The sequence below is a fragment of the Chitinophaga oryziterrae genome, assembly GCF_009758125.1.
Lineage (GTDB): Bacteria > Bacteroidota > Bacteroidia > Chitinophagales > Chitinophagaceae > Chitinophaga > Chitinophaga oryziterrae.
The window spans coordinates 633,831-864,516 of sequence record NZ_WRXO01000002.1; the positions used below are offsets into that span (position 1 = coordinate 633,831).

Sequence of the window (230,686 nt, forward strand, 5' to 3'; positions counted from 1 at the left end):
CAACCTGCGCTGAAAGCAACCAAAGGAACCCTATTTAAGTACGCAAAACTTGTAAAAAATGCAACAGAAGGATGTGTTACCGATGAAGACTAAGCCAACTGAAAAGTTCGAGCTGACTGCGGACACACTGAATATCTCAGGCTCCGAAGCCGTGATCCGCTCGCTGATTGCAGAAGGTGTCGAAACTATTTTCGGCTATCCCGGAGGCGCAATTATGCCTATTTACGATGCCCTGTACGATTTCCAGGACAAAGTACATCATATATTGGTCCGCCATGAACAGGGTGCTACACATGCTGCCCAGGGATATGCGCGTACTTCCGGTAAGGTAGGGGTGGTGTTCGCTACTTCCGGCCCCGGTGCTACCAACCTGGTAACAGGTCTGGCAGATGCTTATATGGATTCAACCCCAATGGTATGTATCACCGGTCAGGTAGCTGCTGCCCTGTTGGGTACAGATGCTTTCCAGGAAACGGATGTCATAGGTATCACCATGCCTATCACAAAATGGAACATACAGGTAACACGTCCGGAAGATATTCCGGGTGCTATCGCCAAAGCATTCTACATAGCTGCCAGCGGCCGTCCGGGCCCTGTGCTGGTAGATATCACCAAGAATGCGCAGGCTGCCAAATTTGACTACGAATACAGCAAATGTGATTATATCCGCAGTTACCGCCCGGTTCCCGTACTGGACCCTGCTGCGATAGACGCTGCGGCCGCACTTATCAACAGTGCAAAGAAACCGTATATCCTTTGTGGTCATGGAGTACTGATCTCCGGCGCTGAAAAGGAACTGATTGCTTTTGCTGAAAAAGCACAGATACCTATCGCTTCTACTTTATTAGGACTGTCCGCTGTTCCGGTAGATCATCCTTTATATGTAGGTTACCTGGGTATGCATGGTAACTATGCGCCTAACATCATGACAAATGAATGTGATGTGGTCATTGCTGTAGGGATGCGTTTTGACGATCGTATCACCGGTGATGTATCACATTATATCAAACAGGCGAAAGTGATCCACATTGAAATAGATGCTGCGGAGATCCATAAGATCATCAAAGCAGACGTTCCTGTACATGCAGATGCTAAAACAGCATTGAAAGCATTAACAGCGAAAGTAAATGTGGCAAAACACGACGAGTGGTTGCAGGAGTTTAAAGAAGCAGATAAGAAGGAACAGGAGAAGGTTATTCAGCCTGAATTATATCCTACAGGTGATCAGTTGAAGATGGCGGAAGTTATCCGCAGGATCTCTGAAAAAACAGGTGGCCATGCAGTACTGGTAACAGATGTGGGTCAGCACCAGATGATAGCTTCCCGTTACTATCGCTTTAAAGATCCGAACACCAATATCACTTCAGGTGGTATGGGTACAATGGGTTTTGCTTTACCGGCAGCGATGGGAGCCAAGGTAGGTGTACCTGAAAAAGAAGTGGTAGCGATCATCGGAGATGGTTGTTTCCAGATGACTTTACAGGAGCTGGGTACTATTTATCAATCTGAAATAGGTGTGAAAATAGTGATCCTCAACAACAACTTCCTGGGTATGGTGCGTCAGTGGCAACAGTTGTTCCATGATAAGCGTTATTCATCTACAGAGATGATCAATCCTGATTTTGTGCAGATAGCCAAAGGATTTTATATCCCTGGTAAGAAGGTCAGCACCCGTGGAGAAATTGATGCTGCTATTGACGAAATGCTGGCGCACAAAGGTGCGTACCTGCTGGAAGTAGTAGTAGAACAGGAAGGTAATGTATTCCCAATGGTCCCTGCGGGCGCCCCGATAGCTAATATCAGGCTCGATTAAACAAGAACACTATGGAAAAAGAATATACAGTAACGGTATATACGGAAGACAGGATCGGTATCACAAACCGTATCACCGTTATCTTTACACGCCGCCGTATCAACATCACCAGCCTTACTACGGCTGAAACTGAGATACCCGGAGTATACAAATTCATCATCACAGTATTATCCGAAAGGTCTAAGCTGGAAAAGATCGTTGGTCAGATTGAAAGACTGATCGAAATACACCGTGCTTTTGTACATGATGAAGATGAAGTAGTATACCAGGAACTGGCCCTCTATAAGATCTCTACAAAATCATTACAGAACGGGAATATCGAAAAGCTGATTCGTGAGAACCAGGCGAGGATCCTCACTATTACGGACGACTATTTTGTGATCGAAAAAACCGGTCATCAGCACGAACTGATTGCATTGCAGGAAAAGCTGGCGCCATATGGTTTAATAGAATATTCAAAGAGCGGCAGGGTGGCCATTGTGAAATGGAGCCGTCGTTTCCACGATCATCTGAAAGAGCTGGCCGGACTGCATACTGATAATCTGCCACCGGCCGATTACAGCAGCACTTCCACAGTAACAGCTGAACAAGAAAGTATCTGATCAAAAATAATTTAATAACAAAAGCCCGCGGCTAAAGGCTTGCGGCACAAAACAACAAAAACACTATCAAAACATGGCAACCATCAATTTTGGCGGGGTACTGGAAGACGTAGTAACCAGAGAAGAATTCCCCATGGAAAAGGCTAGAGAAGTGCTGAAGAATGAAGTGATAGCAGTAATTGGTTACGGCGTACAAGGCCCGGGCCAGGCATTGAACCTGAAAGACAATGGCTTTAACGTGATCGTAGGACAGCGTAAAGGATCTAAAACCTGGGATAAAGCCGTTGCTGATGGCTGGGTTCCTGGTCAGACACTATTCGAGATCGAAGAAGCTGCTAAGAAAGGTACTATCGTTCAGTTCCTGTTGAGCGACGCCGGCCAGATAGCTTTGTGGCCTACTTTAAAGCCACACCTGACTGCAGGTAAAGCCCTGTATTTCTCCCATGGTTTTGGTATTACTTATAAAGAACAAACTGGTATTATACCTCCTGCTGATGTGGACGTGATCCTGGTAGCTCCTAAAGGCTCCGGTACTTCCCTGCGCAGACTGTTCCTGGCTGGTCAGGGTCTGAACTCCAGCTTTGCTATCTTCCAGGATGCAACCGGCCGTGCCCGCGAACGTGCTATTGCTTTAGGCATTGGCGTTGGTTCCGGTTACCTGTTCGAAACAGACTTCCTGAAAGAAGTTACTTCCGACCTTACCGGCGAACGTGGTACCCTGATGGGTGCTATCCAGGGTATCTTCGCTGCTCAGTACGAAGTACTGCGCAAGAATGGTCACTCTCCTTCAGAAGCATTCAACGAAACGGTTGAAGAACTGACACAGTCCCTGATGCCACTGGTAGCAGAAAACGGTATGGACTGGATGTATGCTAACTGTTCCACTACTGCACAGCGCGGAGCGCTGGACTGGTGGAAGAAATTCAAAGCAGCCAGCCAACCGGTATTTGAAGAATTATACGCAAGCGTAAAGGCTGGTAAAGAAGCTGCCCGCTCTATCGCTTCAAACAGTACCCCTGACTATCGTGCTAAACTGGACGAAGAACTGAAGGAACTGCGCGAAAGCGAAATGTGGCAGGCAGGTGCGGCTGTAAGAAAGCTGCGTCCAAACGCATAATAAAATCATAACGATAATGATCAATTGCGGATGGAATCATTCTCCATCCGTAATTGATCATTTTTAATTTAACTATATGTCCCAGGTAATTACAAGTGTAAATCCTCTCAATATCCTCGATGCAGCGGTGAAGTTAAAGCCGGTGGTTAATCGTACCCCACTTTCCTATAGTGCTACCTTATCCCGCCGGTATAATGCAGATATTTATCTGAAAAGAGAAGATATGCAGATTGTACGCTCGTATAAATTGCGCGGGGCTTATAACATGATCAGCAGTCTGGATAAAGAAATACTGGCTAAAGGTGTTACCTGCGCCAGCGCCGGTAACCATGCACAGGGCTTTGCCTACGCATGCCGTCAGATGGATATACAGGGAGTGGTGTTTATGCCTATCGTTACTCCAAGGCAGAAAGTGACCCAGGTGACCATGTTCGGTGGTGATAATATTCAGATCAAACTGGTAGGAGATACTTTTGATGACTGCTCTGCAGAAGCCCAGGCGTTTACCAAATTGCATGGCATGACTTTCATCCCTCCTTTTGATGATGCAAAAATCATTGAAGGACAGGGTACCGTGGCTGTAGAAATACTGGAAGATCAGGCACAGATAGATTATTTATTTGTTCCCGTAGGTGGTGGTGGCCTTGCCGCCGGCGTAGGCACTTACTTTAAAACGTACAGTCCCAGGACAAAAATTATTGGTGTAGAGCCGGAAGGTGCGCCTTCCATGCTGAGGGCACTTGAGAATGGCGGACCAGTTACCCTCACCGAAATAGAAAGGTTTGTGGATGGTGCCGCTGTTAAAAGAGTAGGTAACCTTACCTACGAAATTTGCAAAGATGTACTGAGTAAGATGCACCTGGTACCGGAAGGAAGAGTGTGTTCCACTATATTAAGACTCTACAACGAAGATGCGATCGTAGTAGAGCCTGCCGGCGCTTTGTCTATGGCTGCGCTGGAAGATTTCGCAAAAGAAATTGAAGGCAAGACCGTTGTATGTGTGCTAAGCGGCAGCAACAATGATATCGATCGCATGCAGGAAATCAAAGAACGGTCATTGCTGTACGAAGGATTAAAACATTACTTTATTATCCGTTTCATACAACGCCCCGGTGCATTGAAAGAGTTTGTGAATGATGTATTAGGGCCTACGGATGACATTACACGATTTGAATTTATACAGAAACATAATAAGGAAATGGGGCCTGCGCTGATAGGCGTGGAGCTGAAGAACAGAGAGGATTATGATATCCTGATCGCCAACTTTAATAAATACAATATCCACTATACAGAACTCAATAAAGATGATGATCTGTTCGGATATCTTGTATAACGTCTTTAAACCGGCTTCTGAAAAGAGCCGGTTTTTTTTTGGTAGTGCCTGTGTTTGATTACGTGAATATCAGGTGAAGTTAAATTGAAAAACAACTCCTGAACCCATATTCCAAAGCTACATCAGAGAACTAAACAGTCAGATCCAGTATATTTATGAGCAACAACATCTGGCAATCTATATTGTCATAACATTCAAACTAAGTCACTACCTTTTTTATATCTCATCGTGTTATAAAAAAGTAAATACTTTAACTTCATTACAGCATATTACAATAAACCGTTACATTGAATAAAATATTGGATATGAGTAATTTTATGGAGGCAGCTGTGCTACCGGCTTTTGGGGCGGCAACAGTCTTCAGGATTGAAAAAGTGCCTGTGCCTTTACCGGCAGCAGGGCAGGTACTGGTGAAAGTAAGAGCCGCAGGATTAAACCCGGTGGATTATAAAACCCGCATGGGAAAAGGTGTTGCCGCAGCAAATATCACTTTGCCAGCCATACTGGGCTGGGATATTGCAGGAGAAGTAGTGAGCCTGGGCGATGGTGTAAGTAAATTCGAACGGGGCGACCGTATCTTCGGCCTCAGTAACTTTCCGCAACCGGGCAATGCCTATGCACAATATACCGTAGTAGACGAAAATGAGTTTGCCATCATTCCTAAAAATATCACGAATATAGAAGCAGGTGCTACACCACTGGCAGCATTAACTGCCTGGGAAGCCTTGTTTGATCAGGCTGGAATTGTAGCCGGACAAAGAGTATTGGTGCATGCCGCTTCCGGTGGAGTAGGTCATTTTGCCGTGCAACTGGCTAAATGTAAAGGTTGTTTTGTAGCGGGTACTGCTTCTGCCAGGAACCAGGAGTTTTTGCGATCGCTGGGCGTGGACGTGGCTATTGACTATCATACACAGGCTTTTGAAAGCACCATTGAACCGGTGGATGTAGTGATAGATGGAATAGGGGGAGAGACGGCCTTACGTTCTCTGGATATATTGAAACCGGGAGGGATACTGGTATCCTTGCCCAGCATGTACAAAGATGATCCCGCTGTTATTGCCAAAGCCCGTGAAAAGGACGTAAAGGTAAAATGGATGTCTGTAAGACCAGATGGAGATCGTATGGAAAAGATTGCCACCTTATTGTCTGCAGGACAGATCAAAGTAAAAATAGACAGCACCTTTCCTTTAAAAGAGGTTACTAAAGCCCATCAACTGCTGGAGTCTAATCACGTCACCGGAAAAGTAGTGTTAACCGTATAACTATGCTCAGTTTCTGGGAAAAACAAAGTCTTTTACAATATGATTATATCGTTGCCGGCAGCGGCATAGTAGGATTATCTGCGGCTATCAGTCTGAAAGAACAGACGCCTCATGCCCGGGTCCTTGTATTGGAGAAAGAGATCTTACCTACAGGAGCCAGCACTAAAAATGCAGGCTTTGCCTGTATTGGCAGCCTCACCGAATTACTGGCCGATTTAAAAACCATGCCGGCAGCAGAAGTAGTAGGCCTGTTACAAATGCGCCGCCGCGGGCTGAAATTATTAAGGCAACGTATAGGAGATGCCAATATGGACTACCGGGAACAGGGTAGTTATGAATTGATCAGCGCTGCTGAAGAACCGGCCCTGCAACAGTTGCAGCGGATGAATAACCTGCTGTTGCCGGTATTGGAAGGCGATGCCTTTACGATCGTGGAGAACAATTTTGGCTTTAATACCGGATTTGTAAAGGCACTGGTACAGAACAATTATGAAGGAGAGCTGCATACCGGCAAAATGATGCGTTGCCTGATCGATATTGCCATCAGTAAAGGTGTGGAGATTAAAACCGGCTGTGCCATCACGCATATGGAAGATACAGGAACAGGAGTGGATGTAACGGTGAAGGATATTACTTTTACCTGCAAAGGCCTGGCCATCTGTACCAATGCGTTTACCCGGCAACTGCTGCCGGAGCTGGACCTGCAACCCGGCAGGGGACAGGTACTGATCACCGGTGTGATCCCTGATCTGCCTTTCCGCGGGGTATTCCATATGGAAGAAGGTTATTATTATTTCCGCGAGCTGGAGGGCAGGGTATTATTCGGAGGAGGACGTAACCTCGATTTTGCCGGAGAAACCACTACTTCATTCGATCTTAACCAGGAAATACAGCAGCAATTGGAATACCGGCTGCGTGATATCATCTTACCTGGTCATTCTTTTACGATTGCAGACCGCTGGACCGGAATTATGGCTTTTGGGGCGAACAGAAAACCCCTGGTCCGGAAATATTCTGCTAATATTGCACTCGGCGTGCGTATGGGCGGTATGGGCGTGGCTATCGGTTCCACGGTAGGAGAACAACTGGCTAATTTACTACTACAATAAGGCCAAAAGTAATTAGCTATTCCACGGACTATATTATAATTTTAAATGTAAATTTTACGTTTATAAAAAATGTTACTATATTGATTGCTTATTAATTCCTTTTTACCACGTTGATTTTATGCAAAAGAGCTTACAATTCCTCGATTATGTTGTTTTTTTGGTGTATTTCGTGATTGTTGCCGGTTACGGTTTCTATATCTACCAGAAAAAAAAACGGAGCACAACTGATTCAAAAGACTTTTTCTTAGCGGAAGGTTCCCTTACCTGGTGGGCTATCGGAGCTTCATTGATTGCCTCTAATATTTCTGCGGAGCAATTCATTGGTATGTCTGGTTCCGGTTTCGCCATCGGTTTGGCTATTTCTACCTACGAATGGATGGCAGCGGCTACTTTGATAGTGGTGGCGGTGTTTTTTCTTCCCATCTATCTCAAGAACAAGATTTATACTATGCCGCAGTTCCTGCTGACGCGGTATAATAAAACGGTAAGTACGATCATGGCGGTGTTCTGGCTGTTATTGTATGTAATAGTGAACCTGACCTCTATCCTTTATCTTGGAGCACTGGCTATCAACACTATTTCCGGCATTAATTTCTATCTCTGTATGAGTTTACTGGCCATATTTGCCGTATTCATTACACTGGGAGGGATGAAAGTGATTGGTTATACAGATGTAATCCAGGTGTTCTTCCTGATCCTGGGTGGTTTGGCAACTACTTACCTGGCGCTGACTTTGGTTTCCGAACATTTTGGTGAAACCGGAGTTATTAAAGGGTTCCACCTGTTAACACAGCACGCCAATGATCATTTCCATATGATCTTAAAAAAGGATGACCCACATTATCTGGATTTGCCGGGGTTAACGATCCTGGTAGGTGGTATGTGGATTGTGAACCTGAACTATTGGGGGTGTAACCAGTATATCACACAACGCGCACTGGGAGCGGATCTTAAAACTGCACGCAGTGGTTTGCTGTTTGCCGGTTTCCTCAAACTCCTCATGCCTGTGATTGTAGTATTACCTGGTATTGCAGCTTATGTACTGCATCAACAGGGAATGTTCCAGACCGAAATGCTCAAAGAAGGAGTAGTGAACCAGGATAATGCTTATCCGGTGTTAATGAACCTGTTGCCAATAGGTATGAAGGGGCTGGCCTTTGCTGCATTAACTGCTGCGATCGTGGCTTCTCTGGCTGGTAAGGCAAACAGTATCTCTACAATCTTCTCTCTGGATATCTATAAGGAGATCTTCAACAGAAAAGCCAATGAAAAGGAAATTGTAAACGTAGGCCGCTGGGTGGTTGTTATCGCTATGATACTGGCCATCGTGATCTCTCCTTTCCTCGGTATAGAAAAAGGTGGATTCAAGTTTATTCAGGAATATACTGGTTTCGTTTCTCCGGGCATATTTGCCATGTTTGTACTGGGCTTCTTCTGGAAACGGGCTACACCATCTGCCGCATTATTTGCGATGATCGGCGGGGTAATTCTTTCTTTCGTGCTGAAGTTCCTGCCAGATGCGGTAGATCTTTCTGGCCTGAGCGGTATTGGATTTGCAGCACCTAATGCTGCAGGGGTATTTGAAATACCATTCCTCGACCGTATGGGTATTGTATTTGTCTTCTGTGTGATTGGTATGATATTGATTTCACTGATCTCCCCTAAACGTGTTGTTGCCGCAGGTGGACCTAAAGGACTGGAAGTGGACGCTTCCATGTTCAGAACATCCACTGCTTTTACGGTAATCGCTATTCTTATCTGCGGTATCCTGATCGCATTGTATGCAGCATACTGGTAGAATATAAATGGATTAATATATTGGTTATAAACAGGAAACTTCGTAAGGAGTTTCCTGTTTATAGATTTAACTAACCATGTGAGGCTTTGTAATATGAAATATACGATTGGTTATGATATAGGCTCTTCTTCAGTGAAGGCCGCTTTAATGGACATTGAAACAGGCAAATGCCTGGCAACAGCGGTGAGCCCGGCCCAGGAAATGCCCATGCAGGCGCCGAAAGCCGGATGGGCAGAACAGGACCCTGAACTGTGGTGGAAAGAAGTACAGAACGCTACGCACATGCTAAAGCAGCAACATGCTTTTGATGCAACGCTGGTGGCGGGTATAGGCATTGCCTACCAGATGCACGGACTGGTTTGTGTGGATAAAGACCAGCAGGTGCTGCGCCCTTCTATCATCTGGTGTGATAGTCGTGCAGTGGAAATAGGCAACGAAGCATTCGATAGCCTGGGTCATAACTGGAGCCTGCAGTATTTACTGAACTCTCCCGGTAACTTTACCGCATCAAAGCTGCGCTGGGTACAGCAGTACGAACCACAGACGTATGCCCGTATTCATAAGGTAATGCTGCCTGGCGATTTTATTGCGATGCGGCTGACTGGTGATGCGGCAACGACCATCTCCGGTTTATCGGAAGGTATTTTCTGGGATTTCACCAGCAGAGAACCGTCACAGGTATTACTCAAACATTATAATATCAATCAGAGCCTGTTGTCTGATATTGTTCCCACTTTTGGTTTGCAGGGAAAAGTGACGGCAGCGGCGGCGTCTTTATTAGGACTGGCAGCTGGTACACCGGTTACTTACCGTGCAGGCGATCAGCCAAACAATGCGTTTTCTCTGAACGTACTGAAACCCGGAGAAGCAGCTACTACTGCCGGTACGTCCGGTGTGGTGTATGCTGTGCATGACAGGATCGCTTTCGATAATGAAAGCAGGGTAAACACTTTTGTACACGTGAATGATACAGAGAAAGCGCCACGTAATGGTGTGCTGATGTGTCTGAACGGTACTGGCATTCTCAATAGCTGGTTGCGGCAGATGACCGGCAATATGAGTTATGATGAGATGAACGTATTAGCCGGGAAAGCACCTGCGGGTTCCCGTGGATTACAGATTTATCCTTTCGGAAATGGTGCAGAGCGCATCCTTGCCAACAAGGATACCGGTGCTGTTTTCAATAAACTGAACTTTAATATCCACAGTCGTGAGCACCTCCTGCGTGCTGGCCAGGAAGGCATTGTATTCGCCCTTAAATACGGGATGGATATCATGACAGACATGGGATTACAGATTCACCGCGTAAGGGCAGGGAAAACAAATATGTTCCTGAGCCCACTTTTCCGTGAGGTGTTTGCCAATACAGCGGACGTGGTAATCGAATTATATAATACAGACGGCGCTCAGGGAGCTGCCCGTGCTGCCGGTATAGGAGCCGGATGTTATAAAGAAGAAGATGCGTTCAAAGGCATGGAATGCCTCGCTACTGTAGAACCGGATGCCAAACTGCAAAAAGAATATGCAGAGATATACCAGCAATGGCTGGAAGGACTGACACACATTATACAATAGCTGACACACAGCTACACATACACATACACGTTGGAATCAAAAAACGAATTACAATGAGCATTACTTTAGGCAATCAGGAGTACTTCAAAGGCATTGGTAAGATCGCTTATGAAGGACCTCAGTCAGACAATCCATTTGCATACAAATGGTATGATGAGAACAGAAAAATCGGTGGTAAAACGATGAAGGAATTATTCCGTTTTGCGGTGTCTTACTGGCACACGTTCTGCGGGACCGGCGGAGATCCTTTTGGTCCGGGTACCAAGTCTTTCCCCTGGCTGGTAGCTCCCGATGCAGTTCAAAGTGCCAAGGACAAAATGGACGCTGCTTTTGAGTTTATCACTAAACTGGGCGTACCGTATTACTGTTTTCATGATATAGACCTTGTAGATGAAGGCGCTACTATCAAAGAATATGAAAGCCGTATGCAGCAGATCGTTGATTACGCAAAAGAAAAACAGAAAGCCAGTGGTGTAAAACTGCTGTGGGGAACTGCGAATGTATTCAGCAATCCGCGTTACATGAACGGAGCTTCTACCAATCCTGATTTTTCCGTATTGGCTTATGCCGGTACTCAGGTGAAAAATTCACTGGATGCAACTATCGCTTTAGGTGGTGAGAACTACGTATTCTGGGGCGGTCGTGAAGGGTATATGACACTGCTGAACACTAACATGAAACGTGAACAGGAACACCTGGCACGCTTCCTGACAGTGGCGCGTGATTACGCCCGCAAACAGGGCTTTAAAGGCACGTTCTTCATTGAGCCTAAGCCTTGCGAGCCTACCAAACACCAGTATGATTATGACAGCGCTACCGTAATTGGTTTCCTGCGTCATTTCGGTCTGGATAAAGATTTTAAACTGAACATCGAAGTGAACCACGCAACATTGGCCGGTCATACTTTCCAGCACGAGCTGCAGGTGGCTGCCGACAATGGTTTCCTGGGTAGTATTGATGCGAACCGTGGTGACCAGCAGAATGGCTGGGATACCGATCAGTTCCCGATGAACCTGAACGATATGGTAGAAGCAATGCTGGTAATCCTGGAAGCAGGTGGATTCAGCGGCGGTGGTGTAAACTTTGATGCAAAGACACGCCGTAATTCTACTGACCTGGAAGATATCTTCTACGCACATATCGGTGGTATTGATTCCTTCGCGCGTTCAGCGATCATCGCTGAGAAAATGCTGAATGAATCTCCTTACAAAAAATTCCGCACAGAACGTTACGCTTCATTCGACAGCGGTAAGGGTAAGGAATTTGAAGAAGGGAAACTGACACTGGAAGACCTGCGTAATTTTGCCATTGCTAATGGTGAGCCTAAGCAGATCAGCGGTAAGCAGGAGTGGTTGGAGAATATGATCAATCAGTACATTTAGCATTTGTTGAATTGAAAATAAAAGAAGGCTGCCCCAGGGCAGCCTTCTTTTATTTTAAGCCGTAGTAACGGACCGTTTCAGAAGATGATCTGGTTTGCAGATCAGCAATACTGGAATAAACAGCATTCCGGCCATTGGTAATATTCTGTAGTGTAATAAAACTTCGTAGGCATATCCTGAAATAACATCTCTTCCGATGATAGGCGTGAAACTTACTACTGCTATCCCCAGCAATATCCACAGGAAGATATTCATCCTTTCTTTAACAACAGTCCAGTTGACTATAAAATAGTAACTCAGGTAGATGAATACAGGGGCTGTATACAAAAATGCATATTGTTGCTGATGCGGATAGAGTAATGGGATCACTAAAAAGAGGTAGCACATTTCCCAGTACTGGCGTATACCGGTTTCTATTTTTCTAAATGGCAGTGTTCTTAAGAATGCAAAGAAAAGTAGTACTACTGCCAACCGGACGATATTCAATATCATCATTACCTGCTCAAACGGAAGATTGACAAAGTTCCTTTTAAAAGGCATAGTACCCTGTGTCTCCATCAGGTAAACGGGTATCAGGGCTACGAGGCTGCTTGGGCCGTCTTCCACTTCTGCCGTCCATTCTTTGTTTAACGGATTTATGATAGCAAACCATTGATGTACCAGGTCCAGGTTCCCCTGCCATCCAAGGTAGAATGCAGGGAGGAAAAGATAGACCAGGTAAAATACACCTATAAAGAGTACGGCTTTGAATTCCTTACGGTAAATGAGATACGCTACAAATGGCAGCGGCAGCAGTTTGATATTTATAACAAAGGCAAGCAATGCTGCCCCGAGGATATAGTGATGACGTCTGATAAGTCTTATGCTCTCCAATGTAGCCCAGAGCATCAGTGTGGTCATCTGCACATATCCGATATCAATTAATATGAAACGGAGGGCAAAGAATGCGGACAATATCAGCCACAACCGCATTTGCTTCGGACTAAGTACAGATACATCAAAATATTCCTTTGACAGGTTCCAGATCCTGTATAAAAGAAAATAGGATAAGGTGATCCATAATAATTGCGGAACAATTGTAAGAAAATAGGAAAAGGGAGACAATAGCAATGCAAACAGCGGACTATAGTAGTATTGCAGATTCTGTACAAATGGAGGGGTGTAAATATTCTGTCCCTTCAGGATCTTACCACCGGCATATACAAACACTTCAAAGTCGTGACCCTCAGATGCAGAACGGATGGCATAGAATACAGCAATAATCAGTAAGGCAAAATTCAAATACTTATTGTATTTCATAGCAATATAATAGGCGGGTAAATATACTTTAAAAGTCATTATTGTCGGGTGAAAAATATATTAATCTTTACCAGATAAGGATTACACCTGATTTTTTGTGTTGTATCCTGCTATATCCTGCACCCTCCGTTTTTTTTGTATTTTACATACATGTTTTCCATTCATACTTTTAATCAGGCGGGCTTTGAGATCATTGCTCTTACCGACGAAAAGACCGGTACACAGGTAGAGATCATTCCTGCTCACGGGGCGTTACTGCATGCTTTCAAAATCCCGCACAATTCGGGGTTACTGAATATTATTGACAGCTACAGCAGTTTGCAGGACTATCGGACCAATCAGCCTGAATATTTCAAAAGTGCGAAACTGAGTCCGTTTGCCTGCAGGATCCCTATAGGTAAATACTCCTGGAAAGAACAGGAATACACGATCTCAAAAACAGTGTCTCCGGGCAGTGCTATTCATGGATTACTGTATGATGCAGCTTTTACCGTAACCGGGCAGCATGCAGATAAGAATGGGGCCGTGTTAACGTTGTCTTATGAGTATAAGGGGCAGGATGCGGGTTATCCTTTTCCATACAATTGCGAGGTGCAATACAGTCTTCAACCCGGTTCACAGTTAAGTATCAATACGATCATCAGTAATTTATCAGGTAAAGAGATTCCGTTGATGGATGGCTGGCATCCGTATTTCTCCACCGGCACCCCGGTAGATGAACTGGAATTGCAGTTTGCATCAACCCAGATAGTGGAATTTAATGCGCAACTGGTACCTACAGGTAAAGTGTTGCCATTCAATAAGTTTGCGTCACTGACCAGCTTGTCTGACCAGTTCCTGGATAACTCATTTATGCTGGATTTTACGCAACACGCACCCCTGTGCCTGCTTCGCGACCCACATAAGCAGGTGGATATTACCTTTTACCCGGGTACCTGTTATCCCATTTTACAGATATATATCCCACCCCTCCGCAACAGTATTGCAATAGAGAACCTTACAGGAGCGCCCAATGCATTTAACAATGGAATGGGACTGATAACCTTGCCGGCAGGGGAAAGCAGGGAGTTCAGCACAGCTATTATAGCTACTGCGTGGTAAATACAGGTGGCCGTTGGCACAGTCTTTGGAACTTTAAGGGTATACTATTAGTTCACCCAAAAAAGTTATTTTATGGATACCTTACAAATCAAAGGAACCTGGAACGAGTTAAAAGGAAAGATCAAGCAACAATATGCAGATCTTACTGATGATGATCTGTTATATGAAGAAGGTCAGGAAGATCGTCTTATTGGTAAGATCCAGCAGAAATTGGGTAAGTCCAGAGACGAAGTGATTAAATTAATTAAATCTGCATAAAATGGGAAATCTTCTCTATCTCATTGCAGTAATACTTATCATTGGATGGCTATTGGGTGTATTTGTGTACTCGGCCGGCAGTTTAATACATGTGCTGCTGGTAATAGCGATCATAGCTATTATTTTACAGATTATCAGATCGTCCAGATAAGTAACAAATGAGATAAATTATGGTAATAATTTGCGAATCCTTCCGGTACCCGGGAGGATTTTTTTGTAAACCGACGGGCATTTTCTACCTTAACCCAATATTGAACAATGTGAGGAAGGCGGTGTTGAACAATCACAAGAATCAAGGACCAAATTATGAATACAAAAGGGATCGTGACATTTCTCCTCGTTAGCTGTTGCAGCATGCTTATGCTGGCAGTACGGGTACAGGCACAGGTTACTGTAACAGGTAGTATCGTTGATAAAGACAACAGACTGGTACTGCCTTATGCAAGCATTTTCAACAAAAGCACTGGTAAAAGGACCTATTCTGATAAAGGGGGCTTTTATAAGATTGCTGCCAATGCACGGGATATCATTGTATTCTCTTTTATAGGGTATAAGTCTGATAGTATTACTGTTTCCCAGGTAACAGGTACGGAAACCCGGGAGATCGCCCTGGTAATAGAGGCGAAGCAGCTGCATGGTGTGGAGGTGAATTCGCGGTATACGCCTTATCAGGCGGATTCCCTGGAGAGGAGAGAGAAGTTCGGGTATATCCTGGATTTGCCTAACCATAAGCTGGCAGGGGATAATACACCACAGGGAGCGGGCATTGTATTCAGTCCGTTTACCCGTTATTCCCGCAAGGAAAAGCAGAAAAGGGAGTTTAAGAAGATTTATGCCAAAGCAGAGATGCAGAAATACATTGATTCCCGGTTCACACCATTATTCGTGAGTCGTGTAACGAGTCTGAAAGGGGATTCACTGACGCATTTTATGCAGGATAACTATCCGGATTATAATATGTTACGTGAGTTGAACCAGGAAGATTTTATTTACTGGATTACGGATAAATACAAGGCGTGGGCGAAGAAGAAATAAGTTATATACCCATATATAAACAACGGCCACCCTGTTTCCAGCGTGGCCGTTAGCATGCAGAGGCCAATAGAAAAAAATATATTAGTTATATACCTTCACCAGGTATACGAAATCTTCCATTTTCCTGATCTGTTCCGCACGGGTTAAACCTTCCATGCGGCTCTTGTGATTCCATTCCTTTTTAGGCAGTTTATCTTTCATTTCTTCCAGCAAACGTTTCAGGTTAGCTGTTTTTACTGCGAAAGCAATACCGTCTGAGGTAGTTTGTTTGCCGGTAACGATACCTACAACATCCCCTTTATTATCCATCAAAGGAGCGCCGCTGTTACCCGGGTTTACAGGAATAGATACCTGGTAAGCGGTGGTGTCACCGTTAAAACCGGTTTGTGCGCTGATATAACCTTCTCCGTACACTACTTCATCGCGTGGGAAACCTAAGGTGTATACGTATTCACCGCGGGGAACGCCCTGTGGCTTTAATGTATAAGGTACGGGTTGTCCGCGGAAAGAGCTGTCGGTGATCTTCAGGATAGCGAGATCGCTGGAGATATCTTCAAATACACTGGTAGCTTTATATACTTCACCTTTGGTACTCTGGATGTAAATGGAGTCTGCGCCGGCCACTACATGGTAGTTGGTAACGAGATAACCATTATTGGAGATGGCGAAGCCGGTCCCGCCGTAAGTACCAGGATTGGCAGGCGCTTTCTTTTTGCTGTTGAAGTCATTGATCAGCGCATTCTGAGAGCGCTGTATATTATTAAGTACGCGACGTACGTCTTCGTATTGAGCGGTCGTTTTCTGCCTGGTAGCTTTCTGCATCAGGGCGATGGTAGACAGGGACGTGATGAGTGCGATACAGGCAGCAGCAGCCAGGTTGGTCAGCATTCTTCTGCTGATGGATATTACCTTCGGAGAGGCCTTCATGGTGTCCATATCAAGGGAAGCATGAATATGGTTCAGTTTCTCTTTCAGTGCTACACGGCGGCCATAACCTTCCAGCTGTTGGATCAACTGCTGGTGGGCAAGTACCTGCTCGTTTATTAACGGATTAGACTGGCGTAACGCATCGAATGCAGCTTTTTCCTGCATACTCATATCGCCTTCCAGGTAGCGCTCTATATCACGTATTAATGTCATGTCATTCATCGCCTGTAACCTACTTTTAAAGAACTGATTGCTCAGGTCTTAAGATTTATATTGATCAAAAAATAGTTTCTTTAAACGCATGAGGCACTTGTACTTCTGATTCTTGGCGTTTTCTGCATTGGTATACCCGAATTTTTCAGAGATGTCTTGCATGGACATTTTCCTGATGTAATAATCCTCGAGTATCGTCTTGCAGGGTTCTCCCATACCAGACATGGCCTGTTCCATGATCCTGAACTGTTCGTCCTTTTTCACGTGCTCGTCGATAGTATCTTCAACGGGCAGCACTTCTTCCAGTTCATCCGGTAAAGCAAGCGACATATTACCTGTCTGCAGCTTTTTAAGCCACAGGTGCCGGCAGATGGAGTACAGAAAGGTTTTCAACTTACTGTAGAGATCAAACTCTCCCTGTTGCACTTTCTCAAACAATATGATCATTGCTTCCTGGAAAAGATCTTTCGCATCATCTTCACTACCTCTGTACTGCAAAACCATTCTTAATACGGAGGGAAAGTTCTCCTTATAAATGGTAGACAGTGCTTTATCATCATTACGGGCTAATCCCAGCAATAACTCCCTATCCCTTTCTATATTCGGATTGTGCTTCACTTATTAATACTATTATTTGGCTTTGGTAACCCAAAGTAGCAGAAAATAATTCCAAATCCCAAATCAATATCCCTGAAATCATCTATATGATTACGGCGGCCTCAGTCATTTTATCGCAATAAGGGGTGGAGCTGACTAAAAACGTAATGAAAACCCTGTGATTAAGATCAGCATCCTATATCCTTTCATCATGGAAAGCCCATTCCTTCGGCATTCTTTCATCATTCCTATATCGTTTGGATATAGGAATGCCAGTGGAATGATATAGGAGTGATGAAGGAATGAGCCTTCAGCAGGACTTTTCAATGGTGTTTTGTTGCTGATATAAGTTTATTAAGGGAGTGGTTGTAAAGAGAATGCCTTAAAAATGAAGGGTTTAAAAATTTTTTTTAAAATCTTGGGTTACCTTTTCCAAAACAGGGTATAAAGAATAAACATTATTTCAAAACCTAAAAAAATAATTAAAATGAAGAATTTCCTGAAAATTGGTTTCTTAGCTCTGGCTCTGGGTGTATTTGTAGCTTCTTGCGGTGGTAATGGTTCTAGCGAAGGTACTGATTCAACTGCAAATGCTGCAACTGAAGCAATCGATTCATCTAAAGCAGTTGCTGATTCTACAGTTAGTGCTGTAGTTGATTCTGCTAAAGCAACCGTTGATAGCGTTGCTAAAGCTGCTGCTGACACTACCAAGAAGAAATAATTTTACTGGTAAGCAAATTAACGGCTTTTATATACCGTCCCGGACTTGGTCTTGGGACGGTTTTTTTTGTTTAAGCTAGTTTGGACGAGTGTTTTTGAATAAATGATCGAATTTAAGGTGATTTATTAGATAGAATATAATTTTTTACATAGGTGCTTGGACAATTCAAATCCCGGCGTATTTTTGTCGGGCAATTAAGCTAACATGATACAGCAAACGACCTTTGGTTACTTTTATGGTTTCTACTTTTTCTGGTACCAGAAATAGGAGGTCGTTTTGTAAGTACTTAACAATATAAAGAAACTAGCAAAAGGCCTCCTGAATAAGGAGGTCTTTTTTGTTTATACATTATTCGAAGCATATGTTACACCGTTTCAGCCTTTCTTACTTTTATTTTTTCTTTTACTTCTTTTACGTCGTAAAGGCCGGGACTCTTTTGTAATAACTGCAGAAATGAAATAGTTGCAAATTAAAAGGGTCCCGGCTCCACCGGGGCCCTTTTTCAATTTAATTAGTAGTTGCTGTAGCAACTAACAAATTCAAAATCAAACAAATTAAAAATGCGCGTCGCGATCCAGGGTTTTGAGGGATGTTTTCATCAGATAGCTGCTCAGGGGTACTTTGGCAAGAACATAGAAATTGAATGCTGTGCTTCTTTTCCAGAACTGGTGAAAAAAACGAAACAACAGCAGGTTGCTGATGCAGGTGTAATGGCGATAGAAAACTCCATCGCAGGAAGTATTCTTCCGAATTACAGTCTGCTGAAGAACTCCGGCCTTAACGTAATTGGTGAAGTATATCTTCAGATCAAACAACACCTGATGGTATTGCCTGGTCAGAAACTGGAAGATATCCGGGAAGTACACTCACATTACATGGCATTGCTGCAATGCTCCGATTTCCTGGAGAAGTACCCGAACATGAAATTGGTGGAAACAGAAGATACTGCCCTCAGCGCGAAACATGTACAGCAGAAAAAGCTGAAGAGTACCGCCGCTATCGCTGGTAAACTGGCCGCAGAGATCTACGGATTAGAGATCATTGCTCCCAACATTCACACCATCAAAAATAATTATACCCGCTTCCTGGTGATCACCCCTAACAAGGTAGAACTAGAGGAAGATGCCAATAAAGCGTCCGTTTATTTTCAGACAACGCACGAAAGAGGTAGCCTGGCCAAAGTATTGACACAGGTGGCTGCAGCAGGTATCAACCTGAGCAAACTGCAATCATTCCCAATGCCTACAAAGGAATGGAACTACTACTTCCACGCAGATTTTGAATTTGACGACCTGCAACATTTTCAAAGTGCAGTGAATAAAATTGAATCACTGACAGAACATTTGAAAGTACTGGGTATTTATAAGAAAGGTAACACACACTAATATGAACTTACAGGTAGCAAAACGGTTGCAGCAAACGGAAGAATATTACTTCTCCAAAAAACTCAGGGAGATAGATGAGATGAACAAGGCAGGTGCTAAGGTGATTAACCTCGGTATAGGCAGCCCTGATCTTCCTCCTCATCCCTCTGTGATAGCAGCATTAAATGAGCAGGCACAGAAACCGGATACCCACGCCTACCAGGGCTATAAAGGAATTCCGGCACTTCGTCAGGCAATTGCATCGTTCTACAAACGCTACTATCGTGTTGAACTGGACCCTGAAAAGGAAGTACTGCCGCTGATCGGTTCCAAAGAAGGGATCATGCATATCTGCATGACCTACCTGCAGGAAGGAGATGAGGCGCTGGTGCCTAATCCGGGATATCCTACCTACCGTTCTGCCGTAAACCTGAGTGGTGCTACCGTTGTGGATTACGATCTGGAAGAAAAGAATGGCTGGCTGCCCGACCTGGACGCACTGGCTAAAAAAGACCTGAGCAAGGTAAAACTGATGTGGGTAAACTATCCGCATATGCCTACCGGCGCCCGCTTCAATGCTGCATTTGCAGAAAAACTGGTACAGTTTGCCCAGCAGCATAATATCTTAATTTGCCACGATAATCCTTATAGCTTTATCCTGAACAAACAGCCACAAAGCCTGCTGGAAACACCTGGTGCTAAAGAAGTGGTACTGGAACTGAACTCGCTCAGTAAATCTTCCAACATGGCCGGATGGCGCGTAGGTATGTTGGTGGGTAAGCAGGAATGGATCAGCGAAGTACTGCGTTTCAAAAGCAATATGGACTCCGGTATGTTCCAGCCATTACAGATGGCTGCAGTAAAAGCAATGGAACTAGGCCCTGAATGGTATGCCGACCTGAATAAAATATATGAAGGCCGCCGTAATAAAGTATTTCAGTTATTAGAATTGCTGAACTGCACTTTTGATAAGGACCAGGTAGGATTATTCGTATGGGCAAAGATCCCTGCTACCGCAAAAGATGGTTTTTCCCTTACAGATGAGATCCTGCAGAAAACACAGGTGTTCATCACGCCGGGCGGTATCTTCGGCAGTAACGGTAACGGTTATATAAGAGTAAGCCTCTGTAAGGATGAAAAGGTGTTTGATGAAGTGCTGGAGAGGATTCAATCAAAATTTAAGTCATGATTGCAACGATAGTAGGAACAGGTTTAATAGGAGGCTCTCTGGCTATCAGCCTGAAAGAAAAGGGCATAGCTAACTGGATCATCGGCGTGGATCAGAATGAAAGCAATCTGCAGAAGGCAAAAGAATTGCAGATCATTGATGAAGGCGCTTCTCTGGAAGATGCGATGCAACGTTCCGAACTGATCATCCTGGCGATACCGGTAGATGCATTGCTGAAAGTAATGCCCTCCATACTGGATAGTGCGGCGTCTAACCATGTAATCATGGATGTAGGCTCCACAAAAGAAAAAATATTGCAACTCGTTGCCGGTCATCCAAAGAGAGGGCGCTTTGTGGCGGCCCATCCCATGGCCGGCACGGAGTATTCCGGTCCGGAAGCAGCTATACGGAATCTCTTCGCGCAGAAAACAATGGTGCTGTGTGATGTAAAGAACAGTGACGAAGATGCGCTGGAAGTGATAGAAAATATGGTAGACAAATTACAGATGCGTCTCGTATATATGAATGCAGTGGAGCATGATCTGCACACGGCCTATGTATCACACATCTCCCATATTACTTCTTTTGCACTGGCGCTGACGGTACTGGAAAAGGAGAAGGAGCAGGGACGCATCTTTGAACTGGCAAGTGGTGGTTTTGAATCTACGGTGCGTCTGGCAAAGAGCTCTCCTGATATGTGGGTGCCTATCTTCAAGCATAACCGTAACAATGTGCTGGACGTGCTGGAAGAACATATTCACCAGTTGCAGCAAATGAAACAGCTGCTGGAAGATGAAGATTACGATACTTTTTATAAGCTCATTCAGAAATCAAATAAGATAAAAAAAATCCTGAAATAAGTTCATATGGAACAGATACTTGCAAAAACAAAATTCTCCGATCCGACTTCAGATAAGAAGCCGTTGATCATTTCCGGTCCATGCAGCGCAGAAACCGAAGAACAGGTACTTGAAACAGCACAGCGCCTGGCTAAAACCGGTAAAGTGGACATCCTCCGCGCCGGCATCTGGAAACCCCGTACCCGCCCCGGTTCTTTCGAAGGTATCGGTGTGAAAGGTTTACCCTGGTTACAGAAAGCAAAAGCCCTGACAGGTTTACCCCTGGCGGTGGAAGTAGCGACTGCCAAACAGGTGGAAGAAGCACTGGAACATGGTGTTGATATCCTCTGGATTGGCGCCCGTACTACTGTAAATCCTTTCTCTGTACAGGAAGTGGCTGATGCACTGAAAGGTGTGGATACGACTGTATTGATCAAGAACCCGATCAACCCTGATCTGGAACTGTGGATCGGCGCTGTGGAACGTGTACGTAACTCCGGTATCACCAAAATAGGATTGATCCACCGTGGTTTCTCCAGCTATGGTAATACTGAATACCGTAATGCTCCAATGTGGCACCTGCCTATCGAAATGAAACGCCGTATGCCTGAGTTGCCTATGATCTGTGATCCTAGTCATATCAGCGGTCGTCGTGACATTCTGCAGGAAGTTTCCCAGGAAGCTATTGACCTGGATTACGATGGTCTGATGATAGAATCTCATATCGATCCGGATAACGCATGGAGCGATGCAAAACAACAGATCACACCGGAAAGACTGGCAGAATTGCTGGATGGTCTTGTATGGCGTCATGAACGCACAGACAAGAAAGAATTCAACTCTGCGCTGGACAAACTCCGTGGTCAGATCAACCAGATAGATGATGAGATCCTGCTGTTACTCGGTAACCGTATGAAGATTGCTGAAAAGATCGGTATATACAAGAAGGAGAACAATGTTACCATCTTACAGACCAATCGCTGGAACGAGATCCTGGAACGTGGTATTGCCAAAGGTGAGAAACTGGGCCTGACAAAAGATTTCATCCTGAAATACTTCGATGCGGTTCACCTGGAATCTATCAACAGACAGAATAGAGTGATGAACGAAGACAAATAGACCTAACAAAATATGAGAACGTTATCTTACCAGTTCCAGCATAGTAATACGAAATATTATCTGGGAGAAAGCCTGCTACAGCTGGGCAATTATGCAGATCCTGCCAGGTCGGTCCTGGTACTGGATGAGAATGTGGACAAACACCATGGGCATAAATTGTCGGGATGGAAAAAGCTGGTGATCCCGGATGGGGAAGAAAATAAAAGCGAAGATGTGCTGGAGCAGATCATCAACGGGTTGATAGAACTGGAAGCAGACCGCAAAACAATGCTCATTGGCATTGGTGGCGGTATGACCACAGATCTCACCGGTTATGCATCCAGTATTTATATGCGCGGTATGCCTGTAGGATTTGTACCTACAACTTTGCTGGCACAGGTAGATGCGTCCATAGGAGGAAAGAACGGTATCAACCATGGTAAACATAAGAACCTGCTGGGTACCATCCGTCAACCGGAGTTCATTCTTTTTGATTATTCCTTACCGTTAACAATGCCTGATGATGAATGGCATAACGGCTTTGCGGAGATCATCAAGTATGCCTGTATCATGGATGCCACACTGTTCACCTACCTGGAAGAAAACCGGGAGAAAGCGATGCAACGCGATGTGGCCATACTGGAATACCTGGTAGAACGTTCTGTGGAACTGAAGACCAAAGTAGTACTGGAAGATGAGTTTGAGAACGGCTCCCGCCGCTGGCTCAACTTCGGTCACACGCTGGGGCATGCTGTAGAGAAACTGGAAAATATTGCACATGGTAAAGCCGTGGCTATTGGTATGGTGGCAGCAGCCAAAATATCAGAGAAGCTGAAAGGCTTACCGGTAGAGCAAACCAACCGGCTGATCCGCCTCATTAATGACTACCAGTTGCCCGTAACGCTTACATCCAATAAAGAAGAAGTGTATAACATCTTCAGAATGGATAAGAAGAGGGAAGGAGATGCTATTCATTTTGTATTGCTGGAAGAAATAGGAAAAGCATTAACACAGGCTGTACCTATTTCAGAATTAAAGCAACTGCTGGACGAACTATAAAAAAGAAAAAATGCAAGTAACAATATTACCCGGCACTATAAACGGCACTGTTACCGCCAACCCATCCAAAAGCGCTATGCAGCGTGCGGTGGCAGCTGCGTTGCTGAGCAATGGCAAAAGTATTATCCGTAATCCCGGCCTTAGCGATGACTGCCTGGCAGCATTGGATGTAGCAGAGAAACTGGGCGCTGTAGTGATAAGAACAGAAGAGCATATTGAAATAACAGGCAGTGGTGTTCATCCGCGTTCCAATGAAATCAATTGCGGAGAATCAGGACTGGGCATTCGTATGTTCACCCCGATCGCTTCACTGTCTGCACAGGCGATAACGATTAATGGTCATGGTAGTTTAACTACCCGTCCTATGAATTTCTTTGAAGAAGTATTACCTCAGCTGGATGTAAAATGCAGCACTTTTGAAGGTAAGCTGCCGTTGAAGATACAGGGACCATTGAAAGCAAAAAATATTACGATAGATGGTTCTCTCAGTTCACAGTTCCTTACCGGTCTGCTGATGGCCTATGGTGCTGTGGCAGAAGAGGTGACTATCACTGTAAAAGACCTGAAAAGCAAACCATACATTGCATTAACACTGCAACTGATGGAGCAGTTCGGTGTGAAAGTAACAGAAGAGAGATTTGAGAAATTCCATTTTGGTAAAAAGCAGGCGTATAAAGCAGGCGAGTATACCGTGGAAGGTGACTGGAGCGGTGCTGCTTTCCTGTTGGTAGCTGCGGCTGTAGCTGGTAAAGCGGAAGTACATCATCTGAATACACATTCTGCACAATCGGATAAAGCGATCCTGGAAGCATTGGAGAAAGCAGGTGCAGGCCTGTTACCTGGTATGTTTACAATGATCGTGGAGAAACATCAATTGAATGCATTTGATTTTGATGCCACTGACTGTCCTGATTTATTCCCTCCTTTAGTAGCACTGGCAGCTAATTGTCATGGTACTTCCAAGATCTTAGGTGTAAGCAGACTGGCGCATAAAGAGAGTGACCGTGGTAAAACACTGCAGGAAGAATTTGGTAAACTGGGTATCACGATAGACCTTCATGGAGATGAAATGCTGGTACATGGTGGTACAGGGATCAAAGGCGGACTGGTACATTCACATGCAGATCATCGCATTGCCATGGCTTGTGCAGTAGCAGCATTAACGGCAGACGGTCCTGTGATCATAGAAAAAGCAGAAGCCATCAACAAGTCTTATCCAGAGTTTTATGATCATCTGCAGAAGATAGGTGGTGTGGTGAAAGCAGGAGAACCGCAGGGTATATAATATTTAACAAAAAGTAATATTCCGCATGAACAGTTTTGGTAGATTATTCCGGGTGAATGTTTTTGGTGAATCTCATGGTGAAAGTGTGGGCGTTAATATAGACGGCATTCCTGCCGGTATCCCGCTTACACAGGAAGACTTTCTGCCCGATCTCAGCCGTCGTAAGGCTGGTGCAAAAGGTACTACTCCCCGCAAGGAAGATGATCTGCCGCATATAAAATCCGGTGTGTTTAATGATCATACCACCGGTGCACCCATCACGATATTATTCGAGAACAATAATACCCGCAGTACGGATTATGAAAAGCTGCGTGAATTTCCCCGCCCTGGTCATGCCGACTTTGTAGCTACCGCTAAATACGGCGGCTTTGAGGATTACCGCGGCGGCGGACATTTCAGCGGAAGGCTTACCCTTAACCTGGTGGCTGCCGGTGTGATCGCTAAAAAGATCCTGGGAGAAAATATTACTGTCCGCGCTAGGCTGACAGAAGTAGCCGGATTACCGGATGCGGAAAAAGGACTGGAAGCTGCGATTGCAGCCAAAGATTCTGTGGGCGGGATTGTAGAATGTGTGGTAGAAGGATTGCCTGTTGGATTAGGAGAACCTTTCTTCGACTCTGTAGAGTCTACCATTGCACATGCCGTATTTGCGATCCCTGCTATCAAAGGGATAGAGTTTGGCTCCGGCTTTGCCGCTGCCCGTATGAAAGGGGTGGAACATAATGATGCTATTCTTGATGCTACCGGCAAAACTGCCACCAATCATGCAGGTGGAGTAGTAGGTGGTATTACCAATGGAAATCCGCTGGTATTCCGTGTAGCGGTGAAACCTACATCCAGCACGCCTAAAGAACAGCATACTTTAAATGTAAAGAGCGGTGAAGTGGAGGCTTTTAGTGTGAAAGGGCGTCATGACTTATGTATTGCGCTGAGGGTACCTGTTGTATTGGAAGCTGTTGCCGCGATGGCATTGGCGGATTTTATGCTTATAGAGCAGAGAAGTGGAAGAATCTGGAAATGAATAATTTCGGGGTCTGGGGCCAAGCCCCGGAAAAGATCCTAACAAAAAAAGGATGACCGCAGGTCATCCTTTTTTTGTTCAATATCCCCGAGGGGGATAAAACTATTTCTCAATAGCCAGTAATTCAACTTCAAACACCAGCGCACTACCAGGACCAATCTTCGGACCTGCCTGACGATCGCCATAAGCTAATTCAGAAGGAATGAATAATTTCCATTTAGAACCAACCGGCATTAACTGTAAAGCCTCTGTCCAGCCTTTGATCACACCACTCACAGGGAAGGAGATCGGTTCACCTCTTTCTACAGAGCTATCAAACACGGTACCGTCGATTAACGTACCATGATAATGTGTTTTTACTTTGTCGTTGATGGTTGGTTTAGGACCGTCTCCCGCTTTCAGGATCACGTATTGTAAACCGCTGGGTAGGGTAACTACACCAGGTTTTGTTTTATTCTCAGCGAGGAACTGCTCACCTACAACCTTATTCTTTGACATCTTTTCTGCTTTTAATTTTTGTAGATAATCACTTATGCTCATATTGCATTGATCTTTAGTTAATAATGGGGTTGTGCCTTTTGCAGCATCCTTTATAGCTTTAATCAGCAAATCATAATTCAGGCTGTCCATTCCCTGTGCTTTCAGCGTACTGCCGATATCCTGGCCGATGCCATAACTCACAGTGTCTATTTTTGTTTTGATCAGGGGATTCACCTTTACAGTGCTTCCTTTGGCTTTAACAGCGGTTTTTTTCTGTGCAAACCCGGGAAGGGATAAGAGGCTTAATGCTCCCAGTAACAGGGCGTTTTTATTCATAAAACAGTTCATTATCAGTTGTAATGGTATAATTTGACAGGTTGCAAGTTAGTAACTATTTAATTACCGGCAATTCAATTAGGGATGGATGCTGCGCATCATGATAAATATGGACCGTCGCTTTCCGGAAATCCTTATCATCACAATGGTAGATATCCGTGAATACCTGTGGGTTCCGGTCAACCAATGGGAACCAGCTGCTCTGCACCTGTATCATCACTTTATGCCCTTTTTTGAAGGTATGCGCAATGTCAGGGATGCTGAAAGATACATCTGTTGGCTGATCGGGTACGAAGGCAACAGGCTTTTCGAAGCTGTTGCGGTACTTCCCACGCATGATCTCGCCACGTACCAGCATCTGGTAACCTCCCATCGGATAAGTAGCAGAAGGCATCCTGCGGTGTTCGCTGGCATCATCTGCGCCATATTTGAAATCATCCGGGAATACGTCTACGAGTTTCACGATGAAGTCGGCATCAGTCCCGCTGGTGCTTACTATCAGTTTTGCCAGCAGGGGACCTGCCAGGGTAAGATCTTCCTTCAGTACGGCGGTTTCAAATACAGCCACATCCGGGCGGCGTGAAGCAAAACGCTGGTCGTCAGTCATATAGCTGATGGTGCGGGTAAAATGTACATCTTCTGTATAAGGAACCGGTTTGGCAGGATCGCTCACATATTCGCTGAAGCTGTTGGCCGCAATAGGTTTCGTGAAATCCAGTTTGCCGTCGGGCTGCAGGTAGACAGGCGTAGGCTGCATACCGGCAGGAGGCCATTGAGGCAGTTGTTTCCATTGATTTTCCCCGGTAAAGAAAACGGTGGCTTCTGCGATATCCGGCGCAGGACCTTTACCATTCAGGTAATATTCAAAGAAGGGAATTTCTACGTGTTGCTCGTACCATTCAGCCGTGTTGCTGTCGAAATGAACGTTGCCGAGATGGGTGCCGTCTTTAGACGCCCATTGCCCATGGTACCAGGGGCCCATTACCAGGCGGTTATTAGCCTGCGGACTTTGTTTCTCTATCGATTTATACACATTCCAGGCGCCGAAGCAGTCTTCCGCATCGAAGAGTCCGCCCACTTCCAGCATAGCTGGCTGTACATTCTTTAAGAAAGGACGTACGTTGCGGGCTTTCCACCAGTTGTCCAGGTCGGGATGATTGCAGAGGTCTTTCCAGAAAGCGATACTATCTCCCATTAATTTAGAGAAGTTCCTGATAGCGCCTGTTTTCAGGTACCAGGCGTAGCTGTCTTTAGAATCGAACTCGAAGTCTTTAGGCCCTACGGTAGTAGGCTGGGGGCGGGGTTGTCCGAAGCTGGTATAAAAAGAGAAAGCATCATCAATAAAAAATGCCCCGTTGTGGTGAAAATCATCACCCATAAACCAGTCTGTAACCGGCGCCTGCGGGCTTACGGCCTTTAATGCAGGATGACCGCTCAGTGCCGCCATGGTAGAGTAAAAGCCGGGGTATGAGATACCGAATACACCTATGTTGCCGTTATTGTTAGCCAGGTTTTTCACAAGCCAGTCTATGGTATCATAGGTATCACTGGCTTCATCGATATCCTGTTTGGTTTTTTTATTGGGATTAAAGGGGCGTACATCTACAAAAGTTCCTTCACTCATCCATCTTCCTCTTACATCCTGTAGTATCATGATATAACCTTTTTGAAGGTAGTTATTCAGATAGGTATTGTAGTAAGGGCGGAATGCATTATCACCATATGGCGCACAGGAATAAGGAGTGCGGGTCATCAGCATGGGATGTTTTTCAGCGTTGTCTTTTGGAAGATAGATGGAGGTGAAGAGTTTAACACCGTCCCGCATAGGTATGTACACTTCTTTTTTGGTGTAGTGTTCATACATCCATAGTGAATCTTTGTTCACTGCCCTGGAGCATGCCGTATGCATAAACATACCCACTATGAGCAGGCATAGCAATTTTCTCATAAGCTTTTACTGAGTTTGATGGTTATTATGATAGCAGGCTTTCCCTGTCTTTCTTTGGCAATGATTTTACAACAAGGTCATATGAATCCCTGATCCATTGAAGCAGGAGTTTGTTGGGTATGTTGGAATGTACATCTACTGTATTCCAGTGTTTTTTATTCATGTGATATCCGGGAGTAACGCCATCATAACGTTCGCGTAATTCAACCGCGTTTTCGGGATCGCACTTCAGGTTAACCGATTGAAAGTTGTCAATGTTGGTGAGTACGAAGATCTTTCCTTTTACTTTATATACAAGAATTTCTTCCCCGAATGGGAACTCTTCTGTTACACCTGGCAGTGAAATGCAATATTCCTGGAGTTGTTCAATATTCATAGCCCTTCAAAGTTAAGGATCATTTGCTAAAAAAGAGCCGGGGCCAGCCTCAGCAAACAGCTGAAGGAATAGCCCCGGTCAAATATTGAAAGTTGTTTACTTTGCTACGATGCAGATGATATGGTTGGTTTTTTCTGAATCTTATACTTTACTGATGGAAAGGATCACACGTGAATGACGGCCGTAAACAATCTCTACTTCCTGCCCTGCCCGGAAATCGTTCAGGCGTCCGCGCATCCAGTAGAAGAGCCGTTGTTTCTTTTTCAGTCCTTCCTTTTTTACGATAAAGCTGGTTTGCATATCGTTGTTACCCTGGTACACTGTTTCAAGTGGCACCTGTATCTGTCCTTTCTGTAAAGTAGTAAGGTCTTTTTTGATAGTGTAGTAGCGAACATCTGTTACTTTGATGAGTGCGAATATCAGCACTAAAACGAAAGTCAGCAGCCATGTCCAGAACCAGGCATTCTTGTAAGAGAATAATGACTGATCTACTTCTTCCTGAGTAAGACGGCTTTTTAGAAATAGTTGTGGCACAAAGGCTGCAATCAGCACTAGTGTCAGGCCGATCAACATAAATTTGGTGATCTGCCTTTTGTTCTTTTTCAACGCATCCTGTAGGAGAAAGATTTCCTCAGTGGTCATAAAAGAGTAATCCTGCATAGTTATAATGGTTTTTCTGAATACCAATATATATAATTTAGTGTTAAATCGTTTTATTTATAATATGTTTTTGGAAATAATTTTGTATATGCGGGGTAATAGATTGATAGTCATACTATCTTTTTTTAAATAAAAAACCCCGGACAGACTGTCCGGGGTGTAAAATATCAGGAAATTCCTTTTTTAAGCTTCCGCTTCCGCATAAGCACTCACTGGTTCGCAGGTGCAGATCAGGTTACGGTCACCATAAGTGTTATTCACACGGCTGATAGATGGCCAGAATTTATTCAGTTTAACGTAATCCAGCGGATAAGCAGCTATCTGACGGCTGTAAGGGCGTGTCCATTCATCAGCCGTAATTACAAACTGTGTATGGGGCGCGTGTTTCAGCACGTTCTGTGCTTTATCTGCTCTTCCTTCTTCAATAGCGCTGATCTCTTCACGGATAGACAGTAACGCATCGCAGAAGCGGTCCAGTTCTCCCAGGTCCTCACTTTCTGTAGGCTCGATCATCACAGTACCTGGTACCGGGAAGCTGAGGGTAGGAGCGTGGAAGCCGTAATCCATTAAACGTTTTGCAACGTCTTCCGCTTCAACACCTGCTGTATTTTTAAACGGACGGAGGTCTACGATGAACTCGTGTGCGCAGGTACCGTTAACACCGTTGTAAAGGATATCATATGCTTTTTCCAGTCTTGCCTTCATGTAGTTGGCATTCAGGATAGCGAATTCAGAAGCGTTTTTAAGCCCTTCTGCTCCCAGTAAACGGATATAAGCATAAGAGATGAGCAGGATACTGGCAGAACCGTACGGTGCGGCTGAAACTGCCTTCGTCTGTGCTTTGTGTTCCAGGTTAACGTGCCCCGGAAGGAAAGGAGCGAGGTGTTTCGCTACACAGATAGGGCCCATACCGGGACCACCACCACCGTGAGGGATAGCGAATGTTTTGTGCAGGTTGAGGTGACATACGTCAGCGCCGATCAGGCCGGGAGCGGTTAAGCCCACCTGCGCATTCATGTTGGCGCCATCCATGTATACCTGTCCGCCATACTGGTGTACGGTGTTGCAGATATCTTTCACGCTCTCTTCGTATACACCATAGGTAGAAGGATAGGTGATCATGATACCGGCCAGGTCAGCCGCGTGGGCTGCCGCTTTGGCTTTCAGATCTTCCACATCGATATACCCGTTTTCCAGTGCTTTTACTACCACTACCTTAAAGCCGGCCATTACTGCAGAAGCAGGGTTGGTACCGTGCGCTGAGATAGGGATCAGCATTACATTACGTTTGCCTTCTCCTCTGCTTTCGTGGAAAGCGCGGATGACCAGCAAGCCGGTATATTCGCCCTGGGCGCCACTATTAGGTTGCAGGCTACATGCATCAAAGGCAGTGATCTGGCAGAGATAGTCACTCAGTTCGTCTACTATCTGCTGATAACCGCCTGTCTGCGTTTTGGGTGCAAACGGGTGCATCTTGCTCCAGTGGCTCCAGCTCAAAGGAATCATTTCTGTTGCAGCGTTCAGCTTCATGGTACAGCTACCGAGAGATATCATGGAAGTATTCAGCGACAGATCTTTATTTTCCAGCATCTTCATGTAACGCATCATCTTCGACTCACTGTGATAGCTGTTGAACACGGGGTGCAACAGGTAAGGAGAAGTACGTTCCAGGGCAGACGGAATGCTGGTAGCTTTGATGTTTTTAGAGATAGCATCTGCGTCAAAAACTGCCAGTACATCATTCACATCCTGGATGGTAGCCGTTTCATCAAGAGAGATGACTACCAGTCCTTCTGAAGGATAGAAGAAGTTGATTCCTTTAGCTTCTGCTTTTGTTCTGATGGCAGCCGTATCTTTTACAGATACGGTCACTGTATCGAAGAAGTTATTTGCTTTCAGCGCAAATCCTTTAGCACTCAGTTTTTCAGCAAGGGCGCTGGCAAGGATAGCTACGCGGGTAGCGATATTTTTCAGTCCTTCCGGTCCGTGGTACACAGCATACATTGCAGCCATATTAGCCAGTAATGCCTGTGCCGTACAGATGTTGGAAGTAGCTTTTTCGCGTTTGATATGTTGTTCGCGGGTTTGCAGGGCCATACGTAAAGCACGTTTGCCTTCAGCATCGATACTTACACCGATGATACGACCCGGAATAGAACGTTTGAAGTCGTCTTTTACTGCAAAGAAAGCAGCGTGCGGACCACCAAAACCTAATGGAACACCGAAGCGCTGTGCGGAACCTAAAGCTGCGTCAGCACCCAGCTCGCCGGGAGAAGTGAGCAGTGTTAATGCCAGCAGGTCTGTTGCCATCGCTACGTAAGCACCGGCCGCATGGACCTTATCGATGAAGCTGCGGTAATCTTCCACAGCACCCTGTGCATTTGGATATTGCACCAGTGCACCAAACCAGGAAGCATCAGGGGTAGCAGCAGCGAAATCGCCAACTACTACATTAATGTTCAGTGGTGTAGCGCGGGTATATATTACGTCTCTTGTTTGCGGGAATACATTGCTGTCTACAAAGAATGTAGGACGGCTCAGATGATCGTGATCTTTATTGAGAGCGCTGAAGAACATGGCCATGGCTTCTGCCGCAGCGGTTGCTTCATCTAACAGGGAAGCGTTTGCAATAGGCAGGCCTGTCAGGTCGCTTACCATTGTCTGGAAGTTAAGCAGGCTTTCCAGGCGACCCTGGGAAATCTCTGCCTGATAAGGAGTGTACTGCGTATACCATCCCGGATTCTCAAACACATTACGCAGGATTACACTCGGCGTGATAGTATCATAATACCCCTGCCCGATGTAATTGCGGAATACGTCATTTTTCAATGATATTTCTTTGAGCATACGCAGATAATCACTTTCACTGATCGCCGCAGGCACTGCCAGTGGCTTTTGCATACGAATAGCACCAGGAACGGTCTTATTTACAAGCTCTTCGAGTGAGGATACCCCAATGGTACCCAGCATGTGGTTGGTTTCAGTTTCGGTAGGCCCTATATGACGACCCACGAACTCATTTTGTTGTATATCAAAAAGATTCATGATGTGAAGAACTATGATGAAATGAATGCGCAAAGCTATAATGTTTTTCAGCAATGGCCAAAAACGGGCGGTCGTTGTGGAAAGTGTGGTGATAAACCCGGATAATAAAATCAGGTTATTGTCATAATACTGTCTATGTACTATTACCTATCTTTGTATCCTGATGGATGACATACTTACAAACTGGAAAGAAAAGGCTATTGAGCAGCAGAAAGCGAACAAACAGTTTTTGCAGAAGCTGCAGACAAAAAAAGGCAGAGGTGTGGAAAAGAAACTGCCGGATCTCCATGATGAGGCATTCAGTCATATCGACTGCCTGCAGTGTGCGGGTTGCTGCAAAACGATCAGTCCCCGGTTCAAAGCGCCGGATATCAAACGTGCGGCTAAGTATGTGGGTATGAAGGAAACGGCTTTTATTGATACCTATCTGAGGATGGACGAAGATGGCGATTATGTGGTAACAACGGCTCCCTGCCCGTTTCTGGATGCAGAGAATTATTGCAGTATTTACGATGCGCGTCCGGGGGATTGTCAGAATTACCCTTACACGGATAGTTATGATTTTGTGAAGCGGCCGAATATTACTTTTTTGAATAGTACGATTTGTCCGGCCGTATTTTATGTGCTGGAAAAACTGAAAGATATTGTAAAGTAAAAAGGCTCCGTAAGGAGCCTTTTTTATGCTTTTAAATCCAGCTTTCGCATAGCCGGAGAAATGATATAAGTTGTAATTACGACGCCCAGTGTCACACATCCGCCAAAGACTACAGAGGGGACCAGTCCCATCAGGCGTGCGGCAGATCCGCTTTCAAACGCTCCCAGTTCATTCGACGATCCTATAAACATGGAACTCACCGCAGATACACGCCCCCGCATATCATCCGGTGTTTTCAGTTGCAGGATGGTCTGACGGATAATCACGCTGATACCGTCCAGCATCCCGCTGACCAGTAATGCGAGTAAGGACAGGTAGAAGTTTGTAGACAGGCCAAAGACAATGATACACAAGCCGAAGCCAAACACTGCAAACAACAGTTTGATACCGGGTCTGTAGACCAGCGGCTTGTATGCCAGGATGAACATTGTGATGATAGAGCCTACGGCTACCGCCGCACGTAAAAAGCCAAATTCCAGCGAGCCTACATGAAGTATATCCGTTGCAAATGCTGGCAGTAGTGCAACTGCGCCTCCAAACAATACGGCAAACATGTCCAATGCCATCGCGTTCAATACCACCTTGGTATTCCACACGAATTTCATCCCTTTGGTAAGGCCTTCAAAAAAACTTTCTCCCTGTGATTTATACAGTATAGGCTTGGGTTTGATCATGATCATACTGTACAGCGGAGCAAAGAAAATACATACAACCAGCAGCATAGCCCAATGCACGCCTAATAAGTGTATTAACAGGCCTCCCAGTGCAGGACCAGCCATAGCGCCTATCTGCCAGGAACTGCTGCTCCAGGTAGAGGCGTTGGCGTATAAAGGTCTTGGTACGATCAGCGCCATCAGCGAGAAGTTGGACGGGCTTACAAAAGCCCTCACGATACCTCCGCAAAACACCAGTATGTAAATGCAATTCAGTACCCGGTTAGTGGAAATGCCTGCCACCGCCTTGTCCCAGGTGAGCAGGAACAGTCCCAGCCCGAGGATGATATAAGCCACCATGCATAACAGCATGATTTTCCGCTTCTCCAGCTTATCTACCAGGTGTCCGGCAAACGGTGCCAGCAACACGGCAGGGATCACCTCTGCCAGTCCTATGAGCCCCAGTGAAAAGGGATCATGTGCCAGCTGGTATACTTTCCATTCAATAATGGTAAACTGCATGGTGAGCGCGAAAACAATGGCGAAGCGGATGACGAGGTAGTAGTTAAACTCTGGTAAACGTAACGAAGCGTAAGGATCATTCTTTGAAGCGACAGGATTATCCACGGATCAGGTTTTTTAATACTCAGGCAAAAGTAAAACATTTGAGGCACTATATCTGATGAACGGTATCGTTATATACCATAAGATCCGTATTTTTATAGGTAATAAGGGACCATAATAAGTTGGTCTGGTTTTAGCAGCAAATCTATGTGAATGTAGCAACCCTTAATCTGCTGCCTTTATGAGTACTATGCTAAATTACCCTGGTTCTAATCTTTTGTTAAAGAAAGCTGCCCTTTAAGTACAATGGGGGTTTTTGTGCTATATTTGATGATGTTCAATTTTGGATTTCTATGAGAAGAATGAAAGTGATTATACCGGTATTGCTGATAACCATTTCGATGGGGGGATTAGCCTTCAGCAAACTACACAAAGAAGACCCTCCTGGCAGGCATGAGATAATCATGGGACTGGTTGGGCAAATTCTGAAAGAGGGGCACTATCAGCCAAAGAATATTGATGATGCTTTTTCCAAAGAAGTGTTTACGAAATTTCTGAAAACGCTGGACAGCGAGAAGAAGTTTTTCCTGAAAAGTGATATTGATAAACTCAAGCCTTTATCTACACATGTAGATGATGAAATGCAGGGCGCTCCCCTGGATTGTTTTGATACTGTAAATGTATTGATCAAACAGCGTGTTGCAGAAGCCGCTGCTATCTACCCCGAAATACTGGCACATCCTTTCGACTTTACCAAAGAAGAAAAGGTAGTCCTTGATCCTGATAAGATCGACTATCCTGAGGATGCCGCTGCCCGTGTGGAAGCATGGCGCAAGGTGCTGAAATACCGTACACTGGAAAAACTGGTGGAACTACAGGAGGCACGCGATAAGTCAAAGACCGAAAAGCCTAAGACGGACGCGGAACTCGAAGCAGAGGCACGCGCTAAAGTGAAAGTAGTATACGACCGTTATTTCGACCGTCTTAAAAACAAGCAGGACGATAACGAACGTTTCAGCTTATACGTGAATGCGATCACCTCTACGATGGACCCGCACACCGACTTCTTCCCGCCTGATGAAAAGAGGGCTTTCGAAGAGCAGATGGCTGGTAAGTTTTATGGTATTGGCGCACAACTCCGCGAAGAAGATGGTAAGATCAGGATCGTTAGCATCGTTACCGGAAGCCCCAGCTGGAAAGAAGGTAACCTGAAAGCAAACGACGTGATCCAGAAAGTAGCACAGGGGGATAAAGAACCCGTAGACATCACCGGTTATGCGGTGGAAGATGCAGTGAAACTGATCCGGGGCAGCAAAGGCTCTATTGTGAAACTGACAGTGAAAAGTGCAAACGGTACTATCAAAGTAATCTCTATCACCCGCGATGAGGTAATACTGGATGATACTTTTGCAAAATCAGCGATCATTAATGGTCAGCATAAATTAGGGTACATCTATCTTCCTGAATTCTATGCAGACTTCCAGGACCGTAACGGTGCCCGTTGCTCTGAAGATGTGGCTAAGGAAATCACCAAGCTGAAAGCGGAAAACGTTGAAGGTATCATACTGGACCTCCGCTTTAACGGTGGTGGTTCTTTACAGGACGTGGTACAGATGGCCGGTCTGTTTATACCGGAAGGTCCTGTTGTACAGGTAAAATCACGTACCGGCGATCCAATGGTATTGCGCGACCGTGACAAGAATGTACAGTACGACGGCCCGCTGGCTATCATGGTAAATGAATACAGCGCTTCCGCTTCTGAAATCATGGCAGCAGCGATGCAGGATTATAAACGTGCCGTGATCATCGGTAGTTCTTCTACTTATGGTAAGGGGACCGTTCAGCGGATGTTTAACCTGGATGAATTCTACTCTACCAAAGATACCGGTCCGTTAGGCGCTATTAAACTCACCCAGCAGAAGTTCTACCGTGCAAATGGGGGTTCTACACAGCTGAAAGGTGTATCATCTGATATCGTGTTGCCTGATCCTTATTATGAGGTAGCAGAGCGCAAAGATAAAGATGCACTGGCCTGGGATGAAATTCCGAAAGCGACCTACAATACATGGGTAGACCCTGTTCCTGTAGAAGCATTGAAAAAGAACAGCGACAAACGTATGGCAAGCAGTGAAGCGTTTAAGATGGTGAATGATAATATCAGCACGATCAAGAACATGGAGAAGCAGGAGACTTACTCTCTGAACATCCAGGCTTACAAATCAGAGCAGAAAACTAATACTGCTGCGCTGAAACGTTTTGATGCCGCAAATGATAAAGTAAAAGAACTGAATATAGAAAGTCTGAGAGTAGACCTTGACAAAATTGGTAAGGACACTTCCAAACTGGCCCGTAACAAAGACTGGCTGAAATTCAGACAAAAAGATATTTACCTGGATGAAGCAGTGAACGTGATGAATGATCTGATCGTACTGTCTTATCCTAAGATGCAGGGAAAAACTGCAAAGAAGTAATAACTTACTACAAATAGAAAAGCCGCGAATTTAATTCGCGGCTTTTTTTATTTGGCTCCTGCGGAGCTTTATTCGTTTAATAACTTAATCAGGTCTCTCAGTTCTTCCTGTTTATAAGCTTCCTTATCATCCTGAAAGCATTTCAGCAATTCTCCCAGCAGGAATTGGATCACCTTTTTATTGGACTGAGGGTTGAAGTAAGAAGGGACCGGCTGAATAGACATCCTCTTTAAATACCCTTCCACATCCTGATGTGTGTATATCTGTCCCTGTATAGGATCTATAAAGAACAGGATACGTACATCATCCGGCCTTGGTGGCTCGGTAAAGTCATAAAAGCTATCAAAATAGGCCAGTATGAACTGACGGGGGATATTCACTGCATACACAGGAAGGTCCAGCATCGCACAAAGGCTCTGATAAACAATACCATTTGTAAGAGGGTTCCCTTTCTTGGATTCTATTACCTGGTTGATAAAGAACTGGTTCTTACGAACGTAAGCCACTTCTTCCCCCTTTAACCCGAAGTAATTGTAGATCATGCTGTTTAAGACATTGATCTGTTCCAGCGGGGTAAGGTAGTTATTCAGTTCCAGCCATATATTACGTTTGATCCGCTCTATTTCTGTCAATACACTGTTCGGCTGCATGTCCGGGTACTGGTAGCGGGCCACCAGTATAGCGCCCTGCAGCAGGTCCGGGGCCTCTGCGCTGCTCCATTGCAGGAGTGCTGTTTGCAAATCCTTGTAATGCACGCGGTGGATCACCTGTTCGATTCTTTCCTGTATGGACTCATCTATCGTGTTCTCCCATAAATGCTCGAGGTTAGGTATGATCTCCTTGCCAAACAATAATATCTTGCTGGCAACGGTATCATACACCTCCTGGTCCGGATCATCCAGCAGGTGAAACAGGGCATTTATTTCTTTGGTTTCGTGCATAGTTTATTCCATTATTCCGCTTTCTTTTTCCTCGGGGGTGCTTTTTTCTTAGGAGGATTAGCCTTTACATCTTCTATAATAGCCTTCGCCTCTTCCACTGTAAGATCCGCAGCGGTATCAATCTTTTCCTTGGGAATTTTGAAGTTCCTCAGTCCCTGCTTTATATACGGACCATAAGGGCCTTTCAGTATCTGGATCTTCTCTTTTTCAAAGATTTTTATCGTCCTTTCATCTTTGGCTGTACGTTTTTCCGCAATTAACGGAGCCACTTCGTCCAGTTCGATGGTATAAGGGTCCATTTCTTTTTTAAGAGAGTAGAACTTCTTATCATGTGCAGCATAAGGACCAAAACGACCGATGTTCACCGTAACATCCTCATTTTCAAATTTACCCAGGTTACGGGGCAGTTTGAACAACTCCATTGCTTCGTCCAGGGTGATGGTTTCAATACTCTGAGTAGCCTTCAGTTTCGCAAAACGTGGCTTCTCTTCATCTTCCACTTTACCTATCTGGATCATCGGGCCATAACGTCCCATACGTGCCACGATAGGTTTACCGGTTGCTTCATCTGTACCCAGCGGACGTTCGCCTTTTACACGTTCAGCATTTTCCAGGGTGTTCTCCACATCTTTATGGAAAGGGGTATAGAACTCATTTAACATGTTGTTCCATATCTTCTTGCCATGTGCGATCTCATCAAACTCCCCTTCAATCCTGGCGGTGAAACCGTAGTCCATTACTGAGTTAAAGTACTGGTTCAGGAAGTCGGTTACGATCATACCAAGGTCTGTCGGGAACAGTTTGTTCTTTTCAGCGCCGGTATTTTCGGTATCGGTTACTTTCTCGATCTTATCGTCTTTCAGGGTAAGAATACGGAAATCCCTTTTAATACCTTCTTTCTCACGCTTTTCAACATAACCACGTTTTTGTACGGTGGTAATGGTAGGAGCGTAGGTAGACGGGCGTCCTATGCCCAGCTCTTCCAGTTTCTTTACCAGACTTGCTTCCGTATAACGCGGAGCAGGGCGGCTGAAACGTTCTGTAGCTTTCATTTCTTTGAGGGGCAGGGCCTGTTTCACCTGTAATGGTGGCAATGAGCCATCATCTGCATCTTCCTCATCACTTACATCCTCATCATCCTTTCCTTCCATGTATACTTTCAGGAAACCGTCGAATTTCAGTACTTCCCCGCTGGCTGTCAGTTCCTCTTTATTGGTAGAGATATCAATTTTAGCCGTGGTCTTTTCCAGTTCAGCATCACTCATCTGGCTGGCGATGGTACGTTTCCAGATCAGTTCATACAGTTTCTTGGTATCGCTGTCATCTACAGTGGAGTTCTCCATGTAAGACGGGCGGATGGCCTCATGCGCTTCCTGGGCAGACTCGTTCTTGTTTTTGAACTTGCGGTGCTGGTGGTACCTTTCTCCGTAGTTGGTGGTGATCGCCTTCTGGATCTCGCCCAGGGCAGTATCAGACAGGTTTACGGAGTCCGTACGCATGTAGGTGATGTTACCACTTTCATACAGTTTCTGCGCCAGCAGCATCGTTTTAGATACGCTGTAGCCCAGCTTGCGGCTGGCTTCCTGTTGTAAGGTGGAAGTGGTAAAAGGTGCGGCGGGCGACTTCTTGCCCGGTTTTACCTGAATATCTTTAACGCTGTAGGCGGCCCCTACACACTGCTGCAAGAACTTTTCAGCATCCTCAGCGGTCTTGAAACGGGTAGGCCCTTCAGCTTTAAATGTAATGTTCTTGCCTGCAATGTCTTTAGCTGTAAAAAATGCTTCTACCTTAAAGGTGCTTACAGAGTTGAAGGTATTGATCTCTCTTTCCCTTTCCACTATCAGCCTTACCGCTACAGATTGTACGCGGCCGGCAGATAATGAGTTCCGCATACTCATCTTCCTCCATAATACGGGGGAGAGTTCGAAACCTACTATCCTGTCCAGTATACGCCTTGCCTGCTGGGCGTGTACCAGGTCCATGTTCAGTAAACGGGGATTTAAGACGGCTTTTTCGATGGCTGGCTTTGTAATTTCATGGAAAACAATGCGTTTGGTCACGTCAGGATCAAGGCCGAGTACTTCGCAAAGGTGCCATGATATGGCTTCCCCTTCACGGTCCTCATCCGTTGCTAACCAAACCTCATCGGTTTCCTTCGCCAGCTTCTTCAATTCCTTTACTATCTTTTCCTTATCTTCTGGGATTTTGTACTTAGGTTTAAAGTTATTGGGGATATCGATACCCATATCATCCTTCTCGAGATCACGTATGTGCCCAAAGCAGGATTTTACCTCGAAGTCTTTGCCAAGTATCTTTTCTATCGTCTTCGCTTTCGCCGGAGACTCAACTATTACTAGATTTTTTGCCATGAATGCCTTCTTTATATGCTACTAGATACGTAAAATTCCGTATAAAATTGCAAATCCGATTTTTGCAAGTGTACAAAAGTAGGCTGAGAATAAAAAATAAGCCTCTTTCGATGTATTGAATGTAAATGTAATATTTTTGATAAAATCATTTAAAATGAATGATTAAGAGTTTAATGGTTAAATTGCTGGGTAACAACGTTTTTAATAGGAAGGGTAGCTTTACCATATAAGTATATGATGCAAATTTCCTGATTTTTTACCTTTTACTGGTACATACACCATAATATATATGTAACCTTTACTTAGAATGGATATAGTTATTATTGGCGCGGGTAATGTTGCGCATTGTTTCGGTCAACTGCTTAAAATTAACGGACACCAGATCTCACAAGTGATTAGTCGTACGAAAGAGCATGCTGATGAATTAAAGGAAGTTATACATGCTGGGGCAGCTACGGACGACCTGAGGGATATCAATATGGAGGCAGATGTGTACCTGATCGCGGTAAGCGATGGGGCTATTCCGCTGTTAAATGACCAGCTGAGACTGGGCAAACGTATTGTGGCCCATACGGCAGGTGCCGTACCACTGGACGCAATCAGTAAAATTTCTTCGAATACCGGGGTATTATACCCCTTACAATCTCTCCGCAAGGGCGTGAAGAGTTTCCCGCCTATCCCATTATTGCTGGAAGCAGCCAATGATGAGACGATGCGCAGGCTGCAACCTATTGCACAAAGCGTTTCTTCCAGGGTGGAAGTGATGAACTCTGAACAGCGGCTGCAACTGAACCTGGCAGCAGTATTGTGTAATAACTTTACTAACCACCTGATTACCAGGGCTAAAAACTATTGTGAGAAAGACGGGCTGGATTTCTCCCTGCTGGAGCCTATCATCAAAGAAACCTTTGAGCGACTGGATAAATTCCCTCCGGAATCAGTACAGACTGGCCCTGCCTTGCGCAATGACCAGGCTACCATGGCCAAACATCTGGGACTGCTGCAGGACCAAAAGTACCTTCAACTGATCTACAGAGTAATGTCTGACAGTATTAACGATTTTCACAAATGAACATTTTAGCGCTTTTTAAGCCCGTTACTACCTTCGTATTTGATGTAGATGGTGTGCTGACAGACGGGACCGTACAATTGCTACCTAACGGGGAACAGTCCCGTAAAATGAGCATCAGAGATGGTTATGCCCTTCAGCTGGCCATTAAAAAGGGATATAGGATCGTCATTATTTCCGGCGGAAAGTCTGAAAGTGTAGTGAGCCGCCTGCAAGGTTTGGGAATTAAGGATATCTATACCGGGATCACTGATAAACAGGAAAAACTACAGGATTATGTATTTGAACATGATCTTCGCTGGGATGAGGTGATTTTTATGGGGGATGATATTCCGGATTACCGGGCCATGCAACTGGTAGGGTTGCCTGTTTGTCCGGCAGATGCCGCTCCGGAAATAAAAAGTATCTGCCGCTATATTTCTCCCATCAACGGTGGTATGGGATGTGTAAGGGAAATTATAGAAAAGGTATTAAAGCTGAATGATCACTGGACGATAGACGAAGAAATTGCCAGTCGCTAGTCATTTCTTATTTTTACCGCAATTATAATATTATGAAATTGCTGACTGCATTTTTCAAGTTGATACGTTATCCGAACCTTATCTATATTGGGTTAACACAATTTTTACTGCAATACTGCGTGGTAGCGCCATTACTGCAGTATAACGGGGAATCGCCATCGCTTTCCCCGTTATCCTTTTTCTTACTTTCCTTATCTACAGTACTTATCGCAGCAGCTGGTTATATCATCAATGATTATTTTGATATCAATATTGATATCATCAACAAGCCGGATAAAATGGTGCTCGACAAGATCATCAACCGTCGCTGGGCAATGGCCTGGCACACCATATTTAATATGGCGGGAGTATCTATCGGTTTTATCGTAGCCTGGCGCATAGGGCAAATCTATCTCGGGTTTACCCAGGTATTCTGCTCCTTACTGCTCTGGTTTTATTCTACTTCTTTTAAGAGACAGGTACTGATCGGAAATGTAATGATCTCTTTCTTAACAGCGCTTGCCGTTGTGGTGGTAGGGTTCTACGAGAAGAAGATCTATGAAAGTTTTGAAGCGATTATGTCTCCCGTAGGGCGCAGACTCATTCAGATCATTGGAGTATACGCTTTGTTTGCTTTCATGATTTCCCTGGTAAGGGAGATTGTAAAAGATCTGGAAGATATGATAGGTGACAGTAAGGATGGCTGCCGCACTATTCCCATTGTATGGGGAGTAACGCCCGCCAAACGCCTGTGTTACGGATTGCTGGCAGGTTTACAGGTACTGATCCTGCTTGTTGAAATAAGGATTGCTTTTTTAGGATGGTATATAGCTATCATTTACCTGGTACTGTTTGTACAGGCGCCATGTGTATATATTTATCTGCAACTGAAAAAAGCGCATCTGCCGGAACATTACCATAAAGTAAGTTCTATGGTGAAGCTGATCATGCTCACCGGTATCTTATCTATGATCTTCTTTAAAATAATGCTTTGATGTATACCGGTAAACGTGTAATACTGGCATCGCAGTCTCCCCGGCGTAAACAATTGCTGGAACAGGCAGGGATCCCTTTTGAAGTGAAAGTTGTGGATACGGCAGAGACCTTTCCCGCAGATATGCATATTCCGGATATTCCTGTACACATTGCGCGTCAGAAGTCTGCCGCAGTGGCTGCATTATGCACTAATGAAGATATCATCATCACCGCAGATACAGTAGTGGTGCTGGATGATAAGATCATTGGCAAACCTAAAGACAGGGAAGATGCTATTAAAATTCTTTCTGCATTAAGTGGCCGTACGCATCGTGTAATCACAGGCGTAGTAATTACATATAATGGAGGAGAACAGTCTTTCTCAAAAGAAACAGAAGTACATTTCAAACCACTTACCTACGCACAGATCACTTATTATATAGATGAGTACAAACCTTATGATAAGGCCGGTGCTTATGCTATACAGGAATGGATCGGTGCAGTGGGAATAGAAAGTATTAACGGATGTTTTTATAATGTAATGGGACTTCCTATCAGTAATGTGGTGGAAGCCTTACAGAAAATATAACGGCGCAAAAAATTGCGCCGTTTTTACTTTTAAATGGTTGGTTACGCTTCTTAGCGTAATAAGCTACTCCTCCAGTACCAGCAGGTTCACATTTTTATTCTTCAGCCACTGTGCTTCTTTCAGTTTTTCTAAGTTGATGGTACCTACTATATAGCGGTAGGTAACAGACTCATATTTCTCTGAAATATTGAAGAAGTCTGCCAGATGTACCTGATCCGGTGCGCTGTAGCGCAGATATACTTTCAGTTGTACATCATTACTGAATGCAGGCTGGTTGGATTGTTTAATCTTTTTATACTCGTAACGGTAATTGTATAACAGGGCAGAGATATCTGATAATACGGCACTACCTGTGGCAGTACCACCGGCTCCTTTGCCCACAAAGAATTGTTTGTCTGTAAATGCACTCTCTAACAGGATACCGTTGTATTCATTGTATACATCGTACAGCAGGTTATGTTCTTTTACCAGGTGAGGTAATACGTATGCATTCACGCTACCGTTCTTCCTGCGGCAGGTACCTATCAGTTTAATGGTACAATTGCGTTGTTTGGCAAACTGTATATCAAAATCATTCAGATGATGAATACCGAAGTTGAATACTTCTTCCGGTTTTACAAATGTTCCGAAAGCGTGTAACAGCAGTATAACTATTTTGAATTTAGGATCATACCCTTCTATATCGAGGGTAGGATCGGTTTCCGCAAAACCAAGTTCCTGCGCTTTTTGGAGTGCTGTTTCAAAGCTCTGGTTCTCTTCGAATATTTTTGTGAGGATATAGTTCGTAGAACCGTTACAGATACCTTCCACAGCATTCAGTAAGTCGTTGTCATAGTATTCTTCCAGGTTGCGGATAATGGGAATACTTGCACAACTGGATGCCTCATAGAGGAAAGGTACTTTGTTCTCTATCTGCAACTGGTATAATGCAGGCAGGTTTTCTGCGATCATTCTTTTGCTTGCACTCACTACTGCTTTACCATTGCGCAAGGCAGTGCTTACGATGTGGAAGGCGGCATCTGTTTCGTTGATCAGCTCTACTACCACATCGATGGTGGGATCGTTCAGGATCTCGTTAGGATCTGTAGTAAAGTAACTGGCATCTATAGGGCGTTGTTTGTTGGGGTCTTTAATACATATTTTTTTAATGCGGGCATTAATACCTTTCGTTCTGTTCAGAACTTCGTATAACCCTTGTCCCACGCAACCAAATCCGAAAATTCCTAAATTGATGATCTTTTTTTCCATTTTCTTTTTTGTGCTTAATGAGTAACGTATTGCTACGTTCCGCTTTATTGTAAAACTGTTATTTGTTTGCCTGCAGGCAGGTTGAGCTTGTCCAGCGCCTGCTTCAGGTCATTGATAAGGTCTTCTGCATCTTCGATACCTACAGAGAGGCGGATGCAGGAATCTTGTAGTCCCGTTTTTTTACGAAAATCTTCAGGTATAAGGCGATGTGTCATGGTTGCCGGATGATCGAGCATGCTTTTTACGCCGCCAAAACTTTCCGCCAGCTTAAACAGCTTGGTCGCATTTACTACACGTATGGCGCTTTTAATGTTGTCTGTTTTTAAAGAAAAACTGACAAGGCCTCCGTATTGTTTCTGTTGTTTTCGTGCAATATGGTGGTTCTTATGTGTAGCTAATCCAGGATAATATACTTTGTCAACAGCCGGATGAGAGGTAAGCCAGGTGGCTATTGCCATGGCATTGCTGCATTGTTTTTCCAGGCGCAGGCAAAGGGTTTCAATGCCGCGTATGGTCAGCCATGCTTCAAACGGACTGAGTATACTTCCTGAAATATTCTGATTGAAACGTATCTGGTCTGCCAGTATTTTGTTGTTCACGACTACCAGTCCGGCTATAACATCTGTATGCCCTGCCAGGTATTTGGTAGCGCTGTGGATCACGATATCGGCGCCCAGCGGAATAGGTTGTTGCAGCAGTGGGGTACAGAGTGTATTGTCTACTACCAGCAGAACGTTATGCTGCTTCGCTATTTTGCTGATGGATTTGATATCGGATACGCGTAATGTAGGATTGGTAGGCGATTCCAGCCAGATCATTTTTGTCTGCGGAGTCATAGCTGCCAGCACTTTATCAATGCTGCTGGTATCTACAAAGTTTGCTTTAATACCAAAGCGTTCAAACATATGCTGGAACATCTGGAAAATACCGCCATAAGTATCTTCCACTGCCATGATCTCATCACCTGTTTTTAATAGCTTCATCACCGCATCTATCGCTGCCATGCCGCTGGCAAAACCGAAGCCGGCGTGACCTTCTTCCAGGCTGCAGATAATATTTTCCAGCACCTTTCGTGTAGGATTGTTGGCACGGGAGAATTCAAATCCCTTATTGATACCGGGCGATTCCTGCACAAAAGTGGAGGTTTGATAAATTGGAACAGAAATGGCGCCTGTCAATTCATCAACCGGTATGCTATGAAGTAATTGTGTTGCTATTTTCATTTTACGCTTAAAGCTTGCCGCTTAAGCAGAAAAGGGGAGTGCAGGGCATAAAAAAAGCCCCTCCGTGGTTGGAAGAGGCATCTCAGTATTTTATTACATTGAATATCTATCTCTGCCAACTTATCTTCCCTCGATTATAATTATAACCGGGGCCGGAATTAGCACCTTTATCCTGTCGTTAAACATGATTGGTTGCTAAGGCATCGCAGGGCCAAGTCCCTCCGCCTTTCTGGATAAGTGATTTTTAAAGAACTGGGTGCAAAGGTAATGTTACTTGTTCCAATTTTCCAAAAATTTGGAAGATTGGAATAAATTGCTAACTTTATTAGCATAATTTCCCTCAGATGAATACTGTTGTTAATGTTAGCCCGCTCCTTACAGAGGAGCTATTCCAGCATATATGGCAACTTCGTTTATTTACGCAATCGGGGTTGACCACACTGGATGGGGAGCCTTTGCAGATTTTATATCCGGGCATGTATAACAGTCACGCAGGTCCGGACTTTACTGCTGCACGTATCCGTATAGGACAAACACTATGGGCGGGTAATGTGGAGCTGCATCTCAGAGCGTCCGACTGGTACCGGCACGGTCATCAGCAGAATCCTGAATACGAAAAGGCGATTCTGCATGTAGTGTTCGAAAATGATGTGGAAGAACTGACTACCAGCGGCATTCCCTGTATAGAATTACAGCAGTACATTCCCAAGATGTTAATTGACCGCTTTGCAAGGTTACGGGAGTCCGCAGCTTTTGTGCCTTGCGGAAAGAATGCCGGTAAGGTGCCTTACCTTATCTGGGAGAACTGGAAAGAACGGTTGTTGATAGAAAGGCTGGAACGGAAGGCAGACCGTTTGCAAAGCTGGTTGTTGTGCAACCACTACAACTGGGAAGAGGTTTGTTACTGGGCTATTGCCGAAAGCGCGGGTCTGCCTGCGAACAGGGAAGCATTCCTGCAACTGGTGCAGTCGTTACCTTTTCAGGTGTTCCTGAAACATCAGCATAGTCTTTTCCACCTGGAAGCATTGCTGTTTGGTCAGGCTGGTATGCTGGACGCAGATTTTAAAGATGAATATCCTTTGCGCCTGCAACAGGAGTATAATTTTATGAAGCACAAGTACCGGCTGCAGCCTTTACCGGGGCATCTCTTTAAGTGGTTACGTATGCGGCCATCCTCTTTTCCTACCATACGGATTGCCTGCCTGGCGGCATTGTTACAGAAGGGTAGCCATCTGTTTTCACGGATACTGGAAACGGATACGCTGGCGGGGTTTGAAGAACTGGTTACGACCAGGCCATCTGTTTACTGGCTGCAGCATTACCGTTTTGATATCCCTGTTGAGAAAGCACAGCTGCCGGGGCAAACGGCTATCCATAACATTCTCATCAATACCGTATTCCCATTGTTGTACCTGTATGGCCGCGAGAAGCTGAAATACTGTTTCCAGGCGAAGGCAGTGGACATGATGAATAAATTACCTGCGGAAGAGAATAATGTAACGAACGGATGGAAAGACCTGGGAATTAAGGCCGGAACGGCACATGATTCGCAGGCGTTATTACAGTTAAAGCATTATTACTGTGATGAGAAGCGGTGCCTGCAATGTGCAATAGGAGTGAAGCTGCTGAAGGAAGAGATAGAAGATGGTATTAACTGGCCCCGGGCGGAGGCCAGTTAATAAAATATTTACCAGTTAAATGTAACGCTCTGTAATAGATCAGGATGTACACTCTTTGCTACCGGGCAGGTAAGTGCCGCACGTTCCAGGATCGTCTTTTCTTTTTCTCCCAGTCCGCTATCCCCTGGAAAATCAAATACCACCTTTACCTCTACGATACGGCGTGGGTCAGTACCCATGATTTTCTCTATGCTAACCTTGGTGCCTTCTATATTCCAGCCGTTTTTCGCCGCATTGATCCCCATAATGGTAAGCATACACGATCCCAGGGCAGTTGCTACCAGATCGGTAGGTGAAAAGCTTTCCCCTTTACCATTATTATCTACAGGAGCATCGGTCTGTATTACAGTACCGCTTTGCAGGTGAGTGGCAGTAGTTCTCAGCTGGCCATTATATAAAATTGAAGACGTGAGCATATTGTCAGTTATTTCCTGTAAAAATAGGAAGAAGAAAGAAAAGGAAAAATTCTATGAGATAAAGACGTGTAACCATTTTACACATAATACGTTATACCTGTTATACACGCCGCTATGCGGGGGAAAACAAATTTACGCATGAAAGAAAAAACGTGTAGGTTTGTAATGATTAGCATACCAATATAACAAGCCAGACGTTTATAATAAACAAAACAAATCTATACAGGTGAAAAAACTACACTTATTCGTGCTCTTACTACTGGTAGTGGGCGGCTTGCAGGCTCAGGACAACAGCTCAACAGAGAAGTCCGCGAAAGAAGAGCGGGAGCAGAAAAAGTTGAAACGTATTTCATTATTTAAGCAGCTGGAAGAAGGGGAGAACTTATACCAGAGAGAATTCTCCGGAGGTGCCCGTATCAATACGGATGGCTGGAGCGGTTTCCTTGAAATGGGCCGTCGCAAATCCAGGGAAAAAGTAACCTACTATCAGTTTGAGTTTGCAGAGAAGAAAAATCCTAAAGAAGATAAAAAGCCAGGTTCCATAAAAGATATTGACCAGTATGGTTTTGTGTATTCTGAAAAACCGTACATCTACGGAAAGAAGAATAACTTTTACCAGGCAAAACTGGGTATCGGGCAGCAACGCCTGATCGGGGGAAAAGGCAATAAGAACGGGGTGCTGGTAAATGCTATCTTTTATGGCGGTTTGTCCGTTGGCCTCTTAAAACCTTATTACCTGAATATAGTAGATCCTAACACCGGTAATGCAGTACAGGCTAAATACGGCGAAAATGCCGCATATGACCAGGCATTTACGGACAGGTCTGCTATTATCGGTGGTGCCGGCTTCGGTAAAGGCTGGGGGGAACTGACCATCGTACCTGGTGCACATGCTAAAACAGGGTTACGGTTCGACTGGGCCCGGTTCAATGAAGTAGTCAGCGCCCTGGAAGTAGGGGTAAATGCAGAATATTATACCAAAGACATTCCATTGATGGTATTTCAGCCTGATAAGAAGTTCTTTTTTAATGCATATTTGGCCTTACAGTTCGGAAAGCGCTGGGACAAGAAGAAATAACCAGATAAGTAGTAAATTTGTAGCCTAAAGAAAGGATCAGAGATGGAAGAAACACTCATAACTACTTCAACACCATGCAGTACGGTAGCTGCGACAACGGATGTTCCAAGGGTTAAAAAACCGGACTGGCTTCGTGTTAAGCTGCCAATAGGAGAAAGCTATAAACAGGTTCGTAACCTGGTTGATACACATAAATTACACACCATTTGCGAAAGCGGTAACTGTCCTAATATGGGAGAGTGCTGGGGAGCCGGTACTGCTACCTTCATGATATTAGGTAATATCTGCACACGTAGCTGCGGTTTTTGCGCTGTTGCTACCGGCAGACCAGAGGCTGTTGATTATGACGAACCTCAGCGTGTAGCCGAAGCTATTTACCTGATGAAGGTAAAACATGCGGTGATCACTTCTGTAGACAGGGACGAACTGAAAGATGGCGGTTCCATTATATGGGCCAATACTATCAAGGCTATCCGGGCATTAAACGCGGATACCACCCTGGAAACCCTCATCCCGGACTTCCGCGGACAATGGGAAAACCTTCAACGCATCATCGATGTGGCCCCTGAAGTGGTGTCTCATAACCTTGAAACAGTAGAAAGACTTACCAAACAGGTACGTATCCAGGCCAAATACCACCGTAGCCTGGAAGTGATCCGCCGGCTGAAAGATGGTGGTATGCGCACCAAAAGCGGTATCATGCTGGGATTAGGCGAAAACAAAGAAGAAGTAGTTCAGGCCATGCAGGACCTTTACGACAACGGTTGTGACGTAATAACCCTGGGACAATACCTGCAACCCACCCCCAAACATTTACCGGTAGTACGTTTTGTACACCCTGATGAATTCGCGGAATTGCGTGAAATAGGCTATAACATGGGCCTCGATTATGTTGAATCGGGACCACTGGTAAGGTCTTCCTATCATGCAGAGAAGCATATTCATAGTGGACGTACACTTAATAAATAATAAACTGATTAAAAAAATCCATCAACGGTGATGGATTTTTTTATTTGTGGTATATCTTCGCATCTCAGTTACCTGCAGATTAACCAGGTAAAACCCTGTTAAAACAGATCATTAAGCTAAACCTACCTGATTGCCTTTTTAGTGCAAAAATTTGTATATATCAAATATTTAAGAACAATCATGTTTTTATTATTGTTCTTACGATTGGTCTAAAGAAGAATCTGATTGTCAAAACCTTTTATGAAAAGAGTATTTTACCTGACCGCTGTCTTGGGAGTGTGGCTGTGCAATGCTAACGCATTCGCACAACAGGTCCCCGATTCACTATTGTCTCAAGCAACCCTGCAGAACTGTATTCAGTATGCATTGTCTCATCAGCCTGTTGTGAAACAGTCCAGAATTGATGAAGAAATCACGGAATATAGTATTAAAAGTAAGCTGGCAGACTGGTATCCCCAGATTGGGCTCGACTTTAATCTGCAGCATTACCTGAAATTGCCAACCAGTTATTTTAATGGTAGTGCAATCACTACCGGAGTGGCAAACTCCTCCGCAGCAGCCTTCTCGCTGAACCAGAACATCTTTACCCGCGATCTCCTGCTGGCAGGAAGAACGGCCAAAGATGTACGTACACAAGCGAAACAGAACACGCAGAGCAACCAGATTGATGTAGTAAGCAATGTAAGCAAAGCATATTATGATATGCTGCTCACACAGAAACAAGTGGAAGTACTGAATGAAGATATCGTTCGCCTGGAACGCAGCCTGAAAGATGCTTATAATCAATATCAGGGCGGTGTTGTAGATAAGACAGACTATAAGCGGGCTACCATTTCACTCAATAATACCAAAGCACAGAAGAAAACCGGGGAAGAAACCCTGGTGGCCAAATATGCTTACCTGAAGCAGTTAATGGGATATCCTGTTAACGGACAACTGAACCTGGTATACGATACCATGAAGATGACCCAGGAAGTACAACTGGATACAAACGTAAGTGTAGCCTACGAAACAAGGATAGAATACCAGTTGCTGCAAACACAACGTAGCCTGCTGGCAGCAGAACTGAAATATAATAAGTGGAGTTTCTTACCAACTGTATCGGCCTTCGCTAATTATAACTTCGCGTACCTGCATCCGGAGTTCTCAAAGCTGTACAGTCATGATTATCCCAACTCACTGGTGGGCCTTCAGTTATCACTGCCCATCTTCCAGGGATCTAAAAGACTGCATAACATCAAACAGGCGGAACTACAGTTAAAACGTAGCGACTGGGATGTGGAAGCATTAAAGAACCAGATCAATACAGAATATACACAGGCCATGTCTGCCTACAAAAGTAACTTAAACGAGTACCTCGTATTAAAGGAGAACATGGATCTGGCAAAGGAAGTATATGATCTGATAGAATTGCAGTACAGGGAAGGTATCAAAGCTTACCTGGAAGTGATCACCGCCCAGACGGATCTCCGTGCCGCACAACTGAACTATTATAATGCCATGTACACTGTACTGTCGAGCAAAATAGATCTGGAACGTGCATTAGGTACAATAACAACTAACTAATTAAAGGTAACTGGCCGTAAGGTCATTGAAAGGACAAATATATAGAGATGAAAACAAAGCAACACATTCTCCTCATTGGCGCTACAGGTGTATTTTTCCTGGCTTCATGCAAAGGCCCGGGCCAGAAAGCAGCCATGGTAATGCCTCCAACACCGGTAAATGTTGCAACTGCAACACAGGGTTCTGCTATTTATTACGATAAATACCCTGCTACAGTGGTATCACTGAGCCAGGTAGAACTGCGTGCCCAGGTGGCTGGTTATATTACCGGTATCTTCTTCAAAGAAGGAGAAGTAGTGCAGAAGGGTAAACCCCTCTATGAAATAGACCGTCGTAAATATGAAGCTGCTTACGCACAGGCAGAAGCAAACATCGCCAGTGCCAAAGCAAACTTCAACAAAGCACAGAAAGATGCGGACCGTTATCACCGTCTGGCAGAACAGGATGCAATTGCCCGCCAGACTTTAGATAACGCTGACGCTGCGCTGGAAACGAACCGCAGCCAGGTAGCTGCTGCCAATGCACAGTTGCTGGCCGCTAAAACAGACTTAGACTACTCCTATATAAGAGCGCCTTTCACAGGTCGTATAGGTATCTCCCAGGTGAAACTGGGAGCCCAGGTTAGTCCGGGTACTACACTGCTGAATACCATGTCCAGCGAGAATCCGATTGCTGTTGACTTCGTGGTGAGTGAAACGGATATTCACCGTTTTGCATCCCTGCAAGGTAAAACGATCAACCCGGCAGAAGATTCCACTTTCCGTCTGCAGTTACCTGATGGTACTGCTTACGCAGAACGTGGTAAGATCATTGTGATAGACCGTGGTGTAGATAATCAAACTGCTACTATCAAAGTACGTATTGAGTTCAACAATCCTAAAGACGAACTGAAAGATGGTATGAGCTGCGTATTACGCGTACTGAACGATCAGTCAGGAGAACATGTGATCATCCCTTACAAAGCCGTAGTGGAACAAATGGGTGAATACTTTGTGTTTATCTCAAAAGATACTACAGCAGAACAGCGTAAGATCCACCTGGGGCCACGTCTGAGAGATCAGATCGTAGTACTGGACGGAGTGAATGCAGGAGAAAAGGTGATCACAGAGGGCTTCCAGCGTTTACGTGATGGTGGTAAAATAGATACAGCGGCAAAACAACAACCGCCGGCTGCTAAGAAATAGTTTTTAGAATCAATAGAAGAAGATCATGATTGCAAATACTTTTATACGCAGACCCGTAACAGCGATAGTGATATCTCTCGTGCTGGTGCTGGTAGGGCTGCTGGCCATGATGAATCTGCCCATTGGGCAGTATCCTGAGATCTCTCCGCCAACGGTGCAGGTAACAGGTACGTATACCGGTGCGGATGCCCAGACTGTAGAGCAAACCGTAGCTACACCCGTAGAAGTACAGGTGAATGGTACGCCCGGTATGACTTACATGTCCAGTAACAGTACCAACAGTGGAGCCATGACGCTCACGGTTAACTTTGAAGTAGGTACGGACATTAACATTGCTGCTCTGGACGTTCAGAACCGTGTGGGTATCGCACAGCCTACGCTTCCGCAGGAAGTACAGCGTTTGGGCCTTACCGTAAGAAAGCGTAATCCCAGTATCCTGTTACTGGTGGCGCTGTTCTCACCTAAAGGATCACACGACATTACATTTCTCGATAACTACACGAACGTATTTATAAAGGATGCGTTACTGCGTGCAAAAGGGGTGGGTGATATCTTCACCCGTGCGGACGACTTCAGTATGCGTCTGTGGCTGAAACCTGATAAGCTGGCCCAGATGGGTGTAACAGCTGATGAGGTGAAGGCGGCTATCACTGAACAGAATGCGCAGATCGCAGCAGGTTCCGTAGGTGCGCCTCCACAAAAGACCGGGCAAACATACGAATACACCATCTTTGTGAAAGGCCGTTTAACCACAGCCGAAGAATTTGGTAACATCATTATCAAATCCCGTCCTTCCGATGGATCACTGGTATACCTGAAAGATGTAGCCCGCGTGGAACTGGGTAAATTCAACTACAGCGGTAACTCTTTCGTAGATGGTAAAAGAGCTTCTTACCTGCTGGTTTACCAGGCGCCGGGTAGTAACGCTATTGAAACAGCAGATGCCGTATACGCTACAATGGCAGAACTGAAAAAGTCTTTCCCCGCCGACGTGGATTATGTAGTTCCTTTCGAGTCCGTATCCGTGGTACAGGTGTCTATCCATGAAGTGGTAGAAACACTGCTGGAAGCACTCGGTCTGGTGGTACTGGTGGTATTCCTCTTCCTGCAAAGCTGGAGAGCGACTATCATCCCTGTATTAGCTATTCCGGTATCCATTATCGCTACTTTCATCTTCTTCATACCTCTGGGCTTTACCATCAACACATTGACCCTGTTCGGTTTCGTACTGGCCATCGGTATAGTGGTGGATGATGCCATCGTGGTGGTGGAGGCGGTCCAGCATAATATGGACCACGAGAAGATGTCGCCAAAAGATGCTACCTACCAGGCCATGAAAGATATCTCCGGACCCGTAATCGCCATTGCCCTGATCCTGGCAGCGGTGTTTATCCCGGTAGGGTTCATTCCTGGTATCGTAGGACGTTTGTATCAGCAGTTTGCGATCACTATCGCCATCTCTGTACTGATCTCTGCGTTCATCGCGCTTTCCTTAACACCGGCATTATGTACGCTGATCTTAAGGCCAAGTAACTTAGGTGCGCATTCCAAAGGACTGAACAAATTCTTCTATAAGTTCAACATATGGTTCTCTCACGTTACCAGCCGTTATTCACTGGGTGTGAAAAAGAGTATCCGTCTGGGCCGTTATGTAGCAATCATTTTGTTATGTATCATGGTAGGTACACTGTTACTGTTCAGAAATAAACCAACAGGATTTATTCCTATAGAAGATGATGGCCGCTTGTACATCACCTTCGATCTTCCGGAATCATCTTCTACAGAACGTACCGTAACGGTGTTACGCGAAATGATGCATAAGCTGGATAGTGTAAAAGGTATTGCGCACTACGCTGCATTAGGAGGTTTGAACGTTGTGAGTTTTGCTACAAAATCCAACAGTGCTACTATTTTCTGTCAGCTGAAACCATGGGATAAGAGAAAATCCAAAGCGTTACAGATTGGCGCTATTGCAGCAGAAATACAGGGTAAACTGGCACACTGGAAAGAAGCCAGTTCTGTAGTGATCCAGCCACCGGCTATTCCTGGTTTGGGTAGTACAGCGGGATTCTCTTTTATCCTGGAACAGAAAAGCGGTAACTCCGATATCAAAGCTTTCGAAGCAGTACTGCAGAAGTTCGTAGGCGCTGTCAATCAACGTCCTGAAATAGGACGTGCCTTCTCTTTCTTTACGGCCCGTACACCCGGTTATCAACTGGAAATAGACCGTGAAAAAGCCAAGAAGATGGGGGTACAGATTTCCTCTATTGCTACTGCATTACAGACTTACCTGGGTAGCTCTTATGTGAATGACTTCACCATCTACGGGCGTAACTTCCGCGTGTTAACACAGGCAGATTCTACTTACCGTGGTGATATCAAAGACCTGGGACAATACTTCGTACGTAATACTAACGGAGATATGGTGCCGCTGAACGTCCTTACCTCTTATAAGGTGATAGAAAGTGCGCCGGTAGTATCGCATTATAACCTGTTCCGTTCTGCGGAAATAAATGGTAGTCCTGCTCCTGGTTACAGTAGTGGTGACGCTATCAACGCCCTGAAGGAAGTCGCCGCAGAAGTATTACCGGAAGGATATGGATATGAGTTCTCCGGGTTAAGCCGTGAGGAGTTATTATCCGGTTCCAAAACGATTTACATCTTCGCCTTATCCATCATCTTCGTGTTCCTGTTCCTGGCCGCATTGTACGAGAGCTGGTCTGTGCCATTCTCTGTATTGCTGGCAGTACCATTGGGCGCATTTGGTGCGATAGTAACACTTACCTTCCTGCCTAATCTGAATAATAACGTATACGCACAGATTGGTTTGATTACGCTGATAGGATTGTCGGCAAAGAATGCGATCCTGATCGTGGAGTATGCGAAGGAACGTGTAGACAGGGGAATGGAACTGGTAACAGCCACCGTGGAAGCAGCCAAGCTGCGTTTACGTCCTATCATCATGACTTCCCTCGCCTTCCTGCTCGGTATCTTACCGCTGGTACTGGCAACAGGTGCAGGTGCTGAATCCCGTAAAACAATGGGCTGGACAGTATTAGGTGGTATGTTTACTGCTACCTTCCTGGCTATCTTCGTTGTACCGGTATTGTATGTACTGGTTACCCGCCTGGCTTACGGTAAAGATAAACTGAAAGCTATGCAGGAGAATTACAAAGTAATGCAGCATACAGACGTGTAAAAATATATAACCAACAAAAAAGGCCTCATAACACACGTTATGAGGCCTTTTTTAATACTTATTTTTCATTCTATTTTTGCATGGCTGCCAGGTAGAAAACAATAGCTGCCAACACAGAGAGGGCAATCATGGATAACAATGCGATTAAGACTATTTTCCAGCCAATATGTACAGACATATTGTAATTACTGGAAGGGGCTGTAACGGTATTGTATTTTATGTTATAAGAGTAAGTTTGTTCATCCACACTTTCCGCTGCAATCTGCTGCATCAGTGCCGATTTAATATGCGCTGGTGGTAACGCTGCATCTTTAAACGCAGCTCTTTCTATGCGCCGCTCTACCGCATCCATTTCTGTTTGCAGCTCAGGGAAAATACTCAGGTGTATTTCCAACTCCCTTTTCTCTTCGGGAGTCGCAAATCCTAAGAAGTACTTTTCGAGGATTCCATCTGATATATAACGCTCGTATTCCATATATTCCTATAAGGCAATTTCTCAAGTTAACACACCCATTACACCGGGTGGAGAATAAGCAGAGTTGTAAAGTTGCTGAAAAACTTAGACAATTAATTATCCAAAGTAGTTTTATTGAAGCTTATTAACAAAAAAAATACGGATTATAAATATATGTTTAAACATCATATTCATAATCCGTATTCTTCTTATAATGAAGGCTTAGTGCCTGGTTGTATCAGTAGTGTTCTTTTTCTTAAAGAGATTACCTAATGTACTTTTTACTGCCTGTCCGGCTTGTTTTCCTGCATCCTGCAATGGTTGGGATTTGGTAGTATTGCTATCTTTTTTGCCAGTCAGTTGTTTGGTCAGTTCATCCTTAACAGATGCAATGGCCTGATTCTTTACATGTTGTATCGTATCTTTTAATGCGGCTTTTACAGTATCTACTTTATTCTTTACAAGCGTGGCTGCCTGGTCTTTCAGATTGTTCATTGCTGCGCCGGCCGTTTCCTGTAAATCTGTTTTATAAGTGGGTTTAGTGATATTGCCACCTAATAATACATTCAGGTGAACACTATCACTCACATTTACAGGGATGCCTTTATTGGTAGCTGCTGTAGCCAGGCTGTTTACCAGCGCATCTCCCTGTTTGCCGATAATGCTGCGGGGCAGTGTCATCTGCATTACATAATCCAGCGACTGATCAAACCCATGAGAACCACCTACCAGCATATTGATACCTCCCGCTTTCAGATTGAATGGTTTTACTTTTACACGACCATCTTCAAAAGAGAAATAGGTTTTGATATCTTTTAAGGAGATATTCTTTAACTGGTTTACATTCAGTGTGCTGGCCAGTTGCTCTACCGGTGCGAATTTCTGCAATACACCTTCTATCAGCAACAGGTTACCATCACCGGTAAGACTGCTCATTACCGGCATCATATCCTTACCCAGTTTGCCTTTCAGACTTAACTGCGAAGTGATCTTGCCAGAGAGGAACTGTCCAACCGGCATTAATTTCTGTACAGTATTAAAGGCATTGAATGTTTCTTTTACGTCTACATTCTGCACATTATAAGCCATCGTGATATCAGGAGTAAGCGGCGTGTTTTTAGTACTGTAGCTACCGTTTACTTCCATGTTGCCCTGCAATGCATTGGCTTTGATCTGCTGCATGGTTACCGTCTGATCTTTCAGCAATAATGAACCGGAAACATTATTCATATCCAGTTTGTCGTAATGCACTTTATCTACCTGTGCCTGTACGGTGAAATCCAGGTTGGCAGGAACTACAAATGGCGCACTGGTATCCGGTGCAGCAGTAGTAGTGGTTGTGGTAGTACCCATCCATTTATCCAGGTTCACCTGATCTGCTTTTACTGCCAGTTTACCATCCAGCGGAGCGTTCTTGAATACATATGCCAGCATATTATTCACTTCCCCGTTTGCCTGGAAGTTAGTGCCCATATACTGACCGTCAAATTTCTGTACGGTTACATTCTTAGGGTTGAATACCATAGAAAGGTTGTTCACCTTGACGCCATCGGGATAGTCTTTGCTGCGGTATAACAGATTGCTTACGATCAGTGTTCCTGCTGCATAGAAACGGTCGTATTCCTGTTTCTCTATAGCGCTCATATTACCTTTGGCGTTCACGTCAGCATCCAGTATACCACTTAATGCAGTACCTTCTTCCAGCTTCACGAACTGCGTTACTTTGGAGAGGTCCAGTTTACCTTTCACAGCACCATCCACATACATATCGGATATAGGTGTTTTCACCAGTAAACGCATATCGATAGGGGTGTTATCCATTTCCAGGTGAGCGGAAGGCATATCCACAATCGTATGATCAGGCACACCGTCCGCATTCTTTATATTCAGGGCGATCTGTATATTCTTTACAGGCTTAGGCAGATCAGGATACTGGAAGAACCCGTTCTTTACATCCAGGTGTAAACCAAAGGCCGGCATCTGGGTAGCGCTGTAGGTTCCTTTCACAAAGCCATCGAAGGCAGTGGTACCATCTGTTTTTATCTTATCAAAATCCTTCATGAAAATGGCGGGTACCAGGGACAGGATATCCTTGAATTTTGTAGAAGGAGCTTTCATGGTAAGGTCCATGCCGTAAGTGCTGTCATTCACCATCTTAAAGAAACCCTGTACAGCCAGTTGCAGATTGTTAAGGGTAACATCGCCTTTCTGCAGGGTGTAGGTGCTTGTTTTGTTATCTACCTGTACATCTGCTTCCATTTTGGTATGGGTACGCAGGAGATAGGGGATAAGGCCGTAATGGAAGGTAACGGCAGCGGCTTCGGTGCTGGTTTGTAAAGTGAACAGGTCTTGTGTGAAATCACCTTTACCCTGGTGGTCCAGGTCTTCTATCAGTAATCCCATACCACCCTGTTCATCTTCATAACTGATCATCGCATCTTCGATCTTATACTGTTGCAGGCTGAGTGCAAAAGAGGCTGTATCGGTTGTTGCGGTGGTCGTTACGGTATCCGGCTTGGTAATGTTCCAGTTAGCCTCTCCGTTCTTATGAACGATAGCATGGATACGTGGAGCCGTTACTGATACGTTATAAATATCCATTTTACCGCCTTTGATCACACTCATGAGATTCAGGGCCAGATCGATCTTTTTTACAGAGATAAGGGTATCACCTTCAAAAGGTGCCCTGTTGATAACCTGTAAGTCTTCAATAGCTACAGCAAGCCTGGGGAAATGCCGGATAAGACTGATATCTACATCCTTAAAATCCACATTGGCATTCAGTTGTTTGTTCAGCTCTGTTTTTGCAATGGACATGATTTTTCCCTTGAAAAAATAAGGGATGGCTATTGCAGCTGCTATGAGTACTACGAAAATGATCCCTACTACTTTGAGGATTTTCTTGAACATATGTTGAATAAAGGTTTTTTGTTATGTATGAAGGTAATAAGGAAAAGCGGTATTTTAAGTTATTTTTGCCCCTGTAAATTTATATATTATTGATTATGACACCGGAACGTAGAGAAAGGTTGCTATCCGTATTAAACAAACGACAATCCGGACTGACAGTGGTCCTGGAAAACGTACAGGACCCACATAACATTTCTGCTGTGATGCGTACCTGCGATGCTGTAGGTATCCAGGAAATCTATGTGCTGAACAACAAGATCCCCAAACATAAGAAATGGGGGGCTAAAAGTTCCAGCAGTGCGGCCAGATGGCTTACTATCCATCAGTTTTCCGATGTGGATGAATGTGTGGCCGCTTTAAGACAAAAATATGAGAAGATTTATACGACCCATTTGTCATCAGATGCGGTAGGATTATATGAGATAGATTTCACAGGTTCTGTAGCCCTGGTATTTGGTAATGAACATGGTGGGGTTAGTGATGAAATAAGGGCATTGGCAGATGGGAATTTTATCATCCCGCAGGTAGGCATTATCCAGTCTTTAAACATCTCTGTGGCCTGTGCAGTGAGTATTTATGAGGCATTAAGACAACGGACCCTGGCAGGGCTTTATAATCAGAAAAACCTGCCACCCGAGCAATATGATAGTTTACTGGAACAATGGGGATTTTTTGGAGAAGATTTACCATAAAAAAAGCCGGTTCGATGTTTCGGACCGGCTTTTTTTATAAGAATAATATTCATCATGCACTGCAGGTTACACAACCTTCTTCCATGGTACAAACTGCACCTTCAATAAATTCAACTTCATCCAGGGATGGGTCAACTTTCTTTGCGGTAGCTGTAGCAACGGTAGCTGCTGTTGCAGTAGCAGTAGCTGATTCTGCGGCAGCTGCTGTTTTAGCGACCATAGGCTCCATATTCTGTCCACCTTGTTTTTCAACAGTGAACTGTACGGCCTGTGTAGCAGCCTGTGTACGCAGATAGTACATACCGGTTTTCAAACCTTTCTTCCAGCCATAGAAGTGCATAGAAGTTAATTTGGAGGCAGACGGTGTGTCTACGAACAGGTTCAGTGATTGCGACTGGCATACATAAGCGCCACGATCAGCAGCCATGTCTATGATGGTACGTTGTTTGATTTCCCAAACAGTTTTGTACAGTTCTTTTATCGGAGCAGGTATTTCTGCGATGTTCTGGATAGATCCGTTTGCAGCAATGATCCTGTTCTTCATATCTCCGTCCCACAGTCCCAGTTCTACCAGGTCTTTCAGCAGGTGTTTGTTCACGATCACAAACTCACCACTTAATACACGGCGTGTATAAATGTTGGAAGTGTATGGTTCAAAACACTCGTTGTTACCGAGGATCTGTGAAGTGGATGCGGTAGGCATCGGAGCTACCAGCAGTGAGTTGCGGATACCATGTTCTATGATCTCGGCTTTCAGTGCTTTCCAGTCCCAGCGTGTGGAAGGTGTAACACCCCACATATCAAACTGCAGGATACCTTTTGATGCAGGTGAACCAGGGAAGGTTTCATAAGCACCGTCTTTCTTAGCCAGATCTCTTGATGCTGATAATGCAGCATAATAGATGGTTTCGAAGATATCTTTATTCAGTTGTTTTGCTTCTTCGCTTTCGAACGGATAACGCATCAGGATGAACGCATCTGCCAGACCCTGCACACCTAATCCGATAGGACGGTGACGCATGTTGCTGTTACGCGCTTCCTCAACAGGATAAAAGTTATTATCGATGATGCGGTTCAGGTTCAGCGTAGCCTGATAAGTTACTTCATATAATTTATCATGATTGAATTTACCGTTAGTGATATAACTAGGCAGCGCAAGGGAAGCCAGGTTACATACAGCTATTTCGTTAGCGTCTGTATATTCAATGATCTCGGTACACAGGTTGGAACTCTTGATGGTACCCAGGTTCTGCTGATTTGATTTGCGGTTGGCAGCATCTTTATACAGCAGGTAAGGGTTACCTGTTTCAATCTGCGCATCCAGGATAGCAAACCAGAGGTCCTGTGCTTTTACCACTTTACGGGCGCGGTTTTCTGATTCGTACTGTGCATACAGTGCTTCGAACTTCTCGCCCCAGCACTCATGTAATCCTGGTGCTTCGTGAGGACAGAACAAACTCCAGTCACCATTTTCCTCAACACGTTTCATAAACAGATCGGGCATCCACAATGCGTAGAAAAGATCTCTCGCACGCATTTCTTCTTTACCATGGTTCTTACGCAGGTCTAAGAATTCAAAGATATCTGCATGCCATGGTTCCAGGTAAATAGCAAAAGCACCTTTACGTTTTCCTCCGCCCTGGTCCACATAACGTGCAGTGTCGTTAAACACACGCAGCATTGGGATGATACCGTTGGAAGTACCGTTAGTGCCGCTGATATAAGAGCCCGTAGCGCGGATATTATGGATGCTGAGACCAATACCACCGGCACTCTGGGATATCTTAGCCGTTTGTTTCAGTGTATCGTAGATACCTTCGATGCTATCGTCCTGCATAGTTAACAGGAAGCAGCTGGACATCTGTGGTTTAGGCGTACCTGCATTGAACAGGGTAGGCGTACCATGTGTGAACCAGCGCTCACTCATCAGGTTGTACGTTTTCAGTACAGAGTCGATATCTTCCTTGTGGATACCAACAGACACGCGCATAAACATATGCTGCGGACGTTCAGCCACTTTACCATCCAGTTTCAGCAGGTAAGAACGTTCCAGTGTTTTAAAACCGAAATAGTCAAATGAGAAATCGCGGTCGTATATAATATTGGAGTCCAGGATATCCGCATTCTTCTTAATGATCTCCCACACATCATCTGCCAGTAATGGGGCAGGCTTTCCTACTTTCGGATCAACATATTCGAACAGTTTCTTCATCGTTTTGGAAAACGACTTCACTGTGTTTTTATGTAAATTACTTACTGCTATGCGTGATGCAAGCAATGCGTAATCAGGATGTTTAGTAGTAAGCGACGCTGCTGTTTCAGCAGCGAGGTTATCCAGTTCAGTAGTAGTAACGCCATCATATAATCCGAGGATTACTTTCTTGGCCACATCAACAGCATCTACGTATTCTGCATTCAACCCATAACACAGCTTCTCTACGCGGGCAGTGATCTTGTCAAACTTTACCGCTTCTTTGCGGCCGTCGCGTTTTATTACAAACATGGTTAAATGAATTTAAAGAGGTTAGTGTTTAAAAAAGTTGGCATAATCTCGCAGTTCTATGCAATTATTATGCCTTAGATATATATCGGTTAAAAATCTTCATCAAGACTGAAAGCCTGATTATCTTTTCCTGAAGACATGACGCCTGACTTCTGATAATCACCTACACGTTTCTCGAAGAAATTGGTTTTACCCTGCAGAGAAATCATCTCCATGAAATCAAAAGGATTCGCTGTATTGTATACTTTGGAATATCCCAGTTCTGATAACCAACGGTCTGCTACAAACTCAATATACTCAGACATCAGTGTACTGTTCATTCCGATCAGTCCTACAGGCAGGGCTTCTGTGATAAATTCCTTTTCAATTTTTACAGCGTCCAGGATAATGTTCTGTACTGCTTCCTCAGATAATCTGTTTTCCAGCATCTTATACAGCAGACAGGCAAATTCACAATGCAATCCTTCATCGCGGCTGATCAGTTCATTGGAGAAAGTAAGACCCGGCATCAGACCTCTTTTCTTTAACCAGAAGATCGAACAAAAACTACCACTGAAGAAAATTCCTTCTACGGCAGCAAATGCTACCAGACGTTCTGCAAAGTTTCCGTTATCAATCCAGCGCAATGCCCATTCTGCTTTTTTCTTAACAGCAGGAACAGTTTCGATGGCATGAAATAAACGATCTTTTTCAGAAGGGTCCTTTACGTAGGTATCTATTAATAAGGCGTAAGTTTCAGAATGAATGTTTTCCATCATGATCTGGAAACCGTAAAAACAACGGGCTTCCGGAATCTGCACCTCGCTCATGAAATTCACGGCAAGATTCTCATTCACAATACCATCACTGGCAGCAAAAAAAGCAAGTACATGTGTAATGAAATGACGCTCTCCGTCATTCAGGTTTCCCCAGTCCTTAAGGTCCGAACTCAGGTCAATTTCTTCAGCCGTCCAGAAACTGGCTTCATGCTGCTTATATTTTTCCCACACTTTTGGATAGTTGATTGGGAGAAGTACAAATCGATCTTTATTTTCTCTTAATAGCAACTCATTCTCATGATTCATCACTCAATATGTTTTTATATGGTTAACGGTTATAGATAGAATGGACGTAACGAAAGAAATTAAATTCCTGCGTTGATTGCCTGGACCCCTTACGTTATTACCCTTTTTTTAAAATATTCCCTAAAGATGACTTTTGGCTGGTCTTGGGATCGGGATTTTTGTCATCCCCCGATAAATCACACAACCGTGTCAGGAACTGTACAAATGTACACACGAATGTGCCTGCAAGATTTTTAAGTTTTTAACAGAATGTGGAAAAAGAAGAATGGGATTTAGAAGATATAGCATGGCGGCTCTTTCATGGGAGAGAGGGGTATGAATAAAACTTTAAACGCACACAAAACGCACATAACAGCTTAAAATTTATTTAAATATTTCCAATGATTTTCGTACATAAATTACCCCTTTCGTAGTAAGACAAATTTTTGTTAAAACCCCTGCTGAGAGCTGAATAACAATTATTTATTGCACATATTTACAAATAAATACATCCGTTTATGCAATCTGCTGTACTCACCTTAAAAGATATTACCAAGGCTTATCACGATACGGTCATTCTGGACATTCCGGAATTGCAGTTACAGCATAATATTTACTGGCTGCTGGGTGGCAACGGCGCAGGTAAAACTACCAGTATGAAGGTGATGGCGGGATTGATACCTTTTAAGGGAGATATACAACTGGAGAATAATATTAGTTGCCGAAAGCAACCAGTTCAGTACCGCCGGTTTGTGAATTATGCAGAGGCTGAACCGGTATACCCCGGCTTCCTCACTGGTAATGACTTAGTTAGCCTTTATTTAAAAACAAAAGGAAACGGATACCAGGATATTAAGGAACTGATTGAACTTTTAAGTATCCACACATTTATCCACAGACCTGTTAGTACCTATTCCAGCGGCATGCTTAAAAAGTTATCCCTGCTGCTGGCTTTTACCGGTACTCCCAAAGTGATCTTATTGGATGAACCATTAATAACACTTGATAAACAGACTGTTCCATTACTGTACGACATGGTAGAATCTTTTTACACAAAACATGGGGTTACTTTCTGCATTACCTCTCACCAGCCTGTCAGCGCGGTGTCTATTCAATTACAGGTACAGGAAAGAAACATTGTAAAAATTTAACTACCATGGCGTTATCAAAAGTATTCACCGCCAGGTATTACTCCCGTAATACCGGCTTCTTTTTACTGGTATTCTATTTCTTCTTCGGCATAGTACCTGGTAATCAGCTCTTATCCTATCATTATGCCCTGATAATGGGTTTTCTAACCAGCACAGGTATGTTGCTGATAACATTACTCATCTGGTTATTATACAACCTGAAATGCATGGCCTATGTGCAAAAGACATTGTCTGCCAGAGAAAACACTTTTTTATACGCTACCCTCGGCATCCTGGAAGGACCCCGTAAATGGCGTACGCTTTACTGGCTCCATTTTACTCTCTATGCTCCTGTCCTGGTATACAGTATTGCCGCCATCCTGATAGCGGTTAAAATACATGCGTACCTGCCGGCAATCATCATTTTAGTTTTTAACATCATCATGACTATCATGCCTATGCGCAGTTATGACCATAAAATAAAACATCCGGGTACTACACCCTTCTTTTCCGATTGGGTGCAATGGCTGAACCGCCGTTTCCGCAAACCTCTCTGGATGTTCTATATATATGAACTGCTCAATGGTAATGTAAAAGCATTGGCGCTTACAAAGTTCGCCGGTGCATTGGTCCTGTTAATGGCCTGCTCTTTCATTGGGGACCAGCCAGATAAACGTGTTGTATTGGTAGGACTCCTGCTCAATCTGCTGGCACATGGCGTATTAATATTCAATCACCGCCGCTTCGACGATCTTTATCTGTCCATGCTTCCCCAGTTACCTGTTCCTTTGTGGAAAAGATATATGCAGACAGGTACTACCTACCTGTTAATAATGCTACCGGAATTTATCCTGCTGCTCTTTAAAACAGGCCCTGCCGATTTACTGTTGTATATTACTTTTGGTCTCAGCATATTAATGCTGTTGCGCAGCCTGTTATATTTCCCGCAACTGGATCAGGATAAATATTTCCGCTGGGTATTCCTTGTTATAGTAGCCGGACTGTTCCTCTCTCTGGCATATTACTACTGGTATGCGGTAGTATTGTTCCAACTCACGGCGTTCGTTATATTTTATTTCAGATACTATCGTTACGAAGCTCCTTTACAGGAGGTGCAATAATCCCGGTAAAAGTTTACTTTTATGCATTCACCAATCTACCCTCTTAAAAAACAATGGGACTATTATCTCGATTATTTGGCAGGAGCAAAAAAACGGCTAAAGAAGATGAGCAGCTGGCCGTTGTCAATGTTGCCAATGACGATATACGCATGAACTGGGCTATTGAAAAAGCAAGGGCGACCCTGCATTATTTTCAGAACAGCCTGATTGCACCTGAGCCTGATCAGCAATATTTTTCTGTGAAAGTATTGATAGAAGATGGCACCAATAATGAACACCTGTGGTTAACAACACCCAGCTTCGATGAGGAAGGCAACCTGTTTGGTGTAGTAGGTAATAAACCAGTATATATTACTTCCGTTCATGAAGATCAGCGTATAGGAATTGATTCGCAGTTTATTTCTGACTGGATGATCATTGAAGACGGAAGATTGATAGGAGGGTACACTATCCGCGCTATCAGGGATCAATTGCCGGAGGCGGAAAGATTTGATTTTGATAGAATGACAGGCCTTTATATTGATGATGGCGTTGATTATTTCATACATGATTTCTCAACACCGGAAGGAGCTATTCTTTGCCTGGAAGATGCATATGATGAACAGGATATTGAAAAAGCAATTGCCTGTAAAAACTTCCTGGAAGAAGCCCGTTTATTATTGCATAATATGAATAATAGTACAGGTAATGAGGATATACTGGGATCAACTGCAGATGTATTGAGATTATCATTTATTAAAAACCTTATGCAGGAAGGTTTTCCGGTATTTAAAGATCTCAGCCGTGCATATCCGCAAAGAGAAAAGATTACAGATAACCTGTACCTCATCACAGAAATCTGCACATTCCCTGATGGAGGAAGAAGCACTCAGAAGATTTATACTTTTAAGGAAGATGATGAATGGAAAGTATTAAATATTCAATGATAAATATCCATAGATGAAAAAGTTATTATGTTACGGTCTCTTATTACTATCTGCTCTTACAGCAGCGGCACAACAGCCATTAAAAGTGGGTGTGGCAGGATTGAGCCATGATCATGTTCACCTGCTGATGCACCAGTACAAAAAAGGACAGGTAGTCATCACTGGTATTGCAGAAGCAGATGCTCAACTGATAGCCCGTTATAAAAAGAGCTACCAGCTGCCGGATTCTTTGTTTTATCCTACATTGGCGGCTATGCTGGCAAAAACACATCCGGACGCTGTGCTGGGATATAATCCTGTTGCAGAACATATTGATGTGGTAGAAGCCTGCGCCCCCAAAGGCATCCCTGTAATGGTGGAGAAACCACTGGCTACTACTGTGGCACAGGCAGAACGCATGGCTGCGCTGGCAAACAAATATCATATCCAGTTACTCACCAATTACGAAACTACCTGGTATGATAGTAACCAGCAGTTGTATACATTGGTGAAATCGCAGAATGCCGTTGGTCCTGTTCGTAAAATGGTAGTGCATGACGGGCATGAAGGCCCTAAAGAAATAGGTTGCAGTAAAGACTTCCTCAATTGGTTAACAGACCCTGTAAAAAACGGAGGAGGTGCGATTGTAGACTTTGGATGTTATGGCGCTAACCTGATGACCTGGATGATGGATGGTAAAGCTCCGATAGCTGTTACCGCTGTCACCCGTCATATCAAACCGGATGTATATCCTAAGGTAGATGATGATGCTACCATTCTTTTGGAATACCCCGAAGCAACCGGTATCATTGAAGCTTCCTGGAACTGGCCTTTCAGTATTAAAGACTGGGAAGTGTTTGGTAAATCAGGTTATTTGCATGCACTGAACAGTAATACATTACAGCAAAGACAGAAAGATACATATCAGCCATTGACTGTACCCGCAGCTGTTTACCAGGATAATATCACTTATCTCACAGCGGTATTGAACGGTACTATTCATCCGGTAAATGATCTTTCCTCTCTTAGTAATAACCTGATCGTAGTGAAGATTTTAGAGGCTGCAAGAAAATCTGCAAAGGAAGGGAAACGTATTGTGCTATAAAGATAACATATAACCGGCCCCGTTAGAGGCCGGTTATTTTTTTAATTATCCTGGATAGTTATATCATCAATATATGTTTTGAAAGTTCCCGTATCCTGTGTGTGGTCATAAGCAATCACAATCCTGTCTATTGTTTTCCCACTCACCCAATTCCCGATATTACTGAGTACCTGCTGCCATGTATTCACAGTGCCATGGCCGGCCCCTGGATGCATAGATACTCCATTGATATCATTGGCTGCTGTATTCCGTAAAGAACTGCCATCCGTAAAAATGAGATCAACAGAAACATATCTTGAAAGCGTATTAACAGGATATGTCCAGAAGCTGAGTTTTGTAGTGGCAGTAACCGGAATATTTACATCAAAAGTTTTGAAGTAATAATAAGAACCTGCTATGCCAGAATTATCCTGTCCGGCTACACGGATGGAATAAGTACCGCTATGACTGGTTTCTCCTGATACTGTTCCACAGATAGGTGTGGTTATGTTAGTGGGTACAGAAGTAGGCTCTGCGCTGTCTGTCCAGGTAAGGGCGGCATCATATCCTGCTTCAAGACTGGTACGCAACCACACAGGTGCAGTTGCATACGGAATAGTAACATTAGGAGTAAGAGTCGCCGTGCCTTTTAATACTTTCGCTGCCTGTCCTGCAAGACGTAAATAAAAATCCGAAGAGATATAAGTACCATCGGCGCTGCTGGTTAAAAAATATTGATTGCCGGGTATCGAAAGATAACTGTCTGCTATTTTTGCAATTGCTGTTCCTTCATCATATTCATCGAACATGGCGATATAAGCGGTATTCATTCCCAGGTTCTTCACATTATATAACTGATGCCAGAAGAACTCTCCTTTATTGCGCGGGATCTGGTTTTTCGCACCACCGTTCCAGTTACTCCAGGAGAAGCCCGGAAAGAGTACGGGTTGATAATCGATACCATTGGCGTTGCAATAAGCAAGATCTGGAACGAGATGGTTGGTACTGAAATTATCAGCGCCCGTATTGTCTGAAAACCGCCCTACAGACCAGGGAGAGAGCATGTTAAAGGCTTTGTACACATCTGCATATCCGCTGAAAGAATCATCAGTGCCGTTAAGCCAGTTGGTGGGCACACCACCTATCACATAATAACCTTTCTTTTTCAGCCAGTTGATAATAGCCAGGCTTTGCACAGGTGCATTGGGCCGGCCGGTAAAACCAAATCCCCAGAGGCAGATGACCGGCTTACCGTTTTGATGTGCGTAATACGGAGATCCAAGTACATTCAGGTCGTTCTCAATATGTGACCAGTCGGTTTTAAAGTAGGTCGTATCATCAGCGCTTAAATCGTACATGATGTAGAAGATGCGCTGGTACTTTTCTGCTACGCGACGCATGCGTACGGTAACACTGTCGCGGTGTGCTTTAAACACTCCGTCTTTGGTTTCTCCGAGGAAACGTTGCAGGCCTACACCATCAATGCCATTCTGCTGCATCCATTTAAAGTGCAGGTCTAATGTTTCCTGCGGATAGGAAGAGAAAAGTCTGGAAGAAGCGCCACTACTTAAATTAGCAAGGTCCGTCTGAAAGAGCTGGGAAGCAGGGTATTCGCTTACATCAGGATAAGCCTCAAAGGTGAGGCTGCCGGGAGCTGGAGCGCCTGCATTGGACTGGTAAACACCGCCCGACCAGTGTCTCCATCTTGCAATCGGAGAGCCATCCCCATAACAGGTGAACCATCCCTGGTAGCCTGCTATTACTTTTCCGGTTACTGACTGTGCTTCAGGGGCTACCTGCGCCCGCAAGGCGCTGGTTAATAATGTGGTAGCAATCAAAAAGGACATAGGTAGTTTCAACATGAATTTGGATTTGGGTTATTTTGAGATATAGTTCTATCCCAAATATAAGCTTAAACCAGTGGAGATTCGCTCATCCTTCGTTTATCCGGAATAGGGTAGTGACTCAGTTTGGTTACATAATCTTTGCGGGAGGTGTTGTTGATCATAAATACACCTTATCTGACGTGAATATTAGGTGAAGTTAAATTGAAAAACAACTCCTGAATCCATATTCCAAAGCTAAATCAGAGAACTAAACAGTCAGATGCAGTGTATTTATGATCAACAACATCTGGCAATCTACACTGTCATAATATTCAAACTGAGACACTACCCGGAATAGTATCACTTTGAAAAATATAAAGTAGTTTGTACTTTTGAAGAGCCGTATTTTATGTAAATTACTGTTTAATCCCAAATAGCAAGACCCCGGTTTATTACATCAGATTTATATTTACCTAAATTCGAAAACTCATGAGTTCATATAAAGTTGGCGACGGAATGCAACAGATAAAAATGGCTGTTGATATCTCTACCTTTGGGCTGGCAGCATCCCGTGCAATAGCGCTCAAACCAGGTACCGGTGATCCGTTAAAGGCCGTTGCACATTCAGAGAATGCTTCAGGAGATATTCCGCAACAGGGGATAGGTCCTGCCATTGCCTTAGCCGAATATACCATCACTGTAATGACTAAAATAGATTTGCTGGGTGATGATGCTGCCAGGAAAAGGGCCAGCACACAGGTGAGTGCCAGATATATTTTTGATGATGGTGCAGAAGGTCACAAAGAGTTTTCCGATCCTATCATAGAAATAAGTGATGATTGCAGAACCGTAATACTATACAAAGACATAGAACTGAAATCCTGATATGAGATACTCAATTTTACCATTACTACTCATCTTATTCTGTATTAATTTATCTGCACAATCGCTGGATGGTACCGTTAAATTAAAGGAGCTGGCAGTGCCCAATGCGCCTGTATTTATCCTGACTGATATAGCCCCTACATTAACACAAACAAGTAATACCCCTAAAGAATTTGTACTGGGTGTTGCACAATCGTTTCAATCATCCGGGAACAGCTTTCCGCAAAACTATTCAACAGAGTTTACTCCTTACTGGTGGGTGAAACCAAAGTCCAGGGATGTATATAGTTTTGTAGGTTTGAAAACGATGACGGATGTACGTACGGGTAAAAGTATGGTAGTGGGAGAAAACATTTTCTCCGGATTGAAATTTACCAGTTTCTCCCTTGCATTTTTAAATAAAGATATGATCCCCGATTCTGCTGCAACATCGCAGAAAATCTTTGCGTTAGGACTTAAAACAACCGTTATTAAAGTGCACCTGAGATCATACAGTGAAAAGATGGATAAACTGCTCAATAAATGGCATGATGCTGCACAGGAAGAACTGAATGATGGAATTGAAGCGATTGCAAAGGAACCTGACCTGGTAAAGAAAAAACAGCTGCTCAGAGAGTTTACGAATCTGCGGCCTAAACGAACAGATGATATCGTACAGGAGATCAATGATATGATCAATGAAAAACCTATCTTTTCCTGGGATGTAGCTGCTGCTTATGCTACTTACGGCATAGGGGATTCTTCCTGGCAAACAGGAAGGAAAGGCGCCTGGACTACCCTGGCCTCCTATATTCCGTTATCAAAAGGAGAAACAGCCACAAAAAGTTACCTGGCAGTGAACATTGCGGGCCGTTATCTGTATGATAGTTATTACAAAAATGAACTGGGAATTGTAGAGAAAGCGAATAGTGTTGATTTTGGTGGCAGGGCCGGACTGGAATTCGACAGGATCTCTTTTGGCTGCGAGTCTTTATACCGGTATTATAACGGAAAAAGTGGCAGCGCTAACAGAACAGTAGGGTACATCAATTACAGAATAAGCGATAACCTCTATATCAACGGTGCATTTGGTAAAAGTTTTGAATCAACTAATAAGCTCGTAGCATTATTTGGTATTAACTGGGGCTTTGGGCGTGAGTCCGTAGGTCTTCCAACGAACTAAAAAAGATTGATTGCTAGTCTACCGCAATATATACCGGGTCTGATTACATGATCGTAACAGGTTCAAAACAGGAATATCTTACGTTAAAAGACGCAAGATATTCCTGTTTTATTACTTCTTAAATGCGTTTTTCCTTCTTCACGAACTTACGGTGAATGACACTCTGCACCGGTATCCCTTCAATCTTGCTTTCCAGCCAGGAAATAATGTCCAGATAGAGGAATGATCTTCTTTCATAAGGATTCTGTGATAGCTGCACCAGCTTTTCCTTCAGATCGGCAAATGCGCTACGCAAAGCTTTAGGATTTGCATAGATGTTCTTACGTAAGAATTTCAGGATCTCTTCCATCATCTGTCCTAAGTCTTTATTCTTGGCAATGAAGTGGTATACAGACTTGATCAGGTATTCCACCAGGCTGTAATTCTCCAGTTCATAGTGGGCAATCAGGTGAAGTATGCGTGTAAAACACTGTATATCAGCACGAAGATTGCCAATACGCAGATGAATGATTTTATTCAGATAAACGATCGCCTTGTTATTGTCTCCGCTACCGAAGTACAGGCAGGCGATCTTGTAATAAAACAGCAGGATACGGTGCTGATCTATTTTGAGCTGGTATTCAGCTATTTCGGCTTCGAGCTGTGGCACCAGGGACAACCCTTCGCTGAAAGTTCCTTCCAGGAAATAGCGGTTGATCCGTGCGGTGTACAGGTATACGAAGGCTGATATACGCGTATTTTCGTTGAAAGACTCCTGGTTTTCGGTATTGAAGGTTTCGAGCTGTTCCAGCACCCGCATGAACTTGTCGTGGTTCATGGTGTAAAAGTGTGCTGTCAGCAGGTTATGCAATGCTTTGATATAGAGTTCCATATCAGTGCGTTGCAGGGAAGGGTATTCGCTGAACAGATCTACCCATTTCTGGGTATAACGGTAAAACATGACGAAATCCTGCAGAATATAGTAATACCAGCTATATGCCTGGTAAAGGTGTATCTTTTCATAAAAACTCATGTCCTGGTTGCAGTTGGGAGGCAGCTCTTTTTCAAAGAACAGCTTCACCATTTCGGCATCCCTGGCATCCCGGGCATGGCCCAGTTTCAGGTACAGGCCATACATACGCAGGGAGAGGGTAGACAACTTGCTTACATTACTGAGGCGAAGCTCTATCAGTTTGGATTCTGCGCTCAGTTCATCAGCCCGGTTTTCCAGGCTGCGGGTAATATGCCGGCTTTCTATCAGCTTTTCGAATTCTATAATTTCATAACTTAACATGACCTCTTCCTGTTCCATAGCCATTGACTTGGCACGGGAAAGGATCTTCAGACTTTGGCTGTATAATCCCTTACTGTACAATACGCGGGCATAATCCAGCTGTTCCCGCAAATCTATCAATGGATCTTTCTGCTTATACAGCAGGCGAAGGCTGGTAAGGAGTTGTTTGTACAGGTGGGCCTTTACATTACTAAGCTGTTGTTTTTTTATAGCGGGGATCTTTTTGAGGATTAACTCCTCATCATACTCCTTTAATTTATCTAATGTGTTGAATAACTGAATGAATAAAACGTCTTCTTTTGTATTGTTTTTATTGAAAGCAAGTTGAAAATTCCGTTTTTCTGCCTTTGTAAGCGTTTTTATTAGTATGAACAGGGCATCGTGATGGTTGTTGGACATCGTTAATAATGTGTTATAATGATCTGATAATCAATTAGATGATTATCATGAGGTGTATTTACATATCGTAATTAAGTCAAATTTAGCTATGTACTAATAACCATAGCAAACTAGCTTTGAAGGTACAAACAAAGGAAGGAAGCGTAAAACGCAATTTGCGTCAAATTTTAAAAAGTAATTACGGATGGGAAAAACATTATTCGATAAACTCTGGGATAGCCACGTGGTATTAAGCAAACCCGGTTTTCCGGATGCGGTATATATCAACACTCATTTTATTCATGAGGTGACGAGTCCGCAGGCTTTTGACGGCTTGCGTAAGAGGGGCATCCCGGTATTCCGTACCGCCAAAACAAGGGCAACGGCCGATCATAACGTTCCTACCGTCGATCAGCACCTGCCGATTAAAGAAGCATTGAGCCGTAAACAGGTGGAAATGCTGACTACCAATACCAAAGAATTTGGCGTGGAGGTGTATGGCCTCGGCCACCCTTTCCAGGGGATCGTTCACGTCATAGGCCCCGAACTGGGTATTACCCTGCCGGGTATGACAATCGTTTGCGGAGACAGCCATACCAGCACACATGGTGCTTTTGGCGCTATCGCTTTTGGTATCGGTACTTCCGAGGTAGAACAGGTACTGGCTACCCAGTGTATCCTGCAATACCGTCCAAAACGCATGAAGATCGAAGTAAATGGTCAGCTGAAGAAAGGGGTATTGTCCAAAGATATCATCCTGTACATTATCTCTAAGATCTCTGCATCCGGCGCTACCGGCTACTTTGTGGAATATGCAGGTGAGGCTATCCGTGCCCTCAGCATGGAAGCCCGTATGACTATCTGCAACATGAGTATAGAGATGGGCGCCCGTGGCGGACTGATCGCTCCGGACGAAACAACTTTCGAATATATTAAAGGGCGTGAGTTTGCACCTAAGGGAGCAGACTGGGACAAGGCATTAGCTTACTGGAAAACCCTTTATTCTGATAAAGACGCTGAATTTGACGTAACACTCACTTTCGATGCCGCAGATATAGAACCACAGATCACCTACGGTACCAACCCGGGTATGGGCATGGGTGTTACCCAGCATATTCCTACCCTGGAAGAAACAGACGATAAGGAGAAAGCCTCTTTCAAAAAATCGCTGGAATACATGGGCCTGGAACCTGGAAGTGAACTGCTGGGCAAAAAAGTGGACTATGTATTCATCGGTAGCTGTACCAACTCCCGTATAGAAGATTTGCGCCTGGTGGCAGATTTTGTGAAAGGAAAGAAAAAAGCGGAGGGAGTGGTAGCATGGATCGTACCTGGTTCAAAACAGGTAGAGGCACAGGCTAAGAGAGAAGGAATAGATAAGATATTTGAAGCGGCTGGCTTCCATCTGCGCGAACCTGGCTGCTCTGCCTGCCTGGGTATGAACGAAGACAAGATCCCTGCCGGTATGTATTGCATCTCTACTTCCAACAGGAACTTTGAAGGTCGTCAGGGTCCCAATGCCCGTACCTTCCTGGCCAGCCCGTTGTCTGCTGCTGCCGCAGCTATTACCGGAAAAGTTACTGACGTAAGAGAATTAGTATAATTATGGCCTGGAACGCGGATTTATATAAAGAAAAGCATGCTTTTGTATTCCAGTACGGGAATAGTGTAGTGGAATGGCTGGAGCCTAAAGAAGGAGAGAAGATCCTGGACCTGGGCTGTGGTACCGGTGAACTGACAGCACAGATTGCTGCCAGCGGTGCACAGGTAACGGGAATAGACAGTTCTGTTTCCATGATCGCCAACGCAAAACAACATTTCCCGGATATCAGATTTGTAGTGGCAGACGCTACTTCATTTACACTACCCGGGAAATTTGATGCCGTATTTTCCAATGCTACCCTGCACTGGATCCGTCAGAAAGAAAAAGTACTGGACCGTATCCATCAGCACCTGGTGCCGGGCGGGCGACTGGTACTGGAAATGGGCGGAAAAGGCAATGTGGACGATATCATGGGAGCGCTGGAAAAAGCAATGAAAAACCATGGTTACACTTTCAAGCCGTTCTGGTACTTCCCTTCCGTAGGTGAATATACTTCCCTGCTGGAAGAATACGATTTTCGTGTAAACCAGGTTCAATACTTCGACCGCGAAACCGAACTGGCTGATCCTGAAAATGGTATCGTGGAATGGTTAAGGATGTTTGGTGACAACCTCATGGAGGAGGTTCCCACAACAGAACTGGACACCATCCTGCACGAAGCACAGGAATTGTTGCGTGCCACTAATTTCCGTAATGGAAAATGGTTCACCAAATACGTACGGTTACGTGTTAAGGCGCAACGGATCGAGCCTGTAGTAACAGATCTCTGAATAATAAATTTTAAAGACCTCTTCATAAAGATGAGCAAGAACTTTCGACATTTAGTTTCCACTGCAGTACCTATTGCAATAGAAAATATAGATACAGACCAGATCATTCCGGCCCGTTTCCTGAAAGCAACTACCAGAGATGGTTTTGGAGAAAATCTTTTCCGCGACTGGCGCTATGATGCCAACAATCAGCCAAAGGCTGATTTTGTGCTGAATGACCCTACCTATAAAGGAGAGATCCTGGTAGGAGGTAAGAACTTTGGTTGCGGCTCTTCCCGCGAACATGCTGCCTGGGCTATCGGCGACGCTGGCTTTAAAGTAGTGGTTAGCAGTTTCTTTGCAGATATCTTCAAGAATAATGCACTGAACAACTTCATCTTACCCGTACAGGTAACAGATGAATTCCTGGAGAAGATCTTCAGCGCTATCAAGGCAGATCCTTTAACACAGCTGGAAGTAGATATGGAAAAACAATCTATCCGTATCTTATCTACCGGTGATGAAGCAAAGTTTGATATCAACCCTTACAAGAAAGAGTGCCTGATAAATGGCTATGACGATATTGATTACCTGTTAAATCTTCGTAAGGAAATTGAAACCTACGAAGCAGGCAGGGAGTTTAATTTTTAAAAAAACAACATCAAACTAAATGGGCGTAGACAAAAAGATACTGGTAATTCCTGGTGACGGTATTGGTCAGGAAGTAACTGCCTGGGGCCAGAAAGTATTAGTAACAATTGCCGAAAACTACAAACACAATTTTGTTTTTGAAGAAGGCATTATGGGCCATGTTGCCATAGAAGCTACCGGTAATCCGTTACCGGACGAAACACTGGAGAAAGCCCGTAGAAGCGATGCTATCCTGTTCGGCGCTATCGGCCATGCCAAATACGACAACGACCCTTCCCTGAAAGTAAGACCTGAACAGGGATTACTGAAGATCCGTAAGGAACTGGGTTTATATGCCAATCTGCGGCCTATCAAACTGTTTGATGAATTGCTGGAAGCATCCAGCATAAAACCGGAGATCCTGAGAGGATCAGATATCCTGTTCTTCCGTGAACTGACCGGTGATGTCTACTTCGGTGAAAAGAATCGTACAGAAAATATGGCTTCTGATCTGATGATCTATCACCGCTATGAAGTAGAACGCATTGCACGTAAAGCATATGAAGCAGCACGTACCCGCCGTAAAAAGCTGTGTTCTGTGGACAAGGCAAACGTACTGGAAGCAAGCCGTCTGTGGCGCGAAGTAGTACAGGGAATTGCAAAGGAATATCCTGATGTTGAAACAGAACATATGTTCATCGACAATGCCGCTATGCAGCTGATCAAAGATCCTAAACGTTTCGATGTAGTCGTAACAGGCAACCTGTTTGGTGATATCTTAACGGATGAAGCCTCACAGATAGCAGGTTCTATGGGTATGCTGGCATCTGCTTCCATTGGGGACAGCGTAGGTTTCTACGAACCTATTCATGGATCTGCACACGATATCGCTGGTAAAGGTATTGCCAATCCTTTAGCGTCTATCTTGTCTGCCGCACTGATGCTGGATATTTCATTCGGTCTGAAGAACGAATCACAGCGTGTGATCAAAGCCGTAGAAGCTACCCTGAAACAGGGTTACCGTACCATGGATATTGCCAACAAGCATACAGACAATCACCTGGTAATGGGAACCGATGCAATGGGTGCAAAGGTGTTAGAGAACCTGAATTAACTTAATTAAATTAACTAATGATGAGCGATAAAAATCGTGTATACGTCTTCGATACTACTCTTCGTGATGGTGAACAGGTGCCGGGATGCCAGTTAACTACTGTTGAGAAAATTACGGTAGCAAAAGAGCTGGAAGCCCTTGGCGTAGATGTAATTGAAGCCGGTTTCCCTATCTCTAGTCCCGGCGATTTCCAGAGCGTAGTTGAAATATCCAAAGCAGTAAGTGAGCCGGTAATCTGCGCTTTAACACGTGCTAATACAAAAGACATTGATGCTGCTGCAGAAGCATTACGTTTTGCAAAACGTAAGCGTATCCACACCGGTATCGGTGCTTCTGATATGCACATTAAATACAAATTCAACAGTACCCGCGAAGAAATTCTGCAACGTGCAGTAGATGCCGTGAAATATGCCCGCAGGTATGTGGACGATATCGAGTTCTACGCAGAAGATGCAGGCCGTGCAGATAATGAATACCTCGCACAGATGATACAGGCGGTGATTGCTGCCGGTGCTACTGTTGTGAATATTCCGGATACCAATGGTTACTGCTTACCTGAACAGTATGGCGCTAAGATCAAATACCTGATGGATCATGTATCCAATATTGATAAAGCGATCATTTCTGTACACTGTCATAACGACCTAGGACTGGCTACTGCCAATACAATGGCCGGTGTGTTCAATGGTGCGCGCCAGGTAGAATGTACGATCAACGGTATCGGTGAACGTGCAGGTAATACATCCCTGGAAGAAGTGGCTATGATCATGCAAACGCATCATGCGCTGGGTTATCATACAGGCATCAATTCCAAACGTATTTATGGTATCAGCAACCTGGTAGAGACCATGATGCGTATGCCGGTACAGGCAAATAAAGCGATCATCGGCCGTAATGCTTTTGCGCATAGCTCCGGTATTCACCAGGATGGTGTACTGAAGCACCGCGAAAATTACGAGATCCTGAACCCTGAAGATGTAGGTATTCCTTCCAACTCTATCATCCTCACAGCACGTAGTGGCCGTCATGCCCTGAAACATCACCTGGAACGCCTGGGTTATAACATTGATAAAGTGAACCTGGACGAGGTGTATCACCGCTTCCTGGTGGTCGCTGATCAGAAGAAAGAGATCAGCGATGCAGATCTGATGGAACTGATGGGTGATGGTGATGCTACCAACTACGATGATAAAGCGATCAAGGTAACTTTGCTACAGGTAGTATGCGGAGATCCGCTGCGCCCTATGGCAACAGTAAAACTGAGAATCAACGGAGAGGAAAAGGAAGCCAGTGCAGCGGGTAATGGTCCTGTTGATGCAGCTATTAATGCTATCCATGAAATCATCAAAGATGATATCCACATTGATGAATTTAATATTCAGTCGATGCGTGGTGGCAGTAAAGATGTGAGCAAAGTAAATATGCGTGTAAAACACAATGGTCAGTCTTATTATGGCTACGGTTATTCTACCGATATTGTGAACGCCTCTATCCATGCTTACATAGATACGCTGAATAAGATTTACTAGTCATTGGACCCCGTCAGGAGTCCCGTATTTATAGCAAAATAAATTTAATCTCCATAATAGACTCCGTTAGGAATCCCCTGGTTATAACATATAATTGGGGGGCTCCTAACGGAGTCTGTTTTCTTTGTATAACAGGATGCTACAAACATGGGACTCCTAACGGACTCTTACCATCTTTTAGCTTATTTTTCACAGATTTTGCCGGAAAATTGGAAAATATGGCAAGAAAGTACAAGCTAAGGTTAAAAAAAGATAGATTTCCCCTTGTTAAAAGGGCTATTTTAGAACCCTTAAATTGAGCATATTATGAACCTGTTTAGACTAGATGGTAAAGTGGCCGTAATTACGGGTGGTGGTAGTGGGATCGGACAAGCCATTGCAAAGGTATTTGCTGCACAGGGTGCTGCTGTCCACGTTATTGAACTGAATGAAGAAGGTGGCCGTCAGACTGCCGCGGATATTATCGCAGCAGGAGGCAAGGCGACCGTACATGGCTGTAATGTGGCACAGCAGGCTACAGTGGTGCAGACCATGGAAAACATTATCAAAACCGAAGGGAAACTTGATATCCTGGTAAACTGTGCAGGAATTGCACATGTCGGTAAACTGGAAACTACTTCCGAAGAAGACCTGGACAGGGTGTACAGCGTAAATGTAAAAGGTACTTACAACTGCATGTTTGCAGCCATCAAACAGATGAAGCAGCAGAAAAGCGGGGTGATCCTTAACGTAGCCTCTATCGCGTCCAGCGTAGGTATACCAGACAGATTTGCTTATTCCATGAGTAAAGGAGCGGTGCTGACAATGACCTTGTCCGTTGCCAAAGATTATATCCAGGACGGTATCCGTTGCAACTGTATTTCTCCGGCACGTGTACACACGCCTTTCGTAGATGGATTTATCAGTAAAAATTATCCCGGTAAGGAACAGGAAATGTTTGAAAAGCTGTCTAAAACGCAGCCTATAGGCCGTATGGCGAAACCAGATGAAGTGGGCACCCTGGCCTTATATCTGTGCAGTGAGGAAGCTGGTTTCATCACAGGAACAGATTATCCCCTGGACGGAGGATTTATACGACTGAACAATTAAGTTATATTCGCAATAAATCACTCAATTCCCATGAAAAATTTCGCACTATTACTGCTTATCCCTGTTTTTTTTGCCTGTAATGAATCCGGTAAACAACCGGAACAATCCACGGAAGCGTCTGCCGCAGACAATTTTACACCTGCAACACCCGCCGGTACCGTAGCAGTAGGATTCCCTGCTGGTGATACCGGACAGGTAAAAATCACTTTTGCACTGAACGGACAGGCAAAGGAAAAAACTTTCGATCTGCCACTGGCAGATGATGCAAAGGAATCCGATATGTTCCGTACCGTATGGGACAAGCCTAACAGCTGTTATATCGGTGTACTGATGAAAAAACGTAATACCCGTTATTATCATGCAAGCCTGGATGGTACAGACCTGAAAATTAACCAGGTGGGCACTCCTCCGGCAGCAATATGGCAATATGCAGAACAGAAACTGGGTTTGGGTAAACTGGACCTGACAACCACCGTTACAAAAAATTACAGGAAGAACCTGACATCAGGTAAGATCATTGCAGACTTTATCGTTAAAATCCAACCTGCCGTTACAACTACAGATTCTGTATATGTATATGCCGAATTTGCCGGTGCTAATAAAACGCTGCACCTGGCAGTACCAGATGGATACAGCGGCGGGATTATCTCTGCAAAAGCACATCCGGAAAACTGCACCATAATATTTGCGAAGGGATCCAGGATTAAAAGCATAGCGGATGTAAGCGTGAATGACGGGCATCTGCAGATTACAAACATGTAAATAACAAGGAAAATATATGAAACTGATACGATTTGGCGTTCCGGGAGCAGAAAAGCCGGGCATTGCAACAGCTACAGGAAACTTTGATGTAAGTGCATTCGGAGAAGATTTCGGAGAAAAGTTTTTTGAAACGGATGGATTAACACGCCTGGCACAATGGTGGGAAAAACATGCTAAAGACTGCCCGGCAGTACCTGCAGGAACCCGCCTTGGATCTGCTGTGGCGCGTCCTTCCAAAATAATCTGTATTGGACTGAACTATGCAGATCATGCAAAGGAGACCAATGCCCCGATCCCTAAAGAACCAATCGTATTTTTCAAAAGTACTTCTGCATTGGTAGGCCCTAACGACGATCTGATCATTCCGCGCGGCAGTCAGAAAACAGACTGGGAAGTGGAACTGGTTGTAGTAATTGGTAAGAAGGCCAGCTATGTGGAAGAGAAAGATGCTATGGATTATATCGCCGGTTACTGCCTGCACAACGATTACAGCGAACGCGAATTTCAGCTGGAACGTAATGGACAATGGGTAAAAGGTAAGAGCAACGATACCTTTGCGCCACTTGGCCCATGGATGGCGACCAAAGACGAAATAAAAGACGTGCATAACCTGCGTTTATGGCTCACTGTAAACGGTAAGAAAATGCAGGACGGTACTACCGCTAACCTGATCTTCAGCTTACCTTTTCTCGTTTCTTATCTCAGCCAGTTCATGACATTGCTTCCGGGTGATGTGATCTCTACAGGTACGCCAGCCGGTGTGGGATTAGGCATGAATCCGCCCGTTTACCTGAAACCCGGAGATGTGATAGAACTGGGTATAGATGGTCTGGGATCGTCCAAACAAACAGCAGTAGCTTACAAGGCAAATAATTCATAACTTATGGAAAGATATTGCCTGGCTTTAGATCTGAAAAATGATCCTGTTTTAATCGCGGAATATGAAGCATATCACCGCGAAATATGGCCCGAAATAAGAAAGAGTATCACAGACAGTGGTATCGTGAATATGGAGATATATCGTATCATGAACAGGTTATTCATGATCATGGAAGTGAACGATAGTTTTTCCGGAGAAAAAAAGGATGCAGCCGATGCCGCTAATCCAAAAGTACAGGAATGGGAAGCCCTGATGTGGAAGTATCAGCAGGCCTTACCGGTTGCCAAACCCGGTGAGAAATGGATAAAGATGGATAAGATCTTTTCCCTGTAGTACGATTTTAACGTTATGAAATAATGATAATAGACGCACACCAGCATTTTTGGAATTATAATCCTGTAAAGGACGCCTGGATCACTGACAATATGAAAGTGATCCAGGACGATTTCCTGCCTCATCATCTGCTCCCTGTTTTAACAGAGAATAATGTAGACGGTTGTGTGGCAGTACAGGCAGATCAGTCGGAAGATGAAACTGCATTCCTGCTGGAACTGGCATCAAAACATGATTTTATAAAAGGAGTAGTGGGATGGACAAACCTGTGTGCAGATAATCTCCCCGAACGGCTCGCATATTACAATCAATTCAGCAAGTTAAAAGGATTCAGACATATCGTACAGGGAGAACCCGATCCGGCATTCCTGTTACGTGAAGATTTTTGCCGTGGTATACATGCCCTGGCAAAATATCATTTTACTTACGATATCCTGGTGTATCCGAAACAATTGCCTGCTGTGGAGGCTTTCGTAAAGAAGTTCCCGCAACAACGCCTGGTGATAGATCATATGGCTAAACCCGATTTTAAATCCGGCGATATACAGGAATGGGAGAAGCATATGCGTGCGATCGCAAAAGAACCGCATGTATACTGCAAATTAAGCGGACTGGTGACTGAGGCCGACTGGCAACGCTGGCAGCCTGCACATTTCACACCTTTCCTGGACATAACGCTGGATGCATTCGGGACTGACAGGTTACTGTTCGGGTCCGACTGGCCCGTTTGTAAACTGGCTGGTTCTTATGCACAGGTGAAACAACTGATCACGGATTATATCAGCCGTTTATCGGCAACGGAACAGGCTAATATCATGGGCGCTAATGCGGTGAGGTTCTACAATCTTTAAAACAAATTAAACCATTCACATGGATCTGGGATTAAAGGATAAAGTATTTATAGTTACAGGTGGTGCTAAAGGAATAGGAGAAGCTATATCCAAAGTAGTTGGGGCAGAAGGCGGCATCGTAGTCATTGCCGGAAGAAGTGCAGAAGATAATGACAAAGCAGTAGCAGCTATCATTGCTGCAGGCGGAAAAGCGGCTGGTGTAACGGCAGAACTGGGAGAAGTGGCCGACTGTAAAAAGGTGATCGATTTCACCATAAAACAATATGGCCGTATCGATGGCCTGGTGAATAATGCTGGTGTAAACGATGGCTGTGGCCTGGAAAGCGGCAGTCCTGAAAAGTTCATGGCTTCATTACAAAAGAACTTATCGCATTATTATAACCTGGCACATTATGCATTACCGCATCTGAAAGCCACAAAGGGTACTATCCTGAATATCGGTTCCAAAGTAGCGGATACAGGACAGGGCAACACTTCCGGTTATGCAGCTTCCAAAGGTGGCATCAATGCTTTAACCCGCGAATGGGCAGTAGAGCTGTTACCTTATGGTATTCGTGTAAACACGGTAATTCCTGCGGAAGTATGGACACCGCTGTATGAAACCTGGATCAACTCTCTGCCAAATCCGGAAGAAAAACTGGCGTCTATCGTATCAAAGATCCCATTGGGAAAACGTATGACAACTTCCACTGAAATTGCCAACATGACAGCGGTATTGTTATCAAATGTATCCTCTCATACAACAGGTCAGATCGTGTATGTAGATGGGGGATATACGCACCTGGACAGATCGATCAGTTAGCTTATCAGATGGCAGGCCTGCGGGTCTGCCTATATTTTTATCACATAAATTTCCTATCATGGCAGGAGCTGCAATTCCAAATTCCACCGTTAAAGCAAACATTGATACAAATAAAAGTTATCTCTTTCCTCTCATCCTGGTTACAAGTCTGTTCTTTCTCTGGGGCCTTGCCTATGGCCTGCTTGATGTATTGAACAAACATTTCCAGGAAGTACTGCACGTTACCAAATCCCGTTCTACCTTATTGCAGTTATCTTATTTTGGCGCGTACTTTTTAATGGCATTACCGGCTGGTCTTTTCATGAATAAATACGGTTACAAACGGGGGATTATCATGGGTTTGCTGCTGTATGCGACAGGCGCTTTCTTATTTTATCCTGCTGCCAGCCATCTTAATTTTGAAGGATTCTTAATAGCTCTTTTTATCCTCGCCTGTGGCCTGGCCTGCCTGGAAACAGCAGCCAATCCTTATGTGACCGTATTGGGTAGCAGGGAAACATCAGAACAACGTTTAAACCTTTCACAGTGTTTCAACGGACTGGGTTCTTTCCTGGGACCTATAATAGGAGGTATGCTGTTTTTTGAGGACAAGGGTAACCCGGCCAGTGTGAAAGACCTTTCTTCCGTACAGCTTACTTATATTATTATCGGCATACTGGTACTGGTGATCGCCCTCTTTTTTTACCGTACGCCTTTACCTGAAATTAAGGAAGAGGAACAAACAGGGAATGAAAGCCTGGCTGCTGCAAAACCTTTATTCGCCCATTCTCATTTCGTATGGGGTGTTATCACACAGTTCTTTTATGTGGCTGCGCAGGTAGGAGTAGGGGCATTGTTCCTGAACTATGCTACAGAGTATTGGCATGGTACCAGCAGCAAGGAAGCCTCTTTCTTACTTTCTATCGGGATGGCTTTGTTCCTGGCTGGCCGGTTTATCGGTACTGCTATTATGAGAAAGGTAGCTGCCAATAAATTACTCATGCTGTATGCCACTATCAATGTAGTATTATGCGCTGCCGTAATGGCTGGCAGTGGTGCATTATCAGTATATGCGCTGATCGCTATTTTCTTCTTTATGTCTATCATGTTCCCTACGATCTTTGCCCTGGGGGTAAAGGATCTGGGTATTCATACCAAACGCGGCGCTTCTTTCCAGATCATGTCTATTGTAGGAGGGGCGATTGTTCCCTTTGTAATGGGATTGGTTGCAGATAAGCAGTCTACTGCTTTGGCATATGGTGTGCCACTGATTTGCTTTTTAGTAGTGTTCTACTATGGCGGATGGGGTTATAAAAGGAAATAATCCGTATAAAGCTCCATTAGGAACTCCGTGTTTGCAGAAAATGATTAAACAACAGAACCCAGGGGGTGACTTCTAAAAAGGTCACCCTCTCTTCATATTAGCCCTGCCATTTCCTGCCAGAATAATTTTCTTTATACTTTAATATATTGATAATCAGTAGTAAAAAAGCATAGAAATATTAGTCTGTACTGATAACTTACTGAGATTCAGTGCTTATGGTGATATAAGCCCTATATAAGCCCTATATAACCCGTATATAACCCGTATATAAGCCGTACTTATATAGATAGGGCTTATATACCTGTTATATAGAAGTCCGGTAAGAGTTATAAAGAATTTACATGAGAATTTACGCTCTTCCTGAGTTGTTTAAAACATTTACTACATACACGGAGTTTTAATCATTCCCATATTTCCTTTACTTTCATCTTATGAGATATTGCCTGTTGCTTATTAGTCTGTTTGTTCTAAAAGGAGCGAAGGCCCAAACCCTTCAGCTAAACCTTAACCATACAGTGAACGGTGTGCCTATGGCACTGGGGAATACCACCTACCTGAATGCGGCAGGAGATACTTTTAACATCACCGTATTCAGATATTACCTCAGTAATTTCTCTGTCACAGACATCGCCGGAAATACGATAAAAGCAGCTCCGGAATGTTTTCTGGTAAGTGAGGATAGTCTCAATTCAAAAAGAATCACTTTAAAGCTGCCTGAGGGCCGGTATAAGGGTCTTTCTTTTATGATAGGCATAGATAGCTTACTGAACTGTACAGGGGCTCAAAGCGGCGCATTAGACCCTATTTATGGAATGTTCTGGACCTGGAACAGCGGTTATATTATGGCAAAACTGGAAGGAACATCTCCCTCTTCACATTTACCCGGGCATATAATAGAATTTCATATAGGAGGATACAGGGCGCCGCATATCACACAGCGCATAGTAAACTTAACTTTGCCACAAACACTGGTCTTAAAATCATCTGCTAAGATTAATTTAACAGCAGATGCCTATACCTGGTTTAATGGAATCAGCTTCAGACAAGTAGCAGGATTTATGACACCAGGAACAGCCGCAGATAGAATCGCCGATAATTACCAACACATGTTCTCTGTAAAAAATTAAAATGATCCGTAAAGCGGTATACCTGCTCTCTCTCTTTTGCCTGTGGTTACTCATCATGGGTAAAGCCGGTGAACCCGGTCCGGAGTACTATACCCTTAAACTGCCAGACAGCCTGCCTAAACCTGTCTACGACTTCTCAAAGAACCCGCTTACCAAACAAGGCATAGCCCTTGGCCGTTATCTCTTCTACGATCCTAAACTTTCTAAGGACAGCTCTGTTTCCTGCGGCTTCTGCCACCAGCAGTTCGCGGCCTTCGGCCACTTCGACCATGCTCTCAGCCATGGTATCATGGGCAGGGTTACCAGCCGCTCCGTACCTACACTGTTCAACTTAATCTGGCAAAAGGACTTCATGTGGGATGGAGGAGTAAATCATCTGGAAGTACAACCAATATCACCCATCACAAATGAAGATGAAATGGGGATGGACTTAAAAGAGCTGATCACCCGTCTTCAGGGAAATAAGACATACAAAAGGATGTTTAAAGATGCCTTCGGAACGGAAGAAGTCAACAGTCAGAGAATGCTGAAAGCATTATCCCAGTTCATGGCTATCATGATCTCCTTTGAATCCAGATACGATAGTGTGATGAGAAAAGAACCGGGGGTAACATTCACCCCGGAAGAACAGGGCGGCTACAGGACCTTTCAGCAGAAATGTGCAGCCTGTCACAAAGAACCATTCTTCACCGATTTCAGTATGCGTAACAACGGATTGCCCTACCTGCCTTCCATGAATGACATCGGCAGAATGAAGATCACTAATAACACAGCAGACTATCTCAAATTTAAAGTCCCTTCTTTACGCAATGTACTGGTAAGCTCACCCTACATGCACGACGGACGTTTCTTTGATATTTTCCAGGTATTTGCCATGTATGATCATGGGCAGGAGAAAGGAAATACAATAGATCCTTTGTTGAAAAATGGTATCCCTTTAAGTGAAAAGGAACAAAGACAGTTGTACATGTTCCTTAACACTTTAACGGATAAAAAATTTATCAATAATAAAGATCTGAAAGAGATAATGATCGAAGATTAAAAATACTACAGGTGCCATTCATTAATTAACGCACTCACGCTTTCCTTATAAGATTTCAGGTCAGCAATTGTCTGCTGAATAAAACTGTTACTTTCCAGTTTTCCCGTTACTACATCCATCTCCGCACTGTTCTCATATGTCATCTTACGGAAAGGGTTCTGGTAATCCTTTTCACGGGAGCGGTAAATATTATCCGTAATCAGTTCCTGTGTAGCAACAGAAGATAGCAGCGATTCTTTTAAATAAGCAGGGGTAAAATCTTTTCTCTCCTGTATAAATAAAACAGCGCCAATAGCGTGTTGTAATTTATCAACAGGATATTGTTCTCCTATCTGCCGGTAGTTTTCATGCAGCTGGTCCCAGCTATTGATTTTGCCACTACGGATATTATCTTTCAATAATTGCAGTGTGGACGATTTCATTAGTTGTCCGCCTACATTACACCATGGGCCACGTTCTGCAGTATTGGCAATAGTTTGCAGAGATGCAAAAGAAGTATCAGGATGTGTTTTAAGATAACTGAAGATATTACGCACCGCATATAAATTGATCAGCTCCCGGAACAAAGGATAACTCCTGTGTACTTTGAGTAATTCTGTTTTGCGGCTGCTGTTCTCTACCTTCTCTGCGTATATTTTCAGATGACTTACTTCTTCAATATTATTCAGCAATAAATCCCTTCCTTTCTGACGATAATCAGAACCGGTTTCCTTGTCAGCATACCACGCTTTACCCACAGCTACTTCCATCAGTTCCATTGCATGAATCATTTCTTCCACACTATCCGGGGCTAAATAATCATACTCTATCAACTGTGTTTTATCCGTACGTTTATCACGGTCCATATGTTTCCAGGAATTACGGGCCAGTGCATACATGTTATGCAAAAACCAGTAGCCTGTCATAATCTTCAGACTATTATGCTGTTCATCATTCAGGATTAAACTGAACGGAAAAGGAATATCCATCTCCGACATATAATTGCCTTTGGCAATCAGCGTAAAACTGGCGAACCTGGAATTATGTTTTAAGCTCACACATAAGCCTGGCCAGAAGCCCCGTCCTGCAATAATCTCACCATCTGCTCCACGGGAATTATGGTTAGACCCGATAGTAGCACCGGCAGCCATATTGCTCTGCCCCATGATCAACGCGGCACATAAAAAAGAATTATTATGATGTTGTTCGTGAGCCGGAAATATAAGAGAATTCAATACTTCACAACAGGAGATCGTTGAATTATTCCCAAGATAAGAGTTGATCAGACGCGCACCATATTTCAGCTGCGAATGAGAGGCCATAATAAAACGTACCGCCTTCACACCATAAAACACGCGGCATCCATAACCCACTACACCATTCACTAACTCACAACCTTCACCTATCTGTGTAGTCGCATCCGCAGAGCTATTGATCGTTACATTCTTTATCTTATTCGCCCCTTTCAGATAAGCATCTGTGCCGATAGTAACATCTTTAATGATCTTCACGTTCTTGATCACACAGCGGTCGCCCACCATGCCATAATATCCGCGTTTTTTATCGAATTGTTTTTCTGTGAATGCTTTAAACTTCGATTGAAGTGTTTCATCATCCCTGTTACGCGTCCACAGCCATGCATCGCCGGGCAGCATACCATCAAAAGGCATTACGCTACGCCCCCCGTTTTCATTGCACAGCTCCAGCCAGATACGCACATTTTCCGGTTCACCTTCTTTCACAATACCATTCCCGAATTTAGCATGATCTGTCGTAGCCATTTCATTTACGTTACAGATCATCACCTCGTTACCAATGATATAATGAGAGAGGAAATGTACGTTGTGAACAACTACGTTATCGCCAAAGTCGCAGGAAGAAATAGTGCTGTTATATAAGCCTACAGGCTGCCGCAGGTTATGGAACTCCAAATAATAAGGTTCCAGTTTCCCGATACGTACCATCCCAAAGAAATGGCAGTGTTTTACAAGTTGAGGATTGAATGCATCGGCAACAAAGATATTATTCCAGTCGTCGGAAGTATTATCATTTCTTACCAGTGTCTCTATTTCCATCGCAGACAGCTGCCGGTATACAATCTCATTGCCCGACTGCTTATTACGCAGGTAATATTCATCTTTCCCGTCAGGCAGGTAAGAGGCTGCTACAAAATTATAGCCTAACTCTTTGAGCGGCTTTTTCTGTATCAGGTTCATTTGCTTTGGTGTTAAAAGGATGTAAAACTATTCTACTGTTACAGACTTTGCCAGGTTCCTTGGTTTATCCACGTCAAAACCTTTCAGTACGCCGATATGATAAGCCAGCAACTGCATCGGAATAACAGAGAGCATCGGTGCTACCAGTTCATCTGCTTCCGGCACTTCGATAATATCATCTGCCATACCCGGAATTACCTGGTCGCCTTCTGTAATAACGGCTATCACCTTGCCTTTACGGGCCCTGATTTCCTGGATATTGGAAACTACCTTTTCATAGTAGCTATCGTGGGTGGCCACAAACACTACAGGCAGGTTCTCATCTACCAGGGCAATAGGACCATGTTTCATTTCAGCGGCAGGATAGCCTTCAGCATGTATGTAGGAGATCTCTTTCAGTTTCAGGGCGCCTTCCAGGGCCACCGGGAAGTTATAGCCACGTCCCAGGTAGAGGAAATCGCGGGCATCTTTATATTTGGCCGCTATCTCTTTGATCCTGCCATTAAGTTTAAGGACAGTCGCCACTTTCTCAGGGATATTATCCAGTTCATCTAAAAGATGCTGGAAACGTTGCTTGGTGATACTACCTTTTACGATGGCCACTTTAAGACCTATCAGGCAAAGTACGGCCAGCTGTGCGGTAAATGCTTTGGTACTGGCAACGCCAATCTCCGGACCGGCATGCGTATACGCACCGGCATCAGACAAACGTGCAATAGAAGAGCCCACCACGTTACAAACGCCCAGGATGATAGCGCCCTTTTCTTTGGCGCTTTCTATTGCCACTAATGTATCGGCAGTTTCTCCGGATTGTGACACGGCAATGATCACATCACCGGGCCCAACTACCGGGTTGCGGTAGCGGAACTCAGAAGCGTATTCCACTTCTACCGGTATGCGGCACAGCTCTTCAATCATATACTCTGCAACAAGCCCGGCATGCCAGGATGTACCACAGGCCACGATGATAATGCGTTTGGCCTTACTGAGCATTTCTGCATGTTCCCGGATACCACCAATGGTAAGCGTACCATTTTTAGCGTCCAGTCTGCCGCGTAAGCTGTCGAAGATGGTTTGGGGCTGCTCAAAGATCTCTTTGAGCATAAAGTGATCGTATCCGCCTTTCTCAATCGCCGCCAGTTCAATGTCCAGCTTTTGTATATAAGGTGTTTGTCTTTCGTTGGAGATATTCTTCAGTATCAGTTCATCTGCCTTGATAATCGCTATCTCGTAATCATTCACATACACCACTTCTTTGGTGTATTCCACGATAGGGGAAGCATCTGACGCCAGGAAGTGTTCTCCTTTGCCTACGCCTATTACCAGCGGACTGCCTTTGCGGGCAGCGATCAGTGTATCCGGGTTATCTTCATCTATGATAACAATTACATAAGCGCCTACCACTCTTTTTAAGGCAATACGTAAAGCCTCTTCGAGCGTACAGTGATTACTTTTCTGAATCTCTTCAATGAAGTGAATCAGTACTTCTGTATCGGTATCACTTTTGAAAATATGGCCCTGGTTCAGCAGTTCCTGTTTCAGCTGTGCATAGTTTTCTATGATCCCGTTATGGATCATAGACAGTTTGCCATTGCCGGAAACGTGTGGGTGAGAGTTACGGTCACTTGGTTCTCCGTGGGTAGCCCAGCGGGTATGACCGATGGCGATATGACCGCGCATATCTTTACCACTTACGTGGTTCTCCAGTTCTGCCACCTTACCTTTTTTCTTGTATACCTGTAGTCCGTTATTGATCAGGGCAACACCTGCGCTGTCATAACCACGGTATTCTAACCGTTTTAATCCTTTAAGAACGATGGGGTAGGCTTCTCGCTGGCCTATATAAGCGACTATTCCGCACATATATGTTTTTCAGTTTTTACATGGATCAGCGTGCAATATGGCTAAAAAATGTGAATTCTGTATAAACAATAGGGAAAATAGTCTTATAATAACAAAATGAGAGTCATGTGATTAACGTCATTACCCGGCAAATTATAAAATTCGTAATTTGTTGCAATATTGAACCAGCGAATCCTATGAGGTATTGTATAATCTTGCTATTATCATGTTGCATGGCCTGTGAACAGCGGGTTCCGGAAAAGGAACCTGTACCCCTTGCAGAAGACAGTACCTTCCTTACCGGCACCTTTTTCCTGATACGGCATGCAGAACAATTACCGGGTTACGATTCCTCTTTAACTGAAACAGGGTTCCGCCGCGCTGGCGATTTATACCGTTTCCTGAAAGATTCGGGTATACAGAAGATCTATATCACTCCTTTTATACGCAGCCTTCAAACAGCAGATTCCCTGCGGGGGTATAAAAATGTGGATACGGCTTCTTATAACCCTGATTCTACCGGGGAAGGACTGATTTATGAGATTACCCGTCATGACGACTGGGGCAAGCGTCTGCTCATCATAGGGCAGGGCAACACGGTAGCATCCGTGATGCGTTCATTAAAGGCAAAGCCCCCGGCAGACACCGTCAGTTATTCAGATATGTTTTTAATAAGGAAATACAGGGATAGCGTGAAGAGTAAGAGAATCAGCTACAGCAGTATCCCTTCCATCAAAGCAAAAGCTACGGAGAAGTAAATCAGAAGCCCTGTTACGTCCACCAGTGTAGCCACAAAAGGAGCCGAAGACGTGGCGGGGTCAGCCCCCAGACGTTTCAGGATCAACGGCAGCATAGAGCCCGAAAGGGTGCCCCATAATACCACTCCAATGAGTGACAGTCCTACGGTAATGCCTATCAATACAGAATGGGCGCCATAGGTATGAAAGAAGGAGTTCCAGAGAAGGATACGGATAAAGCCGATCAGTCCCAGTACACTACCCAGCATTAATCCGGAAAGGATTTCCCGGCGCATAACGCGCCACCAGTCTTCAATGGTGATCTCACCCAGGGCCATGGCCTGTATGATCAGGGTAGATGCCTGGGAGCCGCTGTTACCACCGCTGGAGATAATGAGTGGTACGAACAGGGCCAGTACTACAGCTTTGGCAATTTCATCCTCAAAGAAGCCCATGGCGGTAGCAGTAAGCATTTCTCCTATAAAGAGGATCACCAGCCAGCCTATTCGTTTCTTCACCAGCTTCATGAGGGGAATATCGAGGTAAGGTTCGTCCAATGCTTCGGTACCACCTATCTTCTGGATATCTTCCGTATGTTCTTCATTGGCAATCCACAACATGTCATCGATGGTCACGATACCCAGCAGGATACCTTCATCATCCACAACCGGCAGGGCCACACGGTTTTCCATACGGAATACCTGGATGGCCTCTTCCTGTTCATCGTTCACATGGAGGGCTACAAAGCGGTCATCCATCAGGGTATGAACGACGGTGTTGGTAGCCACCAGCAGGAATTCCCTGATACGGAAGTCATCTATCAGTTTGCCTTTTTCATCCACTACATAGATCACGTCTATGGTTTCACTGTCCTTTCCGTATTCACGGATATAATCAAGCACCTGCTTAACCGTCCATTCCTCCCGGACAGCGATATAGTCCGGGTTCATGATACGCCCTACGCTGGTTTCATGGTATCCCAGCAGGCTGAGTGTAATTTTCCGTTCTTCGGGGTCCAGTAGTTTGATCAGCTCTTTCACCACATCACTGTGCAGCTCTCCGAGGAAAGCGGTACGGTCATCCGCAGGCAGTTCATTCAGCAGTTCGGCCACTTTCGCAGCCGGCAGCTCATGGATCACATCTTCCTGTGCATGGAACTCCAGTATCCTGAAGGCAGCAGCAGCACGCCCCAGGGAGAGGTTGTTGATGATAATACCAGCCTGCTCCGGTAACTCATGAATGAGTTCGGCCACATCCGTAATGAGCTGATCGTCCAGGTAAACCTTTAATTCCTGGTAGTTGTGCTCATCGACAAGCGTTTCGAATTTTTCCTGTAAAGCTTCATTTTCCATATTCCAAAAGGCTGTCAGTGAGCGAAATTAAACAAAGTTGAGGTGCTACATTACAATATCTCTGCCACATGTTTGCGTATGTTGGCTGAAATGGTGTCTGTAGGAAGGTCGTTGGCATCAAAACCAAAAGGGTCCTCGATTTCTTCTGCGATCAGCTCAAGACTGGCCAATACATAAAAAACGAATACGACTACGGGTATGATCAGGTAACCGACAGTGAACACATAACCAAGGGGCAGGGTCATCACATAAAAGAAAATGAATTTCTTAATGAAAACGCTGTACGAAAACGGGATAGGGGTGTTCCTGATACGTTCACAGGCGCCACATATATCGGTAAAGGCTTGTAATTCATGGTTGACGGAGAGCAGTTGTTCTCCGGAGATCTGTTGCTGGCGGTACAGTTCGTGTATATGTGCCAGTATATGTGCCGCAATCTGGTTAGGCACATGTTTGGTGGTATCTACTGTAAAACCGGGTACCGTTTCCAGTTCACCGCCAATAAAGTTCATCCGCAGATGGTTCTTCAGGGCAAATGCATAATTAGGGACCATTAACCTGAAGTATTCTCTGGAGGTGGTGTTGGCAGGTAGCATAGCGCTTAACTTGATGGCCAGGTTACGGCTGTTGTTCACGAGGGCGCCCCAATGTTTGCGCCCTTCCCACCAGCGGTCATAGGCGGTATTGGTACGGAATACGAGCAGCATTGATATAACAAAACCCAGCAGAGTGTGTACTATCACTATGTTTTTCAGTTCACTGTCGGCCTTCAGCTTAAAGAAATCCATCTCTATATACGCTACAGCAGCGGAATAGATAGAGAGGCCCAGGAACATGGGAGATAGCTTGCGCACGGTATCTCCTTTGTGAAACCGGAAGATGAAAGTAAACCAGGCTTTTGGGTTATAATCGATCATATTTCGTAATTACATTTCCGCAAACCTAAAATTTTTATGCCTGATTTTGATAACTTCCTGCTTTACCTTTATTTTACGCTTTGTATTATAAAATTATGATCAAACCATATTTATACGTAGATCACACAAAAGGCAAGGGCCGGGGGGTATTCACAAGAGAAAACATTCCTGCAGGTACCCGCATAGAAACCTCACCTGTACTGGTTCTATCTTACGATGACACACAAACGGTGGATACGACCAAGTTGCACAACTACATCTTCCTTTGGGGTGTACGCGAAACACGCTCCTGTATCGCACTCGGTTTTTGTTCCATCTACAACCATGCTTACGATCCTAATTGCGAGTATGAAATGGACTTTGATGAAGAAACCATGAGTATCATTACCCGTAAAGAAATTAAAAAGGGAGAGGAACTCAGTATCAACTACAACGGCGAAGTCACAGACACATCCCCCGTTTGGTTCGACGTCCGTAAAAAATAAACCAAAAATTGAAGGAATTGAGAAATTCCTTATTATTGTATTAAATTATGTAAGTGCTTATATAATTTAATACCCTGCGTTATGAGTTTTTATTCTTCCCTGGGATACCTGGTATTTGGCAGCCGGTTAAGGCGGTTAAGTGAATACTTCCTGATGGAAGTAAATAAAGTCTATGAGCAATCAGGTATTGCCTTTGATGCCAGCTGGTTCCCTGTATTCTATATCCTGTCCAGACAACAGAACATCCCCTTAACTGATATCGCCGAACAACTGGAAGTATCGCATTCTGCGGTCAGTCAGCTGGTAACCGGCCTTAAAAAGAAAGGACTGGTAGAAACAGCTCCCTGCCCCGATGATGGACGCCGGCAGCTGGTAATGCTTACCGGCAAAGGAGAGTCGTTATTACAGGAAGTACAGCCTGTATGGGAGGCCATCACCCTGGCCATGACAGCACTTACAGAAACACAGCGTCAGAGCAAACAGTTGCTGGAAGCCATCACACAGGTGGAGAAAGCCGTTCAGCAGCAGCCATTGTCCACACGTATTCTTTCTTCAATGAAAAACTGATTGTATAATGATACACCAATTCAATTACGGCATTGATCAGCTCACAGTAGTCAAAGCGCTTGATATTGCCGCGGGCCGCTTACGTGGGGTCATCATCCCCGAAGTGGCAGCACGTATTGCTGCCAGCCGTGCCTATGTACAGGAGATCGTCGCTAAGCATAGCACGGTATACGGTATCAACACCGGCTTTGGCCCTTTGTGCGATACCAAGATCTCCGAAGAAGACACCCGCACCCTGCAATACAACATCCTGCAGAGCCATAGCGTAGGCGTGGGAAATCCTATCCCGCTAACAGTAGCCCGCGTAATGCTGATCACTAAAGTGCATGCACTGGCTCAAGGGTATTCCGGTGTGGCGCCTGCTACGGTAGACCGTATCATCTGGCATATAGAACATAACATTACACCGGTAGTGCCGGAGAAAGGCTCTGTGGGGGCGTCCGGCGACCTGGCGCCCTTATCACACCTGTTCCTGCCATTGATAGGATTAGGAGAGGTGTGGTACAAAGGACAACGTGTGCATACTTCTGCTATGATGCAGGCAGAGGGTATTGTACCGGTTATACTCGGCCCTAAAGAAGGACTGGCACTCATCAATGGTACGCAGTTTATTCTTTCCTTTGCAGTAACAGCATTGCAACGTTTTCATAACCTGCTGGAAGCTGCAGATATTATAGGGGCTTTATCATTAGAAGGATTAATGGGTACTGCCCGTCCTTTCGATCCGCGCTTACACGCTATACGCCCTTATCCCGGTAGTCAGCTGGTGGCTCACCGCCTTAAAACAATGCTGGAGAATTCAGGTATCATGGCTGCGCATGCTGACTGTGACCGTGTACAGGACCCTTACTCTTTACGCTGTATGCCACAGGTGCATGGCGCTTCCCGTACGGCCTGGTTACACCTGCATGAACTCACTACCATTGAACTGAACGCTGTTACTGATAACCCTATTATCTTCAGCGCTGAGGATACTATCAGTGGTGGTAATTTCCACGGCCAGCCGCTGGCTATTCCACTCGATTACGCTACTGTGGCGGCTGCAGAACTGGGTAATATCTCAGACAGGCGTTGTTATATGATGATTGAAGGGCGGTATGGCCTGCCCAAACTGCTCATAGAAAACGCAGGGCTCAACTCCGGTTTTATGATTCCACAATACACCACAGCGGCATTGGTGACCGAAAATAAAACCTTGTGTTTCCCCGCCAGTGCAGACAGCATTCCTACTTCTCTGGGGCAGGAAGACCATGTCTCTATGGGATCTATCAGTGGTCGTAAACTGCACCAGGTGATAGACAACCTGGAATATATTCTTGCGATAGAACTGCTGTATGCTGCTCAGGCTGTGGATTTTCGCCGTCCGCTTACATCCGGTCCTGTGCTGGAAACCGTGCATAGCTTTGTGCGCGAAACAGTTTCCTTCGCTACAAAAGACAGGATCTTCGCGTACGATATTCAACACCTGCATACACTCATCACCAATCAGTCTTTAGTTAATGTAGCCAATAACGCGGCTACCGACAATCACTTATCACTAAACGGTATTTATCATGACCAGTTCGGACTTTATTAAAACATATGCGGCACACCCGCATTACAAAGCTCCCCGTGGCCCGCAATTACATGCCCGCTCATGGCAGACGGAAGCCCCCCTGCGTATGCTCCTGAATAACCTGGACGATGAAGTGGCGGAGAACCCGGATGAACTGGTCGTATATGGTGGTATTGGCCAGGCAGCCCGTAACAGGGAAGCATTACAAAAGATCATAGAAATATTGCTGGAACTGGATGAAGATCATTCCTTACTGGTACAGTCGGGCAAGCCGGTAGGCGTTGTCCGTACACATCCGCAGGCGCCACGTGTAATGCTGGCCAATAGTAACCTGGTGCCTAAATGGGCCACCTGGGAACACTTCAATGAGTTACGTGCAAAGGGCCTGATGATGTACGGACAGATGACAGCAGGCAGCTGGATTTACATAGGTACACAAGGTATCTTACAAGGCACTTACGAAACCTTTGTGGAATGCGGTAATCAGCACTTCGGAGGAAATCTTAATGGTCGTTTGTTAGTCACTGCCGGTTTAGGCGGTATGGGGGGCGCACAGCCATTAGCGGCTACCATGGCAGGCGCTGTGTTCCTCGGTGCAGACGTGGATGAAACCCGTATCCGGAAAAGACTGGCTACCCGCTACATAGATCGCATGACGCATTCCTATGAGGAAGCGATCACCTGGGCAATGGACGCCAAAGCTAAAGGACAGGCGCTTTCCATAGGATTAGTGAGTGATGCGGGAGATTTATTAAAAAGATTACTGGAAGATAATATCATCCCTGATATACTAACAGACCAGACATCCGCACATGATCCTCTCAACGGATACATCCCTAACGGACTGTCCTTAGAGGAAGCAGCTGCGCTTCGTAAATCAGATGCAGATGCTTACAAACAATTATCATTAAAAAGCATGGCCCGTCATGTAGGCTATATGCTGGCATTACAACTGAAAGGAGCTGTTACTTTTGATTATGGCAATAACCTGCGGGAATTCGCTAAACAAGGGGGAGAGGCAAACGCTTTCAATTTCCCCGGCTTCACACCTGCATATATCCGCCCTTTATTCTGCGAAGGAAAAGGCCCTTTCCGCTGGGTAGCGCTCTCCGGAGATCCACAGGATATCTATACCACAGATCAGGCGTTAATGGACGCTTTCCCGGAGAACAAACCACTTATCAACTGGTTACAGAAAGCACAGAAACAGGTGGCCTTCCAGGGGCTGCCGGCACGTATCTGCTGGCTGGGTATGGGAGAGCGTGAAAAAGCAGGGCTCATCTTTAATGAACTCGTAAGAACGGGCAAAGTAAAAGCACCTATTGTTATAGGTCGTGATCACCTGGACTGTGGCTCTGTCGCTTCTCCCAATCGGGAAACAGAGGCGATGAAGGATGGCTCTGACGCCGTATCCGACTGGCCTTTACTCAACCTTATGGCTAATACCGGTGGTGGAGCTACCTGGGTATCTTTTCACCACGGCGGCGGCGTAGGGATGGGATATTCCCAGCATGCAGGAATGGTAGTACTGGCAGATGGTACAGACCGCGCGGCAGCTTGTTTACAAAGAGTATTATACAATGATCCTGCTTTAGGGATTTTCCGTCATGCAGATGCAGGATATGAGAAAGCACAGGATGTAGCAAAGCAATTTAATTTAGACCTATGAACCTGACTGGCCCGTTTTCCCAGATATTACCTCTCTCAGGATTACCTGTAAAAGGGGCGCTGCGCGATGAACAATTACCGGTAATAACGAATGGCGGTATAGTTACAGACAATGGTAAAATCATTACCATAGCAGATTTTAATACCCTGCAACAACAATACCCGCAAAGTAATATCACACATATTAACACTCCGGCAGTACTATTGCCGGGGTTCATAGACTGCCATACACATATCTGCTTTGACGGAAACCGCAGCCGTGATTATGCGATGCGCATCGCCGGCAAAAGTTATTTGGAAATCGCCCGTGCAGGTGGTGGCATATGGGACTCTGTTACCAAAACACGTACCGCCACTATCGATACCCTTACTAAAAACACGGTAGCAAGAGCTAACCGTCATTTACAGGAAGGCGTAACCACCATAGAAGTAAAAAGTGGTTACGGATTAAACCTCGAAGATGAGCTGAAAATGTTACAGGCTATCAGACTGGCAGGGTTACAAACGAAGGCTACATTGATACCTACCTGCCTGGCCGCACATATGCTTCCTAAGGATTTTGAAGGTACAGAAGAAACATATCTCAACTGGATCATCAACGTCTTATTGCCGGAAGTAAAAGATCTTACGCAACGTGTAGATATCTTCATAGAGGAAACTGCCTTCTCTGCTGCACAAGCCTTACCTTTTTTACTACAGGCAAAAGCATTGGGTTTTGCAGCTACTGTACATGCAGATCAGTTCACCTGTGGTGGGGCCATAGTAGCTATAGAAGCAGGCGCTGTATCTGCTGATCACCTGGAAGCCAGTGATATCAACTCTGTAGCAGGATTGGCAGCTGCAGACATTGCGGCTGTAGTACTGCCAGGTGCTTCCTTGGGCTTAGGCATGCCTTATGCACCTGCCCGCAGGTTGTTGGATGCAGGGGCATGCGTGGCTATCGCCAGCGACTGGAATCCAGGTTCTGCGCCTATGGGAGACTTATTATTACAAGCCGCAGTAATGAGTGCCGCAGAAAAGTTATCTGCTGCAGAAGTATTTGCGGGTCTTACATTCCGTGCTGCGAAAGCGCTGCAACTGACGCATACCGGTCAGCTGGCACCAGGCTTTGACGCTGATATGCAGATGTATCCATGTGATGATTACAGGGACATCTTATACTACCAGGGTAAGATGAAACCATCAGCAGTGTGGAAGAATGGAGAGAAGATATAGAAGATTGCAGTTAACTTTACAGTTATCCTAACATACATTAATGAGTACAACGAATTTTTATAAATCACCTGAGGCATGGACGGGGCGGGTAGATGGAACCGATGAGGAAACACTTCGCTGGCATCAGCACATAATACCCGTAAATGTATTAGCAGGGGAGAAGTTCCCGGTCTTACACCCTGGTCAGAAGGGGTTCGTTTTTTTAGGCTTTGCATCTGACGAAGGCGTGAGGCGTAACAAAGGACGTACAGGTGCAGCTACCGGACCTGCAGCATTAAGGAATGCCTGTTCAAACTTTCCTGTTCATTTTGATATTAAGCAATTAGTATTGATAGATGCGGGAGATGTAGTTTGTTATGAGCAGGCATTAGAACCTGCACATGAACTATTATGCGGAGTTGTGCTGGCCATAAAAAAGGCGGGCTATCTGCCTATACTGTTAGGTGGTGGGCATGAGATCACATATGGGCATGCACAGGCATTATATGCACATCTGCATATCAACAAATCAGTTGAAAAATTAGGCTTGCTAAATATAGATGCACATTTCGATTTAAGAATTCCCGGAGAGGAAGGAAGTACTTCCGGTACAGGCTTCTGGCAGCTTGCAGAATACTGCAAAGAGCTGGAGCGCCCTTTCCATTATCTCGCATTAGGTATCCAGACAAACAGCAACACACAACAACTCTTCCGTATCGCCGGAGAACTGGATGCACAGTACGTAGATGCAGACGCTTTCCACTTACAGGACCGTACTTTACTACAAGCAGCTATCTCACAATTCATCAAAGAAGCAGATCAGATCTACCTCACCATAGACCTCGACGTTTTCGCTGCTGCATTTGCTCCTGGTGTCAGTGCTACTGCTTATAACGGTATCAGACCCGATGGCCTTTTCCTGGAATGTTACCGCACGCTGTTACAAAGCGGAAAGCTCGCAGGGCTCGATATCGCAGAACTGAATCCTGAATTTGATATCGATAACCGTACCGCGAAACTTGGAGCCGCGCTGTTATTCGAAGTTGTAAACTAAATACCATCCTCAGATAATGATCTGTTACTTACAGTCAAAAAGATTGTAAATAACGGATCATTATCTAAGCACTAAAGGGTCTCTACTTCTTCAACAGAAAGATCTGTTACTTTAGAAATTAATGCTAACTCAAGTCCTAATGTTTTCATCTTGCTGGCGATCTGCTTCTGTTGCTCAACCTTTCCAATAGCTATTCCTCTAACTTCTCCTCTAACTTCTCCTATCCTAAAATACGGATCTATTTCCGGGTGTTCGTCGTTATCGATAATAAATGCGTCCGTGAATATCATTTTGTTTAAATTTAGCTTAACATTTAGATTATGTAATTTCGCTAAGACCCGTAGCTGATTAAAATAAAGCCCCCTTTCTAAAGGCCCGCCAACAGACATTTCTACCTCCTCTACAATATTTTTCACTGCTACTTCTTCATCATCTTTTCCGAAGTTAGCTAAAATTGAAAATACTTTTATTGCAGGACTATCTGATTTTAGGAAAAATTTATAATCAACATCTTTTAATGCTATAATGTGATATCTGTATTTGAAATTTTTATAGTTAATAGTTCTGGACATGGTGACACCACCTCTACCTATAAAAATAACATATTGCTCTACAGGCATACGGTATTTACGTTGTATCATCAACGCATATTCTGCCATACGATATACCATGTCCTTCTCATTCTGAGACTGCCATTCCAGATGCAGCACAAACGTCCGATTATTCCGGTCTGTTACTTTCTTCAATACATCCGGTTTTCTTTCTTTCGTATGCTGCAGATCATCCGGAATTTCTTCACTGGATGTAATATCTAATTCCAACACATCTTTAATAATGACGGGTAACACGGATTCCATATTCTCCTTGACTATCCTGTCATACCTGTTCCCCTGCTTTTGATCAATAGCTTCTACTTCCATTTATTCAGATAAATGATTAATAAATAAACGTCTTAAGCTTAGGGGAGAAAATGATAACTGGGTAACAAAAGCAGCCCTGAATATAACTTACTGTGGCTACTCTAATATTTTAGCATAGCGAATGTAAGAAAATAGTAAATTCAATTATGCAGGGTTATAAAATTTTTCTTCAGTACCGTTGCGTAGTTTCCGCAAATCTTTACAAATATGCACGGAATATGGATCTGATAGTTATATTTGTCAAATAAACTATATATCATGAGATTAATCCTCAAATCTGCTGTAGCACTTACAATCGCAGCATGTATGTCTGTCACTGCAGACGCACAAAAAGTTAGGTTAATAGAGGGCGATGTAGCAGCTCTCAAGGGACAAACAGAAATTAACACCGTATTTGAGTATGATCATGTTGCCGTGGGTAAATTTGCCAACGAACAGGATTATATCGACAAAAAGAAAGCAGAGTACAACAAAAAAGAACCAGGAAAAGGCGATGCCTGGGAGAAAGCCTGGAAAGCTGACCGTAAAGAAAGGTTTGAACCACAGTTTAATACACTGTTTACAGAGAACAGTGGCGATATTAAATCCGGTGATTTCCCTACGGCCAAATACACCCTGATATTTAAAACCAAATTCGTAGAACCAGGTTACAATATCGTGATTTCCCGTAAAAATGCCTCTATTGATGGCGAAGCATGGATCATCGATTCAGCTACTAAAGCAGTAATAGCTAAACTGACCGTAGATGATTGTCCTGGCAGAACTTTCGGCGGTTATGATTACGATACCGGCGTTCGTATCAGAGAGTCTTACGCAACAGCAGGTAAAGGCCTGGGTAAGTTTATCAGAAAGAAAAACGACTAAATATAAAAGCCTGATGTTGATCAACATCAGGCTTTCTTTTTAAAATACGATTGTCTTATTACCATGAACGATCACTCTATCCTCAATATGCGCTACTACCGCCCTTGTTAATACCTGGCGTTCAATATCCCTTCCCAGCATTACCAGATCACTCACCGCATGTTTATGGCTCACACGTGCCACATCCTGATCGATGATCGGTCCTTCGTCCAGATCATTCGTTACATAATGCGCTGTGGCACCAATCAGTTTCACCCCGCGTGTATAGGCATTCTTGTAAGGATTCGCGCCTGCAAAAGCAGGTAAGAAAGAATGATGTATGTTGATGATCTTCTGTGGAAAAACACTTACAAAAGCAGGAGAGAGGATCTGCATGTAACGCGCCAGTACAATGAAATCAGCATTAACATTTTTAATTAACCGGATCGCTTCCTGTTCGCGCTCAGCTTTGTTACCCGCATCTACCGGTAAATAATGAAAAGGAATACCGAAATCTTCTGTCAGTTGCTGTAATTCTTTATGATTGGAAATCACTAAAGGAATATCCACCGGTAATTCCCCGCTTCTCCATCTTAACAACAATTCCATCAGGCAATGATCATATTTTGATACCATGATGGCCATCTGTTTCCTATGGTCCGTATAATCGATATGCCAGTCCATTTTCAATGGTCCTGCTACTTTCTCCTGGAAATCTTTTTCCAGCTGCTCACGGGTGATGTCTGCTTTTTCCAGCTGAAATACCATGCGCATAAAGAACAGCCCTTCGCGGGGATCAGTACTATGCTGACTGGCATCCAGAATATTTGCACCGCAGTTATAAAGGAACTGGGATACACCGGCAACAATACCCGGCCGGTCGGGACAGCAGATCAATAACCTGCCGGTAATATCAGTTTGCATAAAACAGGGATATATTCGTTTGTAAAATAACTAAATGTAGGCAGCTTTTTATTATTTTACATTTGGTTATATATTGCAATATGAAGAAGATTGGATTGATGTCGGACACGCATAGTTATCTGCATCCGCAGGTATTTAAATATTTTGATAAAGTGGACGAGGTATGGCATGCAGGGGATATAGGGAACATAGAGCTGGCAGACCAGCTCGAAGCATTCAAGCCTTTCAGGGCGGTATTCGGTAATATAGATGGAGCAGATCTGCGGGTACGCTATCCGGAGCATTTATCTTTTAATGTAGAAGGAGTGGGAGTGTTTATCACGCATATCGGCGGGTATCCGGGCAAATATGCTCCCGGCATCCGGGAAATGTTGTTGAAGAATACCCCCAAACTGTTTATTTGCGGGCATTCCCATATTCTGAAAGTAATGCCGGACCCTGCACTAAAGTTATTACATATGAATCCGGGGGCATGTGGCCAGCAGGGCTGGCATAAAGTAAAAACACTGTTACGTTTTGAGTTGTCTGAGGGGAATATCAGCCATCTGGAAGTCATTGAATTGCCTAAATAATAACGGGTCAGGCTATCCGCACATTATTTGCATATTACTTATCTACAACTGTTGCACATGAGGGAATGGCTCACTTTATTGTCGGGATGCCTGTGTCTATACTTTTCAGCTTTGGGTCAGGTGCAGGATATATCCCTGCCGGAAAATACTCACCCTGCTGTAGAGAAAGCCATCAGATGGTTCCAGACAGATAACGATTCCAGCTACATAGAAGATCATACAAAGGATATCACCTTCCGGATTTTCGGTAGCCGGAAATATAACTATTACGATATCGTGGACCATAAGAGGAACCAGGAGGTATTATACCGCCCTAATACCCCTTTTAACATTGGTTTTGGCGTCAATTATAAGTTTTTGGGTATTAACATTGCCTTTAACCTGCCCTTCATTAATAAGGAGGATAAGTATGGTAAAACGAGAGGACTGGATCTGCAGAGCCATTTTTATGCACGTAAAATGGTGATAGATTTTTACGGACAGTTTTACAACGGATATTATATCTCCAGCTCCAAAGGATTATTGAATGGATTAAATGCGCTTACACCAGAGACCAAAGTACCTGTGAGGCCGGATATCCATAATCTCACACTGGGACTGGGGGTACAATATATATTTAACGACAGTAAGTTCTCTTACCGGGCAGCTTACCTGCAAAATGATTACCAGAAGAAAAGTGCCGGTTCACTCCTCATCGGAGCAGAGTTGTTTGGTGTAAGGATGAGGGGAGATTCGTCTATTATCCCCGGTAAACTTGCCAAAGACGATTTCTTTAATAACCAGCGTTTTGACCGCACAGGTATTGTTAGCCTGGCTGCCAGTGCTGGATATGCATATACATTTGTATATAAAAGACACTTCTTTCTTACGCTGTCTCTTACCGGCAGTATAGGGACTAATTACAGCAGCCTGAGCTTAACCCGCACAGATAACAAGATTGGTAAATTCGGATTACAACTGAATAATACGGAACGTATTTCAATAGGATATAACTCCAAACGCTACTTCGCGGGCATTCACTATATGAACTTTACTACACGCAGTAACTCCCCTGTACCTGATACTTATCAGAGGATAGGAGCAGGGGACTTAAGGATCAGTGTAGCAAGAAGATTTAAACTGAAGAAGAAATTATTCTAAATACCATCCAATCGGTTTCTGTATAAATTCCATGTTATAGCAAAACATGACAGGTGTTTGTAGAAAAAAAAATCCCGTCCCGGGGTAAACCAGGACGGGGTACTATAAAAATCAATTCAGACTAAGCTTTCTTATTCTTCGCAGCTTCAGCACGGATCACATTCAGCGCACCACCTGCTTTGAACCACTGTATCTGCTGTTCATTGTAAGTATGGTTTACCGGAATCTCATCCTTGCTACCGTCTTTGTGATTTGCAATAACGGTAAGACCTACACCAGGAGTGAAAGAAGTCAGACCTACGATATCCAGAGTATCATCTTCCTGTATCTTATCGTAATCATCCTTGTTGGCAAAGGTAAGACCCAGCATACCTTGTTTCTTCAGGTTGGTTTCGTGGATACGTGCAAAAGATTTAACGAGGATCGCGCGAACACCTAAGTGACGTGGTTCCATCGCAGCATGTTCGCGGCTGGAGCCTTCACCATAGTTCTCATCACCTATTACAACAGAACCTGCACCAGCAGCTTTGTATGCACGGGCAGTAGCTGGTACGGCACCATATTCACCGGTGATTTCGTTCTTAACTGTATCAGTTTTATCGTTGAACGCATTGATAGCGCCAATCAGCATGTTGTTGGAAATGTTATCCAGGTGACCACGGTATTTCAACCATGGACCTGCCATAGAGATATGGTCAGTAGTACATTTACCTTTCGCTTTGATCAGCAGTTTCAACCCTTTCAGATCAGTACCTTCCCATGCCGGGAACGGAGCCAGCAGTTGTAAACGGTCGCTGGTAGGAGATACCAGTACCTCAACGCCTTTACCATCTTCTGCAGGTGCCTGGTAACCAGGATCATCTACAGAGAAACCTTTTATTGGCAGTTCATAACCGGATGGTTCATCCAGCATAACTTCCTTACCGTCTTTGTTTTTCAGTTTGTCCGTCAACGGGTTGAAGGTAAGATCACCGGCAATAGCCAGCGCCGTTACGATCTCCGGAGAAGCTACGAAAGCATGTGTAGCAGCCAGACCATCATTTCTCTTGGCAAAGTTACGGTTGAAAGAGGTGATGATAGAGTTCTTACGGTTAGGGTCGTCTATATGACGTGCCCATTGACCGATACATGGACCGCAGGCATTAGCCAGTACCACACCGCCGATCTGTTCAAATGTATTCAGGAATCCGTCTCTTTCGATGGTAAAACGGACCAGCTCAGAACCCGGAGTGATAGTGTATTCAGCTTTTACAGGCAGATTCTTGTCGACAGCCTGTTTTGCCAGGGATGCTGCACGGGAGATATCTTCGTAAGAAGAGTTGGTGCAGGACCCGATCAGGGCTACGTCCAGCTTCTCAGGCCAGTTATTTTCCTTTACAGCCTGTGCAAATTTAGAGATAGGCCATGCTAAATCCGGCGTGAACGGACCATTTACATGTGGTTCCAGCTCGTTCAGGTCGATTTCGATAACCTGGTCGTAATATTTGGTAGGATCTGCATATACTTCAGCGTCCGGACGCAGGTGTTCTCTCACACCATCAGCCAGGGAAGCTATTTCAGCACGTTCAGTAGCCTTCAGATAATCAGCAATTTTGCTGTCGTAACCGAATACAGAACAGGTAGCACCTATTTCCGCACCCATGTTACAGATGGTTCCTTTACCGGTAGCACTCAGGCTATCAGCACCTTCACCAAAATATTCAACAATGCAACCGGTACCGCCCTTAACGGTCAGTACGCCGGCTACTTTCAGAATTACATCTTTAGGAGAAACCCAGCCACTCAGTTTACCAGTCAGCTTTACACCTATCAGTTTGGGCATTTTCAGTTCCCAGGCTAATCCTGCCATTACGTCCACAGCGTCAGCACCGCCAACACCGATTGCCAGCATACCTAAACCGCCTGCATTTGGAGTGTGAGAGTCAGTACCAATCATCATACCACCAGGGAAAGCATAGTTTTCCAATACTACCTGGTGAATGATACCAGCACCTGGTTTCCAGAAACCGATACCATATTTATTAGAGATAGAAGACAGGAAGTCGTATACTTCCCTGTTGGTGTCTATTGCCGTTGCCAGGTCTTCAGTAGCGCCTGTCTTGGCTTGAATGAGGTGATCACAGTGTACGGTAGAAGGAACAGCTACCTGGTCGCGTCCGCATGTCATGAACTGTAACAGAGCCATCTGCGCAGTCGCATCCTGCATCGCTACGCGATCCGGTGCAAACTCCACATAAGACTTTCCGCGCTCGAAAGCCGTAGTAGTGGCCGAAAATAAGTGAGCATATAAGATCTTCTCAGACAGTGTCAGCGGGCGTCCCAGCATTTTACGGGTAGCTTCCACCTTACCCGGCAGAGCCGCATACACTTTTTTAATCATTTCAATATCAAACACCATGAAAATTAATTTAAGACCGGTTAGAAAATGCACCGCAAAATTAATTAAAAACAACAAGTTTTTAAAAGATATGTAGGCGGTTGTCAATAAACACTAAACCGGCAGCTTTCCACAAGTCTCATACCATGCACAACAAATAGTTGTTTTTGACATCATATTGCGATAAATTTGACATATGAACAGACTGAAAGATTTCGTGGAATGGCAGGCCTTTGGGGTTTGTACGGCTATCGGCAATAAGCTGGGAGTTGCAACTTCCCGTATCCGTCTGTTTTTTATTTATACTTCATTCCTCACAATGGGTTCACCCATAATAGTTTATATGATTATGGCCTTTTGGGTGAATATGAAGAATTACATCCTCAATGCACGCAGGAACCCACTCCGATACTTGTAATACCCAATTATATAAAAGAGCAAGCCATCAGCAATACAATATCGCTGATGGCTTTTTTCTTTAAAATGAGTCCTTTTTGCCTATTCCAGGTGAAAATTGGTCATTTCATGATAATGATTTTGTAACTGATTAACTGTGATAGACTCCTTAATCTCACGATGTTCATCCCGGTAGTCCAGACGGGTTGCTGGCTGACCATTTCCCAATTCGTACAGTTTAACAGAAAAGGGGCCACGTACGTATATGCGTCCGTTACCATTCTCAGTACCTTCTTTCTTGAATTTCAGCTTAAGCAATTGATCCTCATTTAGTGGGATAGCATAAAGCGCGTCCAGATCATACCAGAATTCCTGTTCACCGGTTTGTACACAAACCTGTTTGTCCTCACGATTCACTTCCAGCACCTGGCCTTCAACTGTATTGCCTTCGTAATCCACCAGAACGGTGTCTCCTGCTTTTACATCATGTAAGTTGATCATGGAATTATATTTTTGGGTGTCAGTTATGAATTTACGAAAAACTAACACCCAAAAATCAAACCATCATGATTCTGATTTTATTTCCTTACCGCCTCACGTATCCTCACCAGGTCTTCCAGTAATCCTTCCAGCAGGTCCAGGTGCAGCATATTGGCGCCATCAGATTTTGCACAGGAAGGGTCCGGATGTGTTTCAATGAATAACCCGTCTGCTCCGGTAGCTATGGCGGCTTTGGCGATAGTACCGATCATTTTGGGATTACCACCGGTTACACCGCTGGACTGGTTAGGCTGCTGCAGTGAGTGCGTGCAGTCCATGATTACAGGCACTTTATGCTCCTGCATGATAGGAATATTGCGGTAATCAACTACCAGGTCCTGATAGCCGAAAGTAGTACCACGCTCAGTTAATAATATCTTCTCGTTACCGGATTGTCTGATCTTTTCCACAGCAAACTTCATCGCTTCTCCACTCAGGAACTGCCCTTTCTTCACATTCACAAACTTGCCGGTTTCTCCTGCTGCCAGCAACAGGTCTGTCTGCCTGCACAGGAAGGCAGGGATCTGCAGGATATCTACATACGCTGCTGCCATGGCAGCTTCCGCAGCAGAGTGAATATCAGAAGTAGTAGGCAGGTTAAATACCTTTCCTGTTTTCTGTACCAGGTCCAGTCCTTCCACATCACCTACACCACTGAAAGAGTGTATGCTTGTACGGTTGGCCTTACGGTAAGATGCTTTGAATATATAGGGAATATTTAAACGCTTGCAGATGCCGGATACTTTTTCAGCCACGTGAAAAAGCAATGCTTCATCTTCTACCACACACGGACCAGCGATCAGGAAAAAATTATCAGGATTGTATTGCTCTTTAAATAGTGACTTCAAATTTTCTATTGACGACATGATTTTTGTATTTGAGAATGCAAAGTTATACTATTCAAATTGTATTAGCGTATGCCTGCACCTTTATCGTGCTTTTGTCATAATATTGTAATTCAGAAAGATGTAGTGCCTGCTGGGCCACTGTTGGTAATATCGCATTACGCAGGATTGTTAGTGTTTTGTCATCCGCCGGAAGGGTTTGTTCATATTCTGCCAGAAGCAGTTAATATTACGTTCTGAAATCCTGAAGAAAAGCATGAAGAAAGATAAGATACTGGTTATTGGAGCCTGTGGGCAGATTGGTGTTGAGCTGACACTGGCATTGAGAAAAATATATGGAGATGCCAACGTACTTGCTTCCGACCTTAGAGAAGAACATGATCTGCTGAAAGGTACCGGACCTTATGTTACCCTGGACGTAATGAATAAGGAACAACTGCATGTGCTGGTCATCCGTCATAATATTACCCAGATTTATCTGCTGGCTGCCATCCTTTCTGCTACCGGTGAAAAGAACCCGCTCCTGGCCTGGCATATCAACATGCAAAGCCTGCTGAACGTCCTGGACATCGCCAAGGAAGAGAGCATAGATAAAATCTACTGGCCCAGCTCCATTGCCGTATTCGGCCCCAATTCCCCTAAAGAAACAACACCTCAGCACACCATCATCGAGCCTACTACTATCTACGGTATCAGCAAGTATGCAGGTGAACGCTGGTGCGAATATTATAATCACCGCTATGGTCTGGATGTACGCAGCCTGCGCTACCCCGGCCTTATCAGCTATAAATCTGCTCCCGGCGGCGGTACTACGGACTACGCTATTGAAATCTTCCACGAAGCACTGGAAGAGAAAACATACAACTGCTTCCTGAAAGAAAGCACGTACCTGCCTATGATGTACATGCCCGATGCTATCCGCGCTACCATAGAACTAATGGAAGCGGATAAATCACGCATCACCGTACGTTCATCCTATAACCTCGGTGGTATGAGCTTTTCTCCAAAAGAAATTGCAGCTGAAATCAAAAAACATATTCCTGAATTTACTATCAGCTATGAACCGGACTACCGTCAGCAGATCGCCGACAGCTGGCCACAGAGTATAGACGATACACTGGCCCGTAACGACTGGGGCTGGAAACCGGAATTTTACCTTGAAAAAATGACGGCGGATATGCTGAAAAACTTACCAGCGACACTACAGAAATAATTGTCCTGAAAATTAACGTTCTGATCTAAACAAAAAACCCCGGCCATGCATGACCGGGGTTTATATTTTTTACAGGAATACTATTCTACAAATCCTACTGCTACAGTTGCATTGCTGAACTCATCTACCAGTATGAACGCGCCATTCGCCGGGTTCAGGTGATAAGAATCCGCAAATATCGGCTGTGCTGTTTTCAACGTAATCTTCCCGATATCATTCAGTCCAAGTTCCTTTTTATCTTCTACTATCTTGTTGTTAGTCACATCGATCACATGATTGATCTGCTGTACTTTCGCTTTCACACGGTTAATTCCATGCTGCAGTAAATACGCTTTGCCAGGCACCAGCTTTTGCTGGTCCATCCAGCATACCTGTGCCGTGATTTCCTTCAGCAGGGGAGGAACGTTATCCGTTTTAGACAACATGCTGCCACGGCTGGTATCAATCTCATCTTCCAGGGTAATTACCACACTCTCACGTGCACGGGCAGTAGATAACTGTGCTTCAAACTGCTCTATAGTTTTGATCTTGCTCTTTTGCTGTGAAGGCAGGGAGATGATCTCATCACCTACATTAAAATGACCACTGGCCACTTTACCGGCAAAGCCTCGGAAGTCATGAAACTCCCTGGTCATCGGACGGATCACGGATTGTACCGGGAAACGGGCGGGATGCGTACTGTCTGCATGATCAAAAGTGATCTGCTCCAGGTATTCCAGTAAGGATTCACCCTGGTACCAGTTGATCTTTTCAGATCTGCCGGCCACATTCTCTCCATATAAAGAAGAAATAGGGATGAACTTGATAGAAGGGGCCTGGAAAGACGCGCTGGCCACCATTTGCTGGAAATCTTCCACTATCTGGTTAAAACGTGCTTCGTTGTATTCCACAAGGTCCATTTTATTCACACACACTACCAGGTAAGGAATACGCAGCAGGGCAGCAATAAAGAAGTGCCTGTAGGTTTGTTCCACAATGCCTTTACGTGCATCTATCAGTATCAGGGATACCTGTGCGGTAGACGCACCGGTTACCATGTTACGGGTGTATTCTATATGTCCCGGGGTATCGGCAATAATGTATTTACGGTTAGGGGTAGAGAAGTAGATATGCGCTACGTCAATGGTAATACCCTGTTCACGTTCTGCTACCAGGCCATCTGTTAACAGGGACAGATCGGTAAAATCCAGTCCTTTACGTTTGCTGGCGGCATGTAATGCGTCCATTTTATCCTGGGGAATAGATTGCGTATCGTAGAGTAACCTGCCAATCAGGGTACTTTTACCATCATCTACACTGCCCGAAGTGGTTATATGTAAAACCTCCATGTTTAATTATTTGAATTAGTTTAAAAATAACCAGCCTGTTTTCTCTTTTCCATGGCGGCTTCGGAGCGTTTATCATCGATACGTGCTCCTCTTTCAGAAATCTTGGCTTCCATTATTTCAGCAATAATATCTTCCAGTTTATCTGCTTCAGACGCTACAGCAGCGGTACAGGTCATATCACCCACCGTACGGAAACGTACTTTATGAAGGAAGGGTTTTTCGTCCTCAGAAGTATTCAGAAAAGGGGAGGTAGGCCAGTACATACCATCTCTTTCTATAATCTCTCTTTCATGAGAGAAATAGATAGAGGGGATACGGAGGTTTTCCCTGCGGATATAATTCCATACATCCAGTTCTGTCCAGTTCGAAATAGGGAATACCCTCACATTTTCACCCAGATGGATCTTACCATTCAACATATCAAACAACTCGGGACGTTGCATTTTTGCATTCCACTGACCAAATTCATCTCTTACAGAGAAGATCCTTTCCTTGGCACGTGCCTTTTCTTCATCCCTGCGGGCTCCGCCCATACAGGCATCATACTTCAGCTCTTCGATACTATCTAATAAGGTAACTGTTTGCAGTGCATTACGACTGGCATACTTACCTGTTTCTTCCTGTACTTTCCCCTGGTTAATACTGTCCTGTACGTTTCTTACGATCAGTTCGAGTCCCAGTTTCTCCACCAGCCAGTCGCGAAACTCAATTGTTTCCGGGAAGTTATGCCCGGTATCGATATGCAACAGCGGAAAGGGTACTTTACCAGGATAAAAAGCCTTCTGCGCCAGGCGTACCAGTGTGATAGAGTCTTTTCCACCTGAAAACAGGATGGCAGGTTTTTCAAACTGTGCCGCCGTTTCACGCAAAATATAGATGGCCTCATCTTCCAATGCCTGCGGAAACTCCCACTGTATTTTATTGGTCATATATCTTAATTTAAATGGCCATTGTTCACAGACCATCTTGAAAAATAATTAAATAATATTAGCCGTGCAACCCACATTCCTTCTTGGATAATTCCCACCACCATCTGCCGGCACGTGGATGTTCCCCAGGTTCAACCGCACGGGTACAGGGTGCACATCCTATACTGATGAAACCTTTGTCATGCAGTTTGTTGTAAGGAACTTTATGCACCTTAATGTATTCCATCATATCGTCGTAAGTCCAGTGGATAAGCGGATTGTACTTGTATAGCTGCCTGGACTCGTCCCATTCAAGGGCTTCCAGTCCCTGCCGGTTTTCCGATTGCTCGGCACGCAGACCGGTAATCCATACTTTTACCCCCTGCAGGGCACGGTTCAGCGGTACTACTTTACGGATATGACAACATTCTTTTCTGTTCTCTACCGATTCATAGAAACTATTAGGGCCCTTTTCCAGCAACAGTTTTTCAACTGAAGCCGTTTCGGGAAAATATACTTCAAATGGTTTTTTGTAACGGGCGCGGGTAAGGTCCATCAGGTCATAAGTTTCCTGGAACAACCGGCCGGTATCCAGCGTAAATACCCGGATGGGTAAATCTGCCCGCCATATCATGTCCGCTACTACCTGATCTTCCTGCCCGAAAGAGGTGGAGAATGCCACGGCACCTGGAAATTGCTCTGCCAGGTATCGCATGGCGGCCGCTGCGTCAAGGCCTTCCAATGCTGCTTTAATGTTTTCCATGTAAACTTCCTTAGCTTATAACAGTCGTGACGCATTACCACTCATGCTTCCGCTGTAGAAACAAAATTACATAAAACCTATAAAAAAGATAGACTGTTTTGAAAAAAAATACAAATGATCCCCTTTATGGGGTAGTAAAGAGGGCAGGGGAAATGCTTAATCTCTAGTCAGAATATCCTTTAATGTTTTGGTTTCCAGTATTTTAAGTGAAGCGTCACGGACCTTGCCCATCACGTCATTTAATCCGCAAACGGCCTCGTCCCGACAATTTTCACAACGTTCGTAGTAGTTCAGACTTACGCATGGTAACAGGGCAATGGCGCCGTCCAGTAAACGGATGATCTTAGCCAGGGGGATCTCTTTAGGTGGCTTCAGCAGGTAATAACCGCCTCCTTTTCCTTTTTTGCTACCCAGAATACCTGCATTCTTTAACTCCAGCAGAATATTCTCCAGGAATTTGATGGAGATACTTTTTTCCTGAGCTATTTCAGAAATTAAAATTGGTCCCTTATCTGCATTTTCGGCTAGGTGTATGAGCGCGTGAAAAGCGTATTGTGTTTTTTTAGACAACATATCGAATGATTTGCATCCCTCCCTGAAGTTTGTGAATACGGTGAAGATTACGCAAAGATAACTGCTTTTTACGTCATTCCTGTTTTACAGGCTCAGTACGTCTTTCATGCTGAAAATCCCTTTCTTGTCTTTTAACCATTCTGCAGCTACTACGGCGCCTGAAGCAAAACCTTCCCGGGAGTGTGCTGTATGAGAAATAGTAATATCATCAATATCAGATGTATATGTAATAATATGGGTGCCAGGGGCCGGATCTATTCTTTTGGAAATAATAGACAGTTCATCCGGTTGCTCAGTCGCTTCATTTACCCATATTTTTTTACGGATTACCTTATCCATCACCTGTTCTGCCAGTGTAATAGCGGTACCGCTTGGCGCATCTTTTTTCTGTGTATGATGAATTTCTTCCATCACCACATTGTATTGGGGTTGTCCACTCATCAGTTCCGCCAGGCGTTTATTGACCTCAAAGAAGATGTTTACGCCTATGCTGAAGTTGCTGGCATATAAGAACGCCTGATGTTTTTCAAGGCATACAGCTTTCACTGCAGGTAAAGCGTCGAGCCAGCCTGTGCTGCCACAAACTACCGGTACATTTGCGGCAAAACACTTTAATATATTATGGTAAGCAGTTTCTGGTCCTGTGAATTCAATCGCTACATCTGCCTGCTGCAGCTGTTCCTTTTCCAAAGGTTGCTGACTGTTAGTCCGGAGTACAATCTCATGGCCTTTGGCAATAGCTATCTTTTCTATTGCTTTCCCCATTTTCCCATAACCGATAAGCGCTATCTTCATAATATATAGAGTGTTGTGATTTGCAGAGTGAGGTGATTAATGGCCTATGGCCATTGCATTGTTGAACTTCTTCTTTCCGCCTATACTTACGCGTAAACTCAGGCCAATGGATCTGTTATCGATAATTGCAGGTACGATCTTCATACTAAGATCGTCAGACATGTCGAAAGTACGAAGGTGGGCAAATACCGTAGCATCTGCGATGTTCAGCCCGTAGGCTATTACAAATACGAGTACGGAATAATCCACGTACTCCCGGTATCCGTCACGTAAATATTTCAGGGAAGCATCACTGTATAGCCCTTCATATGCATCATGGGTATCCGCATTACCGTCCATCCTGATACGGTAGGCATTGCGGTAAGTCCTGTATTCCCTCATATTAATGATAAAAGTACCGGTGGTGATACCAAGTGCAGCATAAACAAGAGGAAGTTTCCAGTATTCACGGTTATATATCTGTCCCAGACCTGGTAACACGGCAGAATAAAGTGCGGCCTTGCGTGGGCTATGTACAGGTTGTACAACAATGCGGGCAGTACTGTCTTTTTTAATAAAGAGCTTGCTGCTGTCTTTCCGGCTGTCCGGTTGTTGTTTCCGCAGGTAGGCTGCTTTGGTACTGTCCTGTGCCAGCAATGTAGACTGGACCAGGCATAACATGGGCATAGCTAAGAAACAAATGCGCAATAAAGTAAAGAGTATATTCCCGGACCTTTTAGCCACCGTATAAATCTATTTTTTCTAATATGCTATCCAGTTCCTCATCGGAATAAAACTCGATCATCACACTTCCTTTACCATTCTTACCTCTGTCCAGTTTTACTTTAGTCGCAAAGTGAGTCGCCAGGTGATCTTCTATTTTCTGATAAGCTGGTGGTAACACACTCTTCACAGGCTTCTTTACGTTGCCTTTGTCTATATGGCTGGTTTTACGCACCAGTTCTTCCGCCTGACGAACGGAAAGACCATTTTGAATGATCTCGTTAAATATAAATAGTTGTTTCTCAATATTTTCCACTGCAATCAATGCCCTGGCATGACCCATGCTGATTTGCCCGTTACGCACAGCCACCTGTACATCTGGTGGTAACTTTAAAAGACGGATATAGTTGGTAACTGTACTTCTTTCTTTACCCATCCTGTCTGCCACCTGTTCCTGCGTAAATACGCATTCATCCATCAGTCTCTTATAAGAAAGACCAATTTCTATGGCATTCAGATTTTCACGTTGCAGGTTTTCCAGCAATGCCAGCTCCAGGAGTTCCTGGTCATTGGCCTGACGGATATAAGCCGGAATGTCTTTCAGACCGGCCATTCTGCTGGCGCGTAAACGCCTTTCACCTGCTATGAGCTGGTACTTTTTGGGGCCTACCCTGCTTACTGTAATAGGTTGTATTACATCATGCAGTGAAATAGACATGCTCAATTCCTGTAAAGCCTTCTCATCAAAGTCCCGGCGCGGCTGCTTTGGATTCACATCTACCTGGTCCAGCGGGATACGTTCAATGCCCGTAGCCTGTGCCACTACCTGTTCGCCCAGGGCGCTGGTAGTCTGCTTCAGATCAGTATCAATGTTTTGCAGCAGCGAGCGGATACCTTTCCCCAGCGCCTCTTTTTTATTAGGATTGCCCTTACTCGGATTGCTCATCGTTAATTGCTAATATTTTATCGTCCTGGTTAATACGTGTAAAATTATTGTTCTGCAGTATTTCCTTAGCCAGGTTCAGGTAGTTAATAGCTCCTGTACTGGCGGCATCATACATAATCACGGATTTACCAAAGCTGGGGGCTTCTCCCAGTTTGGTATTACGGTGGATGATGGTATTAAATACACTTTCCTCGAAATGCTGCTTCACCTCATCTACTACCTGGTTGCTCAGGCGTAAACGGCCATCGTACATTGTCATCAGAATGCCTTCTATTTCCAGATGGGTATTCAAACGGCTTTGTACGATTTTTATTGTATTCAGTAACTTACCCAAACCTTCCAGTGCGAAGAATTCACATTGTACCGGGATGATCACCGAATCAGATGCCACCAGGGCATTTACCGTGATCAGACCCAGGGAAGGAGAGCAGTCAACTATAACAAAATCATAGTCATGCTTAACGGCATCTATCACCTGCTTCATCACCTGTTCCCTGTTCGGGTGGTTGATAAGCTCCAGTTCAGCGCCTACAAGGTCAATATGAGAAGGTAATACTTTCAAATTCGGGGTATCTGATTCTAATACCACATCTTTTGCAAGCACATCATTCACCATACAATCATATAAGCTCTGCTGTATATGACGCAGGTCAAAACCCAAACCGGTAGTGCTGTTAGCCTGTGGGTCGGCATCTACCAGTAAAGTTTTATATTCCAGCACAGCCAGACTGCTTGCCAGGTTAATAGCACTGGTAGTTTTCCCTACCCCCCCTTTCTGATTAGCGATTGCGATTACTCTTGCCATTTGTGATTAGGTATTTCTTAGGTTTACTATAGGATAATAAAAAGGCCATGGAACAATCCATGTAATATATACTTTTCTTACAAATCGATACTGCTTCCAATTGCCGGTAACAATAACTCTAAGCCTGCTTTGGCAAATTGTTTTGTCACTTTCTCTTTATCTATCTTAATATAACCAAATGTATCGTAATGAACTCCTATAATGCGCTTACACTGAATAAATTCTGCTGCTACAATGGCATCATCTGCCCCCATTGTAAAATTATCTCCTATCGGTAATACTGCAAAGTCCAGTTTTGCAAACCGGGGAATCAACTGCATGTCCAGCGTAAGGGCCGTATCTCCTGCAAAGTAGAAATTGCCTTCTGCTGTCGTAAACAGGAATCCCATGGGATTACCACCATATGAACCATCCGGTAAACCACTGGAATGATGAGCAACCACACACTTCACTGTTCCAAAATCAAACGCCCACTTTCCTCCCGTATTCATAGGATGTACTTTCTCCAACCCCTGTTTCCCCAACCAGGTTATAATTTCAAAAGACCCAACAACCGTGGCATTGGTACGTCTGGCCAGGACAATGAGATCCGCAATATGATCATCATGGCCATGAGAAATGAAAATATAATCGGCCTCTATCTTATTGATATCTATAGACTTGGCCAGTTCGTTATGGGTAATGAACGGATCAAAAACTATCTTCTTACCCTTAATTTCTACTGCAAAGCTGGAATGACCGTAAAAAGTAAATTTCATATATCAGTATCTTTACCAAGTCAGACAAAAGTACAACGATTAGGTAAAATTAAGGTGTAGGGGTATATTTATTTATTCACAACAACTGAAGTACGCAATTGTTAATTTGTTAATAATTAATTAGTTAACCATATTTCTCCCTTAAAACGAAAAATTGTCGCACAAAGGTACAATATTGGTTATCATAAATCGTCATCAGATAATGCCGACTTTAGCGCAAATCAATTGGCTCAAATAAAAAATCATGCGGGGATTTAATACGATTATACTGGTAGTAATATTGCTTTTACTCGATATTTACGTTTTCATGGCCGTAAGAGGTATCCTCAGCGGTTCATCGGGACGTACACGGTCAATAGTTTTCAGTATCTACTGGGCTTTATCTGCCCTGGTATTGCTGACTATCCTGTTATTACCTTATCTCAACTGGCAGGACTGGCCCGTTAATACCCGCTCCTTCGTACTTACCGTCATCTTCGGGCTCGTATTCGCCAAATTGCTGGTTGCCGTATTCCTGCTGCTGGATGATTTAAGAAGAGGGGTACAATGGATATTCAAAAAGTTCTCATCAGCCTCAACCACTTCTTCCGATATCAGCAATATCACCCGCTCCCGCTTTTTGACACAGGTCGCCCTGCTGATGGGTGGTGGATTATTCGCTACCATACTATATGGTATCACCAACCGCTACAATTACCGGGTACATAAAATCAAACTGACCTTTAAAAACCTGCCACCGGCATTTAAAGGACTGAGGATCGTGCAAATATCTGATATTCACTCCGGTAGCTTAAATAACAAAGAAGCCGTTGCCAAAGGCATTGCCCTCATCGAAGCCCAAAAGGCAGATATCATTTTCTTTACCGGCGACCTGGTAAACGACCGCGCACTGGAAATGGATAATCACATGGACCTCTTTAGCCAGATAAAAGCGCCTATGGGCGTGTATTCCACTCTCGGTAACCACGACTATGGCGATTATTATGCCTGGCCAGACAGAGACGCCAACGGTTATAGCGTACAACGCACCGAAAACCTCGAAAAAGTAAAAGGCCTTCACGGAGAACTGGGCTGGCGCTTACTGATGAACGAACACGTCACCCTGGACAGGGGAGGAGAGCAGATCGCACTGCTGGGAATAGAAAACTGGAGCGCCATGACCCGTTTCCCTAAATATGGGGATATGAAGAAAGCATATGCCGGTGCAGCTCACCTGCCCTTTAAAATATTATTATCTCACGATCCTACCCATTGGGATGCTCAGGTAAGAACTGAATACCCTGATATCGATCTTACCCTGGCTGGTCATACCCATGGTATGCAGTTCGGCGTTGAAATTCCCGGAATCAGATGGAGTCCTGCCCAATACATCTATAAAGAATGGGCAGGCCTTTACAAAGAGGGCAACCAGCACCTGTACGTAAACAGGGGTTTTGGATTCCTGGGGTATCCGGGACGCGTAGGGATTTTACCCGAAATAACGGTAATCGACCTCGTATAATTAAAACCTTCAAACTTTTCTCTTATCTTGCGGGCAAGTAAAATGCTTCGTGCATGCGCCGCTGCCTTTGTTTCGTCTTATTTCTGTTGTGTAGTCAGGCTGTTATGAGCCAGTCCCTTGCCGAACTTGAAAAGCAACTGGATTCCCTATTGAGTAAACGGGAGAAAAGTGAATTCATGATCGGGATAGGCTATGGTAATAACCCTGCCTATGGGAGTAAAGTTGTTGCCAGCAACGAAGACCGCCCCATTGTGATGAAGACTTTCGTCACACCTACCCTTGGATACTACCATAAAAAAGGGTTCTACGCTACTGCCAGTGCCTACTACCTTTTTGATGCCATCGGCGATCCCTGGTTTGAATGGGATTTCTCAGCAGGGTACGACTATACCAAAAACAGGAATTTCCTTACAGGGATCTCCTATACCAAATATATCTTCTCCGATTCTTCTGACGTTCCCGCTACACCTATTAATAATGAACTCTTTGCATACTTCTATTACCGCAACTGGTGGGTACAGCCAGGTATTAGCCTGGACCTTGGCTGGGGTAGCAAAGAAGAAAAAATAGGACCGGTTACCCGTAACGTTTCAGGGAAAGACTGGAATATAGTCGCCGCCATCAGACATCCCTTTGTATTTATGGATGTCATAAAACCGGATGATGCCTTCCTGATTACGCCTTCCCTTGGCCTTACCATGGGAACGGCACATTATTATAGTAACCTCAAAGCATTCCAGTATATATCCCGCTCTCCCAAACTGAAATGGGAGGGTAAAGAAGACCGTCCCGAGGCGCTGAGGAATGCACTTCAACTCTCCAGTAGTAACAAAACCGGCTTCGAAGTACGGGCCCTCGACTTCACCCTTAATGTTTCTTACGTAGTAGGGAAATTTACCATAGCTCCTTCTTATACCGTCTTCAGACCCTTTCAGGGAACGGATAAGAGCCTGATGGGATACTTCACGGCAAGGGTCGGATTTTCAATAAAGTAATATATAAATAAACTTAGCATAGAATTTGATATAATATGTAGCATATAAAAAACGCTATATGAAAAAACTGTTTTTCGCAATGGCAGTACTCAGTGTAACTGCATTTTCTACTGTTAGTGCCCAAAGCAAATTTTTAAGATTCGGTTTAAAAGGAGGTGCAAACCTGGGTAAACTGGATGGTAAAGGTTACAAGGATGGATTTAACCTGGGATATCACCTGGGTGGTTTTGCACAGATAAACCTCACAAAAGGGTTTGGCGTTCAGGGAGAACTGATCTTCTCATCTACCCAAACTAAAACAACCAGCGATTTCGGTCAGATTTACAACCCGGACAATCTGAACGACCCTTCAAATGAAAATAAAAAGATTACACTGAACTATCTCAGTATTCCCCTGCTGGCTAACTTCTCCCTGGGTACTCCACGCATCAAACTGCAGGTTGGACCTCAGTTCAGTGCATTGGTCAGCAACAGGAATGTATTCAAAGGAGCCAATGACGCATTCAATGGCGGAGATATTTCCGGTGTTGCCGGCTTATGGATCCAGTTGCCAATCGTAAACATCAGCGCCCGTTACATTGTTGGTTTTACCGACGTAAGAAGCGTACAGGACGTGTCTAACACCGGTAACTGGAAAAACCAGGCTATCCAGTTAGGGGTGGGTGTAACATTATAACACTTATCATATAAATCATAAAAAGCGTCCCGGCAATTTGCCGGGACGCTTTTTATATTAGACCTATAGTTATTACCTATATACAAATGGCATTAAACTTGACAATATACCTGTGCTTATAAATAAAAGGAAAAGCTGGGCCATAGGCTGACAAATTGGCCACTTTCTGAATCAAACTATGCAGATGAACAGATTTTATTTAAATAATTCTGAAGAAGAGATGGAATTCATGCCTATTATCCCCCTAAATGAAGATGGGGATGGGCAGGAAGACGATAAAATACCTGATGAACTGGCACTCTTACCTTTAAGAAATACTGTACTTTTTCCCGGCGTTGTATTACCTATCACCGTTGGCAGGGACAAATCAATTAAGGCTGTCAATGACGCTTACAGAAGCGACAAACTGATAGGCGTAGTAGCACAGAAAGACAGTACAATAGAGGACCCTAATGTAGTTGATCTGGCAGATGTAGGTACGGTTGCCCGTATCGTGAAACTGATCAAAATGCCGGATGGTGGTACCACCATCATCATACAGGGACGCAAAAGATTTAAGATCAGTGAAATAGCTTCCGAAGATCCCTATTTCAAAGCGCGTATAGAAATACTGAACGATGAAATAGTGACAGATGATCCGGAATTCGATGCGTACATCTCGTCTATCAAAGACCTGGCAGGACAAATCATTCAACTCTCTCCAAACCTGCCATCAGAAGCAAGCATCATCCTCAAGAATATTGAGAACGCTTCCTTCCTGGTGCATTTCGTTTCCTCCAACCTTAACTGCGACCTGAAGGAAAAACAACAACTGCTGGAAATCAATAACCTGCGCACCCGTGCAGAACTGTTATTAAAACTCCTGCAGGTGGAATTACAACTGGCGGAGTTAAAAAACAAGATCACCAATAAAACCAAAGCAGACCTGGATAAACAGCAGCGGGAATACTTCCTGCAACAACAACTGAAATCCATTAAGGAAGAACTGGGTGGTGATTCCAACGATCGTGAAGTAAAAGAACTGCAGCGCAAAGCAGAAAAGAAAGTATGGACAGAAGCCGCTGCAGAACTGTTCCGCAAAGGAATCGAGAAACTGGAACGCATGCATCCGAGTACCCCCGATTACTCCGTGGTATATAATCACTTGGACCTGATGCTGGACCTGCCGTGGCAGGATTATACCCAGGACAGCTACGATCTTAAAAAAGCCAAAAAGATCCTTGACAATGATCATTATGGCATGGATAAGATTAAAGAAAGGATACTGGAATACCTGGCCGTGCTGAAACTGAAAGGGGATATGAAATCTCCTATCCTTTGTTTCGTAGGCCCTCCGGGTATTGGTAAAACCTCTCTGGGACGCTCCATCGCCAGCGCTATCGGTCGTAAATATGTACGTCTGAGCCTTGGTGGTCTGCACGATGAAAGCGAAATCCGCGGACACCGTAAAACATATATCGGCGCTATGCCAGGCCGTATCCTGCAATCCATCCGTAAGGTAAAAACCTCTAACCCGGTGATGATCCTGGATGAGATAGACAAGATAGGCAGCGACCAGCGCGGAGATCCAAGTTCTGCCATGCTGGAAGTACTGGACCCCGAACAAAACGGGACCTTCTACGATAACTACCTGGAGCTTGAATATGATCTCAGTAAAGTATTATTCATCGCTACAGCCAATAATATCAATGCTATCAATCCGGCCCTGCGCGACCGCCTGGAAATCATTGATCTCAGTGGTTATTCCATAGAAGAAAAGGCGGAAATCGCCAAACGCCACCTCGTTCCAAAACAGAAGGATGCACACGGTCTGAAATCACTCAAAATGAAGATCAGCACCGGTGTAATGGACAGGATCATCCAGGACTATACCCGCGAAAGCGGTGTACGTGAACTGGACCGCCAACTGGCTTCCATTATGCGCTCCCTTGCAAAAGACGTTGCGCTGGAAGAAGAGGTGCCGGATAGCCTTACAGAAGAACATGTAGAGAAAATACTGGGTAAGCCCCGCTATTCCAACGAAATATACAAGGTGGGTAACCCCGCCGGTGTAGCCGTTGGCCTGGCCTGGACATATGTAGGAGGAGATATCCTCTTTATAGAAAGCAGCCTGAGTGAAGGAAAAGGGGAATTGAAACTGACAGGTAACCTCGGTAACGTGATGAAGGAGTCTGCAACCACAGCCCTCAGTTACTTACAGGCGAATGCTGCCCAGTTCAATATCGATCCTAAAATCATGTACCAGCGAAGCGTGCATGTGCACGTACCGGAAGGAGCTGTACCTAAAGATGGCCCCAGCGCAGGTATCACCATGCTCACCGCCCTTACTTCCGTGTTTACCGGAAGAAAGGTAAAGTCTTACCTGGCAATGACAGGGGAAATCACCCTGCGCGGACAGGTATTACCGGTAGGTGGGATCAAGGAAAAGATACTGGCTGCCAAAAGGGCGGGTATTCGGGAAATTATCCTTTGCTGGCAGAATGAAAAAGATATCAAGGAATTAAATCCTGAGCATATAAAGGGATTAAAGTTCCATTTTGTAAAAGAAATGAACCAAGTGATCGATATAGCGTTATTAAAGAAGTAACACACTTCATGCAGGTTGTTACAGTTGTAACCTGCATCGTATGTTTATGTTGATTGTTTTAAGGGTTTAAATAAAGCCATTCTTCCTTCGGGCAGAGTGGCTTTATTTTGTAGGCTAATGCATAGCTCCTTCATGTCTCCTTCATGTCTCCTTCATACCTGAAGCATGGTTGAAGCATGAACCCTATATCAACCATGCATGACCATGCATTCTCATGTAATTTTCCTCTGGCTCATTAATATTATTTATTATTAATTAGTTTTATGTCAGCATGTGGAAAATCACCCTCTTAATTTTATTCCTATATCTACAGCCCTGTACAGCACAGGTACTGGGAGGAAAGAGCGTATTTTCTTTCCTGGATCTTCCCGTAGCCCCTCAACTGGCCGCCCTGGGAAATGTAAATGTCAGTCAGCAGAATAATGATATCGCCTTGTCCGCATTAAACCCGGCTTTACTGAGAGAAAGCATGCACCAGCACCTGGAAATGAACTACACCAACTACTTCGCAGATGTGCAGTATGCACATTGCCTGTTTGGTTATCATTCCAATCGTTTACAAACAACATTTGCAGCAGGTATTCAATATATTAACTACGGTACTGTTACCCAAACAGATGCATCCGGTAATATCCAGGGAGCCTTCAAACCCCGGGATATGTCTGTACAACTCACCATGTCCCGGCAATACCTGGAAAGATGGCATTATGGTGTCACTTTACAATTTATACAATCAAATTACCAGCAATATCATTCTACCGGTTTAGGCGTAAATGTGGGGCTCACCTACCAGGATACCACCCATAAATGGCAGGCAGGATTTGTGGCAAAGAACATGGGCGTACAACTAAGTACCTATGTGGCAGGTTCACAGGAACCCTTACCATTCGATTTACAGGTAGGGATCTCTAAAAAGCTGGAACATATTCCTTTACAATTATCAGCCACCTTGCATCACGTTTATCAGTTCGACGTTCGTTATGCAGATCCCGGTTTTGAGGAAGGCACCATCATTACAAACGGGGATACTACGAAAGCCGGTAATAAAACAGCTGATAAGATCTTCCGGCATTTTGTGCTGGCCGCACAGTGGGAGATAGGCCGTTATGTAGAGCTTACAGCAGGGTACAATCATTTAAGGCGTCAGGAGTTGGCAACACCTCAACAAAAAGGGTTAAGCGGCTTTTCCGCAGGTGTAGGCATCATCACGCGCAAACTGCAACTGCGCTATACCCGTTCATGGTACCAGCGCAGTGCAGCGCTTAATCAGTTAGGCGTGAATGTGCCGCTAAGAGAGTGGGGCGTATTCTAGTCTGTCAGTTCCCTTTTATACAACTGTATCGTATTCTCCAGCCCCAAATAAATCGCATCACATACCAGCGCATGGCCAATAGATACTTCCTTCAACTGTGGAATATGGAGCTTAAAGAAACGTAAATTCTCCAGGCTCAGATCATGCCCTGCATTCAGATCCAATCCAATAGCAGTAGCTGCTTTCGCTGTATTCTTGTAATCGTTGAATAACTGGAAATTCTGTGGTTGTGTACGCGCCTTTGCATATTCTTCTGCATAAGGACCGGTATATAATTCTATACGGTCGGCTCCCGCAGTCTTAGCTGCTTCCACTTTACTCACATCGGCGTTTAAAAAGATAGACACCCTGATTCCTGCAGCCTTCAAAGTACCGATTACGTCTTTCAGAAAAGACTGATACTGGATAGTATCCCAGCCGGTATTGGAAGTGATCGCATCAGGCGGATCGGGCACCAGTGTACACTGATCTGGCTTTATTGCCAGTACCAGGTCCATGAAACCCTTAGAAGGGTATCCCTCGATATTAAATTCTGTAGTTACCAGTGGTTTCAGGTCTATCACATCCTGGTAGCGTATATGGCGTTCATCCGGCCGGGGATGTACGGTAATGCCATCTGCGCCAAATCGTTCACAATCCTGTGCTACTTTGAGTATGTCCGGCATATTGCCGCCCCGTGCATTACGGAGGGTAGCAAACTTGTTGATATTTACACTAAGCTTGGTCATGCTGCAAAAATAAAGAAAAAAAGGGTGTTCTCTTTTTAGCAGAACACCCTTTCCTATATGTTTTTGATACGACTAGTACCTGTAGTAATCAGGTTTGTAAGGACCTGCAACCGGAATGTTCAGGTAAGCAGACTGGGTGGGAGTTAACTCATCCAGTTCTACGCCTATCTTTTTCAGGTGCAGACGGGCTACCTTCTCATCCAGATGTTTAGGCAGTACGTATACTTTGTTCTCGTATTTGTCTGTGTGCAGCCACAGCTCCAGTTGAGCCATTACCTGGTTTGTAAATGAGTTGCTCATTACAAAGGAAGGGTGACCATTGGCACAACCCAGGTTTACCAGGCGGCCTTCAGCCAGCAGGATGATATCTTTACCATCGATGGTATATTTATCTACCTGTGGTTTGATTTCCACTTTAGTATTACCGTAGTTCTTGTTCAGCCATGCAACATCGATTTCGATATCGAAGTGACCGATATTAGATACGATACATTTATCCTTCATCAGTTTGAAGTGATCTCCGTTGATGATATCGCGGCAACCGGTAGTTGTTACGATAATATCAGCTTCTTTCACCGCATCAGACATTTTCTTCACTTCATAACCTTCCATAGCAGCCTGTAGCGCACAGATAGGATCTATTTCAGTAACGATTACACGGGCGCCTGCACCTCTCAGGGATTCTGCAGAGCCTTTACCAACATCACCAAAACCAGCAACAACTGCAACCTTACCGGCAATCATTACGTCGGTAGCACGACGGATCGCATCTACGCAGGATTCACGGCAACCGTACTTGTTATCAAATTTGGATTTGGTAACAGAGTCATTGATGTTGATAGCAGGGATAGGTAAAGTACCATGCTGCATACGCTCGTATAAACGGTGCACACCGGTGGTAGTTTCTTCACTCAAACCCTTAACGTGCTGGATCAGCTCAGGATATCTGTCAAATACCATGTTTGTCAGGTCACCACCATCATCCAGGATCATGTTCAATGGACGGTCTGCCGCACCAAAGAACAGGGTCTGTTCAATACACCAGTCAAAATCTTTCTCGCTTAAACCTTTCCAGGCAAATACAGGAACACCTGCAGCAGCTACAGCAGCAGCAGCATGGTCCTGAGTAGAGAAGATATTGCAGGAACTCCAGCGCACTTCTGCTCCCAGATGTACCAGTGTTTCTATTAATACAGCAGTCTGGATGGTCATATGTAAGCAACCGGCAACGCGGGCACCCTGTAATGGCTTGGTATCACCATATTCCGTTCTCAGGGACATTAAACCCGGCATTTCAGCTTCTGCCAGCTCAATTTCTTTGCGTCCCCACTCGGCCAGAGACATGTCCTTTACCTTATATGCAAGGTTAAAGTCAATGTTAGAATTAGCTATTGTCGACATTTTTACTTGTTTTGTGCAAATCTACCTTTATTTTATGGCTTCTGACTATGCATTTGTTCTTTTTTTCTATACCCAAACAGAACATTTGATTAATTCGCTCCATTCTTATTTACTCGCTGTCAGTATAGCTCAGTTTGCTAATCTTATGTTATAACATGATTTTAGCTGGAATATTAACATCATATGTGCAAAAAAAATCATCTCATAACAGGTTGGTAAATAGGAAATAATAAAAGTTATCCCCATTTCGGGGATAGACATATTAACAAAACATATAAAATATTTTGACTGGGTGTCAAATATTCGATATGTTTGTATTTCAATATATATGTGTTGTTATTGAGTTTTCAGAGCAATACAAAATTTGATGGTTTTGTCAGCTGCTTAATGTGATTGGTACGAATCGGACTAACCATCAAGGAATCAGTTCTATGTGTTTTATTTTATCAGCAGGCACAGAGCTTTTTATTGCATTTAAAAGATTTCGTAACCATATCCTCATTATTGGTTAATCGTGAACAGAATCAGATGGATAATAGAAATTTACACGCTTTACTATGCTCAAGCTTCCCAATCCTATGACACGCAATCTCCGTATTGCACACCGTAAAGTATATCGTGTACTTTACAGGACCGTGCTCCCGGTGCTATTGCTACTTATGTGCGGTCAGGTAAACGCGCAGACTGTTAAAGCTGTGATTAATCCTACCGGTGGTACAAGTACCGCTGATGGTATTAAAATCGAAATATACAGCGACGGTGGTATCAAAGTAACACGTAACGGACTCACAGAAAGTTACTCGCATACCGATAGTACAACCGGTCTGAGAGCTTTCTTCGACTTTAAAAGTACCTCGCACCTGCTCGATGGGGCTAACCTTAAAAGCCCCTCTATCTGTTATATCTCGCCTGTGTCAGGAACAGGTACAAATGCAGACCCCTATAAAGTACATATCATAGGAACAATACAGGATAAATACTACGGCGGGGCAGGACAGACAGGTACTGTTACCTGCATCGTGTCTTATATACAGAATAGTAATTACTTTTTCATGGACTTTATAATGCACATGCCCAACACCAGTTTTGGGACATCTGCATTATTTTACTTGTCAGAACAGTCATTAATGGGTGCGGCTTCTTCTGCAGATCCCGATGAAGTAAGCAAATGTGGGTATGGTTTCGTAAGTGCAGATGGTAAATCAGTAGGTATATTAAGGGATGTAGCCTGTGCCGGTGCCCCCGACGCGCCCCGCTCACACGTATACAGAACATATAATCAATTTGATTCCTGGGAAGCTTCCATCCCGGACAACCGCTTTTATGTAAATGACAATGGTTACTTCCCCGGCAATGTAGTTGCTACCGGAGTAGATGGAAGGGGGAGATCTCTCGGCGTAATGCGTTCGCTGGGAGCTATTTACAGCGATGCTTACAGCCCCGATCCACCGAATATCAAAACCTTCCGCATATTATCGGGTTATGGTACAACTGCTACAGAGTTTGATGGTCTTACAACAGTAAAGGATTCATTCCCGGTAACAGGATTCTCAGCTACCCCCATAAAAGTACAGTTCACCAGTGCCTCTTTATCAGGTAACGAAGGAAATACAGTTGATGGTGAACAGGTTGCACAGGGGTTAACACTTAATGTATCCGGTGGTAAACTGGGTGCGCCTACTTATGTACTGGTACAGTATGACCCTTCCGCTACTTTTGCTCACCCTGCGGCGGTAAACACCGACTTTAAACTGGTGGAGGAAGCCGTATTAGTTCCTGCGGGAGATTATACCACGGCTAAAAATGTCCCTATTTCAAACCTGCATGTAATTGGTAACGACCAGTTACAATACAGCCGTTCATTACACCTTAAACTGATAGCTACCTGTGCGTCCCTGATCAACATCAACGGTACGTCCGAATGTGATTACACCATTGTAGATGATGAACCGCGCACCATGGTACTGTCCATGGACAGTACACAGATACTCGAAGGAAATACAACTAAAGCAAGGGTCAAATTATCCTCAGGGGTAACTTGTCCGGAAGATATCAATGTTACTTTCTCCAGGCTGGCTACTTCAACAGCCGGTGATACAGACTTCATCGTGCCTGCATCTGTACTGATTCCTGCAAATGCCTCCGGCAGCAGCGATTTCATTATTCAGGCAAAATCAGATAAAGCCCTGGAGGGTACAGAAAAACTGACGCTTAAATTCCAGGGTACTATATTAGGTATCACGGTGACAGGCCAGTCAGACCTGCTCATACAGGATAGTACCTATTATAATCCTGCTTATGCACAGATACAGGGAGATTTCTCTCCCGCTGCTTCAAGGCCGGTTCCTGAAGGTTACACCGGAAACCTGATGCTGCACCTGCCTGCAGGAGTAACTACTGAAGTGCCCATCTCCATTCAGAGCATTACAGAAGATAACGCTTCTACAGCAGAGGATGGATTAGATTACAGCCTGGACATCTTTAGCGGTGTGAATTACAGCATCCCTGCGGGAAGTACTTCCGTACTGGTGCCTTTCAGCGCGCTTGCAGATAAATTAATTGAAGGGCCAACGCCTGAATTCGTAAGATTGGCAGTTATTTCTCTTGATAATGTTGGTACTAAACGTTCTTATCCTTACACAGGAGCGGATATCCCTATCACAGATATGGATTACAGTACCGGCATGAAAGTAGTGATTGCTCCAACTACCATAAAAGAAGGTGATGCAGGTGCTACTATTACCGTATCGTTACCAGGGGGTATTGCTACTTCATATCCTATTGCAGTAGCACTTTCAAGAGGATTGGGTTCAAAAGCTCAAACATCAGATCTGACGAATCCTGCTTATTTCCCTACTTCTGTAACAATTGGCTTAAATAAAAAATCTGCAAATGTTCCAGCCAAGCTGCTGGCGAAATTGGATAACATACTGGAGAACGATGAGATCCTTTATATCGTTACCAAACCAACAGGGTTTACAACAGACTCCTCTGTCGTTACCATTGTAGATTCAACAGGATTGATCCCTGGTAATAAAGATATGAACCTGCAACTGGTCACTTCCACATTAAGTGAAGGTGCCAGCTCTGATATTAAGATCAGCCTTGTCAATCCGGCTATCACAGCAGAAGATCCTATCACTGTAATGCTGACTCCTGATGCTGCATCAGTAGCTTCCAGTACAGATTTCAACCCTGCTGCATCCGTAACGTTGCCTGCTCTTACCAACAGCTATACTGCAACGAACGCATTAACCGCGGTTACAGATAATATTCTGGAGGCAGATGAAGCGTTCACATTACTGGGTAGCTCAACCAGCATACCCGGACTTAACATCCCATCCTTCGGTGGTTTGATCCAGGATGTTACAGGTACGAATCCGGCTAATAAAATAATAACAATAACTCCCAGTGTTACCGCTATGGACGAAGGTGGTGCCGGGTACGGCTTTACCTTCAGCTTACCTGCAGGTATCACAACAGAAGTACCTATTGTTATAACACCTGCACTGATGGCCGCTTCTACCGCGTCATCCGCAGATTATACACTGGATTCAACTACATTAACATTAGATAAAACACATAATCACAGTACCTGGTCAGGTGTTGCCATCACAGATGATAACACAAATGAAGGGGATGAAACCCTGATCCTGGGTGGTTCTGCTGCTTCAACAGCTATTACCGGTTTACAGGTAAATCAGGCCGCTACTGTTACTATAAAAGATAAGGCCGTTGTAGTTGGCAACCTGGTTATCACCTCTGACATTACAACAATCACAGAAGGTGGCGCGGGTGCCAACATTACCATCAAGTTGCCTGGTAGTGCCACTACTTCAGTGCCTATCTCAATTACAGCGTCCAGAGGACTTAGCTCACAGGCTACTTCCGGCTATACAGGATTACCACAAACAGTTGCACTGGTAGGTAGTTCCATCGTGCTGTCTCCTGTTTCTGCTTCTGTTGATAATATTGTAGGTGATGATGAAACACTGGTAGTATATATAGATGCTGCAGGATATCCTAAAGATTCTGTCGTATTACAGATAAAAGATGCTACTGCCGCTTCTAACCGTAAAATTACTTTCACAGCGCAGCCTGCCTCTCAGGGCACTCATGTGCTGGAAGGCAATACATACACAGTAAGGGCCAGCTTCCCTGCAGGTATACTGCCTTATAAAGCAGTGTCTCTCTCCGTTGGTGCAAGTGTGAATGCTACTGCGGCGTCTACCGACTATACCGGTGTACCAACAGTAGTGACAATCGATCCTACAAAAGGTTACCAGGACTTCACCCTTACTGCCAGCACAGATAACATCCTGGAAAGCACAGAGCTGTTAAGGATCATAGGGACGGTAACCAATATGTCGGGCGTAACTACAGATAGCCTGGATGTATTTATAGACGATGCTACCAGTCAGGACCCAACCAAAGCAAAACTGAAGATCACTTTCGATTCTACTTCTATTCATAAAGGTAGTTTCACTAAAGTGACGGTAGGTTATGCAGATCCTTCAGTTACTTCAACACAAAGCCTGACCGTCAATGTTGCTCCTGATCCTTCTTCTACTGCGGATATCGCTAATTACAACGGTCTCCCTACAGTAGTAACCATACCTAAAGACAGCAACTTTGTTACTTTCTTCCTCAACGTACCGGACAACTTTAAAATAGAAGGGACCACTATCTTACAATTCGCTGCAAGCGCTACCGGTTATACCGTAGCAACTGTTCCGCCATTGTATATCTTTGATAAGAATGGTGCAGCTATAAGGCTCATCAAAATTTCTGATGCAGGCGAACCTTCTACCAATGGTGCATTCGCAGTGAAATTACCAACTGTATCTGTTTCAGACGTAACTGTTACATTAAGCACTACTTATAGCAGCACTAACATACAGCCAATTCCTACTTCGGTAGTAATTCCTGCCGGTATAGACAGCGTAGTAGTACCAGTGTATATCCAGGATGACAATATCATCCAGGGCGATCAGACGCTGTCGGTTATACTTACCAAAGCACTGGCCGGAGCTACATTCCTGGTCGTTGATGCTACACCTGCTCTTATTAATGTAACAGATGATGAAAGCGTAGCAACTGGTCCTAAAGCAGTTGCCCGTCAGATACTGATAGAAAAAACCGCAGATGCTACACAGCCGAATATTGAAGGAGGCTTCATGGTACGCTTTAGCGATACCACAGTAATAGCAGCGAAAGATGTGTCCGTAAATTATAATATAGGAGGTACTGCTACCGCAGGAACAGACTATGTAGGTATCTCAGGTAACGTAATCATCCCTGCCGGATCATATGGTGCACTGATTAAGATCGTTCCTTCAGGAATAACATCAGCAGGTGCAAATCAAACGGTACAGTTACAGCTTAAAAATGCCAGCTCCAGCATACCTGCTGTAGTGTGGAGCTTTGTAGCTATCCCGCAGGCAACAGTAACGATCTACAATAATAATATCGATACACCGCAGGTAAATATCTTCGCCGCTACCAGTTCCATCACTGAAGGAGACGATGTACAGATTATCGTGAGAACGACCAAAACCACTAAAACAGACATGCCGATCACTATCGTTGCTACAAACGATATATATAGAACGCTGACACTGAGTGGTGGAGTTGTGAAGGGAGATACCATTATCGTAACAATGTTAGCAGGGCAGAAAGAGAAGTACATCAATGTGCATATAGATGATAATAATGTAAATGATGATGACGGATTCCTGCAGGTAAGTGCCAAACCATATGTTCCGGGCAGCGGAACACCTGCCTACACATTGGGACTGGCGAGCGATCTGAGAAATACCGTAACAGATAACGATTCACTCAGAATATCATTTACATCCAGTCGCTACACAGCTAAAGTAGCTTTTGATACAGTCGGACAGCCATTACCATTCACACTCAGATTGAACCGTACCAGCTCCCGTATTGTAACAGTGTACTATGAATTCTTCACACCGGCAGCAGGAGAATTACCGGCACGTACGAGTGCAGCAGTAGGAGGTAAGGACTATGACAACACTGTTACTCCGTTGTTAATATTACCGGCACAGGCGAGTGCAGAAATTCAGGTACTGGTGAATGGTGTTGAAAAAGATAAGATGTTTGGTATGAGATTGCTGAGAGCAACAGTAGCGACCAACCAGCACACACCTGCAATAGACTCTATAGTATCCGCAAGCGGTATCATCGCAATATGTACAGATTGTGATGTGGACGGTGATGGAGTTCCTGATTACATCGAACGTTTTATTACAGATGGAAGATGGCAGGATGATAACAATGGCAATATACGAGTACATCCTGCTCTTTCTCCAAATAACGATGGCCTGGGTAATGATGCCATGTATATCGAGAACATAGATAAATATCCTGATAATGATGTAACCGTGTTTAACCGTTGGGGTGGTACTGTATTCACAACAAAAGGATACAACAACTTCACCAACAATTTCAATGGTAAAGCAAACACCGGCAGCGGAAAGAATCAGGAAGTACTGGATGGCTCTTACTTCTTTATCATACACTATACAGATGGCAGTGGTAAGAAGATACGTTACACCGGTTACCTGGTAATAAAAAGATGATGATGACTGATAAGAAGATATTCCTGATAAACCTGCTTATCGCAATTGCGTTCTGTCTGCCGGCAAAGGCACAGCAGGAACCGATCTATTCCCAGTACATGTTTAATGGACTGGTAATAAATCCCGGGTATGCAAGTGTGGATGAATCTGCCAGTCTAACAGTGGTAGGACGTAACCAGTGGGTAGGATTAGATGGTGCTCCTAAAACAGCGTCCCTGTCTTTTTTCACTCCTTTTAAGCAAACTAAAACCAGCCTCGGATTCTCCGCAATGAAAGAAACGATCACGGTAGATTCCAGAACAGACTTTAATGCAATTGCTTCTCAGAAAGTAGCATTGAACGATGAATGGAACGTATCCCTGGGTTTGCAGGTTGGTATCTCTCAATACAAAGAAAATAACAGTCAGCTCTCAACAACAGACCCTGCTTTTGCAGAAAACCAGAGTTACATGAAAACGAATGTAGGCTTTGGTTTTACCTTATTCAGGGAAGACTTTTACGTGGGATTATCTTCTCCCCTCTTCAAAAGTTTTGACATGGGTAAAAAAGGAGTAAGCAGGATTATTACCAAACCGCATTATTACTTTACCGCAGGTTATGCATATAGGGTGAATGATGATGTTTTGCTGAAACCTTCTATATTATTGAGAGAAGTAAAGGGAAATGGCATGCAATATGATATAAATGCCAGTATACTGTTAAGAGAACTGGTATGGCTGGGCGCTTCATGGCGTTCAGAAAAGACAGTGACCGGACTGGTGCAGGTACGTATTACGCCACAGTTTGAATTAGGTTACTCTTATGATACACCTACCAATTCTAATCTGAAAGGAGCACAGTCTGTTTCTCATGAAGTAATGCTTAACTTCCGCTTCGGATGGAGCAGCGACCACGAAATAACACCAAGAGTTTTCTAAATATTACCGAATACACGTACCTGAAAAAAATCCCGCATTACTTTATGCGGGATTTTTTATTATATACCTGACTATTAATTAGTTATTATATAGTATATATCTTTTTCGATAAAAATGGTCTTTTGTTAAAACCGTGTTTAAACATTTATCGTAAGTTATAATACAGAAGGAGAAATGATCATCGATCACCTTCTAATATAATTAGAAAAGTTGTGTCTTTTAATGGTTAACTTGGGAAACAGCCTGGTATTTCTACCAGGCTGGATTTTTTATAATACTTTCCTCATCTCATAGTCATTCATAAAATAACCATTTCCGATATCAGTATCTTTCTCTTTATAAATAGTAAAACCCTGCTTCTCATAAAAGAACCTTGCCTTATTATACCTGTTCACATCCAGTTCAAGTATCTCCCCATTCAACGCTTTCACAGCATCAATAACCGCGTTGATAAATAATTTTCCTACGCCTTTTCCCTGATAATTACCGTGCACATATATCTTATGCAGTTTATAAATACCTGCTGTATCTGTAGATGCATAAGAGGCATAACCGATAGGAGAGACATCATCATACAGGAGCAGGAAATGCTGCCCCTGCGCAAATTGTTTGGTCAGTGTTGCTGTACTATACATCAGCTCTATCATATACTCAATCTGTTCCTGGTCCAGAATGGTTTGATAGGTAGGCCGCCATATCTGTTCCACCAGTTCCTGTATAACCGGTATCTCTGCCGCAGTGACTGCTTTTATCTGAAACATATTTATTCTTCGTCTTTAATAATTTCTTTGATTGTTTCCTGTATGCGTTCCAACGGCGTAAATCCACGGGCTATCAGGTATAGTTGTTCTCCGTTGTCCAGTATCGCTGCGGGAAAGCCTGTAATACCCCATTGTTGCACCATGTTGAACTCCTGGTGAGTCGCATACTTATTCTCATCTTCCTGCATCTTACTCAGAAACTCACCGGCAGGTATTTTATATTTCTCCAGTAGTTCCGTATAGGTCTGATCATCATTCAGGCTCTTCCCGTAATAGTTAAGAGCCAGCTGCATATCATGTGCGAAGCTGATGGCATTCTCCGGCTGATATTGTTTAAACACAGTTAATGCAACTGCGGGTTTCTCTGAATCCATGATATCATCTGTCTGAAGGTATTCGTCCAGGAAAGCAGGCCCAAACTTAATCCCTGTTGTCGCTTCCACTCTTTTATGAGCATCCTGTATATAGGTGTACATAGCAGATGCAGGTCTGTGGTTCGCACTCAGCATCATTCCGCCCGAAAGTATCTCTAACTCCATTTCTGCTCCGAATTGCGCCTGTAATTGCTGTATTACGGGCGTAAAGCCATAACACCATCCACAGATTGCGTCATAGATATAGATCAGTTTCATATTGCTTATTTTCTCTTGTTCTTAAGATAAGCATCCAGTTCTGTAATTCCAAAGCTGCTGAGATTTTGTGCGGCGGTAAGACCGCCTTTACGGGCTGCCAGCGTACCATAATGGATGTCCTTGTACCCGGCAGTGCTGTGGGAATCGGGGTCAATGGAGAGCAGTACCTTCTTCTCTGTGGCATAAGGTATCCATTGCCAGTCTATATCTAATCTGCGTGGGTGTGCATTCAGTTCTACTACTACATTATTCGCCGCACAGGCATCAATGATCTGCTGATGATTAACAGGGTAACCGTTACGGCTGAGTAACAGTCTGCCTGTCATATGCCCCAGTATAGTCGTATACGGGTTCTCAATAGCTTTCAGTAAGCGGGCCATCGCTTTTTCCTCACTCATCTTTAAATTGGAGTGTACAGAGGCAATCACCATATCAAAGGTTGCCAGCACTTCATCCGGGTAATCCAGACTGCCATCATTCAATATATCAGCTTCCACGCTTTTGAAAATGCGGAAGGGCGCTAACTTTTTATTCAGCTCATCTATCTCTGCATGTTGTGCCTGTATTCTTTCAATAGAAAGTCCGTTGGCGTAAAATGCGGAGCGGGAGTGATCACTGATCACTAAGTATTCGAATCCCTGTTCTTTTGCGGCCAGGGCCATTGCTTCCAGGGTATGCTCACCATCGCTCCAGGTACTATGTGCATGAATGATGCCTTTGATATCAGAAGGTCTGATTAAGTCCGGCAGCTGTTGATTACGTGCTAATTCTATCACCTTGCTGCTGTTACGAAGGCAGGGTTCTATATAATCCATTCCTGTATACTGGAAAATAGCGGTTTCTGAAATACCGGCAGGAAGGGATGCCAGTCCGCCGTTTTCGCTGAAATGTTCCAGGAAACTGGTATCTGCGGTAGTAGAGAATAATGTTTTCCCGAAATCATCTGCGGTAGCAGGGTAGATCTTTATTTTTACTTTTTGTTCGTTTTGCCATAGCAGGGCAGAAGGCGTTTCTTCTACAAAAGTAAGCGAAGGCACTGCCGCCAGTTTTTGCTGTATCTCTGCAGCCGGAGCAGCTATCACCAGTTCAATCTCATCTATAATTATTTCGTTCCGCCGTATATGTCCGGTGAGGGATACTTCAGCGGGAGCGAACAGTTTTTGCAATTCTTTTTCGAGAGAGGTAGCTGCGGATTCTACTTCTGCATACAGGAAGCGGTCCCTGTTACTGAAATAAAACTCTATGCTTTGTTTAACGGAGTCCTGTGTTTTCTGTCCAAAGCCTTTCAGTAGCATGAGGCGGTTCTCATTGCAGGCATAAAGAAGTTCTCCTAAAGATTCTACTTCCAGTTCTTTCCAGATGGTAGCTATTTTTTTAGGTCCCAGTCCTTTTATCTTCAGCATTTCGAGAATACCCGGAGGTGTTTTCTCTATATATGTTTCCAGTTGGGTGAACTTTCCGGATTGCAACATTTCCTGGATGCCTTTACCGGTAGAATCCCCTATACCTTTTATTTTGGAGATCTCTTCGGCAGGAGTATCCTGTAATTGTACGGGCAGCTTTTCAACTGTAAAAGCAGCAGTCGCGTAGGATTTAGCTTTAAAACTGTTTTCTCCGTGAATATCCATCAGTTTGGATAACAGGGCGAAATTATCGGCTATAGTATAGTTGTCGAGCATGTTCGTATCAATTGAACTGCGAATTTCGTTTTTTTGGGAGAAAGTAAGGAGGGAGTTTTTGGAGAGGGGTGTATACAAAATAAAAGGTCCTGGCAACTGCCAGGACCCTTATGTTACAGTGTGTAAATTCTTAGACTACATTTCAGTTGGCTGAGAATCAGTAGGTACTACTGGAGTAACGACTGGTTTCTTCTTCGCAACTTTCTTTTTAGGAGCAGCTTTCTTAGCAGCGGCTTTTTTAGGAGCAGCTTTCTTAGCAGCAGCCTTTTTAGGAGCGGCTTTCTTAGCAGCGGCCTTTTTAGGAGCAGCTTTCTTAGCAGCAGCCTTTTTAGGAGCAGCTTTCTTAGCAGCTACTTTCTTTTTAGGAGCAGCTTTCTTAGCAGCAGCCTTTTTAGGAGCAGCTTTCTTAGCAGCAGCTTTTTTAGGAGCTACTTTCTTAGCAGCAGCTTTCTTTTTAGGAGCAGCCTTCTTAGCAGCAGCTTTTTTAGGAGCAGCCTTCTTAGCGGCGGCTTTCTTTGGTGCAGCTTTCTTAGCAGCGGCCTTTTTAGGCGCAGCTTTTTTTGCAGCTTTTTTAATTGTTGCCATTGTTTTTTGAATTTTGGGTTAGTAATTAAAATTGGGTATTAAAAAAAAACTTTATGGCAAACACTACCCGGGCTTACGCCTGAGCAGTGGTGTCAAATGATTTTACGGAAACGATGGTCCTGTTTTCACGTCCTTTTCTGAACTCAACCACACCGTCAGCTACTGCAAAGATTGTAAAATCTTTACCAATGCCTACATTCTGTCCAGGATGATATACGGTACCGCGCTGGCGAATAATGATATTCCCAGATGCAGCCGCCTGACCACCAAATATTTTTACTCCGAGCCTTTTGCTCTGAGAGTCACGGCCGTTTTTTACACTACCTTCACCTTTTTTATGTGCCATTTCTAATGCAAGGTTTTAAACTTTATCTAATAATAATTAAGCAATCTCATTGATCCGGATCTGCGTAAAGTGCGTACGGTGACCAATCTTTTTCCTGAAGCCCTTACGGCGCTTCATTTTAAAAGCAATCACTTTATCACCCTGAACATGTCTCAGGATCTCTGCTTTAACCACTGATTTTACATCAGTACCAACGGTCAGCTGGCCGCCATTATCTGTTAACAACACGTCAGAGAACTGCACTTTATCTCCAATATTTCCCTGTAATTGTTGTACAAAGATTTCCTGGTCTTTTTGTACTTTGAATTGCTGACCTGCGATTTTTACAACTGCAAACATAGTTATCCAAAAATAATTTCCTGCAAAAGTAGGATTTGTTTTCAAATTGACAAAGTTTTCTCTTTATTTAAATATCTGTACTGATTTGGTACAGGTACTTTTTAGAGAGAAAACACTTAACCTTTTCAAAGATACGTACTTTATTTTAATATAGTTTGTTACAATATGCTGAATTCCTTATCTGGTGTAAGCTGCAAAGGGATGGCAGCGCGCAGGTATTCTCCCCGTAAGCCTTGTAACATAGGGCTTTCATAACAATTTTTATTTTATACATTTGTCCCTTCACATATTCTAAAATAATGGGCATGAAGCTTAAATCACTGCTTGCCAAACCATTTGCTTCCATAGTAGCGAACAAAATACGGAAGGAAATGCAACGGGCAGTAGAAGACCAGGAAGCAATTCTGGAGGAGTTGATAAAAACGGGCCGGAAAACGGAATTCGGGAAAGACCATCATTTTGATAATATCCATTCTTATAATGACTATAAACAGGCTGTTCCCATCCGCGACTATGAGCAGTTTAAGCCTTATATTAATAAGATCAAGGACGGAAAACAGAATGTACTCTGGAAAGGATTACCCATCTATCTGGCCAAAACATCCGGAACAACAAGTGGTGTAAAATATATTCCCATCACCAAAGATTCTATTTCCAATCATATGGATACGGCCCGCAATGCGCTGCTGAACTATATGTCAGAAACAGGGCACACAGACTTTGCTGATGGCAAACTCATATTTTTATCCGGTTCTCCTGTGCTGGAACGCGTGGGTGGTATTCCTTACGGTCGCCTCAGCGGGATTGTCAATCATCACATCCCCCGTTACCTGCGCACCAACCAGTTGCCTACTTACGAAACGAACTGTATCGAAGACTGGGAAACCAAGCTGGATAAGATCGTAGATGAAACGATCGACCAGGATATGACCCTCATCAGTGGTATACCACCATGGATGCAGATGTACTTCGACAGGCTCATTGAAAGAAGTGGAAAACCGGTAGGAGAGCTGTTTAAGAACCTGGATGTACTCGTATATGGTGGTGTGAATTTCGAACCTTACAGGGCTAAATTACTGGCGTCTATTGGTCGTCCTATCAATACTGTAGAGACTTTCCCGGCATCAGAAGGTTTCTTTGCCTTCCAGGACACGCAGGAACATAAAGGATTGCTGCTGAATACCAACTCAGGTATTTTCTATGAATTTATTCCTGCACAGGAAATCTTCAATGAGAATCCTACCCGTTTATCTCTCAGAGATGTGGAAGTTGGCGTAAATTATGCACTGGTGGTAAGTACCAATGCGGGACTATGGAGTTATAACATCGGGGATACGGTGAAGTTCGTATCTGTGAACCCTTACCGTTTGGTGGTAACAGGTCGGATCAAACATTTTATCTCTGCATTCGGTGAACACGTGATAGGAGAGGAAGTGGAATACAGTCTGATGAAAGCCGCTAAGGAAGAAGGATTGCAGATTACAGAGTTTACCGTAGCGCCTATGGTAAATGCTCCGGGAGAACTTCCTTTCCACGAATGGTTCGTGGAATTCGAGAATTCTCCTGCCGACCTGGTTGCCTTTGCAAAGAAAGTAGATGAAAATTTACAGCAGAAGAATATTTATTACTTCGATCTTCTAAAGGGAAATATTCTGCAACCCCTTAAAATCAGACAGGTACGTAAGAACGGATTTATAGATTATATGAAATCAGTGGGTAAACTCGGCGGACAAAATAAAGTGCCACGCCTGAGTAACGACAGAGCGCTGGCAGATGAGCTGGCGAATCACCTGCTGTAAACGGGTACTGACATTCAATTGCGGCTTAAGAATGGGTGTTTTTTTAATAAAGCATTCATACTTAACACTTATTTCGCATTTGTAATTCTCACTTTTCCCTTATTATTGCAACAATGAGTAAGAAAAATATTGCCATATTAGGCTCAACAGGATCCATAGGAATACAGGCGCTGGAGGTTATCGCAGCGCATTCTGACAAGTTCAGCGTGGAAGTGCTCACTGCCGGACAGAACGCAGACCTGCTCATTGAGCAGGCCCTGTTATTCCGTCCTAATGCGGTAGTGATAGCGGACGAAACAAAATACGAAAAGGTAAAAGAAGTCTTGTTTGATAAAGGGATCAAAGTGTTTGCCGGTGCAAAAGCAATGGTGGAAGTAGCGGCATGGGACACTATTGATATGGTACTGGCCGCTGTAATGGGTTTTGCCGGACTGGCGCCTACACTGGCTGCCATAGAGCAGGGCACACCTGTCGCATTGGCTAACAAGGAAACCCTGGTAGTGGCCGGCGATATCGTGATGGCAGCGGCTGCCAGGAAAAATGTACCGATAATCCCGGTGGATTCCGAGCATTCCGCCATTTTTCAGTGCCTGATGGGAGAATCCCTGAGCAAAGTGGAAAAGGTGATACTCACTGCTTCCGGTGGACCATTCCTGGGCAAAAAGCCTAACTTCCTTATCAACGTTAAGAAAGATCATGCCCTCCAGCATCCTAACTGGAGAATGGGGGCTAAAATAACGATCGACTGTGCTACCCTGATGAATAAAGGGTTGGAAATGATTGAGGCACGCTGGTTATTTAACCTGGCGCCGGAGAAAATTGAGGTGGTAGTCCATCCTCAGTCTATTATTCATTCCATGGTACAGTTTGTAGACGGATCTATGAAAGCACAGATGGGCGTACCGGACATGAAGGTGCCTATCCAGTTTGCCTTAGGATATCCCGAACGTCTCTCTAACGACTTCGCCCGGTTTTCTTTCAGGAATAACCCCAGCCTTACCTTTGAACAGCCGGACACTAAAACGTTCCGTAACCTGGCTATTGCCATTGAGGCAATGCATAAAGGAGGGAATGCCGCCTGTGTGATGAATGCTGCCAACGAAGAGGTGGTACATGCTTTTCTGAAGAACAGGATAGGCTTCCTGCAAATGACTGAAGTAATCGAGGAAATTATGGTGAAGGTTCCCTTCATTGAAAAACCTACCTTGCACAACTATTATGAAAGTGATCAGGCAGCAAGAGAATATGCCAATGCTATGATCAATGCAATTGTAATTTAGGGTCCATAGATGCAGTGTCGCAGTTAATGCGGCTATATTTGTAAGCCTTTTATGGATTATGAACAATATATATTTACTGTCAGATAAATTTACATGACCACACAAGAAATATTGGTAAAGGCCGGGCAGTTGGTACTGTCACTATCTATACTGGTAGTATTACATGAGCTTGGGCACTTTATCCCTGCCAAGCTTTTCGGGGCCAGGGTTGAAAAATTCTATCTTTTCTTTGATCCATGGTTCTCCCTGTTTAAAAAGAAAAAGGGGGATACTGAATACGGCATTGGCTGGCTGCCATTAGGAGGATACGTAAAGATCTCCGGTATGGTAGACGAAAGTATGGACCGCGAGCAGCTGGCAAAACCTCCGGAACCCCATGAATTCCGTTCCAAACCAGCCTGGCAGCGTCTGATCATCATGATAGGAGGGGTAACTGTTAACCTGTTGTTAGGGTTCCTGATCTATGCGATGATGTTATGGCACTGGGGCGAAAGTTATCTGCCTACTCAAAACGTAAAATACGGTGTAGCCGTTGATTCACTGGCCGGAAGTATCGGTCTGAAAGACGGTGATATGATCCTTTCCGTAAACAACAAGCCTGTTGAGAACTTCAGGGCTATCCCAGCAGAGATCCTGTTGCGTGAAGCCAGCAGCATCCAGGTAAGCCGTGACGGTCAGCATCTTGATATCCCTATTCCTGATGGCTTCAAACGTGAAATGATCAAGGAAAAGGGTACACTGCTCAATATCCGTCTTCCTTTTCTGGTAGATTCCGTAGTAAAAGCTTCTGAGGCAGACAAGGCCGGTTTCCGCAAAGGAGACCAGGTACTGACCCTGAATGGACAGCCTGCTTACTACCTGCACGAGTTTAGAAAGGCGATGATCGCTAACAAGAACAAACAGGTACCTGTAGAGATCCTGCGCGATGGAGATACTATCCGGTTAATCGCAAATGTACCAGCATCCGCAACTTTAGGTATGTTTAGTGTGGCTCCTGACAAGGTGTTTACGTTTGTTACCAAGGAATACGGTTTCCTGGAAGCGATACCTGCGGGTTTCAGCAAGTGTATCAATACGCTGGTAAAGTATGTGCAGCAGTTGCGTCTGATCTTCGTTTCCAAAGAAGTAAAGGCGAGTGAATCATTGGGAGGTTTCCTGAGTATTGGTAATTTATTCCCTGGTGAGTGGGACTGGATGTCTTTCTGGGAGATGACGGCTTTATTATCCATCATCCTCGCATTCATGAATATTCTGCCTATTCCTGCCCTCGATGGTGGTCATGTACTGTTCTTATTATATGAGATCATTACGGGCCGTAAACCAAGCGAGAAGTTCCTTGAATACGCACAGATCGTAGGGATGGTCCTCTTATTCGGATTATTGCTCTATGCAAATGGTCTGGATATCTGGAGGAACATTTTCCATAAGTAGTTTCTTAACTTATTATACCAGGAAGGGGTCTTACAAAGGCTCCTTCCTTTTTTTATGTTAAATAATACCGTATCTTTGCAGACTGCTGTGAAGCAATTGGGGCCGCCCGGTTTTGACAGCATAGATCTTTGAGAGTGTAAGCATGTCGTGCGTTGTGTAATTAGCACGTAAATCTGAATACACAAACTTCAAAAGGCGAGTCTAACTACGCTATGGCTGCTTAATCATAGATTAAGCCCCATTATGGCCGCTTGAGTTGCTGTCTGCTGTGACTCATTCCGCTGAATCAAACCAATAGCAGAATAGGTATTCATGGTTTCCGTGAGTGAATACTGAAACAACAACGGATAAGGACTAGGTTGGTTAGTTACGCCCCTTGCCATGTCTCGAAAACACAATGCGTAAATAAGCATGTAGAAAGCTTTCGGCGGATATGTTTGGACGAGGGTTCGACTCCCTCCGGCTCCACTTAAAAGGGATATTACAGTAAAATGTATATCCCTTTTTTATTTTCGTTTGTATCTCACCCAGCGTTTAAACGTATTTATGATTAGGTGATTGATTAATGAAAAACAAGGCAGATGCTCCTTGCCCTGAGCGGAACAAATCTAAATAAGATAAACTATACCGCTGTTTTCGTCTCATTATTAATCCCTTACTCCTGTCTATTAAAAAATTGCCTATACTTGCTGTTAGTTGCCATTTGAACTTCTTTATTAAATAAGGTATCCTATTATAATGAATCAATCTGTTCATAACAAACTTGTTTCTTTTATCTGGAGTGTGGCGGACGATTGCCTCCGTGATGTCTATAACCGCGGCAAATATCGGGATGTGATCTTGCCGATGGTGGTATTACGACGTTTAGATGCCCTGTTAGAGCCTACTAAACAGGATGTGTGGGATGAAATGTCTTTTCAACGCGATGAAGCCGGTTTTACGGAATGGGATGAGGCTGGGTTGAGAGAGGCCTCTGGTTATGTATTTTACAATACCAGTGAATGGACGTTACAGCGATTAAAAGATACGGCCACCAATAGCCAGCAATTATTAATCGGCAATTTTGAAGACTACCTCAATGGCTTTAGTCAGAATGTAAAGGAGATTATTGATAATTTTAAGTTGCGTGCGCAAATTCGTCACATGGCTGTTAAGGACGTATTGCTGGATGTACTGGAAAAATTCACATCTCCCTACATTAACCTTACACCATTTGAAAAACAGGACCCCGATGGCCGGAAGTTACCGGCTCTTTCCAACCTGGGTATGGGATACGTGTTCGAAGAGTTGATTCGTAAGTTCAATGAAGAAAATAACGAAGAAGCCGGAGAACACTTTACGCCAAGGGAAGTAATTGACCTTATGACGCACCTTGTTTTTGAACCTATCAAAGATAAGCTGCCTCCTGTAATGACTATCTACGACCCTGCCTGCGGTAGTGGTGGAATGCTTACTGAATCACAGAACTTTATTAAAGATGAGGAAGGAATAATCAGGGCCAGCGGCGATGTACACTTATATGGCAAAGAAATCAACGATGAAACCTACGCCATCTGCAAAAGTGATATGATGATTAAAGGTAACGACCCGCAAAACATACGCCTGGGTAGTACCTTAAGCACCGATGAATTTGCAGGTATTCATTTCAATTTCATGCTCAGTAACCCACCTTACGGTAAAAGCTGGGCCAGTGAACAGAAATATATTAAGGACGGAAAAGAGGTGATAGATGGGCGGTTCAAAATAAAGCTAACTGACTACTGGGGTGAAGTAGAAGATGCTGATGCCACTCCTCGCTCGTCTGATGGGCAGCTACTATTTCTCATGGAAATGGTCAGCAAAATGAAGTCGCTGAAACAGAGTCCCATCGGAAGCCGTATAGCCAGTGTGCACAACGGGAGTAGCCTGTTTACCGGTGATGCGGGTGGTGGAGAGAGCAACATTCGCAGATACATCGTTGAAAATGATTGGCTCGAAGCCATCATTCAACTACCTAATAACCTCTTCTATAACACAGGCATCACCACTTATATATGGTTGTTAAGTAATAACAAGCCTGCCCAGCGTAAAGGCAAGGTACAGTTGATAGATGCCAGCCAGCGTTTTCGTAAACTGCGCAAAAACCTGGGTAATAAAAACTGTGAATTTGCACCAGAGCATATACGGGAGATAGTAGACGCATATGAGCAAATGCTTAGTGTGGAACGTAAGGCAGAAGATGATCTTGCCAGCCAGGTATTTGACAATGCGGATCTTGGTTATTATAAGGTAACTATTGAAAGGCCTAAAAGACTGAAAGCACAATTTACTGCTGATAACATTGCGACGCTACGCTTCGATAAGAGCTTACGGGAACCAATGGAGTGGGCTTATGAACAGTTTGGAGAGGAGGTATATACTAACCTTACCAAGCATGAAAAAGCTATTATTGACTGGTGCGAAAAACAGGAACTGAACCTAAGCACTAAATTACAAAAAGCCTTGGTCAGCCCTGCCCTCTGGCAAAAAGGCCTGGACCTGATAGCAATAGCTACACGGTTAATGACCGTAATTGGTACTGATGAATACAACGATTTTAATGCCTTTACTGCTCGCGTAGATCAGGTGTTAAAAGGTGAACAACTTAAATTATCAGCGTCTGAAAAGAACGCCATTTTAAGTGCGGTAAGTTGGTATCATCCTGAAGCGGAGAAGGTTGTAAAAAGTACTCTAAAGCTAAATGCAGAAAGCCAGAAACAACTGCTCAACCGGTTGGGTTGCCGTAAAGAAGATCTTCCGCATTATGGCTGGTATCCGTCCGGTAAATCCGGGGAATATATACAATACGAAACAGAAGGAGATTTGAGAGATACAGAGAACGTGCCTTTAAAGGATAATATTTACAGCTATTTTCAGAAGGAGGTACTGCCCCATGTGCCCGAAGCCTGGATAAACCTGGAGGCTACCAAAATAGGCTACGAGATCAGCTTTAATAAATATTTTTATCGTCACAAGCCTTTGCGTAGTCTGGAAGAGATCACTGCGGATATATTGGCGTTGGAAAAAGAAAGCGATGGCCTGATACAGGAAATTCTTAATTTCTCTCATTGACCTTTATGGAACTACAAAACCACCTTTTTAATACTATTGCCCAAGTTATCAGCAACGCCAGGCAGACAGCCTACAGGAACGTTAACAGCATTATGCTGCGCATGTACTGGGAAATTGGCAGGCTGATAGTGGAAGATGAGCAGCAGGGCAGTTATAAGGCGCAATACGGAAAGGCATCTCTTAAAAATCTTGCCGGGCAATTAGGATTGGAGTTTGGAAAAGGGTTTGATGAAAGAAACCTGAATAATATGCGGGCCTATTACCGTTCTTTCCCAATTTGGAACGCAGTGCGTACCGAATTGAGTTGGACCCATTACCGGCTGATCAGCCGGGTAGAAGAAGAACAGCAGCGCCTGCAATATATGCTGTTATGTATAGACAATCAATGGGATACACGTACACTACAGAGGAATATTCAAACTCAATACCTGAACCGTACTCTGGCGCCGACGAGTACGCATCCCGCACCTCCTCAGTTTATTAAAGATCCTTATATTTTTGAGTTCCTGAATTTACCATCGGATACCCGCCATACAGAAGGTTCTATAGAATCGGCGCTCATTAACCACCTCCGGGAGTTTTTAATGGAAATGGGCAAAGGCTTCGCTTTTGTTGCCCGGCAGCAACATATTGTAACAGATACAGCAGACTTTTATATAGACCTAGTTTTTTATAATTACTACCTGAAATGCTTTGTGCTGGTAGATTTAAAAACAGGAAAACTAGGCCATGCGGATATTGGCCAGATGGATATGTATGTACGCATGTACAACGATTTAAAAAAGCAGGAAGATGACAACCCGACTATCGGTATTATCCTTTGCACCGAAAAAGATGAAACGATTGTAAAATATTCGGTATTGGCCGAAAACGAATACCTCTTTGCAAGTAAGTATAGATTGTATCTGCCAAAAGAGGAAGAATTGGTACAATTAATAGAACAAGACCGCATAAAGTTTGAATTGGATCATGAAGAAGACTGAATTGAAAAGATATGATACGTATAAGCCGAGTGGTCTGGAATGGCTGGGTGAGATTCCCGCGCATTGGGAGATAAGAAAGATTAAATTTCTTTTTAAAGAAATAAATGAGCGTAGCTTTAATGGAGAGGAGGATCTACTTTCCGTCTCACAATATACAGGAGTCACCAAAAAATCTGAAGAGGTTAATGAAGGAGATTTCATCACAAATGCAAATACATTAGAAGGATATAAGAAAGTATCGATAAATGACCTGGTAAGTAACATAATGCTTGCATGGAATGGAAGTTTAGGCTTTTCTAACTACAATGGAATTACAAGTCCAGCATATTCGGTTTATAGATTAAATAGTTCCAATAAGGTTGGATATTTCCATTATTTATTAAGAACTGACCTATATAAGGCTGAGTTTAAGAGAAATTCGTCCGGAGTAGTTGAAAGTAGGCTTCGTCTTTATACGGAAAATTTTTTTAGTATTTCTGCAATTCTCCCCCCCGTTTCCGAACAAACCGCCATTGCCCAATTTTTAGACTCCAAAACCGCATTAATAGACAAAGCAATTGAGCTAAAAGAAAAGCAGATTGCTTTGTTGAAGGAACGTCGTCAGGCAACCATTCACCAGGCAGTAACCAAAGGGCTGAATCCTGATGTGCCGATGAAAGATAGTGGGATTGAATGGATTGGGGAAATACCGACACATTGGGTGGTAAAGAAGTTGAAATATATAAGCACAACTCAAAATGGCATCAGCAAATCCGCACAACATTTTGGTTTTGGATTTCCCTTTGTAAACTACGGAGATGTGTATAAAAATACAGTTATTCCTTTACACGTTGAGGGCTTGGTAAATTCCTCAGTAACAGATAGGCACTTGTTCTCAGTAAGTGAAGGAGATATCTTTTTTACTAGAACATCGGAATCTGTTGAGGAAATCGGTTTAAGTTCCATATGTATGCATACTATTTCAGATGCGACGTTTGCTGGGTTTCTTATTAGAGTTAGACCTACCCAAGGTTCTATTAGGAAAAATTTTTCCAAATATTATTTTAGGAGTTTCACTCACAGAAGTTTTTTTATAAAAGAAATAAATCTAGTAACAAGGGCCTCCTTAAGTCAAGAACGACTAAAACAATTACCCGTGTTAATTCCTCCAATTGAGGAACAAGATAGAATTGCGTTGGCTTTAGATGAAATTACTAAGAAAATGGATAATGCGATAAATATTAAACAACAAGAAATTCAAAAACTAAAAGAATATAAAGCGAACCTGATCAACAGTGCAGTAACCGGCAAAATCAAAGTCGCTTGAATAAATTGAAATAAACTATACAAACCACCCCTAATTTATATCGCATGCCCAGCCAAACGAATGAACAAGCCCTGGAGGAAGCCATTGAGAAACGCTTAACTGGCAGCGTTACCAGAAAAAGCAATGCCAATGAAGTGGCTGAAGATGCCGTTCCTTACCATAGTGGTCATGGCTTTTACATCGGCTATCCTCATGAGTTTGATGCCCGGTACGCGGTAGACAAGGCCCGGCTGTGGCATTTCCTGGAAAACACGCAGCATGAGGAACTGGCCAAGCTCCAAAAACAGGGCGATTGGCAATTAAAGATATTAGAGCGGATAGACCGGTTGATTAAGAAATACGGTGTTCTGCGTTTGTTACGTAAAGGATTAGATGTAGATGATGCGCATTTCACCCTTTTTTATGTGGCACCCTTAGCCAGTAGCAGCCAAACCCTGAAAGATAATTTTGAACATAATGAGTTCAGCGTTACGCGACAATTACGTTACTCTGTCAACAGCCCGGCAGAGGAAATAGATATGGTGCTATTTGTAAACGGGCTACCCTTAATTACGATGGAGCTGAAAAACCAGTGGACCGGCCAAACCGCAAAATCGCATGGGCAATATCAATACCGTTATAAACGGGATAATACGCAACCCTTATTACAATTTGGACGTTGCATTGTGCATTTTACAGCAGATACTGATGAAGTGTACATGGCAACCCGGTTAGCTGGGGCGGATACATTTTTCCTGCCTTTTAACAAAGGCCATAATTATGGCAAGGGTAATCCCCCTAATCCTTCTGGGCACCGAACAGCTTATTTATGGGAAGAAGTGCTTTCCCGCTACAGCCTGGCAAACATTATACAGCATTTTGTACGCATAGATGGTAAAGACAGCGATCCGCTTGCTAAAAAGAATCTGTATTTTCCACGTTATCATCAACTGGACGTAGTGCGTAAGCTCGTAAACGACGCTTCAGTTAAGGGGGTGGGGCAGACATACCTGATACAACATTCTGCAGGCTCCGGTAAGAGTAACTCTATCACCTGGGCTGCTTACCAGTTAATAGAAACCTATCCTGCCGGTCAGCATACTCCAGGTGGGAAAGGCACTAGCCAGCCGTTGTTCGATTCGGTGATTGTGGTAACCGACCGCCGCCTGCTCGACAAACAGCTAAGAGAAAATATCCGTGAGTTTTCTGAAGTAAAGAATATTGTAGCACCGGCGTATTCATCCAAAGAATTGAAGGAAAACCTGGAAAGTGGTAAACGTATTATCATTACCACTATTCAAAAATTTCCTTTCATTATTGATGGTATAGCCGATTTAAGTACCCGGAACTTTGCTGTTATTATTGACGAAGCCCATAGTTCACAAAGTGGCCTGGCTGCCGATAACATGAACCGGGTGATGGGCAATGCAACAGATAATGAAGAGGAGGACCAGGACGATTCACAGGACAAAGTATTAAAAGCAATGAATAGCCGCAAAATGAGAGGTAATGCCTCTTACTTTGCCTTTACGGCTACACCTAAAAATGCTACCCTGGAAAAATTTGGCAGCTTACAGGACGACGGCAAGTTTAAGCCGTTTCACTTGTATTCTATGAAACAGGCTATTGAAGAAGGTTTTATATTGGATGTGCTGGCCAATTACACTACTTACAGAAGTTATTATGAGATAGAAAAGTCCATAGAAGATAATCCGCTTTTTGAAACAGCCAAAGCGCAAAAAAAGCTAAAAGCGTTTGTGGAGCGTAACCCTCAAACAATAGCAACTAAGGCCGAAATTATGCTGGATCACTTTATTACCAAAGTAGTTACGCCAAAAAAGTTAAAAGGAAAGGCAAAAGCAATGGTGGCAACACAAAGCATTGAAAGCGCTATCCGGTATTATTTCGCTCTGCAAAAATTATTAGAACAGAAAGGTAACCCCTTTCGTATCGCCATTGCTTTCTCAGGTAAAAAAACGATGGCAGGCATTGAGTATACAGAAGATAGTATCAACCATTTCCCTGCACACCTGGACACCGCGAAGCCTACAGATCCTGGTTATATTAGTGATACCATAGCCCGTTATTTCAATATGGATGAATATCGCATACTGGTGGTGGCTAACAAATATCTCACAGGTTTTGATCAGCCTAAGTTAAGCACCATGTATGTTGACAAAAAGCTGCAGGATGTGCTGGCAGTGCAGGCACTATCACGGTTAAACCGCTCAGCAGACAAACTGGGTAAAAAAACAGAAGATTTGTTTGTCCTGGATTTTTTCAATTCTACTGAAGAGATTAAGGCATCCTTTGACCCTTTTTATACCGCTACCTCGTTAAGCAAGGCTACAGACGTCAATGTATTGCACGAGCTGAAAGCGCACCTGGATGATGTAGGTGTGTATGAATGGAGTGAGGTAGAAGATTTTACTACCCTGTATTTTAATAAAGAAGATGCTGATACGGTATTAAGTCCTATTATTCAATTGGGAGAAGAACGGTTTAATTATCAGCTAGATCTGGAGGAAAGCGCCAAAGCAGATTTTAAAATCAAGGCCAAACAGTTTGTAAAAATCTATGGCCAGATGGCTGCCATTATTCCATTTGAAGTACGCAAATGGGAATTGCTATTCTGGTACCTGAAATTTTTGATACCCAAATTGATCATAGTGGATAGGGAGGCTGATGCATTGGATGAATTATTAAATGCTGTGGATTTGTCGACCTACGGGTTGGAACGGGTAAAATTAAATGTATCAATCGGTCTGGATCAAAGTGAAACCGAACTGGATCCGCAAAATGCAAATCCCAGAGGAGCGCACAATACAGGAGGAGAAGAAGATCCTTTAGATGTAATTATTCGCAGCTTTAACGAGCGGCATTTTCAAGGATGGGAAGCTACTCCCGAAGAGCAGCGGGTAAAATTTGTAACCCTTGCCCAAAAGCTGCAAGACCATCCGGATTTTCAGACCAAGGTGGTGAATAACCCGGATATACAAACGCAGGAGTTGGCTTTCAGGAAGCTTTTAGAAGAGGTAATTGCAGAGCAGCGAAAGAAAGAATTAGATTTATACCGCTTGTATTCAAAGGACGAAGCTTTTAAGCAGGCATTCATAGATACTATGCGGCGTTTATCTATGAATAACGGTGGCAACTGGCTTCGGCAATGATTCAACTCTCATAAAAATCCAGCAGTTGAGGATCGCTTTTGTTAAGGTAATGAAGAACTGACAAGGTCTATTTTAAAAGAGATACAATGAACAGAGGTATTACTATCACTAATTACCTGGTAAACGGGAACCCGGAAGGTATTAGCATGTCGTATGTTTCTAATTGGACGGGGCAAGCAATTAAGATTCCCCGTAATGCTTTCCTGGATACAAAAAACTTTCCTGAGCTTAACAGGCCGGGAATATATTATCTTATCGGATCTAAGGATGAGAATCCTGATGAAAAACTGATTTATGTAGGAGAAGCAAACCATCTGTTTGAAAGGATTACTACACATATGCGTGATGAGGCGAAATCATTCTTTGAACTGATTATTGTGTTTAGCTCCAAGGATGATAATATGACGGTATCGCATACCAAATACCTGGAAGCAAAAATTCTTTCTGAGATATTTGAGAAATCTGGTTTTACCCTTATTAACAGGAAAGATGGCAATAAGGTAAGCTTGCCTCCAATGGTGAGGGACGAGATGGATACCTATATGGATAATATGAAAATATTATTACCAACTATGGGGTTTGATTTATTTAAGCCGGTATTGAAAGACGAAAAACAGTCATTTATGCCTAAGGATGAGAACCTGATATTAGAAGTGGGGGACATAAAGGCACAAGCTAAACTTATACCCAATGGTATGCTGGTGCTTCAGGGGAGTGCAATGAAACCTATTGCCACTCCTGCATTAGCGCCTACTTATTTGAAAATAAGAAATGACCTGATTGAAAAAGGATATGTTAAACAAACAGATAAGGGAATGTTGTTTTTGCAGGACTATGAATTTACAAGTCCTTCGCAGGCAGGGGCTGTTGTTTTGGGATATTCAGTAAATGGCAGAATATTCTGGAAAAATAGTATTGGAAAAAACCTGAAGGACCTGGAAGAAGAAAAAATAAGTTTAAGTATGGGGAAGGACTAAATTAATTTACACTATAATCAGTTGCTATGCTCCATAGTGAAGCAGTTTGAACTATAAGGCAGAATAATATTGGTATTTCTTGACTGATCTCCAGTGAGGAAGCTTTTTCGATTAATCCGGTGATCTTTGAGGAGAAATCCGTTTGTGTCGCTATTGTCGGTATGGCATCATACTTAATTTTAATGATCCCGTTTATTGAACTATAAATAACAATCTCGGTATTGGCATCATTGTAATAATCACAAAAAGCGTCTGATTTAAAGAGGTTGAACAACCGGAAATAAGATATTATATTTTTAAATTTCAGCAAAAGTTTTTCATCCGTTGTTCCATATACTGTAAACGGATTTTCTTTATCAGATGGCGAGTATTTTATAATGGTTCCTTTGGTGGAAAGGAGCAGGAGGGGTTGAAAAATATCCGCTGAACGGACTTCACTTTCTATTTTCATGCCTACTAGTTTTCCCGCATAGGTTTCAAAGCCGCCCAGAATATAAATCCAGCTAACAGATTTAATGTAAAAATGTCGTATTTTTTCTTTATTATAGTATTGACAATCAATGAATAAGTTTAAACCTTTGGAGAGTAAGATCAGCGAGCGGATTTCCCGCAAGAAGTCTAACGTATTATTACGTGAGGACTTCGTTGATCTTGGTGGATATGACCAGGTAGCGCGGGTTTTACAATCATTGATAAAAAAAGGGAAACTTATTAAAATCGGGTACGGCCTTTATGCCAAAGCGAAGGTATCCTCTTTAACAGGAACTACTGTCCCAGCAGAGCCATTACCTTCTTTAGCGAAACAAGCCTTAAACCGGCTTGGAGTTCGTACAAACCCTACGAGGGCAGAAGTTGAATATCAGGAAGGGCGTTCCACTCAAATACCTACGGGCAGGTTGATTGGCGTCGGAACGCGCGTGAGCCGTAAAATAGGCTTTAAAGGAGCGAATATTAATTATGAATACACCAGACAAAAACCTAATAGAGGAAGTCGCCCTCATTAAAGGGATCAGTGAAGCATTTGTAGAAAAGGATTGGTATGTTACCCAGGTGATCCGAAAAATTTCGAAAATTCGTTATGAGGATTTTCAAGTCATTTTTACAGGCGGGACTGCGCTTTCAAAAGCGCATCGCCTCACTCAACGCTTTTCTGAAGATATTGATTTCAGAGTCATAACATCCAGTCTCGCACAAAAGAGCCGGAGTGAACAAAAACGGCTCCTTTCAGCGTTTAAACATTCAGTCATAGCAGAGTTAAAAACTGCCTTCCAGATGGATGAAGCGTATATAATGGCAAGAAACGAAAATCGTTTCTTCTCTGTTGAGATCAATTACCCTACTTCTTTCGATCCCTCGATAGCACTGAGACCTCACATTTTAGTGGAATTTACAATAACAGACCTGGCATTACCGCCTATTCACTTACCTGTCTCTTCATTTATCAATGAACTATCCTCGCAACCACCAGAGGTCGAATCAATAGGCTGCACGGATCCTGTTGAGAATGCCTCTGATAAGCTGAGTGCTATCGTCTGGCGCATTCCTGAAAGAGCGCGTGGGCAATCTGATGATGACCCAGATGTGGTCAGGCATATTCATGACCTTTCTATTTTAAGTGATCAAAGATGCTACTATTCCTTTTAAATTTAATGATCAAAGAGTAAAGAAGGAGCCTTATTCCAATCCTTCTGAAACATTTCTGATCACAAGTTTAAAAGCGTGCATAACCGCACAAAATCCTCCCCAAACCACTTCGACATACTCCCGCTCTTTTCGACTTACTAGGAAAGGCTTTGAGAGGAAACTCTTCAAAGACTTTTTCTTTTACTACAACATATCGCACCCACGTCTGCAAAAGTCCTCTTCAGGATGATTTGCCAATGACCTGCTGCCGGTGTTTTTCACCCCAGTTTTTAAGCTCGATCACCAATCTTTCTACTGATTCTCCATGAGGAGTGGCGGAGTATACTACAGTTGGCGGAAAGCTATTGTGAACGGTCCTTGTAATCAACTGATTTAATTCCAGTTCTTTCAGTTCTCTGGCCAGTACTTTATCCGAGATGCCGGATACAGCTTTGGATATTTCTGTAAAACGTTTAGCGCCAAAAAACAGCGAAATCAATATTGGCAATCTCCACCTGCCTCTTAGTGCATCGAGGGAATCAAAAACAGGCATCATGATCGAAGCCTGAGTCTCTTCAAAAGTGCAACCGCTTTTATGTTGTGTTTCCATTTTACAATGCTAACCTAAAGGAAAGAACTTACCACCAGGTAAGCTACAGTTATAAGAATGCTAATATACATAGGTTTGCCCGATTATTAATTACACCGTTATTTTATGAATTTAGAAACACAAAACTGGAACACTTTCAAAGTAATAAACAGGAGCCGTAGAGCAATTAAAGATTTTGAAGATGTCCAAATTCCCGATCAGGACGTTCAGGATATATTGGAAGAAGCTTTACTGGCTCCGTCAAGTGCAAATTCTCAGCCCTATGAAATACACTGGATCAAAACCCCCGAAATAAAAGTGAAGGTTGCCAAAGCTTGTAACAGTCAGCGCGCTGCGGTACAAGCAGGCAGTCTGTTTGTATTCGTATCTGGAACGCATATCATAAAACAAACGTTGAAAAGTTATGCTGCTCACACGGAGCATTCCACCGTGCTGTCAGAGAAGTCAAAAGCGTACCATCATAGCATTGTTAAAAAAATGAGCCTCTTTCTAAAATTTGCTCCGCTTGTAATCTGGACACCGATACTTGGATTTTTTTCCTGGTTTTTACCGGCGATTTCCACACTGCCTTTCGGCGCTATGGGGATAAGGCACTGGGCAACAAAAAATTCAATTTTTGCCGCACAAAATCTTTTACTGGCAGCGGTGGCCAAAGGTTATGACGCTTGCCCAATGGAAGGTTTTAACGCCCAAAAAATCGCATCTCTTTTAAATTTACCGTATGGTTCTGTTATTCCGGTTATTATCGCTTTTGGCAAAAAAAGTGATGATGCACATCTTGAACCACAATGGCGCAGAGCTTTCGGCGATGTTGTAAAAGTTTATTGATCAATAATATGGCTACTGCACTGCAACGATGGGTCATGAAATACAATAATTTGACAAATAGGTTGCAATGTCTTTACTCATTCAACGAAACTATTTTAAGCGTTACTAATAAAGTATGAAAGAATGGCAGATTTGTTCAAAATCCTTCAACCACTTCGACATACTCCCGCTCTTTTCCACACCCCAGATTTACCCATGTGGGAAAAATTGGAAAAACAATTGAAAGGTCATCTTGCAAAAGAATGGCCTTTTTAATTACTTCTAATTGATTGATTCGTGTATACATCCGATAAATTCCTCCGTTCATTCTTTCGGCAAAAAAATGATGCTTTTTACGAATTTTTAGTACAAGGTGAGGGGAGTCGAACCTCTATTTTGATATTCGTTATGTACTTATAAAACGCAGCATTGAGAATATATTATTTTATAATAAGATTCTTAATGCATCCTGATAATATCTGAATAAATTCCATTGTATCCCTGAGTTCCTTTACTGTTATTTTTTCAGGAAGAAGTCTTCTTAGCATATCACAGTTCCCGGAACTGACACTTCGTTGTTCTTCCCCTCTTGTTAAAGCCGGCTTCCTGGAAGGAAGGTTAGTGAAAGCGAAAGACCCTTTAAAAGCGGTATCCTGTTTATACAGAATATTCATAGCGTTATTCAGGCGAGTACTATGGATAGTAGTTCCGTCGGACATGAGATAGTCTTTGAAAATTAGTGAAGTCAACGTCTGTTTTGTTTGAATATCTCCTTCGTCGTAAACCTGATGAAGCCTTGAAAACAGCATAATCCCGGTGTTTACATCTTTACCAGGCTGTCTGCTCTTTATCTGCTGCATAGAAAGTTTTTCCCCCAGAATGTTGATATCTGTTTCGCAATCCGTCTTGATTTTTTGCAGTTCTTCGGATAGCAGTTTATGCGTACTATCTGCTCGGAGGTGACATCCACAAAATGAACGGCAATGATAGTAATAATACTTTTTACTACGCCCCTGTGAACCGCTACCAGTCATTAAAGTATAAAAGCTATAACAAGAGCAGGGCTTAAACCTATTACAATAATTATATTTCCTGAATATTTCAATAGCTATTGGCGCATATTTCCAGTCAATTTGTTGGGCGAATTACCGAAGTGTTTCTTAAATGCGAAGCAAAAATGTGACAGATCTTCAAAACCCAGATCCACAAATATTTCTGTTGGCTTTTTTCCTTCCTTGTCCATCAAAAACCGGGCTTCTGCTAACCGTTTCTTTAATAGCCAGCGATGTGGGGTATCATTATAGGTTTGTTTAAAATCCCGTTTAAAGGATGAAAGACTTCTCCCCGTTAAAAAAGCAAAGCGGTCGAGGTTTACATTAAACCTGTAATTTCGATTCATAAACTGTTCCAGATCGATTTTTCCGGGAATGCCATAATCAAAAAAAAGGCCCGAAAGTTCAGGTCTGGATTGCAGCAATATCAGCAACAGTTCCTCGCGTTTCAAATCAAAGAAGCTTTTGCCAATTCGCCCATCGCCATCATAATAAGGGTTTAACGATGAAATGAACGTTGATAGCAGTTCATTGCCGGCTATCTTTACAAAAGCATCCGTAAACAAATGTGATTTAATTGACCCCTTGTACTTTTCCTGAAAGCCCTCAGAAATGTTTGATCAAATACAAACATAATTTTGGTTGCTCTTATGGCTTCATGAACGTTTAAGTATTGAAAAGCTCAAATGCACTATGCAAATAAGTCCACAAGGATGTTATGATAACTAAAGACCCATTCGGCTATCTTCTTCGTTAACTATATAATGAATCCTTAATAGCTTCGTGAGAAATTAACCAAATAAAAAACCGCCTCATAATTACTTATGAAGACGGCCTCTTTTGATTTAAACCAGGTTTGGTTAACTACCAACCTATTTCAGGTTGCCCTATTAAGCTTCCTGGATCGTACTGCCACCATCAACAACAATAGAAGTCCCGGTTATGAAGCTGGAGTCATCTGATGCAAGAAATAACGCGGTTGCGGCAATCTCATCCGGTTTACCCAACCTGCCCAGTGATGCTCCGTCGATGTAAGTTTGTAACTGCTCCTTACTCATTCCCTGGGATAGTGGGGTATCAATTGCACCCGGATGAATAACATTTACCCGGATACCCTTTGCTTTAAGGTCCGAAACCCAGCCTTTTGCGTAAGCATCCAATGCGGCTTTACTGGCTGCATACACACTCAGGTAAGGCATGCCCTTTTGTGCTGCAACAGAACCGGTCATGATGATCGAACCATTGTCTATAAACAAAGGAAGTGCCTTCTGGACCGTAAATAAGGTTCCCCGTGCATTCACATTAAATTGTTTGTCAAAATGTTCTTCGGTAATATCGCCGATTGGTGCGCCATCTACTGCACCTGCATTCGCATACAGTATGTCAATATTGCCTTTTACAGATTTCACTACATCAAATAGTTTGTCCAGATCGGAAAGATTCCCTGAGTCAGCAACCACGCCGGTCACATTGCGTCCTAACTTTTTTACTGCTTCGTCTATCTCATTTTGCCTGCGCCCCGTGATGAATACATAAGCACCTTCTTCCACAAATAGTTTGGCAGTTGCGAAGCCAATGCCTGAGGTTGCACCGGTTATTACGGCTACTTTATTTTTTAATTTTCCCATGATTGTAATTTTAGCCAAAGGTACCGGTGCCTGCTCGTACGACTTGTGCCATAAAGTGTTTTAATTTTAACCATTCGTATCGATTGTTGCCAAATGCTTATTTTGCGTAAAACCCGATACTGATGGACGCATTAAGTTCAATTTTAGAAGTTACTAAACTCAAAGGCCTTGTTTGTGACAGGCTCGTTGTGTCTGGTCCATGGGGGCTGGAAGTGGTGCAAACGGAAAATGCGCAGTTTTGGCGATTGATCAAAGGCTCCTGTATCGTCAGCCTTTACGATAGCCAGCCGGTTTCAATGCAGGAAGGTGATATAGTCATTATCCCGCACGGGGCTTCTCACTGGGTTGCGGATCATGTATCCAGTCGTCGGGTGACACCTGCCGAATACATTAACGGAAATATTGACGGATCACCTTTTTTCAAAGGCCCCGGCGAAGAGACTATTGTAATCGGCGGTCACTTCAGTTTTGATCAAAATCAAACGCACCCTTTTATAAAAGATTTGCCGCCAGTCATTCGCATCTCCCAATTCGGTACTCGATACGGAAAGTTACTGGAACATACGGCGGGGTTGATGATGACAGAACTGGACGGAGAACACAAGGGTAGTACCATAATGCGCAGGAACCTGGCAGAAATTTTATTTGTAACGGTTATCCGGGCCTATTTGGAGCAATCGTCTCAGCATACGGGTTTTCTATCGGCACTTGGGGATTCACAGATCAGCAATGCCCTTAAATTGATGCATGATATGCCTGAACAGAACTGGACGCTTGAATCTTTGGCAAAAAGCGTTGCCATGTCGAGATCGGTTTTCGCAGGACGTTTCAAAAAGCTTGTCGGCGAAACGCCTCTATCTTATTTGACAAACTGGCGGATAAACCGGGCCCGTGACCTATTAACTACCGAAAAACTTAGTATGGATGAGATAGCTTTCAAAATCGGATACCACTCCGAACAGGCATTTAACCGGGTATTTAAAGCGAAAACAGGTAAAACACCAGCTATATATCGAAAAAGCAGGATGTAAATCTGTTATAAACAGGTGATAATTCGGGCGTTGTTTGTTTGCGTTGCAAAATTACACGGCCTACCCTTAAAAAATGGGTTAAGCGATTAAGGAATTGGGGAATGATGAAATTGACATATTTTATCAATTGACATGACGCTAATTTAACGAACCAATTATTTTTTTTCGGTGTTCCTTCCCCCATGCGCCCATTATATGGATGACAGGAACGAGGGTTTTACCATATTCCGATAGTTCATAGCAGACAGTAATTGGCTTAGTAGCATGTTGTTGTCTCGTAACTATTCCATTTACTTCAAGTTCCTGTAGCTCTTTAGAAAGCATCCTGGGTGATATACCTATTACATCACGTTTAAGTTCCATGAAAAATCTTTTACTGAAAGTAAGACTGCAAATGATTTCAATCTTCCATTTTCCGCTTAATAACTCAACTGTGTCGTGAACAGGAATCAGATGACTTCTGTATAAGGGTGTCTCCGGTTTATTGGTTCTTTTTTTCATCTTCACAAGGTAGTTATTAAAAGGTAACTACTTACTATCAGGTAACCAATAGCGCACTTAAAAAAGCCTCATCTAACTTTGTTAAATAAAATTATAAAAAGATGGAACTAAATTTAGAAAACAAAACCGCTATCGTTACCGGCGGTTCCAAAGGAATAGGCGCAGCCATTGCAAAAGCATTAGCTGCAGAGGGAGTTGCTATTGCTGTAAATTACGTGAGTAATAAAGAAAATGCGGATAAAGTGGTAAAGGAAATTTTGGACGCAGGGGGTAAGGCCATGGCTGTTCAAGGTGATGCAAGTAATGAAAATGACGTGAAGAAGATTTTCGCCATGACAAAAGATCATTTTGGCTCTCTGAACATAGTTGTTAATAACGCAGGTATATATCAGTTTAATCCGATTGAAGCTTTTGAAGTAGCGAAATTTCAACAGTTCTTTAATACAAATGTCCTTAGCGTTTTCCTCACTACAAAGGAAGCTTTGAATTACTTTCCGGACACTGGGGGTAACATCGTCAATATTGGCGCCGTACTTAGCCATAACCCGAATATTAATGGCAGTTTATATGGTGCTACAAAGGCAGCTGTTGATACTTTAACAATGGCCTTTGCGAAAGAACTTGCTGCTCGTCATATCAGGGTAAACACGGTTGCTCCCGGACCAACGATTACGGAAGGTTCAAAAGAAATGACCAGGAATCAAAGCAACGGCTCTATGGATATCACGAAAATGATTCCTCTCGGCAGATTAGGAACTCCCGAGGATATAGCCAAGGTTGTCGTTTTTTTGACTTCAGATGCATCTGGCTGGATAACTGGAGAAAGAATAAACGCATCCGGTGGTATGCGATAATTGACCTATAATCGGAAAAATAAACAATTATCATATTGCTCTCACCTAAATAACGGAGGGTTTCATTTACCACTCTCCGTTATTTATATTAATTACTACACTAAATTGCTGATAGTCTCTAACCTAATCCATCATTATGAAAAACACGAATCACAAACTATTAAAAACAAAGAACTCACCAAAAAGAAGTTAATATTGGCTGTTTCGATCAGGGCAAGTAACGGCTGGTACCAGTCTTTCACGCAGGATATAGAAGATAACACCACTTATGGCATGTTGGAAATGCCGGTCTTAGGCATCGGTGGAAACATCGGCGGTAAAACACTGAAAATGTCATTGCCTCAAAAAGCGAAAAACGCAAAGGTCGTTGAATTGGCTGACTGCGGACACTTTGTACTGGAAGAAAAACCTGAGGAAGTTTTAGACCTGATGGTTGATTTCTTAGGAAACGGCCTATGTACGCAACCAGCCTATGGTGAAAACCTATGACGGTAAAAGCAACCAGAAGATATCAGTAATGATCAATTGATCGAAGTGTTTCACCTCAAATAAAAACCTTTATGACTTCAGAAAACAATAATATACCCCTGACCGGGAAACTCATCCTTTCATTTATGGGATTATTCACAACGGTTTCTCCGTACCTGGCAGATTGGAACATTACCCATATCTATAACCCGACCTGGCCGCCTCATGCTAAATTCCACAATGCACAAACCATGGTACTCGGGGCCCTGCTCGGTTTACTTACGCTGTATGTCCTTTGGATCAGAAAAGAGGTAAATGCTATACAGCGGCTGCATGAGGCAGTGATAATCGTATCACTCTATTGGGTCGCACAGTTACCAGCTATTCTTTTTCCGGGAACCAAACTGGTAGATCCAGGCATCAACCATGTTCAAATGCCGGTCATACTTGGCGTTCAGTTCAACCAATTGATAATGGACATCGTTATTGTACTTCCATTGATCCTTTTAGGCTGGTATATCAGCTATAGAAAATTAAAACAAACAACACAACTATGAAGAATTTCGTTTTAGTCGCAGGTGGGTGCAGGAATTATTAAATCACTGATCGGAAAAGGCGCAGCAGTGCATGCCTTGGTTCGTTCAGACAGTGATAAAAAAAATAGGTTTTATTACTTAAGGCCGCAGTGAAAGCCGGCGTGCCGCGATTCATACCTTCTGACTTTACTAAATTGCAAGAAGGCGAAAACCGCAATTTCGACCTGAGACGCGAGTTTCACACTCACCTGGACAAGGCGGGCATCAAAGGGACATCCATACTGATCGGCGCTTTCGCATAGTGGAATTTCTTAATTATTTGGCCAAATGTGAGGGGAGTCGAACACTCATATCATGAATGGATAATGTTTTAAAGATCAAATTTTGTCACTATAAATATGTCGGTTTATTCTTATTGAGAAGCTCCCATCTGGGACGTCTATCATTTAAGTAGGTATTCGGTAATAATTTTTGCTAGCATTGTGATAAATGTAACAGCTTCCTTTTCTTCATTTGTTGTCATCGTATGCTGTTGAAATAGCACTATTCTTAAAGGGCGTTTACGGCTCCAGTTAGGGGAAGTAGTATGAAAACACATTCCGTCAGATACAAGATACTCAGGGAAGATTAGCCTAATCAATTCTCGTTTGGTATCAACGTCTTCTTCTTCATATACCTGATGTAGTTTAGAAAATAATGATAACCAACAAGATAAAAGGGTTATTTTATTGAGCAGCCAGCTCCCTTTAGGACAGATTCAACATCCGTATATCGTACAAAATCCAAGTTATTGAGTGTTATAAATGTATACCGTTATTAAAGCTCGCTAATAATGACGGGCCTCCCTATTGATAAAAAGTTTGAGACTGTTTTAGGCATGCTAAACAATGAACGGGAGTACTTAGGTGAATACGACCGTTTTGTAAAAGGTATGTCTTATGCGCCGGATAGTGTAGCTACTTCTTTCGCGGAGGCACTTGAAAAACTTCGCTTAGTCATAAAGCATATTCGTTAGTAATACAGACATCCTCTTCTATGTAAATTGAAGATTTATCCCATGTAAATTGAAGATATTTCCTGAATTAGTATGGAAATTAAGCAAAATGAGCGCATTTATTCCAAGACAGTTAACACCAATCATTGCTTTTAAATAGTACTTCCAATCGATAAGACACTTTAACAGGTACTCAGATTCTAAGAAGTATTGTTAAAAAAAGGGATTGAACAGGTATTGATAAGGTTCATCCTACGTTCATCCTTCGTTGCGAACGTAGGATAAACGTAGGATGAACCTTATCAATACCTGTTCAATTCTACTTTACATAGGGTTTTATTGTAATCTGTGAAGGTGTATCATACTGTTCACGTCGGTCGCAGATTGTAAAAGGCACAAACTCAGCAAATTTCCGGTATACTACAGATGATTATTTCTAAAAGACTTCCCAAAATTCGGGCTTAGGCTAAAAACGGCAGGAGTAGGGGTATCAGGACTGAAATTCTACAAAAAAGCAATAGATTTGTTACATAATTCATTGAATTATATAAACATATGGAAACGATAACGTCGCCTGCTCATCCTTTGGTATCGGTAATAATTCCATGTTACAACCACGGCAGGTATTTAATACAAGCGGTGGAAAGCGTTTGGTTACAGCATTATCCAAATGTTGAAATAATTGTTGTTGATGACGGTTCTACAGACAACACACAGGATATTTTAAAAGGGATCCCCGGAGTAAAAAATATCTATCAAAGAAACAAAGGATTATCGGCGGCCAGAAATACGGGTATTCAGCAAAGTAGCGGGGATGTTCTGATTTTTTTAGACGCTGATGACTGGTTGTTGGATCATGCTATTGAAACTAACTTAAGTTATTTGCAGTGGGATAAAAATCTGGCCTTTGTATCAGGCGCCCATGAAAAATTTTATGTGGACAGTAATGAAAGAATAGTGGTTGAACAACAAGTTAACGCAGATCATTACCTTCATCTGCTTCATGGTAATTACATTGGGATGCATGCCACTGTGATGTTTAGAAGATGGGTATTTGATAAATATTTATACGATGAATCGTTAAAAGCGTGTGAGGACTATGACCTTTATCTAAGAATTACCCGAAGTTTCCCCGTTTTTCATCACTCCAATAAAATAGCGGCATACAGAATCCATCAAAAAAACATGTCAGGAAACACCCGGTTAATGCTTTCGTCGGTATTAAAGACCTTAAAACAACAACAAAAAGTACTTAAAACAGCAGAAGAAAAACAAGCATATCGATCCGGGTATGATACATTTAAGAAATATTACTGTTCGTTGCTCCACAAAGAATTATTATCAGGGAAAAAGCCATTGAGATCACTCCGGATATTGGCATTGTTAAGATATCAACCGATGTGGATGTTAAAACTTATAAAAATCCGATATTTAAATGTTGAAAAAAACGTTGAAAAGGATCCTTCCTGAATTTGTTAAAAAACGGTTAAATAAAGCAGGCTTCTACGCTTCCTATAACCCTAAGGTGGGCCATGTAAATTTGGGGGACCTGGGTCGGTTATATCCATTTAGTACTGATTTTGGCTATGATCGTGGTGGGCCTGTTGACCGTTATTACATCGGGAATTTTTTATTGAAAAATGCGGCATATATCAAAGGACGTTGTTTAGAGATCGGCGATAATGAATACACGCTTTTGTATGGGCAACACAACGTATTAAATAGTGATATACTGCATGTAGACGACTCAAACACAAAAGCTACTTTTATTGGCGATCTGAGTAATGCACCGCAAATACCCGATAATATATTTGATTGTATCGTATTAACCCAAACACTACATCTGATATATGATTTTAAGGCTGCCTTGGCTACCTGTCATCGCGTACTAAAACCCGGGGGCGTATTGCTTCTTACTTCGCCCGGTATTACACCAATTGATCATGGCGGATGGAAAAGCACATGGTATTGGTCATTTACAGATAAGGCTTTATTTAAATTAGGCGAAGAAACTTTTCCAGGTGGTGAGATAAATGTTGAAACCTTTGGTAACGTGTTCATTGCTGCTGCTTTTTTGTATGGTATGGGGCTTCCTGAGATCACTGCAGAAAAAATTGAATATCAGGACCCACATTACCAGGTGATCATAGGCGTAAGGATTATAAAAGCAAAACCGTAGATGCTTAAGTTAAATGGTCTTTTCAAAAAAAGTACAGGCCCGCACGTGGTGATCCTGATGTATCATCGGATAGCGCAACCTATATCAGACGTTTGGGATACCGCTGTGAGCCCACAGAATTTTGAGCAGCATTTACAGCATTTACAAAAATTGGGAAATGTTGTTCCGTTATCATTGATAACAGATTCGATATATGCCGGGCAACTTAATGGAAACAATATTGCAATAACGTTTGATGACGGCTACACAGATAATTTTACTATAGCCAGGCCACTGCTTGAACAGTATGGATTACCTGCCACTTTTTTCATTACTGCCGGCAATCATAAAAATATAAAGGAATACTGGTGGGACGATCTTGAACGTACTATATTATTTACTGAGCGATTACCGCAAAGGTTTTTAATGTCAATATCAAATGAAGAAGTAGATTTTGATATTAAAAACGAAGTTGATCTGACCCCGAAAATAAGAGCCCGCCATTGTGGTTGGCACGCCTCTGTACAACCTCCGCCTACTCAAAGAGCATTATTATATTATCATTTGTGGAGTAAATTAAAGCTGTTATCTTATGATGAACAGTACCTGATTTTAAATAAAATAAAAAAATGGGCAAAGGTTGATATTGAAAAAAACAATGAAAATAAGATAATGTCTGTTGATGAGTTAAAACAACTCTCAGAAAATAATTTATTTACTATTGGGGCGCATACAGCTACACATGCGGCTCTTGGACATCACGGACCGGATCTTCAAAAAAGCGAATTAACAGAGAACATTGATTTTTTACAACAAATAACAGACTACAAGATAGACCTGGTTGCTTATCCATATGGCAGTTATAATGGTAATACGTTAATGTTGGCCTATGAACTTGGTTTGCTTGGTGGATTTACAACAGAGGCAGAACCAATCCAACAAAGTATTTCTCCATTCAAAATAGGCAGGTTCCAGGTGAAAGACATGAATGGTTCCCGGTTTCAACGTCAACTTGCAAGTTGGAGGCATTAGAAATTGATAAAATAAATTAAAAGTATGCTCCATTGATCAATACTTTTAAAAAGCATCTTTAAGGTTACTACAGGGTTTCTCTGTATAGAATAAAACTCCGGAGTTCTCTGTTAAAAATTTAACAGAGAACTCTAACGGAGTCGATTGTAGGTAGGACATAGGTGGCATTAAACAGCGTACTCTAACCGGGCAATTGGTAGTGTGGATACATGCCCACCAGATAATCAATTGGTATTACTTTAATAACCACATTAGTTTGTTGATTTCATCATATCCTTCATACTGCCGGTTAAGCGCCTCTACCAAATGTTCCCTGTTATAATTCGTCTCAGATGCAGGATACAACCAACGCATCGGAATACCGCTTTTATTGTTAACATTAAGACTGCTCTCCGGATTTACAGGAAACAGCGGGTAGTTATTGCGGCGGTATTCAAAATAGCTGGTTTCTGCATCCTGCATAAAATTTAGTAAATAGCGCTGCATCCATATCTGCTGCAACTGCTCCTGCATGCTGGTTTTGAAAGCAGCTTCACCTGTAAAATACCCGTTAACGTAAGACTGATCAATGGTCATGCCATGCGCATACGAAGATGTGACACTCATAAAAGCAGCCAGGGCATCACTTACACCTTGTTCGTAATAGCTTTGTGCTGTACTGGTTGTTATCCAGCCACGTACACGGGCTTCTGCCAGAATCAATTGCTGTTCTGCATAGGTAAGTAAACGCCTTGGCTCCGTCGCTACTTCTTCCAGATAACGTTTGTTAATGACAGAATACTCATTTCTGCTATGACCAGCGTTCATGGTATCGTACGCTACTGATACATCAAGACCAACATATGCAGACGGATCATTTGCGGTTTTGCCGGCACCTGTCTGTTTCAGGGAAGGTTCGGAAATATAATACATACGCCGGTCATTGAATTTCTTCAGATTGTCTATAGTCAGGGAACTGAGTAGTGTTCTGCTGGTAAACATATCATTGGTACTGGACAATGGATGTTTATTTTGTACGGAATATTGCAGCCCCCAGTAGCCGGTACCGCTTTCCAGCAAATATCCTTTATTAACAATAGCAACAAACCTGTTTTTGATATCCAGCGCATTATCGTCCACTTTATTGCTAAGGCTCATAAGCACTTTCAATGCAAATGCATTCGTCGCACGACGCCATTTGGCCGGATCTCCGTTATATGGGGTAGGATCACCTGTGAAGGTTTGTCCATTTGCAAAATATCCATCAGCGGCATTCAATTCATCCAGTACAGCTTTGAATACATCTTCCTGCTTATCATATTGTGGTCTGTAAGATCCTGCGGCAGCCTTATCAGCATCACTATAGGGTATATCTCCCATTTCCATGCTCAGTTTATAAAATGTAAACGCACGGGCAAAACTGGCTAAACCTTTATAAGAGTTTTCCATTGTGCTGCCAGCTGCATATTCCAGCATTTTATCAATATTGGGAAGAATAGTCATCAACCCAAAGCTGCCATTCCCAAGATTGTTGTACTGGGCATCCAGTTGTCCTTCATTGGCATATCCTACATATTTAGGCAGGGCATTTTCCGAAATAAATGACTTACTGTCGCTTCCTCCAAATTTGGCTATTTGCAGTACTACATTCGTACATATCAGAGATGCACTTACCTGTGTGGTGGTATTGGGATTGACATTAATATCATCAAACTTGCTGCAGCCCGTAAGCAATGTCAGTATAAATAATGCAGCAATGCCTAATGAGTTCGTTTTATTTTTCATGACCTTTTTTTTAAAATAATTCTAATGAATGACGCTTCCTGTTTTTTACACTTTTAGAAATCAACTTTCAAGTTCATTCCCACATAACGCAAAGAAGGATCGCTGAAGTTATCTACGCCACCATCCGGATCAGAATATTTGAATTTTTTGGACCAGAGGAATATATTTTGTCCTGTAGCTGATATGGAAATTTTCCTGGCATTGATTCTGTTGCATATAGCAGCAGGCAGGTTATAGGTTAATGCTACTTCTCTGATTTTAAAAAAAGTGGTGCTGTATACATCTACCGGAGATGCAGAACCACCCCAGGCTGTACCTTTATGCTGATTGTTCAGATAGGTATTGTAAGAAACCGGTGCATCATTCGCTGTATAAATACGGTTATCGGATAAAATGTTACCATAGGTATCATACGTTGCCGCACCCGAAACTACTTTTACACCTTTACCAACATAACTGGCGGTACCTTGTGCATACTCTTTATATCGCTCTGGTATAATGGATTTAGGATGTGAGCCTGCACGCCACATGTACATTTCGGTAGTTGTTTGCGCCAAACCACCTACACGGCCGTCTGCGGAAATATAGAACTGCCAGTTTTTATAACGCAGAGTTGCGTTAGCTCCCCATATCCAATCAGGATCGGAAAACCCAAACCGGGAAGCATAAGCAGAGTATAAAGGCAGGCCATTGCTGTGAATAATATTCCCAGCATGGTCCTTCTGATAATCGTTCAATACATAAGCATCTGCACGTTCTCCTACTTTTACCCAGGGCTTGTCTTCAGAAAACTGTTTATCCAGCTTGGTGTAATAACGCGCGTAAGTAGACCAGTTCAATCCGAGATCCAGTTTCAGATCCTTTTTGGCAATCGCCGTTACATTACCAGCTATCTCGTAACCGCGGCGGGTAATTTCTTCACCAATATTTACATAATTGCTGGTATAACCTGAAGCAGGACTGATACCTGTAGAACGCAGGAAGTTGTACATACGTTTGCTATAGTAAGTAGCATCCAGTGATACCCTGTTGTTAAACAGACTAACAGCAGTACCTGCTTCAAATGTAGCAGCTGATTCCGGGTTTACATCTGCTCCGCGTATGCTACCAGGTAAAGCGGCAGCACTAAGATTGCCCCATGCATTATTGGTAATGGTATAAACGGAATTGATGTCATATACTCCTGCTGGTGTTTTGGAGCTGGTCCATGAGCTACGTACTTTCCAGAAGGAGAGCCAGTCTATTTTAGGCATCACTTCGGTAGGCAGGAAGCTGGCTGAGAACGACGGATATATGTAAGAGCGTGTAGTCGTAGGCAGTGTAGAACTCCAGTCATTACGAAGGGTAGCTTCTACAAAAGCCATTCCTTTCCAGGAAGCACCGAACCGGCCAAACAGACTGTTCACCTGCTGACGGTTTAAGGATGAATTCACCACCGCATTATTTACAGACCCTTTCAGCGAATAAAACCCGGGAATGGAAAGACCGCCTTTTGTAAAGGCTTCCATACCTTCATCCCTGCGATAAAAAATTGTTCCACCCACAAAACCATCCAGATGAAAACTACCTATCTGACCGTTCGCATTCAGCAAAAGGTCGTTGTTGAGACTATATCCTCTCCCTAATCCCTGGTTGAATGAGCCATTGCCAGACTCTCCCCATATCTGTGTGCCATTTAATATTACTGTGGCAACACCGGCGCTTACCAGCGATCCCTTAGAAACACGTACTTCCTGAGCATTACTGTATGTATCAAACCCCGAACGGAAAATACCCTTTAACCAGGGGGTAAATTCGTAGTTCAGTGCCAGAGATCCGTTGAAGATGTCTTTATTGAGGCTATGGGTGCGTTCATACCGGTCGAAATAAGGGTTATTATTGGTCCCCGTATAACTATTGTTCTGGCTCTCATTTTTAACCAGCCAGTAGTTTTTATAATCCCTTACATCCCAATCCGGTGCTGACCATACCAGCATAGTATACATAGGGTCGTATGCGGTATAACCATTGAACCCTATATTAGGCGAGAATTGCTTATTATAAGACATGGTAGACGTCAGTTCAAACCCTTTGATTTTGATGTTACCGCCCATGCTGTAGGTAACTTTATCAAACATAGAGTTCGGATACTGGCCCTTGTTTTTTATCCAGGATGCGGAGGCCCGGAAACTACCCAGTTCCCCCTGTTGTATTACACTGATGTTGTTATTGAGAATATAACCCTGATCCAGGAAGTTCTTGAAGTTGTTTTTTCCTCGTGCTATGAATGGCATAGACTTCATGGTTTTGGAAGCAGGATCCCATTGAATGACATCCTGTCCTTCCAGAGGAGCTCCCCATGAACTGCTGCTGGACCTGTTATAGGTATTGTTGGCGGAATTAATCGAACGCCCATAGGTAGATTGCATTTCCGGAATGGCCAGAAAACCAGCTGTGAACATGGTACCGCTGTTAACAGAAACACTGAGGCCTTTACGACGACTGCTTTTTTTGGTGGTAACCATAATGGCTCCGCTGGCGCCGCGATAACCATACAAGGCTGCTGCTGTAGCTCCTTTTAATACGTTGATGCTTTCAACATCGTCCGGTGAAATATCACGCAGCGTCATATTGCCATAAGGAACACCGTCAACAACCAGCAGGGGACTCTCTCCCCGTATCTGCACATCGGGAGCTTCTGCAAATTCAGTACTATTCTTTACCATTAATCCGGCAATTTTACCTGTAAGTGATGTACCAAGGTCTACCCCTTTAACAGTTTGCAGTTTTTCACCGGTAATCGACTGGGTAGCATACCCCAGTGCTTTTTCTTCTCTTTTCATACCAAAAGCGGTAACCACAATAGCTTGTAATGCGCTGGACGAATCAGCCATTATAATATTGTAGTTGATCTGCCCTGGTCTTATAATTACGGTTTGTGTTCTTTTTCCTACATAAGAAAAGCGGAGTATAGCGCCATTGATAGTTGTAATAGCATAGTTACCTGCCTGGTCAGTGTTCGTTCCCCGGCCAGTTCCCTCAATCACTACACTTACATTATTGATAGGAGCATCGGATTCATTTTTTACCTGTCCACTTATTTTCACTTGCTGAGCAGTTACCCTTCCCATCAGTGCGGTCATAAAAAATAGCGTTCCTAACGAACACGTTCGTTTTATAACCGTTTGGAAATTCTTTGTTTTTGCATTCATGATTTGATATTTAATTTAAAATATTAATAGTCCAGAATTAGTTTGTAAGCCTTAATCAAGGCGCAGAGGGAGGATGCAAAGATATCCCCGGCCTCAGGCCAGGAGAAATTCTACGCCCCTACAATAACCCTACAGAAATAATTTATCTATTGATAATCAATCATTTAATGCATAACAAATTGATAACACAGCCTATGTACTGCTTTTTGAATCTTTTACGCAGTTTTGTCGGGTTGTTCAAATGATGAGTGTTCCATTCTTTCTTTACAGATATCTGCTTACCTTTTTATTCTTATTTCCCGTATGGGCTGTCGGTCAAAACACAATTGGTTTGGCCGAGATAAAGAACTATACACGTGAAATAACTCACGGAAAGGCACAGACCTGGAATATTCAGGAGGACCGGTTTGGTAATCTTTATTTTGCCAATAATGCAGGTTTGATGTGTTTTAATGGTCATGAGTGGAAGAAATATTCATTACCTAATAAAACCTTCTTACGTTCCCTGGCAATAGCCCGCGATGACAGAATTTATGTAGGTGGGCAGGATGCGCTGGGTTATTTTTTCCCTGATGAGAATGGGCTTCTGGTATACCATTCCCTTGCAGCGTTAATTTCACCTGCAGATAGGGCCTTCGCGGACGTATGGAATATTGTTACCTATGACAACGCCGTCTTTTTCAGGTCTTTACATAAAATCTTCAGATACGATCCCCTAAAGGGAAAAATGGCGGTATATAATATAGGAGAAGGCTCACGGTGGATTTATATGGCTGTTTATGACCAGCATTTGTATGCACAGGACGAAACTACCCTGAAGCTGTTTCAATACACACATGGACAGTGGAAACCTGCTATGATACAACCAGGGCATTCCATCATGGCTATGTATCATTATAATAGTGACACTATATTAATTGCATCCTGGAAAGATGGACTGTTTTTGATGAACAGGCAAAAGCAGATCCCACTTGTTATAGATGCCGCTATCTTAAAAGATCAGCTTTATTGTATTGGTAGGATAAACGCTCAGACTTACGCGCTGGGAACTGTTTCCAATGGCATCTATTTCATTGACAGAAAAGGTCGTACCATTCGTCATTTATCTATGCATGAGGGAATGCAGGATAATAATATCAGAACCCTTTTTACAGATCATGAGTCCAATCTCTGGTCAGGACTGGACGAAGGCATTGACATGATCTATTCATCATCTGCTATACAGAAGATAAAATCTGATAAGCTGCCGTCAACATCTGCTTATACCATTCGTATCCTGAATAATTCTTTATATATAGGTTCTGCGGAAGGTTTACATTATACGCAACTGAGTCTGCCTGCATCAGAAGATATTTCTCTTTCACGCGGAACATTTTCTTTAGTACCTCATTCGGAAGGACAAACATGGGATATCGATACAATCAATGGAATGGTGCTGATGGGGCATCATGACGGGGCTTGGAGCATACAGCAGCATGGTGCCAGCTTTATCAATGATAATCAAAAAGGAGTATGGCAATTCAGACGGTTACCCAAACCTGGTTACCTGGTTGCAGGAACTTATGAAGGACTGCAATTGTTTCAACAAAAAAAAGGAAAACTGGAATCCGTTCCGCTTTCTCACAATTCCCTCAATGAGCCTTTACGCTTTATAGAAATAGATGATGAGAATAATATTGTCTGGGCTTCACATCCTTACCGGGGTATTTACCAGATAAAGCTTTCGCCTCAATTTGATTCCGTAATATCTATCAGGCTGTTTACAAATGCAGAGGGCTTACCTGGTACGCTGGGCAATTATGTTTTTAAAATAAACAACCACATCGTGTTTGCAACCAGTAAAGGTATTTACGAATTTGATAAGGCTGGTCAGACTTTTAAAGCGTCTGTAAAATACGCTCCCGTATTCGGGAAAATGCCTGTCCAGTACATGGTATCAGATGCTACCGGGAAGATATGGTTTGCTACAGGGGATAAGTTAGGGGTGGCAGAAAAAAATACCATCAGATATTTTCCTGAACTACAGGGACAGTTGGTGGGAGGTTTTGAGAAAATCTATCCTTATAATGATAACAACATACTTATTGCTGCTTACAGAGGCATTATTCATCTCAATTATAATAAATATAAGGAACCAGATAGCAATCTGTCTGCCCGGCTCACCAAAGTAATCACCCATTATAAAAGAGATTCACTACTTTTTAGTGATTATTTTGTGTATAAAGGCCAGCTTTCGGAAAAACAGTATCCTGCTAATGTACATAGTCTGGCCGCCGGTTTCAGTGCTTTTCATTTTGAATTTGCTTCTAACCAGCTGAGGGAAGCTGCTAAAGTTTTGTATAGCTACCGTCTGTCAGGACTTGATGAGGACTGGTCTGCCTGGTCAACACAAAACTTTAAGGACTATATCAATCTCTCTTACGGTAACTATCGTTTTGAAGTAAGGGTGAAAGACAACCGGGACAATATATCGTCTCCGGTTGTCTATTCATTTGAAATATTGCCTTTATGGTACCAGACCAGATGGGCCTTGCTGATTTATAGCATATTGTTTATTACACTCATACTTTTTTTAAACAGGTTGCATCATAACAGACTCCGTATACAAAAAGAAAAGTTTGAAAAAGAAGAAGCCCAGTTAAAATACCTGCATGAGCTGGAGATCAAAAGCAATGAACAGGAAATCATTCATCTGAAAAATGAACGGCTGGAAACAGAAGTTATCTATAAAAATAAAGAACTTGCTGCTACTACTATGCATCTCTATAAAAGAGGCCGCTTGCTGGGTAAAATCAAAGATGAACTTTCCGTTGCTACACAAAAACTGTCAGATAAAGAAAGCCGCACTGAGTTTAAAAAAGTGCTTAAGCTGATTAGTGAAGAAGAAAAACGTGAAAATGACTGGGAACAGTTTGCCATTCATTTTGACCAGGTACATAACCAGTTTCTCAGCAAAATGAAAATAGCTTATCCGGATCTTTCCTCAACCGACCTAAAAACCTGTGCTTATCTGAAAATGGGACTTTCTTCTAAAGAAATGGCACAGTTTCTCAACATCAGTTTAAAAGGAGTTGAAATTGCGCGCTACCGGCTGCGAAAAAAACTGGGCTTATCTCCCGGTGTACATCTTACTGACTTTATTAATCAGGAGGCTACTAAATAGCACGAAGGATATATTTTCTCCTCACAGGTTTAAATGTGTGATAACCGCACAAGAATCCTCTACAAACCACTTCAACATATCCCTGTTCTTTTCCTCGAGCATAAAAAACCTGCAAACCATTTATTTGCAAGTTTTTTTATACCCTTAATTGCTTTTTGCAAAATCCGGATATCTGTTCAATAGAAAGGTTTTCAGCGCTACTAATTTATTGGTATTAATTAAGTCAACGCCACAACTTAATAACTCTTTCCAAACGATTGCATTTTCAGGGGAAGCCCACAGCCGCACTATTTTACCATTTTGATGGGCTATTTGTACATATCTGCAAAGAGTTTGTTTTTCTTCTTTTGATAATGGTTCTTCACCATTCCGGCTCAGGATCCGGCCATACCGGCAACTGGCAATAGGGAACAAATTTGCCGGGTTCTTTTCTTTTGCCATCTGTATTAAGTCTTCATCGATAAAAACATATCGGCAATCCAGGCTTTTTATAGTTCGAACAGGCTTGTTTCCAGTTACAACAATAGTAACAGCACGTTTGTGCAACGTGCCATTTTCATAATAGGATAACAGGGATTCGTAACGGTGTAAGAGGAGAGCTAATGCCTGGTAGGTTTTTTCAGGTTCGCTTTTTATATCTATCATTAAAGTAATTGGTGGAGAAGCTATCCCCATACTATCATTATTAAAGTGATTAGATAGAGGATTAAGATATAATTTATCGAGTGTCCTGGAAGGCTGTAATACAGGCAGCATATGTGCTACCACCAGTTGTCCTTTTCTGAGGTATACATCTGCCTCTACATAAGTAAATCCATTGTCGAGCGCATCAAACAACGGTCGTTTATGCCAATAATCATTATGAGCGTAAGCATTTGGGAGAAATGTTATGTTTTGCGACAGTGATGTATGCGGGAAAAATAGCAGTATCCAAATCGACAATAGACAGAATGGACTCCTGTTCGTTTTGAAGGCAGTCATTGTAGGTTGTAGGTTTATTTACAGCAAACATAACCTTCGAATTGATATATATAATTTATAGCCCATGAAATAATAGTTATGAAAATCTTAACTTAATGTTAGCACCTTCAGGAGCAATACATTGATCACTCTTCTACCCTTACAAATGTAAATGGTGATCTTACCGGTAATTCGGAGATGGATACTTATGTTGGCAGAACCGGTTTTAGTGCAACTCAGGTTTCTTAAGAAGTCTTTCTTTCAATGAGGAGATCGGGGATAATGTGACTAATTTTAACAGTGGTAGGTTAATTGCAGATTTTTGAAACATGATGCCTGCAAAATTATCAAAAAAAGAGATCACTGCATGTGGTCTCTTTTTTGTTTAAGTCTTACTGGTAAAGGTTTAATGACTAACTCTGACCCTCTCTTTTCCGCTCCGCCATCCGCCGCCTTACATCATGCCACCCGCTGGTTGGTAATTGCTCGTTACGCTGTTCCGGTAAAGAATTGATAAATTCTTTTACAAGGCCATCGCAACGGATTTCGCTGACATTTCAAGTCCTTTCTTCAGATCTTCTGCATTCATAACAGGAGAAAATTCAACTTTGGCATTCAAGCTGAAAAAAAACGGTTCTGCAATAGAAGGGATCTCGGACGGGTCATGAAGATCAAAAACCATTATACAGGCTCTGCACCCATCAATGGTCGTAAAATAGGAGGCTTCAGGATGGACCCTTTCCATAGTGGAATTCATAATCTCGCTGAGGGTACCATCTTTGATTGCTTTGTTTGACGCAATTACATCCATCGTCACTCTTAACATTGTACGCATGTTCTTGTGGTTTTGATTTTTAAATAAATGTTATATAGAAATTAACCAAGCCTTTATGTTATAAATTTGGCCGTAATGATATTGTGCAGCAAAATTTGTCCCCCCTTGTCATTGATAACAAGTAGCTATTATTCCCCCAATGACTTTAAAGCTTCTGTCAACCGGATTGCATAAGAAGCCTTATTAGTATACAAGTTGGTAAATCCTTTTGTTTTTAAAAGAAAGTGAATTTTTGTGTTCTGATATTAAATTCCCGGAGATTAAGACTTTTAGCCTGTATGTCCACCTAATTCTTACTATGGGTTACCACCCTGATGATAATATATATGCTGTTGATCCCGCTTGGAAATAGCCGCATAAATCGTAAGGAAAAGTGAAGTCAATCTAAACCAATAATTCCTTCGGGAAATTATGCGTGCGTAAACTATATTGGAAAAGGTATTCCGGTGGGATGAAATATAATATTACGGAAGAAGATTATTAAAATTATATTTGTTTAGCTATGCTTTTTGATAATACCTCTATCGGCGGACTTATCCGAAGTGTAGCATACTCTATCGTTAATCCCCTCTAAAAGATCCCATATGATTCTTATAATACTAGGCTTATTTTTATTGATTGCTGCAGGAGCTATTACCAGAAGCGATGAAAGATTAAAACGCTTCAGGGGCCCGATTCGTGGAATAGGGATGCTGATCCTGCTGATAGGTATAATGGTGTCCGGTATCCAGCAGATTGATGCGGGAGAAGTCGGCGTTAAAAAATTATTCGGAAAGGTACAGAAGGAGGTGCTGGGAAGTGGGCTGCACTTTATCAATCCTTTACTTCAGATAGAAAAACTCGATGTCAAAACCCGGAATTATACCATGAGCGGAGTACATAATGAAGGAGCAAAATCCGGGGATGATGCAATTAAAGTATTGACGGCCGACGGGTTGGAAGTAACGATCGACCTTTCTGTTTTATACCGGGTGATCATCAACGATGCGCCCATGTTATTACAGGAAACGGGTGCTGATTATGAGGATAAGATTGTTCGCCCGATCACCAGAACAAGAATACGCGATAATGCCGTATACTATGATGCGGTGGCATTGTATTCCACCAAGCGCGATGAATTCCAGCAACGAATATTTAAAAGCATAGAAGCAGATTTTAAGAAACGCGGACTTTTGCTGGAGAATCTACTGGTGCGGAATATTACACTACCACAATCCGTGCGGGCCACCATTGAACAAAAGATTAATGCAGAACAGGACGCACAGAAAATGCAGTTTGTTTTACAGAAAGAAAGACAGGAAGCGGAAAGAAAACGGGTGGAAGCACAAGGTATCGCAGACTATCAGCGCATCATCAGCGAAAGCTTAACAGACAGACAACTGCAATATGAAAGCATCAAGGCTCAGTTGGAAATAGCGAAATCCGCCAATACAAAAGTAATCATCATGGGAAAAGGTAGTTCGCCGGTAATACTGGACAGTAAAACACAATAGGGCCTTTTTTTCTTTAAACTTGCTTATTAAAGCAGGTCAAAAATATTCCCCTTAAAGAAGTGTAAACCTATATCACGACGAGACATGTTGAGGGAGTGTTCGGGGAGTCTCTGAGAGTAGAACATACTTTGACCATACTTTGAACATAGGTTGAACATACTTGGGTCGGGTCCAAAGCATCAAAGTATGTTCAACCTATATTCAAAGTATGGTCAATTCAATAACTCTCCCCGATGGTAAATGAGTCATTCCAACAAAAGGTAGCGACTCACTTTGATTACATAATCTTCGCTCCAGATGTAGTTGATCGATAAATACACCTCATCTGACGTGAATATTAGGTGAAGTTAAATTGAAAAACAAATCCTGAGCCCATATTCCAAAGCTAAATCAGAGAACTAAACAGTCAGATGCAGTGTATTTATGATCAACTACATCTGGTAATCTACGATGTCCTCACATTTAAACTGAGCCCCTGTACATTGCTCAAACCGGATTATTTTTATAGATTTATCACCGAAATGCAATACCACTCCATTTTACGACCGTATGGATCAGGACAGCTTTGAACAACTTTACCGGAAATACTATCAGTCACTTTGCTTCTTCGCGAGAAAGTTGCTGAAGGATACGGATATAGCCAAAGAGCTGGTACAGGACGTCTTTCTGAAAAGCTGGCAAAAAAAGGAGTCATTGGAGAACAATCCCGACAGAGTACGGGCTTTCCTGTACCAGTCCGTAAAAAATGCATCTCTCAACTACCTGCGCGGTACTACACGCCGTACTTCCCTGGAAACGCAATGGGCCGGCACACAGGAGGAAATGGCCCCGGATATAAGCAATGCAATAATAGAAGCAGAAGTCTATCGCGATATACTGCACGCCATGGGCCGGCTACCGGATGAATGCCGGAAAGTAATAGAACTGAGTATGAGCAGCAGCAGAACCTCCGAAGAAATCGCGGAGCTGCTGGGTATAAGCGCCAGTACCGTACGTAATCAGAAGCGGCGGGGGCTGCAATTGATGCGTCAATTCCTTAATTTTCAAACCTTCCTCGTTTTTCTTTCTATGTTTAAACAACACCCTTAAAAAAATAATTTGCCTTTGTTTAGACAAAAGCAAAACGACGGTGTATTATTTATAAGAGCGAGGCTGAAAAAGCTGTTAATGATGAACGACGAACACCTTCCTTTTCATATTGGAAACCTTATCAGCAAGGAGCTGGCCGGTGAAATCACCGAAGCTGAACGAGCAGAACTGCAGTCCTGGATCACTGCGCGTACAGCCAATGCGGAATTGTTCGACAGGGTTAAAACCGTACTTGAAGAGCCGGAAAATCATCCTTTCGGGGAGTTTGATCCGGAAGAAGGATGGCAGGACCTTATGAAAAAGAGGAGGAAACCACTCAGGACCATCATAGTACGAATAGCCGTAGCAGCATCGCTGCTGGGGGCCGTAGTATGGCTGGCAACACGTCAGAACGGGAGCAAACTGCCACAACAGGTCATTGCAGACAAGAAAAAAGGGATCGTTCTGACGGGCCCGCAGGGACAAGAGGTCGTAATCAATAACAACGCAGACACCACATTCAGGATCAGCAACGGTAATGCGAACGTTCTACCAGGTATGCTCAGCTTTGGAGATAACACTAAAGATGCCCCTATAGAACAATTTACCCTGCATGTCCCTGTGGAAAAACGCTATCAGTTACGCCTTCCGGATGGCTCGCAGCTCTGGCTCAATGCCGGTTCTACAGTGCGTTTCCCTAACCGCTTCGCAGCAAATGAACGACGGATATCCATTCAGGGGGAGGCCTACCTTGAAGTAGCACAGGAATCCGCTCATCCTTTTGTAGTAGAGACGGCAGGTATGAACGTAACTGTTTTGGGTACCGCATTTAACATTCGTGCCTATGGGGATGTTAGTACCAAAAAGGTAACACTGGTGTCCGGAAGTGTAAAAGTCTCTACAGATGAAAAACAGGTAATACTTAAACCAGGACAGGAAGCTGGTAGTACATTGCTGGTGGCCACCGCAGATATGGAAGCAACGCTTGCCTGGAAAGACGGCCTGTTCATTTTCAGGAGTGAAAGTCTGTCCGCTATTATGGAAGACATCGCTCACTGGTATGGTGTGAAAGTTCTTTATCAGGGCCAACTGCCGGCCGATAACAGGCTCAGCGTAAAAACAGAAAGGAATATCCCTTTGAATCAACTGTTATCTATGCTATCAGCCACAGGCAGCGCAAGTTTTAAAGTAGAAGGAGATAACGTAATAGTTCTGCCCTATAATGGGCAATAGTTTAATTAATCAACCAATTATCGCTTAATGATGAAAAATGTTTCAGGCTCCGGTATAAGGAGCAGGGGGAGGTCATGTCTATTATTTGTATTGTTTACATTAATGCATCTTCCCGCCAGTGCAAGGCAGGGAGGAATTACGCTTGATCTGCGTAACACCGCTATTACAAAAGTCTTTTCAGCAATCGAAAAACAATCCGGCTACGGATTTATTTACAATGAAGGAGCGGTTCGTGCTATTACTGTTGATATACAGGTAAAAAACGCACCACTCACGACGGTGATGGAAACCGTATTAAACAACCAGCCATTCAGCTATTATATTTCGGGGAAAAATATTGTAATAACACCTCGCCCTAACAACAATAACACACCGCAGGCAGACAGTCTAATAGATATCAGCGGTATGGTAATGTCTGCGGATGGCGGAACCCTGGCCGGCGCTTCTATCAAAGTGAAAAACAGCACGCTGGCTACGTATACCAACTCAAAAGGTAGTTTCATATTATCGGGGGTGTCACACAACGCTGTGATGATAATATCTTTTCTGGGTTTTGCAGAACAACAGCATAAGGTGGCTGCTAAAATGGTCATCCTGTTACAGCCGGTAACATCAGAGTTAAAAGGCGTAACTATCAATAAAGGATATTATACTGAGCAGCGCCAGTTATCCACTGGTGCAGTATCCTCTATCTCTTCTAAAGAGATAGAGAAACAACCGGTAGGGAATGTAATGCAGGCGCTTGAAGGCCGTATTCCGGGGATGGTAGTTAGCCAGACTTCCGGTGTTCCCGGTGCGCGTCTGAACATCCAGGTTCGCGGTCGTACTAACTTCGATAAGGATATTACTTCTGATCAGGCACTTGTCATTGTGGACGGTGTGCCTATGGCGGGGGCTAATGATCGTATGAATAATATCAGCGGCCCATTCGGTGTGGTAACCGGAGAAGGACTTAGCGCATTGGCAGGAATAAATACTGCCGATATCGAAAGCATAGACGTGTTAAAAGATGCGGATGCTACTGCTATCTATGGTTCCCGTGGCGCAAACGGTGTGGTGCTGATTACAACAAAAAAAGGAAAGGCAGGGCAGATGAAGATAGATGCTAACGTGTACGCTGGTGTAAGCCGCGTTACCCGTATGGCAACCATGCTGAATACTGAACAATACCTGGCCATGAGGAAGGAGGCATTTGCAAACGACAACATCACTAAAACAAACGCGAATGCTGCTGACTTACTGCTATTTGATCAAACCCGTTACACCGATTTTGGTAAGATGTTCGCGGGTGATGCTGCTGCTGCAACAGATGCACAGGTAAATGTTTCGGGGGGCAATATGGCCACACAATACCGGATGGGTGCAGGATATCATAAAGAAGGTACTGTATGGCCCGGAGATTTTTCCAGCGACCGCCTCTCCCTCAACTTTAATACCTATACAACATCTGCCAACAAGAAATTTTCAGCTGGTTTATCTGGTATGTATTCCATGAGTAAGAGTAATCTCTTGGCGGTAGATTTAGCCAGCGCTATTCTTCTTCCTCCAAATTTTCAAATTTACGATACGGCAGGAAATCTTGCCTGGAACGAAGGAGGCTACAATAATGGACGTGATAATCCAATGTCACAACTGAAACAAAAATACCTTGCCAACATGAACAATCTCAACGTGAACCTCCTGTTGAATTATAATGTTCTGAATGGTTTGGTCCTCCGTAGCAGCATTGGATATAACTATACGGCTACAGACGATAAACGTATGACACCGATGTCTGCGCAAAACCCTTCAAAGTCTAACCTGGCAGGTGCTGCTGTTTTTGGTTCCGGCAATTTCAAAACCTGGATCATAGAACCACAGGCAGAATATACCAGACCAATATGGAAAGGTAAATTGACAGCCTTGGCTGGCGCTACTTTCAACAAAACAGAGAAGAACAGGTTAACGGTTACGGGTAATGGTTATTCAAATGATGATCTTATTGGCTCTCTGACCGGAGCTGCGACCTTTAGCGGGACCAATGACTTTGAGCAATATAACTATCAGGCCTTTTTCGGACGTCTTAACTATAACGTAGCTAATAAATATATCGTCAACTTTACCGGTCGGCGTGATGGCTCCAGCCGTTTTGGCCCTGAATACAGGTTCTCAAACTTTGGTGCAATAGGTGCTGCATGGTTATTCAGTAATGAAAAATGGGCCGCAAATATACCTTCCCTTAGTTATGGTAAACTACGTGGCAGCTATGGTGTGACAGGCAATGACCAGATAGGGGAATATATGTATCTCGACACCTGGGGAGCAGGTACATCATACGGAGATTCTACCACCCTGCTGCCTACTAAACTTTTTAATCCGGACCTGCACTGGGAGAAAAGTAAGAAAAAAGAAATCGCGCTGGAACTGGGTTTCTTCAAAGACAGGCTGATGCTTACTACCTCATTTTATTATAACCTGTCTTCCGAGCCACTCGTAAGTTATCCTTTAGCTCGTTCTACCGGCTTTTCCTCTATTTTTTCCAATCTCGCAGGTGTGGAAGTGGTGAACAAAGGATGGGAGATTACGCTGACATCACGCAACCTGGACGGCAAATTCAAATGGACAACAGATTTTAATATTACTATTCCAAAGAATTACCTGAAGAAATATCCCAACCTGGCAACCTCCAGTTACGCTACCAAATATTCTATTGGCCGTTCTCTGAACCAGGTAATGGCCATGCAATTCCTTGGTGTAGATCCAACTACCGGTCTGTATGCTGCTAAAGACCGGAATAATGACGGCGTCGGAGGAACACCCGACTTTGTTCCTGGAAGGAACACCGATCCCCGTTATTATGGGGGAATCAATAATACCTTCAGCTACAAAGGATTTGATCTCAGCTTCTTTTTCCAGTTTACCAAGCAACTGGGGACCAGCTGGAAGGGAAATAACGTCTATAATCCACCGGGTATGGCTTATAACGTACCGGTACTGGCATTGGACAGATGGCAGAAGCCGGGAGATGTAACTGATGTGCAGAAATTTACAACCTCAGCGGGTCAGATTAACGGTTTACAAGGTTTCTATGCTTTCCGCTTCTCGGATGGTATACTTACAGACGCATCGTTCCTGCGTTTGAAAAACGTGAATCTCTCCTACAGTCTGCCAGCTTCATGGCTTAATGCAGTGCATGTCCGTTCCTCCCGCCTGTATATGTCGGCACAGAACCTGTTCGTAATTACACCATATAAAGGGGGAGATCCCGAGATCCAGAACTATACAAGAATGGCGCCGCTGCGCACAATCACTGGTGGTTTACAAATTTCACTCTAATTACTCAACTATGTTTAAGAATCGATATAAAAAAACATTACTGATCATATGCCTTCTGGCAAGTGGTTGTACGAAATTTGTAGCCGTAGACGAACCGATTGATACCATTACCGCGGAAGCAGCTTTCGCTACCGAGACTAAAGCAGCTTCTGTAGTACGCGGATTGTATAACAATATGGTGAAGACCTCCAACTACGCTTTTGGTGGTGCGGTGTCGGCTGGTCTGGGCGCCAGTGCAGATGAACTGATAGTATCTTCTACTACGGCTGCCTATGCCGACCTTTACAACAATAACATCAATAGCTCCAACACAGCGATTACGAATTATTACTGGGGCGCTTTTTATAACCTGATTTATGTGGCTAACCAGGTGATTGAAAACGTGCCAAAATCAGCCGGTATCTCAGCAGGAGCCAAAATACAATTCCTGGCGGAAGCACGTTTTATAAGGGCAGTGAATTACTTCTACCTTATAAACCTGTATGGAGATGTGCCTTTGATCCTAGGGACTGATTATATAACCAATAATAAGATACCCCGTACTCCTATGGTACAGGTGTACAAACAGATTGAGGAAGACCTTCAATATGCACGTACCAACCTGGGCGAAAGTTATATGGGCACACAGCGCATCCGTGCCAACAGGTTTGTTGCTTCTGCTTTTCTTGCAAGAGTATATCTCTATCAAAAGAACTGGACGGATGCTGAGTTGATGGCTACAGAAGTTATTGAAGCCCAAGCGGACGGTACACCGTTGTATCGCCTGGAAACCACATTGAACAATGTTTTCCTGCTTACCAGTAAAGAGGTGGTACTGCAACTGATGAATCCCGGAACAGCTGTACCTACATGGGATGGATCTGCTTTTGTTCCCGGAACAGCGACTTCAGTTCCCAATTATCCGATCACTCCCGCGTTGTACAGCGCTTTCTCCGCTGATGATCTCCGTCTTAGTAACTGGATCAAGAGCGTGAATATCACTACAGCAGGTGTTACAAAAACGTACAGTTATCCATATAAATATAAAGTGATCAGCGGTACTGCTACTGTTAAAACAGAAGCGCTGGTTTTCCTGCGCCTTGCTGAGATATATCTCATCCGTGCGGAAGCAAGGGCCGAAAATAATGATCTGGGCAACGCTATCAGCGATCTTGATGCTATCAGAAGTCGGGCCGGGTTGTTAACACCTACAGATCCGGCAATTACACAATCAGACCTCCTGGACGCTATTGCCCGGGAGAGAAGGCTGGAGATGTTTTCAGAACTCGGCCATCGCTGGCTGGACCTGAAACGTACAGACAAGGCCAACATCATACTAAAAGACAAACCTAACTGGACTACCAGCGACCAGCTATACCCAATTCCATTTGCTGACATACTGGCGAACCCGTCGATTAAACAGAATGATGGATACGACTTATAAAACCTGATTATTATGAAACGATATTTATTATTAGCTGGAAATATGCTTGCTATAGCGCTGCACTCCAATGCCCAGGACAGCATGGCCTTTACCATTCATGGAAAAATGAATCCTTCCCGAAACAACGCAGACGTCATGATCGTAACAGGGAGTTACAGAAAACCAGTCAACACAACGGTGAAAGATGGAGAGTTCTCTGTTTCCGGATCATTAAAAGAACCCGGATTTGCAATGATCCGGGTGGGTGATGGAATACCTGCAGATTATATCCAGGTATATATTGCCGGTGGAAAAACAATAGAGCTTATTGCCGGCGATTCCATCAAGTACGCAAAAGTTAAAGGCAATGAAAAAGCCGTAGAATACCATGACCTATATGCTAAACTGATCCCTGTGCAGAGCGAAGAGACCAGTCTGAGAAACCGCTGGATGCCTATTCCTGAGGCTTCCCGCAGGGATGAAGAAGCACGTAAAATTACTGCAAGACGCAGAGAACTGTTGCAGAAACAAAAGGACCTGACGTATGCCTTCATCGATAAGCATCCAAAGTCCACGCTCTCCTTTTACCTGTTGAAGATGACTGCGGGTACGTTCATCAATTACAGCGAAGTGATGCCGCATTTCCAGAAACTTGATCTGACACTGAGAACATCTGCTGAGGGAATAGATTTCGAAAAGAAGATCAATGGGTCAAGAAATATGCAGGTTGGTACTCCGGTGAAGAATTTCGAATCCACCACGCCGGAAGGAACAAAACTGTCTCTCCGGGAAGTAATGGATAAAGGTACCTATACCCTGGTCGACTTCTGGGCCAGCTGGTGTACGCCTTGCCGCGCAGAAAACCCTACAGTTGTAAAGGCATACGGGCAATTTCATCCAAAAGGACTGAACATTATAAGTGTATCGCTGGATGATAATGCAGATAAATGGAAAGCAGCGATTCGGAAAGACGGGATGCCATGGTATCATGTGTCTTCACTGGTTGCCGGATTTAAAGATCCTATAGCGCAGATGTATGGTATCAATGCTATTCCTCAGAATGCATTGGTGAACTCCAAAGGTGTGATCGTAGCTGTGAACTTACGTGGAGATGCACTGCTGGATAAACTGGAACAACTATTTGCCCAATAACCATAACCTATCCAATACCAACCATCGCTAGTAGGCTGGAATGGATGCCTACTTAAACAAAAGCCTCCTGGTTTAAACCAGGGGGCTTTTTGTTTAAGATTGATTCATCAGTTCATACACCGGCAGCCTGTCTAAAGATACTATCTGCTCTATAGTCGCCGGTCCTTTTATAATTTCACCCTTATCACTTCAACCGGTTGTCCTGTTTTTCAAGGCAAGAGTCAGGCATTTTCCTGAATTTTTTTAAGATAAAATTTGAAATCTGCCGCTTATAATATCCTGCTTTCAATACCGCTCATCTTTTTATAAATTTAGTTTAAACCATCTGTAGCCATATGCGCAAACTATCTTTCCTTGTCCCTGCCCTGTTAGGTGCTGTTGTTACATCATATGCCCAGGAACAGCCTGTCATTGATTTTGAAAAGTATAATCCTCCCTCTTCGCTGGTAGTGCCGGAACATAAACTGACAAGGGCAAAGTTTCCTTTCATTGATGTACATAACCATCAGGATGGCCTGGCATCCGGTAACCTGAAGGATTTGTTGCAGGATATGGATGCACTGAATATGAAAGTAATGGTGAACCTTAGCGGGGGCAATGGCCGTCGCCTGAAGGCTCAGGTAGACAATATAAAGAGTAAGGCGCCTGCACGGTTTATCATATTCGCAAATATTGATTTTAATGGAATAGGAGAGGATGGCTGGACGGAAAAAGCTGTGCTGCAGTTAAAGGAAGATGTGAAGAATGGTGCCAATGGTCTGAAAGTGTTTAAGAATTTAGGACTTAGTGTAAATGATAATACCGGCAAACGGGTAGCCATTGATGATCCGCGACTGGATGCTATCTGGGACCAGTGTGGCAGAATGAAGATCCCGGTGCTTATTCATGCTGCTGACCCCAGACAGTTCTGGCAATCTGCAGATTATAATAACGAACGCTGGTTAGAGTTGATTACCCATCCCGGTCGTAAACGCAGTAATACGAATCCGGCACCCTGGGAACAGATCATTGAAGAAGAACATCGTATGTTCAGGAAACATCCCAACACGACATTTATTAATGCCCACTTTGGCTGGTACGCAAATAATCTGTCGCAATTATCTCAGCTGATGGACCAGATACCTAACATGTATGTGGAATTTGGAGCAGTGATAGCAGAGCTGGGAAGACAACCTAAAATGGCGCGACAATTCTTTGAGAAGTATCAGGACAGAATCTTGTTCGGTAAAGATTCCTGGCAACCGGATGAATACACGACTTATTTCCGCGTGCTGGAAACAGCAGACGAATACTTCCCCTATCATAAGAAATACCACGCTTTCTGGCGAATGTACGGCATGGAATTACCCGATGAAATATTGAAAAAAGTGTACTACAAAAATGCTTTGAGAATTATTCCGGGGATCGATAAAAGTCAGTTTGAATAGGATTGACTGGCTGATCGATTTTAACCTTACCAATCTATAAACTTACTCAGCAGGGAACAGACACCGAAGAGGGAAAATCGAAAACCATTCTTTTTTTTCCAGTGCCTTGTTCCCTTTTGAGTAAATAAAACAGGCTGTTAAAAAAGTAAACCAGTATCAAAAGTACAGGTACCCTTTTTATAGGTATTCATAGGTATAGGTACATTTTATAAATGCAGGTCTTGAAAACCTACCTCTCAGCATTTCTTCATCGGTAAAAAAAACAGGACCTTTTGCTGGCGTATTCACTATGATAAATGGCATCTTCTCTTTTTCATGACAATATTTCATCTGTCTCTCCAAAATATTTGCAGCAAGGTGCTATTGTGTAGTAATGAGATTTAAAAGTAGAAAGAATTAACGATACACCAACAACAGTGGAAGACTGTGTTCAAAGCCGTTTTTCGTATTTACATATCAGGTCTGGGATTCGTAAGGCAAGTGCAGAAAGGCTTTAAGGGAATTCTCTTCAATAGATAAAATTGTTGATCAAGGCGTTTTTTTTGACATATATCAAAAACTTTTAATTCTGTTAGAGGCGTTTATTTGCCATGTAAAGGTTATTTTAATCTTTTCCGTGTGGAAGTTTTGGCCCGTACCCTGCTTAATGTTTCAATGGTTATACCCAAAAAAGAGGCTACATGGGTAAGCTGTACCCGGTTGGCAAGATGGGAATATGATTCCAGGAAAAGTGCGTATTTTTTTTTCGCGTCGTGCAGCCGGGTAATATATGCCCTGATATCGGCGGATGTATAATGAAACTCTGTTATTTTTCGGCCGATAATATTAAACGAAGGATACTTCTGGTACATTTTATTCAAATCGGAAAAATCAATAGCCAGCAGTTCACAATCTTCAGCAGCCTGAATATTTTCTATAGTGGCTATCTGCAATAAAAAGCTGCGGATGGCCGCTGCCATTTCATTTTCTACAGCAAACCATGTGGTGATCTCTTTATTGTTTTCCTTAATAAAACCCCTTAGCAACCCTTTTTTGATAAAATAAAGGGAGTGGCATATTTCCCCATCCTGCAACAAATACCTGCCCTTTGGAACATTACGGAAATAAACCTTTTTTAACAAATGCTGCTTAACACCCTGGCCCACAGGATGAAATGTGTCTAACATCTGGAGTAATGGGATTAACTCCTCTTTGGCAGGCCGTGGTTTCATATTCATTAAATCTAAAATAAGACTTTTGGGGCATGTTTCTTACAGGCTGTCAAAAGTAACTAATATCCCCCCGATACGTTTGGGGCAACACATAAAAGGCTCCGTTAGCCCCGTCTTTGTAGTAACAACCTGGAAAGCAATAAAACAAGAGATTGCACAATGCATTATCCCTGCCGTGTGATGGGGTTTTCTTCCATAATTTTCTGATAAGCCTCCATACCGTGCGCATGTGAATGCCTTGTGCTGATTTTATAAATAGTGCAAATCAAATATTCTCCCAATTGGCCAGACTTAACAACATAACGCAAAATAAAGATTTTGCGGGCTGAAGCATAGTTGTTAAATTTAATTGTATATTTTACAATTAATAATCACTGATCGCAGTGCTGTATTGAAATTTTTTCTCGTTTGATAACCCGCAGATTGGTTGATGCAGGCATAAAATATCACCCATGTAACATCCTGATATTTATAATTAAATAATCCACGTATGAAAACAACAATTCCACTTCTTAGCATTGCAATGCTCTTTTTTGCCTGTAAAAAAGACATACATGAAAGTCTTGAAAAAGACTCCTCTTCAAATGCAATAGCATTAGCCGCAGCGCTGACATCTGTAGATTTCAAAGGTGTTAACTGGGCAGACAGCCGGGACAATTTTGCTGATGATAAGCTTGTCTTGTCCGGCACTACGGCTACCGACAGCTACGCTACTATTCAAACTAAAGCAGACAACATATTAACCGGGTTTCAGGCTGCCGGTGTAAATACAGTACGCTTGCCTGTCAATCCTGCAACCGTGTTGGATACCTGGTGGCAATCCTACAAAGGGAGCATTAACAAAGCATCTTCTAAAAATATGAAAGTATTATTAGGGTACTGGGAAGGCGCTTCTTCCAGAGATGGCCTGATTGATAACAGTACTACTTTCTGGCAGATGTGGGATACAATAGTCGCTAATTACAGATCAAATGCGTTAATCTATTTCGAAGTATTTAATGAACCTCATGGTTATAATTCTACCGATTTAAAAAATTTGTATAATCAGTTTGTGACCAGATATCCTGGTGTACCCAAAAACAGATTTGTGCTGGATGGCGTGGGATATTCTTCGGATGTAAATACAATAGGGGCTGATAGCCGCTTTGATAGCTGTATGCTTTCGTTTCATGATTATACCTGGTTTGAAACAAGTAAAACAACAACGGCCGATTGGGAACGGCCGGTAAAATCCCTTACCTACCCTGCAAGAACAATTGTGACAGAATTCGGTACTGTTATGACAGACGGTACGAACTATTCCGGTGCACCAGGCTCCAATGTAAATAATACTTACCTGCAAGGCATGACCAATTCTTTACATGATCTGGGCGTAGGAAGTATTTATTGGCCAGGGTTGAGGACAGGAGATACTTATAGTATGTTTACACTGAGTGGCACAACGCTTTCGACAAATAATGCGTCCGGACTAACCAGGTTAAAATATGCATGGGGTACAGGCACCGTAACCACTCCTTATGCATCATTTACTACAGGAAGCTATTATAAAGTTTTAAATAGGAATAGTGGGAAATCATTAGAGGTAAATGGACAGTCAACAGCAAATGGCGCCAGCATTGATCAATGGGATTACTGGGCAGGAGCTAATCAGCAATGGACGTTTAATGCATTAGGAAGTAACTATACGGCCGTTATCAACAGAAATAGTAGTAAGGGGTTGGATGTTAACGGACAGTCTACCACTGCGGGAGCTGCAGTAATACAATGGGATTATTCCGGGGGGACCAATCAGCAATGGCAGATAATAGACATAGGCTTTGGATATTACAAGATATTGAATAGAAACAGTGGTTTTTCATTGGATGTAAATGGACAGTCAACCGCTAACGGCGGTAGTGTTATTCAGTGGAACTGGAATAGCGGTGCTAACCAGCAGTGGCAGATAACTGCATTGTAGGGTAACTGATTAATGCCTTGAAGCCATTCGAACGGTTTCAAGGTATTAAAATACCCGGTATTCCGTACTTGCCCCGACTTTATTACTTTTGTTATATGTTTGATTCCTGTACCTCTCGCCGGTATCGTTATGCCGCACGTTTTATCCTCGTTTTCATACTGTTAGCCCTGCTGGTACCAGCAACCGTTTTACGCGCCCAGAATGACAACAGGTCTCATTACCAGTTGCTCTGGCGTATTAATGGTCCGGGAATGGCTTCACCTTCCTACTTATTTGGTACCATGCACCTCACAGATAACAGAGTATTCGAGTTCAGTGACTCTGTACTCATTGCACTGCGGAACGCTAACGCTTTTGCCATGGAGGTGGACCTTGATTCGATAATGGCATATATGTTATCGCCCGGAGGACCATTGCTTGATACCGTTAATCATATGCGCCGTCTGCTGACAGCAGATGAGTACCATTATGTAGACAGTCTGATCATCGAAAAAACCGGCGCCCCCCTGGCACATCTTAATCTGAAACGTATGTGGTTTGTGGAAAAGCTGCTTCTCGATGAAGAGGAGGCGCTTGGCAGGAACGCAGGTCCTGATCAGAAAGGGGAAAATATATTCCTGGATGGCTGGCTGCACCAGAAAGCCACAGGCCTTCATAAACCGGTGTATAGCCTGGAAAGGTTACAGAACCAGCTGCATATTATGAGTGCAGATGTCTCGGAGATGCAGAAAGAGGTATTCCTGTGGACCCTTGGTTACCATGATGCCGGAAGCGGTGATGCGAAAGAAAAAACAGAACGTTTCAATTCACGGGTAAACTACCTGGATTCACTCGTTAACATGTATTACAAGGCTGATCTGGAAAAGATATCAGCGTTCGTGAACAGCGATGGATCTGAAGATAGTGATGAAGGTCCCGGACTGATCGTACGTAATCTCGAGATGGCAGACAACCTGGCTTTATTGATAAATAAGGGCAGTGTGTTCGCTGCTGTTGGTGTGGCTCATTTACCCGGGGAGAAAGGTATCATATCCTTGCTTCGTGCAAAAGGATATACCGTTACCTCCGTAAAAGCTACTTTTACAGGTGGCGCAAAACGTGATCGTCAGCGGCTGGACAGTATAAAAGGATATTCGCTGAACAAAATAGCAGACGGTTACAGCGTTATGCTTCCCGGTATTCCGCTTAGTTATCCGATTCCCAACATGAACCGGAAAATGTACATAGGCAACAACGGTAGTGATGTCGGGTTTGCTTTTTCCATGGATATTCCTCAGTTGGGAATGGATAAGCGGGAGTTGGTAAATACGATGATCGCTAATATGGCAAAGCAGGGTAATGCCAGACTGCAAAGGTCTTATCCCATAACCTACCGCAATATTCCCGGTACAGAGGCCTTGCTGAAGCAAGGAGATACACCGCTCTATGTACGTTTGTTCATCCGCAATAACAGGGCTTTTGTATTTATGTACTCCAGTGAAAATGACAGCAGTTCCAGGAAAGACTTTTTCAAATCTGTACGTTTTTATGATATTGCGCGGCCTGTGACGATATATGATATGCTGAACCGCCCGCAGTTGGGCTTCTCTGCAATGCTGCCTTTGGACGTAAACCATATACAATCATCCGGTAACAAGGATGGTGTACGTCCTGTAGAAGCATATTCCGGTCTGGATGATGCCAATAAGATCTCATATATATTGAGGATCGAAAAAATGCAAAGGGGCTATTATAATATCAATGATAACCAGGTACTGGAAGGCGTTCGTACAATGCTACTCCAGGAAGACAGCACTTTACAGCTGATTGATTCGACTGTCACCGAACGTGAAGGCCTGCCGTTATATCAGCTGGTCTATCGTCATACCAATGGTTTTATATCACGTTTGCACTTCATACCAAGGGGTAACCTTGCATACTTCCTGCTTTGTGTATATGATGGCGCACATACAGACAGTAGTTACTGGCAACACTTCCTCAATGGCTTTCATGTATCTCCTTTGAAAGCACAGGCACCGGTGATTCCCTTTGTACCAGCAGATAGCAGTTTTGCTATAATGGGCCCGGAACGATTTACAGGCGGGTCTATTGGCCATTACAACAGGTCATCGCATGTTCATGTTTATTTGTACAGGGCCATGGACAGTACATCTCACTCCATGTATGTAGCAGAAGTGGACAAATATGACCGTTACTACCATAACAAACCAGACAGCCTCCTGAAAGAGTTTGTGCGTTCCGAAGACACTACTTTTATTATTACCGGCCACAAACAATCTGTCTGGGAAGGGCTGCCTGTATATGAAACAGAGATGAAGGGGCGTCATACCGGTCTGCATTGGTATCGAAGAGCTGTAGTAGCTGGTCATAACATTTACCGCTTATCTGTTATTATGCCGGAAGAAGTGATCCAAACGGGTTATGAACAACAGTTTTTTGCTTCCTTTCATCCCGGTATACGGGAGAAGGCCGATACTTTACGGTTACAGCAAAATAAACTGTCTATGCTCTTGAAGGACCTGCAAAGCACCGATACAACAATATTTAACAGAGCCAATGCTTACCTGGATAATCTGGAACCTGACAGTGCTGATAAAGGGCTTATTATAGAGGCACTGGTAAAGCCATTTCCTGCGGATACCGGTGATAATAATGCAAAAGTGCAGTTGCTGTTATCGCTGAAAACCCTGGCTGATGACCATATTGTTCATGCGGCTGAGACGCTTTTCGCCAGTACGACCGATACCAGGGATAAAGAAAGGGTCCTGCGCTTCCTCTCCGGACTAACGTCGGATTCTGCTATCCGCACATTTCTGCGCCTGGCACCCGAAATGCCGGAAAACACTATTACCGGCAGCAATATTTTCTCCTACTCTTTCAAAGATGATAGTCTGTACCAAAAATACATGCCTGCCATGATCACCACTGCAGAACGGTCCGTGAGTTTTCTGCAGGCTTTTACCACCTATACCTGCAATGATTCATTATGGCTTTCCCCACAGTTTGGCCGGTATGGTCTTGAACGCCTGTTGCCTGGCATCATGCAACAGTTTGAACATCGGTTAACAGAATGGAAAAACAGGGAAACGGATGAAGATAACGACTGGAAGCTGCAGAGCGGACTACTGAGCATTGGCAGGATACTCGCGTTACCTGGTATGCCTGCTTCCTCGGCAACAGGCTTCAGACAACTATTGGCGGATACCGTGATGATGTTGCGTACCCTCGGGGCACGTGGGTTAATGAACAAAGGCATCAATGTTGATGATAAAACACTCAACAGTATTCTTGCAGATAATGACGTAGCATACACATTTATCCAGGCGGTACAAAATGCCGGACAGCTGTCTCAGATCCGTCACCTGCTTACCCAGGAACTGCTGGGACGCAGCTATGTATCTTATTACATGTCCGAAGATTACACCATCACTGACGTTGAACAGGTAACCCGCGTAAAGGTGCAGCAGGGAAAACGACCCGCCGAATGGCTCATATTGTACCGCTATAAAAGCGATGAAAGTGAGAGTGAAGACTGGGAATATGTATTGAACGGCCCTCATCCGCAGGATCCCGCAAAACTCAATACTGAACCGGCGCTGATTCATGTGATCAGTGAAATAAGTACCGTGACAGACAAGAAGAAACTCTCTGCTGAGGCCATGAAAGCCTATAAAGATTACCTGGAAGAAGAGCGTGCAGAGACAAATTGATACCTGTGGATATATTTTAGCACAGCCATGTAAAATATACCCACTTTAACTTAATTTCATCCTCTATAAAAACCTCATATATGGGACTTTTTGACAAACTCCGGAACGAATTCATTGATATTATAGAGTGGGTGGATACATCCAACGACACCATTGTCTGGAAATTTCCGCGCTACCAGAATGAAATTAAGATGAACGCCAAACTTACGGTGCGTGAATCGCAGTTAGCTGTATTCATGAATGAAGGGGTGATAGCGGATGTTTTTAAACCAGGAATGTATACGCTGACCACAGAAAATATGCCTATCCTCACCACGCTGAAAGGCTGGAAATATGGATTTAACAGTCCTTATAAGGCAGATGTATTTTTTGTAAGTACCCGTCAGTTTGTGAACCAGAAATGGGGGACCCGTAATCCGGTAATGTTACGTGATGCAGAATTCGGCCCGGTACGTCTTCGTGCTTTCGGTAGCTTTGCCTTCCGCGTGCAGGATGCCGGTAAATTTATAAAAGAAGTAGCGGCTACTAACCCTGAATTTACGGTAGAAGGGGTGAACGAGCAATTACGCAACGTCGCTATTACCCGTGGTATGGATGCCATTGCGCAGGCGAAAATTCCTGTACTTGATCTGGCAGCCAATTACGACGAAGTTTCTGCACTTATTACCACTAAGATACAACCTGAATTTAATGAGCTGGGGCTGGAACTTACCAAGTTCCTGATTGAGAATATCTCTCTGCCGCCGGAAGTAGAAGCCGTAATGGACAAACGCAGCAGCATGGGCATTGTTGGCAATCTGGGCGCTTATGCACAGTTTCAGGCGGCCAATGCGATGGAACAGGCAGCCAGCAACCCGAATGGGGGAGGCCTTGCAGGCGCTGGCCTGGGCGCCGGTGTGGGGATGGCCATAGGTGGCCAGTTAGGCAATATATTCCAGCCTAATACGGTACAACAGCAACAAGCTAATGACGGCCCGCCACCATTACCCGGAGCAGTCCAGTTCTTCGCCGCAGTGAATGGTCAGCAGGCAGGTCCTTATACCATGGAACAGTTATCACAACTGGTAGCTGCCGGCACTATCAATCAGCAAAGTCAGGTATGGAAAAAAGGAATGGCCGCATGGGCTGTTGCCAGCACTGTCCCTGAACTGGCAGATTTATTTAACAATGTACCACCACCTTTACCCAGCGTATAAACTATGCCTCAGGCCGAACAAACCGCCATCCTTAATACCTCGCTTCAATGCAGTAACTGCGGTGCCACCTTGCATTTTGCACCTGGTACCCATCAGCTACAATGTACTTATTGCGGTACTACAAATGAAATTGCCGGTACGGACAATAGTCCCATTGTTTCTTTTGATTATCAGACCTTTATTGACAACAATAAGGGCAATGTGGACCAACAAACGGAAAAAGTGGTTTCCTGCAAAAACTGTGGGGCTGCAACCACTTTGCCGCCCGAGGTCAACTCAGATAACTGTGTCTTTTGTACCAGTCCGCTGGTGCTCAGTGAGGCAGAGAACAAACAACTGGTAAAGCCACATTACGTATTACCGTTTTTAGTCCCGCAGCAACAGGCCTCAGAGAGCTTCCGTAAATGGCTGAGCAAATTATGGTTTGCCCCTTCGGACCTGTCTAAAATGGTTACCAGCGATGCACGCCAGTTCAAAGGTGTATATATCCCGCACTGGAGTTATGATGCTAATACAACTACCGATTATGAAGGTCGTCGTGGCGACTACTATTACGAAACGGAAACCTATACGGAAACTGTTGACGGCAAAGATGTTACCCGTACCCGGCAGGTACGTCATACCTCCTGGAGTTATGCCAGTGGTACAGTGATGAATACGTTCAATGACATACTTATTTCCGCCAGTAATTCACTGCCGCAGAAAGTAGCTAATCGTCTGGAACCGTGGCGTATGGAAGCGCTTGTGCATTATAACGAGCAATATGTAAGCGGTTTTCGTTCAGAACTTTACCAGATAAAGCCGGAAGAAGGACTGGAAGAGGCTAAAAACCGTATGGACCCTGACATCCGGGATACTATCTGTAATGATATAGGAGGGGATGAGCAAACCATCAGTAATTACGATGTAACTTATCATGACCTTGCACTCAAATACCTGCTTTTACCCGCCTGGATCAGTGCTTATAAATACAATAATAAACTATATCATTTCACTATCAATGCCTGTACCGGGGAAGTAGTAGGAGAACGTCCTTATAGTGCCGTTAAAATTACACTCACTGTAATAGCAGCGCTGTTGCTTATCATTATTCTTATCTATTGCTTTAAACAATAAACGCATAAAATTTTTTTAAGAGGTTTCAAAAATAAATAAAGGGCCTGAGGATCGTCTAAATGACCATAAGTCTCCATCAGGTATCCAAATGAAAAGAGGTTGTATCATACTGAAATGCCCCCAAAAGCGTCTGACTTTTGGGGGCATTTCAGTATGATACAACCTCTTTTTTATTTATAGAGATCACTACGCAAATACACTACGTACCGCCTTCATACCTTTGCCATGATTTAAATCCCTGGCTACTTATTAACCCTGTTATTGTTAACCTTTTAATTTGAAAAAAAATGAAATTTGTTTGTTTACGCTCATGCTTGGTTTATCTCATGTTTGTTTTGGGTCTATTCGCCTGTAAAAGGGATAATGTTCCTGATCCTGGTCATTTACCGCTAATCAATGAAACTACCGCCTTGCGTGTTGCTTCCGGAAATGATGCTGCTGTTGCTGTTTCATGGTACCAGCTGCAACTGAAACTGATAAAGGAAACCGGAGGATTTACGCCGCCGGTGGCTGCAAGAGCTATTGCTTATACTGGTATTACCTTGTATGAAGCAGTTGTATGGGGTGCAGATGGTGCCTCATTAAAAGGACAGCTGAACGGGCTCCAGTATGTTCCTGTTCCTGAAAAAGGGAAAAAGTATAACTGGACAATTGCCGCCAACAGCGCTATGGCTGTTATTACCAGGAACCTGTTCCCTAATGCCAGTGCTGCAAACCTTGCACTGATAACACAGCTTGAGATCGATAACCTGGAAGCGTTTTCTGATAGCTGTGCGCAGGGGGAAATAATCCGTTCTGTTAATTACGGAAGGCAGGTGGCAGGAAGTATCTATCAGTGGTCTACATCTGATGGTGGGAAAGATGGTTATTTAAACACGTTTCCGTCAGACTATGTACCACCGGTAGGTGCAGGGTTATGGGTCCCAACACCGCCGCTTTTTCAACCGGCTATGCTGCCTTACTGGGGAAATAATCGCCCGATCGTCAAACCTGCTACACCCGATCAGGCAGGCATACTTCCACCGGTATATTCAACAGATACTACATCTGTATTTTACAATGAGGCATTCCTTGTATATCATACAGGTATAACGCTGACACCTGAGAAGAACCTTATTGCAAAATACTGGGCCGACGGAGGAGGGACTTTTACTCCTCCCGGCCATCTGATCGCCATTACAGCTCAATTAATAAGTGAGCAGCATTTGAGTCTTTCATCTGCTGCAAAGCTTTTTGCTCAGGTAGGAATAGGTTTGAATGATGCAGGCATCCTTTGCTGGAAATATAAATACAGGTACAACCTGCTGCGCCCTGTTACGTATATCCGGTCAAACATAGATAGCAGCTGGTCGCCGTTGATCGGTACGCCACCTTTCCCTTCTTACATCTCCGGTCATGCGACATTTACCAGCGCGGCTGGTCATATACTGGCAGCTTATTTTGGTGATGGTTTCTCATTTACGGATGAACAGAAAGTCCCCGAAGGATTTGCACCACGCTTTTTTAACAGCTTTACCGATATGACAGACGAAGCAGCTGTTTCAAGAGTATATGGAGGTATCCATTACCAGTTCGATAGTGAAGTAGGAAAGCAGGTAGGTGAAAATATTGCAGAAAGAGTATTGGGATTAAGGTATTAATACTATGGAGGTCTGCTTAAAGCAGACCTCCATTAATTTGCATTCAGTTGTTTTATTTGCGTTTTATATTTCACAGGTAAAAGCATATCCCTCAACCAGCTTTGTAATTTTATTATACGGCTTAGTTTATACAAATAAAGTACCGGTAACCATATAGTTGCATCATGCAGGGACAATAATTCTTTAACCCGCTTCGGTGTTATTAATGCCTGTACTTTTCTTAATAACCAATACCGGATGCCCCCAAGATGTTCACGGTATTTTTTAAACAGGTCATCCGTGAAATCACTATGTTGCAAATCTTCTTTTAAATGGATGTCGCGTACAATTGCCCAGGTATGATAATTAGTTGGGAGGTCTTTCAGTTGCATACGCATACCAACTGTATAAAACACATTAAAAACATCTTCTTTTTCTGCTGATGTAAGTTTGCGTTCCAGTAGTTCATATGCGCGGATGGAATAATCAATCAACATGAATAATACATCCCTGTATGCCCAGTCTGGTATTTGTGCAGCACGGGAAATTTCCACCTGCTTATGAATAGAGGTAATCTGATCAATGGCAGCATATGCAGCCTCATTTGTTGAAAAGATGATCCGCTGGGAATAAGCAACAGTAGAAAATAATCTGCCTAAAGGGTCTGCAGGTAATCTGCCGGTGAAGTAAAGCCAGTCTACTGCTTTATTTAATGCGAATTCAGCGGCGGCGCCTGCAAAAATAAACAATACCGTATCTGCCTTCCCCCAGATTTTCCGTACGATAGAATCTTCATTTACGAAGTGTTTCATGTTGTAAGCGGTTAATATCTCTATAGCAAATCTTCCGGAAAAATAGTGTTATGATCAACCAGCCATTCAAGTTCCGTCTGTAGCGGAAAGGCGGTAAGTCCGCTTATCGCCAGTCCGGTTATCATCATCAGGATACATAATTTAATACGTAACATCAGCTTGCTTTTTGCTGCTCAATTGTTGTAGCGTGAAATAAATGATACCGAACATGGTACCAAATAAAAGAGTGAATGCCCACAACCTGAGATATTCAAATGGTTGAAAAATATGATGAGCAGAAGCAGAAATGATCATTACCGGATTTATTACTATGTCCCAGCTGTTAAACCGCAGGAACCGGCCTATATAAACGCCATAACCACACAACCCAAAACTTATAATAACGATCGTTTTTACCCATATCATCTTCATATGCCTGGATAAAAACTGCTCTACCTGCATAAGGGATACAATCCCCAATAACAACCCATTCCAGGCCGCTGTTATGACTAATAGCAGATCATACCATTGCGGCACAGGAGGTTCTTTAACATAATGAAAAAGATCTGTGATCATATAAGGCGCATTAGGGAAAAACAGCAGCCAGCAGGCAATTAATACAATTGCTTTCAAATTGCATTTGTCCAGCTTAAAAAGGGCACGGCTGAATAATAAAGGAAGTACCGCTAAAAATGTATTCCAGGTATAAAAGCCATATGTTAATTCTTTCGTAAAATAAACCCGCACCAATAGCAATAGCATATTGAAAAGAATGGATACCAGCAGCATCCTTTCCAAAGGAGAGATATTCTTTATCATACAAATAAAGAGTTATTTTAATTAGATAAAAGCACTTTGAGGTACAAAGTAATAGAAAAAGTTTTATACTAACTAAATTATTTTAATCTGGTAGTACCTCCGTTTGATTACATCATCTTCGCGGCAGATGTTGCTGATCGATAAATACACCTTATCTGACGTGAATATCAGGTGAAGTTAAATTGAAAAACAAATGCTGCACCCATATTCCAAAGCTAAATAAGAGAACTAAACAGTCAGATGCAGTGTATTTATGATCAACAACATCTGTCATAATATTCAAGCACTACCTTTAATCTGGTCACAACAGCAATAAAAAGAGAAGGTTTACAGCGGTGAGGGTTTCCCGAAATTAACAGTAACCGTTGTAGTCCTGCCCACTTGAGAATCTACTTTTAATTCAATCGCATGATAATCCGCGATACTTTTTACAATAGCCAGGCCCAGCCCATAACCTTCGCCTTCTATGGTATTTTTCTTCCTGAAACGATTAAATATCGTATCAATATCTGTGGCTTCAATGCCTATTCCTAAATCTTTTATAAAGATCATATAAGAACCGTCTGAAGTAACACCATCGCTGATGTAGATGCTTCCATTGTCTTTATTATACCTGATAGCATTATTGATGAGATTATAGAATAACTGAAATATCAGATCATGGTTTAGCTGATGCAGTACAATATGATGTTGGAAAGAAACAAACATCCTGATATTCCTGTCTTCGATGCGATGTTGTAATTCTTCTATGATCTCATTTATCATTTTATCAGGCTGAATACTATCCTGCCTGGCATACTGATCATTTTCTATTCTTGATATTAATAAGAGGGAATGAACGATTTTCTTTAGCCGGTTAAGGGTTTTCATCATCTCCATGATCTTTTCCAATACAGGCTCTTCAAGATCATTTACCAGCATCAGGTTTTCCATTTTTGTTTGCAGGATACCAATAGGTGTCATCAGCTCGTGAGAAGCATTGGAAGTAAACTCTCTTTCCCTGTCAAAATCTTCTTTTATCCGATTCATCAACGCAATAAGAGAGGCATCGAGATATTTGAAATCGACTGTTGTTGTATGAATGGGAAGAGGGGCTTCCTTGAATGGAAAAACAGGGTTTATTAATTTAGTCCGGATGATTGTTTGCAATGGTCTAAGCAGGATGCGTGTAAAGGAGAGTTCTATCAGCAGGGTCAGTATGATCAATATCCCCAGTACGTATAAAGCGATTTTCTGCAATGGACTGTTATACTGACTGATAGAGGCAATCGTTCTCCCTATTTCCAGTTCATACAATTGATTATTGTATTCGAATGCCTGGTTCAGCACGCGGTACATAACTGTATCTCCCTCTATAATACGTTGTGCTGTCTGAATCGTATCTTCAGTATAAATGTTTCGGGCTCTCTCCAGGGAAATGTATTCTTCTTTAAGCAGGGTATAGCTTCCATAAGTAGAATCTCCCTGCAGATAATAATCGATACCGTTATTACGGATATTGTTCATTACCTTTTTAGCCTGTTGCTTTAACAGCCCATTCGTGCTCTGGAAAGCCACCCTGTTAATAAGAAAAGGCAGCAATACGATGAACAGGATCACCGTTGCGATCTTGGAAAGTGTAGAGGTAAGTGTAAGTTTAGTAAGCAGCTTCACGATTACAGTTTAATTTTATATCCAATCCCCCTGATGGTTTGTAACCAGTCTGCCGGTCCGTATTCTGTCATTTTCTTACGGATATTTTTTATGTGTACATCGATGTAATTAGAATCATAATCATCATCTGTAAAGCTGCCCCATATATGTTCACTCAGTTGCATGCGCGTAAGAGGGCGGTTTTTATTCAGCACCATATAACTCAGCAGATCGAACTCTTTTTTTGACAACCCTACATCTGTAGCTTCAAACAAAGCAATTCTGTTACTGAAGTTGATCGTAAAGTCCCCTAATGATACCAGGTTATCTTTTAATCCTGATTTTCTTCTGCTGATCGCCTGCATACGCGATTGTAATTCCAGTAATGAGAATGGTTTAGGAAGATAATCATCTGCTCCCAGGTCCAACCCTTTTATTCTGTCTTCTAATTTACCACGCGCCGTTAGAATAATGTAAGATGCTTCGTGGCATATTTTCTTAGCTTCTTCCAATACCTGCAATCCATCTTTATCAGGTAATCCGAGATCGAGTAATATAAAATCATAAGGGCCTTCTTCCATGAACAGTCTTGCCTGCTTTGCCGTAAAGGCAAGATCACAAAGGTATCCTGCCTTTATAAGAAAGTCTTCCATTTCCAGGGCCATTCCCCTTTCATCTTCAATAATTAATACTTTCATATCTTTTAGAACTGGTAGTAAAAGCTTGCAGTAAAAAATGAATTGAGTTTTCCCGGATCTGCCTGTGCTTTTTGTCCCAGGAGTGAAAGCTGGCAGGCAACCTCTACGAGGTAGCTGGCCCTGTTATATGCTAAAGGTAATTTAAGATTGTAGGATAAAATATCGAAGCTGGTATAAGCCTGGCTGCTGGTAGTGGAAGTACTGCTTCCTGGTGTATTCCCTCCCAGAATGGGAGGAATAAGCATGCCAAGCAGACTATCCCTGATATTTTTCTCTGTGATATAGTATTTATAAAATCTTTGTGTACCACCTGTTACATCTATTAACGGCGTGAGTGTGATGATATCTTTTGCACCCAGACTAAACAGATTGATTTGTTTACTTATACCAAGGGTAGTAAAGAAGTCATTTGTTTCTCCGAAAGCATAGTCCACTCCAAGGCTGGTTGTAAGCCAACTGGTATGACTGATACTTAAACCGGCCGTATGTGGATTAGCCGCTTGCAGGAAAGGGGAGAGCTTAGGATAAAAAGTATAACTGTAACTGAGATCAACAGACAGGCGTTTGCTGAGTTTAAAGCCATAACCCGCGCCCAGTGTGTAGGCGGAAACAAAATGAGCACTGTCGTTCAGCAGCTTGTAAGCTAAACCGTTCAGGGAGAAGCCGGAGCGGTGATGGTAAGACCCTACCGTTGCTACATAGGCCATTTTTTCCTGAGATTTCATACCATAATAATTGGCATTATTGGCATAACTGACACCCAGTGTAAGGGTAGATTTTTCGGTTGGCACACTGTCTTTCTGTAATGTACTATCCGTCTGAGCCTGACATACAACACTGAAAAATAATATTGGCAGTAGATAGAATATCTGTTTCATGGTCTTTGATTTAAGTGCTGTGTTAAGGAATACGGACACCTATTCTCTTGATCACTATTTTAGGTTTTACGATAGGAGTTTTTACTGGAAGCACCGCCGGAGGTACTGCTATAGGTTTTAACTGTTTTTTGGCTTTGGGAACTTCTTTGATGACGGCATCTGTCACCGGCTGCTCCTGCTTTTGTTCTGCTTCAACAGGTTTATTGGCAGGTGGTATGGTATCCTGAAGCGACAGGCATGCGGAAGCAGCCTTGCGATTAAGTTGGGGTAGTGTTACACTACCCCAACTCTTCAGGGAAACGATTAAGAGGATAATAATTATTCCTGCATACCGGTAGAAAGCCCCTTTGTTCATATTAAAAACAGTATTTAAATTTTATTACCTGATCCCCACTTTTACATTTGTCTTCACATTTGCAGCCGTTTTTACATGTGGGGTTTTAATGCTGCTGTTTGCTTTTATTGCAGGTGAAGTAGCCACTTTTGCATTTGTTTTTACACTTGCATCAGTTTTTGCAGCCTTTACATCTGTTTTTACAGCGCCTGTGGTCTGTTTTACTTCATTATCAGTAGCCACTGCTGTGCTGTGTGTTGTCTTAACAACAGCTCCGGTTGTCTGTTTTGCTTCACTACCGGTAGCTACTGCAGCACTATTTGTAGCTTTAACAGAACTGTTTACAGCACTTGTCTGGCTTTTTGAAGACGCCGTAATATCGTTTTTAGCATCGATAGCTGTTTTACCACTTACTTTTGCAGAACCGCTGGTTTGTGAAGCAGCCTGTACAGAGTTAGTCCCATTCACAGCTGCACTGGTGGATTGTTTTGCTTTAATCTCCTGAGCTGATACAATACCAGTAAATAAAGAAGCGGCGATGATAAAAAGTGTTGTTTTCATAAATTTTTCAATTGATAAGTTAATAATAATTTGCTTGTCGGTACAAACTTAGATCCCCAACATGAAGGAAAAATGAAAAAACATTTATCTGTGTTTGGGCTTATAAAGCGTACCTTTTGCTGTTGCCGGTTATACTACCGGCAGATAAATTACTATTATGTCAAATATAACACAGGTTGTTAACACTGATAAGAACCTGAAAACATTAAAGAAAGGTGTGCATTCTTCGGATCTCGACCAGTTATTAAGCAGTACCGGTCCTTTTACGCTTTTTGCTCCTTCCGATATTGCTTTTGAAAAACTGGAAAAGGGACTCATGGACGATCTCCTGGAGCCACAAAATAAGCTGAAACTGACCGATTTGATGAATAATCATATAGTGAGCGGAATAGTACCTTTCAAGAATCTGAAAGACGGGGATAGTCTGACGACAATAAACGGTAATCAGCTAATAGTGGAAATAAAGAATGGTAAAGTAAATGTGGGCGGAGCCGGTATCCTTTTGCGGGATGCTAAAATATCCAATGGGATAATGTATGCTACAGATATTGTGTTTGTAAAATAACAACGCTGTTTTTAAAACTATAAGCCTGTAAACTATTTGTTTACGGGCTTTGTTTTGTCCCCCTGAGTCATTACCAATCCCCGGGTATCCCATATCAACTTGCCTGTTTCTGGTAATTAAATTACATTTAACTATGGCCACAATAATTATAATAACCTTATTGGTAATATCAGGAGCATATTTCACGCTTCGGAAAAAAAGCGGGAATAAACCCGCAGGAGATGCTTACAGAATAATCCTCAACGAGCATATTGAATATTATCAGAAACTGGATGATACAGGTAAAGCAAGATTTGAGAAATGGGTAACGGAGTTTCTGAAAGCTACCCGTATTGAAGGGGTAGGAACAGAAATAACTGATGTGGACAGGGTAATGGTCGCTTCCGGGGCAGTCATCCCCATTTTTGGCTTCCCCAGCTGGAAATATAGAAACCTGACGAATGTGATACTGTATCCTGATACATTCGATCATGAATATCAGTTTGAAGGGGGGGACAGGAATATCCTGGGTATGGTGGGCGCTGGTTATATGAACGGACAAATGCTTTTATCAAGGGCTGCATTGATAAAAGGCTTTTCCAAATCATCAGGTGCTGCGAACACCGCCATCCATGAATTCGTTCACTTACTGGATATGTCGGACGGCGCAACAGATGGTATACCGGAAAACCTGATGAAACATGAATACACCATTCCCTGGCTTAAAATGATACACCATGAAATGCAACGCATAGAAGCCGGGCATTCGGATATCAATCCTTATGCTGTGACCAGTGAAGCAGAATTCCTGGCCGTAGCTTCTGAATACTTCTTTCAGAAACCGGAAGAATTAAAACAGCATCACCCTGAAATTTATGAGCAACTCAGCCTGATATTCGGGCAAACACCTGAATGATAAAATTCTTTAAAGTGTCAGATGAACAATAAATGCGTTCAGAAAAATACAAATACAATGGTATCTTAGTACAATAGTAACTTAATCTTAAGAAGCAGGTGTACAGACTATTTATTCTACTATTTTTTACAGGAACATTGGCGAATGCCCAGGATCTCACTCACTATGTGCAACCAATGGCCGGAACGGCCGCGGCTACTACTAAATCGGCATTGAAGCACGGAACAGGCGGTGAATTGTTTGCCAATACTATCCCGGCCGTTACAATGCCCTTCGGTATGACGCAATGGACTCCGCAAACCCAGATGGGTGAAAAAAAGTGTAGGACACCTTACTATTACAGAGATACGTTATTCAATGGCATAAGGGGCTCCCACTGGCTGAGCGGTTCCTGCACACAGGACTATGGCAGCGTTACCGTAATGCCGGTAACAGGTGTGCTTAAAACTGCTGATTATAGCGTGCGCTTTAAACATACGGATGAGAAATCGACCCCATACGGATACCGTATCAATCTGAGGGAGGAACAGGTAGAGGTCGCTGTTACATCAACACCACGCTGCGGCCTTATGCAGTTTAAAATGGATAAAGCCGATAGCTTGTACCTGCTGATAACACCTAACAGTGATTACCATGAAGGCTTTATTAAAATAGATGCTGAGAAGGGGGAGATATATGGTTATAACCCCGTTCACCGTATTTACCAGGGCTGGGGTAAACAGGCTGGCTTTAGCGGTTACTTTGTGATCCGGTTTGAAAAAAGGATCGATAGCAAAGGTACTTTTGCCATGAGTGAAATATTCAGCGCAGATAGTATCAGTAATCAACCTGGCATAGGCGCTTATGTGGGATTTAAAATGGATAAAGGAGAACATCTCAGCATCCGCATAGGTACTTCATTCACAGGTATAGAAGGGGCCAGGAAAAACCTTACAGCAGAAACAGGAACGACAGACTTTGTGACGGCATTAGCTAATTGTAAAACCATCTGGCAAAAGACATTGAGCCAGATTAAGGTGGAGACAGATAATGAGCGGGACAAGGAAATCTTTTATACCTCTTACTACCACGCCATGCAGCAGCCACGCTTATTCAATGATGTGGACGGGCTGTATCCGATGTTCTCTTCGGATTATCAGAATGCTACGCTGACCCAGGGTAATTATTATGATGATTTCTCTATGTGGGATATATACCGGGCACAGATACCGTTGTTCGAAATACTGAATCCGCCGTTTATTAATAATCTGGTACAATCACTTATTCTGAAAGGTAAACAAGGCGGCTGGATGCCCATATTCCCCTGCTGGAACAGTTATACTTCAGAGATGATAGGAGATCACCCTGCTTCAGTGATCAGCTCTGCTTACCTGAAAGGAATACGTAATTATAATGTGAATGAAGCATATGAGATATTAAGACGTAATGCTTTTAGTACGCCTGCCAGTAAAGCAGATTACATAGAAGGGAAGGGCAGGAGAGCGCTGGAGAGTTACCTTAAATACCACTATATTCCGCTGGAAGACAGCGTGAAGGATGCCTTTCACAAGCAGGAACAGGTAAGCCGTACACTGGAATACGCTTATGATGATTATGCGCTGGCACAGTTTGCGCAAGTGATGGAGAAAACGACCGACTATCAACTGCTGATCAAAAGGGCGGGTTATTACGCGAATGTATTTGATAAGAAAACGGGTATGGTGAGAGGGCGTCATGCAGATGGCAGCTGGATAACCCCCTATCACCCTGATGAAAGGGAAAGTTATATTACGGAGGGAACAGCCAGGCAATACACCTTTTACGTACCACATGACGTAAGTGGATTGAGCCAGTTAATGGGTGGCAGCCGGAAGCTGGAAGCTTCACTGGATAGTTTGTTTATTAAAAAGGAATACTGGCATGGTAATGAGCCAGGGCATCAGATATCTTTCATGTACAACTACACCGCATCTCCCTGGAAAACACAGGAACAGGTGCGTAAGATCTTATCAGAAGAATATAGCAATGGGCCAGGGGGATTAGGTGGTAATGATGATGCCGGACAGATGTCTGCCTGGTATATGTTTGCCTCGATGGGTTTTTATCCCGTGAATCCTGTAGCGGGCGAATATCTGCTGAGTGCTCCTGTATTTACGCATGTATCCGTTAGTTTACCAAGAGATAGAACTTTTGAGATTATTTGTCATAAGACCAGCAAAACGGCTAAATATATTCATCAGGCTAAGTGGAACGGAGTATTACAGGCAAATAATTTTATTACTTACAGCAACATTATGCATGGTGGTAAACTGGAGTTATATTTACAGGATACTCCTGATAAAATATGGGGAAGCAACCCTGTCAATCAACCAAAAGGGATGACCAAATAATATGAGAATGTTTAAGTATCTGCTGCTGATTTTTTTGTGTAATACTGCTGTATCGCAGGTAAAGAAGCCATCTGTTTTTAATATTGCAGATTATGGCGCTGTCAATGATAGTCATACAGATAATGCCATCGCTATTCAAAAAGCCATTGATGCATGCAATGCTGCCGGTGGGGGAAAAGTAGTAGTGCCATCAGGCGTATTTCTGACCGGGCCATTTGAATTAAAATCATATATCACATTGGAGGTGGAAAACGGGGCTAAATTATTAGCGAGCCCGGATGAACATCTATACACCAAAAGTGCTTTCAAGGAAAACAAAGGAGAGGGTACTTTATGGATCAGCGGACAAAACCTGGAGAACGTCACCATCTGTGGCGCGGGTACTATCGATGGTAATGGTATCTCGTTTATGGGTAAGGAACTGGATGATTCCTATGAACTGAAACCGTTTAATATCATTGATCCACGCCCGCACTTACTGACTATCACCGGAGGAAAAAACATCCGTATCCGTGATCTCAACATCAGTAACTCCGCTTACTGGACCGTTCATTTAATAGGCTGCAATGATGTGGCTATTGATAACCTTACTTTATTAAACAGCCTGAAAGTACGGAACAGCGACGGTATTGATGTTGATCATAGCAAAAATGTACGCATCAGCAATAGTTATATAGAATCAGGAGATGATTGTATCTGCCTGAAGAACCGCAGGGAGTTTGAGGAATATGGTATCTGTGAGAACATAACCGTGAGCAACTGCACGATGACTTCACGTTCATGTGCCATCAAGATAGGATCGGAGAATATGGACAGTATACGCCATGTAGTATTTAACAACTGCATTATCACTAAGGCCAACCGGGGCATTGGTATCCAGAACAGGGACGAGGGTACGGTAACCGATGTGATCTTCTCCAACATCATTGTTGATTCGCATTTATTTTCGGATGTCTGGTGGGGTAAGGCAGAACCCATTTATATAACGGCATATCGCCGTGCTACGGCTAACAATAAGGATGCTGGCTGGCGTTTACCCAAAGGTGTAAAAGAAGGTAAGGTGGGCAGGGTAAGCAATATCTACTTTAACAATATAGAATGCCGCAGCGAGAATGGTATTTACATAAGCGGTGAATCAGCGGATAAAATAAGTAACATTCATTTTAATAATATTGATGTTAATGTTGCTAAAACTACTACCATACCAGGTGGTAGTTACGACAGACGTCCAAGCAACGCTTCACCTTTTGTAGAAGGCAGCACGGCTGCTTTTTACCTGGATCAGGCAACTGATATCAGCATTCATGATTGTTCGGTAAAATGGGGCAGCCATCCACCTGCTTACTATACACATGTGCTGGAAGCCTACAAGGTAGGAGGTCTGAAAATTAACCAGCTGGACGGGCATTCTGCTTTCCCCGGAAAGGTAAAGGATCAGGTGACAGAAGATGTCAGGCAGGATAAATAGGCATGATAACCTGTATCCCGTTCTCTCCGGCAATAATGGCTTTCGCCGCCATCCTGTAAAACAAAGAATGATCAACTACTCCCGGTATCATTTTAATATGTGTATTCAAACCGGCAAGAGCAGGCAGCTTTGTAAAGGTAACGTCTAATAAAAAGTTGCCATGATCAGAAATCACAGGACCATCCTTCTGATTACTCATCCGCAATACCAGCGACGCATCCGGGAAATCTACCGACAGGCGTTCCCGTACAACCTGCAACGCCTGTGGTAAGATCTCTATCACTAACGGATAATTTAATTGAGGAACAAATTTCCCGGCATCACCTAATAAGATAAACTGATCAGCCATAGAAGCCAGTATCTTCTCCTTAGTATGAATACCACCGCCGCTCTTCAACGCATTCAGTTCAGCATCGAACTGATCACAGCCATCAAAATAAATATCTATTTTCTTCAAAGATGATGGTGACAACACTGTTAAGCCATGCTCTCTTAGCAGGTTAATCGTATTAAAAGATGAAGATGTAAACTTACAATCCTTCCCGATCAACTTCACCAGATGCGCAATTGTAGTGCCGGCACCTAAACCGATCGTCTGGCCATTGGCAATTATTTTCGACGCTGCAATAGCGGCTTCCATTTTATAATCGGTCATATCTTTATGTTTTAATAAAAGTTTATCCCTATTCCACCGGGTAAGGCCCCTCTGCAAATGTTTCCGGATGATATCCCTTGGAACCTACCAACAGGGAAAGCGGACTGCGCAGCCCATTATCAAGCACATACCTGAAATCATAAAGAGGTGTCCAGCCAAGATCCACACGGGCACGTTCATTCACATATACCCTGTCCATGACAGGGAACATCCGCCAGCCTTTACGGGCATAGATCGCTTCATAGCCGGGGAAAAGTCTGCGTAATACGGCCGGCGTATCAACCCGTAATGCTGCCATGTCGTTTAAGGTAAACGGGGTAGTGGCGCTGATAATATACTTGCCAAAACCAATAGCAGCAGCACGTTCTGCTGCCAGTATATGAGCATTCACCACATCCTGTATCTCCACCCGCCGGGAAAGGTATTCATTTGTTTTTAAGTTTTCGTCCGCATAAGTGTCCCGCGCACTTTTATGATCATCTTCCTCAGGGAAAAACCTTGATGTGCGTAATACAATACACGGCAGCCCCTGGTTGCGGTGGAACAACTGGCAAAGGTCTTCAGCAGCGGCTTTGGTTACGCCATAGATGTTCTTCGGGACAGGTGTTACGTCCTCTGTGATCCAGGCAGCAGGGGAACCTGCAGGCGGAATAAGGGCATCGCCAAATACACTGGTCGTACTGGTAAAGATGAACGATTCCACACCGGCAGCCACCGCTTCTTCCAGTAAATTAAGCGTACCGGTAATGTTCGTATCTATGAACTGCTGACGGCTATGCGTGCCTACATGCGGTTTGTGCAGGGTAGCAGTATGATACACTGTTTTCACCCCTGCCAGGCAACGCTTAACAAAAGCCCTGTCGGTAACAGATCCCTGATGAGTAGTAAAGGGTGAGGCCGTAATGTCCATGCCTGTCACATTCCCTTTTAACGTGCGAATCAGCGCCTCTCCAAGATGACCGGCGCTTCCTGTAACTAAAACTTTCATACTGCAAATGTAACCGGAGTTTATTAACTTCCCGGGACATTTGTCCGGAACATGATCAGAACAAATTTACAACTGCTTCATATTATAGAAAGCCTGTCGGAAAAGACGGAAGCTATTACACTACGCAATTATGGTGTTGGACAACGTATTATACAACAGGGACAGGAAGGGAAAAGCGTATATATTATAAAATCAGGCATTGCCAAATGCTTTATTACAGAAGATAACGATAAAGATTATATCCTTGAGTTTTTGGGAGAAGGGGAATTATTGGGGGAGATAGAGGCCATCAGGAAAGAGGTGGCTATCTGTAGTATAGAACCTGTTACACCTGTCAGCCTCTATACCATGAGTAACATAGAATTCATGCAGCTGTTAAAAACAAGACAGGATTTTAATGCGACGGTCATATCGCTCATGGCTACGCGGATATCCAATTCATCCATAAAAAGCGCAAGGCAACAGCTATATACCTTATCCCAGATATTACCGCAGTTGTTATCCGCACTAAACGCCCAGCAGATCACCTTTACAAAACAGGACCTGTCGGAATACCTGGGGATATCAGTCAGGAGCCTCAACCGTTTACTGAAAACTACTTGAGCAAAGGACGTGGATCAAACACCACTTTCAGCAACTTTACTTTCCCATCTTCCACAGTATACCATCCACAACCAAATATGATCGTACCGGACATATCAAGATCATACAGCAGGCAGACATCATTGCCTTCCACAAAGACCTTCTTAACATCATATTTCAGCCTCATCTTCTCCATGTCGAGGAAGTAGGCCTCTGCACCTTCCCGGGTGCCTAAAACACCTTCAAATCGCATGTCAGGCATAACATATGTCCTCGCCAGCTGGAAATCTTCTTTATTGATGGCATCGATCAAAGCAAGCACAACTTCTTTAGCTGCTCCTACAGAATAGATCGTCATATAGCATTGTTTTAACGATAATGGTTAAAAAATCATGCCAGCCCAATAATCTTCCCATCCCTCATCTCAATGATCCTGTCGCTCTTCTCCGCAAAATCATTATCATGTGTCACTGTAATAATGGTCTTATTATGCTCCCGGGCCAGCTGCTGAAAGATTTCAAATACAACGGCCGTGTTTTTACTGTCAAGGTTGCCGGTTGGTTCATCTCCCATGAGGATAGCGGGTTCATTGATCAGCGCTCTCGCTATGGCAACACGTTGCTGCTGCCCGCCCGATATTTTGGATGCTGGCTTTAATGCCTGTTCTCCTACACCCAGCATCTTTAACTTTTCATGCGCATTATACTCAATCTCATCCTGCTTTAATTTCCCCAGTCTCATCGCAGGGATCATCACATTTTTAAGACAGGAGAAATCCGGTAATAAATAATGAAACTGAAATACAAATCCCAGGTGCTGATTCCGGAATGCAGCAAGACTGTTTTGTTTATTACCGGTTATCTTTTGATCATTCAGCATTAAGGTGCCGGTATAATCCGTATCCATTGTTGAAAGGACGTACAACAAGGTAGATTTGCCGGAACCCGACTTTCCCGTGATAGACACAAATTCTCCTTTATTTATTTCAAAACTCACATCAGAAAGTGCCTGGAACTTGTCTGGTACCAGGAAGAACTTATTTATATTTTCAGCCTTTAATGCAATACTCATAATTGATATTTTATCCGCGAATAATCTGAACAGGGTCTACTTTAGAGGCTCTTATTGCCGGAATATACCCTGCAAGGAAGGAGGTGATAACACCAAACACCGCTCCCTGTATATAATGTCTGGGTTCAAACGCTATTGGCAGGTAAGTAACATTGCCTAAGCCTATATACATTTTAGAGACACTGTAAGAAATCCCCCAGCCCACTATCATCCCCAGGATGGAGCCAATAATACCTATGAACAACGCTTGCAATACAAAGATGCTGATCACATGCCTTCCCTGGAAACCAACTGCTTTCAGGATAGCGATCTCTTTTATCTTTTCATAAATGACCATGTTGAGGATGTTGTATATACCAAAACCGGCTACTATCAGTATGGTGATCACAACAGAATTGGCAATAACATCCCGGATCTTTTTTCCTGCCAGCGACTGCTCATTACTGCTCTGCCATGTTTCCACCGTATAACCGGTTTCCTGCTGAATACTTTCCGCAGTCGCAGGTGCATTGTAATAGTTTTTTATATTAATGTAGATGTCCGTAATATAACTCCTGTCTTTTTGTAACAGCTGCTGTACAACAGGGATGTTACAATAGGTCTTTGTATTATCTACTGTTTTAATAGTGGTCTTAAATATGCCTGTTACTTCCAGTGTTCTCGATGCTGTAGTACTGGTAACCGTAATATTGTCGCCTTTCTTAAGATTTAACCTCTCTGCCAGTCCAACGCCAATGATGATGCCATTGGGTTTGTTTATCAGTGATCTTACATCTCCCGTAATCATAGAAGAAGTAATGTCAAACATCTTATCCTGCTCCAGGATATTCACACCGAAAATATTACCGTTCTCCTCTACATTACTATTGCTGTAAATAATATTGGTGCTTACCTGCTTGCTCATGGAAATGATCTCTTTCCTCTTTTGCAGTTGCTGTAACACCACATCCGGATTGATGATCTTATTATCATCAGGTACAAGCTGGGGGTTACTGATCAGGTTAATGGTCTTATTGCCCATATACCTGTCCAGCATCACATGATCACTGATCCTGTTATCATTGTATAACCTGATATGTGGCGTAGCGCTGAGCATTGTTTTTTCTGTGTATTCATTTGTTCCTGTAATCAGTGAATTCAGGAAGATGAACATGCTGATACCAAATGTTACGCCAAGGGCGGCTACGATTGTTTGTTTACGGCGTCCTACCATGTAAGTAAATGCGACTTCCGTATTGATACCTGATTTCATCGCCTTAATATGTTTTAATCAGCTTGTCAGAGATAGTTACACCCTTTATCACCTCTACCCAGTCAGTGGAAACTATGCCCGTCTGAATGCTAATGGTGTCGGTCTTTTTTTTATTTTTCACCAGCACTTTTCCATCAGCGCTGAGACAACTACGTGGTATAAGCAGGGCTTTATCCTTTTTTGCAACAATGATATTCGCCTGTAGTAAAGTACCATTGATCAATGGTGGATTATTCCCTTCGAAACCGGCATCCACTTTATATGCCTGGCTTTGGGTATCAAACAGGGGATATATTTTTGTTACGGAGGCATAATATGTTTTACCCTTCTCCGTGTTTAATTCCACCAGCACTTTCTGCCCTAACTGTATTTTGGCAATACTGGCTTCATCAACAGACAGTGAAATGACCAGCGTTTTACTATTCCCCAGGATGGCCAGTGCATCACCCTTTCTTACCAGGTCGCCTTTTCGTTTCAGCAGCGTATACACTGTATAGTTGCCGGGAGATTTTAAACTATAATAACCACTGTTGATAGCAGCCGTCTGTTGCTGGCTTCTGCTGTTGATAACAGATTGTTCCAGGGTCAGCTTTGTAGCTGAAATATTTTGCTGAATAGCAGACACATTGTTGTCAGAACTCTTATAGGTTAATGCTGCATTATCCAGATCTATCTTTGCGACAGAGTTGGTAGCATACAGCCTTTGCATTCTTTCCAGTTGTACTTTATCTGTAGACTGTTTTTCAAGCGCTGTATTTAATTGTTCCTGCAGCTGTTGTAATACGGCCGAATTGGATGCCGCATTTTTATTGGCAATAACCAGGTTCTCCGTGGCTGCCTGTTGCTGTACAGCGGCAGCGGCATTGTCCTGTTTAAAGATCAGCTGACCGGCAGTGACAGTATCACCTTCTTCTACCGGTACGTCTGTAATATAACCATCGTTTAAAGCCGTTAATGTAAACTGACCAGATGATTCAATATGTCCGGAAGCAAAGACGGCTTCTGTAACAGGTGCAATAACCGGAGAGACTGTTTCTCCTGATTTACTTTTGCAGGACGAAAGAAAAAAGACTGCTGATGTTAGTATAATGAGAATCTGCCTCATGTTATTTAAAATTTATTTGTCTGATCTGCAGACGATATTGTTGTATAAAGAAGTCGCTCATGCTCTGAAGATATTCCTGCTGGTTAGTGACCAGGTCATCATAGTATTTCAATCTTTCATCCAGCGGAATGATCCCTTCATTTGCCCGCATGCCGGCATGGAAATCATTTTTCTGGTATAATGACAGGATGTTTTTTGAGTTTTCAAAGGCATGGAAGGCCGTATTATACTGGATCACCACGCTTTGGTTATTGATAGCTGATTGTAATCTTGCGGCTTCGAATTGCTGCTGTTTTAAAGTCAGGTCAACTTTCGCTTTCTGTACCTGGTAATTCCTTGTATTGCCGGAGAACAGGGGGATAGACAGGCGTAATCCTACATACTCCTGCGGCTGACTGTTACTATTCCCGAATTTCAGGAATTCATCTCCCGAGATTTGTGCATTATACTGATAAATGGCCGAAAGGGTTGGTGCAAAAGCGGCCTTGCTGGACTTCCATTCATTTTTGGATAACAGCAGTTGTACCTCTGCCAGCTGTACTGCCGGATCATCTGCAAATGTTGCCGTATCTGCTATTATCACGGCTGTTTTTTCCGCAATCGCGATACTGTCAGGAATGTTTAACAATAACTTCAACCCATTTAATTGTACCCGTTTGTTCTGGGTCGCCATTTCCAGGTTTTTTGCAGCTTTCTCTTTGTTGATGGTGGCGGTATTTAATGTTATTTCACTTACCTGCCCGTCATTGAATTTGTTTTGTACGATTGTATAAATGCCGGTAGCCGTTTTTACATTCTCTGCAGACAGTTTTTCTGCTTCGTTCAGCAATGCAAGTGTATAATATGCATTGGCCAGTTGTTCATAGAGGTCTTTTTTAGTGACCTCTATGTTCAGTGCTGCAATTTCATCATTATACTTAGCGGATTTAATGTTGAACCAGTCCTGGGTATTGATCAGGTCCATCTGGGCCGCGATATTGCCATTGTAAATGTACTGCCTGCCGAATGTGGCCTCTGTGTAAGTCCCGGCAGGTATGGACGGATTGAATAAATTGGCAGGGATAAGGGTAGACTGGATTTTGAGGTTATCAGTAAAAGCGCCATTGGCCGAAATGGTTGGATATAGACTGCCATATGCCTGCTTTACCTGTTTGCCTGTAATCAGTTTATTAGCTGCTGCCGTTTGAATCTGGATGTTATGCTTATCTGCATAGTCCCACACCTGTTGTAAGCTGGAAAAGCTCACCTGGGCAGTAGCGGATTGCGTGGATAAGCATAGCAGGACTATCAGTCCATAAATCTTGTTTGGCATTTTCGATAATTAATGACGCAAATTTCAGCCTGTTAAGGGTAACCGGTCGTATGGAAGTAAGCGAAACGGGCATTTAGATGAGTGAAGCGGGCAGGCGTTTTAAAGCCATTGATAATTTATACAACAGAATCATTTATCGGATAGCTGTATAATGGTTAAATTTGTCTAAATTAAAGGCAGAACGGACTAATTACCATTAAATTATGAAACAAGTAAAAGCCTACCCCGCAGCTATCACTATCTTCGGGGCCAAAGGGGACCTGACGAAACGTAAGCTCATTCCTGCATTGTACAATCTCTTTACAGATCATCATCTCCCGCCAGCATTCAATATCTATTGTGTTGATTTTCTGGCAGTTGATGAAAATGAGTTCAGGAAAGACATGTTGGCTGGTATCAATGAATTCAGCCGTAGCGGAACCGCCGATGAAGTGACGTGGAATGAGTTTGCCGAAAGACTATTTTATATACAGGGAGACTTCCTCAAAAAGGAGACTTATACCTCCCTGTGTGAAAAAATAAAGGCCTTCGAAAAGCAAAACGAACAGAACAGCTCCCGTATCTTTTACTTCGCTACTGCTCCCCGCTTTATCGAGATTATTTCAGAAGCATTATATAAGCATAACCTTTGCAACCGGGATGGACTGGATCGCATCGTGATAGAAAAACCATTCGGTACCGATCTGGATTCTGCCAAAAAACTCAACCGTTTCTTAGCTAAACGTTTCTCGGAAAAACAGATTTACAGGATAGATCATTACCTGGGCAAGGAAGCCGTCCAGAATATTATGGCCTTCCGTTTTGCCAACTATGTATTTGAGCCTTTATGGAACAGAAAATACATAGATCATATCCAGATCAGTGTAACAGAACAGGTGGGCGTGGGTAAACGCGGTGGTTACTACGATAGCAGCGGCGCTTTACGCGATATGATCCAGAATCACCTCTTACAGTTATTATGTATAGTAGGGATGGAATGCCCGAAAGCATATAAATCCGAAGTGATAAGGGATGCCAAAACGAAGGTGATGAAGAGCGTAAAAGCTTACACTACCCCACAGGTGTTCAAGAACGTAGTGCGCGGGCAGTATACTGCCGGTAGCATTAACAATATGCCAAGACCCGCATACCGTAAAGAAGAGCAGGTGCAGTCCGGCTCCAATACAGAAACCTTTGTGGCGGCTAAATTATTTATAGATAATGAGCGCTGGAAAGGGGTACCTTTCTTCATGCGTACCGGCAAATCCCTGCCTGCACAATCTTCAGTGATCGTGGTACAGTTTAAGGATACGCCTCATAAGATCTTTAAGGACGATATCGTACCTAACCGCCTTATTATCAGTATACAACCTGAACTGGAAATCAGTTTACTGTTTGAAAGTAAGGTTCCCGGATTACAGATGAAGCTGAAACCGGTAGAGATGGACTTTACCTATAAAGAATCTTATACAGAAACGATCCCTGAAGCATATGAAGCCCTGTTACTGGATGTGCTGCATGGTGATGCTACCCTGTTCATGCGTGCGGATCAGATAGAGGCTGCCTGGAAGGTGGTAATGCCTATCATAGAAGCATGGGAGAAATACCCTGAAAAGGACCTGCATATGTACAAGGCAGGTAGTTGCGGGCCTACGGCTTCCGGTAATTTGCTGAAACCTTTTGCAAAAGAATGGTACGAATTACCGTTTAGTAAAACGGAGAAAGCGATTCCAGATCTGAAGAGCGTACAATAATCAGAAAGCCGGTTTAAATGACCGGCTTTTTTTATGGTTAGTCATTTGAATATACTCCCCCAAAAATCAACTCAACACATCAAAGAAAGGATTAATCTGACCCTTGGATTGCTAAAATAAGAACAAGTTTAGCGGATATCAGAAGAGTCCCAGCTATTGCTTTATCATAGCCTAATCAGGAGTATAACCCATATATAAGCCATATATAACCCATATATGAAGCATATATAAGCCATACTTCTAGAGATATGCTTTATATATAGCTTGATTATCCTTTACAAATATATTATTTAAACTTCAGTTACCTGACTAGCACCTTTTTCCACCGGTGTTGAATACCATGTGAATTTCTTTAGAGTAGCCAAATCTTAGATTATACTTACTTTTATGCGGGAAGAAATTTCAGAGGATGCTACCTGAAAACCGGGAAAAAGAGAAGTCCCGCAGAACCCACCAGCGCTACAATTTCCGGTAAGTGGGAATTATTGATCATGTACCGTTTATCCCTTCAGGAAAATTCCTGTTATAACAGCTATTATTGCATCACATGCATACTATAAATGATGTTCATCAGCAATTTGCTGAATATTTCGATATACCGGTGTTAAAGCCTTACGCCTATCTGCTGTCTAAAAAGATCAGCGAAGGGCATATCTGTCTGCACCTGGATAAACTGACCGAATTACCGCCCTATTGCGGGGATATGGTACCAGGCAGCGGACCTTTACAGGCCGTTGCTCTTGTTGCCCGTAATGGCAACGATCAGCAGCCTTTTGTACTCTATCAGGACCGCCTCTATCTGCAACGTTATTTCCGCTACGAAACAACGTTCTTAAAGCGTATCCATCGGTTCCTGGCAACAGAGAAAGAACAGTTAATACAACGGTTAAAAGTACTGGAAACACACCGGGAACTTGTTACCAGCCTGTTTGCATCAGATGATCCTATAGACGAAAATACACCTGCCGACTGGCAACTGGCAGCAGCCATTACCGGTGTGCTGAATAACTTCACCATTATCACAGGAGGGCCCGGTACCGGTAAAACGACCACCGTTGCCAAAATCCTGGCCATTCTGTATAACATAGCGCCTTCGCTGAGAGTAGCACTGGCCGCTCCTACAGGGAAAGCCGCTGCACGTATGGCGGAAAGTCTGCGCAACACTAAACTGCCCGTAGCGCCTTCTTTAACAGAGAAGCTGCAAAGCCTTAGCCCGAGTACTATCCACCGCCTGCTGAAATCTAAAAAGGATAGTCCCTATTTCCATCATAACGCGGAGAACCCGCTTAATTATGATGTGGTGATAGTAGATGAATCTTCGATGATAGATATCGCGCTGTTTGCAAAATTATTAGATGCCATAGGGCCGGATACAAGATTGATTTTATTGGGAGATAAAGACCAGCTGGCATCTGTGGAAGCAGGTAGTTTGTTCGGGGATCTCTGCCAGGCACAGGAAACGCTGAACCTGTTTTCTGCCGGCAGATTAACACTTATCAATTCGTTCATCACAGATAAAAGAAAGCATATTCCGGATAGCCATATCAGTGAGGACCATCATCCTTTATTCCAGCACCTGGTAGAATTGCGCCGTAGTCACCGTTTTAAAGGGCATAAAGGAATAGGTAAATTCAGTAAGGCAATTATCAGGAATGATCAGCCTGCATTAAAAGAATTCCTGCATGCAAATAATGATGAACAGGTAGTGATTGATCCTTCTTATTCCAAAGAGCTGTTCGAACAGTTTGTATCAGGTTATGAAGCGTTTATCAAGGAGAACAATAAACAGGAAGCCTTGCATAAAATGAATGCCTTACGGGTATTGTGTGCGGTGAGAGAAGGGGAGCAGGGATTGTATGCCATCAATAAAATGATTGAAAAATATCTGCATGATAAAAAACTGATTAAGATAAATGCTGAGTTTTACGAGAACAGGCCCATCATTCTTACCCGTAACTACTATGAACATAATCTGTTCAATGGGGATACCGGTATCATCCGCCCCGATGAGAACGGGGTACTGATGGCCTGGTTCGAAGATGGTACCGGCGATTTAAGAGCAGTACTCCCTGGTTATTTAACGGAAGCAGAAACCGTATTTGCCATGACCATTCATAAAAGTCAGGGTTCTGAATTTAATAAAGTACTGGTTGTGCTGCCCGCGATCACCAATGTGGCATTACTGACACGCGAACTGTTGTATACAGCCGTAACCAGGGCGAGGACGATGGTATACGTACAATCGTCCGAAGAGGTGTTATTACAGGCCGTGGAGCATTCTGTAGAAAGAGCTTCCGGTATCGCTAATCGTTTTGTAGAAGACTGATATATCCATTATGGCATTATTTTTAAAGGTTTCGAATTCACTGGAAAGTTTGTCGCAGGGCTTATCATTAAGCCTGCACGAATCGCAGAACAGCGTATTCGAACCGCACCTGATAGTGACACAAACAGAAGGGATGAACAACTGGCTGAAGCTACAGATAGCTTCACACCTGGGCATTGCCGCCAATTGCCGTTTCCTCAAACCGAATGATCTCATCCACCAGCTGTATTACCTGCTGGGTGGACGTTATACGGAAATACTCTCTGCACAGAACCTTACCTGGCTGTTGTTTAAACTGCTGGGAGAAAGTGATTTTACCGGCAGGTTCCCTGACATTGCTGATTACTATCTGAATAATCAATCCGATAAAGACCTGAAGAGAATGGGTCTTGCAAAAAAGGCAGCGGATTTGTTTGACCAGTACCAGGTATACCGTCCGGAAATGATCCGTGAATGGAATACGAAAACATTAAAAGAAGTAGGCAAAGACGACTGGCAGGAATACCTGTGGATAAAAGCTAAAATTGTTTCTGATAATAGTCTGCCTGATAAAACAATTATTGGTCAGCATATCCTGGAAGCACTAAAAAATCCTGATCAGCGGGATGCTTTATCCGACAGGATCAAAGCTATTCATCTCTTCGGTATATCCATCATCACTGCTTATCACGTAAAGATCCTCTACGATCTTTCAGATTATGTGGACGTTTATTTTCATATCATCAATCCTTCTCCTGCTACTTTCTGGTTCGAGGACAGGAGTGAAAAACAAATGGCCCGCTGGAGACAAAAAGGCAAAGACATTGAGGCACAGGTAACGGGTAATCCACTGGTAGCAGGTTGGGGAAGAGTAGTACAGGATACTTTCGGCCTGTTCTTCAAACACGACGAATTTATCAATGCCTATGATGATAGTGAACTGGTACCTCCTGAAGCAGATACCCTGTTGCACAAGATCCAGAACGATGTATTTAACAGCGCTACCACTAACCGTAACAAGATCAGTGCAGCCGACCTCAGCGATGGTTCCGTTACTATCAATGCCTGTTATACCGTAGCCAGGGAAGTAGAAGTATTATACAACTACCTCGTATACCTGATCGATAAAAAGAAAGAACATCTTTCTCCGCGCGATATAGTGGTAATGGTAAGTGATATTGATGCTTATGCGCCTTACATCAAAGCGGTATTTAATAACGCTCCTTATAAATTCCGTTATACCATAGCAGATGAAAGTTATGCAGACAGTGATAACCTGTTCAATGCACTGCATGCTGTCCTGCATATGAATGAAGATAATTTCAAGGCAGAAGAGGTATTACAACTACTTGACTTTTCATATATCCGGGAACGTTTTAGCATCAATGATGTTCCGCTGATACGCAGCGTTGTAGATGCTGCCAATATCCGCTTTGGTATGGAAGGAAATAAAGAAGATGAAACCTTCCTGGTAAGCTGGAAATATGGTATCAAACGCATCATGTACGGTATCTGTATGAGTGGGGGAGAAGAGTATGGAGAGGGGGCAGACAGCTTCTTTCCGCTGGATATTCTGGAAGGCAGTGCTGGTCAGGAAGTGATACGTTTCTGTCACTTTGTGCAGATGCTGATGCAGGTGGTGGAAGAACAAAAGCGGGAACGCTCCATCGCAGAGTGGGTGACTTACATCGAAGGCGTACTGCACAACATGGTATACGAGCCGGAAGAAGATACGGACGAAGATTATAATATACTGATGCAGCAGTTGTCTGATTACAACCTGCTGAATGAATATATGAGCGATACCGTTGGCTTTGATGTATTCGGGCATAGCTTCCTGGATACGCTGACAGGAAATACACGTTCCGGCTTATTTGTAAATGGAGGCATCACTTTTTGCTCTCTTATCCCCATGCGTAGTATTCCGTTTAAGGTGGTAGCTATGCTGGGACTGAACTATGATAAATTCCCGCGCAGGGAACATCCCACAGGGTTCAACCTGATGGAAAGGGATAAACAAAGAGGGGACAGGAATGTAAAAGAGAATGATAAACACCTTTTCCTGGAAACGATTCTGTCTGCCAGGGAATACCTGTACATCAGTTATGTAGGTCAGAGTGCCAGGGATAATACCGGTATACCGCCATCCGCACTGGTAGATGAACTGATAGATTATATAGAGTCCGGTACGGATGATCCTGAAAGTGTGCGACAGAAGTTAGTGACGTTACATCCTTTGCAGGGATTCAGTATGAAATACAGTAAGGGTAATGCACACCTTTATAACTACCTGAATACCTCCATCGCCGAAGGAAAGAAGGTAACGCAGAAAGGAAAAGTAATTGAGCCTTTTGGATTTGAAGAAATAGTACTGGACGATCTGCCCCGTTTTTTCAGAAATCCTTTTAAAACATATTACAACAAGGTGCTGGGGATTTATTACAATGATGCCCAGGTATTATTAAGGGATACCGAAATATTCGACCTTGACAACCTGCAGCAATGGGCGTTGAAAAACCGCCTGCTGCCCATGAACCCCGAAGATATCAGGGATTTGAAAACAAAGCTGCTTAAAACCGGCAATCTGCCCCTGAAAAATATGGCAGACGTGTCACTGACCTTGGTAGAAGAAGTGATAGAACCTGTGCGGGACCTTTACGAAAGTGCCGTACAAGGTGCGGAAGAACAGATCGTTCCCATAGAGCTGACAATAGACGGGAGCGTGATAAAGGGAGTGATCAGTTCCGTGTTTAATGATAAGCTCGTACAGGTTTCCTGGTCAAAATCAGAGACAAAATACCTGATAGAGGCGTATATTCGTTATCTGGCAGGCGTAGCCGCCGGGGTTGTGAAAGGAATGTTCTTTATCTCCGCAAGCAAAAAGGAAGCTGTTTTTGAAGCAAAGGCACTGACACAGGCCACTGCAACAGAACGGCTCACACAGATCGTTAAAACATATAAAGCCGGTATGGAAAGGATCGCACCTTTTTACCCCGACTTTGATATCGTTCCGGCTAAAGTGGCAGAGCTGGATTTTGAGAAGTTTACCAAAACAGTGGAAGATAAGCTTAAGGCAAAACCAGACCCATACATCACGCTGGAATATAAAAACGGGTTCTTCGCCCATGAATCCGTGCTGGATGCATACAAGGCCATTTGTGAATTAGTGATAGTGCCGCTGGAAGAATTACTGTCAGGTTATTATGATTAAAAAGAATTAATGACGGAAAAGAATAAATACCGCGAGTTTAATGCTGCTACGGTGGAACTGCAAAGCAGTAACCTCATCGAAGCCAGCGCCGGTACGGGTAAAACCTATTCCATCGCTATTCTTTTACTACGGCTGATACTGGAAAAAAAGCTGTCTGTAAAGGAAATTCTGATGGTGACTTTTACCAAAGCTGCCGTAGCGGAATTACAGGAACGTATCCGTCTCTTTATCCGTAATGCGTATAAAGCCAGTGTTGGGAAAGAGATCAGGGATGATAATATTAAAAAACTGGTACAACAGGCTGTTGATAACAGTGATAAGGCTACCGTACGTCAGCAACTGAAAGATGCGGTATTATTGTTGGATGAAGCTGCTGTATTAACTATTCATAGCTTTTGCCAGCAGACCCTCAATGAGTTCGCTTTTGAAACCAATCAGCTGTTCGGGGCGGAAATGATCCAGGACATAAAGCCCCTGGTACGGGAAGAAGTTCAGAAGTTCTGGAGAAAACATGTAACTACCATTCATACAAAGCTGCTGAAGAAACTCTGGGAACAAGGCTTGCGCATGGAGAAGATGAGTGAGGCGCTGGATGTTCACTTAAGTGGTAAGAAATACCTGGGGTATGATGATAATATCTCCTATACCATGACGGCCACCGAGCAGGCGAAATGGGAACAGGAGCTGGACGCATTGGAACAGAAGGAAGCGGCAATGAAGGCCGCCATGGTGCGGTATGTAACAGATAATGCCGCTGAAATTACGGCGTATAGCCAGAGGAATAAACACGCACTTACAAAGGCAGTACCATTATTGGTCACACCTCAGAAATTCATCAATTTCATAGCTGAAAAAAGAGATACGAAATTTGTTGCTGATGTGTATAAAGATCTCCTGGAAAGATTAGATGAAATAGAACAGGTGGCAGAAGAAAGCAGGAAAGTGACAGAAGTGATTAACCGCCGTCTGCACTGCCTCGCGATAAAAGAAGTATCTGCGGGGGTGAACGATTTTAAGAAACGTAATAACCTGCTGAGTTACGACGATATGATCGTGAACCTGCACGCTGCATTGGTAAAAAAAGATAATCCCGCATTATCTGCTGCTTTACAGCATAAATACAAAGCTGTTTTCGTGGATGAGTTCCAGGATACAGACCGCTTACAATACGAGATCTTTGAGAAAGCTTTTGGGGAAAGCACGATCCTGTTTTACATCGGCGATCCCAAACAGAGTATTTACGCCTGGCGTAAAGCAGATATCTTCACTTATTTCAAGGCAAGAAAAAAAGTAGAACATGTATATAGCATGAATAAGAACTACCGTTCTTCTTCTTCCTTCATCGGCGCTATGAACAGGTTCTTTTTGCCCAGTGAAGGCTTCGATACTTTTCATTTTGGGGGCGAACAGAATGCCATTGATTATATTCATGTAGAAAGTCCGGAGAGCAATAGCAAAGGATTTCTTTTTAAGGATAATGAGGCAGATGTGCCCATCTCCATCTTCCAGTTCTCCAATAACAAAACGCTGAGTAAAGGCATTGCTTTACAGATAGCAGATCTTTTACAAAACAACGCTTACAGTATTGGTGAGAAACCCGGACAAAGAAAGGTTTCTCCTGCTGATATTGGTATACTGGTACGTACAGGACAACAGGGCAGGGACGTAAAAGCACAGTTATCCTTATTAGGTATCCCTGCTGTAACGATTGACGATTCCAAAGTATTACAATCAGAACAGGCCAGACAATTGCTGTACCTCATGGAAGCAATGGCTGCGCCTGACCGCTCTTCTATCAATCGTGCCATGCTTTCTTCCTTAACAGGATTAAACATGGAATCCATCCTGATACTGGATGATGAAGCTACTCTGCAACTCTTTACCAATTATAAAAACCGCTGGCAGAAGGACGGGATCTACACTGCACTGATGGACTTTGTTGCGGACTTTGGTATCAGGAATGTTTTATCACAGGCGCATACAGAAAACGGAGAACGCATCATCTCTAACTTCTTCCAGCTGATAGAACTGGTACACCAGGTGCAGAGCCGGAAGAACTTCTCCATGGCAGAACTCATTTCCTGGGTAAAACGTGGTATCGATGGTATGGCCACGGAAGGAGATGAATACGAGCAACGTGTGGAAAGTGATGAAGAGTCCGTAAAGATCGTGACCATCCATAAAAGCAAAGGACTGGAATATAATATCGTAATGGCGCCTTATCTCGACTTCGTCGAGAATACCGCGATAGAATTCATCAGCTTCCGGGATCCCGATACCGGTGATTACCTGGGCGCTGAAAGAATACGCTTATCGGAAGAACAGATGGTAGTACAGCGGCAACAAACGGAACAGGAGAACCGCCGTTTATTGTACGTGGCTATCACCCGTGCCGTATACAAATGTTATATCTTCAAAAATACGTCGGGTTATAACAAAGCATCTACGCTCTCTACTTTCTTAGGAGCAATGAATAGCACAGAACCCGGACTGATAAAGATAGAAGAGGAACCACCTGTGGCGGCTCCGGAAGGATTTAAAAGAGAGAAGATCCCTGCGATGGTAGCGCCTGCCCCTGTAAACTTTACCTTGTTACAGGCCAACTGGCGCAAGATGAGTTATACCATGCTGGCAGCAAAACACGATAGGCTGCCTTTAGGGCGTGCTACACAGCAGGAGGATGCCTACGATACCTTTATCTTCTATACGCTTAAACGCGGGGCTAAAACGGGTAATCTGCTGCATTATATCTTCGAGACTATCAGCTTCTCTGATGATACCCGTTGGGATAAAGTGTTGAATGAGGCGATCAGGCGTTTTCTGCCAGGTCAGCAGGAGCAGTATTTACCTATGCTGCGGCAGTTATTACGACATGTATTTAACACCACTATACAGGTGAACGGAGATGAATTCCCTTTATCAGCAGTAGCCTGGTATAAGTGTATTGCGGAGTTTGAATTTGATTTCCCTATAGGGTTGTTTTCTCCTGATGTATTGAATAGCTTGTCGGATGCAGATATGGACATCGCTGCCAGGAGATTTAGTGAGAATGAACTGGAAGGGATCATGAACGGGAAAATGGACTTGTTCTTTGAACACAAGGGGAAGTATTATATCCTCGACTGGAAATCCAACTACCTGGGTAATACATTACCCGAATATGCACCGGAAGTATTGACAGCGGCAATGAATGAAAGCAATTATCATCTGCAATATCTTATCTACACAGTAGCTGCGAAGAAATACCTGCAAACACGTTTACCTAACTTCAATTACGAAAAACAATTCGGTGGGGTCATCTATCTTTTTGTAAGAGGCATGCGCAACGATAGTGATACAGGGATCTTTACCTGCAAACCTCCTCTCTCTAAAATACGACACTTGGAAAATATCCTGTCTGATCTGGATTGAGCACTAAAACACGAGACGCTGTCAGGAGCCCCGTGTTTTAGTGTAATAATCTCTACACAATAGACTCCGTCAGGAGTCCCCTGTTTACTATTTCTTTTTCCAATGGAACAGCGTCACCTACCATAGGCCCGTTCGGAGCCAGCTCACTTCCTTCTTTCCTGGATTTAAAGATAGGCCAGAGGAACTGAGCATACCACTCTTCCTGTTTGTAATGTTTGATGCCATATCCGCTGGGATATTGACGGGTAATGATACCTGTCCCGAAAATAACATCCCATAAGAAAAACATGTTACCAAAGTTACCTTTGTAATGTCCTACGCCATCATCATCACTATCCGCATGATGCGCATGATGAGTAGCAGGGGTAGAAATAAATCTTTCCAGTACCCATCCGGCCGGCTTTAACCACTTATTTGTATAAAAAGGCTTATCCCATTTAATACTGGAATGCGCCCCGGTTGTGATCAGTGCTTTTATACCTGTCACGAATAATACCGGATAACCCAAACCCAGATATACCAATGTAGTGGTTAAATAAATCTGGGAGAAGAAGATCGTATAGATGATGTTCTGCCTGCTGGCCATTGCCATACCCATGTAAGGAGCAGAGTGATGGGTACGGTGGAAACGCCACAGCCAGGGTAACTGGTGATGTAAGCGGTGATACCAGTATTGCGTAAGATCATCGCCTACGGCAATGATGGCAAAGCCCCACCAGAAAGGTACCCATGCAAAAATATTTTTAGCATTGGGTAAGAGGGTAGGTAACAGCAGTAATCCTACATATGCAATAAATGGCTTTACCACAATTTTAGGAACGACAAAACAAACGATATCCAGTATCCGTTCATTTTTCGTCCAGTGGTTCTCATACAGGCCGAATGCAAATTCTGTGATGCCTATAAGCAGCATGATGACCGGTAATCCCCAGCCATTGAGATGCGTGAAAATCTGTTCAATATACTGTAGCATATAATCAGGTTTAGACGTTTTTATTTACGGTTGTAGCAGTGATTTTTTTCCAGGGCCGTTGTCCTGTTATTTTAAAAGACAGCAGCATTAATATTACAGGCAGCGCGTATAATACTAAACTGATCAGGACATCCCTGATAATCTTTTGTTGAGTCACTTTATCTGTTTTCATACAAAAGGTTTTTATTGTAAAAAGAACTTTTGGACCAGCCACAATGCTCCGCCGATAACAAATAGCGGAACAAGGAAAATGATAATGCCGATGAGGACTTTTCTTATCAGCAATAGAATATCCTGTAGTATCATGATCAGTATCATTTAGGTCTTAAGAGAAGCAATGATTTCCGGGAATTGATCGTTCGTCCTTTAAATACATCTTCCCAGTCGATGAAAGGATAGATGTTATATTTCTTCGCATCATCCTCGAATAATTGTTTTAATTCCGCCAGTTTTTCCGGGTATTTCTTCGCCAGGTTTACACGTTCATTAAAGTCTTCATTCAGGTTGTAGAGTTCCCAGTCGTCTTTATCGTAATCCCTTGTAACAGCAGGTCTGGTATTGGCAGAGTCTGCGAAGTCGTTCAGGTCAAAATAATCCGGATGATGGGCAGCGCCTGCTTTCCAGCCATCTTTATAAATAGCTCTTGAACCGAAAATGTAGTAGTACTGTTGTGTATGACGGGAAGGAGCGCTGGCATTATCAAAAGCATATACCAGCGAGGTACCCTGTAAGCTATCCTGTTTGATCCCTTTGATCGTTTCCGGGAATGGAATGCCGATAAATTCCAAAGTAGTAGGCAGGAGGTCGATAACGTGGCCGTATTGGTTACGGATACCACCTTTATCTTTAATCCCTTTAGGATAGAAAACGATTAAAGGATTGTGTGTACCGCCTTCGGAGTTAGCATCCTGTTTCCAGTATTTGAATGGTGTGTTGGCAGCCTGTGCCCAACCCACGGGATAGTTGGCATCGGAAGCCGGTGTACCTATTTCTTCCAGGTGTTCTTCATTGTATTTCTCTGCCTGGGCACGGGTAAGTGTTTTATTCCTTCTGGGGGAATATTTATACTCTACCACACCTTCCTGAGAACCTTCTTTGCTGGCGCCATTATCACCAATAACTACAAAGATCAGGGTATTATCCAGCTGGTTAATTTCTTTCAGGTGATTCACCACCCTGCTCACCTGGTAATCGGTGTAAGTCAGGTAGGCGGCATATACCTCAAAGAAACGGGCGTATAACTTCTTCTGACCGGGAGTAAGTGTATTCCAGGCGGCTATATTAGGATTACGTTCCGGCAGTTTTGCATAGGCAGGAATGATGCCCAGCTTCTTCTGATTGGCAAATACTTTCTCTCTGAAGGCGTCCCATCCATAATCGAATTGCCCTTTGTAGAGGTCTTTCCATTCAGCAGGTACCTGGTGAGGAGCATGTGTAGCGCCGGGTGCATAATAGAGGAAGAAAGGTTTATCGGGAGCCGCCTTTTTTTGTCTGTCTATATAACTGATGGCTTTGTCTGTAATTTGTTCACTCAGGTGTCTGCCGTCAGGTTTAACGTGTGCGTTATCCTCAACCAGGGCAGGTCTGTACTGATCTGTTTCAGAGCCCAGGAACCCGAAGAAATGTTCGAATCCTTTACCGGAAGGCCAGCGGTCGAACGGACCGGCATCTGTGCTGTCCTCATCCGGAGTAACACCGTATTTACCCACTGCAAAGGTGTTGTAGCCATCTTCTTTCAGGATCTCTGCAATGGTGCCTTTACTGGCAGGTATGCGTCCATCATAGCCAGGAAAACCCGCAGAGGAGAAGTCGTGCGCAAAACCACCCATATGCACGGAGTGATGATTTCTTCCGGTCAGCAACGCTGCCCGGGTAGGCGCGCAGATGGCGGTCGTGTGGAAATTGGTGAAGCGGAGACCATTGTTAGCCAGGCTATCGAAGGTTGGCGTAGGAATGATACCACCAAAAGTACTGCTGGCGCCAAAGCCTACATCATCTATTAAGATCCAGATGACATTGGGCGCGTTTTTAGGTGGCGCAGGAGGCGCCGGCCACCATTCTCTGGACTCGGCAAAGGTCCTGCCAACCTTGCCCTGGTAAGGCTCTTGTGCGTATGTGGCGATGCTGCCCGCTAATAGCATAAATATAAAAATCGAACGTTTCATTAGAGTGTTTTATATAAATGATGAGAATTATTTACCAGCCTGGATTTTGTGTGAGTTCACTATTGATATCCCTTTCGGACTGAGGGATAGGGAACAGGGTATCTTTCACAGCAGCTCCTGTTTTATCAGGGAACTTTTTCAACGCATCATATAAGTAAGTACCACCTCTGCGTGCTAAATCAAACCAGCGCATCCCTTCCTGTATAAACTCTTTCCTTCTTTCCAGGAATACGGAGTCGCGGAAATCTGCCTGGTTTAAACCTGTTGTCAGGTCTGCAATGCCAGCGCGGCTTCTTACCCTGTTAATAGCAGCATAAGCGTCTGCTGTAGGAGCGCCATTGATTTCATTCAGCACTTCTGCATCCAGTAATAAAATATCAGCATACCTTATTACAGGGAAGTTGATACCGCTTTGTGCCTGGTTGGTAAGCGGTGAAATGGAGTAATCAATAAATTTGGCAAATCGTG

191 protein-coding genes, 1 other RNA gene and 1 riboswitch (2 of these 193 only partly in view) are annotated in these 230,686 nt (G+C 43.5%); of the genes, 116 read left to right on the forward strand and 76 right to left on the reverse strand.

Annotated elements, in window-relative coordinates:
- From ilvD to xylA, 10 genes are all read left to right on the forward strand, one after another.
- On the forward strand, window positions 1-93 hold the 3' end of the coding sequence (gene ilvD, locus GO495_RS10220; protein ID WP_157299579.1) for a dihydroxy-acid dehydratase. 1,587 nt of this gene lie to the left of the window's left edge; 93 of the gene's 1,680 nt are visible here — the last part of the coding sequence; the start codon falls outside the window, past its left edge; its stop codon occupies window positions 91-93.
- A complete protein-coding gene (ilvB, locus tag GO495_RS10225) occupies window positions 59-1,813 on the forward strand; it encodes a biosynthetic-type acetolactate synthase large subunit (RefSeq protein ID WP_157299580.1) in 1,755 nt (584 codons plus the stop codon). Before ilvD ends, ilvB begins: the two co-directional genes overlap by 35 nt.
- An 11-nt stretch (window positions 1,814-1,824) precedes the next feature.
- The gene (ilvN, locus tag GO495_RS10230; RefSeq protein ID WP_157299581.1) at window positions 1,825-2,415 is read left to right on the forward strand and encodes an acetolactate synthase small subunit; all 591 of its coding nucleotides are present in this window, start codon (window positions 1,825-1,827) and stop codon (window positions 2,413-2,415) included.
- A 73-nt stretch (window positions 2,416-2,488) separates the two neighbouring features.
- Window positions 2,489-3,532 carry a ketol-acid reductoisomerase gene (gene ilvC, locus GO495_RS10235; RefSeq protein ID WP_157299582.1) on the forward strand — a complete coding sequence of 348 codons (1,044 nt, stop codon included), beginning with the start codon at window positions 2,489-2,491 and terminating at the stop codon, window positions 3,530-3,532.
- Window positions 3,533-3,608: 76 nt separating this feature from the next.
- On the forward strand, window positions 3,609-4,865 hold the full coding sequence (ilvA, locus tag GO495_RS10240) for a threonine ammonia-lyase IlvA (protein WP_157299583.1): 1,257 nt from the start codon (window positions 3,609-3,611) through the stop codon (window positions 4,863-4,865).
- A 305-nt stretch (window positions 4,866-5,170) separates the two neighbouring features.
- Entirely contained in the window at window positions 5,171-6,127 is a 957-nt protein-coding gene (locus GO495_RS10245) for an NADP-dependent oxidoreductase (protein WP_157299584.1), read from the forward strand.
- A 2-nt stretch (window positions 6,128-6,129) separates the two neighbouring features.
- Window positions 6,130-7,236, forward strand: coding sequence for an NAD(P)/FAD-dependent oxidoreductase (locus tag GO495_RS10250; RefSeq protein ID WP_157299585.1), 1,107 nt, complete (start codon window positions 6,130-6,132; stop codon window positions 7,234-7,236).
- Between the two features lie 118 nt (window positions 7,237-7,354).
- The gene (locus GO495_RS10255) at window positions 7,355-9,034 is read left to right on the forward strand and encodes a sodium/sugar symporter (RefSeq protein ID WP_157299586.1); all 1,680 of its coding nucleotides are present in this window, start codon (window positions 7,355-7,357) and stop codon (window positions 9,032-9,034) included.
- Between the two features lie 93 nt (window positions 9,035-9,127).
- Window positions 9,128-10,609, forward strand: coding sequence for a xylulokinase (locus tag GO495_RS10260; protein WP_157299587.1), 1,482 nt, complete (start codon window positions 9,128-9,130; stop codon window positions 10,607-10,609).
- 53 nt (window positions 10,610-10,662) lie between these two features.
- Window positions 10,663-11,991 (forward strand): xylose isomerase, encoded by a 1,329-nt coding sequence (gene xylA, locus GO495_RS10265; RefSeq protein ID WP_157299588.1) that lies wholly within the window; start codon window positions 10,663-10,665, stop codon window positions 11,989-11,991.
- A gap of 54 nt (window positions 11,992-12,045) precedes the next feature.
- Here the strand turns inward: xylA and GO495_RS10270 are convergent, their stop codons facing one another.
- Window positions 12,046-13,290, reverse strand: coding sequence for a glycosyltransferase family 87 protein (locus GO495_RS10270; protein WP_157299589.1), 1,245 nt, complete (start codon window positions 13,288-13,290; stop codon window positions 12,046-12,048).
- A gap of 150 nt (window positions 13,291-13,440) precedes the next feature.
- On the opposite strand from GO495_RS10270, the gene GO495_RS10275 reads away from it, so the two are divergent.
- From GO495_RS10275 to GO495_RS10290, 4 genes are all read left to right on the forward strand, one after another.
- The gene (locus GO495_RS10275) at window positions 13,441-14,391 is read left to right on the forward strand and encodes an aldose 1-epimerase (protein WP_157299590.1); all 951 of its coding nucleotides are present in this window, start codon (window positions 13,441-13,443) and stop codon (window positions 14,389-14,391) included.
- Between the two features lie 72 nt (window positions 14,392-14,463).
- The gene (locus GO495_RS10280; protein ID WP_089782894.1) at window positions 14,464-14,649 is read left to right on the forward strand and encodes a CsbD family protein; all 186 of its coding nucleotides are present in this window, start codon (window positions 14,464-14,466) and stop codon (window positions 14,647-14,649) included.
- Between the two features lies 1 nt (window position 14,650).
- Window positions 14,651-14,800: a lmo0937 family membrane protein gene (locus GO495_RS10285; RefSeq protein ID WP_157299591.1), complete on the forward strand. Its 150-nt coding sequence runs from the start codon at window positions 14,651-14,653 to the stop codon at window positions 14,798-14,800.
- Window positions 14,801-14,955: 155 nt separating this feature from the next.
- Window positions 14,956-15,684 carry a carboxypeptidase-like regulatory domain-containing protein gene (locus GO495_RS10290; protein ID WP_157299592.1) on the forward strand — a complete coding sequence of 243 codons (729 nt, stop codon included), beginning with the start codon at window positions 14,956-14,958 and terminating at the stop codon, window positions 15,682-15,684.
- A gap of 81 nt (window positions 15,685-15,765) precedes the next feature.
- Here the strand turns inward: GO495_RS10290 and GO495_RS10295 are convergent, their stop codons facing one another.
- Together GO495_RS10295 and GO495_RS10300 are read right to left on the reverse strand one after the other, a co-directional pair.
- Window positions 15,766-16,833 carry a S1C family serine protease gene (locus GO495_RS10295; protein WP_170302657.1) on the reverse strand — a complete coding sequence of 356 codons (1,068 nt, stop codon included), beginning with the start codon at window positions 16,831-16,833 and terminating at the stop codon, window positions 15,766-15,768.
- Window positions 16,834-16,872: 39 nt separating this feature from the next.
- Window positions 16,873-17,442: an RNA polymerase sigma factor gene (locus GO495_RS10300; protein ID WP_338075395.1), complete on the reverse strand. Its 570-nt coding sequence runs from the start codon at window positions 17,440-17,442 to the stop codon at window positions 16,873-16,875.
- A gap of 466 nt (window positions 17,443-17,908) precedes the next feature.
- On the opposite strand from GO495_RS10300, the gene GO495_RS10305 reads away from it, so the two are divergent.
- From GO495_RS10305 to GO495_RS10340, 8 genes are all read left to right on the forward strand, one after another.
- A complete protein-coding gene (locus GO495_RS10305; protein WP_157299594.1) occupies window positions 17,909-18,142 on the forward strand; it encodes a hypothetical protein in 234 nt (77 codons plus the stop codon).
- 560 nt (window positions 18,143-18,702) lie between these two features.
- Window positions 18,703-19,527 carry a prephenate dehydratase gene (locus GO495_RS10310; protein ID WP_157299595.1) on the forward strand — a complete coding sequence of 275 codons (825 nt, stop codon included), beginning with the start codon at window positions 18,703-18,705 and terminating at the stop codon, window positions 19,525-19,527.
- Window position 19,528: 1 nt separating this feature from the next.
- Complete coding sequence (locus GO495_RS10315; protein ID WP_157299596.1) at window positions 19,529-20,695, forward strand: pyridoxal phosphate-dependent aminotransferase; 1,167 nt, start codon at window positions 19,529-19,531, stop codon at window positions 20,693-20,695.
- A complete protein-coding gene (locus GO495_RS10320) occupies window positions 20,692-21,534 on the forward strand; it encodes a prephenate dehydrogenase (RefSeq protein WP_157299597.1) in 843 nt (280 codons plus the stop codon). The genes GO495_RS10315 and GO495_RS10320 overlap by 4 nt, the downstream gene beginning before the upstream one ends.
- Before the next feature lie 6 nt (window positions 21,535-21,540).
- Window positions 21,541-22,632 carry a chorismate mutase gene (locus GO495_RS10325; protein WP_089782902.1) on the forward strand — a complete coding sequence of 364 codons (1,092 nt, stop codon included), beginning with the start codon at window positions 21,541-21,543 and terminating at the stop codon, window positions 22,630-22,632.
- A gap of 12 nt (window positions 22,633-22,644) precedes the next feature.
- Window positions 22,645-23,670, forward strand: a complete 1,026-nt coding sequence (gene aroB, locus GO495_RS10330; protein ID WP_157299598.1) for a 3-dehydroquinate synthase — start codon at window positions 22,645-22,647, stop codon at window positions 23,668-23,670.
- Between the two features lie 10 nt (window positions 23,671-23,680).
- Window positions 23,681-24,955, forward strand: a complete 1,275-nt coding sequence (gene aroA / locus GO495_RS10335; protein WP_157299599.1) for a 3-phosphoshikimate 1-carboxyvinyltransferase — start codon at window positions 23,681-23,683, stop codon at window positions 24,953-24,955.
- Between the two features lie 25 nt (window positions 24,956-24,980).
- The gene (locus GO495_RS10340; RefSeq protein WP_157299600.1) at window positions 24,981-25,976 is read left to right on the forward strand and encodes a chorismate synthase; all 996 of its coding nucleotides are present in this window, start codon (window positions 24,981-24,983) and stop codon (window positions 25,974-25,976) included.
- Between the two features lie 102 nt (window positions 25,977-26,078).
- On the opposite strand, the gene GO495_RS10345 is transcribed toward GO495_RS10340, so the two are convergent.
- The 5 genes from GO495_RS10345 to gcvP form a co-directional block, all read right to left on the reverse strand.
- On the reverse strand, window positions 26,079-26,792 hold the full coding sequence (locus GO495_RS10345) for a BamJ family beta-barrel-assembly machinery protein (RefSeq protein ID WP_157299601.1): 714 nt from the start codon (window positions 26,790-26,792) through the stop codon (window positions 26,079-26,081).
- 55 nt (window positions 26,793-26,847) lie between these two features.
- Window positions 26,848-28,740 carry a CocE/NonD family hydrolase gene (locus GO495_RS10350; RefSeq protein ID WP_157299602.1) on the reverse strand — a complete coding sequence of 631 codons (1,893 nt, stop codon included), beginning with the start codon at window positions 28,738-28,740 and terminating at the stop codon, window positions 26,848-26,850.
- Window positions 28,741-28,765: 25 nt separating this feature from the next.
- Window positions 28,766-29,116 (reverse strand): MmcQ/YjbR family DNA-binding protein, encoded by a 351-nt coding sequence (locus GO495_RS10355; RefSeq protein ID WP_157299603.1) that lies wholly within the window; start codon window positions 29,114-29,116, stop codon window positions 28,766-28,768.
- Between the two features lie 141 nt (window positions 29,117-29,257).
- Entirely contained in the window at window positions 29,258-29,776 is a 519-nt protein-coding gene (locus GO495_RS10360) for a hypothetical protein (protein ID WP_157299604.1), read from the reverse strand.
- Between the two features lie 183 nt (window positions 29,777-29,959).
- A complete protein-coding gene (gene gcvP, locus GO495_RS10365) occupies window positions 29,960-32,821 on the reverse strand; it encodes an aminomethyl-transferring glycine dehydrogenase (RefSeq protein ID WP_157299605.1) in 2,862 nt (953 codons plus the stop codon).
- 163 nt (window positions 32,822-32,984) lie between these two features.
- Here gcvP and GO495_RS10370 point away from each other — a divergent pair, with 163 nt between their 5' ends.
- The gene (locus tag GO495_RS10370) at window positions 32,985-33,476 is read left to right on the forward strand and encodes a YkgJ family cysteine cluster protein (protein ID WP_157299606.1); all 492 of its coding nucleotides are present in this window, start codon (window positions 32,985-32,987) and stop codon (window positions 33,474-33,476) included.
- Window positions 33,477-33,499: 23 nt separating this feature from the next.
- Here GO495_RS10370 and GO495_RS10375 read toward each other — a convergent pair whose 3' ends face one another.
- Window positions 33,500-34,756 (reverse strand): MFS transporter, encoded by a 1,257-nt coding sequence (locus GO495_RS10375; RefSeq protein ID WP_338075396.1) that lies wholly within the window; start codon window positions 34,754-34,756, stop codon window positions 33,500-33,502.
- Between the two features lie 290 nt (window positions 34,757-35,046).
- Between GO495_RS10375 and GO495_RS10380 the strand changes: the two genes are divergently transcribed.
- Window positions 35,047-37,164, forward strand: coding sequence for a carboxy terminal-processing peptidase (locus GO495_RS10380; protein WP_157299607.1), 2,118 nt, complete (start codon window positions 35,047-35,049; stop codon window positions 37,162-37,164).
- Between the two features lie 68 nt (window positions 37,165-37,232).
- Here the strand turns inward: GO495_RS10380 and GO495_RS10385 are convergent, their stop codons facing one another.
- Both GO495_RS10385 and topA read right to left on the reverse strand, forming a co-directional pair.
- The gene (locus tag GO495_RS10385; protein ID WP_157299608.1) at window positions 37,233-38,105 is read right to left on the reverse strand and encodes a transglutaminase-like domain-containing protein; all 873 of its coding nucleotides are present in this window, start codon (window positions 38,103-38,105) and stop codon (window positions 37,233-37,235) included.
- Between the two features lie 11 nt (window positions 38,106-38,116).
- The gene (topA, locus tag GO495_RS10390) at window positions 38,117-40,474 is read right to left on the reverse strand and encodes a type I DNA topoisomerase (protein WP_157299609.1); all 2,358 of its coding nucleotides are present in this window, start codon (window positions 40,472-40,474) and stop codon (window positions 38,117-38,119) included.
- Window positions 40,475-40,781: 307 nt separating this feature from the next.
- Here topA and GO495_RS10395 point away from each other — a divergent pair, with 307 nt between their 5' ends.
- From GO495_RS10395 to GO495_RS10410, 4 genes are read left to right on the forward strand one after another with little or no spacing between them, the layout of a single operon-like run.
- On the forward strand, window positions 40,782-41,546 hold the full coding sequence (locus GO495_RS10395; protein ID WP_157299610.1) for a Rossmann-like and DUF2520 domain-containing protein: 765 nt from the start codon (window positions 40,782-40,784) through the stop codon (window positions 41,544-41,546).
- The gene (locus GO495_RS10400; protein WP_157299611.1) at window positions 41,543-42,064 is read left to right on the forward strand and encodes a KdsC family phosphatase; all 522 of its coding nucleotides are present in this window, start codon (window positions 41,543-41,545) and stop codon (window positions 42,062-42,064) included. Before GO495_RS10395 ends, GO495_RS10400 begins: the two co-directional genes overlap by 4 nt.
- Before the next feature lie 32 nt (window positions 42,065-42,096).
- A complete protein-coding gene (locus GO495_RS10405; protein ID WP_157299612.1) occupies window positions 42,097-43,038 on the forward strand; it encodes a geranylgeranylglycerol-phosphate geranylgeranyltransferase in 942 nt (313 codons plus the stop codon).
- The gene (locus tag GO495_RS10410; RefSeq protein ID WP_157299613.1) at window positions 43,038-43,607 is read left to right on the forward strand and encodes a Maf family protein; all 570 of its coding nucleotides are present in this window, start codon (window positions 43,038-43,040) and stop codon (window positions 43,605-43,607) included. Before GO495_RS10405 ends, GO495_RS10410 begins: the two co-directional genes overlap by 1 nt.
- Before the next feature lie 63 nt (window positions 43,608-43,670).
- On the opposite strand, the gene GO495_RS10415 is transcribed toward GO495_RS10410, so the two are convergent.
- Both GO495_RS10415 and GO495_RS10420 read right to left on the reverse strand, forming a co-directional pair.
- Window positions 43,671-44,855 (reverse strand): homoserine dehydrogenase, encoded by a 1,185-nt coding sequence (locus GO495_RS10415; RefSeq protein ID WP_157299614.1) that lies wholly within the window; start codon window positions 44,853-44,855, stop codon window positions 43,671-43,673.
- A gap of 44 nt (window positions 44,856-44,899) precedes the next feature.
- A complete protein-coding gene (locus GO495_RS10420; protein ID WP_157299615.1) occupies window positions 44,900-46,078 on the reverse strand; it encodes a trans-sulfuration enzyme family protein in 1,179 nt (392 codons plus the stop codon).
- Window positions 46,079-46,195: 117 nt separating this feature from the next.
- A riboswitch (SAM riboswitch) is annotated at window positions 46,196-46,318 on the reverse strand.
- 104 nt (window positions 46,319-46,422) lie between these two features.
- Here GO495_RS10420 and GO495_RS10425 point away from each other — a divergent pair.
- Window positions 46,423-47,757 (forward strand): DUF2851 family protein, encoded by a 1,335-nt coding sequence (locus GO495_RS10425; protein WP_157299616.1) that lies wholly within the window; start codon window positions 46,423-46,425, stop codon window positions 47,755-47,757.
- Between the two features lie 8 nt (window positions 47,758-47,765).
- Here GO495_RS10425 and GO495_RS10430 read toward each other — a convergent pair whose 3' ends face one another.
- On the reverse strand, window positions 47,766-48,173 hold the full coding sequence (locus GO495_RS10430; protein WP_157299617.1) for an OsmC family protein: 408 nt from the start codon (window positions 48,171-48,173) through the stop codon (window positions 47,766-47,768).
- Window positions 48,174-48,399: 226 nt separating this feature from the next.
- Between GO495_RS10430 and GO495_RS10435 the strand changes: the two genes are divergently transcribed.
- The 5 genes from GO495_RS10435 to GO495_RS10455 all read left to right on the forward strand — a co-directional run bounded on the left by GO495_RS10435 (window position 48,400) and on the right by GO495_RS10455 (window position 56,169).
- A complete protein-coding gene (locus GO495_RS10435; RefSeq protein WP_157299618.1) occupies window positions 48,400-49,251 on the forward strand; it encodes a hypothetical protein in 852 nt (283 codons plus the stop codon).
- A gap of 42 nt (window positions 49,252-49,293) precedes the next feature.
- Entirely contained in the window at window positions 49,294-50,220 is a 927-nt protein-coding gene (gene lipA / locus GO495_RS10440; RefSeq protein ID WP_157299619.1) for a lipoyl synthase, read from the forward strand.
- Window positions 50,221-50,460: 240 nt separating this feature from the next.
- Window positions 50,461-51,786, forward strand: a complete 1,326-nt coding sequence (locus tag GO495_RS10445; protein WP_157299620.1) for a TolC family protein — start codon at window positions 50,461-50,463, stop codon at window positions 51,784-51,786.
- Window positions 51,787-51,833: 47 nt separating this feature from the next.
- The gene (locus tag GO495_RS10450) at window positions 51,834-52,970 is read left to right on the forward strand and encodes an efflux RND transporter periplasmic adaptor subunit (RefSeq protein ID WP_157299621.1); all 1,137 of its coding nucleotides are present in this window, start codon (window positions 51,834-51,836) and stop codon (window positions 52,968-52,970) included.
- Window positions 52,971-52,995: 25 nt separating this feature from the next.
- Entirely contained in the window at window positions 52,996-56,169 is a 3,174-nt protein-coding gene (locus GO495_RS10455; protein WP_157299622.1) for an efflux RND transporter permease subunit, read from the forward strand.
- A gap of 70 nt (window positions 56,170-56,239) precedes the next feature.
- Here the strand turns inward: GO495_RS10455 and GO495_RS10460 are convergent, their stop codons facing one another.
- Together GO495_RS10460 and GO495_RS10465 are read right to left on the reverse strand one after the other, a co-directional pair.
- Window positions 56,240-56,644, reverse strand: coding sequence for a hypothetical protein (locus GO495_RS10460; RefSeq protein WP_157299623.1), 405 nt, complete (start codon window positions 56,642-56,644; stop codon window positions 56,240-56,242).
- A gap of 201 nt (window positions 56,645-56,845) precedes the next feature.
- Window positions 56,846-59,533 carry an AsmA family protein gene (locus GO495_RS10465; RefSeq protein ID WP_157299624.1) on the reverse strand — a complete coding sequence of 896 codons (2,688 nt, stop codon included), beginning with the start codon at window positions 59,531-59,533 and terminating at the stop codon, window positions 56,846-56,848.
- A 95-nt stretch (window positions 59,534-59,628) separates the two neighbouring features.
- On the opposite strand from GO495_RS10465, the gene GO495_RS10470 reads away from it, so the two are divergent.
- Window positions 59,629-60,225: a TrmH family RNA methyltransferase gene (locus GO495_RS10470; RefSeq protein WP_157299625.1), complete on the forward strand. Its 597-nt coding sequence runs from the start codon at window positions 59,629-59,631 to the stop codon at window positions 60,223-60,225.
- 52 nt (window positions 60,226-60,277) lie between these two features.
- On the opposite strand, the gene GO495_RS10475 is transcribed toward GO495_RS10470, so the two are convergent.
- Both GO495_RS10475 and GO495_RS10480 read right to left on the reverse strand, forming a co-directional pair.
- Window positions 60,278-62,728, reverse strand: a complete 2,451-nt coding sequence (locus GO495_RS10475; protein ID WP_157299626.1) for a ribonucleoside-diphosphate reductase subunit alpha — start codon at window positions 62,726-62,728, stop codon at window positions 60,278-60,280.
- Between the two features lie 89 nt (window positions 62,729-62,817).
- Complete coding sequence (locus GO495_RS10480) at window positions 62,818-63,792, reverse strand: ribonucleoside-diphosphate reductase small subunit (protein ID WP_157299627.1); 975 nt, start codon at window positions 63,790-63,792, stop codon at window positions 62,818-62,820.
- A gap of 497 nt (window positions 63,793-64,289) precedes the next feature.
- On the opposite strand from GO495_RS10480, the gene GO495_RS10485 reads away from it, so the two are divergent.
- From GO495_RS10485 to GO495_RS10500, 4 genes are read left to right on the forward strand one after another with little or no spacing between them, the layout of a single operon-like run.
- Window positions 64,290-64,922, forward strand: coding sequence for an ABC transporter ATP-binding protein (locus GO495_RS10485; RefSeq protein ID WP_157299628.1), 633 nt, complete (start codon window positions 64,290-64,292; stop codon window positions 64,920-64,922).
- 5 nt (window positions 64,923-64,927) lie between these two features.
- Window positions 64,928-66,022 carry a hypothetical protein gene (locus tag GO495_RS10490; RefSeq protein WP_157299629.1) on the forward strand — a complete coding sequence of 365 codons (1,095 nt, stop codon included), beginning with the start codon at window positions 64,928-64,930 and terminating at the stop codon, window positions 66,020-66,022.
- A 53-nt stretch (window positions 66,023-66,075) separates the two neighbouring features.
- Window positions 66,076-66,948, forward strand: coding sequence for a YegJ family protein (locus GO495_RS10495; RefSeq protein ID WP_157299630.1), 873 nt, complete (start codon window positions 66,076-66,078; stop codon window positions 66,946-66,948).
- Between the two features lie 13 nt (window positions 66,949-66,961).
- Complete coding sequence (locus GO495_RS10500) at window positions 66,962-68,032, forward strand: Gfo/Idh/MocA family protein (RefSeq protein ID WP_157299631.1); 1,071 nt, start codon at window positions 66,962-66,964, stop codon at window positions 68,030-68,032.
- A gap of 41 nt (window positions 68,033-68,073) precedes the next feature.
- Here the strand turns inward: GO495_RS10500 and GO495_RS10505 are convergent, their stop codons facing one another.
- Window positions 68,074-69,873, reverse strand: a complete 1,800-nt coding sequence (locus GO495_RS10505; RefSeq protein ID WP_205691235.1) for a glycoside hydrolase family 99 protein — start codon at window positions 69,871-69,873, stop codon at window positions 68,074-68,076.
- Window positions 69,874-70,326: 453 nt separating this feature from the next.
- Between GO495_RS10505 and GO495_RS10510 the strand changes: the two genes are divergently transcribed.
- Together GO495_RS10510 and GO495_RS10515 are read left to right on the forward strand one after the other, a co-directional pair.
- Window positions 70,327-70,722, forward strand: a complete 396-nt coding sequence (locus tag GO495_RS10510; protein WP_157299632.1) for a hypothetical protein — start codon at window positions 70,327-70,329, stop codon at window positions 70,720-70,722.
- A 1-nt stretch (window position 70,723) separates the two neighbouring features.
- Entirely contained in the window at window positions 70,724-71,884 is a 1,161-nt protein-coding gene (locus tag GO495_RS10515) for a hypothetical protein (RefSeq protein ID WP_157299633.1), read from the forward strand.
- Between the two features lie 118 nt (window positions 71,885-72,002).
- On the opposite strand, the gene GO495_RS10520 is transcribed toward GO495_RS10515, so the two are convergent.
- On the reverse strand, window positions 72,003-73,556 hold the full coding sequence (locus GO495_RS10520; RefSeq protein WP_157299634.1) for a hypothetical protein: 1,554 nt from the start codon (window positions 73,554-73,556) through the stop codon (window positions 72,003-72,005).
- Between the two features lie 184 nt (window positions 73,557-73,740).
- On the opposite strand from GO495_RS10520, the gene leuC reads away from it, so the two are divergent.
- The 14 genes from leuC to GO495_RS10590 all read left to right on the forward strand — a co-directional run bounded on the left by leuC (window position 73,741) and on the right by GO495_RS10590 (window position 87,349).
- The gene (gene leuC / locus GO495_RS10525; RefSeq protein WP_157299635.1) at window positions 73,741-75,138 is read left to right on the forward strand and encodes a 3-isopropylmalate dehydratase large subunit; all 1,398 of its coding nucleotides are present in this window, start codon (window positions 73,741-73,743) and stop codon (window positions 75,136-75,138) included.
- A gap of 2 nt (window positions 75,139-75,140) precedes the next feature.
- On the forward strand, window positions 75,141-75,908 hold the full coding sequence (locus tag GO495_RS10530; protein ID WP_157299636.1) for a class I SAM-dependent methyltransferase: 768 nt from the start codon (window positions 75,141-75,143) through the stop codon (window positions 75,906-75,908).
- 30 nt (window positions 75,909-75,938) lie between these two features.
- The gene (leuD, locus tag GO495_RS10535; protein ID WP_157299637.1) at window positions 75,939-76,538 is read left to right on the forward strand and encodes a 3-isopropylmalate dehydratase small subunit; all 600 of its coding nucleotides are present in this window, start codon (window positions 75,939-75,941) and stop codon (window positions 76,536-76,538) included.
- Between the two features lie 19 nt (window positions 76,539-76,557).
- The gene (gene leuB, locus GO495_RS10540) at window positions 76,558-77,631 is read left to right on the forward strand and encodes a 3-isopropylmalate dehydrogenase (protein WP_157299638.1); all 1,074 of its coding nucleotides are present in this window, start codon (window positions 76,558-76,560) and stop codon (window positions 77,629-77,631) included.
- A gap of 20 nt (window positions 77,632-77,651) precedes the next feature.
- A complete protein-coding gene (locus tag GO495_RS10545) occupies window positions 77,652-79,160 on the forward strand; it encodes a 2-isopropylmalate synthase (protein WP_157299639.1) in 1,509 nt (502 codons plus the stop codon).
- Window positions 79,161-79,466: 306 nt separating this feature from the next.
- Complete coding sequence (locus GO495_RS10550; protein ID WP_205691236.1) at window positions 79,467-80,249, forward strand: SDR family NAD(P)-dependent oxidoreductase; 783 nt, start codon at window positions 79,467-79,469, stop codon at window positions 80,247-80,249.
- Window positions 80,250-80,279: 30 nt separating this feature from the next.
- Window positions 80,280-81,011 (forward strand): hypothetical protein, encoded by a 732-nt coding sequence (locus tag GO495_RS10555; protein ID WP_157299640.1) that lies wholly within the window; start codon window positions 80,280-80,282, stop codon window positions 81,009-81,011.
- Between the two features lie 16 nt (window positions 81,012-81,027).
- Window positions 81,028-81,891, forward strand: coding sequence for a fumarylacetoacetate hydrolase family protein (locus GO495_RS10560; RefSeq protein WP_157299641.1), 864 nt, complete (start codon window positions 81,028-81,030; stop codon window positions 81,889-81,891).
- A 3-nt stretch (window positions 81,892-81,894) separates the two neighbouring features.
- The gene (locus GO495_RS10565; protein ID WP_157299642.1) at window positions 81,895-82,224 is read left to right on the forward strand and encodes an L-rhamnose mutarotase; all 330 of its coding nucleotides are present in this window, start codon (window positions 81,895-81,897) and stop codon (window positions 82,222-82,224) included.
- Window positions 82,225-82,247: 23 nt separating this feature from the next.
- Window positions 82,248-83,075 carry an amidohydrolase family protein gene (locus GO495_RS10570; RefSeq protein WP_157299643.1) on the forward strand — a complete coding sequence of 276 codons (828 nt, stop codon included), beginning with the start codon at window positions 82,248-82,250 and terminating at the stop codon, window positions 83,073-83,075.
- A 19-nt stretch (window positions 83,076-83,094) separates the two neighbouring features.
- Window positions 83,095-83,877 (forward strand): L-fucose dehydrogenase, encoded by a 783-nt coding sequence (locus tag GO495_RS10575; RefSeq protein WP_157299644.1) that lies wholly within the window; start codon window positions 83,095-83,097, stop codon window positions 83,875-83,877.
- Window positions 83,878-83,935: 58 nt separating this feature from the next.
- Window positions 83,936-85,180 (forward strand): L-fucose:H+ symporter permease, encoded by a 1,245-nt coding sequence (fucP, locus tag GO495_RS10580; RefSeq protein ID WP_157299645.1) that lies wholly within the window; start codon window positions 83,936-83,938, stop codon window positions 85,178-85,180.
- A 431-nt stretch (window positions 85,181-85,611) separates the two neighbouring features.
- Window positions 85,612-86,307: an MbnP family protein gene (locus GO495_RS10585; protein WP_157299646.1), complete on the forward strand. Its 696-nt coding sequence runs from the start codon at window positions 85,612-85,614 to the stop codon at window positions 86,305-86,307.
- Window position 86,308: 1 nt separating this feature from the next.
- Window positions 86,309-87,349 carry a cytochrome-c peroxidase gene (locus tag GO495_RS10590; RefSeq protein WP_157299647.1) on the forward strand — a complete coding sequence of 347 codons (1,041 nt, stop codon included), beginning with the start codon at window positions 86,309-86,311 and terminating at the stop codon, window positions 87,347-87,349.
- A 5-nt stretch (window positions 87,350-87,354) separates the two neighbouring features.
- Here GO495_RS10590 and GO495_RS10595 read toward each other — a convergent pair whose 3' ends face one another.
- Window positions 87,355-89,544, reverse strand: a complete 2,190-nt coding sequence (locus GO495_RS10595; protein WP_157299648.1) for a DUF4954 family protein — start codon at window positions 89,542-89,544, stop codon at window positions 87,355-87,357.
- Between the two features lie 27 nt (window positions 89,545-89,571).
- The gene (glmS, locus tag GO495_RS10600; RefSeq protein ID WP_157299649.1) at window positions 89,572-91,407 is read right to left on the reverse strand and encodes a glutamine--fructose-6-phosphate transaminase (isomerizing); all 1,836 of its coding nucleotides are present in this window, start codon (window positions 91,405-91,407) and stop codon (window positions 89,572-89,574) included.
- A 212-nt stretch (window positions 91,408-91,619) separates the two neighbouring features.
- On the opposite strand from glmS, the gene GO495_RS10605 reads away from it, so the two are divergent.
- A complete protein-coding gene (locus GO495_RS10605; RefSeq protein ID WP_157299650.1) occupies window positions 91,620-92,144 on the forward strand; it encodes a histidine phosphatase family protein in 525 nt (174 codons plus the stop codon).
- On the opposite strand, the gene mgtE is transcribed toward GO495_RS10605, so the two are convergent.
- Together mgtE and GO495_RS10615 are read right to left on the reverse strand one after the other, a co-directional pair.
- Window positions 92,099-93,475 carry a magnesium transporter gene (gene mgtE, locus GO495_RS10610; protein WP_157299651.1) on the reverse strand — a complete coding sequence of 459 codons (1,377 nt, stop codon included), beginning with the start codon at window positions 93,473-93,475 and terminating at the stop codon, window positions 92,099-92,101. The genes GO495_RS10605 and mgtE overlap by 46 nt on opposite strands.
- Window positions 93,476-93,525: 50 nt before the next feature.
- Complete coding sequence (locus GO495_RS10615) at window positions 93,526-94,392, reverse strand: bestrophin family protein (protein ID WP_157299652.1); 867 nt, start codon at window positions 94,390-94,392, stop codon at window positions 93,526-93,528.
- Window positions 94,393-94,487: 95 nt separating this feature from the next.
- Here GO495_RS10615 and GO495_RS10620 point away from each other — a divergent pair, with 95 nt between their 5' ends.
- From GO495_RS10620 to hutG, 6 genes are all read left to right on the forward strand, one after another.
- Window positions 94,488-94,877: an SET domain-containing protein gene (locus GO495_RS10620; RefSeq protein ID WP_157299653.1), complete on the forward strand. Its 390-nt coding sequence runs from the start codon at window positions 94,488-94,490 to the stop codon at window positions 94,875-94,877.
- Between the two features lie 81 nt (window positions 94,878-94,958).
- Entirely contained in the window at window positions 94,959-95,444 is a 486-nt protein-coding gene (locus GO495_RS10625; RefSeq protein WP_157299654.1) for a MarR family winged helix-turn-helix transcriptional regulator, read from the forward strand.
- Window positions 95,445-95,451: 7 nt separating this feature from the next.
- A complete protein-coding gene (gene hutH / locus GO495_RS10630; protein WP_157299655.1) occupies window positions 95,452-97,020 on the forward strand; it encodes a histidine ammonia-lyase in 1,569 nt (522 codons plus the stop codon).
- Entirely contained in the window at window positions 96,998-98,668 is a 1,671-nt protein-coding gene (gene hutU, locus GO495_RS10635) for a urocanate hydratase (protein WP_157299656.1), read from the forward strand. Before hutH ends, hutU begins: the two co-directional genes overlap by 23 nt.
- Window positions 98,665-99,882 (forward strand): imidazolonepropionase, encoded by a 1,218-nt coding sequence (gene hutI / locus GO495_RS10640; RefSeq protein WP_157299657.1) that lies wholly within the window; start codon window positions 98,665-98,667, stop codon window positions 99,880-99,882. The genes hutU and hutI overlap by 4 nt, the downstream gene beginning before the upstream one ends.
- A 40-nt stretch (window positions 99,883-99,922) precedes the next feature.
- Entirely contained in the window at window positions 99,923-100,915 is a 993-nt protein-coding gene (hutG, locus tag GO495_RS10645; protein ID WP_157299658.1) for a formimidoylglutamase, read from the forward strand.
- A 71-nt stretch (window positions 100,916-100,986) separates the two neighbouring features.
- On the opposite strand, the gene GO495_RS10650 is transcribed toward hutG, so the two are convergent.
- On the reverse strand, window positions 100,987-101,835 hold the full coding sequence (locus GO495_RS10650) for a hypothetical protein (RefSeq protein WP_157299659.1): 849 nt from the start codon (window positions 101,833-101,835) through the stop codon (window positions 100,987-100,989).
- 258 nt (window positions 101,836-102,093) lie between these two features.
- Here GO495_RS10650 and GO495_RS10655 point away from each other — a divergent pair, with 258 nt between their 5' ends.
- Window positions 102,094-102,699 (forward strand): hypothetical protein, encoded by a 606-nt coding sequence (locus GO495_RS10655; protein ID WP_157299660.1) that lies wholly within the window; start codon window positions 102,094-102,096, stop codon window positions 102,697-102,699.
- A 39-nt stretch (window positions 102,700-102,738) separates the two neighbouring features.
- On the opposite strand, the gene purU is transcribed toward GO495_RS10655, so the two are convergent.
- Window positions 102,739-103,602 (reverse strand): formyltetrahydrofolate deformylase, encoded by an 864-nt coding sequence (gene purU, locus GO495_RS10660; protein WP_157299661.1) that lies wholly within the window; start codon window positions 103,600-103,602, stop codon window positions 102,739-102,741.
- A gap of 80 nt (window positions 103,603-103,682) precedes the next feature.
- On the opposite strand from purU, the gene GO495_RS10665 reads away from it, so the two are divergent.
- Window positions 103,683-104,174, forward strand: a complete 492-nt coding sequence (locus GO495_RS10665) for a metallophosphoesterase family protein (RefSeq protein WP_157299662.1) — start codon at window positions 103,683-103,685, stop codon at window positions 104,172-104,174.
- Window positions 104,175-104,231: 57 nt separating this feature from the next.
- Window positions 104,232-105,314 (forward strand): DUF4421 domain-containing protein, encoded by a 1,083-nt coding sequence (locus tag GO495_RS10670; protein ID WP_157299663.1) that lies wholly within the window; start codon window positions 104,232-104,234, stop codon window positions 105,312-105,314.
- A gap of 121 nt (window positions 105,315-105,435) precedes the next feature.
- On the opposite strand, the gene GO495_RS10675 is transcribed toward GO495_RS10670, so the two are convergent.
- Complete coding sequence (locus tag GO495_RS10675) at window positions 105,436-107,712, reverse strand: aconitate hydratase (RefSeq protein ID WP_157299664.1); 2,277 nt, start codon at window positions 107,710-107,712, stop codon at window positions 105,436-105,438.
- 175 nt (window positions 107,713-107,887) lie between these two features.
- Here GO495_RS10675 and GO495_RS10680 point away from each other — a divergent pair, with 175 nt between their 5' ends.
- Entirely contained in the window at window positions 107,888-108,109 is a 222-nt protein-coding gene (locus tag GO495_RS10680) for a PspC domain-containing protein (protein WP_089782970.1), read from the forward strand.
- 80 nt (window positions 108,110-108,189) lie between these two features.
- Here GO495_RS10680 and GO495_RS10685 read toward each other — a convergent pair whose 3' ends face one another.
- Both GO495_RS10685 and kdsA read right to left on the reverse strand, forming a co-directional pair.
- Window positions 108,190-108,588 (reverse strand): hypothetical protein, encoded by a 399-nt coding sequence (locus tag GO495_RS10685; RefSeq protein WP_157299665.1) that lies wholly within the window; start codon window positions 108,586-108,588, stop codon window positions 108,190-108,192.
- 77 nt (window positions 108,589-108,665) lie between these two features.
- Entirely contained in the window at window positions 108,666-109,493 is an 828-nt protein-coding gene (gene kdsA, locus GO495_RS10690) for a 3-deoxy-8-phosphooctulonate synthase (RefSeq protein WP_157299666.1), read from the reverse strand.
- A gap of 235 nt (window positions 109,494-109,728) precedes the next feature.
- Here kdsA and GO495_RS10695 point away from each other — a divergent pair, with 235 nt between their 5' ends.
- Entirely contained in the window at window positions 109,729-110,685 is a 957-nt protein-coding gene (locus GO495_RS10695) for an NAD-dependent epimerase/dehydratase family protein (protein WP_157299667.1), read from the forward strand.
- Between the two features lie 80 nt (window positions 110,686-110,765).
- Here the strand turns inward: GO495_RS10695 and GO495_RS10700 are convergent, their stop codons facing one another.
- The 9 genes from GO495_RS10700 to GO495_RS10740 all read right to left on the reverse strand — a co-directional run bounded on the left by GO495_RS10700 (window position 110,766) and on the right by GO495_RS10740 (window position 118,263).
- Window positions 110,766-112,013, reverse strand: a complete 1,248-nt coding sequence (locus GO495_RS10700; protein ID WP_157299668.1) for a sulfate adenylyltransferase subunit 1 — start codon at window positions 112,011-112,013, stop codon at window positions 110,766-110,768.
- A 20-nt stretch (window positions 112,014-112,033) separates the two neighbouring features.
- Window positions 112,034-112,942, reverse strand: coding sequence for a sulfate adenylyltransferase subunit CysD (gene cysD, locus GO495_RS10705; RefSeq protein ID WP_089782975.1), 909 nt, complete (start codon window positions 112,940-112,942; stop codon window positions 112,034-112,036).
- A gap of 58 nt (window positions 112,943-113,000) precedes the next feature.
- Window positions 113,001-113,684: a phosphoadenylyl-sulfate reductase gene (locus GO495_RS10710; RefSeq protein WP_157299669.1), complete on the reverse strand. Its 684-nt coding sequence runs from the start codon at window positions 113,682-113,684 to the stop codon at window positions 113,001-113,003.
- 156 nt (window positions 113,685-113,840) lie between these two features.
- On the reverse strand, window positions 113,841-114,257 hold the full coding sequence (locus tag GO495_RS10715; RefSeq protein ID WP_090105840.1) for an RrF2 family transcriptional regulator: 417 nt from the start codon (window positions 114,255-114,257) through the stop codon (window positions 113,841-113,843).
- A gap of 84 nt (window positions 114,258-114,341) precedes the next feature.
- Entirely contained in the window at window positions 114,342-115,052 is a 711-nt protein-coding gene (dapB, locus tag GO495_RS10720; protein ID WP_157299670.1) for a 4-hydroxy-tetrahydrodipicolinate reductase, read from the reverse strand.
- Window positions 115,053-115,088: 36 nt separating this feature from the next.
- Entirely contained in the window at window positions 115,089-115,775 is a 687-nt protein-coding gene (locus tag GO495_RS10725) for a DUF5683 domain-containing protein (RefSeq protein ID WP_170302658.1), read from the reverse strand.
- The gene (locus tag GO495_RS10730; protein ID WP_157299672.1) at window positions 115,768-116,700 is read right to left on the reverse strand and encodes a ParB/RepB/Spo0J family partition protein; all 933 of its coding nucleotides are present in this window, start codon (window positions 116,698-116,700) and stop codon (window positions 115,768-115,770) included. The genes GO495_RS10725 and GO495_RS10730 overlap by 8 nt, the downstream gene beginning before the upstream one ends.
- Window positions 116,684-117,505 (reverse strand): ParA family protein, encoded by an 822-nt coding sequence (locus GO495_RS10735; RefSeq protein ID WP_089782980.1) that lies wholly within the window; start codon window positions 117,503-117,505, stop codon window positions 116,684-116,686. The genes GO495_RS10730 and GO495_RS10735 overlap by 17 nt, the downstream gene beginning before the upstream one ends.
- Before the next feature lie 77 nt (window positions 117,506-117,582).
- On the reverse strand, window positions 117,583-118,263 hold the full coding sequence (locus GO495_RS10740; protein WP_157299673.1) for a metal-dependent hydrolase: 681 nt from the start codon (window positions 118,261-118,263) through the stop codon (window positions 117,583-117,585).
- Between the two features lie 244 nt (window positions 118,264-118,507).
- Here GO495_RS10740 and GO495_RS10745 point away from each other — a divergent pair, with 244 nt between their 5' ends.
- The 5 genes from GO495_RS10745 to porQ all read left to right on the forward strand — a co-directional run bounded on the left by GO495_RS10745 (window position 118,508) and on the right by porQ (window position 125,334).
- Window positions 118,508-119,764 carry a metallophosphoesterase gene (locus GO495_RS10745; protein WP_157299674.1) on the forward strand — a complete coding sequence of 419 codons (1,257 nt, stop codon included), beginning with the start codon at window positions 118,508-118,510 and terminating at the stop codon, window positions 119,762-119,764.
- A gap of 104 nt (window positions 119,765-119,868) precedes the next feature.
- Window positions 119,869-120,759, forward strand: a complete 891-nt coding sequence (locus tag GO495_RS10750; RefSeq protein WP_157299675.1) for a hypothetical protein — start codon at window positions 119,869-119,871, stop codon at window positions 120,757-120,759.
- A 58-nt stretch (window positions 120,760-120,817) separates the two neighbouring features.
- The gene (locus tag GO495_RS10755; RefSeq protein ID WP_157299676.1) at window positions 120,818-121,435 is read left to right on the forward strand and encodes a porin family protein; all 618 of its coding nucleotides are present in this window, start codon (window positions 120,818-120,820) and stop codon (window positions 121,433-121,435) included.
- A 184-nt stretch (window positions 121,436-121,619) separates the two neighbouring features.
- Complete coding sequence (gene lon / locus GO495_RS10760) at window positions 121,620-124,022, forward strand: endopeptidase La (protein WP_157299677.1); 2,403 nt, start codon at window positions 121,620-121,622, stop codon at window positions 124,020-124,022.
- Window positions 124,023-124,293: 271 nt separating this feature from the next.
- Complete coding sequence (gene porQ, locus GO495_RS10765; protein WP_157299678.1) at window positions 124,294-125,334, forward strand: type IX secretion system protein PorQ; 1,041 nt, start codon at window positions 124,294-124,296, stop codon at window positions 125,332-125,334.
- Here porQ and GO495_RS10770 read toward each other — a convergent pair.
- Window positions 125,331-126,062, reverse strand: coding sequence for a pyridoxine 5'-phosphate synthase (locus tag GO495_RS10770; protein ID WP_157299679.1), 732 nt, complete (start codon window positions 126,060-126,062; stop codon window positions 125,331-125,333). The genes porQ and GO495_RS10770 overlap by 4 nt on opposite strands.
- A 72-nt stretch (window positions 126,063-126,134) precedes the next feature.
- Complete coding sequence (gene ahcY, locus GO495_RS10775; protein ID WP_157299680.1) at window positions 126,135-127,463, reverse strand: adenosylhomocysteinase; 1,329 nt, start codon at window positions 127,461-127,463, stop codon at window positions 126,135-126,137.
- A gap of 557 nt (window positions 127,464-128,020) precedes the next feature.
- Between ahcY and GO495_RS10780 the strand changes: the two genes are divergently transcribed.
- Window positions 128,021-134,065, forward strand: coding sequence for a T9SS type B sorting domain-containing protein (locus tag GO495_RS10780; protein WP_157299681.1), 6,045 nt, complete (start codon window positions 128,021-128,023; stop codon window positions 134,063-134,065).
- Window positions 134,066-134,067: 2 nt separating this feature from the next.
- On the forward strand, window positions 134,068-134,982 hold the full coding sequence (locus tag GO495_RS10785) for a PorP/SprF family type IX secretion system membrane protein (RefSeq protein WP_157299682.1): 915 nt from the start codon (window positions 134,068-134,070) through the stop codon (window positions 134,980-134,982).
- Window positions 134,983-135,251: 269 nt separating this feature from the next.
- On the opposite strand, the gene GO495_RS10790 is transcribed toward GO495_RS10785, so the two are convergent.
- The 6 genes from GO495_RS10790 to rplU all read right to left on the reverse strand — a co-directional run bounded on the left by GO495_RS10790 (window position 135,252) and on the right by rplU (window position 139,324).
- Complete coding sequence (locus tag GO495_RS10790; RefSeq protein WP_157299683.1) at window positions 135,252-135,743, reverse strand: GNAT family N-acetyltransferase; 492 nt, start codon at window positions 135,741-135,743, stop codon at window positions 135,252-135,254.
- A gap of 2 nt (window positions 135,744-135,745) precedes the next feature.
- The gene (locus GO495_RS10795; protein ID WP_157299684.1) at window positions 135,746-136,375 is read right to left on the reverse strand and encodes a DsbA family protein; all 630 of its coding nucleotides are present in this window, start codon (window positions 136,373-136,375) and stop codon (window positions 135,746-135,748) included.
- A 5-nt stretch (window positions 136,376-136,380) separates the two neighbouring features.
- The gene (locus GO495_RS10800) at window positions 136,381-138,054 is read right to left on the reverse strand and encodes a DNA polymerase/3'-5' exonuclease PolX (RefSeq protein WP_157299685.1); all 1,674 of its coding nucleotides are present in this window, start codon (window positions 138,052-138,054) and stop codon (window positions 136,381-136,383) included.
- Window positions 138,055-138,189: 135 nt separating this feature from the next.
- On the reverse strand, window positions 138,190-138,639 hold the full coding sequence (locus GO495_RS10805; protein WP_157299686.1) for a histone H1-like repetitive region-containing protein: 450 nt from the start codon (window positions 138,637-138,639) through the stop codon (window positions 138,190-138,192).
- Between the two features lie 73 nt (window positions 138,640-138,712).
- Entirely contained in the window at window positions 138,713-138,985 is a 273-nt protein-coding gene (gene rpmA, locus GO495_RS10810) for a 50S ribosomal protein L27 (protein WP_089782994.1), read from the reverse strand.
- Between the two features lie 36 nt (window positions 138,986-139,021).
- Window positions 139,022-139,324 (reverse strand): 50S ribosomal protein L21, encoded by a 303-nt coding sequence (rplU, locus tag GO495_RS10815; protein ID WP_089782995.1) that lies wholly within the window; start codon window positions 139,322-139,324, stop codon window positions 139,022-139,024.
- A gap of 305 nt (window positions 139,325-139,629) precedes the next feature.
- Between rplU and GO495_RS10820 the strand changes: the two genes are divergently transcribed.
- The 9 genes from GO495_RS10820 to GO495_RS10860 all read left to right on the forward strand — a co-directional run bounded on the left by GO495_RS10820 (window position 139,630) and on the right by GO495_RS10860 (window position 153,339).
- Entirely contained in the window at window positions 139,630-141,123 is a 1,494-nt protein-coding gene (locus tag GO495_RS10820) for a GH3 auxin-responsive promoter family protein (RefSeq protein ID WP_157299687.1), read from the forward strand.
- A gap of 113 nt (window positions 141,124-141,236) precedes the next feature.
- A complete protein-coding gene (locus tag GO495_RS10825) occupies window positions 141,237-142,403 on the forward strand; it encodes a 1-deoxy-D-xylulose-5-phosphate reductoisomerase (RefSeq protein WP_157299688.1) in 1,167 nt (388 codons plus the stop codon).
- A gap of 93 nt (window positions 142,404-142,496) precedes the next feature.
- Complete coding sequence (rseP, locus tag GO495_RS10830) at window positions 142,497-143,834, forward strand: RIP metalloprotease RseP (RefSeq protein WP_157299689.1); 1,338 nt, start codon at window positions 142,497-142,499, stop codon at window positions 143,832-143,834.
- Window positions 143,835-143,932: 98 nt separating this feature from the next.
- Window positions 143,933-144,305: a transfer-messenger RNA gene (ssrA, locus tag GO495_RS10835) on the forward strand.
- Window positions 144,306-144,572: 267 nt separating this feature from the next.
- Entirely contained in the window at window positions 144,573-146,924 is a 2,352-nt protein-coding gene (locus GO495_RS10840) for a type I restriction-modification system subunit M (RefSeq protein WP_157299690.1), read from the forward strand.
- Between the two features lie 5 nt (window positions 146,925-146,929).
- On the forward strand, window positions 146,930-147,907 hold the full coding sequence (locus GO495_RS10845) for a PDDEXK nuclease domain-containing protein (protein ID WP_157299691.1): 978 nt from the start codon (window positions 146,930-146,932) through the stop codon (window positions 147,905-147,907).
- Entirely contained in the window at window positions 147,894-149,213 is a 1,320-nt protein-coding gene (locus GO495_RS10850; protein ID WP_205691237.1) for a restriction endonuclease subunit S, read from the forward strand. Before GO495_RS10845 ends, GO495_RS10850 begins: the two co-directional genes overlap by 14 nt.
- 44 nt (window positions 149,214-149,257) lie before the next feature.
- Window positions 149,258-152,362, forward strand: coding sequence for a type I restriction endonuclease subunit R (locus GO495_RS10855; RefSeq protein WP_157299693.1), 3,105 nt, complete (start codon window positions 149,258-149,260; stop codon window positions 152,360-152,362).
- 86 nt (window positions 152,363-152,448) lie between these two features.
- Window positions 152,449-153,339 carry a GIY-YIG nuclease family protein gene (locus tag GO495_RS10860; protein ID WP_157299694.1) on the forward strand — a complete coding sequence of 297 codons (891 nt, stop codon included), beginning with the start codon at window positions 152,449-152,451 and terminating at the stop codon, window positions 153,337-153,339.
- 1 nt (window position 153,340) lies between these two features.
- Here GO495_RS10860 and GO495_RS10865 read toward each other — a convergent pair whose 3' ends face one another.
- Window positions 153,341-153,790, reverse strand: a complete 450-nt coding sequence (locus tag GO495_RS10865) for a hypothetical protein (RefSeq protein WP_157299695.1) — start codon at window positions 153,788-153,790, stop codon at window positions 153,341-153,343.
- Window positions 153,791-153,899: 109 nt separating this feature from the next.
- Between GO495_RS10865 and GO495_RS10870 the strand changes: the two genes are divergently transcribed.
- Entirely contained in the window at window positions 153,900-154,343 is a 444-nt protein-coding gene (locus tag GO495_RS10870) for a DUF6088 family protein (protein WP_157299696.1), read from the forward strand.
- Window positions 154,297-154,983, forward strand: a complete 687-nt coding sequence (locus GO495_RS10875) for a nucleotidyl transferase AbiEii/AbiGii toxin family protein (protein WP_157299697.1) — start codon at window positions 154,297-154,299, stop codon at window positions 154,981-154,983. The genes GO495_RS10870 and GO495_RS10875 overlap by 47 nt, the downstream gene beginning before the upstream one ends.
- A gap of 220 nt (window positions 154,984-155,203) precedes the next feature.
- On the opposite strand, the gene GO495_RS10880 is transcribed toward GO495_RS10875, so the two are convergent.
- The gene (locus GO495_RS10880) at window positions 155,204-155,572 is read right to left on the reverse strand and encodes a winged helix-turn-helix transcriptional regulator (RefSeq protein ID WP_157299698.1); all 369 of its coding nucleotides are present in this window, start codon (window positions 155,570-155,572) and stop codon (window positions 155,204-155,206) included.
- Window positions 155,573-155,677: 105 nt separating this feature from the next.
- Between GO495_RS10880 and GO495_RS10885 the strand changes: the two genes are divergently transcribed.
- On the forward strand, window positions 155,678-156,400 hold the full coding sequence (locus GO495_RS10885; protein ID WP_157299699.1) for a nitroreductase family protein: 723 nt from the start codon (window positions 155,678-155,680) through the stop codon (window positions 156,398-156,400).
- A 419-nt stretch (window positions 156,401-156,819) separates the two neighbouring features.
- Here the strand turns inward: GO495_RS10885 and GO495_RS10890 are convergent, their stop codons facing one another.
- The 3 genes from GO495_RS10890 to GO495_RS10900 form a co-directional block, all read right to left on the reverse strand.
- On the reverse strand, window positions 156,820-157,239 hold the full coding sequence (locus GO495_RS10890) for a hypothetical protein (protein WP_157299700.1): 420 nt from the start codon (window positions 157,237-157,239) through the stop codon (window positions 156,820-156,822).
- A 248-nt stretch (window positions 157,240-157,487) separates the two neighbouring features.
- Window positions 157,488-157,997 (reverse strand): helix-turn-helix domain-containing protein, encoded by a 510-nt coding sequence (locus GO495_RS10895; RefSeq protein WP_157299701.1) that lies wholly within the window; start codon window positions 157,995-157,997, stop codon window positions 157,488-157,490.
- A 324-nt stretch (window positions 157,998-158,321) separates the two neighbouring features.
- Window positions 158,322-159,059: an SDR family NAD(P)-dependent oxidoreductase gene (locus GO495_RS10900; RefSeq protein WP_157299702.1), complete on the reverse strand. Its 738-nt coding sequence runs from the start codon at window positions 159,057-159,059 to the stop codon at window positions 158,322-158,324.
- Between the two features lie 122 nt (window positions 159,060-159,181).
- On the opposite strand from GO495_RS10900, the gene GO495_RS10905 reads away from it, so the two are divergent.
- Complete coding sequence (locus GO495_RS10905; protein ID WP_157299703.1) at window positions 159,182-160,090, forward strand: AraC family transcriptional regulator; 909 nt, start codon at window positions 159,182-159,184, stop codon at window positions 160,088-160,090.
- 138 nt (window positions 160,091-160,228) lie between these two features.
- On the opposite strand, the gene GO495_RS10910 is transcribed toward GO495_RS10905, so the two are convergent.
- Window positions 160,229-160,591 carry a winged helix-turn-helix transcriptional regulator gene (locus tag GO495_RS10910; RefSeq protein WP_157299704.1) on the reverse strand — a complete coding sequence of 121 codons (363 nt, stop codon included), beginning with the start codon at window positions 160,589-160,591 and terminating at the stop codon, window positions 160,229-160,231.
- A 101-nt stretch (window positions 160,592-160,692) separates the two neighbouring features.
- On the opposite strand from GO495_RS10910, the gene GO495_RS10915 reads away from it, so the two are divergent.
- The 7 genes from GO495_RS10915 to GO495_RS10945 all read left to right on the forward strand — a co-directional run bounded on the left by GO495_RS10915 (window position 160,693) and on the right by GO495_RS10945 (window position 166,633).
- On the forward strand, window positions 160,693-161,445 hold the full coding sequence (locus GO495_RS10915) for an SDR family NAD(P)-dependent oxidoreductase (RefSeq protein ID WP_157299705.1): 753 nt from the start codon (window positions 160,693-160,695) through the stop codon (window positions 161,443-161,445).
- A gap of 105 nt (window positions 161,446-161,550) precedes the next feature.
- Window positions 161,551-161,934, forward strand: a complete 384-nt coding sequence (locus GO495_RS10920) for an alpha/beta fold hydrolase (protein WP_157299706.1) — start codon at window positions 161,551-161,553, stop codon at window positions 161,932-161,934.
- A gap of 71 nt (window positions 161,935-162,005) precedes the next feature.
- A complete protein-coding gene (locus GO495_RS10925; protein WP_157299707.1) occupies window positions 162,006-162,470 on the forward strand; it encodes a DUF6640 family protein in 465 nt (154 codons plus the stop codon).
- An 811-nt stretch (window positions 162,471-163,281) separates the two neighbouring features.
- A complete protein-coding gene (locus GO495_RS10930) occupies window positions 163,282-163,464 on the forward strand; it encodes a hypothetical protein (protein ID WP_157299708.1) in 183 nt (60 codons plus the stop codon).
- Window positions 163,465-163,998: 534 nt separating this feature from the next.
- Window positions 163,999-164,913: a glycosyltransferase gene (locus GO495_RS10935; protein WP_157299709.1), complete on the forward strand. Its 915-nt coding sequence runs from the start codon at window positions 163,999-164,001 to the stop codon at window positions 164,911-164,913.
- Window positions 164,894-165,622 (forward strand): class I SAM-dependent methyltransferase, encoded by a 729-nt coding sequence (locus GO495_RS10940; protein WP_205691238.1) that lies wholly within the window; start codon window positions 164,894-164,896, stop codon window positions 165,620-165,622. The genes GO495_RS10935 and GO495_RS10940 overlap by 20 nt, the downstream gene beginning before the upstream one ends.
- Window positions 165,623-166,633: a polysaccharide deacetylase family protein gene (locus GO495_RS10945; protein ID WP_157299711.1), complete on the forward strand. Its 1,011-nt coding sequence runs from the start codon at window positions 165,623-165,625 to the stop codon at window positions 166,631-166,633.
- A 234-nt stretch (window positions 166,634-166,867) separates the two neighbouring features.
- Here the strand turns inward: GO495_RS10945 and GO495_RS10950 are convergent, their stop codons facing one another.
- Complete coding sequence (locus GO495_RS10950) at window positions 166,868-168,397, reverse strand: SusD/RagB family nutrient-binding outer membrane lipoprotein (protein WP_157299712.1); 1,530 nt, start codon at window positions 168,395-168,397, stop codon at window positions 166,868-166,870.
- A gap of 53 nt (window positions 168,398-168,450) precedes the next feature.
- Entirely contained in the window at window positions 168,451-171,519 is a 3,069-nt protein-coding gene (locus tag GO495_RS10955) for a SusC/RagA family TonB-linked outer membrane protein (RefSeq protein ID WP_205691239.1), read from the reverse strand.
- A gap of 400 nt (window positions 171,520-171,919) precedes the next feature.
- Here GO495_RS10955 and GO495_RS10960 point away from each other — a divergent pair, with 400 nt between their 5' ends.
- Window positions 171,920-174,751, forward strand: a complete 2,832-nt coding sequence (locus GO495_RS10960; protein ID WP_157299714.1) for a ligand-binding sensor domain-containing protein — start codon at window positions 171,920-171,922, stop codon at window positions 174,749-174,751.
- 144 nt (window positions 174,752-174,895) lie between these two features.
- On the opposite strand, the gene GO495_RS10965 is transcribed toward GO495_RS10960, so the two are convergent.
- Both GO495_RS10965 and GO495_RS10970 read right to left on the reverse strand, forming a co-directional pair.
- The gene (locus tag GO495_RS10965; protein ID WP_205691240.1) at window positions 174,896-175,588 is read right to left on the reverse strand and encodes a PI-PLC domain-containing protein; all 693 of its coding nucleotides are present in this window, start codon (window positions 175,586-175,588) and stop codon (window positions 174,896-174,898) included.
- A gap of 646 nt (window positions 175,589-176,234) precedes the next feature.
- A complete protein-coding gene (locus tag GO495_RS10970; protein WP_205691241.1) occupies window positions 176,235-176,546 on the reverse strand; it encodes a hypothetical protein in 312 nt (103 codons plus the stop codon).
- Between the two features lie 584 nt (window positions 176,547-177,130).
- Here GO495_RS10970 and GO495_RS10975 point away from each other — a divergent pair.
- From GO495_RS10975 to GO495_RS11005, 7 genes are all read left to right on the forward strand, one after another.
- A complete protein-coding gene (locus GO495_RS10975; protein WP_157299716.1) occupies window positions 177,131-178,039 on the forward strand; it encodes a prohibitin family protein in 909 nt (302 codons plus the stop codon).
- Between the two features lie 549 nt (window positions 178,040-178,588).
- On the forward strand, window positions 178,589-179,128 hold the full coding sequence (locus GO495_RS10980; protein WP_157299717.1) for an RNA polymerase sigma-70 factor: 540 nt from the start codon (window positions 178,589-178,591) through the stop codon (window positions 179,126-179,128).
- 15 nt (window positions 179,129-179,143) lie between these two features.
- On the forward strand, window positions 179,144-180,340 hold the full coding sequence (locus tag GO495_RS10985) for a FecR family protein (protein WP_157299718.1): 1,197 nt from the start codon (window positions 179,144-179,146) through the stop codon (window positions 180,338-180,340).
- Between the two features lie 27 nt (window positions 180,341-180,367).
- Entirely contained in the window at window positions 180,368-183,655 is a 3,288-nt protein-coding gene (locus GO495_RS10990; RefSeq protein ID WP_157299719.1) for a SusC/RagA family TonB-linked outer membrane protein, read from the forward strand.
- A 10-nt stretch (window positions 183,656-183,665) separates the two neighbouring features.
- Window positions 183,666-185,078 carry a RagB/SusD family nutrient uptake outer membrane protein gene (locus GO495_RS10995; RefSeq protein WP_157299720.1) on the forward strand — a complete coding sequence of 471 codons (1,413 nt, stop codon included), beginning with the start codon at window positions 183,666-183,668 and terminating at the stop codon, window positions 185,076-185,078.
- Between the two features lie 12 nt (window positions 185,079-185,090).
- Window positions 185,091-186,209, forward strand: a complete 1,119-nt coding sequence (locus tag GO495_RS11000) for a TlpA disulfide reductase family protein (protein WP_157299721.1) — start codon at window positions 185,091-185,093, stop codon at window positions 186,207-186,209.
- Window positions 186,210-186,544: 335 nt separating this feature from the next.
- Window positions 186,545-187,636: an amidohydrolase family protein gene (locus tag GO495_RS11005; RefSeq protein ID WP_157299722.1), complete on the forward strand. Its 1,092-nt coding sequence runs from the start codon at window positions 186,545-186,547 to the stop codon at window positions 187,634-187,636.
- A 599-nt stretch (window positions 187,637-188,235) separates the two neighbouring features.
- Here the strand turns inward: GO495_RS11005 and GO495_RS11010 are convergent.
- On the reverse strand, window positions 188,236-188,847 hold the full coding sequence (locus tag GO495_RS11010; protein WP_170302659.1) for a Crp/Fnr family transcriptional regulator: 612 nt from the start codon (window positions 188,845-188,847) through the stop codon (window positions 188,236-188,238).
- A gap of 490 nt (window positions 188,848-189,337) precedes the next feature.
- Here GO495_RS11010 and GO495_RS11015 point away from each other — a divergent pair, with 490 nt between their 5' ends.
- The 5 genes from GO495_RS11015 (at window position 189,338) to GO495_RS11035 (ending at window position 198,466) form a co-directional block, all read left to right on the forward strand.
- Window positions 189,338-190,804, forward strand: a complete 1,467-nt coding sequence (locus GO495_RS11015; RefSeq protein ID WP_157299724.1) for an RICIN domain-containing protein — start codon at window positions 189,338-189,340, stop codon at window positions 190,802-190,804.
- Between the two features lie 95 nt (window positions 190,805-190,899).
- Window positions 190,900-194,514, forward strand: coding sequence for a TraB/GumN family protein (locus GO495_RS11020; protein ID WP_157299725.1), 3,615 nt, complete (start codon window positions 190,900-190,902; stop codon window positions 194,512-194,514).
- An 80-nt stretch (window positions 194,515-194,594) separates the two neighbouring features.
- Window positions 194,595-195,710, forward strand: a complete 1,116-nt coding sequence (locus tag GO495_RS11025; RefSeq protein ID WP_157299726.1) for an SPFH domain-containing protein — start codon at window positions 194,595-194,597, stop codon at window positions 195,708-195,710.
- A 3-nt stretch (window positions 195,711-195,713) separates the two neighbouring features.
- Window positions 195,714-196,826 (forward strand): TFIIB-type zinc ribbon-containing protein, encoded by a 1,113-nt coding sequence (locus GO495_RS11030; protein WP_157299727.1) that lies wholly within the window; start codon window positions 195,714-195,716, stop codon window positions 196,824-196,826.
- 326 nt (window positions 196,827-197,152) lie between these two features.
- On the forward strand, window positions 197,153-198,466 hold the full coding sequence (locus GO495_RS11035; protein WP_240915200.1) for a vanadium-dependent haloperoxidase: 1,314 nt from the start codon (window positions 197,153-197,155) through the stop codon (window positions 198,464-198,466).
- Window positions 198,467-198,498: 32 nt separating this feature from the next.
- Here the strand turns inward: GO495_RS11035 and GO495_RS11040 are convergent, their stop codons facing one another.
- The 8 genes from GO495_RS11040 to GO495_RS11070 all read right to left on the reverse strand — a co-directional run bounded on the left by GO495_RS11040 (window position 198,499) and on the right by GO495_RS11070 (window position 204,158).
- Complete coding sequence (locus GO495_RS11040; RefSeq protein WP_157299729.1) at window positions 198,499-199,257, reverse strand: oxygenase MpaB family protein; 759 nt, start codon at window positions 199,255-199,257, stop codon at window positions 198,499-198,501.
- A gap of 20 nt (window positions 199,258-199,277) precedes the next feature.
- Complete coding sequence (locus GO495_RS32360) at window positions 199,278-199,412, reverse strand: hypothetical protein (protein WP_276611807.1); 135 nt, start codon at window positions 199,410-199,412, stop codon at window positions 199,278-199,280.
- The gene (locus GO495_RS11045) at window positions 199,399-200,055 is read right to left on the reverse strand and encodes a DUF1361 domain-containing protein (protein ID WP_157299730.1); all 657 of its coding nucleotides are present in this window, start codon (window positions 200,053-200,055) and stop codon (window positions 199,399-199,401) included. The genes GO495_RS32360 and GO495_RS11045 overlap by 14 nt, the downstream gene beginning before the upstream one ends.
- Window positions 200,056-200,382: 327 nt before the next feature.
- A complete protein-coding gene (locus tag GO495_RS11050) occupies window positions 200,383-201,708 on the reverse strand; it encodes an ATP-binding protein (RefSeq protein ID WP_205691242.1) in 1,326 nt (441 codons plus the stop codon).
- A 2-nt stretch (window positions 201,709-201,710) separates the two neighbouring features.
- Entirely contained in the window at window positions 201,711-202,385 is a 675-nt protein-coding gene (locus GO495_RS11055; protein ID WP_157299731.1) for a response regulator transcription factor, read from the reverse strand.
- A gap of 5 nt (window positions 202,386-202,390) precedes the next feature.
- Window positions 202,391-203,263, reverse strand: coding sequence for a hypothetical protein (locus GO495_RS11060; RefSeq protein ID WP_157299732.1), 873 nt, complete (start codon window positions 203,261-203,263; stop codon window positions 202,391-202,393).
- 22 nt (window positions 203,264-203,285) lie between these two features.
- Window positions 203,286-203,618: a hypothetical protein gene (locus GO495_RS11065; protein ID WP_157299733.1), complete on the reverse strand. Its 333-nt coding sequence runs from the start codon at window positions 203,616-203,618 to the stop codon at window positions 203,286-203,288.
- A gap of 24 nt (window positions 203,619-203,642) precedes the next feature.
- A complete protein-coding gene (locus GO495_RS11070) occupies window positions 203,643-204,158 on the reverse strand; it encodes a hypothetical protein (RefSeq protein ID WP_157299734.1) in 516 nt (171 codons plus the stop codon).
- 157 nt (window positions 204,159-204,315) lie between these two features.
- On the opposite strand from GO495_RS11070, the gene GO495_RS11075 reads away from it, so the two are divergent.
- The 4 genes from GO495_RS11075 (at window position 204,316) to GO495_RS11090 (ending at window position 209,455) form a co-directional block, all read left to right on the forward strand.
- Entirely contained in the window at window positions 204,316-204,723 is a 408-nt protein-coding gene (locus GO495_RS11075; RefSeq protein ID WP_157299735.1) for a fasciclin domain-containing protein, read from the forward strand.
- 133 nt (window positions 204,724-204,856) lie between these two features.
- Entirely contained in the window at window positions 204,857-205,618 is a 762-nt protein-coding gene (locus GO495_RS11080) for a M90 family metallopeptidase (RefSeq protein ID WP_157299736.1), read from the forward strand.
- A gap of 98 nt (window positions 205,619-205,716) precedes the next feature.
- A complete protein-coding gene (locus tag GO495_RS11085; RefSeq protein ID WP_338075402.1) occupies window positions 205,717-207,987 on the forward strand; it encodes a GH92 family glycosyl hydrolase in 2,271 nt (756 codons plus the stop codon).
- Window positions 207,988-207,994: 7 nt separating this feature from the next.
- The gene (locus GO495_RS11090; protein ID WP_205691243.1) at window positions 207,995-209,455 is read left to right on the forward strand and encodes a glycoside hydrolase family 28 protein; all 1,461 of its coding nucleotides are present in this window, start codon (window positions 207,995-207,997) and stop codon (window positions 209,453-209,455) included.
- Here GO495_RS11090 and rpiA read toward each other — a convergent pair.
- Together rpiA and GO495_RS11100 are read right to left on the reverse strand one after the other, a co-directional pair.
- Window positions 209,439-210,110 (reverse strand): ribose 5-phosphate isomerase A, encoded by a 672-nt coding sequence (gene rpiA / locus GO495_RS11095; RefSeq protein WP_157299738.1) that lies wholly within the window; start codon window positions 210,108-210,110, stop codon window positions 209,439-209,441. The two genes, GO495_RS11090 and rpiA, sit on opposite strands and share 17 nt — an antisense overlap.
- Window positions 210,111-210,138: 28 nt before the next feature.
- Complete coding sequence (locus tag GO495_RS11100; protein WP_157299739.1) at window positions 210,139-211,098, reverse strand: NAD-dependent epimerase/dehydratase family protein; 960 nt, start codon at window positions 211,096-211,098, stop codon at window positions 210,139-210,141.
- A 51-nt stretch (window positions 211,099-211,149) separates the two neighbouring features.
- Here GO495_RS11100 and GO495_RS11105 point away from each other — a divergent pair, with 51 nt between their 5' ends.
- Window positions 211,150-211,701: a Crp/Fnr family transcriptional regulator gene (locus GO495_RS11105; RefSeq protein ID WP_157299740.1), complete on the forward strand. Its 552-nt coding sequence runs from the start codon at window positions 211,150-211,152 to the stop codon at window positions 211,699-211,701.
- Here GO495_RS11105 and GO495_RS11110 read toward each other — a convergent pair.
- The 5 genes from GO495_RS11110 to GO495_RS11130 are packed head-to-tail and all read right to left on the reverse strand — an operon-like array spanning window position 211,694 to window position 216,420.
- Window positions 211,694-212,038: a nuclear transport factor 2 family protein gene (locus tag GO495_RS11110; protein WP_157299741.1), complete on the reverse strand. Its 345-nt coding sequence runs from the start codon at window positions 212,036-212,038 to the stop codon at window positions 211,694-211,696. The genes GO495_RS11105 and GO495_RS11110 overlap by 8 nt on opposite strands.
- A 32-nt stretch (window positions 212,039-212,070) precedes the next feature.
- A complete protein-coding gene (locus GO495_RS11115; protein WP_157299742.1) occupies window positions 212,071-212,751 on the reverse strand; it encodes an ABC transporter ATP-binding protein in 681 nt (226 codons plus the stop codon).
- Window positions 212,752-212,761: 10 nt separating this feature from the next.
- Complete coding sequence (locus tag GO495_RS11120; RefSeq protein WP_157299743.1) at window positions 212,762-214,003, reverse strand: ABC transporter permease; 1,242 nt, start codon at window positions 214,001-214,003, stop codon at window positions 212,762-212,764.
- Window positions 214,004-214,007: 4 nt separating this feature from the next.
- Window positions 214,008-215,108, reverse strand: coding sequence for an efflux RND transporter periplasmic adaptor subunit (locus tag GO495_RS11125; protein WP_157299744.1), 1,101 nt, complete (start codon window positions 215,106-215,108; stop codon window positions 214,008-214,010).
- 1 nt (window position 215,109) lies between these two features.
- Window positions 215,110-216,420: a TolC family protein gene (locus GO495_RS11130; RefSeq protein ID WP_157299745.1), complete on the reverse strand. Its 1,311-nt coding sequence runs from the start codon at window positions 216,418-216,420 to the stop codon at window positions 215,110-215,112.
- A 203-nt stretch (window positions 216,421-216,623) separates the two neighbouring features.
- Here GO495_RS11130 and zwf point away from each other — a divergent pair, with 203 nt between their 5' ends.
- The 4 genes from zwf to recB all read left to right on the forward strand — a co-directional run bounded on the left by zwf (window position 216,624) and on the right by recB (window position 227,080).
- Window positions 216,624-218,153 (forward strand): glucose-6-phosphate dehydrogenase, encoded by a 1,530-nt coding sequence (gene zwf, locus GO495_RS11135; RefSeq protein WP_157299746.1) that lies wholly within the window; start codon window positions 216,624-216,626, stop codon window positions 218,151-218,153.
- Between the two features lie 547 nt (window positions 218,154-218,700).
- The gene (recD, locus tag GO495_RS11140) at window positions 218,701-220,479 is read left to right on the forward strand and encodes an exodeoxyribonuclease V subunit alpha (RefSeq protein WP_157299747.1); all 1,779 of its coding nucleotides are present in this window, start codon (window positions 218,701-218,703) and stop codon (window positions 220,477-220,479) included.
- 10 nt (window positions 220,480-220,489) lie between these two features.
- Window positions 220,490-223,669, forward strand: a complete 3,180-nt coding sequence (recC, locus tag GO495_RS11145) for an exodeoxyribonuclease V subunit gamma (RefSeq protein ID WP_157299748.1) — start codon at window positions 220,490-220,492, stop codon at window positions 223,667-223,669.
- Between the two features lie 9 nt (window positions 223,670-223,678).
- Window positions 223,679-227,080 carry an exodeoxyribonuclease V subunit beta gene (gene recB, locus GO495_RS11150; protein WP_157299749.1) on the forward strand — a complete coding sequence of 1,134 codons (3,402 nt, stop codon included), beginning with the start codon at window positions 223,679-223,681 and terminating at the stop codon, window positions 227,078-227,080.
- 52 nt (window positions 227,081-227,132) lie between these two features.
- Here the strand turns inward: recB and GO495_RS11155 are convergent, their stop codons facing one another.
- The 4 genes from GO495_RS11155 to GO495_RS11165 form a co-directional block, all read right to left on the reverse strand.
- Window positions 227,133-228,053, reverse strand: coding sequence for a sterol desaturase family protein (locus GO495_RS11155; protein WP_157299750.1), 921 nt, complete (start codon window positions 228,051-228,053; stop codon window positions 227,133-227,135).
- Between the two features lie 10 nt (window positions 228,054-228,063).
- Window positions 228,064-228,225 (reverse strand): hypothetical protein, encoded by a 162-nt coding sequence (locus tag GO495_RS31965; RefSeq protein ID WP_170302660.1) that lies wholly within the window; start codon window positions 228,223-228,225, stop codon window positions 228,064-228,066.
- Window positions 228,226-228,367: 142 nt separating this feature from the next.
- Window positions 228,368-230,218, reverse strand: coding sequence for a sulfatase family protein (locus tag GO495_RS11160; protein WP_157299751.1), 1,851 nt, complete (start codon window positions 230,216-230,218; stop codon window positions 228,368-228,370).
- Window positions 230,219-230,249: 31 nt separating this feature from the next.
- Window positions 230,250-230,686, reverse strand: the 3' portion of a protein-coding gene (locus tag GO495_RS11165) for a RagB/SusD family nutrient uptake outer membrane protein (protein WP_157299752.1). 1,012 nt of this gene lie beyond the right edge of the window; only the last 437 of its 1,449 coding nucleotides appear in the window; its start codon lies off the right edge, out of view; its stop codon occupies window positions 230,250-230,252.

Bases quoted from the DNA above. Each gene is read 5' to 3' on its own strand.
- ilvB (WP_157299580.1), top strand. From the start codon at position 59: ATGCAACAGAAGGATGTGTTACCGATGAAGACTAAGCCAACTGAAAAG.
- ilvN (WP_157299581.1), top strand. From the start codon at position 1,825: ATGGAAAAAGAATATACAGTAACGGTATATACGGAAGACAGGATCGGT.
- ilvC (WP_157299582.1), top strand. From the start codon at position 2,489: ATGGCAACCATCAATTTTGGCGGGGTACTGGAAGACGTAGTAACCAGA.
- ilvA (WP_157299583.1), top strand. From the start codon at position 3,609: ATGTCCCAGGTAATTACAAGTGTAAATCCTCTCAATATCCTCGATGCA.
- GO495_RS10245 (WP_157299584.1), top strand. From the start codon at position 5,171: ATGAGTAATTTTATGGAGGCAGCTGTGCTACCGGCTTTTGGGGCGGCA.
- GO495_RS10250 (WP_157299585.1), top strand. From the start codon at position 6,130: ATGCTCAGTTTCTGGGAAAAACAAAGTCTTTTACAATATGATTATATC.
- GO495_RS10255 (WP_157299586.1), top strand. From the start codon at position 7,355: ATGCAAAAGAGCTTACAATTCCTCGATTATGTTGTTTTTTTGGTGTAT.
- GO495_RS10260 (WP_157299587.1), top strand. From the start codon at position 9,128: ATGAAATATACGATTGGTTATGATATAGGCTCTTCTTCAGTGAAGGCC.
- xylA (WP_157299588.1), top strand. From the start codon at position 10,663: ATGAGCATTACTTTAGGCAATCAGGAGTACTTCAAAGGCATTGGTAAG.
- GO495_RS10270 (WP_157299589.1), bottom strand. From the start codon at position 13,290: ATGAAATACAATAAGTATTTGAATTTTGCCTTACTGATTATTGCTGTA.
- GO495_RS10275 (WP_157299590.1), top strand. From the start codon at position 13,441: ATGTTTTCCATTCATACTTTTAATCAGGCGGGCTTTGAGATCATTGCT.
- GO495_RS10280 (WP_089782894.1), top strand. From the start codon at position 14,464: ATGGATACCTTACAAATCAAAGGAACCTGGAACGAGTTAAAAGGAAAG.
- GO495_RS10285 (WP_157299591.1), top strand. From the start codon at position 14,651: ATGGGAAATCTTCTCTATCTCATTGCAGTAATACTTATCATTGGATGG.
- GO495_RS10290 (WP_157299592.1), top strand. From the start codon at position 14,956: ATGAATACAAAAGGGATCGTGACATTTCTCCTCGTTAGCTGTTGCAGC.
- GO495_RS10295 (WP_170302657.1), bottom strand. From the start codon at position 16,833: ATGAATGACATGACATTAATACGTGATATAGAGCGCTACCTGGAAGGC.
- GO495_RS10305 (WP_157299594.1), top strand. From the start codon at position 17,909: ATGAAGAATTTCCTGAAAATTGGTTTCTTAGCTCTGGCTCTGGGTGTA.
- GO495_RS10310 (WP_157299595.1), top strand. From the start codon at position 18,703: ATGCGCGTCGCGATCCAGGGTTTTGAGGGATGTTTTCATCAGATAGCT.
- GO495_RS10315 (WP_157299596.1), top strand. From the start codon at position 19,529: ATGAACTTACAGGTAGCAAAACGGTTGCAGCAAACGGAAGAATATTAC.
- GO495_RS10320 (WP_157299597.1), top strand. From the start codon at position 20,692: ATGATTGCAACGATAGTAGGAACAGGTTTAATAGGAGGCTCTCTGGCT.
- GO495_RS10325 (WP_089782902.1), top strand. From the start codon at position 21,541: ATGGAACAGATACTTGCAAAAACAAAATTCTCCGATCCGACTTCAGAT.
- aroB (WP_157299598.1), top strand. From the start codon at position 22,645: ATGAGAACGTTATCTTACCAGTTCCAGCATAGTAATACGAAATATTAT.
- aroA (WP_157299599.1), top strand. From the start codon at position 23,681: ATGCAAGTAACAATATTACCCGGCACTATAAACGGCACTGTTACCGCC.
- GO495_RS10340 (WP_157299600.1), top strand. From the start codon at position 24,981: ATGAACAGTTTTGGTAGATTATTCCGGGTGAATGTTTTTGGTGAATCT.
- GO495_RS10345 (WP_157299601.1), bottom strand. From the start codon at position 26,792: ATGAATAAAAACGCCCTGTTACTGGGAGCATTAAGCCTCTTATCCCTT.
- GO495_RS10350 (WP_157299602.1), bottom strand. From the start codon at position 28,740: ATGAGAAAATTGCTATGCCTGCTCATAGTGGGTATGTTTATGCATACG.
- GO495_RS10355 (WP_157299603.1), bottom strand. From the start codon at position 29,116: ATGAATATTGAACAACTCCAGGAATATTGCATTTCACTGCCAGGTGTA.
- GO495_RS10360 (WP_157299604.1), bottom strand. From the start codon at position 29,776: ATGCAGGATTACTCTTTTATGACCACTGAGGAAATCTTTCTCCTACAG.
- gcvP (WP_157299605.1), bottom strand. From the start codon at position 32,821: ATGAATCTTTTTGATATACAACAAAATGAGTTCGTGGGTCGTCATATA.
- GO495_RS10370 (WP_157299606.1), top strand. From the start codon at position 32,985: ATGGATGACATACTTACAAACTGGAAAGAAAAGGCTATTGAGCAGCAG.
- GO495_RS10380 (WP_157299607.1), top strand. From the start codon at position 35,047: ATGAGAAGAATGAAAGTGATTATACCGGTATTGCTGATAACCATTTCG.
- GO495_RS10385 (WP_157299608.1), bottom strand. From the start codon at position 38,105: ATGCACGAAACCAAAGAAATAAATGCCCTGTTTCACCTGCTGGATGAT.
- topA (WP_157299609.1), bottom strand. From the start codon at position 40,474: ATGGCAAAAAATCTAGTAATAGTTGAGTCTCCGGCGAAAGCGAAGACG.
- GO495_RS10395 (WP_157299610.1), top strand. From the start codon at position 40,782: ATGGATATAGTTATTATTGGCGCGGGTAATGTTGCGCATTGTTTCGGT.
- GO495_RS10400 (WP_157299611.1), top strand. From the start codon at position 41,543: ATGAACATTTTAGCGCTTTTTAAGCCCGTTACTACCTTCGTATTTGAT.
- GO495_RS10405 (WP_157299612.1), top strand. From the start codon at position 42,097: ATGAAATTGCTGACTGCATTTTTCAAGTTGATACGTTATCCGAACCTT.
- GO495_RS10410 (WP_157299613.1), top strand. From the start codon at position 43,038: ATGTATACCGGTAAACGTGTAATACTGGCATCGCAGTCTCCCCGGCGT.
- GO495_RS10415 (WP_157299614.1), bottom strand. From the start codon at position 44,855: ATGGAAAAAAAGATCATCAATTTAGGAATTTTCGGATTTGGTTGCGTG.
- GO495_RS10420 (WP_157299615.1), bottom strand. From the start codon at position 46,078: ATGAAAATAGCAACACAATTACTTCATAGCATACCGGTTGATGAATTG.
- GO495_RS10425 (WP_157299616.1), top strand. From the start codon at position 46,423: ATGAATACTGTTGTTAATGTTAGCCCGCTCCTTACAGAGGAGCTATTC.
- GO495_RS10430 (WP_157299617.1), bottom strand. From the start codon at position 48,173: ATGCTCACGTCTTCAATTTTATATAATGGCCAGCTGAGAACTACTGCC.
- lipA (WP_157299619.1), top strand. From the start codon at position 49,294: ATGGAAGAAACACTCATAACTACTTCAACACCATGCAGTACGGTAGCT.
- GO495_RS10445 (WP_157299620.1), top strand. From the start codon at position 50,461: ATGAAAAGAGTATTTTACCTGACCGCTGTCTTGGGAGTGTGGCTGTGC.
- GO495_RS10450 (WP_157299621.1), top strand. From the start codon at position 51,834: ATGAAAACAAAGCAACACATTCTCCTCATTGGCGCTACAGGTGTATTT.
- GO495_RS10455 (WP_157299622.1), top strand. From the start codon at position 52,996: ATGATTGCAAATACTTTTATACGCAGACCCGTAACAGCGATAGTGATA.
- GO495_RS10460 (WP_157299623.1), bottom strand. From the start codon at position 56,644: ATGGAATACGAGCGTTATATATCAGATGGAATCCTCGAAAAGTACTTC.
- GO495_RS10465 (WP_157299624.1), bottom strand. From the start codon at position 59,533: ATGTTCAAGAAAATCCTCAAAGTAGTAGGGATCATTTTCGTAGTACTC.
- GO495_RS10470 (WP_157299625.1), top strand. From the start codon at position 59,629: ATGACACCGGAACGTAGAGAAAGGTTGCTATCCGTATTAAACAAACGA.
- GO495_RS10475 (WP_157299626.1), bottom strand. From the start codon at position 62,728: ATGTTTGTAATAAAACGCGACGGCCGCAAAGAAGCGGTAAAGTTTGAC.
- GO495_RS10480 (WP_157299627.1), bottom strand. From the start codon at position 63,792: ATGAATCATGAGAATGAGTTGCTATTAAGAGAAAATAAAGATCGATTT.
- GO495_RS10485 (WP_157299628.1), top strand. From the start codon at position 64,290: ATGCAATCTGCTGTACTCACCTTAAAAGATATTACCAAGGCTTATCAC.
- GO495_RS10490 (WP_157299629.1), top strand. From the start codon at position 64,928: ATGGCGTTATCAAAAGTATTCACCGCCAGGTATTACTCCCGTAATACC.
- GO495_RS10495 (WP_157299630.1), top strand. From the start codon at position 66,076: ATGGGACTATTATCTCGATTATTTGGCAGGAGCAAAAAAACGGCTAAA.
- GO495_RS10500 (WP_157299631.1), top strand. From the start codon at position 66,962: ATGAAAAAGTTATTATGTTACGGTCTCTTATTACTATCTGCTCTTACA.
- GO495_RS10505 (WP_205691235.1), bottom strand. From the start codon at position 69,873: ATGTTGAAACTACCTATGTCCTTTTTGATTGCTACCACATTATTAACC.
- GO495_RS10510 (WP_157299632.1), top strand. From the start codon at position 70,327: ATGAGTTCATATAAAGTTGGCGACGGAATGCAACAGATAAAAATGGCT.
- GO495_RS10515 (WP_157299633.1), top strand. From the start codon at position 70,724: ATGAGATACTCAATTTTACCATTACTACTCATCTTATTCTGTATTAAT.
- GO495_RS10520 (WP_157299634.1), bottom strand. From the start codon at position 73,556: ATGTCCAACAACCATCACGATGCCCTGTTCATACTAATAAAAACGCTT.
- leuC (WP_157299635.1), top strand. From the start codon at position 73,741: ATGGGAAAAACATTATTCGATAAACTCTGGGATAGCCACGTGGTATTA.
- GO495_RS10530 (WP_157299636.1), top strand. From the start codon at position 75,141: ATGGCCTGGAACGCGGATTTATATAAAGAAAAGCATGCTTTTGTATTC.
- leuD (WP_157299637.1), top strand. From the start codon at position 75,939: ATGAGCAAGAACTTTCGACATTTAGTTTCCACTGCAGTACCTATTGCA.
- leuB (WP_157299638.1), top strand. From the start codon at position 76,558: ATGGGCGTAGACAAAAAGATACTGGTAATTCCTGGTGACGGTATTGGT.
- GO495_RS10545 (WP_157299639.1), top strand. From the start codon at position 77,652: ATGAGCGATAAAAATCGTGTATACGTCTTCGATACTACTCTTCGTGAT.
- GO495_RS10550 (WP_205691236.1), top strand. From the start codon at position 79,467: ATGAACCTGTTTAGACTAGATGGTAAAGTGGCCGTAATTACGGGTGGT.
- GO495_RS10555 (WP_157299640.1), top strand. From the start codon at position 80,280: ATGAAAAATTTCGCACTATTACTGCTTATCCCTGTTTTTTTTGCCTGT.
- GO495_RS10560 (WP_157299641.1), top strand. From the start codon at position 81,028: ATGAAACTGATACGATTTGGCGTTCCGGGAGCAGAAAAGCCGGGCATT.
- GO495_RS10565 (WP_157299642.1), top strand. From the start codon at position 81,895: ATGGAAAGATATTGCCTGGCTTTAGATCTGAAAAATGATCCTGTTTTA.
- GO495_RS10570 (WP_157299643.1), top strand. From the start codon at position 82,248: ATGATAATAGACGCACACCAGCATTTTTGGAATTATAATCCTGTAAAG.
- GO495_RS10575 (WP_157299644.1), top strand. From the start codon at position 83,095: ATGGATCTGGGATTAAAGGATAAAGTATTTATAGTTACAGGTGGTGCT.
- fucP (WP_157299645.1), top strand. From the start codon at position 83,936: ATGGCAGGAGCTGCAATTCCAAATTCCACCGTTAAAGCAAACATTGAT.
- GO495_RS10585 (WP_157299646.1), top strand. From the start codon at position 85,612: ATGAGATATTGCCTGTTGCTTATTAGTCTGTTTGTTCTAAAAGGAGCG.
- GO495_RS10590 (WP_157299647.1), top strand. From the start codon at position 86,309: ATGATCCGTAAAGCGGTATACCTGCTCTCTCTCTTTTGCCTGTGGTTA.
- GO495_RS10595 (WP_157299648.1), bottom strand. From the start codon at position 89,544: ATGAACCTGATACAGAAAAAGCCGCTCAAAGAGTTAGGCTATAATTTT.
- glmS (WP_157299649.1), bottom strand. From the start codon at position 91,407: ATGTGCGGAATAGTCGCTTATATAGGCCAGCGAGAAGCCTACCCCATC.
- GO495_RS10605 (WP_157299650.1), top strand. From the start codon at position 91,620: ATGGCCTGTGAACAGCGGGTTCCGGAAAAGGAACCTGTACCCCTTGCA.
- mgtE (WP_157299651.1), bottom strand. From the start codon at position 93,475: ATGGAAAATGAAGCTTTACAGGAAAAATTCGAAACGCTTGTCGATGAG.
- GO495_RS10615 (WP_157299652.1), bottom strand. From the start codon at position 94,392: ATGATCGATTATAACCCAAAAGCCTGGTTTACTTTCATCTTCCGGTTT.
- GO495_RS10620 (WP_157299653.1), top strand. From the start codon at position 94,488: ATGATCAAACCATATTTATACGTAGATCACACAAAAGGCAAGGGCCGG.
- GO495_RS10625 (WP_157299654.1), top strand. From the start codon at position 94,959: ATGAGTTTTTATTCTTCCCTGGGATACCTGGTATTTGGCAGCCGGTTA.
- hutH (WP_157299655.1), top strand. From the start codon at position 95,452: ATGATACACCAATTCAATTACGGCATTGATCAGCTCACAGTAGTCAAA.
- hutU (WP_157299656.1), top strand. From the start codon at position 96,998: ATGACCAGTTCGGACTTTATTAAAACATATGCGGCACACCCGCATTAC.
- hutI (WP_157299657.1), top strand. From the start codon at position 98,665: ATGAACCTGACTGGCCCGTTTTCCCAGATATTACCTCTCTCAGGATTA.
- hutG (WP_157299658.1), top strand. From the start codon at position 99,923: ATGAGTACAACGAATTTTTATAAATCACCTGAGGCATGGACGGGGCGG.
- GO495_RS10650 (WP_157299659.1), bottom strand. From the start codon at position 101,835: ATGGAAGTAGAAGCTATTGATCAAAAGCAGGGGAACAGGTATGACAGG.
- GO495_RS10655 (WP_157299660.1), top strand. From the start codon at position 102,094: ATGAGATTAATCCTCAAATCTGCTGTAGCACTTACAATCGCAGCATGT.
- purU (WP_157299661.1), bottom strand. From the start codon at position 103,602: ATGCAAACTGATATTACCGGCAGGTTATTGATCTGCTGTCCCGACCGG.
- GO495_RS10665 (WP_157299662.1), top strand. From the start codon at position 103,683: ATGAAGAAGATTGGATTGATGTCGGACACGCATAGTTATCTGCATCCG.
- GO495_RS10670 (WP_157299663.1), top strand. From the start codon at position 104,232: ATGAGGGAATGGCTCACTTTATTGTCGGGATGCCTGTGTCTATACTTT.
- GO495_RS10675 (WP_157299664.1), bottom strand. From the start codon at position 107,712: ATGGTGTTTGATATTGAAATGATTAAAAAAGTGTATGCGGCTCTGCCG.
- GO495_RS10680 (WP_089782970.1), top strand. From the start codon at position 107,888: ATGAACAGACTGAAAGATTTCGTGGAATGGCAGGCCTTTGGGGTTTGT.
- GO495_RS10685 (WP_157299665.1), bottom strand. From the start codon at position 108,588: ATGATCAACTTACATGATGTAAAAGCAGGAGACACCGTTCTGGTGGAT.
- kdsA (WP_157299666.1), bottom strand. From the start codon at position 109,493: ATGTCGTCAATAGAAAATTTGAAGTCACTATTTAAAGAGCAATACAAT.
- GO495_RS10695 (WP_157299667.1), top strand. From the start codon at position 109,729: ATGAAGAAAGATAAGATACTGGTTATTGGAGCCTGTGGGCAGATTGGT.
- GO495_RS10700 (WP_157299668.1), bottom strand. From the start codon at position 112,013: ATGGAGGTTTTACATATAACCACTTCGGGCAGTGTAGATGATGGTAAA.
- cysD (WP_089782975.1), bottom strand. From the start codon at position 112,942: ATGACCAATAAAATACAGTGGGAGTTTCCGCAGGCATTGGAAGATGAG.
- GO495_RS10710 (WP_157299669.1), bottom strand. From the start codon at position 113,684: ATGGAAAACATTAAAGCAGCATTGGAAGGCCTTGACGCAGCGGCCGCC.
- GO495_RS10715 (WP_090105840.1), bottom strand. From the start codon at position 114,257: ATGTTGTCTAAAAAAACACAATACGCTTTTCACGCGCTCATACACCTA.
- dapB (WP_157299670.1), bottom strand. From the start codon at position 115,052: ATGAAGATAGCGCTTATCGGTTATGGGAAAATGGGGAAAGCAATAGAA.
- GO495_RS10730 (WP_157299672.1), bottom strand. From the start codon at position 116,700: ATGAGCAATCCGAGTAAGGGCAATCCTAATAAAAAAGAGGCGCTGGGG.
- GO495_RS10735 (WP_089782980.1), bottom strand. From the start codon at position 117,505: ATGGCAAGAGTAATCGCAATCGCTAATCAGAAAGGGGGGGTAGGGAAA.
- GO495_RS10740 (WP_157299673.1), bottom strand. From the start codon at position 118,263: ATGAAATTTACTTTTTACGGTCATTCCAGCTTTGCAGTAGAAATTAAG.
- GO495_RS10745 (WP_157299674.1), top strand. From the start codon at position 118,508: ATGCGGGGATTTAATACGATTATACTGGTAGTAATATTGCTTTTACTC.
- GO495_RS10750 (WP_157299675.1), top strand. From the start codon at position 119,869: ATGAGCCAGTCCCTTGCCGAACTTGAAAAGCAACTGGATTCCCTATTG.
- GO495_RS10755 (WP_157299676.1), top strand. From the start codon at position 120,818: ATGAAAAAACTGTTTTTCGCAATGGCAGTACTCAGTGTAACTGCATTT.
- lon (WP_157299677.1), top strand. From the start codon at position 121,620: ATGAACAGATTTTATTTAAATAATTCTGAAGAAGAGATGGAATTCATG.
- porQ (WP_157299678.1), top strand. From the start codon at position 124,294: ATGTGGAAAATCACCCTCTTAATTTTATTCCTATATCTACAGCCCTGT.
- GO495_RS10770 (WP_157299679.1), bottom strand. From the start codon at position 126,062: ATGACCAAGCTTAGTGTAAATATCAACAAGTTTGCTACCCTCCGTAAT.
- ahcY (WP_157299680.1), bottom strand. From the start codon at position 127,463: ATGTCGACAATAGCTAATTCTAACATTGACTTTAACCTTGCATATAAG.
- GO495_RS10780 (WP_157299681.1), top strand. From the start codon at position 128,021: ATGCTCAAGCTTCCCAATCCTATGACACGCAATCTCCGTATTGCACAC.
- GO495_RS10785 (WP_157299682.1), top strand. From the start codon at position 134,068: ATGACTGATAAGAAGATATTCCTGATAAACCTGCTTATCGCAATTGCG.
- GO495_RS10790 (WP_157299683.1), bottom strand. From the start codon at position 135,743: ATGTTTCAGATAAAAGCAGTCACTGCGGCAGAGATACCGGTTATACAG.
- GO495_RS10795 (WP_157299684.1), bottom strand. From the start codon at position 136,375: ATGAAACTGATCTATATCTATGACGCAATCTGTGGATGGTGTTATGGC.
- GO495_RS10800 (WP_157299685.1), bottom strand. From the start codon at position 138,054: ATGCTCGACAACTATACTATAGCCGATAATTTCGCCCTGTTATCCAAA.
- GO495_RS10805 (WP_157299686.1), bottom strand. From the start codon at position 138,639: ATGGCAACAATTAAAAAAGCTGCAAAAAAAGCTGCGCCTAAAAAGGCC.
- rpmA (WP_089782994.1), bottom strand. From the start codon at position 138,985: ATGGCACATAAAAAAGGTGAAGGTAGTGTAAAAAACGGCCGTGACTCT.
- rplU (WP_089782995.1), bottom strand. From the start codon at position 139,324: ATGTTTGCAGTTGTAAAAATCGCAGGTCAGCAATTCAAAGTACAAAAA.
- GO495_RS10820 (WP_157299687.1), top strand. From the start codon at position 139,630: ATGAAGCTTAAATCACTGCTTGCCAAACCATTTGCTTCCATAGTAGCG.
- GO495_RS10825 (WP_157299688.1), top strand. From the start codon at position 141,237: ATGAGTAAGAAAAATATTGCCATATTAGGCTCAACAGGATCCATAGGA.
- rseP (WP_157299689.1), top strand. From the start codon at position 142,497: ATGACCACACAAGAAATATTGGTAAAGGCCGGGCAGTTGGTACTGTCA.
- GO495_RS10840 (WP_157299690.1), top strand. From the start codon at position 144,573: ATGAATCAATCTGTTCATAACAAACTTGTTTCTTTTATCTGGAGTGTG.
- GO495_RS10845 (WP_157299691.1), top strand. From the start codon at position 146,930: ATGGAACTACAAAACCACCTTTTTAATACTATTGCCCAAGTTATCAGC.
- GO495_RS10850 (WP_205691237.1), top strand. From the start codon at position 147,894: ATGAAGAAGACTGAATTGAAAAGATATGATACGTATAAGCCGAGTGGT.
- GO495_RS10855 (WP_157299693.1), top strand. From the start codon at position 149,258: ATGCCCAGCCAAACGAATGAACAAGCCCTGGAGGAAGCCATTGAGAAA.
- GO495_RS10860 (WP_157299694.1), top strand. From the start codon at position 152,449: ATGAACAGAGGTATTACTATCACTAATTACCTGGTAAACGGGAACCCG.
- GO495_RS10865 (WP_157299695.1), bottom strand. From the start codon at position 153,790: ATGAAAATAGAAAGTGAAGTCCGTTCAGCGGATATTTTTCAACCCCTC.
- GO495_RS10870 (WP_157299696.1), top strand. From the start codon at position 153,900: ATGAATAAGTTTAAACCTTTGGAGAGTAAGATCAGCGAGCGGATTTCC.
- GO495_RS10875 (WP_157299697.1), top strand. From the start codon at position 154,297: ATGAATACACCAGACAAAAACCTAATAGAGGAAGTCGCCCTCATTAAA.
- GO495_RS10880 (WP_157299698.1), bottom strand. From the start codon at position 155,572: ATGGAAACACAACATAAAAGCGGTTGCACTTTTGAAGAGACTCAGGCT.
- GO495_RS10885 (WP_157299699.1), top strand. From the start codon at position 155,678: ATGAATTTAGAAACACAAAACTGGAACACTTTCAAAGTAATAAACAGG.
- GO495_RS10890 (WP_157299700.1), bottom strand. From the start codon at position 157,239: ATGCAGCAGATAAAGAGCAGACAGCCTGGTAAAGATGTAAACACCGGG.
- GO495_RS10900 (WP_157299702.1), bottom strand. From the start codon at position 159,059: ATGGGAAAATTAAAAAATAAAGTAGCCGTAATAACCGGTGCAACCTCA.
- GO495_RS10905 (WP_157299703.1), top strand. From the start codon at position 159,182: ATGGACGCATTAAGTTCAATTTTAGAAGTTACTAAACTCAAAGGCCTT.
- GO495_RS10910 (WP_157299704.1), bottom strand. From the start codon at position 160,591: ATGAAAAAAAGAACCAATAAACCGGAGACACCCTTATACAGAAGTCAT.
- GO495_RS10915 (WP_157299705.1), top strand. From the start codon at position 160,693: ATGGAACTAAATTTAGAAAACAAAACCGCTATCGTTACCGGCGGTTCC.
- GO495_RS10925 (WP_157299707.1), top strand. From the start codon at position 162,006: ATGACTTCAGAAAACAATAATATACCCCTGACCGGGAAACTCATCCTT.
- GO495_RS10930 (WP_157299708.1), top strand. From the start codon at position 163,282: ATGACGGGCCTCCCTATTGATAAAAAGTTTGAGACTGTTTTAGGCATG.
- GO495_RS10935 (WP_157299709.1), top strand. From the start codon at position 163,999: ATGGAAACGATAACGTCGCCTGCTCATCCTTTGGTATCGGTAATAATT.
- GO495_RS10945 (WP_157299711.1), top strand. From the start codon at position 165,623: ATGCTTAAGTTAAATGGTCTTTTCAAAAAAAGTACAGGCCCGCACGTG.
- GO495_RS10950 (WP_157299712.1), bottom strand. From the start codon at position 168,397: ATGAAAAATAAAACGAACTCATTAGGCATTGCTGCATTATTTATACTG.
- GO495_RS10955 (WP_205691239.1), bottom strand. From the start codon at position 171,519: ATGACCGCACTGATGGGAAGGGTAACTGCTCAGCAAGTGAAAATAAGT.
- GO495_RS10970 (WP_205691241.1), bottom strand. From the start codon at position 176,546: ATGCGTACAATGTTAAGAGTGACGATGGATGTAATTGCGTCAAACAAA.
- GO495_RS10975 (WP_157299716.1), top strand. From the start codon at position 177,131: ATGATTCTTATAATACTAGGCTTATTTTTATTGATTGCTGCAGGAGCT.
- GO495_RS10980 (WP_157299717.1), top strand. From the start codon at position 178,589: ATGGATCAGGACAGCTTTGAACAACTTTACCGGAAATACTATCAGTCA.
- GO495_RS10990 (WP_157299719.1), top strand. From the start codon at position 180,368: ATGATGAAAAATGTTTCAGGCTCCGGTATAAGGAGCAGGGGGAGGTCA.
- GO495_RS10995 (WP_157299720.1), top strand. From the start codon at position 183,666: ATGTTTAAGAATCGATATAAAAAAACATTACTGATCATATGCCTTCTG.
- GO495_RS11000 (WP_157299721.1), top strand. From the start codon at position 185,091: ATGAAACGATATTTATTATTAGCTGGAAATATGCTTGCTATAGCGCTG.
- GO495_RS11005 (WP_157299722.1), top strand. From the start codon at position 186,545: ATGCGCAAACTATCTTTCCTTGTCCCTGCCCTGTTAGGTGCTGTTGTT.
- GO495_RS11010 (WP_170302659.1), bottom strand. From the start codon at position 188,847: ATGAAACCACGGCCTGCCAAAGAGGAGTTAATCCCATTACTCCAGATG.
- GO495_RS11015 (WP_157299724.1), top strand. From the start codon at position 189,338: ATGAAAACAACAATTCCACTTCTTAGCATTGCAATGCTCTTTTTTGCC.
- GO495_RS11020 (WP_157299725.1), top strand. From the start codon at position 190,900: ATGTTTGATTCCTGTACCTCTCGCCGGTATCGTTATGCCGCACGTTTT.
- GO495_RS11025 (WP_157299726.1), top strand. From the start codon at position 194,595: ATGGGACTTTTTGACAAACTCCGGAACGAATTCATTGATATTATAGAG.
- GO495_RS11030 (WP_157299727.1), top strand. From the start codon at position 195,714: ATGCCTCAGGCCGAACAAACCGCCATCCTTAATACCTCGCTTCAATGC.
- GO495_RS11035 (WP_240915200.1), top strand. From the start codon at position 197,153: ATGTTTGTTTTGGGTCTATTCGCCTGTAAAAGGGATAATGTTCCTGAT.
- GO495_RS11040 (WP_157299729.1), bottom strand. From the start codon at position 199,257: ATGAAACACTTCGTAAATGAAGATTCTATCGTACGGAAAATCTGGGGG.
- GO495_RS32360 (WP_276611807.1), bottom strand. From the start codon at position 199,412: ATGTTACGTATTAAATTATGTATCCTGATGATGATAACCGGACTGGCG.
- GO495_RS11045 (WP_157299730.1), bottom strand. From the start codon at position 200,055: ATGATAAAGAATATCTCTCCTTTGGAAAGGATGCTGCTGGTATCCATT.
- GO495_RS11055 (WP_157299731.1), bottom strand. From the start codon at position 202,385: ATGAAAGTATTAATTATTGAAGATGAAAGGGGAATGGCCCTGGAAATG.
- GO495_RS11060 (WP_157299732.1), bottom strand. From the start codon at position 203,263: ATGAAACAGATATTCTATCTACTGCCAATATTATTTTTCAGTGTTGTA.
- GO495_RS11065 (WP_157299733.1), bottom strand. From the start codon at position 203,618: ATGAACAAAGGGGCTTTCTACCGGTATGCAGGAATAATTATTATCCTC.
- GO495_RS11070 (WP_157299734.1), bottom strand. From the start codon at position 204,158: ATGAAAACAACACTTTTTATCATCGCCGCTTCTTTATTTACTGGTATT.
- GO495_RS11075 (WP_157299735.1), top strand. From the start codon at position 204,316: ATGTCAAATATAACACAGGTTGTTAACACTGATAAGAACCTGAAAACA.
- GO495_RS11080 (WP_157299736.1), top strand. From the start codon at position 204,857: ATGGCCACAATAATTATAATAACCTTATTGGTAATATCAGGAGCATAT.
- GO495_RS11090 (WP_205691243.1), top strand. From the start codon at position 207,995: ATGTTTAAGTATCTGCTGCTGATTTTTTTGTGTAATACTGCTGTATCG.
- rpiA (WP_157299738.1), bottom strand. From the start codon at position 210,110: ATGACCGATTATAAAATGGAAGCCGCTATTGCAGCGTCGAAAATAATT.
- GO495_RS11100 (WP_157299739.1), bottom strand. From the start codon at position 211,098: ATGAAAGTTTTAGTTACAGGAAGCGCCGGTCATCTTGGAGAGGCGCTG.
- GO495_RS11105 (WP_157299740.1), top strand. From the start codon at position 211,150: ATGATCAGAACAAATTTACAACTGCTTCATATTATAGAAAGCCTGTCG.
- GO495_RS11110 (WP_157299741.1), bottom strand. From the start codon at position 212,038: ATGACGATCTATTCTGTAGGAGCAGCTAAAGAAGTTGTGCTTGCTTTG.
- GO495_RS11115 (WP_157299742.1), bottom strand. From the start codon at position 212,751: ATGAGTATTGCATTAAAGGCTGAAAATATAAATAAGTTCTTCCTGGTA.
- GO495_RS11120 (WP_157299743.1), bottom strand. From the start codon at position 214,003: ATGAAATCAGGTATCAATACGGAAGTCGCATTTACTTACATGGTAGGA.
- GO495_RS11125 (WP_157299744.1), bottom strand. From the start codon at position 215,108: ATGAGGCAGATTCTCATTATACTAACATCAGCAGTCTTTTTTCTTTCG.
- GO495_RS11130 (WP_157299745.1), bottom strand. From the start codon at position 216,420: ATGCCAAACAAGATTTATGGACTGATAGTCCTGCTATGCTTATCCACG.
- zwf (WP_157299746.1), top strand. From the start codon at position 216,624: ATGAAACAAGTAAAAGCCTACCCCGCAGCTATCACTATCTTCGGGGCC.
- recD (WP_157299747.1), top strand. From the start codon at position 218,701: ATGCATACTATAAATGATGTTCATCAGCAATTTGCTGAATATTTCGAT.
- recC (WP_157299748.1), top strand. From the start codon at position 220,490: ATGGCATTATTTTTAAAGGTTTCGAATTCACTGGAAAGTTTGTCGCAG.
- recB (WP_157299749.1), top strand. From the start codon at position 223,679: ATGACGGAAAAGAATAAATACCGCGAGTTTAATGCTGCTACGGTGGAA.
- GO495_RS11155 (WP_157299750.1), bottom strand. From the start codon at position 228,053: ATGCTACAGTATATTGAACAGATTTTCACGCATCTCAATGGCTGGGGA.
- GO495_RS31965 (WP_170302660.1), bottom strand. From the start codon at position 228,225: ATGAAAACAGATAAAGTGACTCAACAAAAGATTATCAGGGATGTCCTG.
- GO495_RS11160 (WP_157299751.1), bottom strand. From the start codon at position 230,218: ATGAAACGTTCGATTTTTATATTTATGCTATTAGCGGGCAGCATCGCC.